Below are 176,318 nucleotides of genomic sequence, written 5' to 3' on the forward strand. Positions count from 1 at the left end.
TCCGAACACGGAAGTTAAGCTCTTCAGCGCCGATGGTACTGCATGGGAGACTATGTGGGAGAGTAGGTCGCCGCCGTTTTTATCGCAAAAAGCCCGTAATCAGCTTCGCTGATTACGGGCTTTTTTTGTGCTTATTGGTCTCACTTTCCGTCTATCCTATGCATCGAGGATGCATCACATTACTTGGGATGTTTCACCGATAGTCCCCTCCCCCACCGCTCCTTCACCTAGCTTTTTTAAAACAGCCCCCCAAAGAGAAAAGCCCCTTTTCTCAATTGAGAAAAGGGGCTTTTGTTCATCATCGCAAGCGATCAATCCAGTGGGTCAAAATTGTCCTTGGTGGCATAACACATAGGACACACCCAGGCCTCAGGAAGTTCCTCAAACACTGTTCCAGGTGGAATAGCATTCATGGGGTCACCTTTCTCTGGATCATACACATACCCACAGTTGGCACAGATGTATCGCTCGCTGGTTGCATTCATGGTTTACACCGCAAAGTATTTTGCTTGAGGATGATGGGCCACGATGGCAGAGGTTGTCTGTTCGGGGACCATTTGCATATTTTCCGTCAGGCTCACTCCGATACCTTCAGGCTTGAGGAAGGCAAACAAAGGCTTGTGAGCGTCCAAATCGGGGCATGCAGGGTACCCAAACCCATAACGCGACCCCTGGTACTCCTGGGTAACAACATCTCCATCATCGCCTCCCAGACTTAACTCCTTGCGCATTTTACGATGCCAGTATTCCGCCAGTGCATCGGTGACCTCAACACTGAACCCATGCAGCATCAAATAGTCATGGTAGGAGTCGGCCTCGTAGAGTTTGGCGATCTCTTTGGCTATGATATCACCAATGGTGACAACAAAAAAGCCCGCAACATCGCCTCCCTCTTTTTCTGTTTTAAAATAATCGGCAATACAGAGAAAGGGGGCCTCGGCCTGACGAGGAAAGGTAAAGATGTGCTCTTTTCCTTCCGCCTCAACGATCAAATCGTTTTCCTTCGAGTGGCAGGAAAAATAGCCATAGCTCACCTTGGGCTGCAGCCAGCCTTCAGCAACAGACTTTTCGATTAAAGTTTTATACAGTGGACGAACCTTTCCTTCGATGAGCTCTCTATACTCCTCTGCTTCCATTTTTGCCCGACGATAGCCCCAACGACCTCTGAAAAGAGCCTGCTCATTTATCAGGGCAAAAAGCTCAGAAGGATCAACATTCTCCACGTAGCGCTGGCCTACAAAGGGTGCTTGTGGAACAGGGTTGGAACGATCGATCTCTAAGACCTTAACCCCTGGCTTCATCGGTTTGATCGCGGTGGCCTCGTCATACTCGGTGGCTTTCAGTGTCCCCTCTTCAAACTGCTGTGCGGCTCTTAAGCCCGCAAATGCATCTGAACAGTAGACCACCGGTCCTTCATATTTAGGCACACAGGATTCAGCTACAAACTTCGGTGTTAGAGCTGCCCCACCCAACATGATGGGGACTCTCAAACCAGCCTCCCTGTACTGCGGCATGGAATCTTGCATGACCAGAGCCGATTTAACCAGCAATCCGGAGAGACCGATCATATCGACCTTATACTCTTTGGCTTTTTCTATAATTGTCTCCACAGGCATTTTAATGCCAATATTATAGACCTTATATCCATTGTTCGAGAGTATGATGTCGACCAGGTTCTTGCCGATGTCATGCACATCTCCCTGAACAGTCGCCAGGAGGATCTTTGTGGTCGTATCGCTTTCCGCTTTCTCCATATAGGGTTCAAGCAGAGATACAGAGACCTTCATGACCTCGGCGGACTGTAAAACAAAGGGGAGCAAAATTTCTCCCTTACCAAACAGCTCTCCCACATGCCGCATGGCTGGTACCAGAATCTGGTTGATAATATTAATCGGTTTGAAACGCTGCCGGAGAATGGCCAACAGATCTTCCAATCCGTCTTTATCTCCATCCATGACTTTGTTGAAGAGCTGTTCTTCAACCGTTTTTTCATTGGCTTCATCACCTTCATCGGCGGCAGCGGTTTTATCACTGAAATATTCGATAAAACGCATCAGAGGATTCTTCTCTCCCTCCCCTTCCCTGTTCAGCAGCAGATCCAGACAAACTTCGCGATCCTCTTCGGGAATACGCGCCAAAGGAATAATTTTGGCTGCATCCACGATGGCAGCGTCCAACCCAGCGCAGACTGCCTCGTGCAGGAAGACCGAGTTGAGCACTCGGCGGGCCTGAGGGGATAAGCCAAAGGAGATATTACTGAGGCCCAGGACTGTCAGGCAGCCGGGCAGTTCACTTTTTATCAGGCGAATGCCTTCCATGGTATCCATGGCTGCTGTACGCAAATTTTCATCGCCGGAGCCTACGGTGAAGGTTAGGCAGTCAAAGAGGAGATCCTGAGGACGCAGGCCGCACTCATCGACGGCGATGGCATGAATCTCTTTGGCGATACGAATCTTATCCCCACTGGTCATGGCCATTCCCTGCTGATCGATCGTCAGGGCAACAACGGCTGCACCGTATTTTTTTGCAGCCTTACAGACACGCCGCAGATTTACGCCGCCATCCTCCAGATTGACGGAGTTGACGATCGCCCGGCCAGGATAAATACGCAGGCAGGCCTCGATGCACTCTGGAGTGGTCGAATCGATCATCAAAGGTGCTTTGAGACTGGCTGCACAGAGGCTGACCAGTGTGGTCAGGTCTTTAAGCTCGTCACGCCCGGCATAGGCGGTACAGAGATCGATAACATGCGCTCCCTTGTTCTCCTGTTCAACTGCAATTTTCAAACAGGCCTGGTAGTCGTCGGCAAGCAGCAGCTCCCGAAATTTTTTGGATCCGTTGGAGTTCGCCCGCTCTCCAATAAGAAGCGGCGGTATTTCCTGTTGCAGTTCAACGGCCTGATAGAGACTTGATACTGATGGTTTCATGCACTCACCTCCCGTGCTCCTGGTTTCACTCCTTCCAGGGTCTCCACCAGCTTTTTAATGTGTGTCGCTGTGGTGCCACAACACCCCCCGACAATACTCACCCCATAATCGGTGATAAAACGCTTCATCTCCTGGGCATACTGCTCGGGGGTGAGGGGATAACAGGTTTTACCGTCGACAACCTCGGGCAATCCCTGGTTGGGCACACAGGAGATGCGTTTGGGCCAGTTGCGGCTCAGCCAGCGTATGTGCGATTCCATATCCTGGGGTCCCGTGGCACAGTTCATGCCAAAAGATAATATGGGAAAGGGCTCAAAGGTAACAGCCGCCGCCGCAATATCAGTTCCCACCAGCATGGTTCCTGTCCGCTCAATGGTCACAGAAGCCATCACAGGAATGTCGGTGTTCAGGGCTTCCAATATTTCAAAGCAGGTCGTCATTGCAGTTTTAATCTGCAAAAGATCCTGGCAGGTTTCTATGATGAGCATATCAACGCCGGCCTCTACCAGGGCATGTACCTGTTCCTGATAGGCTGCAATAAGTTCATCAACCGTGATATGTCCCAAAGAAGGCAGCTTCGTTCCCGGTCCAATGGAGCCGGCAATATAGGTGTTGGCTTTTCCATTGATGGCCCTGCGGGCCAGTTCAACCCCAGCCGTGTTAAGTTCTTTTACCTTGTCTTGCAGGCCATATTCTTCGAGGACGATTCGGCTGGCACCAAAGGTATTGGTCTCAATGACCATTGCTCCGGCATCAACGAAACTTTTGTGCAAAGCGGTAATGACATCAGGGGCAGTGAGGTTCAAGAGCTCATTGCACCCCTCCTTCCCTTCCCAAGCTGAAAATGGGATAATCATTTCTTGGAGATTTGTTCCGCAGGCGCCGTCGAGTATCAGCACCTCATGATCTTGTGGTCGCATTGGTATTTCTCGTGGGTTTAGATTCGACTCGTCTTTCACTGTATATCCAAATTCATTGACAGAAAATGAAGCAGTCTCAAGAGGAGTGTGAAAGGAAACGTTGCCTTGGTCGAGACTGACAAAAACAACAAAATTCATGCTAAATTTTATTGAATTCAGCAAGAAAGTCGATCTTACAATACTATATTGTCAAATTCTTGCACGGCTTTGCCGCATTTTTTTCCTCTTTTCTCCCCGCCCAGTCCAAACAGCCCGCATTTCCTGTTCAAATCGCGGAGAGGGATGCTTGTCAAACCGCTCTTTTTTTTCTACAGTGATATATTTACGCCTACATTAAGACCTGATTTCGTTTTAACCACCTTTATCCGGATAGTTCCATGTCATCATCAATCATTGCCGTTGTCCTCGCTGCAGGCAAGGGCACCCGAATGAAATCCGCTGTGGCCAAGGTGCTGCACCCTGTTTTTTTTCGGCCCATGATCCATCACGTGCTCGACACTGTTATTCATGCAGGAATTGAAAAGTGTGCCGTTATTATCGGCCATCAACGGGAGGCAGTTGAAGAAGCTCTTGCATCCTACAGGGTTGACACCGTGCTCCAAAAAGAGCAACTCGGTACAGGGCATGCAGTGCTCTGCGCCCAAGAGAGCTGCGCGGGCCAGGATGCGGTCCTGATCCTCTGCGGGGACACCCCGCTTGTTCGCCCCGAAACACTCCAGGAAATGATCAAGCTCCATCAGCGTGAAAATGCTACACTGACCCTGATGACCACCCTGGTGGAAAGCCCCTTTGGTTACGGACGAATTTTACGTGATACCAAGGGACACATCACCGGTATTGTCGAGCAAAAAGATGCCAGCGAATCGCAACGGCAGATACAAGAAATCAATGCAGGAATTTACCTGGTTAAGCATTCTTTTCTCTTTGAGGCCCTTTCCCAGGTGGGGACCAATAATGCCCAGGGGGAAGTCTACCTGACCGACATCGTGGCTCTGGCGAAAAACAGTGGACTCCCGGTACAGGGTTTTGTGCACCCGGACCCCATTGACGTACTCGGTGTGAACTCACGTGTTGAACTTGCACAGGCACAACAGACGTTGCAGCAGCGCCGTACTCTTGAACTGATGATAGCTGGTGTCACCCTGGAGTCTCCTGAAACAATTTTAGTCTCTGCCGACTGCATCCTTGGCCAGGACTGCCAGCTGGAACCAAATGTTCGCCTGAGCGCTGGTACCACACTCGGCAGTGGCTGTCTGGTAGGAACCGGTGCTGTTCTCAAAAACTGCCAGCTGGGTGACCGGGTACGCATTGGTGCCCACGCGGTTTTGATAGGCTGCACCCTGGAAGCAGACAGCGAGGTAGCCCCTTTAACTTACCAGAATCATGCATAATGCAAAACTTTTCTCTCCGGCGCTGAACGTCGGTTGATTTTTTATGGAGTAGATACCCACATGACAGACTTGAAAAAAATGTATTCGACCCTGCGCGGCGATTCTTTCCCCATGGATATGACCATCTCTTTTGGTGATCAAACACTGGTCTACCGGAAGAAGACTTGGAAAATCCCCATGGAGGATGGTACCGTTGATGAGCGGGGGCTGCGCTATGGAGAAAATCCGGATCAGGAAGCAGCCCTCTATGAATTAGTGAATGGCAACCTACTTTTGGGCGAGTGCCAGTTCATCGAACCGGGCAACGGTCTGGTGAGTTCCATCGCCGTGGAGGATATGCTCCAGGTAGGCAAACATCCAGGAAAGATCAACCTCACCGATGTCGACAATGGCTTGAATATCATCAAGTACATGATCGATAAGCCGGCGGCGGCCATCCTGAAGCACAACAACCCCTGCGGAGCTGCCATTGGCACCAGCCTGGCCGATGCCTACAACAGGGCTAACCGTTGCGATCGCATTGCCGCCTTTGGAGGCGCGGTGGTGACCAGCCAGGCCATTGATAGAGAAACCGCAGAGCTGATGTCGCAGAACTATCTTGAGGTTGTCTGCGCCCCTGATTTTGAAGACGGCGTTCTCGAGATTCTTGCCCGTCGCAAAAACCTGCGCGTCATTCGTATGCCGAGGATCACGCGTCTGGGAGATTTTGAAAAATTTCGATTTGTTGACTTCAAGTCATTGATCGACGGCGGCATTGTTGTTCAACAGTCTGCGGTCAACTCCATCCGCTCAGCCCAGGATCTCAAACCAGCGGTCAGTACCTATAAAGGTGTGGACTACGCCTGTGAACGCCAACCCACCCAGCGCGAAATCGACGATATGCTCTTTGGCTGGGCCGTTGAGCACGGTGTGACCTCCAACTCGGTAATCTATGTCAAGGATGGCTGCACCACTGCCATTGGCGCCGGTGAGCAGGACCGTGTTGGGGTGGCTGAAATTGCCATTCAGAAAGCGTACACCAAATATGCCGATGTTACCTGCTTTGATGCCCATGGCATCCCCTATGCCGATCTGGTCCTGCAGATTGCCCAGGGCAAACGCGATATGGCGGAAAAAGAGGCGATTGATGCCAAGGTCAAGGCAGAGCGTGCTGGCCTGCCAGGTTCGGTTATGATCTCCGATGCCTTCTTCCCCTTCCGAGACGCTGCTGATGTCGGAATACGTGAGGGTGTGACCGCTATCTTACAGGCAGGTGGCTCGATTCGTGATTTTGAATCCATCCAGGCCTGCAACGAGGCTGATCCCCAAGTCGCCATGATGTATACTGGTCAGCGATCTTTTAAGCACTAAACGAAATAAACTCACCGAGAACTCTACACAAGGGGAGATGTTGTAGCTGTCTCCCCTTTTTTCATACCTGCTGCCACTGCCCTGTCACAGATGATTGCAGGCAGGCCGCACAGACACGAACAGCTGCCTCCCCGGCCTCAGGAGCAATGGGATTCTCCCCTTCCCCGCAAAGAAAACGATACCAGTCCTGCAAAAGCGGGATGATCGTACTCACCGGTTCACCACAGTCAAAAGGCTGGGCCTGCGAGCCCTGGATCAAGTCCATCTGATGATGCACCTGATCCCCATGCAGCTGGCCCTTCTCGCCAATAAATTCAAATCGCCCTGAACGAGCTGGACCGATTTTGGAGCTGTCGACAACACCCAAGGTGCCATCTTCCAGCTCAACCAAAGCCACCAGATGATCTTCCATACTTTGGCTCAAGACACAGCGAGTTCGGGCCATAACCCGAATAATCTTTTGCCCGGTTATGTATTGGAGAGCGTCAAAGATATGAACGGCGGAATGAAAACTCACCCCGGCTCCGGCGTGCTCTGCCTGATCAAGCCAGCCAGGGGGGGCCGGTTCCAGGCGCTGGTTTGCTGAAAGGCTGCGGAGCTGACCGATTACATTTAGCTGAGCTTTAAGGGCGTTGATCACCCGATTGTAACGCAGGGTTTGGCCAATAGTGAGACCGAGTTTTTTCTCGGCAAACGATTGAACAATAACCGTTGCATCTTCAACGGTCACTGCCATGGGTTTTTCCAAAAGCAGGGGCTTACCTGCCTCGGCGCAGGCAAGGGCTACCTGGCGATTTAAGGTTGGCGGAAGGGCCATAATAAGGCAGTCAACCTTTGGTGAGACGATCAGATCCTGCCATACAGGGTACCATTGGCACCCAAGTTCGTCGGCAAGCTCCTGGCCTGTCAAGCTCCGGCGGCTCAGGGCCGTAAGTTCAAGCCCCTCGACATCGTTGACAATATGACGAGCGTAGCGACTCCCATGCTTGCCTGCACCAATTACCCCAACACGAAGCGTCCTACTGAGCGATCCCATAAAAAAATCCTCTCAATTTCCTTTGATCAGGTATGAATCCGGATTTCTCATGAGTGCAGTCTGCGTCATATTCAGAGTTTTTGACGATGAATTATAGTTGACTCTATTCATTGCCAAAATACTGCCGAAGATAGAGCTGCCTGGACTGCCCCGAGGTGAACATTTTGGTGGAATTATGAATGAGTCTTTACCGATCCGAGAGATCGTTGCCATGCATATTCTTACAACATCAACAAAATGTTCATGAGAAATCCGGGTTGGGGGTGGGCATCTCACACACCCCCTCCCACCCTTCAGGCATGGTTTCCTGAACAATCCCCAGCGCAAGAGCAAAAGTCAACAGGGCCTCGCGGCTACAGTTGACGGAAGGGGATCGCTTGCCTGACTTGGCCTCTGTCACCTCAAGCTCAAGGTAGGCACGCAAGGACTGAGCCGCCTGTTGCATAAAAACGGTATAATTGTGGCCAATCTGTTCACAAAACCTGGAGTAGCGGTACCAGTTATGATTGGCCCGACGTATACCGCGAAACAGCGAAAGGTCGCGATTCGCTGGATCCAGATCGCGAAGAATGATTTCCTCATACCGGGCCAGGGCTGCCTGGTGCAGCCCCCCTTTTTCTTCCTCGGTGAGAACAAGTCCTGGCCCCTCTGCGTCTTCGCTGAGATAGTAAAAACTGGCGTGCAGGGCTACCTCTGGAATTTCACCGGAGTTGCGTACCAGAATCCATTCTTCTTCTAAAAAGAATGCACGGTCACTTTGAATCACGATTACTCCTGCTCATTCTCTCCATTGTCCATCTGATAGAGCTCGCGAATGGTTTTGATCCGCTCCGGCAGGGCAATACAGTGATTTTCTGTTTTGAGAAAATGGAGAGGCGGATACGCAAGTTTCCCGGTGATTCCTGCAATCATCTTCTCCAACTTCTTACGGGAGGATGCATCCATATCATCCAACCGGCCCAGGGATTTTTCAACCTCCCCTCGTACCTGCTGCTCTATGGTTTTGCGCAGTTGAATAATGGTCGGGGTGGATTCCATATTGGCAAGCCACTTGGAAAATTTTATTTTTTCCTCATCAACAATACGTTGCGCCTTGACAGCCTCCTTGTCACGCTCTGACTTGTTCATCTCAACCACATTGTTGAGATCATCAATATCGTAGAGATAGACGTTATCGAGCTCGTTTATGGCAGGATCCAAATCACGAGGGACGGCGATATCGATAAAAAAAAGCGGTCGATTACGGCGCCCTCGCATGACCGGGCGCACATCCTCGCGCCTGAGAATCAATTCAGGAGCCCCCGTTGAACTGATGATAATGTCCACCTGTTGTAGCTGCTCCAAGAGTTCCTCAAGCGAAACAGCCCGCCCTTTATAGCATCTGGCAAGGTTCACAGCGCGTTGCAGGGTTCGGTTCGCCACCACTACCTCAGAAACGCCCTGCCCGACCAGATGTTCGGCTGCAAGCTCGGCCATTTCTCCGGCCCCCACCAGCATGACCTTCTTGTCATGCAAATCACCAAAGATTTTACGCGCCAGTTCCACCGCTGCATAACTGATAGAGACAGCACTGGCCCCTATGCGGGTTTCGGTGCGAACCCTCTTGGCCACAGAAAAGGATTTATGCAGCAGTTTATTGAGAATAAAACCGGTGGAATCGGCATCAGTGGCATGTCGGTACGCCTCTTTGAGCTGCCCCAAGATCTGAGCCTCGCCGACAATCATCGAATCCAGACTGGCAGCAACCAAAAACAGGTGCTCCACAGCTTGCAGATTCACATAGTGATACACATGCTGCTGCAGTTCTTCGGCAGTTATTGCCTGACCAAAAAGCACCTCCTGTACCCGCTTAGTCGCTTGTGCAACATTACGGCAGGTAAAGAGAACTTCAACCCGGTTACAGGTGGACAACAGATAAAATTCACGCAGCTCCTGTAACTCGGCCAGCGCCTGGAGAGGCGCCTCATACCCCGAGGAAAGGGCCAGTTTTTCTCGAACTGCGAGCGGCGTGGTTTTATGATTGACGCCCAGCAGAACAATGGCGTCACGAGACATAGGTATGTACTCCTTCCAACAAAAAGGAAACGCCCCAAAGGGTAAATAACACAGAGAGAAAACCAAGAATACTGAGCAGGGCCACGCGACGGCCACGCCAGCCCACGGTAAATCGTTGATGGACGGCTGCAGCATAGAGAAACCAGGTAATCAACGACCAGGTTTCTTTGGGATCCCAGTGCCAGTAGGCGCCCCAGGCTTGCTTCGCCCACAGAGAACCGGTCACCAGTCCAACCGTAAACAGAGGAAAACCGACACTTAGACAGTGATGGTTCAGTTTATCCAAGGCTTCAAGGGAAGGCAGGCGCGAATAAAATAAGCCAAAACGTTTTTTCTTTATCTCGCGTTCCTGCAGCAGGTACATGATACCACCAATACAGGCAAGCGCCAGAAAGCCATCGGCAAAAAGAGTAATAGAGGCATGGACCGGGAGCCACAAAGACTGCAAAGCCGGCGGCAGGGGGAGCAGAGCCCGAGACGACAAGCTGGCCACAACCATCAGGGCAAACACCAGAAAGCTGACAAATACGCCAAGGTTTTTAACCGTATACCGCCAGCGAAAGGAGAGATAACAACAGCTCACGGACCAGGCGAAAAAAGAGACGGTTTCATGATGACTGGTTATGGGCGTGTGCCCGGCTTCAAGGGAACGGGCCAGGATATTGACCGTATGAAGAAGAAAGGCAACAAGAAAGATGGCCCGCCCAATACGGCGTACGGGCTTTTTGCGCGTCAAAAAAAAGACCAGATAGGCGGCAAAGGAAAGTACATATACCGCAACACTGGCCTGAAAAAGCAGAAAACTCATGGGTTCTCCTTAATCAATACCTCCAGATCCCGACCCAAGGGTCGACCAATCACCGCTTCAATATGCGACTGCACCCTGTGCCATTGTCGCTCTCGAAGCCAAGTGACTATATCTTCCTGAAGCATCTTTTGAAACAGAATCTTTTTTTCCCCATCACTGATGGCAAGCCCGGTAATCTCCTGACGGATAGCCCCGACAAGGGCGGTGAGCAGAGCATATTCCTCGCCAACAACCCGTTCAAGCTGTCTGCGGACCAGGGCCGCCACGGCCGGGGTTTTTCCGCCCGTGGCAATGCTGATACTCAAATCACCGCGCCGTAGCACAGCCGGCACCTGAAAGTCACATTGGTCCGGACCATCGGCCACATTCACCAGCAGTTTTCGTGCATGGGCAGCAGCCACGATGGCTTCCTGGATAACCGGACTATCTGTGGCGGCGAAAACAAGAAAAGCACCATCCAAATCTTGGGCTTCGAATTTTTTTGGGCGCCACTCAACACTGCCTTCCTGCACACTTGCATGCATGAGTTCATTGAGGACAGGACTCACAATACGCACACGTCCACCGGCTGCAATCAGGCCTCGAACTTTTCGGGCAGCAACAGTACCACCGCCAACAACCACGCAGAGTTTCCCCTCTATGTCCAGGCTCACCGGATACATTTGCGTATTTTTTGTTCCTTTTGGGCAACGATCAGTTGCGAGGCTGCAGACGATTGAGGATTATGGTCTTGTCGCCATCAAAGCTCTTGAGTCGTTTCTGGGAGGCGGCGATTTTATAGTCTTTTTCCGCCATTTGTAGAAACGGCTTCAGACTTTGACGGTTGCTGTCATGCGCCAGGTAAATGACTCCGCCAGGTTTCAACGTTTTTTCAAGTACATTTAAAAGCGGTTGAAAAAATTCTTCGCGAAAAAGAATCTCCGCACCTAAAATGACATCATACTGTTGGGTGGTGTCCGGCTTTAACCAATCAAGCATAAGGCATTCAACATTATCCAGACGGCTGGCAGCGGCATTAATACGCTCAAAATCAAGAATGATATCCTCGTAATCAGAGAGGGTGACATCATAGCCCACCTTAGCTGCTGTCAATCCCGGTGCTCCCAGACCGGCTCCAAGCTCCAGCAGTTTTGTACCGGGCTGACAGGGAGTCCCCGCAATAAACTGAGAGAGAACAATGGCGGCCTCCCAGAGACGAATCCAGAAGGGAAATGTGGTGACATCTTTGAGTGGATCCTTCCCCTCTAAAATCTCCTCCAAGTCGGTCATGCGTAGAAGATGGAGAGAGTGTTCGCCTATTTTTAAAGCTTCAAAGGCGATCTTGTACTGTTTTTTTATAGACTCGTACAGCTTTCGTTCTTGCTCAGGTAAGGTTTGCGGATCCATTTCGTGGTTCTCTACTCTTTGTTGAGGGATTGGGGGAATCAGACGATGGTCGCCACTATGCCGAATTACAACGCAGAAGGCAACAGGTATGCACCAATTTTGCTTAATGCTTGGCTTGGGGTAAACCAATGCTCACGGGACCAGATACATCCCCCCGAATCCGTGAGCATTGGTTTACGCTGGATGAAGTTGAACAATTATTGAATTGGTTTTAAAAATTGATCGTATTCAAAGGCTAGGTTGTTCAGCAACCATCCACCGTCACGGATTCAGGTAAAAAAAAGAGCGGGTCGATTGTTTCAATCGACCCGCTCTTTTTAAACGCAGCTAAACAGTGCTAAAGGGAATTAGCAACCCTCGAGCTGTTTTTTAGCTTTAACAGAAACTTTGTCGCCTACTTTGAGCTTGTCAGCTTTTTGGCAGGTCATGGTGACAGTCTCACCTTCAATACTGTCTACAGTGCATTTAACTTTAGCGGCAAATGCGGTGCCTACGCTCAGTGCAAATGCAGCGGCCATCAGGGTGATAACGATTTTTTTCATGGCGGTCTCCTTTTTATTGTTAGGGGTATAAAACCAAACCTTTTGCCTCTTTCCTGCTGTGGAAGGTAAGAAATCAAGAACAGAATGTCAACAGCAAATCGTGTAAAAGCTGAAGGAGCAAAGAGGATTAAAGCACTGATTCTATATCTCTTTCCAACAGCCCCCTGGATACCAGCCCACCATATTTTTTCACCACATGCCCTTTTTTATTCACCAGAAAAGAGGTGGGGATAGTTGGAATACCGCCAAATTGACGCCGGGTGGTGTCGTCGGCAAGCAACACCGGATAGTTTATCCCTGCCTTTTGCATCAAGCGGGCGACGGTCCCTGGCCCACCTTCATCCACAGCCAGGGCGATCACAGAAAAGCCTTGGTCTTCAAACTCAGCCTGCAGGGATTTAAGCGCTGGAATTTCTTGTAAACATGGCCCACACCAGGGCGCAAAAAAAGTGATCAACATCGTCTGCCCATTAAAGGTTTCACTGGATATCAGCGTCCCGTTCAAGGCGGTGGGCAGGGTGAACAGAGGGACATTCACCGCCGCATACCCCTGGCCGGTGGCAAGGAGTACGAAGAGTAAAGCCATACGGCAAGTTTTCACAAGTTTTGTAATAATTTGGTGCACAACATCCTCCTTGTTTAGAGCACTTTCGAAACAGTATAAAACATGAGTCCATAGAAGCCACCGGAAAACCGTTGCGCCTTTATTGGGTTCCGGTTAGATATTTGTGGTATCATTTGTGGGAATCTTGAATAATTGCTTTTTCTGCCAATCTCCCGGAGTCTGGCGCTTACCTCGTCATAATCAAAATTTTATACTCGGAGGTAAGCGAAGACTCCGATATCAACTATATGCCTGCGGTAAAATTTTTCACAATCCTTGATTTTGATTGAAAAATCTAACTATTCAAGACACCCTTGTGTATCACAATACAGTTTTCACGCTTAACAGCCCAACTCTTTCTCCTGCCCACATACACGAAATTATGATTCAACGAGTTTTCCTACTATGCATGATCCTCAGCCTTCTGGTATCTCTGACAGAAGCATCCGCGCAGATTGTTGATCGCAGCGTTGCCATTGTCAACAATGACACCATTACTCTCTCAGAAGTCAATGAACTGGGTGCGTCATTTTTTAAAAAGGTCACAGAGGATTCCTCGCCTGAACGACTCAATGAAGCTCTGTACCGGGCGCGGCTGACGGTTATTGATAAACTGATCGAAAAAAGGCTCATGATCCAGGAGGCCCAAAAACTGCAGATTCAAGTCAGTGACCAGGATGTGGAGGGAGCTCTGCAGCGTATTCTCTCCAACAACCATACGACTCTAGAGCAGTTTCGCAAGGAACTTAAGACCATGGGCATGAGTGAAAAGCAGTACCGGGAAGAGCTGCGAGACCAGATCCTGAGTTCCCGCCTAGTCAATTATGAAGTACGTACCAAGGTTGTTATTCCCGAAGAAAAAATCTTAGATTACTACGATACCCACTTTGTCGAACAGTCTGCCGGTGGGTATTATCTGCGACAGATTGGCTGTCTCTGGGGGAGACAAGTTGCCAATGGCTCCACCCCGACCAAGGATCAGGCCAGAAAAAAAGTGCAAAAAGTGTATGATCTGGCTCAAGAAGGAAAAGATTTTAAAACGCTTGCTCGCACCTATTCCGATCTGGCCAATGCGGAAGACGGCGGAGATCTCGGACTTTTTCAACTCAACGAGCTTGCCCCCTATATCCGTGATAACGTCAGTCAACTCAAAGCAGGAGAGATAAGCCCCATTGTTGCCACGGAAAACAGTTATCTCTTTTTTCAAGTTGTCTCCACTGAAAAGGGTAAAATTATTCCCAAAGCGCCTTATGCCGAGGTCAAGGATCAGATCAAGGAGAAGCTCTCCCAACAGGCTATGGAAAGACGGTTCAAAGAGTGGATGCAATCCATTCGTGAAAAAGCCTACATCAAAATATTGTAAGCGATCTTACCACCCTTTCGGCACCTCTGATTTGTCGTATGCGTTCTGACCAACATGCTGCATCCTCCCCCACGTACCAGGTGGGGGAACAGCTCCGCCGTACCCGCCTGCATCTCAACCAATCTCTTGAGGATGTAACAAACCAAACCCGCATCTCCCGAGCCAATCTGCGGGCCATTGAAGATTCCTCGTATAGCCAGCTGCCTGCTCATGCATATGCCAAAGGACTTATCAGAATATATGCAAATCATCTCGGGCTTGATGGCGAGACGCTGGCCCAGCAGTTTTCTCAAGAACGATATTGCCAGGAAAATCGACTACATTCCCACAGAGAAACAGAACAGTCCGTGCATACCCTTGAACCCAATAAAATGGCTGAGCAAGCACGGATATCCTCGGCCATGGCAGCTATCTGCCTTTTTGCCTGTATAGTGATTTCTTTTGCTGGATTCTGTCTCTATTATAAGTGGAATCCTTTGAGTTATCTCACAGACAAGGCCCTCGTCATAACCCACTCTGTCAGTTCCAACTATCATCCGGCCGATCCAACCACCAGCGGTCTGCAGACCCAAAATCGTCTCAGCCTGCAGGCAGTCTTTTATAAAGACTGTCAGGTCCAGGTTGTCCTGGACGGCCAACCCGCCACCTCTCACGCCTATATGAAGGGTGCAACCATTCAATGGGAGGCGCACCACTCAATGCAACTGGATTTTTTTGGTGCGAACTGTGCAGAATTGCAATCGAACGGCACCCTGCTCCCGCCCCTGGTCTTTCATCAGGGACGGGCAACGCTCCGCTTGCCCCTCCCTGTCCATGGCCCGTGATTTCCCCCAGAAAACGAATGGTTATGTGTTACATGTCGGGAGATATGGTGAGGCTGACAAACTGGTCACACTCTATACCCAGGACCGAGGACGCATTACATGCATTGCGAAAGGTGCCTATAAAAGCAAGCAACGTTTTGTCAACAAGCTGGAGCCCTATAGCCACCTCTGTCTCTTTTACCAGACACCCCGAACTCCCTCTGGTTTATTTTTTCTCCAGGAAGCGGAACTGCTCCAGAGCCATTTACCACTGCGTCAGGACAGTCGGCGTTACCTGGCAGCGAGCCACTTCAGCGAACTCATACTCAAGTTCACCCAGGAACAGGATCCAGAGCCCGCACTCTATCAACTGCTCGCCTGGACCCTTGCCCAGTTAAGTCAAGCGTCAGTTCCGCTAAAGATCTCGGCTTTTTCCCAGGTCCATCTCTTAAGTGTGCTTGGCTATCAACCCAATTTGCAGACCTGTGGACGCTGTCATCAGCCGGTAACGCCTCCGTCTACCTATCTGTTGCTTCCTGGCAACGGTACCCTACTCTGCAGCAACTGCGATGCCCAGGCATCCCTCACCATGCGACTCTCGGTCCAGACCATTCGAACCTTAGACCGGGTCCAATCTACCTCCTTTGAGCGACTGCCCAGGTTACAACTTACTCCGCAAGGGGTCTTGGAAGCCTTGAATGGCTTGCACAATTACCTGCTTCATTTGTTGCAGCACGATATCCACTCCTGGCAACTTCTACACCAACTGGCACACAATCAGGCAATCGCCGCGAGCACTGGCCACTGCAAGTAATCTGCAGAATCGCTCCATCAATGCACCGCCAGTACCTCTATTGGCCCATCATCAGCGCAATCTTGGACACTTGCCTTTTCTCTCCTCCTCCCTGAGCATATTTTTCTCAAACAATGCATAAATCTCTTGCACATGCTGACGCTAACAGTGATATATTGGAATATTTTTTGAATATAGATAAATCAATTCGATATCCAGACGCACACAAGAAGTACTTGCGCACTTACTCACCTCTGCTGCACCTTTGTTCATGAATCGATCCGGCATCGTTATCACTATCATTATGGGCTGTCTGGCTTTTCTTTTATGGCAGCTTGTCAATCAGCCCAATATTGAGCCTTCCTGGCCCAATAAAATCCAGGGTTTTTCTTTTTCTCCCTTTCATCAAGGCCAATCCCCGATGAAGCCGATCTTTCCAAGCGTGGAAGAGATCGACAGTGACCTGGAACTCCTTGCTGACGACGCCCATGCTGTACGTTCCTATACAGTTCAGGGACCGCTGGCTGAAATACCTCGATTGGCAGCAGCCAAGGGGCTGAACGTTACTCTCGGAGCCTGGATCACCCCTGATGAAGAGGCCAACGCAGAAGAGATCGACACGCTTATTAAGGTTTACAGGGCGAACTATCGCAATGTGGTGCGTGTCCTTGTAGGAAACGAGGTGCTGCTCCGCGCGGACTTGCCTCTTAAACAGCTACTGGCCCATATCCACAAGGTGAAAGAAAAGGTCTGGGCGCCGGTAAGTATCGCCGAGCCCTGGCATATATGGCTCAAAAATCCCAAGCTGGTGGAACAGGTTGATTTCATCGCCGTGCATCTGCTGCCCTACTGGGAAGGCATTCCGGTGGACCAGGCAGTTGAGTACTGCGTCAGGCGCTATAACGAGCTCAAAGAAAAATATCCAGAAAAAGAAATCATTATTGGTGAAGTAGGCTGGCCAAGTGGAGGCCGCATCCGCCAGGGGGCGGTTGCCAGCCCCACCAATCAGGCAAAATTTCTACGCCGCTTTCTTGATGTGGCCGAAAAAAACCACTACACCTACTACATCATGGAGGCCTTTGACCAGGTCTGGAAAAAAAACCTTGAAGGTGAAGCTGGATCCAGTTGGGGGGTCTATAACGACGCACGCCAACCCAAATTTGAATTTACCGCCCCGGTCATTCCCATTCCCCAATGGAGGGAACTGGCTGCAATCAGCATCGTGCTCTCGGTGCTCCTCCTGGCCTTGCTTTTTCGCGACAGTAAAGGCCTGCTGCACAGGGGACGCGGTTTTCTTGCCTTTATCGCCTACGCGATCACCACTTTTGCCGTCTGGGTGGTCTATGATTTTCAGCGCCAGTACATGACCCTCTCCTCTTTGGTGGTAGGCGTGGTCCTGCTCTTGGCGGCCACCGGCGCCATCCTTGTCATTCTTGCAGAGGCCCATGAGTGGGCTGAGTCTATTTGGACGAAAAAATTCAACCGCCTGCCCCAGCCGGTGGATGAAAGCGATGATGCCGATCTGCCCAGGGTTTCTATCCATGTCCCGGCCTACAACGAACCACCGGACATGATGATCCAGACCATCAACGCCCTGGCCCAGTTGGATTACCCTGACTTTGAAGTTCTGATTATCGATAATAACACCAAAGATCCGGATGTATGGCAGCCGGTTGAGGCCCATTGCAAAACCCTTGGCCCCAAATTTCGTTTTTTCCACGTGGCTCCTCTCGCCGGGTTCAAGGCAGGTGCCCTCAACTATGCCCTGGAGAGAACTGATCCTCATGCCGAGGTCGTCGCGGTCATTGACAGCGATTACATTGTTGCACCTAACTGGCTCAGGGCTCTCACACCCCAGTTTGCAGATCCCAATATGGCCATTGTCCAGGCGCCGCAGGATTATCGCGACGGAGACGAGAACACCTTTAAGGCCATGTGCTTTGCCGAATACCGTGGCTTCTTTCAGATTGGTATGGTCACCCGCAACGAACGCAATGCAATAATTCAGCATGGAACCATGACCATGGTCAGACGTACAGTTCTCGATGAGGTGGGCGGCTGGGGCGAATGGTGCATTACCGAGGATGCCGAGCTGGGGCTGCGTATTTTTGAAAAGGGGTACGCTGCCAACTACATCCCCTATAGCTTTGGCAAAGGGCTTATGCCCGACACATTTCTCGACTTTAAAAAACAGCGCTTTCGCTGGGCCTATGGCTCGGTACTCATCCTTCGCCATCATATGATGGCTATGTTTGGTTTTAAGAAAACCAAACTCACCGGAGGCCAGCGCTATCATTTTCTGGCGGGCTGGCTGCCCTGGTTTGCCGATGGGATCAACATGCTCTTTAATATCATGGCACTACTCTGGTCCTGTGGCATGATCATCTTTCCGGATTATCTCTCACCACCGCATATAATCTTTGCCTTTTTGCCCATTGTGCTTTTTTTCTTTAAGAGCTTTAAAATGTTTTTTCTCTATCGCAGTCGCGTGGTGGCGACCAGACTGCAGAGCCTGGCTGCAGGACTGGCCGGACTGGCCCTCTCGCATACTATCGCCAGGGCCATGCTTACCGGGTTTATCACCCGAAAAATAGGCTTTTTCCGAACCCCGAAAAAGGCTCAGGCCAACGCATTTTTTAAATCTTTGGGCGATGCCCGCGAAGAGTTACTCTTTGCAATCGCCCTGGCCCTTTCCGTGGTCGGGGTACAGCTCCGAGAAGATGGAGATATGTTAGATATTCAGGTCTGGGCTGCAGTTTTAACCATCCAGGCGATTCCCTACTGTGCAGCCGTACTGGTCTCACTGATCTCTGGTCTTCCTCGACTTCCGGCAAAACTGGTGGGAACGATGGCCCCTTTGAAAGGGGTGGGAAATGGGTCTGAGTAGCCCCACCTCTCCTTGCGATGCCGCATAAAAAAAAGGCCAGGACTCAGCAAGAAGGCTGAACCTGGCTTTTTTTTGGTGAACAACTACCGGCGAGCATGATGAAGGAAGATCAACTGGAACGAATCAACTCCAACAATTCTTCAGCGCTGATCCGTGTACTCATATCCGCGCCTTCAAGCAGGGAGTTGGCCAGATCGCGTTTTTCCTGATGCAGGCGGACGATCTTTTCTTCAATGGTCCCCGCTGTCACCAACCGATAGACCGTCACCGGTCGCTTCTGTCCTATACGGTGGGCACGATCAGCGGCCTGATCTTCTACAGCCGGATTCCACCAGGGATCCATATGAATAACATAGTCTGCCGCGGTGAGGTTCAGCCCCAAACCGCCGGCTTTGAGACTGATCAAGAAGAGATCCCCCTCACCCTGCTGAAAACGCTCCACCTGGCTCTGCCGCTCTTTAGCCGGAGTCGTTCCATCCAGATACTTATAGGCAATCCCTTTACTATCGAGGTATTCACGAATAAGTGCCAGGTGCCCGGTAAACTGGCTGAAGACCAGTGCCTTATGGCCACCGCCAAGCAACTCATCAACGGTTTCGGCAAACACCTGAAGTTTGGTCGAAGAGATCTCCACCTGATCATTAATCAGACGCGGATTACAACAGGCGCGACGTAGACGCATAATCTCTGCCAAAATACGCAGATGCCGCCCGGTCTTTTCACTGCTGCCTTCAATATTCTCAATTGCCTGCTGGCGGAGTGCTTCATAAAACTGCAACTCTTCGGGCTGCATCTCCACCCTGAGCGTAATCTCTGTCCGCGGGGGCAACTCTTCAAGGACCTGCGACTTGATACGCCTGAGCATAAAGGGACGAATAAGCTTTTTCAGTGTCCGCCGCGCTTCCCGGTCATGATACTTTTCAATGGGAATACCAAAACGGCGATTAAACTGTTTGAAGGTTCCTAACAGTCCAGGATTGATAAAGTTAAAGAGATTCCACAACTCACCCAGGTGGTTTTCAATGGGAGTACCTGTGGTGATAAGCCGAAAACGGCTATCGAGTTGCATGGCCGCTTTAGAGCGCTTGGTGGCCGCATTTTTAATAGCCTGGGCCTCGTCCAGCACCACGGATTGCCATTTTACCTGACTCAACAAATCAATTTCCTGCTGCAAGAGGGTATAGGAGCAGACGAGCAGATCAAATTTCCCCAGAGTGGAAATGATTTCATCCCGGTTTGACTCGGAGAACATATGAAACTTAAGGGTAGGCGCAAAACGCCGCACCTCTGTTTCCCAGTTCATGCAGACGGAAGTCGGTGCAATGACGAGGGAGGGGCCGAGATGGGCGAGGCTGAGCACCACCGTGATCGACTGCAGGGTTTTACCCAAACCCATGTCATCGGCCAGACAGGCCCCCACACCGAGGTGGGCCAGTCGACTCATCCAGGTAAATCCCTCTTTCTGGTAGTCACGCAGTTCAGCCTTGAGGGTGGACGGCTCTTTGGGATTCATATCCTGGACATCGGCGATGGACTGGAGTCGCTCCCGCCATCCCTTATCGGCATTGGTCTGTGCCTGATGTGTGAGTTCTTCCAGAGCGATGGCCGCCAGGGGGTGAATCTTTACCTCATTGTCATCGCCAGCCTGACTGTTGCCGTAGAGAATGAGTTCCTCAAGGCGGTTACGAAACTCCTGGGTCAGAGCCAGAAACTGCCCTTCGCCCATGGGAATGAACCGGCTCTGCGACTCCCGCACCTTATCCAGCAGGGTTTTGAGTTCAATGACCTCATCCTGATCGACCTCTAGCTGGCCGGTCAAAGAAAACCAGTCCTGCTGACTGGTGCGAATATTCAAATTCAGCTGATTGACACCAGCCTGACGCCGTACAGCGAGTTTCTCCCCCTCGGGCCACTCAAGTATGACCTTATCCTTGATCTCTTCAAGCTCGATAAGGACCTGGAGGCACTCTTCCGGATCCAGCAGATGCCACTCACGCTTGTTTTCCTGCTCAAAGTCAATGGCCAGATCAAGCATGGGGCAACTTTCTTCAATTTCGCGGGCCTTTTCCTCCTCCAGCCGCAGGTCTCGTTTGGTCCGGTAGCGACGCCCATCGATCTCAGCCATGAGATTAGCCACCCCGGCACCGGGTTTAAGATAAGGTCCACCGTGCTTGAAAGGTCGCACAAAGAATTCGATGCGAAAACCGCTTCCGTACGGAATGATATGGACATAAATAGAAGGATCACTCTCGACCTGTTCGGCAGGCACACCTTCCTCCGGCACCTCGATAGCCGAATGCACGGTCATAAAGGAGGCTATATTGCCGATGGCATCCAGCACCTTCTTGCTGGCGGCAATGGGCACAAGCAAGCCATCGCGACCGGTTATTTCAGCCACCTGCCGGTGCTCATCGCTTATTTTTATAATGCGATAGCGAGTGGGCGTCTCCGGCCAGACCGCCACATTGCCCTCGCCGATATCCTGGGAAAAATGAATAAAGAGGGAATCCCCTTTGCGCTCCACCACCAGCTCCGGCTCACCGGAGACAATTTCCACCGGAGTCTGCGGCGATCGTTTCAAAAACACATGGGGATGGCCGACCAGGGCGGGCAGAGACAACTCCTGATTAAAGACGTAGCCCCCATTTTTGCTACTCTCCCCTGACTGGTAGAGAGCGGCGCTGATCTCCCGATCCTGATCGGTGAGATAATCCATGGCATGACGTACCAGTCGCTGAAAGGCTATGGTTCTGCCCTTGGTCCAGCCGCCACTGCTGTTTTTTTTCTGTTCTTTGGGGTGGAGTTCAAGCGTTCCGTCAACATAATCCACCATCCAGCTTAAACGGGTCAAGCGCTCGGGTTCACGAATCTTGGTGGAGAGATCAATCAGTTCCTGGAGACTCTGCTTCCAGGTCGCGTTGGGGGCTATGATATGGGTCAGATAGCGGCTTTGCAGGGTGTCGGAGAGGTCTTGGGCTGCCCGGGCAGCCTTCTCCTGGCTGGAATCCAGGGTGGACAGCAACTCGGCTGATTCCATGGCAACCCAGAGATAGCCATTGGCCCGTGCCTGATTGTAGAGTTCCTTAAGCTTTTCCTGAAAATTTGCCGGAATTTCGATCCCCATCCAGTGGAGGCACAAAAGCGCTACAAGAGAACTCAAACTCCGCTTGTCTTCCACCAGGTCTTGGGTAAGGGCCAACATATCGGGCATGTTCTCGTCTGAGGCATAGAGCACGGCGTCGATAAAACGGTAAGGAACCTCTTCCGGACAACCATTACAGCGCCTGAGTACGGTATTCACGGCCACTTGTACCCGTTGTCGATCGCCTTCTTCATCACGCGCCAGTAAAGCAAAGACACAGAAGAGTCCGGTAATGCCAAAAAAGAAAAACGGTTGGTTGCCTGCATACTGTTTGAGGTGATCAAGATCCTCATCAAAGAGTTTAAGGGCGGACTCGGTATCCCCATGCAAAAAGGCGACAGTGCCTGCAAACCCAGAGCCTTGAAACGAATCGCTGTAGTCGGACAATAACTGCTGCAGTAGGGCAAACTGCCCCTGTAAGAGATAAATAGATGCCAAAAGCCGCCGAAACGGGACCCGTTCATCCGGGGAGACGGTTTGTGCCTGCTCATTGGCCAGATAGTCCATAACCCGCGGAAAATAATGAAGCCGTTCCAGCGAGTAGCGAATGACTTCATCCAACAAAAAAAACTGAAACGAGCCGGGGAGCGAGGCAAACCATTTGGGCCCAAAGGCACGGGCAGCCACAAGCACTGCCGGAGGATCACTTTTGAGATGCTTATGCCCCTCGTGCTCCCAAAAGAGCAGCGCCTCATCCATTTTGTCGAAATTTTGCCCATACAAACCGATACGAAACTGACGGATCGCCCGCCAGCAGCGAGTGGACCATTTTCCGTGGGTGTAATCCATTGGGGCTGCTCGCTCAACCAGGGAGGCAATACGTCCAAACCGTTTAAGACGAATGGCCTGGCGGGTCAGCGCTTCAGCCAGAATTTTGGGGCACTGGTTTTTGCTGCTGAGAAACCCCTTGCGCCGCAGGCGGGCCACCATTTCGCTGACCTCTTCACTGCTTGGTTTCCGATCCCCGAGAAAACTGGGGACCAGACTATTGAGACAGCGAGCAAGAAAGCTTGCGGAAACGGGTTCATAGATTATGGAAACGAGCTGAAGCAGGAGTTGTTCTGCGGCAGGGAGTGCCTTCACAGCCTGCATGTCAACAGTGTTCTTGGATGTCTGAGTTGGTCGGGAGGAAGGGGTGGAAGATTCTTTCAAAATACCTGATTGGACTGAAGTTAGTTTTAATCTCGCTTAATGAACGAGCATTTTCACAAAAAAAAGACCTGAATCCATGAGCATCCTCCGTCACGAATTCAGGAAAGGCTTCTATGTACCCGAACAGGGATATTAAAGCACAGAAGCGGAAAAAAGGACACGCCCTTAAAAAGAGCGTGTCCTTTGTCTGGAAATATGTATAAAAAAATAATTACTGTAACATCTGGTTATTGATCCAGATTTTGGCATCCTTCTGGAGTTGCCCCAACCAGGATGTCAGCAGAACATTTTTTTGCGCAGCCAGGAATTGCTGCTCAAGACTTTTGCGTTTACTCTCATCCAGCTCACTCTTGCCGATACGAGAATCGGTAATCTCATAGATATAAAAAAGATCGCCCTGGGTTAACACCACTTCCGGCAAGGTCCCCAAACCAAGGCGGGCAAAGGCATCCTTACGAATGATCTCAGGAAGTTCCGAATCACCCATACGTTTAACATAGTCCCCCTCTTTTTTCTCCAGCCCTGCAGGCCAACTGTGTTTTTCTTTTAAAGAGGCAAGATAGGTCTCAGCCGCCTTTCGGGCAAGCTCTTTACTTTTTTCCTGCACATAATCTTTTTCAACCTGCTCCCGCACTGCAGCCAACTCAGGCACCTCGGGCTCTTTGACATCCTCTGCAAAGATGATGGCATAGCCTGAGCCTGTTTCAACAATGGAACTCAGTTCGCCTTTTCTCAGGGCAAAAGCGGCCTGCAGAAACTGTGCATCCTTCACCATGGTCATCTCTGGAGGAGCCGCCTGAGCAAAAAATTCTGTATGGGCAATAGACACATGCTCCTGTTCACTGTATTTTGCCAGACTTCCGGCCCGAATAATGGCCTCGTAGGTTGTCGAGGCTTTTTTAAAGGCCAGCGCATGAGCATCTTTTTGTGACAGCTTTTCGCGAATGGTCGCACTGACCTCGTCAAAGCTACGGGTTTTTTCGGGCTGCACTTCCTCAACCTTTATGAGATGGTAGCCAAAAGGCGAGGCAACGACGCCACTGAGTCCACCGGCTTTAAGGGAGAAAGCAGCCTGATCAAAGGTAGGGACCATCTCGCCACGGCCAAAGAACCCCAAGTCTCCCCCACGATCTTTCGAGCTGTCTTCTGAGTATTTTTTTGCCATCTCGGCAAAGTCGGCCCCAGCCTGAATCTCTTTGAGAACCTTTTCAGCTTCAGCTTTCTTAGCCGCTTTGACCTGTTCATCTGCACCTTCTGCCACCTTAAAAAGGATATGACGAGCCCTTCGTTTTTCTGGCACCTGGTACTCTTTGAGGTGATTTGTATAATAGCTCCGCAGGGTCTCCTCACTCAGTGTCTCAGATTGAGCAAAATCATCATAAGCAAAGCTGAGATAGGCAAGTTTTGCCTGGGGCGCAGTTTTATAGGAGAGTTTATGCGCTCCATACCACTCTTCGAGTGAGGTGTCATTCACCTCAACCTCCGCCCGGTAGGCCTTCGGGCTGATTTCGGCGTAGTTCAGCTTGAGTTCTTGATCCAGATAATTAAGCCAGTGTTGCATCTCGGCTGCAGGCATCTCGGCAAAATCACCGATCAACTCTGTGGTTCGGTCAAGCAGAAGATCGTTGGAGATACTGTTTTCAAAGGTCGTGGGAGAAAGACGGTTCTGCTCCAAAACCGATTGGTATTGGTCCATATCAAAATGACCATTGCGGGTAAACGTTGGAATCATTTTGATTTTACGCTGGATTGCCTCTTCACTGATATGGATTCCAGCGGCTTCAGCCCCCTGGCGCAGCAATTCACGCTGCACCAACTGCTGCGCGACCTGCTCCTTGAGATGGATACTCTTCAGAAAATTTTCTGGCAGTTGCCCACCGAACTGCTGCTGATACTGGTCGGCCGCACGATCATAGCTCTGTTGAAAATCACGAAAACCAATCTCTTTCCCATTTACCACCGCCATGGCATTCGAAGAATTTCGTAGCTTTCCACCCACCCCCCAAAAGATAAAGACGAGGGCGATAATGACAACCACAGCCTGAATGACAAGTGACTGGGCATTTTTTCGTATGATATTCAGCATGATAAATGAATCTCCACAAGCGCTCGATTAAATGTGTACATTTTTGAAGCTGGCATTATGTTCAATTTGTCAGCAAGTTACCAGAGAAAAATGCGTTGATACCACAGCAAAAAATGCCTGAGACCTCATTCAAAAAAATAAGGGTGTTTGCTTGACAAAGCCCCCCCCCTATAGTAATTAACTTGTGATTTTTTAGAATAGGATTTAATTACTCATCAATAATAAACACTTCGGCCAAGGAGGAACACATGGCAAGTATTGAGCACAAAGGTAAGAGCTACGAGGTAGACGAAGACGGCTTCCTGTTAAAAGGTGCTGAGGAGTGGGACGATAACTGGGTAGACTACGTAAAAAACGTAGAGGGTATCGCCGAAATCACCGATGAGCATCAGAAAGTTATCGACGCTCTGCAGGAGTACTACAAGAAAAATGGAATTGCTCCCATGGTTCGTATCCTTTCCAAAACCACCGGTTTCCCGCTGAAACGCATTTACGAGCTGTTCCCGTCTGGCCCTGGTAAAGGTGCCTGTAAGATGGCTGGTCTGCCGAAACCTACCGGTTGCGTCTGATCCCATCGCAGATTTGAGTTGCACAAAAAAGGCTGCCCCTTACAGGGCAGCCTTTTTTATTGCCTTGTTTTCAATCGAACCTGATTGGTACCGCCTCCCGAATTAAAATAGCCCTTCCTCTGCCCCTGTATTCTTTTACTTTTCCACCACAGATTGGCCTAAAGGAGCATGTTTCTGCCGTCTTGGCTAGAATGACATCTCGAGAAAATGTGCATGATAGCGAGTCAGGTCCGCGCCACATTTACCGCAGAGAAATTTAACTTCCCCAAATATTTCGGTTGAATTGTCCTCGGGCGTAAAAGAGCCATCGGAATTTTGCATGTAGTAGGTAGTCACCAGAACATTTTCGGCGACTTCGACAAAATTTGTTGTATTCCCACACTGTTGACAGACGATACGTCCTGCAGGGTCACCTGCGGGAATTTGAAGTTTTTTCATTCGTTGTTGTGGTTCAAAAAAATTGAATTCATTGGGGACAAGAAGCCTTCCAACAGAAAAGATCACGGATTCCGGTTACAAACCTGCTATAATACAGGGGAACTCCCCCATTTCTCTAGCCAGAAAAACGAATCTCAAAAGAATCGAACTCCCCGGTTGCTGTTTGATCATTATACTCGACTTTGCTCACTTGCGAAAAGGGAGAACCGACATGAAGCCAGTTGATGAATTGCTCAACAATCATTCGCTCCCCTTCAGCCAGAACCTCGACGGTTCCGTCAGAGCAGTTTCTCACCCAACCAGAAAGCCCCAGCTCCACCGCTGCCTGCCTGGTGTAAGAACGAAAGGCAACACCCTGAACACGCCCATGCACCTTGGCCCGTATGCAATATGTCGGGTTCATGCTTCCTGCTCCACAAGTTGAAGAAACTGTTTTTCATCAAGGATATGCAATCCCAAGTCTTCAGCCTTTTTCTGCTTGGAGCCTGCCTTTACCCCAACGACCACATCTGTGACTCGACCAGAAAGAGTGGAGGCGACCTTGGCGCCGAAACGCTTTGCCAGTTGCTTGGCCTCTTCCCGGGAAAGTTGGTTTAACGTGCCGGTAAAAACAAAGACACGCCCCTCAAGTACACCTTCCTTTGTTCTCCCGCCCTTTGGACATATTCGCACTCCAGCCTGTTCAAGCTCCTGGAGGAGTTCGAGCGTGGCGGCATCACGGAAAAACATAAAGATAGACTCTGCGGTCTGCTCTCCGATGCCTTCAATATGAACCAATTGCTCTCTGCTGGCATGCATCAGGGCAGGTAAATCAGAAAAATGAGTCCCGAGCAGTGTCGCTGTGACCTCGCCGACACGACGAATACCAAGCGCGGTAACCAAACGCTCTAATGTGAGTTCTTTTTTTTCCGCAACCGCCTCCAGAACTTTGTTGGCCGATTTTTCTCCCCAGCCATCAAGCTCAGCAAGGAGGACAGGATCAAGTCTGAAGAAATCAGCAGGCCCTTTCACCAGCCCCTTGGCAACGAGTTGCTCAACATTTTTTTTCCCCAACCCATCAAGATCAAGCCCGTTTTTCCCAGCAAAAAAGATGAGCTTTTGTAACTGTTGTGCCGGGCAAAGAGGATTCACGCAACGCACCACGGCCTCATCTGCTTTCTCGACCAGAGGCTGACCACATTCAGGACAGTTTTGGGGGAACTCGATGTTTGTTTCTGTTCCCTCCCGTAGGTCGACCACCGACTTGACCACTTCCGGAATGACATCACCAGCCCTTTGCACCAGAACGGTATCACCGATACGCAGATCCTTGCGCAGAATCTCCCCCTTATTGTGCAGGGTAGCCCTTCGCACCATCGCCCCATTCACCTCAACAGGCTGCAGGTGGGCAACAGGTGTAACGGCTCCGGTCCGTCCGACTTGAAATTCTACGGAATCGATTTTGGTCGTGGCCTGAATGGCAGGAAACTTCCAGGCAACAGCCCAGCGCGGAGCCCTGGCTGTTGCACCTAAACGATCCTGCAGCGCCAGCTCATCCACCTTGACCACCATACCATCAATCTCGTAGGCCAGTTCGTGACGCAGCTCAAGCATGTTTCGGTACTCCTCCTCTACCTGCGTAATACTCTGGCAGCACTTGATAAGAGGGTTGACCGGAAAACCGAGCTTCCCGAGGGCACGCAGAGTTGCCTCCTGGCCGGTTGTCGCCAAAACCTCGGGGACGGAGGCCACCCCATAGACATAAAATTGCAGGGGACGCTTGGCGGTTACCTTGGGATCGAGTTGCCGCAGGGAGCCGGCAGCAGCATTGCGGGGGTTGGCAAACAACGGTTCGCCCTCTTGTTGCCTTTGCTGGTTGAGCCGGGCAAACCCCTCTTTGCCTAAGAACACCTCACCGCGAACAATCAACTGTTCAGGAATCGTGTTTCCCTGCAGGCTCAAGGGTATCGAGGCAACAGTCCGCAGCTGTGCGGTCACATCTTCACCGATAAGGCCATCTCCCCGGGTGGCACCAAGGGTAAACACCCCTTGCTGGTATACCAGCTCAACCGCCAGGCCATCAAGTTTCGGTTCACAGATATAGCGCAAGCTATCGGCAGAGTGAAGATAGCGAAACAGCTTTTCCTCGAAGCTATAGAGTTCCTCAGCATTGAAGATATTATCCAGGCTGAGCATGGGAAGAACATGCTCAGCCTGCTTAAACGCAGCAACAGGCAAACCGCCGACGCGGTGACTGGGCGAATCCTCGGTGACCAAATCGGGATACTGTGCCTCAAGATCAAGCAATTCCCGAAACATTTGATCGTACTGCCCATCTGAAATAAGCGGATCATCCAACACATAATAACGGTGCGCATGCAATCCAAGCTGCTGGCGCAACTCCTGCAATCGCTCAACGGCTTGCCCCTGCTCCACAGCTTACATATCCTCCATCAGAACGCCGCCTTTAGCGATGTTTTCACGAGAGTTCTCATCAATGAAAATGAGAATGGCCTCTTTGGGTTTGTTGGCAACCTCTGAGATGACATCGGTCACGCCTTTGGATATCTTCTGTTTCTGTTCTTTGGTAAGCTCTCCAGCTACACGAATACTGACGTAGGGCATACTGCCTCCTGCTATGGTTGGTAAATGGTGTTTGAGCTCTTCAGGCTTGCTGACAAGACTAAGAATCCTTCCTGAAATGCATTTCGCAGATTTTTGCGGGACAAACACCGGGAACACGGGTAAAAGATAGCAAACTTTCTCAGGGAAGTCGATCGTAAGGCGGATTCACGGTCCATCGATTCGCTTTTTATTCCGGGCCAGTTGAGGCCCCCTATACGTACTCACAGTTGCTGAATCCACAATATCGAAAGCTTTTCTCCCAGGAGTCCATCACATGCATGTTATTGTTACCGGTGGTGCCGGATATATAGGAAGCCATACCTGCCTTGAACTGCTCAGCGCGGGACATACGGTGAGCGTAATTGACAACCTCTGTAACGCCTCCCGTGAAGCGCTGAACCGCGTGGAAAAACTCACCCAAAAAACGATTCAATTTTACGAGGTGGATCTTTGCGATCTTGATCGTCTGCGCGAGACCTTCGGCAAAATAGAAGGAGCCAGCGCAGTTATCCACTTTGCCGGTTTAAAAGCCGTTGGAGAATCAGTTGCAGAACCCCTACGTTACTATCAGAACAACCTGATCTCGACACTGAATCTTTGCCAGGTTATGCAGGAAACCGGTATTGGTAACATTGTTTTTTCTTCATCGGCCACGGTCTATGGGGATCCGGCCTCGGTGCCCATAAAAGAAGACTTCCCCCTCTCCTGCACCAATCCCTACGGGCGAACAAAACTGATGACCGAAGAAATCCTTCAAGACGTTCACCGAGCCAATCCTCAATGGAATGTGATCCTGCTGCGCTACTTTAACCCTGTAGGCGCCCACCCCAGTGGTCTCATCGGCGAAGATCCCAACGGCATTCCCAATAATCTGATGCCCTATATCGCCCAGGTTGCCATTGGTAAACTGGCCCAACTCTCTGTTTTCGGCAATGACTATCCAACCCCAGACGGAACCGGTGTACGTGACTTCATTCATGTGGTTGATCTGGCAAAAGGCCACTTGAGTGCGCTCAATAATCTCAAAGAAAACCCAGGTGTCGCTATCTACAACCTGGGAACAGGTCGTGGATATTCTGTTTTGGAAATGGTTGCAGCCTTTTCCAAGGCCTGTGGCGCCACCGTCCCCTATGCTATTGTGAACCGTCGGCCCGGTGATATCGCCCAGTGTTACGCCGACCCCACTAAAGCAAGGAAAGAACTCGGCTGGCAGGCAAAATTTGGTTTGGAGGAGATGTGCGCCGACAGTTGGCGATGGCAATCGAAGAACCCCAACGGATTTGCCTAATTTAGCTTCTTTTTTCCAAGATAATTCATTTTCTTCTGTGCACAGTCCCCTGCCTGTGGTAAGGACTGTGGCTCGTTTGCCCGGTGCGTGCGGCTTTTTGTATCAAAATACACAAAACCCCACACACTGTTACTTTGTTTATCATTTCAATCCCCATGAGTGAAGATACCCTTTTTGCTGCCGGTAGCCTCGGTGAAGATTTCACCTTCAATGACCGGGTTGCAGAAGTTTTTGACGACATGCTCAACCGCTCCGTCCCGCACTATCGCAGTGTTATTGGGGGAATGGCCCAGCTCCTTGCAAGGCGGTCACAGGATCGGACAACCATTTACGATCTTGGCTGTTCCACGGGAACAACCCTGCTTGAGCTCAGCCGCCAACTGCCAGCGGACCGGTTTTATTATGTCGGTATAGACAACGCCCCGGCCATGCTCGAAAAAGCGCGAAAAAAAAGTGCGGGATTCAACAAAGGTTCTGTAATCAGTTTTTTGGAAGATGATATCACCACCTGCCCTCTTCCCGATGCAGCCGCGATCATCTGCAACTATACCATGCAGTTTCTGCGTCCCATGACCAGGCGAGCCTTTGTCAGGCGTATCTACGAAGCTCTTCCCGAAAATGGGCTCTTTTTTCTCAGCGAAAAAACCATATCCCATGCGACCAAGCTCAACCGCGATTTCATTGATATCTATCATCAGTTTAAACGCCAACAGGGGTATTCAGAACTGGAAATCGCAGCAAAACGAGAAGCACTTGAAAACGTACTTATTCCCTTTTCCTTAGAGGAGAACAAAGCGCTGCTCATGGATGCAGGCTTTAGAGAGGTTGAGCCCTACTTTACCTGGTTCAACTTCACCTCTTTTGTCGCAGTGAAACGAAATGCAACTCTTTGATTTTTTTCCCCAAGCAAAACTTGACCGTATAGCCGAACTCCTTGACCAGAAAAAACGCTGGATCAACCAGGACAAGAAAGGTTTTCTCCGCTATCGGACGCCCATGGAAAAGGTCGCGCATCTGCGAAGTTCGCTGAATGATTTCAGTGGAGAGGTGGTGCGCATCGGTCAAGACTCCGACATACGCCCAGAGGAACAGCAATGCGTCTACGAGGTCTTAAAAGGGTTCATGCCCTGGCGCAAAGGGCCCTTTTCTGTGTTCGGCATAGAAATAGATGCCGAATGGCGGAGTGAACGCAAATGGAACCGTATCCTGCCCAACTTGCCCGATCTCTCGGGCAAGATTATTGCCGACATTGGGTCCAACAACGGCTACTATATGTTTCGCATGCAACCCCAACAACCAGCCCTTGTGCTCGGTTTTGAGCCCTATGTTCACCATTATTTTGCCTTCAATCTGCTGAACACCTTTGCCGGCTGTGAAAACCTGCGCACGGAACTCTTAGGCATAGAACATCTCCCTTTGTTTCCCGATAGTTTTGATGTCATATTCTGCATGGGCATTCTCTATCACCGCCCCTCCCCTATCGCAGCCCTGCAGGAACTCCACACGGCCCTGAAACCGGATGGCTGTCTGATCATCGAATCGCAAGCGATTCCGGGTGAAGAACCGGTCGCACTTTTTCCTGAGCAGACCTATGCCAAGGTTCCCGGAACCTGGTTTGTGCCTACCTCAAGCTGTTTATCCAACTGGCTTAAGCGAGCAGGTTTCTCTCAGGTAGAATGTTTTCAGAGCCATGCAATGAGTCGTGAAGAGCAGCGTCGAACCGACTGGATGGAGTTTGAATCCTATGAGGATTTTATTGACAAGGATGATCCCACGCGTACTATAGAGGGATATCCAGCCCCTCTGAGAGTCTTTTTCAAGGCAAGCAAATAAATGTGCTTCTGCCAGAGAAAACTGCACAGCAAAACCGTCAGACACGTGAACTTTACTTCAGAGAAAAAATCCTTTTTCCTCTCAGATTTGTTGCAATTTTTCTGTTCTTGTGAAAAGCTGACCGAACCACTTTTTGTTGCAGATAACTGAACATCCATGCGGTTAGGCCTCGACACCCCCGAACATATACTGGCTCAATCGCCCCACCTTAAAAACGTCTACACAGGAAAAAATTATGAATGTACAAGACTGCACGTTGTATCACGGCGGCCTGAAAGGCGCTGAGTCGCTTTTTGGTGAGAATGCAGAAAAATATGGGGTTCAGGAAACCGTTTTCACCTTTGATGGGCATCGACTCTACAGGGATAAAAACTCTATCACCTTAAGCGAAGACGATCTTGCCCGTGGAGATATCAGCATGGAGCTGGCCTCCCGGATGATGAACCGTACCTATTATGAGACCGAAAAAATCCGGAAAGTCCTGCAGACTATTTTCCATATGGTTAACAAGGGGCATCAGGTCTTTGTCGTGGGAACCATCCTTGAAGACAACTCCGTAAAAGGTGGCACCGGCTGGGCTGTGGAGCTTGCAAAACTCTTCAATCGGCCACTGCACGTCTATGATCAGAATCAGTCAAAATGGTTTACCTGGAAAGAGGGAGAGTGGCAGGAAGATTCGCCCAAAATTTGCTACAATACCTTTGTCGGTTCTGGAACCCGCTACTTAAGCGACGATGGCATAGAGGCCATCAACAAGCTTTTTGTTGACAGCTTCGGCGAATAGAAGCTCCTCAAAAAATACAAAAAAAACGCTCAGCGAGATGTATCGCTGAGCGTTTTTTTATTGAAATAAAGGTGGAGAGAGACGTGCTCCAAACGGGTCATTTTCCAATGCAAAACTGACTAAAGACCAGGTCAAGAACATCATCGGGTGTTGTCAGTCCAGTGATATCACCAAGATAATCCAACCCACTCTGCACCTCAACGGCCAAGAGATCAACCGGCGCACCGTCCATCATGGCTGTTTCAAGACGACGACAGGCGGCAAGTGATTGTGCAAGAATCGCCTTATGCCGGGTATTGGGAGCACAGTTCATCTGTTCGCAGAGTTCTGCTTTGTCGCCGACGACACACCCATAAACGGTTTCCTGCAACGCATCAATCCCCTGCTGATGTTTCGCCGAAATCGCCACAACAGGGACGCCGCCAAAAACTGCAGCAAGGTTGCTGACCTGTCGCTCATCAACCAGGTCGGCCTTATTGAGCACCACCACATGGGGTTTATCACTGATCGATTGATATAACTCCTCATCACCACCGCCCATACCCGCTGTTGCATCAACCAGGAACAGGACCAGATCCGCTTGCTCCATCTTCTGCCTGGCCCGTTCGATCCCCAAGGCCTCCACTGGATCCTCATGCTGGCGAATGCCAGCGGTATCGATGAGATGGACCGGCACTCCCCGTATGACAAAACTCTCTTCGATGGTATCACGGGTGGTACCTGGAACAGCGGTGACCAAGGCGCGCTCTTCATTGAGCAGGGCATTGAGCAGACTCGATTTTCCTACATTGGGCTGTCCTACCAGGACGACCTTGATCCCTTCCCGTACGATCTGTCCCTGATCAGCCATAGCCAGAAGCTTTTCAAGAGGCTGGATCACCAACCCACGCAGTTGACTGAGCACCTGCTCATGCTGAACAATTTCCACGTCGTCATCGGGAAAATCAATGGCCACCTCCAACAGTGCGAGGATCTGGACTAACTGGCCCCGAACTTCCTCAAGCTCTGCGTATAAGGCTCCCTGCAGTTGATTGACCGCGAGTTGAGCGCTTTTGTCGGTTTGCGCCTGCAGAAGATCGACAACGGCTTCAGCCTGGGTCAGGTCAATGCGGCCTCCCAAGAAAGCCCGTTTGGTAAACTCTCCCTCATCTGCTGGCCGAGCCCCCCGTTCAAAGACCGCCTGCAAAACCTCCTGCAGGACCACATAGGAACCATGGCAGTGCAATTCGACGACATCTTCACAGGTGTAGGTGTGGGGGGCACGCATATACACCGCCAGGACCTCATCAAGTACCTGGCCCTGAACACCTATGACAGATCCGTAGTAGAGGTGATGGCTTGTATACTGGGTACGTGGCTTGTGGGGAACAAAGAGTTGATGCAGGAGGGCGAGGGCATTCGAACCGGAAATTCGAATGATCCCGATCCCTCCTGTTCCGGGAGCGGTGGCAATAGCCGCAATGGTATCAGTCGTTGGATGAACGGCCACCGTGGCCTCCACGACGTTTTTTCGAAGAGGAACGCCGCCCTTTACCTGGTTTGTAAATCAACACTTTTTTGAAGAGTCCTTCACCAACAGAGCGGCTGCGCACGCCCTTATCTTCCTGAAGGATCATGTGCACCACCCGCCTCTCAGAAGGATTCAAGGCAGGGATCGACTGGGTTTTACCATCTTCTTTGACCTTGGCTGCAAGTTCAACCGCGCGAACTTTCAGCTCTTCAGCGCGACGCTCACGAAAATCGCCGGCGTTCAGCGCCAGCATAATCCGATCTGGCAGGTGGTTGGAGACCATTTTACGCAGGAGATACTGAAGGCTATCCAAAGTTCGCCCTTCAGAGCCAATGACCTGTTCTTGGTTAGGCCCGGTAATATGGCACTGAACCGTATTTTCTTCAAAGTGCACACTGACATCTGAAGGCAACCCCATCAACTCAAGCAGGTGACGTAGATCAGCTTCAATGGCAGTTAAGCCCTCTGCCGAAGGCGGCTCAAGCTGCGTAGGCGGTGCTTCCTGCGGCTGAACAGGGAGGGCCTCTTCAGGTTCAGTTTGAACCGGTTCAGAAGGCTCCTCCACCACCGGCTTGGCTTTCTTCTTTGGGCTTGGCTCCGGTGTATCCACTGGTTCTTCCGCTCCAGGAGCTTGTCCCATTGGCTCGGAAGGTGCTGCTACGGCCTCGGCTTTTTGTTTTTGGGGAGCAGGTTCACTTTCAACATCCTGCTTCACAGCTTTTGGCTGCACCCGGATATGCGCTTTTTTCTTACAGAGTCCGAAAATACCGGCAGATCCTGTCTCCAGGACCTCTATATCGAGATCCTCACTGGAGGCACCAAGTTCCCGGCAGGCCTGCTCAATAACTTCTGCTATGTCTTTTCCGAAAAAATCTTTTCCTTTTCCCATATGTATCCATCGACGTCTGAGGTTCAGGCCTTTACTTGCCGGTTAATCAGATACTGCTGGAGAATCGACAACAGGTTGTTGACAAACCAGTACAGCACCAAACCGGATGCAAAGTTCAGAAACATAAAGGTAAAGACTATCGGCAAAAATTGCATAATTTTCGCCTGGCTCGGATCAGCGGTTGTCGGGGTCATTTTTTGCTGCAGATACATGGATGCACCCATCAGCAGAGTCAGTACCGGAATACCATGCAAGTAAGGGATATCAAAGCCGATCATAAGCCGATCAGGAGCGGAGAGATCGGTGATCCAAAGCATGAACGGAGCATGGCGAAGCTCAATAGCCGCCATCAACACCCGGTACAGAGCGAAGAAAAACGGTATCTGAATTAACATCGGCAGACAGCCGCCAAGAGGATTGACCTTGTAGGTTTTATACAGGGCCATCATCTCCTGATTCATTTTGGAGGGATCGTCTTTGAACCGCTCTTTGAGTTTGGCGATTTTGGGCTGCAGCTTTTGCATATTTTTCATGGACTTCATACCCTTCTGGGTAATAGGCCAGAAAACCAACTTGATGAGGATAGTCAGAAAGATAATAGAAAAGCCGTAGTTACCGAGAAACTGATGCAGAAAATTCAGCATCCAAAGCATGGGCTTGGCGAGAAAATCAAACCAGCCGAAATTAACAGCCTCGGCCAGGTCATACCCATAGGTCTTGAGAACATTGAGTTTCTTAGGACCGAAATACAGGGTGTAGCTGTAGGTTTTGCTTTCACCACTGGCAAGCGAGGCAATCCCCTCGGAAATTACAGAACGCACATGGGCCTCTGAGCCCTGAAGAGTCACAGAGTGGGCACCATCGGTGGTGGGGGCCACAGAGGTCATAAAATAGTTGTCAACATAGCCGGTCCAGCTGACCTGCCCTTGCAGAACGAGAGGTCCATCTTTAAGTTTTTTCGGCTTGGTTTCGACTAACTCTTTGTTGATATAGGCAGCGGGCCCGGAAAAAAGGTAGCGACTGGTCTTGCTGGTATGTTCGAAGGGTTTATTGGCAAGTGACAGGGCCGGAGATACCTGAAGAGCCTTATCCGTGGTGTTGACCAGAGTATAGGTTATATCAACGAGATAGCTGTCTCCACGAAAGGTTAAGCTGCGCTCGATGCGTACCCCTTCAGGTGTGGTGGCTGACATTGCCAGGCTTGCCGTGTCGGTTGGTTGAGCGACATTCACGCTGTCTGTATCTGCATGGAATACAGGAAGGTTGACAGCAGCCCCATTATCAAGGGAGAAGAGCACCGGCAGATCAGCGGGGTTTTGTCCGGTGACCAGCTGCATCGGCCCGGAGTCTTTATCGTGGGTATTACGGTATTTTTTGAGAACAAAGCTCTGCAGACCACCTCCCTGCTCATTGACGACGGCAGCATACAGTGGAGTATCGATGGAGATTTCACGCGCGTTGGGATCCACCGGCACGGTTGGAATATTTGTCGCTTGCGCTGGTGCAGCGGCCGGGGTTTTTGTTTGAGTTCCCTCCACTGATGAAGCCTGTTGCTCCGTCTGTATCGCTGCCTGCTCGGCTTGAGGGACGGGTTTGACAAAAAAATACTGATACCCGATTAAGATGAAAAAGGAGAGGACAATAGCCAAAAAGGCTCTCTGAAGATCCATAATCTTATTTACCTAAAAAAGCCTCGTAACACGAGGCACTGACGAAAGAATGTGGGCCACGATCTTCATTTGACAGGATCGTAACCGCCTCGAGAGAAGGGATGACAACGCAAAATACGCCAGGCTGCCAGAAGCGTCCCACGGAAAACACCATATTTGCTCACGGCTTCAATGGCATACTGGGAACAGCTGGGGACAAAACGACAGACAGGAGGAAAGAGGGGGGATATAATGTACTGATAACCTTTAAAAAGGGCGATCAAGATCATCCTGGGAAACCTTCGCCAGGTGTTTTTAGTCTTCGCCCCGGGACGGGGATCTGTTGAATGATGATCATCTGCGGACATCGCCTTCCACCCGATTTTGATCGCTGGTAATTGCTAGCAGTGCACTCTGGACAGTTTCCAGACTATCAAATGAAAAATTGGGCCGGATGGTCACAACGATATCGCAACAGGAGGGGAACTGTGTGCGGTTACACCGAAAAACCTCGCGAACCAGTCGTTTGATTCGATTTCGACGCACCGCATTGCCGACCTTCCGTTGGACACTTATTCCCAATCGGTTCCATGGAAGTGCATTTGCCAGTATGATAACGGCAAAGCCAGGACCACGATACCGTTTTCCGGCCCGATAGACGCACTGAAACTCCCCTGTTGTTCGTATAAGATGTTTTTTGGGGAGTGTATTCCGATTCAATCGAATCAGGCAGCCAGCTGTTTGCGCCCTCTGGCACGTCTTCTGCGAATGACGGCCCGACCATTTTTAGTTTTCATACGTACGCGAAAGCCGTGGGAACGTGCGCGTTTGGTGTTGCTGGGCTGAAAGGTCATTTTGCTCATAATTGTTTTCCTTTATTGCAAATATTCGTGGATAAAACGGCAGATTTAAGCCCCTTTCTCCTCGTGTTTTTCACACTTTCCTGATAGGTTTTCCGGCCGAATGCGGCCTTGGAAGAATAGGGGAATGGGACAAAAGGCGGACAGCACTCCATCTTTTGCCTGTAAAAAGGAATCTATTCTAATCATAGAGAACCATTTCTGTCAAATTATTTCCATAAGACCGACATTTCAGGTATCCTGAACCAACAAAATGTGGCAGAAAGGGGGTCAATTTTTTCCTGGCTACCGTTTTTTTCTTTTGCATCTTTTTTTCTTCGTCACCCGCTGTTGCAAAAGATGCTGCCCAATGAGTAGTATGGCTTGCCCGATTTTCCGGCCCAGCTGAACAGACACTACCTTGAATTTTTTCAATCTGAGAGTTCTTTAGATCGTATGAATGAATTTGATATTGCCGTAATAGGCGCCGGGCATGCAGGCTGCGAAGCGGCATTGGCCGCTGCTCGCATGGGATGCCGCACACTGGTCTGCATCATCAACGCAGATACCATTGGCGCCATGTCCTGCAACCCTGCCATCGGAGGACTCGCCAAGGGTCACCTCGTCAAAGAAATTGACGCGTTAGGTGGCGAGATGGCAAAATGCATTGATGCCACAGGCATTCAATTCAGGCGCCTCAACACGAGCAAAGGCCCTGCGGTTCGTTCATCTCGAGCCCAGGCCGATCGTTTGCTCTATCGGCTGCGCATGAAACAGGTCCTTGAAAATCAGCCCAATTTGTCTATTCGCCAGGCGATGGTCGATGAAATTCTGGTTAAAAACGGTCAAGTGGTTGGCCTGCGAACCTCTCTGGAAGAGGAGGTGAGTGTGGGTGCCATCGTGGTCGCCACGGGTACTTTTCTCAACGGCCTGATTCATGTTGGTTTAAAAAATTTTCCCTCCGGGCGGATGGGAGATGAACCCTCCACCAAACTCGCCCAATGGTTCAAGGCCACAGGTTTTGCCGTTGGCCGCATGAAAACAGGCACAGTTCCCCGGCTGGATGGTAACACTATCGACTACTCAAGACTGGAGGCCCAATACAGCGACGATCCTCCGGCCATGTTTTCCTTTGAATCCGATGGCACGCCCTCCCTTGAGCAACGGCCCTGCTACATCACCTACACCAACGAACGGACCCATAACATCATTCGTGGTTCCATTGGCCAGTCTCCGATGTATGCCGGTATTATTGAAGGGGTTGGAGCGCGTTACTGCCCTTCAATCGAAGATAAGGTCATGCGGTTTCCGGAAAAAATTCGTCATCAAATTTTCCTGGAGCCCGAAGGACTGGACACCATCGAGGTCTATCCAAACGGTATTCCCACAAGCCTGCCTCTGGCCACGCAAATTGCCATGGTTCACTCCATACCAGGCCTTGAAAAGGCGCGCATCATTCGCCCCGGCTATGCAATCGAATACGACTATATAGACCCTCGTGAACTGAAACCGAGCCTGGAGACAAAAAAGGTGGCAGGCCTTTTTCTGGCTGGCCAGATCAACGGCACCTCAGGCTACGAAGAGGCTGCAGGCCAGGGACTGATGGCAGCCATTAACAGTGTTCGCTATGTACGCGATCAACCTCCGGTTATCCTTGACCGTTCCCAGGCATATTTGGGCGTGCTGATCGACGATCTGGTTACCCTTGGCACCAAAGAGCCCTACCGTCTTTTCACCTCGCGTGCCGAGTATCGGCTCCTGCTTCGGGAAGACAATGCCGATATTCGTCTGCGCCATATCGGCTATGAGATTGGTCTTGTCGACGAAGTATGCTGGCAAAACTTTCAGAAGAAAGCTGCCTGCATGGAGGCAACCATTAAAAAACTCCATGAAATCCGAATCAAACCACTTCCCGAGGTGAACGAGTTCCTCAGACGCCATGATTCAACACCTCTGTCCCAGGCTGTCAGCTTTGCCGATCTTTTACGGCGACCAGAGATTTCACTGATCGCTCTTATCGAGCTTGATCAGCTTGTCAATCAAGGGGCTATTTTCAACGAAGAGGCACAATCCTATCAGGACGAGATCGGATTGCAGGTGAAATACGAGGGCTATATCAAACGGCAGGAGGAGCAGATCGCACGCTTCAAAAAACTTGAACGGATCGAACTTCCCGAAGACCTTGTGTATAAGGGACTTCCAGGACTTTCCAATGAAGTCGTCGAAAAGTTAACCAAGGTGCAGCCACGTTCCCTGGGCCAGGCATCGCGTATATCGGGTGTCACCCCCGCAGCTCTGTCAGTTCTCCAGATTCACCTCAAAAGGCTCGGACACCTTTAAGGTACAGCTCTTATGCTCGAATACCCCCAGATAGACCCGATTCTGCTTTCCATTGGCCCGCTGGCTATTCGCTGGTACGGGCTCATGTATGTCATTGGATTTGCTGCTGCCTATTGGTTGGTGCTTATTCAGGCACGACGTTTTAGCTGGAAGCAACTCCTCAGCCATATGGACAACCTCAACCTGGCCCTTATCCTTGGCGTTATCCTCGGTGGGCGGCTGGGGTATGTTATCTTTTATAATCCGCTTTATTATCTGCACCATCCTGGGGAGATACTTGCCACCTGGTCTGGCGGCATGTCGTTTCATGGCGGCTGTATAGGGGTAGTGCTGGCGGGATTCTGGTATTGCAGAAAACGAAAACTTGATTTCTGGAAGGCCGCCGATCTCTACGTGGCAACGGTTCCTGTGGGGCTTTTTTGGGGCCGCATTGGTAACTTCATCAACGGTGAACTTTATGGACGGGTTACCTCTGTTCCCTGGGCCATGGTCTTTCCTGATGGAGGCTCCCTCCCCCGGCATCCTTCGCAACTCTACGAGGCCTTCCTGGAAGGTATTGTGCTTTTTCTCCTTCTATGGAGTCTTAAGGCACGCCCCTGGAACAAAAGCCTGAAGAACTGGCCTCATGGCACTCTTCTCGCTCTCTTTCTCTGCGGTTACGGATGCTGCCGTTTTCTCGTGGAATTTTTTCGGGAACCTGACGCTCAACTGGGTTTTATCCTCATGCACCTGTCCATGGGACAACTCCTCAGCAGCTTCATGATTCTGGCGGGGGGAATACTCTATATTGGTCGGAAACGAGCAGCTACACGCTGAACCTGCTGCAGTTGATCGTTTCCGACCACAAACAACTCGAACTATTTGTTGGATTTATTGCACTTTCCCTGACAAGTCTTTACCTGGCCGAAACTTCACCACCCGTCGTGAAGGAATGGGAACAGTCTCACCTGTCTTGGGATTTCTCCCCATGCGTGGCGCACGATCCACAACCGAAAAACTCCCAAACCCCACCAAGGTCACTCGCTTCCCTTCTTTCATCGCAGTTGACAAGGTGGCCAAAAGGCCATTGAGTCCCCTTTCAGCCGCAATTTTACTGATTTGTGCTGATTGGGCGATGGATTCAATGAGATCATTTTTATTCATAGCTTCCCCTCACTTTCATTGGCATAAATTAACCTGCAGCCAGTAAATACAGACTGCCCAACACGGAATAATCCAATAAACAGCAAGGAAACAAAAATAACAATTGTCGGCCTTACCTATGCAACCTTAGGTAATCTTACGCAATCATTAAAATTTCCCTTAATAAATCAAGGCTTTTAAAAGGAGGGAAACAACAGGAGGGATTCAGAGAAAAACGTTTTTTTTTTACTTTGGAAGAATAAACGAGTTGCGCACGACATAGTTGACAAGGTCCACTGTATTTTTCATTTGAAATTTTTTCAGCAAACTTGCTCGATGATGGTCAATAGTTCGAGGGCTGAGGTCGAGCATTTTGCCAATGGCTTTACTGGAATGTCCTTGCACAACCAGTTCCAGCACCTGCTTTTCTCGATCACTGAGAACGACCAGAGGAACTTTTCCCTGGTTACGAAAGGCATGCATGACCTCATCGGTTACATCGGCCGACAATCGAGGTGAGATGTATGACTTCCCCTCACGAATGGTTTGAATGGCGCAGAGCAGTTCTGACTCGGAATCTTCCTTCATCAGGTAGCCATGGGCACCAGAAGAGATAGCCTGATAAAAATACTGGGAGTTGGTGTGCATGGTCAGCATGAGGATACCAATATCAGGACGAATTTTTCGTATGTCCTCCATGGCCTCAAGGCCGTTCAGGTGGGGCATGGCAATATCGAGAATAACCATTTCAGCCGAAGTGAGACGCAAAAAATCCAGGAGTTCGAGCCCATTACTTGCCTCGCCCACAATGCGCAAGGAGGGTTCACGGGCAATAATCGTCTTCAGTCCCTGGCGTATCAGTGTATGATCATCGGCAATGACTATTGTGTATGGTTTCATGCCTTTCTACTCGTGCTCGTTCTCAACGAAAAAGGATGGATACCGGACAATGATCAGAGCCGGTAATCTCACTGTGGATGGCTGCATCAATAATTCTTGAACGACTGGCTTGGTCAACCAGAAAGTAATCAATCCTCCAGCCAATATTTTTCGCCCTGGCATTAAACCGATAACTCCACCAGCTATACTGTCCAGGATCCTGATTAAATTCCCGAAAAGTATCTACATACCCTCCAGCAACGACCTCGTCCATCCAGGTCCGCTCTTCTGCAGAAAAGCCAGGGTTCTTCATATTTGACTTTGGGTTGGCCAGATCTATTTCCTTATGGGCAACATTAAGATCACCACAAACAAGGACAGTTTTCTGACTTTTGAGCGAATCCATATAATCGAGCAAGGCCTGGTTAAATTCTTTTTTAAAACCAATTCGTTTTAACTCAGGCTGCGCATTGGGCGAATAGACATTGACCAGAAAAAAATCAGCAAATTCAACTGTAAGAACGCGCCCTTCGTCATCAAAAGATGGCTGATCAAGGCCATAGGAAACATGCAGCGGTGCTTGCTTACAAAACACGGCTGTTCCCGAGTAGCCTTTCTTCTGCGCTGGAAACCAGTAGGGTTGATAGCCAGCCAATTCACGGACTTCTTCGGGTACCTGCTCAGGAAGCGCCTTAATTTCCTGCAACGCCAATATATCAGGCTGTAACCTGCCCACGGAATCGACAAAACCGTTTTTAATTGCCGCACGCAAGCCATTCACATTCCAGGAGACAAAACGTAATCCTGTCTTGTTTTGCTTTTCTTCCTTCACCTGCCGTGGGATTACCCCAAGTTGCGGACAGAGATCGGCCAGAACGCATTGATCGCAATGGGGACGCTGGGGCCTACAGGTTCCCTGGCCAAAGGCAACGAGAAGACCGTTGATACGAATCCAATATTTCTCCGGCAGTTTCTCCCTGAGAGCCATCTCTGTTTGCAGGGGGGTCTTGGTCTGCACATATCCCCAAATATTCATGATACGGTGAACATGAGTATCCACACAGATGGCAGGCTTATTAAAGGCCACTGCAACGACAAGGTTTGCTGTTTTTCTACCAACACCAGGGAGCTTGAGCAAGGGGTCTATGGCATCCGGGACTTGCCCGGAAAATTTTTCCAGCAGGACCGAGGGAAGTTCGTAGAGATATCTGGCCTTATTTCGAAAAAAACCGACTGGATAGATGAGTTTTTCAAGCTCGTCTATCGTGAGCTGGTTCAATTCCTCGGGTGTTTGGACACGCTGAAAGAGCCGCCGTGCCGCTGCAGCGGTGACCTCATCTTTGGTGCGGGCCGAAAGGATTGTTGCGACCAGCACCTTAAAGGGATCCTTGGTTTGCGTTGCAATCAAATCAACCACAGGTACCTGGTAGGTGCTCACCTCTTTTTCCAGGCGTAGGATGATTTCGTCAATGGAGAAGCCCATCTCACCTCTTACAATAACGCGGCATAACCGCTGGAAAAATGCTTGAATTTCAACGGTATAATTATCACAATATCACAGATTGACGCAAATGTTTTATGCCTACCCCAAAAAAAACGCCTGTTTTTCCATGGAGGAAGAACAGGCGTTACGATCAGAATATAGACAAGATTCAGCTGAGCAGAGTGACCTCACCGGTCTCAAGGTCATAGTACGTGGCGACAACAAGCACCCGCCCCTCCTCAACTAAATCAGAAACGATGGGCTCGGATTCGGCAATTTTTTGGGCTGTGGAAACGGCAAGTGCTTTTGCAGCGTTATCGGTCCAATCGCCCGCAAGGCCTTTGGTTCTTTTTAAAGCTGCATCGATTGAAGGTGTGAGGCTGGCTATATGGCCACTGAGTTTCACTCCCTGGGCGACAGCACTGACCGCGCCGCAGGACGAATGCCCCATGACCATGACAAGCGGGGTGTGCAGGTGGGCAACGGCATATTCGATGCTGCCCAGAATCTGGTCGTTGATGATGTTTCCGGCAACACGGACGACAAATACATCCCCGAGCCCCTGGTCAAAGACATCGACCGGAGGTACCCGACTATCAGCACAGGTTAAAATAACTGCTATTGGATCCTGACCGTTTACGAGACCTCGCCTTGATTCCTCACAATGGTTGGGATGTTCTAATTTTCCGCTTATAAAGCGTTTGTTACCGTCAAGAAGTCGCTGCAGGGCCTCTTTGCCTGTCAGCTTAATTTTCGATTGCATGTCCAAGTCCTCGTAGTGGTCAGATCATTTGCTCTTTAAAAACGATACATTCGGCCATCAGGGCTTTTTCACACTTTATTGCAATGAACAAAGTGCGAAATGATATCAGCAAAAATGAAATATAGCCACAGAAAAAGTGAACAAAGCTGAAAACAGTTAGAATTTCGTTAGCAGCGTCTCTGCTTCAGGTCTGACGGTACCCGCTTATTTAGGACGATTTACATAATAATCCTGCTGGTATTCGTAATAGCCAAAAACCTTATAATCAAGGACAGTTGCCTTGTAGGCGTTAAAGACCACTCCAAGGATTTTTTCTCTTCCAATGGTGTCTGCAAGCGCTTTAACATATTCACGACGAGAAGCGCCATAACGTACCACAAGAACGACACCATCCACATGCTGCGCAAGTACGGCTGTTTCGCTGGCAGCATGAAGCGGGGGACTATCGAGCAAAACAATCCGATCATCATAGCGCCGACTGATTTCTTCGACCAGACCAACCATCGATGCAGAACTCAGTAATTCAGCTGGGTTTATCGAGTGAGCCCCCGCCTGAAGAACTGAGAGTTTATCCACACCTGAAGGAACGAGCAGCTCGGAGAGTTGTTTTTTTTGTTGAAGATAGTCAGAGAGGCCTGCCCTATTTTCCAGACCAAAAAGGTCATGCTGAGTTGGCCGACGGAGATCACAATCCACCAGGAGGCAGTAGTTATCCATTCCCTGGGCAAGGGAAATACCAAGATTTGCACAGATAAAGCTTTTCCCCTCACCGGGGGCGGCACTGGTCACAAGTATGCTGCGAGGTATAGGCCCACTGCTAGGAAAGAGAATCCGAGTCCGCAGTGCGCGAATACTCTCAGCCACCGGACCTGTGGTCGCCGTCGCCAGGGAGAGACGCTCATCCCATACTCCAGGGGCAGTGCGTGCTTTTTCAGGGGGGGCCGGCTCACTCTCTCCTTTGCTTGTCGCTTCAGTTATGTCCATTTTCGGCAACTGTTGCGCGACTACATTTTCCTGAACAGAATCTTTAGACTCTCCGGCCCTTTTCAGGGCATCAAACACCTTTCCCACTCGCGACTCCTATGCGCTATACGTCGATGTCTTTTTATACCCAAGCTCAACTGGACAGCTTATTTGAAATATTGCCACCAGACCGCAGCGCCGACAGATCCCGACACTAGAAAGACTGCAAAAATAATCCACAACCATGGTTTGCATGAGGACGGTTTTGCACCCGGAAGAGGCGCACCTTCACCGGGAAAATGAAGATCATCCACACTTTCTTCAATTAATTCCGGACCGATTGTCGGTTTGTTCTCCGCAAACCCTGAAAGCATCGCGTGATCACAGATAATGTTGATAAGTCTTGGCGTGCCCTGGCTCACTTTATGTATAAGTGCGATGGCTTCCTCAGAAAAAAGGTTAAAATGGCGGGCTCCGGCTTGACGCAGTCGAAAAATGATATACTGCCGGGTTTCTTCAAGGGAAAACCGACTAAGGTGAAATCGAAGCCCGATACGCTGACGAAGCGGCAACAGCCTATCATCACTCATAATCTCGTTGAGTTCGGGTTGACCGACTAAGAAAATGGAAAGAACGTCCTGCCCTTTTTCCTCAAGATTTGAGAGAAGACGAATTTCTTCAAGGAGATCGACTGGCAAAACATGAGCTTCATCGAAGATGAGCAGCACCCGCTCTCCGTTTTCATGACAGGCTTTAAGCATTTTGCCAAATTCAATCAAAAAGAGGGCTTTGTTCCCATCCCAGGGCAGCCCCAGTTGCTGGGATAAGAATGAAAAAAACTCGTCCCGGTAAAGTATGGGATTATTCAACACACTCACATGGACATCCTGTTCTAAACTGGACACCAGTGCCTGCAAGAGGGTTGTTTTTCCGGAACCGACATCAGCGGTTAAAACCAGAAAACATTTTTTGCTTAAAACCCCGTATTTGAGGATCGCAAGCCCTTCCTGGTGCGTCTCACTCATAAAAACGGTTTTAGGATCAGGAGTGAGACTAAAGGGTTTTTTAGAAAGTCCGTAATACTTTGTATACATATAGTTTTCTACTCAAGCTGAAGTCAGGTCCCGTGGTTTGCATTACCTAAGGGCTAGATAATAATCATCCCCTTCATCCACAAGGCCGCGTACACTGCCCCAAGGACTAGGGCATAGGCAAGAATACCAACCACGCTGAGCACAAGCACGATTCGCTCCTTATGGATTTCAGCAGGCTTATCAATAAAGGGGACCGCGCAGATGACTGGCACACCGATGGTTTCTTCCAGCTCTCCGACATCTTTAAAAGAGGTGTCAATAAAATCAAAGGCCAGCACAGCCCCCACACTCAGGCCCAGACTTCCCACGACTACAACCAGCAATATTTTAATAAAGTTCGGCTTAAACGGTTTTTCAGCCTTCCGGGCAGAGTCGACGATTTTAAATTTACTCCCCTTTTGATTACGCTCAAGGTTCTCAGCGGATTGCGCCTGGAGATTGTTTGCAACCAGTTGATCATAATGGCGCCGTAATTCATTATAATCTCGGGTGAGAATATTCCATTCCGCCTCGCGAACAGGAGCTGCTGCGATCCATTTTTCATACTGCTCGATCTGAGAGGGAATCTTCTCCTGCTGCTTTTTCAACTGTTCAATGTTGAGATCGATCTGCTTAATCTGCGTCTGCAACCGCTGCCGCTCTAAATTTGCAGCAACAGAGGCACGGCTTGAGGTGCGGCCTCCGAGAATACTGGAGCCCACCGCCTTAACCCCTTTTGCTTCAAGCTGTTGAATCTTGAGCTTGGTCCGGCGTACATCCGGATGCATCTCCGTGTACTTTTCCTGGAGCTGTGCCAGGTAATTCTTTAGCCGGTACAACCGCTCCCCATCAGTCTCGGGATGGTCGGGAACTGCGGCAGAATGAGTCTGCTGCGCACTGAGCGCCGCTAACTGCTGCTGCATTCGGGCCTGCTCCAGAGCTAAAACCTTGGTTCTCTCCAGATCCTGAATCGAAGATTGAATCCCTTGGTTCTGCTCAACGAGCCCTCGCAGCTGATCCATGTTGCTCTGTCGCTGTTCAGGCATTTCATTAAAGTACTTGAGCTTATAGTCACGCATCTGCTGCTCTTTGGCATCGAGCACCTTTTTTGACATGGCCAGCTCATTTTCAGTATACTTAGATGTCTCAGTGGCCCTTTCTTCGCGGTATTTCAGATTCTCCTCAATAAAGAGTGAAGCCAGGGTGTTGGTTACCCGGGCAACCTTTTGCGGGTCTGCTCCCTGAAAAGAGACATTGAAGACATCGCCTCGCCTCACCGGAGCAATGTTGATTTTTTTCCGCATTATTTCAATGACATCCTCTATGGGCAGCGTTGCTCTTTCTTTTTCATACAGAGAATGTTGCCGTATGACCTTTTCAAGACTGGTTCGACTGGTTACCAGTTCCTGCAAGGTAGCCAGTGATTCCCGTAATCGCCTTCGTCCCTGCTCCGGGTCCATTTTGGCAGGATTAATCTGTTGTGACTCAAAACTTAAAAGGGCCGTGCTCTGATAAAGTTTTGGAATTTTCAGGTAATATCCAAGCCCTATTGACAAACCAACAAGTAAAACAAGACTGATAAGCCGCCAACTATGCAGAATTAAATCAACATATTTTTTAATTAACTGGCGTTGTTTGATATCCATATTGTGCTTTTGCCTTCATCAGTTGACATGGGCGCTTCCGTCCACAGCTTTGAAAACGACGTTTTGAGCTTGAAAACACTTTGATCGTACTGTGTAACGTTTATTTTTGACCTATTACGAACTCAGCTACACTGATTAAACCTAATGCCTATTCCAGAATCCACCACATGTGTCATTGGCGACATTCACGGTTGCCCTCATACCTTACTCGCTCTACTTGAGCAGGTCGCTTCACAAGCAGAGACCATTGTCTTTTTAGGAGACTACGTCGATAGAGGCCCCAATTCAAAAAAAGTGGTTTCAACTATCTTATCTCTTCAAGAAAGCAGTACCCCTCGCATTGTTCCCCTCATGGGCAACCATGATTTTCTCTTCATGCAATATCTCATGGGAGAGGACACATCTGTATTCTTGCAAGTTGGAGGTATACAAACGCTTGAGAGCTATGGGCTGACTCCAAATTCCTCTCAAGATGAAATTATCGAAAAGGTTCCCCGTAGCCATCGGGCATTTTTTCAGCGCCTCCCCCTCTGGTGGCAAAATGAACATGCCATCTATGTACACGCAGGATTGGAGCCAGGTCGTCACCTCAGTCAACAAACATCACAGTGGTGTCTTTGGGCACGAGAACAATTTTTTCAAAAGAAAACGAATTTTGGCAAACCCGTGATCTTTGGTCATACCATTTTTGATGAACCCTTTATAACTCCGTCCTGTATAGGCATTGATACAGGAGCGGTGTTTGATGGTTTTCTCACCGCACTTCTCTTGCCAAGCATGAAAACCATCCGCGTTCCCAATCTGGATAAAACCGATTGATTGTTCCTCATGGTATCGGATAGGTAGAAAAACACAAACAAAAGGTTACAAACTAGCCCTATCAAAGGGTACGGACTCAAGCAAACTGTCTCGACGACTCAGCAGCATAAACAGCCGCTCAACGCCTAAGGCGATTCCTGCGCATTCTCCCATCTGAGGCAGATCGATAAGGAATTGTTCAGGCACCCTTCCCTCTCGCCCGTTTGCATGTATGGTTCTGATTTCCGATTCAAAACGTTGCCGCTGCTCTCTGGCATCGGCCAACTCGGAAAACCCATTAGCCAGTTCAATGCCACCGATGTAGAGCTCGAATCGTTCTGCCAGGTGAGGAGCAGCGGGCTTCTTACGGGCAAGCGACCCCAAAACTGTTGGATAATCATAAAGGAAGGTGGGCTTGCGCCACCCCAGCATGGGCTCTACCTCAGCAACCAGAACCTCATCAAAGCAGTCCTTGGCCAGAACATCCTCCACCGATCTTTGGGCGTAGCGCTCAAAGGCTTCAGTAACGCTCAGGTATTCCCAAGGTGGGGTCAAATCAACAACAGCGTCATCAATCAGCAGTGTGGTACCATTCTCACCAAAACCTTGAAAGGTAGGTAATGTTTTTGCCAGAGAGCAAACAAACAGCTCACACTCCTCCATCAATTCCAGATAGCTCCATCCCGTATGATACCATTCCAGCATGATAAATTCACATTGGTGCAGCCGCCCCTGTTCCTCTTTGCGAAAGCAATGACAGATCTGAAAAATTCGTTCACAGCCTCGAGCAAGCAACCGCTTCATACACAGCTCGGGAGATGTTTGCAAAAACCAGTCTTCACTGGCAAAGGGGAGGATATTGGATTCGGGAATAAGAACCGGGAGACGAATTGGCGTATCGACTTCGATATAGTCACGCCCATAAAAAAACGAGCGAATGGCCTGCAGCAACCTGGAACGCTGCTGCAGGCCTTGAACAGAGAGCATGGAATATTATTCTTTAACGCGGGTAATATAGGTACCGGTGCGGGTGTCGATCTGAATTTTATCGCCCTGCTCAACAAAAGGCGGAACCTGCAACTGATAGCCGGTCTCTACAGTAACGGGTTTGGTATCTGAGCCGGAGGTATCCCCCTTTGCCCAAGGATCGGCGACGGTGACCTCCAAATTGACGAAGATCGGCAGGCTGACATCAATGGGCCGCTCTCCAAAAAAGAGGACCTCCACTTCCATATTATCAATAAGAAAACTGAGGTTATCGCCCAACTGCTCCTCGGTCAGAAAGATCTGCTCGTAGGAAGAGGTGTCCATGAAGTGGTACTCGCCATCCTGAGCATACAAAAACTGCATGGTCCGTTCTTCAAGGTTGGGCTTTTCAAACTTATCATTGGAGCGGTACGTCTGGGTAAACTGGTTACCGGTGATCATATTCCGCATTTTGGTGCGATAGAGAGCCTGGCCTTTTCCCGGCTTGGAAAAATCAAATTCAGTGATGATATAAGGCTCACCATCAATTTGAATTTTCAAGCCTTTGCGCAAATCTGAAGCATTATACATAGACGTATCCTTAACTCATTATTAATCGGTTCATTTGAAGGGGGAATATGTTACGTGAAGTCCCTCCTTTTTTCAACTGCTTCCTGCATGCAAAACCACTTTCTCGCCCTGCCCCCCCTTCCCCCTTGTCTTCCCCATCTATTTTTTTTACATTGGGGTTCTTTACTCTTTCACCTACACCGTTATTTCTATGACTTTACGCGCAGGCATTCTCTCCGACACCCATCTTACTCGCCCGGACAGCCGGTTCAAACGCCAGGTTCGTCAGTGTTTTGCTGGCTGCGACATGATCATTCATGCCGGTGATATAACCAACCCATCAGTCCTCGAAGTATTTCAAGGAGTGGAGGTCAAGGCAGTACACGGCAACATGTGCGGCGAACCGGTTCGCAGGCTCTACCCCGCAAGTCAGGTTTTCCAACTGGGAACGTTCACCATCGGACTGACTCACGGTGCTGGCATGGGAATGGACATCGAAAACAGGCTCTTTGATCTCTTCCCAGAGGCGGACTGTATGATTTATGGCCATACCCACCATCCCTCCATTCAGCATTATGGCAGTGTTCTTATGATTAATCCGGGAAGCTTTCAGGCCACCAGTCGTTTTGGCGCCCCTGGAACCTATGCCATTCTGGAAGCGGGGGATACCTTGGAGGCCACTCTCCATCAGATCCCGCAGGTACCATGAAAACACTGTGGACCCCATGGCGCATGGAACACGTCACCGGTCAGGCGGCAAAGTACACCGGTTGTCTGTTTGAACCACCGGGTCAAGCCCATTACAGTAAAGAACACCTGCTCCTCTTCCGTGATGAAATGCGGGTCGTGCTTTTGAATCGTTTTCCTTACGCCAATGGCCATCTTCTGGTGGCACCTCGGCGTCACCTGGCTGATTTGACCGAACTCAACACCAACGAACAGATGGCGCTCATGGATATGCTCAGCCAAAGCTGTACGATCCTGCGACGCCACCTCCAGCCCCACGGACTCAATGTTGGCCTGAACCTGGGCAAGGTCGCAGGTGCCGGCATAGCAGATCATCTCCATTTTCATGTTGTCCCGCGGTGGGAAGATGACCACAATTTTATCACCGTTTGCGCCGACATCCGTACTATACCCCAGCACATCGAGACAACCTTTGATCTCCTTGTACCTGATTTTCAAGAGCTTCTAGCCTAAAACAATTTACATGAGCCCTCCTAAATTAACCCCCATGCTCCAGCAGTACCTGGAGATCAAAGAACAATACCCCGGCACCATTCTCTTTTACCGCATGGGTGATTTTTACGAAATGTTCTTTGAAGATGCCGAACTCGCCTCCAAGGTCCTTGGTATTACCCTGACTTCACGCAGCCATAAGGACGATGCCAACAAAATTCCCATGTGCGGCGTACCCTTCCACGCGGTCAGCGGCTACCTGGGCAAAATGGTCAAGGCAGGGTACCGGGTCGCGATCTGTGAACAGGTTGAAGATCCCAAGGCAGCCAAAGGGATTGTCAAACGCGAAGTTATTCGCGTTGTTTCTCCCGGCGTAACCACAGAAGACCAACTGCTTGATGCCAAAAATGACTGTTACGTCAGCGCCCTTGTCCTGACGAAAAAATCCAACAAAGAGCTGCTTGCCGGCCTTGCCTTTGTCGACATCTCCACCGGCCGCTTTCAACTGGCAGAAATCGCGTATCCTCACAACAATCCCGCGTCTCTGGTTGATACCTTCACGCGCATGCGACCTGCTGAGTTACTCATAGCCCAGGACGAATGCAAACAACTGGCCCCAATCACCGAACAGCTCAGCAGCGAGCTCGGCCAACTCTGCCTGACGCCACGTCCGGACTTCCAATTTGAAACGGAAGCTGCAACCACCACGCTCACAGAACATTTTAAGACCTCCAACCTTGCCGGTTTTGGTTGTGACCAGTTCACCGTTGCCATCAACGCAGCAGGAGCCCTGCTTCACTACCTGCATGAAACCCAAAAGACCGAGCTTGCTCACATCAAGCAGCTCACCCCTCTGCATCAAAGCGGCTATCTCATTATTGATGACTCCTCAAGGCGCAATCTCGAACTCACCGAGACACTTATAGGAGGACAACGCCAGGGCTCACTTTTGGCTGCTCTGGATGCCACCCAGACCCCTATGGGCGCCAGACTTTTACGCCGCTGGCTGCTCTTTCCTTTGCAGGATAAGCAGTCCATCGAAGGCCGACTGGAAAGTGTTGAAGAGCTGATCCACAATGGGGAAATCCGAAGAAACCTGCAACAGCTGCTCTCCGAGGTCTACGACCTGGAACGTCTCTGCAGTCGGCTGGTCCTGGGCCATGGCAATGCGCGGGACATGGCCGCGATCAAGACATCGCTTGCCGGGTTGCCCAGCCTGCACCACCTGCTTGCCCAGTGCTCCGCCCCACTGCTTATTCAAATGACGGAGTCCTTTGATGTGCTTGCAGATCTGCACGAGCTGATTGACGCAGCCATCCGTGATGATGCCCCCATCAGCCTGCGGGAAGGAAAACTCATCTGCGAGGGCTATAACGAGGAACTCGATCACCTGCTTTTGCTGTTGCGTGACGGCAAAAAGTTAATTCTTGATCTTGAAACCAAGGAACGCGAGCGTTCAGGCATCAGCAAACTCAAAGTCGGCTACAACAAAGTCTTTGGCTACTATTTTGAGGTGAGTCGTGCCCAGGCCGCCAATCTGCCAGAGGACTATATCCGAAAACAGACACTGGTCAATGCAGAACGATTCATCACACCGGAACTCAAAGAGTTGGAAAATTCGATCATCACAGCCCAGGACCGACGTCTTGAGTTGGAGTACGAACTCTTTAGCGAGGTACGAGAAAAATTAACAGAGCAGGATCATCGTCTGCTGCAGACCGCAGAGATCCTGGCCCAGATCGACGTTCTAACCAACTTTGCCGAGCTTGCTGTCAAACATCGCTACTGCCGCCCGACATTGGACCAGAGTCGAAGCCTGGATATTCAGGAGGGACGACATCCGGTTATAGAGCGCAGCCTGCCGCCTGGCCGTTTCGTGCCCAATGACGTCCACCTGGACCAGGAAGCTCAAGAAGTGCTCATCATTACCGGTCCCAACATGGCTGGAAAATCAACGGTCCTGCGACAGACAGCCCTGATTGTGCTCATGGCCCATATTGGTTCCTTTGTTCCTGCTGAATCCGCTGAACTCTGTCTGGTCGATCGTATTTTCACCCGCGTTGGCGCCATGGATGATCTGCGTCATGGTCAGTCGACCTTTATGGTGGAGATGAACGAGACGGCAAATATTCTGAACAACGCAACCACGGACAGCCTCGTCATTCTCGATGAAATCGGCCGCGGCACCTCAACCTATGACGGTCTTTCCATTGCCTGGGCAGTGGCCGAAGAACTGGCTCAAAAGGATAAGCTCGGTGTCAAAACGCTGTTTGCCACCCATTATCATGAGCTGACCGACCTGGCCGCAACCAACAGTAGGATTAAGAATTTTTCCATCGCGGTCAAAGAGTGGAACGACACCATTATCTTTTTGCACAAGCTGATCCAAGGAGCCACCAATCGCAGTTACGGTATTCAGGTGGCCTCACTTGCCGGCGTGCCCGATCATGTGATCAAGCGAGCCAGTGAAATTCTTAAAAACATTGAACTCGGTGAGTATACCCCCCAGGGAGAGCCCAAAATTGCAAAATCAGCCGGGCGTAAAAAAATTGCTCCCCAACCACGGCAGATGGCGTTGTTTGCTCCCCCCTATTCCCCTACAGTCGATTTTCTTAGCTCACTCCAGCCCGATGATATGACCCCTCGAGAGGCCTTGGAACTCCTCTATAAGGCGGTAGAACTCGCCCAGAAGGAATAATCCACCCGTAGGAACGATGCCACGACCTAAATCCGCGACAGCGGGTGAAACTGACCAATGCATGAATTTGCTTAAAAACCTTCGCCTCATTCGTTCCGTTGTTCAGTACCCACACGCAGTCTCGGATGCAGGAATGATACAAGGCAGACTCCATTTACGCCTCGTTCTGGGAAGGCAGGCACCTTTTCATTCCCTAAAAAACAAGCAAGGTAAAATATTTTTTATCTCCTAACCCCTTTTAAATGGGACATATTCAATTTTTCGACCTCACCCCTCCCTTAAAAGTACAATTTCTTTTACTCCCCGTATAAAATCGGTTATAGTGCCTGGGTAAAGAAATGAGTTTTTGCTCTTCAGTACCTTTTCTATCTTCCGAGAATACAATGCGAATAATGCATGCGTACCTAATTGAACCGTGAATTTTTTGAGTTCGACCGGCATCATAGCATTCCTTTCTAGCCTTTGGCTGCTGTTTATTCCAGCTCTAAGCCAAGCTCATTCTCTCGGCACGCCTATCCCCGCTATCAAAGAACAACCACTCCAATCTCCAGCACAACTGCTCGACACAACGAAAAAACAACTTACCCGCCTCCTCATAGGTAATCCCAGTCAGGATAATGCCTCCTCCTGGGAACAAATTGCTGGCCAATTTGGAACCCTATTTAAGGATCACCAAGAGACGGACCTTGGCCCGGAAAGCCTCTATCTGCAAGCCCGTACCTATCAGCTGATGTCGGTTCGTTTCAACAAAGATGCGTATAGTCAACAGGCACGAAAAAAATTTCTTCAACTCGCAGGCCAATACCCACAACACCGAAGAAGTGATGACGCTCGGTACCAAGCGGCTCTTCTTGCCCCAAAAGAAAATCCCCCCTCTTCACCTAAAGAATTGACCAGACAGTCCATTGTACAAGCCGAACAGAGGCAGCAGCAAATCGGGCCTAAAAAACAATATGACCAGTCCGCCAAGACGCAGAAGATGGGAATGGCCAATGCCCCTGCAAAGCCCCCTCAACACGTTCCCCTCGAAACCGGTAAGTCAAAAAATTTAAACAAACTTGCCCAAATTTCAAAGGCATCGTACTGGAGTTCAAGAAACTACTCACGCGTCGTCATCAGTGCAGAATCCAAGCTGAACTACCAGGTCAATCAGAATGATGAAGGCATAATCTTCCAGCTCACCCCCTGTTCCGTCGCACCGGATGTGCAACAGCTGCAGAAATTCAGCAAAGGATTGTTGCACCAGGTTCAGATACAAGACAACGAAGAGGGAGAAGTGGAGCTGTTTTTGCAGCTGGACCCGTTTAAGGAATACAAGACATTCACCTTAAATGATCCCTATCGTCTTGTGGTCGATATTTATGGGCAAGAGGCTCCCCAAAAGACAGTCACCAATACTGTACAGCCTGGGAACAAAACTCAAAATCACATTACAAATCCCGCTGTTGAAAAAGAGCATGAACAAAGCTCTATTCCACTGCTTTCCGATAATAAAAAATATGGCCCCACCGGCCCCAATCCGCACATCAAATTGCAGCCGGAACCGCTCTCGCTGACGCAACAGCTCGGGCTGGGGATCAAAACCATCGTAATCGATCCTGGGCACGGAGGGAAGGATCCAGGCGCCATGGCGCATGGTCTCAAGGAAAAAGATATTGTTCTGAAAATTGCAAAAGAACTTGCAAAGATCCTCAGGAAAGATTTTCAGTACCAGGTTATTCTGACACGTGAGAAAGATGTGTACATCCCCTTGGAACAAAGGACTGAAATTGCCAATCGCAAAAAGGCGGACCTCTTTGTCTCCATCCACGTTAACGCCCATTCAGACCAAAGCAATTCAGGCATAGAAACCTACTTTCTCAACCTGGCCACCGATGCCGATGCAATGCGGGTAGCGGCACTTGAGAATGCATCGTCAACACATTCCATCGGGGAATTAGAGGATATACTGGCCACCTTGATGAATAATTCAAAGATAGATGAGTCTTCCCGCCTGGCACGATTTGTTCAAAATAATCTGATCAACGGTTTTTCTCACAGGTACCGACCCAAAAATTTAGGTGTCAAGCAGGCCCCATTTTACGTTCTCATCGGCGCCGAGATGCCGGCAATCCTGGCTGAACTTTCTTTCATTTCCAACCCGAGAGAGGCCAGATTACTCAAAAACACTTCCCATTTGCACAAACTGGCACGGCAACTGGCAAGAGGCATCGTTGCCTACGTCGACCACCACCAGGCCGCTGTTCGTCTGTATTGACACACCGCCTCTCCCTTCCTGCTTTTTAAGTTATCTCACCAACGCGATCTCTCCCTACATCAAATAAGCTCCCAGCAGAGTCCATGACAAAGCGTGACGCCGTTATCCCGTTATCACCAGTAAATAGTGCCCATCTAGGAAAGGTCTTTTCGGGGTCTGGATGGACACACTAACTCAGGAGCCTCTTCTGCCCCAGAGCAAAGAGATTCAAAAAACACGGAGTAGTCCAGGTAGACAGAGTTGCCTCATTGCTCCTCGCTTATACGTGTTGAATAATCTAGGGTGCTCGCTGGAGATAACAGGTTCAAAAAGGCAAAAAAAAACCGCCTCAAAAGAGGCGGTTTTTTTTGTCTATCCGCGGAAAAGAATCAGCTGTGAGACATCTCAGCGGTCCTCAGACGCGCCATGGCCCGTTGCAGGGCAGCTTCGGCACGAACACGATTGACTTTCTCTGTGGACTGCTGGGCCTGAGTAAGTCGCTTCTCAGCACGCTCTTTGGCCTGCATGGCACGTTCTACGTCGATATCATTACCAAACTCAGCCCCCTCAACGAGGAAGGTGATTTTGTTATTGGATACCTCGGTAAAACCGCCGGTTACCATCAGATATTTGGCGACACGGTCCTTCTTGAAGGTCAGTGTACCGGTTTTAATTGTACTTAAAAAAGGAGCATGATTGGCAAGTACACCAAACTCACCACCCACACCGGGCGCAGTGACGATATCGACATCCTCACTGACAACCGCTCCGCTTGGGGTTACAACTTCTAATTGAATTTGCGCCATTGCTCGTACCTCTGATTAAAGGGTAAAGGATCAAGCGTTAGCTTTCTGTGCAGCGGCCTTCTCAACTGCCTCTTCGATGCTGCCGACCATGTAGAACGCGGTCTCAGGCAGATCGTCATGCTTACCTTCGAGGATCTCTTTAAAGCTGCGAACGGTATCTTCAACCTTAACGTATTTTCCGGGGAAACCAGTGAATACCTCGGCAACATGGAAGGGCTGAGACAGGAAGCGCTGTACCTTACGCGCACGAGCAACAGTCAGCTGATCTTCCTCGGAGAGCTCGTCCATACCAAGAATGGCGATAATATCCTGGAGCTCTTTGTATTTCTGGAGAGCAACCTGGACACCACGGGCAGTCTGGTAATGCTCTTCACCAACAACGTTGGGATCGAGAATACGAGAGGTGGAGTCGAGCGGATCAACCGCAGGGTAGATACCGAGCTCAGAAATCTGACGGGAAAGTACAACGGTACCGTCCAAGTGAGCAAAGGTAGTTGCAGGCGCCGGGTCAGTCAAGTCATCGGCAGGTACGTATACGCACTGTACAGCGGTAATGGAACCTTTGGTGGTGGAAGTAATACGCTCCTGAAGGGCACCAAGGTCGGTGGCCAGAGTCGGCTGGTAACCAACCGCAGAAGGAATACGACCAAGAAGAGCGGATACCTCAGAACCAGCCTGGGTAAAACGGAAAATGTTATCAACGAAGAAGAGAACGTCCTGGCCTTCCTCATCACGGAAGTACTCAGCAGCGGTCAGACCGGTCAGAGCAACACGAGAACGAGCCCCTGGAGGCTCTGTCATCTGGCCGTAAACCAGAGCGGCTTTCGGCAGTACGCCGGACTCTTTCATCTCGTTGTAGAGGTCGTTGCCCTCACGGGTACGCTCACCAACACCGCAGAAAACGGAAATACCACCATGCTGCATGGCGATGTTGTTAACCATCTCCATCATGATAACGGTCTTACCACAACCAGCACCGCCGAACAGACCCATTTTACCACCACGGGGGAACGGTACCAGGAGATCGATAACCTTAATACCGGTCTCAAGTACGTTAACCTCGGTATCCTGCTCGGTAAAAGCAGGTGCCGGACGGTGAATAGGCATGGTTTTTTCAGAAGAGATGTCGCCCATACCATCAACGGGGCGACCTACAACATTCATGATACGGCCAAGGGAAGCCTCGCCAACCGGAATGGTGATCGGTGCACCGGTATCTCTAACTTCCATTCCGCGAACCAAACCATCGGTTTGGTCCATGGCAACGGTACGAACACAGTTGTCACCAAGATGCTGGGCAACTTCGCACACAAGGTTATCCGCATCATCGTTGATAGCGGGATTAGTAATAAAAAGGGCATTCATGATCTCGGGCAGGTTGCCCGGCTCGAACTCAACGTCAACAACAGGTCCGATAACCTGTATGATTTTTCCTACTCGTGACTCACCCATGTGAAATGGCCTCCTCTAAACTTTAAAATACCTTGCGGTATTGAATATTATTTCAACGCCTCAGCGCCACCGACGATATCCATCAATTCGCCGGTAACGGCAGCCTGGCGGGCTTTATTGTACAACTGCGTCAAATCTGTAATCATGTCTTTACAGGCCTTGGTGGCGTTATCCATGGCTGTCATACGGGCAGCATGTTCAGAGGCCCCAACTTCAAGCATGGCATGATAGATTTGCACATTGAGATACAGAGGAAGCAGTACTTCCATAATCTCATTGGGATCCGGCTCATAGGTGTAGGAACCGGTTGCGCCAGTTGTTTCCTGAGGTACATCCTCCTCAGAGGCCACAGGTTTAATCGGCAACAGCTCTTCCACTTCCGGGCGTTGAACACCAACAGAAATGAATTTGCCGTAGATAATATCGACCTGATCGCTCTCACCGGCAAGGAAGGCCTCGGTGATGTCCTGGGAGATTTCACGGGCGTTGAACATCTGGAATGAGCCCATGATATCGTTAAAGGATTTGCGTAAGGTCCCTGTTTTTTTCAGAGCCTGCATCCCCTTTTTACCCACGGTCACGACGCTGACTTGCTTGCCTTCAGCTTCGTATTTTCTTTTGAGCTTTTCAGCTTCTTTAATAATATTGGCGTTGAAGCTACCGCACAAGCCACGGTCGGAGGTCACAACAACGATCTCCACCGATTTAACCTCGCGGACTTCCATCAGAGGAAGGTCAGTGCTTTCCATACCGCCAGACAAGTCGCTCATTGCTTCGGCGAATTTGCCAGCATACGGACGGAAGCGTTCCATCTTCTCCTGGGCACCGCGCAATTTAGCCGAGGCCACCATATTCATGGCCTTGGTAATCTGCGCGGTTTTCTTCACGCCGCTGATTTTATCTTTAACGTCCTTTAATCCAGGCATAAGAATTTACCCTTGTGCTCAGTTCAGGCCCTTGGTTGCCTTGAAAGTTTCACCGAAGGTTGCCAGAGTTTTCTTCATTTTCTCTTCGAGCTCAGGAGTAATGACCTGTTTCTCAGCCAACTCGGTGAAGATAGCAGGCTCGTTGGACTCGATGTAGGTGTAGAGTTCCTGCTCGTAATCAGCCAGGGTATCAACCGGGAACTTGTCCAGGAAGCCTTTGGTACCAGCGAAAATGATGGTTACCTGTTTTTCCATGGGCAGCGGCTGATACTGAGGCTGTTTGAGGATCTCAACCAGACGCTCACCACGAGTCAGCTGAGCCTGGGTTGCAGCATCAAGGTCGGAACCAAAGCTTGCAAAGGCTGCGAGCTCACGATACTGAGCCAGGTCAAGACGCAGGGTACCTGCAACCTGTTTCATGGCTTTAACCTGAGCGGAACCACCAACGCGGGATACGGAGAGACCTACGTTGATCGCGGGACGAACACCAGCGAAGAACAGGTTTGGCTCAAGGTACACCTGACCGTCTGTGATGGAGATAACGTTGGTCGGGATAAAGGCGGAAACGTCACCGGCTTGGGTCTCAATGATCGGCAGGGCGGTCAAAGAACCAGCACCCAGCTCATCACTTACCTTAGCAGCGCGCTCGAGCAGACGGGAGTGGTTGAAGAAAATGTCACCAGGATAGGCCTCACGTCCCGGAGGACGACGGAGCAGCAGGGAGAGCTCGCGATAGGCTACAGCCTGTTTGGAAAGATCATCGTAAATGATCAGTGCATGCTCGCCTTTGTCACGGAAGTACTCACCCATGGCGCAACCGGCAAATGCAGATACATACTGCATTGGTGCAGGATCGGAGGCACAGGCGGCAACAACGGTAGTATACTCCATGGCACCGTGTTTACGCAGGGCTTCAACAACCAGGGCAACGGTAGATTTCTTCTGACCGATAGCAACGTAGATGCAGTGTACATCTGTGTTTTTCTGAGCGATGATGGCGTCAACGCAGAGAGCAGTCTTACCAATCTGGCGGTCACCAATAACGAGCTCACGCTGGCCCTTACCAACCGGGGTCATAGCGTCAACAGCTTTGGCACCAGTGTAGCATGGCTCGTGTACACCTTTACGAGCAATAACACCAGGAGCAAGAACCTCAATTTTGCGGCTCTCTTTAGCATCGATCGGGCCTTTGCCATCAATAGGCAGGCCGATACCGTCAACAACGCGGCCTTCCATCTCAGGGCCAACCGGTACCTCAGCAATACGGCCGGTACGTTTTACAACGTCACCCTCTTTAATGTCACGGGTGTCACCGAGGACGGCGCAACCAACGTTGTCCTCCTCAAGGTTGAGTGCCAGTCCGTAGATACCACCAGGGAACTCGAGCAGCTCCATGGCCTGACAATTTTCAACACCATATACACGTGCAATACCGTCACCTACGGAAAGTACGGTTCCGGTTTCCTTCAGGTCGATGTCATTCTGAAAGCCAGCGATTTGGTCTTTTATAATCTGGCTGATTTCTTCGGCTTTGATCTGCATTGATTATTCTCTCCCCTTGATAGATTCCTTTAATCCATTAAGTTGCGTCTTTATACTTCCGTCCAGCACCAAATCACCAACTTTGGCAATAATCCCGCCTATAATGGACGGATCGACCTGGGTTTCAAGTATAACCTTATTACCTGTAAGTTTTTCCAACGTTGCCTGAATCTTGTCCAGCAAGGTCTGGTCAAGATCAATGGCGGAAATGATGGAGCCGTGACTGATGTTCTGATCTTTCTCAACCATGACTTTCAATTCATGGGCGATATCAGGCAGAATATCGGCACGTTTCTTTTCAATCAGCAGATTCAAAAAGCTGGTCAAAGTCACATCGGCCTCAACAGACTCTGCGATCTTCGCCATAGCCTTCTGCCGAACATCCAGCGGATACAGCGGATTGCTCAGTGCATCGCCAACCGCCGCATCTGAATCATCATATAATTCGGAGATAACTGCGAGAACCTCGCTGTACTCTCCAATTTTATTTTTCTCTTTTCCCAGTGAAAAAAGCGCCTTAGCGTATCGACGAGCTAGTATTGTTTGTCTCACTGTACCGCACCCACTCTTTCAAGATACTGTTCAGTGATCGCAACCTGATCCGCGGGGGTCAGGTTCTTTACGATCAACTCCTCAGCCATGGCTGCAGCCTGCTCAGCGACTTCTTCACGTAAGGTCCGTTTGGCATCTTCCAACTCGGCAGTGACAGCCGCTTCCGCATTACGCTTGATATCTTCAGCAGCTTTCTCAGCTTCAGCCAAAATACGTTCTTTCTCGACCTCTGCCTGCGCGATTGCCTTTTCAACAATGACATCCATCTCGCGCTCCATGCCAGCAAGCTTTGTGGAGAATTCCTGATAAGATTTCTCTGCCTCGTCGCGGCGTGTGGTCAGGGTCTCAAGTTCTTCCCGAATCTGCTGTTGGCGTCCGCTCAAACCGGAGACGATCGGCTTAGCACCGAATTTCACCAGCAGTACAACCAAAGCGAGAAAGTTCACTGTCCGCCAGAACAGGTCTTTCAATTTTGCGGGAGAAAGTGAATTACTACCGTGTGCCTCTCCGTGACCGGCTTCGCCGTGAGCATCTGCTACAGCACCATGCTCGTTAGCTGCTGCCTCATGGTCAGCGGCTGCGGCGTGGGCGTCGGTAGCTGCGCCGTGCTCTTCAACAGCTACTGCGTGTTCAGCAGCTGCAGGCGCTGCCGCGTGGGCATCCGCCGTCACCTCCTGATGGGCATCAACGGCTGCGTTGCTTGCAAACGCAAGCCCCGCCGGCGCAAAGCCGATCAGGATAGCCAGCAATGCCGGCCGTAAAACTGTTGTGATACAAGCTCTCATGCGTCCAGACTCCTTCCAAGTATCTTTCCTGCCATTGCCTGGGCGAACCCCGCGGCATTTCCCTCAAGCTCTTTTCTGACCCCGTCGATCTGCGATCGCAGATCAGCCAGTTGCTTCCCTTTCATTGCATCAGATTCTGTGCGGATAGCTGCCAACTTCTCAGCGCCAGCGGCCTGAGCCTGAGCACGAGCGCCGTCCAGAGCCTTTTTGGCTTTGGTGCTCGCTTCACGCATTTTTTGGTCAAGCTCTGCTTGCCGCTGCTGGGCATTTTGCTCAAATTGAGCAACTTCGCCGTTAAGCGATTCGATCTTCTGTGCCCTTTTTTCCAGAATCCCCAGAACCGGTTTGTACAGAATTGCATTGAGGACAAACATCAACACAATCATGTTGACAATGTGCATTAACAGCGTGACATCAATCGAAATCATTTAACTTCCCCTCATTACTAAAAATATGGCAATTACCCGCCAAATCAAGTGAATGGCGGTTCATCTTCCGCTGTGGATAACTACTGAAATTTGCAAGAGCTGTCAAATCTTTTTAAATAATATTTATAGGATTTTTCAGTTATGCTGCTCTTTCATGAATTTTAGGCATTCCTAGAACCGAATTTTCCCTTCACTATCCCCCACTGACAGGAGACATTTTAGACAAGGAAGCCGACGCAAAAATAGCGTATCTCCGCCTTGATGCCAACTATTAATTCGGGAAAAATTTTGACGAGAGGGCGTAGGCATTGGCTAACAATTTTGTAACCAGGATATCAGCCGCACCATCCCTTCTTCGGTGGAAACTAACTCATTATAGCCAAGGATCTTTTCGGCCTTGCGGTGGGAAAACCAATGAGAGTGGGCCAACTGGTTGGCAATAAAACGGGTCATTTTGGGCTCCTCTTTTTTCTTGCTCAGCTTTCCCAAAAACTCCAAAAGAGAACCGGCCGTGTAGGCGACAAAAAATGGAACCTTCTTCTTCACAGGAGCAATTTCAAGCCGGGTAAAGAGTTCATTGATCCACTCCCACAAGGCAACAGGCTCTTTTTGACCGATAAAAAAAGCAAGGCCTGCCCCGCTTGCATCTCCTGAAAGATTTTTTGCAGCGAGAATATGGGCGTGCACGACATTATCTATATAGGCGATGTCCACCTTGTTTTGGCCTGAGCCGACAATTTTCAATGCTCCGGATCGTCCACGTTCAACAAGGCGAGGTATCAGATTCTGATCCCCTGGCCCCCAAACAAGGTGGGGACGAATGGCTAAAGTCCGTAATTTTTTGGAGTTGGCCGCCAGCACTGCACGTTCAGCTGCAATTTTTGAGGCGGCATAATGGCAAAGAGGGTTGCGACTATAGGGAAGCGATTCATCGCCGCCGTTGATATCCTGCTGATCGAATACCACGGAGGGGGTTGAGGTGTAGACCAGATTTGGCACACCATTATTCTGACATGCTCGCAGGACATTGTTTGTCCCTTGCGTATTGATCGCAAAATACTCTTCTTTACTCCCCCAGATACCCGCCTTGGCAGCAACATGAAAGACTGTTGAGGAGCCAGCAAAGGCCTGCATAAGAAAATCCTGGTCCTGAATATCTCCTTGCAGACAGGTTACGCCCAGCTTTTGCAGCTCCGGATATTCGTTGCGCCCAAGGACTGCGACGTCCGCACCTTCTTTAAGGAGTGCTCTTACCAGGGCCTTACCGATAAAGCCACCGCCGCCTGTTACCGTAACCTTCTGTCCTTTCATCTTGGTTTCCTGTATCATCTCTTTCTCACGGAAAGCGGTATTAGTCTCAGCCGCAGGGAAGTTGCACTCGCTTGCTCGCCCATACGGCAAGCTTTTCACGGAAAATTTTAGCGTTATGCCGTATATCTACGGGAAAGGCCGGGTGAATCAGGAAGCGATCAATTTCGCAGGTCCGCTCATTTGCCCGGGCAAGCTCCCTTAACTCATGGTACAATTGCTCCTGATCTTTGACTTTCTCAAAAAGCTCGACAATGAGGACAGGCACCTGACTCCCCCAACTGCCAACGCCCACCAGGGCAGATCGTTTGACGCGAGGATGCTCGTTAAAGATGGCCTCGCAACAGACGGTAAAGAGCATCCCCTTTTCTGTTGCGACACGGTGCGCCTTACGGCCACAGAACCAGAGCCGCCCTTCTTGATCCAGATACCCCATATCGCCCATGCGATGCCAGAACCGATCTCCATCGGTTATTTTGGCCATCCTGGTCTCTTTTTCATTGCCGGCATAGGCCCTGGTGACCACCGGTCCGCGGACGACTATTTCTCCGATATTTCCTGATGCAAGCTCTCTAACCCCTTCCCATGATTCTATACGCTCGTCCACCGGCTCAATGATTTTAAGCTCCATTTCAGGCAGTGGTCTGCCCACACAGGCGCCACGACCAATACGTGTCCGGGACCAAGTCTCTTGAACAATCTCTCGTCCTTCAATGGCAGCAACCGGCAGGCTCTCTGTGGCCCCATAGGGAGTGTAGATTTTTCCATCATCGGGCATAACCTTTTGGACCCGCTCCACTAATTCACCGGGAACCGGGGCACCGGCCATCAACACCTTGCGCACCGGTAAGACAATACCTTTTTCAATACAGTAACGACTGACCACATTCCAAATGGCAGGTGAACCAAAGGAGTAACTCACCTTATTGTTCTGAATTGATGTGACAAATTTTTCAGGGTCCACCTGGGCAGGACGGGTCGGGTCCATGTCGGGGATGACGGCCTGGGCCCCAAGCGCTGTGGCAAAAAGTCCAAAGAGGGGAAAGCCGGGCTGATCGATATCGCCACTGCCAATGCCGAAATAGTCTCGAATCAGGCGTAACTGGGTGTGAAAGATACCGTGAGTGTACTCCACCCCTTTGGGTGGACCGGTGGAACCTGTAGTAAAGATGATGGCGGCCAGATCATCATTGTTGGCAACAAACGCAGGCAACGGCTGCGGGGCCAGTGGCTGTAAGGGATGCCGGACAAAAAGGCTGGGTTTTCCCACCAGGATGCGCTTCCGCACGGAACCAAAGGGCCGAGGAAAGAGCCGGCTGAAAATAATGGCCTTGGAGATTCCCACTAATATATCGGGTTTGACCGAGCCAATGCACCGCAGCAAATTTTGATACCCCATGCCCGGATCAATAAGGATGATCACAGCCCCCAATTGAAACAGGGCAAAAGTGAGGCAGACAAAATCCATGGAGGGCCGCACCATCAACATCACCCGGTCTCCCCGGCGAACTCCTCGCTCATAGAGGGCTCCGGCGAACCCCTCGCTTGCTTCTGCCACCTGGCTAAAGGACCACTGACGCCAAGCGCCACCTTCTAAGGCGGTTAGGGCGGTCTCCTTCCCCTGCTTTTCCGCTGACCGATAGAGGGCAGAAACAATATTGCAATCAGTCATATCTCTCTCCTTGGCAAGGGGAGGCCCGTAAGAAAATCTTCGATGCGTGGAGCGATCTGTTCAAAGGCATCCTCAAGCAGGTAATGGCCGGCATCCTGAAAATAATGGGGTTCTGCCTGGGGGAAACGGGCTTGCCACTGCTCAAAAAACCAGTCATGAAAGCAGAAGTCTCCACCGCCCCAACAGAGCAGCATGGGATGAGAGCTTAACTGACTAAGATTTTTTTCAATGGCAATCAGAGTCGGCCAAGATGGATGACTCGGATGCATAGGGATGTCTTTGACGAACCGGTGCACTGCAATACGGTTGTGCCAGTTGTTGTAAGGAGCTAAGAAAGAACGGGCAACGGCTAAAGGCATCCTTTTTTTCACGGCCATGAAGATGGCGCTGCCCGCAAAGCCATTGAGTCCACGCACCAGGAACTCGCCCAGAAAAGGCCAACGACAGATATCTATGCGCAGCGGAATATGCGGTGAGGGAAAGGCGGCTGTATTCATGACCACACATCCCGCAACCCGTTCAGGATACCGTCCTGCCCACCCCATGCCGATGGCCCCACCCCAGTCGTGCACCAAGAGAACACAACGCTTTACCTCCAGATGGTCTAAAAGGAATTCCAGGTTCTGGATATGGTTTTCCAGCCGGTAGGGGTAGTGTTGTGGTTTATCGGAAAAACCGCAGCCAATATGATCAGGAACGATACACCGATAGCGATCTCGCAGCTGCGTAACCAGATTACGATAGAGATAGGACCAGGAAGGGTTACCATGCACCATAACCAGGGGGAGCCCTTCTCCCTCATCCAGATAGGCGAGGCGGTGCCCCCGAATATCGAGAAAGTTCGGTTCAAAGGGGTATTGGGCAAGATTGGTCATCGTCATGTTCTCTCTTGTCAACTTCGTTACCAGTCGATTCCAAGCATCAGTGAGTTAATTCCGGAGCCGATCCCTAAAAGCGCAGCCCGCTGGCCGGGTTGCAAAGCCCCCTGCTCAATCCCCATGGCCATGGTAATTGGCGCAGAAACAGAGCCCACATTACCAAGGATTGGGAGTGTCTCGTAATTTTTGTTTTGCTCAAGGGCCAAGGTGGAAAAGAGCATCTGAGCATGGGCACGCCCCACCTGGTGGCAAAAAAACTGATCAATGGAGTCCTTGTCCCAACCGAGTTCGGCATGAAAGGACTGCCAGCAGGAGGCTGCGGTTTCGATTCCCTTTTCCAGAAGCAGTTCCGAATCTGTGGACATCAAGGTCCCCTGCTCAGAATTTTGTCCCCCCTGGCAGAGATCGTTATGGTCGGTATTGGCAGCAACACCGCCACCGGCAAGATAATGACCGGTATCTTGACAATCGCGTGCGGTCATGACAAGAGCCACGGCCCCGGAACCGATGGTGAGAGAGGCAAAAAGCGGTTTGATGGACTTACGCGTCAGGCTGGTATCAGTGAGGATGTGGCGGATGGTCGAATGGACAAGATCCTCAGCGGTTTCACCGGCAACAATCAGGCCGGAACGAACCTGGCCAAGCTCGATCATGTTGGCCAGCATCACCATGCCATCCAGGAATCCCAGGCAGGCGTTTGAGATATCGAACAACAGGCAGGAAGATGGCAGCTGCAGGTTACGATGCACAAAAGAGGCGGTTGCCGGCTCCATCATATCCCGACTCACCGAGGTAAAAAGCAGGCAACCAATCTCATCCCGGCTGATGCCCGCACGAGTCAATGCGGCCTCACCGGCAGCAGTGGCCCCCTGGCTGGGTCGGGTCCCGGGCTGCCACAGTCTACGTGATCCTATACCGGTCATAAGTTCAAGCCGCCCGGCTGGCAGCTTGAGGCGCTCATACACCGGTTGCAACTGCTCTTCAATCGCAGCCGAGCTCAATTCGATTGGGGGCAATTCGTAGCCAAATTCGTGCAGACAAACCCTGCTGTAACGCATAATCCTCTCTTTGTAGCACTCGGACCTGCCAAGCCCTACCTTAGTTTCTTTTGTGGGTGGAAAAACGGTTTGCCCAACTGATCAACAGGGCAACCAGCGCCAGATCGTCGACCACGCCGATCAACGGCATCCAGTCCGGGAGCAGATCATAGGGCGACAGGGCATAGAGTATCCCAAAGGCAAGAACAACTTTCACATACAGGGGTGTGGCAGGAGAGACGAACACATCCTTGGCATGTACGAACATTCGCCAGAAACGGGCGATTTGTGGTGGGAGCTGCATTGGGGCTCCTTTAGCCCGGATTTCTCATCGGATTAGCGCATCACCTTGCTCACGATCTCGTGATCAAAATAATTCGTCCCCATGCCCGCATCAACCACCAGACATTGGCCGGTCATCCCCGAGGACCTGGGCGAAAGCAGAAAGGCGGCAACATCAGCGGCCTCTTTAGTCTGGACCGCCTTTTTCCTGAGCGTGGCCTCCTCGGCAAAGAGATAACTATCCACATAGCCAGGAATACCGGCAGACGCCGAAGTCTTCAGCAAACCGGGGCAAACCGCATTGAAACGAACCTGGGAAAAGGCGGAAAAACTTTTGGAAAGAAAACAAAGCGATGATTCAAGTGCCGCCTTGACCGGAGCCATATACCCGTAGTTTTCTGCCGCCATGCGGGTGGTGGAGATGGAGATGGTTACCATCGATCCATTGGCTGCAAGCAGGGACTTAAAATGATTGGCAATGGAGATAAACGAAAAACAGGAGATGTTGACAGCCTGCAGAAAATCCTGCTGTTTTGTCTCGTGAAAGGGGCGCATCCCTTCCGAATAATTGGCAAAGGCAATGGAGTGTACTATCCCAGCAAGGGGTTCTTGCACCTGCTCGGCGATGGCGTCACGCACGGCAATGATATTGGACTCGTCTTCAACATCACAACAGAACACGAGCGAAGCCGGGAAGAGCTTTCTGGCAGTTTCCGCCCGCAGCTCGCTGCGCACCACGTGGACCACGTGCGCACCGGCTTCCACCAGGACACGACCAATGGCGCAGGCCACGGATTTTTTATTGGCCAACCCAAAGACGACCACTGTTTTCCCAGCAAGTCCGAGAAAATCCACTACGCCTCCTTGCGGGCACAGGCAAATTCGACCTGGACCGCGACTTTACCACCAACGCGTACCGTTCCTTTCATGATCCAGGCCGGCCCCAACCGCTCGATCAGCTTGGCAGAGATATCCAGGGTGTCACCAGGGTGCACCTCCCGTTTAAACTTGGCCCCTAAAATACGGGTTAAGACCGGAACCCCGGCTGCGGGAACGTCCTCTCCATTTCCCAGACTCTGACTTAAAAACAGAGCCCCTGCCTGAAAGACCGCCTCACAGAGCAGTACTCCGGGCATAAGGGGATAGTCGGGATAATGTCCCTGAAACACTTCCAGATCCTCAGGAAGAAATTTTTCCGCGCGAATATGCTCTTCGTTGATTTCGACCACTCGGTCCAACCAGAGAAAGGGGGGACGGTGGGGCAGCCGTTTAAGAATAAGCGGATCGGTCATGGTTTATAATCCGCCGGTGATTTCAAGGACAGCGCCGTTGATGTATGCGGCCTGATCACTTAAAAGAAAGAGCGCGGCATCGGCCACCTCAGAGGGTTGACCAAATCGGTTAGCCGGCACCATCTTTTTATAGGCCTTGACCTGTGCTTCGGGCAGATCCTCAATAAAATCGGTGGCGATAAATCCCGGAGACACGCAGTTGACTGTAATCTTACGCTTAGCCACCTCTTTAGAAAGAGACTTCATCAGCCCCACCTGCCCAGCCTTTGACGCAGAGTAGTTGGCCTGGCCAGCAAACCCCAGATGGCCCATAGGCGAGGTGATAAAGAGAATGCGCCCGTATTTTTGAGAGAGCATCATGGGCAGGCCAAACTTGGACATATTGTATCCGCCAGTGAGATTGACATCGATTACCCGCCGCCAGTCCTCCTCCTTCATCATGGGCAAGATCGCATCACGGCGAATACCGGCGTTGTTGACCAGGATATCAAGATTTTCCCATCGTGATTCCAGCTCACTGAAAAAGGCAGCGACCGCCTTGTAGTCACTGACATCAAGCTTTGAAAGGCTCAAGCGCTCTTGATACTGGCTGCATTCGCTCTGCATGGAGTCTGCCGCGGCCTGATTGCCGCCATAGAGTCCATGAACGAGCGCCCCCTGAGCAAGCAGAGCCTCGGTAATGGCGCGCCCGATTCCTCGGGTTGCTCCGGTGACCACCGCCTTCTTTCCTTCAAATGCATACATGTTCTTTTGCCACATAAGATATTGTGCTTACCAACAGAGCTTAGCTTCAAACTCAGATTTTGAAATCTTTCGATGCCGGGTCGTATACTCTGGATAAAATCTCGACCAACGAGAGAAATCTCATTTTGTTAAGCTGGATTTGGTTAGAGTCATAGAGGATATCGGAGCCGTCAAAAACAACAGAGAAATTATCATGAACCCAAATGGATGTTGTCAACCACATTCCTTAGCCAAAAACTTCCCTTGGGTGTCGTCAACCAATACAGAAAGCCGCAGTTGAGAACCACTGTAATCCAGTAGATGAAAAGGAAGGAGCCTTTGCTTGATTTATGCCTCAAAAAACTCTGCGCCAATCTTGCTCCAGGCCAACCTCCCAAAAGAGATAAAGTATGCAGTCCGCTCTCTGAGATCCTCCATTGGCCATTCTGTGCAGCATATTTATCCTTGCCATAGACAAAGAATGTGATCAGGCTCATCGCGGCATACAGATAGACGAGCTCATTGGGGATCAAATGCAAAGACAAAAGAGAACAAAGACCACATGAAAACAAGGTAAAAAGACCGACAGCAAACAATTTCTGTCTCATCTCCCGACCGTTTCCTTTGTGCCCTTTTAGAGGGATGACATTCTTGGCTGCAGGCCTTCCCTTTTGATCAATAGTCGGTCTGAAACGTACATTCAAATGTACAATGGGACGTTTATGGCTGCGGCTATAATCACTAATATGAAAAAAAAGCTCCCGTCCACCTGAATCCGGTGCAATAAATCCAAATCCTTTTTCTTCATTCCATTTGATTACAGTTCCGCCGGAATCATCCATCACAGTTAATCCTGTTTTATGAAATTTCAGCTTCGTAAATAACTATCCACATCATTTGCCACAATCACCCCGTAGTTGATAGCGCCGAGCCAGCCGCTCATAATAATCCCCACCGAGCCCACGTGAAAAAGTCCAGCCAGCTCTTTATGCAGCGAACGGGAGACATCCAACCCCTCAAACTTAGTCCCAAAGGAGGTGCCTTTGGTGTGCAGGGTATAACGGTTGAAGGTCTTGGGTGTGGCGGATTCAATGGTATCGATCTTGTCACGCACACCGGGAATGTAGCGATCAAGATCCACCAGGCAGCGTTCGATCATGGCCTCTTTGGCTGATGCGTAGGCTTCTTCATCCAGGCTTGCCCAGTCGTGATAGTTGGCGTTCATTGAGGCAACGATGGTGTAATCCGGCGCTGCATCTGGCCTGGTCTTGGGGTAATAGAGCGAGAAGGTCCGGCTTTTTGTCTCCATGCTCCGCATCTCTTCCGAGGAAAATTCTTCCGCAGTCGAGGTAAAAAGCAAATCACCGATATCATCAATGGCCTCGCCCTTGCGAATACCGAAATAGACCTGACAACTGGAGTTATTTACCTGGACCTGGTTAAACTTCTCTATATAATCAGCGGCGAACTGCTCACGCCCTACCAGATAATCAATGGTGTTGGTGATACCGGCGTTGGAAACAACGGCCCGGGCCTTGATGGTGCGTCCCTTGACCACCACGCCGGTGGTGACGCCCTCTTCCACCAGGATGCGCTCCACCTTGGCACCTGTGCAGAGAGCAACGCCTTTGGCTAAAAGCTCCTGGCTCATCATCTGAATAAGTTTGTCGGTGCCGCCTTCAAAGGTGAAGACACCACGATTCATGAAGTTGGAAAAAACGATGCCATAGGTGATCGCCGGTTCGTCCAGGGTGGAACCATTTGCATAGGTAATAGGCTCCATGAGCAAACGATGCACATCACTGCGGCCAGGAAAGAACTGGTCAAAGAGCTCACGGGTGGTCAGTGATTGATCGTCGTAGAAATTCATGCCGTCAACGGTGGCAAAAAAGTTCTCAACCACCTGCTTTTCAATACCAAAATGCTCCTGCAAAATACGAACAAAGTCATCTTTGCTGAACGTGGTGGTGAGGGAGAACTGCGGATTGTCAAAAACGATATTTTTCAGCTGAACAATGGAGTCGCGAATGGCCTTGCCCCAGTACTTTTTGCAGGTTTTCACCATGCCATAGGGGAAACCATGCAGGGAAACGTCAAAGATGTGACCGCCCCGCTTGAACCAGGTTGCCAGGCCACCAAGTTGTATGTGGTGCTCCAGTAAAAGCACGGAGTGCCCGGCGGCGGCCAGCCGGTTGGCACTGGTAAGGCCACCAAGGCCTGAGCCGATTACGATAACGTCATACTGCGGTTGCAGGGTGTCCAAAGGCGTAAATTGCATCGTTCTCCGAATTTTAGGTACTCAATTGGCTCGCACTAGCGAAGGATGTGCTGGTTAACCACGGTGATTCCACTGAGCATGGCGCCAACAATGCCCAGATACCCCTGATCGGTCCCCGCGACAAAGAGATTTGACCAAGGCGTCAGACCGTCTTTTATTTTGCGACTACTCCCATAGACGGCTCCCTGTGCTTTACGGGTAAAACGCTCGATGGTCAGTGGGGTAAAACTGTCCTGATATACAATGGACGCTTGATAATTCCCAATAATTTCCTCACTGGCCGCAATAGCAGCCCGGGTCCAGTAGGCTTTCTGAGAGCCATATTCATCCTCAGCCAGCGCCTTCCAGAGGGGGTGGCTCGCAGCGTTGGTCACCCGTATCTGCGCGGTTTCCTCCAGAGGCAGCCCGGCAAAATGCTCGGGAAAGCAGATCACCCCCCAGAAGGTATTCAGCAAGGCATCAGGTCGCCGGTAGTCCAGGGTACTTCGCTTGTTATAAAAAATAATGGTCCGATCATCACCAAGCTCTTTCGAGATGTGGCTGGGTAAAACGGAGATGGTTTCCATGAAGCTCATGCGTCCACTATAAACATCCGCGTCAGCTTCCCAATCGGAGAGACGAATCGTTTCAGGCATCCCAGCGGTGGAAAGAACTGTTTCCGCCTCAAGGATTTCGCCATTTTCAAGCTCCACCCCACACACTTGATTGTTTTCGGTGAGAATACGCGACACCGGGGCCCGATAACGAAGCTCGCCACCAAACTCCTTATACTGATCAACCAGCAGGGAAAGAAACTCTCGCATGGTTTCCGAGGGACGAAAAAAACCGTCCTCAAACACTGCCCGGAACATGATCACAAACTGTCCCAGATCCATATCCTCTTCTTCGGCGTTGCCATAGACCATCAGTGGCAGCAGCAGCATGTCTTCCAGAGCAGGTTCCTGCAAAATTTCATGGAGAAATGCACGGGTGGAACGCCAGGGAACCACCGTAAAGGGGTCATAGTCGGCAATGCGCTCTTTCAAAAGACGAAAGGCGTCAATGGATGCAGGGAAGGTCTGGGCTATCGCCTCTTCCAGCATTGCTGGATCGTTACTGAAACGAAGCCGCCTATCCGGGAAATGAATTTCGGAGGCAAGCTGCTGATGAAAGGTAAACTGCTTGCGGGAAAGGCGTAACTGCCGCAACAGACGATTGAGCGGAGCACGTTTATCGCGAGGCTCGGCGAAATTGGTCATGGCATGAAGGCCGGTCTCAAAAAGACGCCCCTGCCGCGTGTAGTAGGAGTTGAGGCCACCGGGCAGGCTATGCTGCTCTAAGATCAGGGTTTTGTAGCCAAAACGGGCTGTGCGGATTCCTGCTGCCAGTCCTGAGAGTCCACCGCCGATGATGATGAGCTGATACGCAGCCATGATGTGCAGGAAAGAAAAAGCGCTCCTTCGCGCAGAGCACGAAGGAGCGCAGAAGTAAGTGAATTAAACGTCTTGCAGTTTCGGCTCGAGGTAATTGACACAGCTGGTCAGGGAGGCCAGTTCCGGGTATTCCTCTTCAGGAATCTGCAGTTTGTAGCGTTTACGTAGTTCCATAACAATGTCGAGAAAGTCCATGGAGTCCAGGTCGAGCTGATCGCGCAGGGGTGCATCGGCATCCAGGGCATCAAAATCAGCTTCATCGTCAATATCTGCTATGATTTCAAGGATCACGTCCTTGATTTCGTCACGGGTCATACTTGGTTTCCTTTTCTATCAATATATATGTTCATCGCAGACTGCTGAGTTTGCGGCCAATAGCACTGAAAATATGCTGCAACAACTCAGAAACACGTTAAAAATTGCTACGTAATGTGCCCTGTCGGCACACAGGCAGTCCACCTTTTGAAAGCCAGCGAAAACGGCAAAGTTGTGAGAAATACCACAGATACCCTTAGTTCGCCATAAATCTCTCGACAATAACCACCGAATTTATGCCCAGCATACCAAAGGAGTTATTGAGGAGAACATCCACTTGGTCCAGTTTTTTGGCGGTGTTGGTCACCAGACCGGGAAGTGCGCAGTCCGGGTCAAGGCTATCCACATTGATGGTCGGATGAACCATATTGTCGCTAAAGGAGGGAAGATTTCCCGCCAACTCCAAGACACCGGCAGCCCCCATGGCATGGCCGATTGCGGACTTGGTGTTATTGATCCAGGTATTCTCACAACCAATGAAGGTATCGCGAATGGCGTTACACTCCTCCACATCTCCCTGCTTGGTGCCGGTGGCATGGGCGTTGATAAGGGTGACTTGATCCGGACGCAGCCCTGCTTTTTCAAGCGCTGCCTCCATACACTGCTTCTGCCGCGGTCCGTAAGGTAGGACAAAGTCGCGCGCATCGGAGTTCATGGCATAACCGGTAATCTCACCATAGATCTTGGCACCCCGCTCAAGAGCTCGATCAAGCCGCTCAAGGGTGAACACGCAACCACCTTCGGAGATGACGATACCGTTGCGATCCTGATCAAAGGGCCGACTCGCCTTGGTTGGGTCCTCATGTTCTGCCAAAGCTCCCTGGGAACGGAAGGAGGCAAAGATACCAAAGGAACCGACACTCTCCGACAGTCCGCCGCAGAGAGCGAGTTCAACCTCACCAAGCCGAAGCATCTGTATACCTTGGATCAAGGCCGCATTGCCAGCGGCACAGGCCGCGCCTATGGCATAGTGGGGCCCGGTGATGCCAAGGTTCATAGTGATCTCACCGGCCGGATTATTGACCACGGTCCGTGGATTGTGGTGATGGGTCCAGTAATCCACGTTGTAGTCGTACTGCGAGATGTTGTAGACCTCGTTTTCAGTCTCAACGGTGCCGTGTTCGGTCAGACCGATATAGACGCCGGTTTTGGCCTTGTCATAGGTGGAGAAGTCGATCCCTGCATCCACCAGGGCCTCGTTAGCGCAATAGACGCCAATACAACCGGCGCGGGTGCCGCGTTTATTTTCGCGCTTTTTGCGATACCGGGTTTCGGCAAAGGTACAGAGCCCTGCCGGATGCACGCCCATAAAGCGCAGATCAAGGGAAGAAACACCGCTTTTGCCAGCCAAAAGGTTGGCCCGAAATTCCTCTAAACTCGACGCACCGGGGGCGGTCAGCCCAACGCCGGTGATAACAATACGTTGCTGATTGGAAAGATTTTTCATGAGTAACGCCGACAGAATCAGATGCCTCCCAGACCTTTAATAATGGAAGGCACACTGGAAATGGCCTCATCAAGCTTATCGGGCATGGGGCCACCGGCCTGGGCCATATCCGGGCGCCCTCCCCCCTTACCGCCGACAACGGTGGCTACCCGGCTGACAAGCTCACCGGCCTTGATCCGTTTGGTCAGATCCTTGCTAACCATGGCGAGCAAGGCTGCCTTACCGTCAAATTCGCCACCCAAAACAATGATTCCGCTTGCCAGCTTATCGCGCACCTTATCCCCTATTTCACGCAGGGTTTTTGGGGAATCCAGCGGTACCCGGCTGGCGATGACCTGCATACCATCAATATCAATGGCGGAGGAGAGAAGCTGATCCAGATCGGAAAGCGCCATGGAGGCCGTGAGGTTGGCGATCTGACGCTCCAGCTCTTTCTGGCGTTTGAACATTCCCTGAATTTTATCAACCGCGCCCTCAATGGGGCCGGAGATGGCAGAGCTTATTTCAGAACTCTGACGCGCTAGCTCCTGAACCCAGTGAACGGCTCCAGGGCCGGTTACCGCCTCGATCCGGCGTACACCGGCTGCAATACCGGTCTCAAGCACAATCTTAAACAAGCCGATATCGCCGGTGCGTTTGGCATGGGTACCACCACAGAGTTCTTTACTGAACTCACCGATACTGACTACACGGACTTCATCGCCGTATTTCTCACCAAAAAGAGCGGTCGCCCCCTCTTCAATGGCCTGCTCACGCCCGAGTAGTACGGTGTTTACCTCAATATTTTTGCGTATTTCCGCGTTAACCAACTGCTCGATGGTGCAGATTTCACCATGGGTGAGCGGGGAGAAATGGGTAAAGTCAAAACGAAGCCGATTATGGTCAACCGCAGACCCCGCCTGTTTGACGTGATCGCCCAGAACCTTTTTCATGGCTGCCTGCAGTAGGTGGGTGGCCGTATGATTGAGTGCCGTATCGTTGCGGCGTTCCGCCACCTGCAGCTCAACCTGACTACCGAGCTTCATCTCCCCCTGGACGACCTCGCCCTCATGGAGAATCAACCCATCAATAGGGGCAAAGGTACGGGAGACGGCAAAACGCCCCTCGGGCCAGCTGATGTCGCCCTGGTCGCCAATCTGTCCACCAGATTCCGCATAGAACGGCGTTTGGCCACAGAAAACACGCAGTTTGTCACCCACCTGCGCTGTTTCCACAAGTTCACCAGTTGCACCAACCATGGCGTCAACCGTTGAAATCCCCTGGGTGGCACCGTAGCCAATAAACTCGGCCTTTTTATTTTGACTGCCCAACTCGACAATCCCGGCATCAAGATGATCGACATCACTGCCCTTCCAGGACTTGCGTGATTGCTCACGCTGCTGCTCCATGGCTTCATTGAAACCGGGTTCATCAAAGGAGACACCTTTTTCAATGGCTATATCACGGACGATATCAACGGGGAATCCGTAGGTATCGTAGAGCTTGAAGATGAAATCACCGGCAATGACGGCTGCCTCTTCGCTCTCTTTTTTAAGACGGCGAATTTCCTGATCCAGTTTATTGAGACCATGATCCAGGGTTTCACCAAAGCGAGCTTCCTCGTTGGTGACTACCTTTGCCAGCAGCTCACGGGTATTTTCCAGATGCGGATAGGCCTCGACCATCTCATTGGTCACCAGTTCGCAGACCCCAGGGAAGAAGGAGCTGAGGCCAAGAGCCCGGCCATAACGGATGGCGCGGCGCATGATGCGACGCAGCACATAACCGCGGCCTTCATTGGAGGGCAGGACACCATCGGCCACGAGAAAGGTGGTGGCGCGGGCGTGATCGGCAATAACCCGCATGGAGACATCGTCGGCGTCATTGTCGTGATATTTTTTTCCGGCCTGGCCCGCCACATAATCAATGACGGGGGTGAAAAGGTCACAATCGAAGTTGTTGAACTTACCCTGCAGAACCGCAGCCACACGCTCAAGCCCCATACCGGTATCAATGGATGGCTTGGGCAGGGGAGTCATGTTGCCTTCTTCATCGCGGTAAAACTGCATGAAAACCAGATTCCACAGCTCAAGATAGCGATCACAGTCACAACCAAGCACGCAATCGGGACGTCCGCATCCGACTTCAGCTCCCTGATCAATATGAATTTCGGAACAGGGGCCACAGGGACCGGTATCGCCCATCTGCCAGAAGTTGTCTTTCTCTCCCATACGCACGATGCGGCCCTTGGGCAGATCTTCTATCTGCTCCCAGAGCTGATAGGCCTCATCATCGTCGTTGTACACAGAAACCCAGAGCTTACTGGGATCGATACCAAGTTTTTTGGTGAGGAATTCCCAGGCAAAGGCGATGGCGTCTTTTTTGAAATAATCGCCAAAAGAGAAGTTCCCCAGCATTTCAAAAAAAGTGTGATGGCGGGCTGTATAGCCAACGTTTTCCAAATCGTTATGCTTACCACCGGCACGAACACTGGATTGTGCCGTGGTGGCCCGGGTGTACGGCCTGGTTTCCTCCCCCATGAAGACCTTTTTAAACTGCACCATGCCCGAATTGACAAACAGCAGGGTGGGATCGTCATGGGGCACGAGGGAAGAGGCAGTGACCCGTGTATGGCCCTTGCTCTCAAAAAATTCCAGAAAACTTTTGCGAATATCGTTACCGGTCATTGTGTTGTAATGGCGTAGGTTAGTGTCGTTGCTTCAAAACTAAAAAAGGCGTTTTAAAGAAACGGGATTAATCTTTGATTATCGTAAAGAACCAGCAATTGCACCAGGGAAAAGCCCACAAGGTGGGGCAAAAAGACAGAACCCAAAGAACTCGATCGTAAGGGGTGGTGCAGAATCAATGATAACGCGGCCATGCATGCTGCTGGTCCTGCAAAATTCTGCATGATACCATGAATTCTGAGGTTGCAAAGAAAAAAGGACACAACCCTCCCTACAAACAAAACAGGCGGAGTGCCTGGCACCCCGCCTGTTGTTCTTCTCTATGCTGCAAAGGTTGAGTACCTTTACAGGGATAGGCTCTGCGCCACGACGATCAGCCCATCTCTTTTTTGCTCTCAACCAGCTGGTCGACAACCGAAGGATCAGCCAAGGTCGAGGTGTCGCCAAAATCTTTAAAATCGTTGGCAGCGATCTTTCTCAGAATACGACGCATGATCTTGCCGGAGCGAGTCTTCGGCAGACCAGGAGCCCACTGAATGACATCGGGTGAGGCAATCGGTCCGATCTCTTTGCGAACGTGCTGGCGCAACTCGTTACGCAACTCCTCGGTCTCATCGGCCCAGGACATCAGGGTAACATAGGCAAAGATGGCCTGACCTTTGACGGGATGCGGCATACCAACGGCCGCAGCCTCTGCAACAGCCTCATGGGCGACAAGAGCAGATTCGATCTCAGCGGTTCCCAGACGATGTCCGGAAACGTTGATAACGTCATCAAGGCGACCCATGATCCAGAAATACCCCTCTTCATCCACGCGAGCACCGTCTTCCGGATCGTACGTATCCGGATAACGATTGAAGTAGGCTTTTTTGTAACGCTCTGGATTACCGAAAACACCACGCAGCATCCCAGGCCAAGGCTTGCGGATAACCAGATGCCCCCCCTCGTTGGGGCTGGCCTCTTTCCCTTCTTCGTTAAAAATCGCCGCGTCAATACCCGGAAGCGGCAGGGTTGCAGAACCAGGCTTAAGCGGGGTGACATAGGGAAGAGCTGAAATCATGATACCGCCGGTCTCGGTCTGCCACCAGGTATCAACAATGGGAAGCTTCTCCTTTCCCACATTGATGTGGTACCACATCCAGGCCTCGGGGTTAATGGGCTCACCAACGGATCCCAGAATACGCAGGCTGGAGAGATCCCATTTTTTGGTGGGCTCAACCCCTTCACGCATCAAAGCACGGATAGCGGTCGGCGCGGTGTAGAAGATATTCACTTTAAACTTCTCAACGATCCTCCAGAACCGGTCCGGACCTGGATAGGAGGGCACGCCCTCAAACATAACCGTGGTTGCTCCCAGGCCCAGAGGTCCGTACAGGATATAACTGTGCCCGGTAATCCAGCCAATATCAGCGGTACACCAGTAGACGTCGTCATCCTTGATGTCAAAGACCCACTGAGAGGTATGCATGGCATAGGTCAGGTAGCCACCGGTAGTATGAACGACCCCCTTGGGTTTACCTGTGGAGCCAGAGGTGTAGAGGATAAAAAGCATATCCTCGGCATCCATGGACTCCGGCTCACACTCAGAAGTGATATCCAGCTCTGCGATCTCTTTATGCCACCAGCAATCACGTCCGTCCTGCATGTTGATATCAACACCGGCACGACGAACAACAATGCAGCTCTCCACGCTGGGGCAGGTCTCCAAAGCCTCATCGGCATTGGGTTTCAATGGAATAGCCTTGCCGCTACGGAGAACAGCATCTGCGGTGATCAAAACCTTGGCGTGACAGTCTTCAATACGGCTCTGCAGGGCCACGGCGGAAAAACCACCAAAGACCACGGAGTGAACCGCACCAAGACGCGCACAGGCCAAAAGCGAGATGGCCAGCTCCGGCACCATGGGCAGGTAGATTGCTACCCGATCACCTTTTTTAACACCTTTTTTCTTGAGAACATTGGCAAAACGGCAGACCTCGTCATGCAGCATCTGGTAGGTGTAGACACGCACATCCTCTTCCGGCTCGCCCTGCCAGATAATGGCGGCCTTGTTCCGTCGACCATCGGTGAGATGGCGATCCAAACAGTTGGCTGAAACATTGAGTTTACCGCCCTGGAACCATTTCACCTCGGGCACATTCAGGTCATACTCGAGGACCTCGTCCCATTTCTTGTCCCAGGTAACCAGTTCTTCCGCACGCTCGGCCCAGAATCCTTCCGGATCTTCCATGGAGTGGGCGTAGGCCTTTTTGTACTCCTCCATCGATTTTACCCAGGCCTGGTCACGGCCTTTTTCCGGTGGCTGGAATACCTTTCCTTCGGCCAACAAACTGGTAATTTTGTCTTCCATTGCACTCATAAAATTTCCCCCTCCACAAAAACCGCTTGTTCCTAAAATTCATCCATAGAGAGCGGCATACTCAACTCGAACGGGATGAACACCTTTCTAGCGGCCACCCAGAAACGGTCTTTTTGTCCTGTTTCCCGGAGTCTGCGTTTACCTCGTTATGCTGAAAAATTTATCCTCGGAATATAAACTTTATGCCGCGGTAAAACTTTGCGCACGCCTCGGTGTCGTAGCTTGCCTGAACTTGAACAAAAATCCTCATTCCTGACCGGACACTTTCTGGAGTTTCGAGCCGCAAAGAGCTGACAAAACGAACAGAGAACAATCGCCCTTAGTCTCCATTTTCGCTGCAACTCTAAGTCCCTGACGAAACCCCGAACTTAATTATGTACCTGAGTTTGACAAAAAAAGAAAACCCTTAGCGCACAAATTTGCTCATAAAAGTGCATTTTTTGCAAAAAATATTCAATACTGCCATTTTTCGCCTTGAATTATCAGTGAAATAGAGCGAACCCTTCAATTTTTTTATGATTTTTGGCACCCCCCCTTTAGCAAAGGCAAACCTCTTTGCACAAATTGCCCAATCTCAATTCGTCCTTCTCTGCAGTTTTAGAATCCGTCCTTGCGGGAATTTTCCCTGCTTTCATTTTTTTCTGCTGCTCTGTTTGACAGAGCTGCGCACAGTAGTTAACAATTTAATTAAAATCTTAAATATAAATGGTTCTCAATGGACAAAAACGACATTTACACCATCGCCGCCCTGCTCAAGGCCATCGCCCATCCAATACGGCTGGAAATACTCTGCTGCCTGCGTAAAGGGGAACACTCGGTGACCGAGTTACAGCGGACGATACAGACCACGGACGGCAACCTTTCCCAGCATCTGAGCGTGCTCCGTAACCAGGGAATTATCAGCTCCCGCAAGGAGGCGAATTTTATTTATAACAAAATCAACGACAAGCACATTGTCGCGTTGATGAACAGCCTGCAGAAAATCTACTGCCCAACCCGATAAGGAGAGTATTATGATTGTTACTGACTGGATTCATGTTATTGCTGGTACCTTTATTCTGATCAGCCTGGCACTGGGAGTTGACAGCTCACCCATTTTCATGAGCAAGTATTGGCTTTTTTTCACGGCCTTTGTCGGCGCAAACCTGTTCCAGTTTGGTTTTAGCAAATTTTGCCCTCTTGGGATCATTCTCAAAAAACTGGGCGTTGCTGAAACTCGATAAATAAAGGTCAAAAAGGCGGCTACTCAGGCCGCCTTCCTTGGCCTCTTAATTTGCCACCAGCAGATTCCACTCACAATCACCAGGCCGATAATCAGATACCAGGGCAGGCAGCCCATGCTTGCCTTAAAGGCCATATCCTCCAACCCCCCCTCACCCCAATCTGAATGAGCGCTCGCCTGCTCAGCCCGAAAATGTTGGACCAGACCAGCAAAAAACACACCGATCCCCCCGTAGGCGGCATTAAAGGCCATCCCCTTAAAGCTGAGCACAGTTGCCCGCTGATGAGAGGCAGCGAGCTCGTTTAAATAATGACTTGTAAAAAAGCTGGTTAACATAAGCCCCACAAAGACCACCACCATGGGGACAATGCCTAAATAAGGAATAAAAAGGCCTAAAAAAAACAGGGTCGCAATCATAGTCAGAGACAGTATCAACACGTTTTTCCCCGGTGAAAAACGCTCGCTCATCCAACGGGCAAGCTGAGGGACAAAGAGGCCAACAACGGCTACAAGTGAGCCCAAGAGGCCAAAGCTGGCCTCAGGCAACCCTATCAAACGGTAGTATTTACTGGTGAGCGTCACGATCATGCGCAGAGTATGGTCAAAGGTCATGCCGAACAAAATAACCGCCAACGCCAGAGGGGTATGCACAATCCATCGCCCAGCATGGAGTGTTTGACGTGTCAAGCCCCATACCCCTATTCGCGATTCCTGAACGCGACCAGTTTCCGGTTCCTCCAACTGCAGCGTGGTCAACAGGGCCAAACAGGCAAAAATCAGCGTCAAAAAAAGAGGAAACCGCATTGTCAGCTCCTGGGGTACCTCTCCACCGCCAAACCAGCCCCAGATACGACTCACCAGCCCCGGGTCATACACCGCAGCCCCAAGGGTCATGGCAAAAATATAGCCAAGGTTCTGCGCCTTCATCTGCACCTCAAGCACCCGTGGCCACTGCTTTTCCAGCCCTAGAGCTGCAAGCGTATCATAGGCAAGAGCTTCATCGGCTCCGCTGGCCATGGCCTCGGCTAAGCCACTGATGACACGATTGGCAAGAAAGGCGGCAAATATCCAGCCTGGATACCCCAAAGGAACAAAGGCAATCAATGCCATTTCCAGTACCATCAGCATTGAGGTCATAACCAGAAGCTGTTTACGCCCCAAAAGATCAGCCAGGGCACCCGACGGCACCTCGGCCAGGACAATGGTCACTGCCCAGACAGTGTTGAGTAAGGCGAACTGTTCAAGGCTCAACCCATAATCGAGAAAGAGAATTGTAAAAACGGGATAATAGAACCTGGCATTGAACAGAACTCGAAAAAAAATAAACCGGCGGATATTGGACATTTGGCAGATGCTCATCAAAGAGAGATGTCCAGGTGATGTCTTTTTTTCTTTACCGGTGCTCACACACCCTCCAACTGTTTATTATTCCCCGAAAATGCGGCAGCGCAAGGGCTCTCGCCGAACAAGAAAGAGATCGCACAGGCATAATCCCCCCCCAAAGAGGGGACAAATCCTCTTTGGTCGTGGCTTGCATGAGAGAATTGCATTGGACTAATGTTAATTTTTTTCCTATTATTTGAGCAATCATGCATATCTAGTGGATGTTTACCTGAATCCGTTCACAGCCTTAAGGATATCTGAGCGCAATGCACTGTTCAGTCCAACCAGCTGTCACGAATCCAGGGTTTATTCTCCGAACGCCGGAGGCCCCTGCAACCACCCAACCCTGAGCGGCTGTTTCTCTCAGGCGTTGCCGCTATGATTTGCAGTGGTCGGATTAGCTATGACCATACGAACCAGAATTTTCACCAGCTATACCCTGTTTCTCCTCATTCCGCTATTGGCAGCAGTGGGATTTGGTGGCTACCTCAGCGCCAGACAAGCACGCCAAGCGCTGGAACAGCAGGCCTATATTGCGGTCGACTCGATCATTCAGTCCACCCGAAGTGCAGCCAACGCATCGCTGGCTCAAACCCTCCACACCAGTGCCGCAAGCAGCCTGCGGGTCATCACATCGCTTTACGAAAAAAGTCGCTCTGGAGCCCTCTCCCTAGATGAGGCACAGTGGCTAGCCAGGGAAAGCCTGAATGCCCAGCAAAATGGTACGACGAGCAAACTTCTCTTAATTGACAACCAGGGAAAGATCCTGGTTCACCCCGATGCAAACCGTCTGCAAAGCAAACTGAACAACGAATTGCAACTGCGTTTACGCGGAGCCAAGAGCGGTACACTTATCCATGTTCTTGTTGAGGGGCAGGAGCCCACGGTATACAGCATATCCACCTTTTCTCCCTGGCAATGGTCCATCATTGCCTATAGCCCCACCAAGGCTCTGAAACATGCAGTGCCCTTTGACGAACTCTCACGCACACTTTCCCACCTCAGTGCTGGTTCACTCTCTGCGCTCCCCGTTGTAGTCTCTCCCCAAGGAGACATGGCGCTCGCCGTTCCCCTGACAGCTGAAAGCACCTCCTCTGCCCAACAGCTCAGTGCCCTCGGCAGGCAGATCACAATGCAGCAAAAAGGTACTCTGAGGTGGAACCCGAATGATCCCCTGGGAGAACGCATCCTCTTTTTCAGCCCAATCACCGAACTCAATCTCGTTGCCGGGGTTGCCATCCCAAGCTCTCAGTTTAACGGGCCCATGAGTCGGTTTATTCAACGAGGGAGCTTGACACTCCTTCCTTTAGGCCTGCTGGCCCTGGCTATCAGCTACCTGCTGGCACAGCGCATGAGCCGCCCCTTACAGAACCTCGCTGATTTGTTAGAGCGGCCGGACCAGGAACTTTCCACCGAGGGAGGCCAGAACCAAGGCTCAGAGGAATGCGGTCGAATCATCAGTTCATGCAGTCAGATGCTCAGCGCACTGAACAATCAGCAGCTCATGCTCGCCCAAGAGCAGGAAACGAATGAGTCCATGCACCAGCAGCTGAAGCAGGAAATGAGGATCCGCCAGGAAGCAGAGCACAAGCTGGAAAATGAAAACACGACACGTAAAAGTGCGGAAAAATACCTGCTGCTCTTTAAGAACATCTTTGACAACGCCATTGAAGGCATTTATATCACCGATCCCGAAGGACGCATTCTTACGACCAACAACTCTTTTTCACGGGTAACGGGTTATCCGGCTTCTGAAATTATCGGCAAGCATCCGGGATTGCTTGCCTCAAATCAGCAGGTGGAGAATTCCTTTAAGGGTATGTGGAAAAAGCTCCCCCAAACCGGCTCATGGTCCGGAGAGATATGGAGTCGCAAAAAAGATGGCTCCATTTGTCCCCAGTGGCTCTCGGTGAGTGTCATTCGCAATGAATACCACGAAATCACCCATTACTTCGCCTTTTTCCATGACATCACAGAGCTTAAACGCAAGGAAAAACAAATTTCCATTCTTGCCTACAGCGATGCCTTGACCAAGCTCCCCAACCGTGCAGCACTTGAGCATCGCCTGACCAAGGCCATCTCCCGTGCCGGGCGTGAGAAACGTGCTTTGGCTGTCTTTTTCATCGACCTGGATAACTTCAAAAACATCAATGACTCCATGGGGCATGACAAGGGAGATCAGGTGCTGATCGAGGTAGCGGAACGCCTTTCTGCAACCATCCGCAGTGAAGACACCCTCTCTCGTCTCGGCGGTGACGAATTTATCTTGCTCAGTGAAAGCGTTGACGATGAAAATGCTGTCTACAATCTGGCAACCCGCATCCTGGCCTCATTGAAAAACCCCATCAAACTTCACCCCAATACCATCTATGTCAATGCAAGCATTGGTATTGCCCTCTACCCCGATGATGGGCGCAACTCCCAGGAACTGATTAAAAATGCTGACATGGCCATGTACAAGGCCAAAAGTGAGGGCAAAAACAAGTTTGTCATGTTCACTCAGGAGATGAACGAAAAACTGCTCAATCGTATCCGCATTGAAAATTCGATCCGCAGTGGCCTTAAAGAGCACGAATTCACCGTATTTTATCAGCCAAAGATTAATCTGCTTACCGAGCAGCCCACCTCGTTTGAAGCCCTGGTCCGCTGGCGCAAGGACAGCACCATTGTCACTCCGGACCAGTTTATCCCCGTGGCGGAAGAATCGGGGCTTATAGACGAGATGAGTTTGTATGTTCTTGATGAAGTGTGTATATTCCTCACCAAAATACAAGAACACAATCTTTTACGCTTACCGATCAGTGTCAACATGTCGCCACGCACCTTTAATCAGAAAAATATTGTTGAAACCATCGATACCATTCTTGGAGCCCATCGCATCAACCATCGGCTGATTGAATTTGAGATTACGGAAACCACCGCCATGAAGGATGTCCAACACTCGCTTGAGACCATGCACCGGTTCCGCGAGAGGGGCATACGTTTTTCCATTGATGATTTTGGAACCGGCTACTCATCCTTAAGTTACCTCAGTGAGATGCCGGTCTCGACGCTGAAAATAGACAAACGCTTTATAAGCGCGGCTGACACCAACAGCCGAAGCATCGTTTCAACCATTACCGCCATGTCCAAACAGATGGAACTCAATGTGGTTGCCGAAGGTGTAGAGACCAGCGAACAGCTTACCTGGCTGCGTCAGATCGGCTGTAATGAGGTTCAGGGGTATTATTTTTCCCGCCCCATGCCGGAGCAAGATACCCTGCGTTACATGAAGGTTTTCCAGAAAACGGATCAGGAGAAGGTACTTGGCTCTCCCGCGCCAGCTTTTTGATCCGTATGCCCCCTTCCACTGCATCCTCTCCTTCAAGGGGAGTTATGGTCTGCCCCAGCTGCAGCCAGATCCTCTCTCCGCCACAACTGCAACAGGGCCAGATGGCCCAATGTCCGCGCTGTGCCCGGCAGCTGCACCGCTATAAAAATCACCCTCTCCAAAAAGGTTTGGCTTTAAGCCTCACCGGCCTGGTGTTCTTTCTTCCTGCCAACCTGCTGCCGTTGCTCACGTTTTCCGTTCTGGGAATTCACAGTCAAAGTTCGATCATGCAGGCTTGCCTCCATATGTTTGCCAGTTCTCAGGTGGTGGTGGGCTCAGTTGTTGCTCTGACCACCATGGTCTTTCCCCTCCTGCTGCTGGTTTCGCTTCTGCTTGTCACCTTTGGTTTGATGCAGGGGAGCAAAAAGCCACAGCTCACGCCACTGTTCCGGCTCTATCACCACTTAAGTGAGTGGGCCATGCTCGATGTTTTTCTGGTGGGTGTGCTTATCACCATTATCAAAATGTCCCATATGGCCTCTGTTTCGTTAAACGGTGGTTTTTTCTGTCTGGTTGGCCTGGTTCTCACCAGCATTGCTGCGCAAACCGCTATTGATCCCCAACGGTTCTGGAGCCTGATGGAACCAAAGACATCGTCTGGCATCAGCCTACCCGATTCCTCTAACCCGGAGGATTACCTGCTCTGCTCGGATTGCCATAAACTCCTGCCCATTGCCTATCTGCAAACCAGTGGCCGCACCGGTTGTCCTCGGTGTGGTCACACCTTGCATCCACGCAAACAAAACAGTATTGCCCGGACCTGGGCTCTGCTTATCACGGCGGTTATTCTCACCCTGCCTGCCAACCTGCTGCCCATAATGGAGGTCGATACCTTTGGCATCCCAGAGCGTTCGACCATCATGGATGGGATCATCTATTTTTTTAAGGATGGGTCCTATGGCATTGGCCTGGTGATCTTTATTGCCTCGATAGTGGTGCCACTCTTTAAGATAATCGGTCTTGCCATTATCCTGCTTTCCATCCATTTTCGCTGGCGCAGCTGGTTGCGCCACAAGGCCATCATGTTTCGCTTTATCGAGTTCATCGGACGCTGGTCCATGCTCGATATTTTCGTCATCACCCTGCTCTGCTCACTGGCGCAGTTTGGCTTTCTCTCTTCTATTTCCGCAGCTCCGGCCTCACTGTACTTCACCGGCGTTGTCCTCTCTACCATGCTCGCGGCCCTGAGCTTTGATCCACGCCTTCTCTGGGACGCAGCCAACGCTGCCGAAACAAAGTAATTCTATGGAACAGCCCATCATTCATAAACGCCGCAGTCTCTCCCCCATCTGGATTTTACCACTCGTTGCTCTCTGCATAGGTGGCTGGTTACTCTACACCTCGATCCGCGATGCCGGGATTGATATCGATGTTCATTTCGAGGATGCCACCGGCATCACTCCTGGAAAAACCAAGGTGATTGTACGCGGTATCCCTGTGGGGACCGTCAAAAAAATCCATGTCGATCCCAACATGGAGGGGGTCAGCCTGGTCATCACCATGGATAGCCAGATGCGCGACGCACTGGTCGAAGACACCGCCTTCTGGATCGTCAAACCTGAGGTGTCAGCGGGCAAAATCAGTGGGCTCGACACCCTCTTTGGCGGCTCCTACATCGGCATGCGCAAAGGTTCTTCCACAAGCTCGGCAGCTACATTTACAGGTCTTAAAGAGGAACCTCCTGTTGATCTCAGCCGTCCCGGACTGCATATCATCCTGGAGACCGATACCCTTTACTCCCTGCAGCGTGGTTCCAACATCTATACCAAGAACCTGCAGATAGGGTATGTTGAGGATTACCTCCTTAAAAAGAATGGAAAAATTCAGCTCAACGCCTTTATCGAGGCTCGTTTTGCCCACCTGATTCATACGGGTACCCGTTTCTGGAACGCCAGCGGACTCAGCCTGACCGGGGACATGCAAACAGGGCTCACCGTCAACGTTGAATCACTTGCCTCGCTCATTTATGGCGGGCTCAGCTGCGAGACACCGGATGCCCTAGCCAACACGCCAGCGGCCACCAGCGGCACCCTGTTCTCCCTGTACAAAGATTTCGAGGAGGCAGAATACGGGATCGAGGCCACACTTCAACTCACCAGTGGCGAGGGCATTGTTGCGGGTAAAACTAAGGTGATGTACCGAGGTCTCAAGGCCGGTGTCGTCAAAAAAGTAGATATCAGCAACGATTCCCTCCAGAGCGTGACCGCCCTGCTTCAGCTTGACCCACGCATGGAGCCCGCACTACGGGAAACCTCCAGATTCTGGACCGCCCGCCCCCAGGTCCAACTCACCGGAGTGAAAAACCTGGATACCCTACTCACAGGCCCCTACATCACTTTTGAGATTGGCCAGGGGGCCAAGAGGACGAGTTTTATCGAAGAGAGAGCACCTGTACAGACGGCTGTTACTCGTCCCGGCACCACTTTTACCCTGACAGCGGACAGTAGCGGTGGCATCAAGGCCGGCGCTCAGGTCCTGTATAAGGAAATCAGTGTGGGTGAGGTAACCGAGGTCTCGCTCTCCCCGGGGGGCACACAGGTTCTTTTGCACCTGATGATCTACGCCCCCCACGATCTGCTGGTGAGCAAACACAGCATCTTCTGGAAACACAGTGGGTTTCAACTGGACGCAAGCCTGAGCCAGATTAAAATGGAGCTGGGCTCGGCCCAATCTCTCCTGGAAGGTGGTATCGCTTTCATGACACCACCCAAAAAAACCTTTGCAGCCATTGCCGTGCCAGCCACACCCTACATACTCTATCCCTCCTATGGGGATGCCATCAAAACCGTACCCGAGATGGAATTGCCAGGGCTTCGCCTGCACCTGCTTGCCAAAACAGCGCCCCGCCTAAGCAAAGGTGCCCCTGTGCTTTTCAACAACATTGAAATAGGGGAAGTGCTTGGCTTTGATCTGGCAAATAACCGGCGGGATACGGATATTCATATTCTGATCAAGAAAGACTATCAGGACCTGATTCACCCCACCTCGCGCTTTTATACCCTCTCTCCCATCAAACTCAGTGGTTCACTCCAAGGGGTCAACCTGGAGACCGCGCCCTTTCATGCGCTTATCAGTGGCGGTATCGGCGTTCTCTCACCGGGTTCGAAACAGGCGGCCAACCCTCATCAATATTTTGTCTTGCACAGTTCATTGCAGGAAGCCCAAGATGCCGACAGTCTGCGGTTGCAACTCCACTTTCCAGGTGGTGAAGGGATCAGCAAAACCACTCCCATTCGTCACCAGGGGATCAAAGTTGGACGTTTATGCTCGCTTCGCCTGGAGCCTGAAACCGGCGCCGTGGATGCCGAGGCCTGCGTCGATCCGTCCATGGCAACTCTTTTTCGGCGTAATTCGCGCCTGCGTCTAGTCCGTGCCGAACTCAACATCACAGGTATCAAGCACCCTGAAACGCTACTGAGCGGTGCCTATATTGATCTTAAACGGGGACTGGGCGCAAAGATCACCGAATTCACTGTACGTCCGCTCGCCCAGGACACGGCGCTTCCCAAAACCGGACTCAATCTTGTCGTGGAAACCGACAGCCTGGGATCACTGAAAAAAGGCAGCCCTCTTTACTACCGACAGGTGCAAGTGGGAGAGGTTATCGACTACCATCTCTCCCCCTCAGCCCAGAAGGTGTGGCTCAATGTCAACATCAAGGAGCCCTACAACCGGATCGTTCATACCCACACGCGCTTTTGGAATGCCAGCGGCATCAAAGTGAGTGGAGGGGTTCTCAGCGGCATGACTGTACGCACCGAATCGGTTGAATCGCTCTTGGTTGGAGGCATTGGCATGGCAACCCCTGAGCAAGAGGCCATGGGGCCACCGGCCTATCCGGGCCAACATTTTCCCCTTGCTGAAACGGTGGACGAGTCTTGGCTGGGCTGGCAGCCCACATTGAAACTGGGCGATGAGCAGAATACAGGCAAATGAATAAAACACCGCTCGCCAACCTGCTCTTTGATCTGGACGGCACCCTGACAGATCCCAAGCCGGGCATCACCCGCTCCATTCAGCACGCACTGGAAACACTGGGAGAAGAGCCGCCTCATGCGGATAACCTGGAATGGTGTATCGGCCCACCCCTTGTGCACTCTTTTGGAGAGCTTCTGCAAACCGATGACAGCCTGCGCATTCAAGAGGCCCTGCATATTTACAGGGAACGGTTCAGCACCAAGGGAATTTTTGAAAATTCTGTCTATGACGGCATTCCGGAAATGCTGCAGCAACTGCAGCAGCAGGGGGGTCAACTCTTTCTGGCCACAGCAAAGCCGCGCATCTTTGCTGAGCGCATTCTGCAGCACTTTGATTTGGAGAACTATTTTACCCAGTGTTTTGGTAGCGAGTTGGACGGACGCTTCACCGAGAAGCCCTCACTGATCGCCCATATCCTTCAGCAAACGGGCATTCGTCCAGAGGAAACCATGATAATCGGTGATCGCAGGTATGACCTTGAGGGCGGCAGGGCACACTGCCTGCGTACGGGTGCGGTCACCTATGGGTATGGCAGCATGGATGAGTTGCAAAACGTTGGTGCTGATTTTTTCTTTCACTCGCCCAAGGAGATCTGCCAAGAGTTAGCCACCTATTTTCATGCACAAAACCCGTAACACCTCCAGAGAAAAATTGAACCCCACAGTGTGGTTTTTCCTCAGAAGGGGGAAAATTATGCCTCCATGCTTTTGCTCTACGATAATTGATGCTTATTGTGGTGCGAATCCCTTTTTTTGCGAATAGACGCAAGTCGTAAGCCGATCACGGTGCACCGAATCTGCGGTGTTATCGGCCTGTTTACGTACAGGTGTACGCTGCACAGACCGATGCCTAGTTTCGAAGGCACCCCGCAATAGCTTACACGCAGTCTGATAGCCCTCTTTTGTAATCGTTTTTTGAGGAGAATATACCATGGGCACCCAACAGCGCACCTTTGGCTTTACCACCCGCCAACTCCACGCCGGACAAACCGCCGACCCCACCACAGGCAGCAGGGCCCTTCCCCTCTACCAGACGACCTCTTATCAGTTCACCAACTCTGAACAGGCGGCCAACCTCTTTGCCTTAAAAGAGTTCGGCAATATCTATACCCGTATCATGAACCCCACAAGTGATGTGCTTGAACAGCGGGTTGCCTCACTTGAGGGGGGGATCGCAGGGCTGGCTGCCAGCAGTGGTCACGGCGCCCAGACACTCGCCTTTCTCACCCTCTGCCAGGCAGGCGATCATATCGTCTCCAGCAACAGCCTCTATGGGGGCACCTATAACCAGCTCCGCTATACCCTGCCCCGACTGGGCATTGAGACCAGCTTTGCCGATCCCACCGATCCTGAATCCTTTGCCCGCGCAGTTCGCCCCAACACCAAACTGATCTATGGAGAGACCCTGGGCAATCCCGGATTGGTTGTCTTTCCCTTTACGGAGGTCAGCGCGCTTGCACAGGCGGAAAATATTCCGCTGATGATCGATAATACCGTGACCACGCCCTACCTCTGCAGGCCGCTTGAGCTGGGTGCCAATATCCTCACCCACTCCACCACCAAATTTCTGAATGGACACGGGACGAGTCTCGGGGGCATCATTATCGACGGCGGCAACTTTGCCTGGAGCTCCGGCCGCTTTGCCAACTTCACCGAACCCGACCCATCCTACCATGGCCTGGTGTATAGCAGTTTGGGTGCTCCCGCCTTTATCCTCAAGGCCCGAGTGCAGATGCAGCGTGATCTCGGGGTATCGCCTTCCCCATTTAACAGCTGGCTCACGGTTCAGGGGATTGAAACCCTCAGCCTGCGCATGGAGCGTCATGTAGAAAACGCTCAGTCTGTGGCGGAATTTTTAAGTGAGCACAAACAGGTGTCCTGGGTGAGCTACCCTGGCCTGAAAACGCATCCGAGCTACGAGCAGGTCAAAAAATATCTGGAGCATGGAGCAGGCGCCATTCTCACCTTTGGCATCAAAGGTGGTCGCGAAGCCGGACAGCGCTTCATTGACAAACTGCAACTCTTCAGCCATGTGGCCAACATCGGTGATGCAAAAAGTCTGGCCATCCACCCTGCCAGCACCACCCACTCGCAGTTATCTGAGGACGAGCTGAAGGAAGCTGGTGTCACCACAGATATGATTCGGCTCAGTATTGGTTTAGAGGATGCTGAAGATCTGTTCTGGGACTTGGATCAGGCGATGTCCGCCTGAATGCAGGTGGACACTCAAGGAGATGATATACATGGGGAAGAAGCAGAACGCCCTTCCTCATGTATATTTTTTTTACTTATGGGTGTCTTGAATAATTAGATTTTTCAATCAAGGTCAAGGATTGCTGACAATTTTACCGCAGGCATATAGTTGATATCGGAGTCTTCGCTTACCTCCGAGGATAAAATTTTCAGCATGACGAGGTAAACGCCAGACTCCGCGAGATTGGCAGAAAAAGCAATTATTCAAGATTCCCTTAAACAAAGACTACCTTTTGTTCATTTCAGGACAATTCTTCCACGGGTGCCAGGCCGCGCATTGTCCGCAGCGCCTCCTTGGTGGAAGCAATCTCATCTTCCTGCACTGTTTGACGAATGCGCTCCATCTTGTGCATGGCTTCCTGGAACCTGATCCCCTCTGCAGCACTGACCCATTCCAGTTGGAGGCGTTCTTTACGGATGCCAAATTTTTCCATTTTTCGCCACATGCGATGCACGCGTTTCTCTGTCCAGTGATTGGCATTGATGTAGTGGCAATCGCTTAAATGGCAGCCTGAGATGAGAATTGCCGGAACCCCGAATGCAAAAGCGTCCCACAGAAATTTTTCATTGACCCGCCCTGAGCACATAGTGCGAACCAGACGCGTTGAGGTAGGATATTCCAGCCGGGATACGCCCGCAAAATCAGCGCCTGCGTAGGAACACCAGTTACAGGCAAACACGAGAATACGCTCCTCCGGTTTATCCCCCATCACTGCATGGATCTGCTCCTGAATCTGATCATCTGTAAAATGATGCATCTCTATCGCGCCCTCTGGGCATTCGGCAGAACAGGTCCCACAGCCCGCACAGGCTGCGGTTGTCACATGGGCACCGGTTTTTCCAATTCTATCCACGGTGATGGCATTATAGGGGCAGACCTTGGCACACAACCCGCACGAAGAACAGAGCTGCGGATTCACCTCGGCGGTTATCCCTTCCACGGTGAGCTTGCCTTTATTCATCAAGATGCTGGCCCGCATGGCCGCTGCCGAAGCCTGGGTAACGCTATCCTTGACATCTTTTGGCCCTTCACTGCAGCCCGCAAAAAATATTCCCCGAGTGGCCGCATCGACAGGTTGTAGTTTGGGATGGGCCTCCAGAAAAAAACCATCGGGATTGCGCTGCAGGCCTAACATCTCCTGCAATTTTTTCAATCCTTCAGGCGGTCTGACACCGACGGCAAGTACCAGCATGTCCAGCTCATGATGATCGACTTCCCGGGTATAGGGATTTTCAGCATGGACGATCAGGTTCCGACTCTGCGGGTCTTCCTCTACGGCACCAGGCAAACCACGTATGTACTGCACGCCCATTCGTTTGGTGCGGCGGTATTGGTCTTCAAAACCTTTACCAAAGGCGCGAATATCAATATAAAAGACCTTGACCTCAATCTCCGGATAATGCTCCTTGATCATAAAGGCGCATTTGATGGTATTCATACAACAGACGTTGGAGCAGTAGGCCCCACCTTTCTGCAACGAGCGCGAACCAACACACTGGATAAAGCCGATGGAGCGCGGTCTCTTGCGATCCGTCATCCGAATCACCTCACCGCTGGTGGGCCCACCGGCATTGATCAACCGCTCAAATTCCATGCTGGTGAGCACATTATCAAATCGGGTGTAGCCATACTCGTCGAGCCGGGTAGGATCGTAGATATCCATGCCGGTGGCCATGATAATGGTGCCGACCTCAAAGCTCAGTTCCTCATCGCTCATATGAAAATCGATACACTGCTTTGCGCACTGCTCGACGCATTTACCGCAGACTGTCGGGTTATGCCCGAGACATTTATCCATTTCGATGAGATAGGACGAAGGAACAGCCTGGGGAAAGGGAGAATAAATGGCCCGTCTCGAGGAGAGCCCCTGATCAAACTCGTCAGGCAGGACTACAGGGCAAACTTTGGCACATTCTCCACAGGCAGTACACATATCTTCGCGGACATAGCGCGCCTTCTTGAGAACCTTGACGGTAAAATTCCCCACGAATCCTTTGATATCCTTGACTTCACTCAAGGTCAGCAGGGTTATATTGGGATGTCGTCCCACATCCGTCATTTTAGGCCCCAAGATACAGATGGAGCAGTCCATGGTCGGAAAGGTCTTGTCCAGCGCCGCCATGATTCCGCCAATGCTGGGTTTCTTTTCCACCAGAATGACTTTTGTGCCTGCATTTGCAAGGTCAAGTGCTGCCTGAATTCCAGCCACTCCACCACCTATGACCAAAGTCGAAGGGGTCACTGGTATCTGCGCCTCATGACAGACCTGCAACAGACGAGCACGGGCGACAGAGGCGTGCACAAGATCGCAAGCCTTTAGCGTGGCTCCTGCTTTGTCATGGCCATGGACCCAGGCACAGTGTTCCCGCAAATTGGCCATATCAAGCAGGTAAGGGTTTAATCCGGCCTCGGCAATGCATTGTCTGAACGTGGGTTCGTGCAACCTTGGGGAGCAGGATGCCACCACCACCCGATTCAAATTATGCTCGGCAATATCCTGCTTTATCTGATTTTGACCGGGCTCCGAACAGGTATAGGCATTATGGCGAGACAAAACCACATCGGGCAGGGTCCCCGCATACTCAGCCACTGCAGCACAATCCACCACTCCAGCTATATTCAAACCACAGTGACACACATAGACCCCAACGCGCAATTCCGTCTCTTCTCTCTCTCGCATTCTTCAACCGCCAGATTTGTTATTGAAAAATAATCTACAAATTTAAGATAATACCAAGCACAAAAGATGTTTGTTAGCACGATACTTTCAATGTGTCAAATAGGTAAACACAATAACAAAGAGCATTTCTATCACAGAGTACCGAAGCAAAACCAGATCTACGCATTCCTCTGTTGCCCAAGTTCCCCCACTCCCCAGCAGAGGGCTTCTCCATAATAAAAAAGGGAACCGACACTTCAAAGAAGTGACAGTTCCCTCAATTTTACCCTGAACCAATGAGCAAGACAGGTTTGGGCCATTTTTTGCAGATACAACTACCCTATGAACTGCAAGCTAGGGCATGGTCGACTGCCCGGATGTATTCTCTGTACAATCTTCAAGCACACCGCAGCTACCCTTGCTTCCATCTGGAAGAAAAAAGCTGGAGCCTCCACCACTGACACCATTTACAGAGTCGAGGTTCCCTCCACCTGCAGGTTTCAATGTATGTAGATAGTTCTGTATTGCGCTTTCCCCCTTGAGAATCAGCAAACCACTGTCGGTTTGGGCCATCAGCACTGGAATTTCATGTATACCCAAAGCACTCAGCAGAGCCTTGTTGGCATCGACCGAATGGTTCTCCTTGTAGTGCAGCTTAGGTAAATCGACCTTGCTCACCTTTGTATCCACAGGATGAAAGGCCACCGTTACCCTGGTGTTGGTCCTGAGAGCTTCAATTACCTTTTCACAGTGTGGGCAGGTCGAGGAGAAATAGAGATGATAGCTGGGCGTGATCAGGCTACCTACTCTCTCGGCAAGGACACCATCAGTGAAGGATGCCTTATTGGTGGCGGGCTGATGCAGCTCAAGGGCGGCAAAGGAAAGGCTGGAAGCGGCAAAGATGAGCACACCTGCAACCAGTTGGCGTGCCCCCAAAAACAGATTTAGCAAGACAATAAAACAAAAGATACCAACGCAATAAGTGCAGAAGGTTTGGGCAACCAGATACTGAAAACTGACCAGTACCCCTTCGGCGGCAAGCCCGGCGAGGAGGAGGTAATTCATAAAAAGAGGCACCCTCCGCTTACTGCCCCGTGCCGCTGCCAGCCCCCAGTAAACAATCTGAAAAAAGAGCAGGCCCGCTCCGTTGAAGACAAGCGGAGAGACGCGGGTCAACCGCTCCACAACCTGACAGCCATCATTGAGGCAGAGAGGGGTGCCCTGGTAAAAGGTAAATCCTATCTGGGCAGCGATAAGCAGGCTGGCCACCAGAGCCAAAAATTGTGCAACCTGAAGCACTGTGTTTTTTCTTTTCATCATGGGGAGTTACCACCTTACACTATAAAGAGAGGGGTGTAGGGGCATGGAACCTCTACAAAAATCAGGTCTGTATAATGCTGCATTCTCCCTGCGGTGTCAACTCTCGCCCACGGTACCGCTTACGCCCGTCCGGCTCCTCCAGCATTTTGTGCTCGTCGAAATAGATCTTCCGCCTGGTAAGAGCTGCGGACAAAGGGGGCCGCTGCCACGCCACCAAAGCCCAGGCCTAGCGCCTCCTCTTCCAACTCTGCAAACTCTTCGGGTGGCAGATAGCGCACAACCTCAAGATGGGATGTTGATGGCTGGAGATACTGACCGATGGTGAGGATATCGCAATGGACCGCACGCAGATCCTGCATCAGATGTACGATTTCTTCCCTCCTCTCGCCAAGTCCCACCATGATGCCACATTTGGTAACGATCTCTGGGGCCAAGGCTTTTGATTGACGCAGGACCTCAAGACTCTGTTGGTAATCGGCCTGGGGCCGCACAGTCTGGTAGAGGGAGGCGACTGTCTCCAGGTTATGGTTGAGCACCTCGGGTCGTGCTGCAAGAACGCATTGCAGCGCATCAATATTCCCCTGAAAATCAGGGATCAGCACCTCAACCAGGGTTGCGGGGTTCAACTCTCGAATCGCCTGGATGGTCGCTGCAAAATGGGCCGCCCCACCGTCTGCCAGATCATCACGGGTCACCGAGGTAATCACGCAGTAGCTCAGTTCCATGGCCTGCACCGCCTCCGCCACTCGCTCAGGCTCCCTCGCATCAGGCAATCCTTTAGGGCCATGTGCCACCGCACAGAAACGACAGTTACGGCTGCAATGATCCCCCAAAATCATGAAGGTGGCCGCCCCCTTACCAAAACACTCGAACTGGTTGGGGCACATGGCCTCCTGACAGACCGTGCTCAAACACTGTTGTTTGATGAGATGGCGGATCCGTTCGTACTCAGGTCCTGAGGGCAGTTTTCGCTTGAGCCAGCGAGGCTTGGGTTGATAGGTCATGGGAGGAGAGGTTCCTTCAGAAGAGAAAAGAGCTGCGATTCGCTGTGCTCCCTAATTTCCAGAGAAAAGAGCGAGCGAATATGGTGTACCAGCCGCTGTTTCACCGCTGCCAGGGTACAGTTTTCTGCTTTCTGGACAGCCATTGAGGTCATCTGCACATCGGTGAGGCCACAGGGGTTGATCCAACCAAAGGGCGTGAGATCAAGGTTTACATTGAGGGCCAACCCATGAAAACTCACCCCGTGGCGAATGGCAAGCCCAATGGAGCCCAGCTTGTTGTTGCCTACCCAGATACCGTGATTGCGCGGATCCCTCGCTGCCTGCACACCAAAGTCGGCGGCTACCCGCAGCATGAGTTCCTCCAGGAGGCAGACATAGTCACCCACTCGCAGTTGATGCTTTTTCAAGCGAAGAATGGGATAGAGGACCAGCTGACCTGGACCATGGTAGGTCACCTCGCCACCACGCTCAATGGGGACAACGGCGATGGAACGCTCGGCGAGAAACGAACCGGTCACCCCCAGATGCGCCCGGCTGGCGTTGCGCCCCATGGTAAAGACGGCTGGATGCTCCACACAGAGAAACTGCTCCTGGCTAAGTGTTCCCGCATGGAGCGCCTCTGCCAGTCGAACCTGGAGCGCGTGCACCTCTTTGTAGGGTTTGAGCCCCAGGTCGACAAAACCGGCATGATCAGGCATACACTACTTATCCTCAGCCGAAGGCAGCCCCACCAAACAGGGACAACGGGCGGCCTGAACCTCATCAAGACGGCGAACCTTGGTCCGCTGCGGAGCCTCGTGCAGCAGATCAGGCTGCTCCTTGGCCTCCTGGACAATGGTTCTGAGCGTAGCAATGAACTGATCGATATCTTCCTTGCACTCGCTCTCGGTGGGCTCGATCATCATTGCCCCGTGCACGACCAAGGGAAAGTAGATGGTAGGTGGATGGTAACCGTAATCAATGAGCCGCTTGGCCATGTCCAGGGTGGAGATCTTCTCTGCCTGCTGATTCTGATCAGAAAACACGCACTCGTGCATGCAGGGCCGATCATAGGGCAGGTGGAGCACATCTTTAAGCTGCTCTTTGATGTAGTTAGCGTTGAGCACTGCCAGCTGGCTGGCCCGCTTCAGCCCTTCAGCTCCCATGGTGAGGATATAGCTGTAGGCCTTGACCAACACGCCAAAGTTGCCGTGAAAGGCATGGACCCGGCCAACGGAGAGCGGCAAATTCTCCTCCAGCTGGTAGCTGTCTCCTTTACGGACCGCTCGGGGCACGGGCAGGAAGGGCTCCAGCTCTTTGGTCACGCAGACCGGTCCGGCACCCGGGCCACCGCCGCCGTGGGGAGTGGAAAAGGTTTTATGCAGGTTGAGATGCAGCACATCGACACCACATTTCTTGGCATCCATCACCCCCATGACGGCATTCATGTTGGCCCCATCTCCATAAACCAAACCGCCCTTGGCATGGACGATTTCGGCAATCTCACGCACCCGCTCTTCAAAAAGCCCAAGCGTATTCGGGTTGGTGAGCATGATCCCGGCGGTATCCTCATCCATGAGCGAGGCGACCAGCTCGGGATCGAGCATTCCATCAGGGCCTGATTTAACAGCAACCGCCTTATACCCACAAAGAGCAGCCGAGGCCGGGTTGGTGCCGTGGGCTGTATCCGGAATCAGAATTTTATGTCGCTGATGTCCTTTGTGCTCGTGATAGGCATGAAAGATGAGCATGCCGGTCAACTCACCATGGGCACCGGCAGCCGGTTGCAACGAGACCGCATCCAGGCCGGTGATGGTGGCCAGAAACTCTTGCAGCTCATATAAGAGTCGCAGAGTTCCCTGACTCAAGCCCTCTTCCAGCATGGGGTGGGCTAAAGCAATGGCCGGAGTCGCCGCCTGGCGCTCATTGGTTTTGGGGTTGTATTTCATGGTGCAGGAACCAAGGGGATACATACCGCTGTCGACCCCAAAGTTCCACTGGGAAAGCCGGGTGTAATGGCGGACCACATCCACCTCGCTCAGGTCGGGAAAATCGACTTCCGTTCCCTCCAAGGTTGCATCAAGCGTGGCTGCAGGCACATCACTCTGGGGCACCGACATGCCCATGCGCCCCTTTTTGCCCTTCTCCCATAACAGGGGTTCGTTGAAGATCAGGCCCCCGGTCCCCAGAACGGTGTTGGCTGCACCTGTTGTCTGTTGCTCGCTCATGCTGCCACCTCCGTTGCAATGGTATCCATGGTTGCTTTATCAATGGTCTCGGTCACGCAAAAGAGATAGGCACCAGCAAGCTCGGGGTAAAGGTCACCGAGATCCAGGCCGGCAACAATGCCCTGCTTCAGCAGTTTTTCACGCTTGGCGGAGAAGTCGCCCGGGAAACGGACCACAAACTCATTAAAGGTGGGGGCCGCAAACACCAGGCTGGCACCGGCAGCAAGCAGTTGTGCTTTGAGGTACTCGCTCTTGTCAAAATTAAGTCGGGAGAGCTGACGCAGACCAGTCCCTCCCAAAGAGGCCATATACATGGCCGCGGTCATGGCGCAAACGCCCTGGTTGGAGCAGATATTGGATGTCGCCTTTTCACGGCGTATGTGCTGCTCGCGGGTGGCCAGGGTCAAGACGTAGCCACGTTTGCCATCCAGATCCTTGGTCTCACCGACCAGGCGACCGGGCAGGTTTCTGGTGTAGGCGGTTTTACAGCCAAACATCCCCAGTCCTGGGCCACCAAAGGAGGGGGCAATACCAAAACTCTGGCCTTCACCACAGACGATATCGGCACCGCAGTCTCCAGGATTTTTCAAGAGACCATACGCAAGTGGCTCTGAGAAACAGGCAACAAAGAGTGAGCCCGCATCGTGAATAGTGGTGGCCGCCTGCTCGAGTTCTTCAATCACACCAAAAAAGTTGGGAGATTGCAGCGCCACGGCTGCGATATCACTCTCTTTGCTCAGGCTGCTCAGATCGGTCCGTCCATCAGCCGTCAGCTCAAGCTCGATAATCTCATAGCTGGTGGGCCGCAGGTAGGCTGCCACCACACCCCGGTAATGGGGATGAATCGCCTTGGAGATAGCCACCTTTTTCTTCTTTTTGGCAATACGCAGGCCCATGAGCAGGGCCTCGGCCAGGGCGGAGGCACCGTCGTACATGGAGGCGTTGACCACATCCACCCCCAAAAGGCGCGCGGTCAACGTCTGGTACTCAAAGATTCCCTGCAGGGTACCCTGAGCCATCTCCGGCTGATAGGGCGTATAGGCGGTCAAAAATTCAGAACGGCTTGCCAGGGTACGAATTGTTTCGGGAATATAATGACGATAGCTGCCGGCACCGATCAGGACCTTGCCGTCCTCGCCGATTGCCATGTCTGCGGCCAGGCCACGCATGTGATCATTGAGCTGCCACTCGCTTTGCGGTTGCGGCAAATCCCAGGACGAGGTCATTCGACATGCTTCAGGTACAGACGCAAAGAGCCCATCCAGGCTGTCCGCGCCGATCACCGTGAGCATATCACTGATATCTTCAGGGGTATGAGGCAAATAGCGCATAGGTCATCCTTATTCGTTCTCGCAGGTGCAACTGGAGGGAATGGTCCCACTCCCTCCAGGGAGAACTTGAGTTATGGGCTTTGACAGCCCGTATATTTGGCTTGAGCAGGTGAGAGATAAAAAAAATTATCCCTTGAGCATTTCCAGATAGGCCGCAGCCTTATGCAAGGTATCAAACTCCGCAGGGGCACTGGGTTTGATCTCAAGAATCCAGGCTCCGTAGGGATCTTCGTTAATCAGTTCCGGATTGTCGGTCAGGGCCTCATTCACCGCCACAACCTCGCCGGAAAGGGGGGTGTACAGCTCGGAAACCGCTTTCACCGATTCCAGGGTGCCGCACTCATCGCCTTTTGCAAAGCTGTCACCCACTTCGGGCAGTTCGACAAAAACGATATCGCCCAACTGATCCTGGGCATAGTCTGAGACGCCAACACGGAAGGTCTCACCCGTCTTTTGGGCCCATTCGTGATCATCGGTGTAGCCAAGGTCCTCAGGCAGCAACAATTCATCGATTTCTTTCATGGCGGTTCTCCTTTATGCGTTCAGCATGGTCTTCATGGGTTTGCGAGCGGTGCGGTCGGGGCGTATATCGTCGCGGATCTCGACCTTGAGTTTACGTTTGCCATCGGTGAGGATAATCTCACTGCCGACATCCATTTTTTTCTTGAGGCGAACAAAGCCGCAGCAGAGTCCACGCGGCGTAAACGACTCCGGCCTCCCGGCTCCAACCGGTGTGGCCAGACTGACAATGGTTCCCTCAATGCGGTCAATGGCCATATCGGTGGTACAGGTCAGAATCGTGCCGATGGGTTCGCCATCCGGGGAGGTCACATGGGCCTTGTCGCTGAGGGTAATTTTGCGGGGGTCAAAGCCGGCAAAGGCTTGCGTGACCTCTGCATTTTTGGCCGCCTGCAGGGCGGAAAAACCGATGCAGTCCTTGGTCAGGGAGCTGCCGCTCTCATCCAAGGGCAGAACAAAGAGCCAGGGGTTTTCCGCAAACAGCCAGGGGCCAATATCCTGGTGGGAGAGCGGTAGCCCGGCGCCAGCCCGCAACGAGTCACGGGCAGCCAGACCACAGGCGATGATCCCCTCCTCTGCTCCAGCAGTAAGCAACTCGTTCCAAAGCCTCTCCACATGTTCTGGGGCGATGAAGAGTTCGAAACCAAATTCGCCGGTGTAGCCGGTGCGGGAAACCATAAGTGGAGTCCCGTCCTTCAGACTGACAGAGGTCGAGGCGAGTTCTGCCGGTGCAAAACTGCCTTTAAAGGAAAAGTAGACCATCTTGTCAAAAACCTGGTCCGCATCGTTGAGCACTCGGCTGAGAATGGCGGTGGCCTTGGGCCCCTGAATATCCATCTTGCCGACCTTATCGGTCCAGTCGACGATCCTGGCTGCATCGCCAAAGGGATTGTTTTTCTGGAGATGAGCCGCGATGGGACCACCCATGGAGGCGTTGACCACGATCATATAGTCATCGTTTTCACACTTATAAACGATGGCATCATCAATGACGCCCCCGCTCTCATCGAGAAAGACACCGTACACACAGCGCCCGGTCACCAACGGCCCTTTTTGTGGACCAATGCACCGATCCAGATCCTTTGAAAAGCAAGCCTGGAGCAGGTCATGGACTTTAGCCCCCTGCAGGGTGAGCACAGCCATATGGGTGGTATCGAAAAGGCCGGCCGCGTTGATCACAGCCAAATGTTCAGCCTTTGCTCCTGCAGGATACCAGAGTGGCATCTCGTATCCGCCGAATTCAGCCATGTTGGCGTTTTGCCCGACGTGCCAGGCATGTAGCGGTGTGGTTTTCATGTCTGTTCTCCTCTTACCCCTCAGCGCTTGCAGGTAAACAGTTGTTTTTTTTGACATTGCGAGAGAAGCGTTCCTGACTCTCAGCCCCCAGCATGGGGTGGCTGGTCAGCGGCACCTTCAAGTTGAAACTCTTATAGGCGACAAAGGTCTCCACCGAACGGACATTATCGATGGTGGCCACCTCTTCCGTAAAAAATTCCAGCAGGCCAAAATCTTTGCTCAACATGGCCGTGACGATCAGGTCAAACTGACCGGTGACCACACAAACGGAAATAACCGATTTGAGTTTGCTGAACTCCTCGCCTTTTTTGACCAGATCCATCCCCTTGACCCGAACACCGACCATGATGATCTGCTGATCGGGCAAGGCTTCAGGATTCACCAGTCCAGAGATGGACAGCACCCCCTCGTCCATGAGTTTTTTCACCCGCGAACGCACCGTACCCTCGGCCAGGGAAAGTTCTTCAGCTATCTTCTTATAGGAAGCGCGGCCGTCTTTAAGCTGGTTAATAATGGCGAGACAGGTGGCGTCGATCAGCATGCAGGTCCTCACGGAAAATTATTTATACACACAACAAAGCTACGAAAAAATAATAATTCTGTCAATATCCTTCTCATTTTCTGACGGATTCAGCAATGTATTCTAACATTCGCAACAGGTGTAAAGAGGCAGGTAGCCACAAAATAAAATTTGATTACCACTGAAACTCAGCTGCAATATTTGTCGCGGACAGAGCGAACGGTTTTCCGACTTTTTGCCTTTTGCGGAAGAGAAGTGGCACACGGCACAAATTTTTCTTTTACAGCGGAGCTTTGATGGGAATCTCAAAATAAAAAGCCCCGACCGAAAATCGGTCGGGGCTTTGTGAACTGTAAAAAATGTAAAGCGTTTATTTAGTGTCCGATCAGAGACGAGGATTTTTGTTCAAGCTCAGGTAAGCCCCGACTCCGAAAAGATCGTTTTAGCTGGACACTATTTGATGGCAGCCAATGCCGCATCGTAATTGGGCTCCTGAGTGATCTCCGGTACCTGCTCGGTATAGGTAACCTTCCCCTCGGCGTCCAGCACGACGATGGCGCGTGAAAGAAGGCCTGCCAAAGGTCCGGTGGTGATGGTTACACCATAGTCTTTGCCAAAATCGGGTGAACGGAAAACAGAGAGTGACTCAACGTTTTTCAAGCCATCGGTCTCACAGAAACGGGTGTGAGCAAAGGGGAGATCCGCTGAAATGCAGAGTACGACAGTGTTCTCATTTTCACCGGCAACTTTGTTAAAGTTACGCACAGAGGCCGCACAAACCGGTGTATCAACACTGGGAAAAATATTGAGCACTACCTTTTTCCCTTTATAGTTTGCCAGTCCCACATCAGCGAGCTCTGTTGTGACCAGAGAAAAATCCGGTGCCGCAGCTCCAGCTGCAGGCAGTTCGCCGATGGTATCGATAGCATTACCTTTCAGGGTGATTTGGGCCATGATGTGTCTCCTTTTTTGGGATGATGTTTCAGTACTGCTCAATTATCTGCCGAGCGAAAAAAGCTCACGAATACAATCTGTAGCCAGGTGCCAATCTCTTTGTAACTGACTGGAAACCTTTCAATGCTGCACAGAATAATCATTCTCTTTTAGGAGTAAAGCGCAAAACTCAATAAAAATTATTTTTTAAACAAATCATTAAGAGGAACAGTATCGACAGGTAGGCAACGTCCATCCCTGAGATGGGGCTGATATTTTGGGAGCTAACGTTTCTTTTTCTCGGCCCGACACTGAGAACAGACACCATGGACGACCACACTGGTGCGATCAATCTCACCAAGCTCATCAACCTCTTCGGGAAGACGCATGGTGTCAAAGGCTGGCCAGAAAAAATCATAGACCCGGCTGCACTCGTCACAGAGAAAATGGTGGTGCCGCTCACCCAGAGCTTCATAACGGGCCTGGCTGGAAACAGTCTCCAAGCGGTGGATCAGGCCAAGTTTTTCAAAGGTGGCCAGGGTCCTGTAGACCGTATCAAGAGAAAGAGAAGGAAGCGATTTCTCCAGAGTTTTATACAGAGCTTCTGCTGAGGGATGATCGTGTGACTGGATCAGCTCTGTATAGATGACAAGACGCTGATGGGTCAGCTTGAGGCCTGCATCCTTGCAGATAGCCTCAAAATGTTGCAGTTGCTCCTGGTATTTTTTCTCTGCCATACGATCTATACGCTCGGGCCCGAAACAAAAGGATGAGAGAAGCCCCCCGCATCCTCGTAACGAACGATTAAATTTAGCGGATCAGGGGACCATGCCAACCACATACTTGCCTCAAAAAGGAAATATGACCTGAATCCGTGACGGCGGATGGTCTCTGAATAACATATTCAGTTGATAATGCAGAAATTTTCAAACTAATTTATTTGCTCTTCAGTTTCACCCGCCGCCCTTTGGGGCACCCATTAATACGCCACCTTCACTGTTCGTAACAAGCCGATAAAGTTTAATTTAATCGACATGTCACAAACAGCGAAGCTAACACACCAATGAATGCTCACGGATCCAGGTATGACTTTTTACTAGCTGGTAACGTGCAGCCCGTCAATGGAGAATCCCCTTTTCAGCTATCAGGCTCTGGCATCAAGCGCGGTCAACAGCTCTTCGATATGAGGGGCCGCAAGCATTGACGTAAGCCAACTTTGAGGTATCGCCTCCCAACCCAAGCGCGCCCCCAGTACCATTCCCACGACCAGTCCACGGGCTGCTGAGTCACCACCGGCCATGACATTTTCAACCAGAGCGGTCTTGAGATCGTCCGGGTAGCGCAGCATGAGGTGCAAGGCACCGGGTAGTGCGGCGGCGATACCACACATCTGACCATACTGCTTGATCACCGTACGGCTCTCCTTGTCGGCAGAATCAAGGGCACTGCGAATGCGAATATCAAGATCAAGGTCATTGACGCCCTCCTCCAGCGCGGCCTCCATGGCTGCAGCGGGATCAGCACCGCCCAGTACCACTCTCACAAGATGAGCAAGAAACTCGGCCCCGGCAAGTGTTGCCGGATTGTTATGGGTGAGCATGGTCTGTTCACGTACGGCCTTCAAGAGACGCTCTCCATCCCCCTGATAGAGATACACCAGCGGGGCAATACGTGCCGCGCCTCCGAGATCTGAGGAGGTCGAGCCGCACTGATCAAGGGCGAGGTTCTTTTCCATATTCTCCAGAGTGGCTTTGGTGGCCTTATCTCTGTAACCGGAGTAGTTTGAAAACATTGTTTGCCATGTCTTGGCAAAGGCACTCAGAGAAAACCCTTCCGAAGCGGCGATTGATTCCAAAAGGACCAATGCCTGGTCCCCGTAATGGGTAAAGGCCCCGCGCTTCTTGCCCCTGTGAAAAGAGTTTTCATCAGGAGCAATGAATTCTTCGATCCTTCCAAATTTTTGATCAATTTCTGTGGTGTCGTAGATCCAGTGGGCACCAAGGGACAGACTGTCCGCTGCAAAAGAGGCAAGCACCATTGCCTTGAGTGGGGTTGTCATCGTGATCCTCCGTTTGTTGAGCAAGCACCCGTTATCACGGATCCAGGTATTAATTACACCAATAGGCGTGTTTTCCTTCCTTGTCAAACAGAGAATCCGTGACGGAGGGAGAAGCCGGACAACAAATGAATTTGTTCAAAAATCTTTGTTTCATTGATGGGATAACGTTGTTCAGAGCCCATGGGCCGTCACAGAGTCAGGAGAGAGCTTAATTCCTTCTGGCAAAAGACCGATACAAAAGCTGTGGCTCTTTTTTGTTTGCCTCACAAGGCCACACCCTATCAACGGACGTCAACAGTGCATTTTTGTCCAGGAAAGACGGAGATTGCATGGGGTGCGTCTACACTCTTCCCCTTCACTCAATTTCAGGAGGAACAATGTACATCACAGCGGCCACCCTCAGCATGGATGCGTCGCAAACCTACAAGGAAGTAGAACAACGATTCAGCAGTCTGACAAGTACCTCTACCTCGGCAACCGGACAATCTGATGCCTTTGGCCTTTACCTGGAGTCGATGCTTGCCAGCTCCCAAAAAACAACCATCAGCTGTCATTCTGAAGTTTGTCAGGCAAACGGCTCCCCACCAGCCTCCAGCGAGTCTGGAGACCAAAATCAACCTGAAAAAGTTGTATTCGAGCAAATAAGCAGTCAGGTCACAGGCCAGTCGGTCCGTATCCGCGCCATGCAAAGCGCCCTCTACACCGACGGTATTTTTCAACCAGACCAACAATCGCCCTTCGTCACGACGGGGCAATCATCAATCTCTTTCGTCAACAGCCAGGTTTACAGCGAGGCGACATCTCTGCTCTTCTCTGCCCAGGGGAGCGTGCAGACAAGTGATGGCCGAGAAATCAATTTTGACCTCGGACTGGCTCTGGAGCAGGAGACCGTGGCCATGGAGTCCAGCTCTTTTGCCGTCAATGACCTGTTTATCGACCCTCTTATGCTCCAGTTCGACCTGGATTCCCCCCTCCTTTCGGACACCAGTTTCCTTTTCGACATCGACAGTGACGGCGAGATGGAGGATCTGGCCTGCCCGGGCAGTGGCTGCGGTTTTCTTGCCTTTGACCGCAATGGCGATGGTATTATCAATGATGGTTCTGAACTTTTTGGGCCGGAGAGCGGCTCTGGATATGGAGAATTGGCAGAGCTGGACAGCGATGCCAATCTCTGGATCGATGAAAATGACCCGATCTTTAGTCAACTTTCTATCTGGACCAGGGATGAGACAGGTGAAGAAAAACTCTGTTCCCTCAAGGAGGCCGGGGTCGGCGCCATTGCCATCACCCATGCGGGAACCGAGTACCAACTCCGGCGTGAGGATGGCTCGGTCTCGGGCATGATTGGGGCCGAGGGGATCTTTCTCACCGAAGATGGCGAAGTGCGCCCGATGCAGGAGGTGGACCTGGCCCTTGAAGAAGAGCAAGACAACAGCGAATCGGAGGAAGGAATCGATGCCTTTTGGGCCCAGGCAAAGCAGAATCAACCTGCCCTGCAATCCCTGCGTGACATAGTTGGTATGCAGCGACTGCGGCTAAAGATGATGCTCACCGGGCAACGCTTTCAGAGCATGGCACGCACAGACAACCAACAACAACGTTTTTTTGATTGGTTGCAGCAACAGAACCAGTTACAGCAGAATTTTGGAACCCAGTTCGAAAACCAGATACAGCCTCAAGAGGATAGCGACCAAGCCCTTACCTGAAAAATTTTCATACTGATCAGGGATCGGTTCGGTCGAGCTGAACCGATCCCTCCAGGGCCGCTGCCTTGTGCAAGTGCTCAACAAAGGCGGTTGCCACCGGCGAGAGTTCACGGTTTTTTCGCTGCAGCAGATAAATAGGCCGCTGGGCCGCCTCATCGTCAATATCGATGGACACCAGGGTACCGCACTGCACATCCTGAGACACAGAGCGAGAAGAGATTATCGCCACCCCCAGACCAGCCTTGACGGCCTCCCGCACGGCCTCATTGGAACCAAGAATCGCCACTTCCTGCAGCTCTGATTCTCGAATGCCCTTTTTCTCAAACATTTTAGCCACGACCCTCCTGGTACCAGACCCTTGTTCCCGCTGAATAAAGGGAAGTTTCGCCATATCGACGACACTCACCTTTTCGGCCTCTGCAAGCGGATGCAGGGGGTTGACCGCAAGGACCAGGGTATCGGAGAATGCAGCGGTCCACTCCAGGCCACGCTCGTTCCATATCGCCCCAACCATGCCCAGATCAACGTTGCCCTCAACAATCTGAGCAGCCACGGCGCGGGAACTGTTCAGCTGCATCACCGGCTTGACCTCTCGATAACGGCTGCAGAAGGAACTGATTACCCTCGGCAGGATATAGGCACCAGGTATGGTGGAAGATCCTATGCGCAGCTCTCCGCTGAGATCACCATTATAACGGGCCACTGCCTGCAGGGCTTCCTGCTGCAGCTGCGTCATACGCACAGCGTAACGATAGAGCACCATGCCCACCGGGGTAGGCTCAACCTCTCGACCGAGCCGATCGACCAGTTTCAGGCCGAGTTCGTCTTCCAGATTTCGAATGTGTTCACTCACAGTAGGCTGGGAAAGCAGCGCAGCCTCGGCCGCCTTGGTAAAACTTTTCAGCTCAACCACCTTACGAAACACATCCAATTTTCTGATATCCATCCTTTACTCCTGGTTTAATTGTGGGGGTGGAGTTGTCATCTTGCGTGGTAATCCCGAATAACGAATAACCTGCCTGCCTGTGGTTCGCAAGAAAAGTTCCAGGGGCGCGCAGAGAATCAGCTGCTGCCTCGCCCGGGTAATGCCTGTATAGAGCAGTTCACGGGTCAGGACCGGCGCATCCTCCTGGGGCAGGAGCAGCAAGACCTGATCAAATTCCGATCCCTGCGATTTATGGACCGTCATGGCGTAGGCCACCTGCCATGCGGGCAACTGGGCAAGAGCAACAGAACGAAGCGATCCATCTTCCTGCTCAAACCAACCGCGCATGAGTCCCTTTGCGTCAGGCCAGAGGACACCTGTATCTCCGTTAAAAAGCCCCTGGGAGTAATCGTTGCGGCTGATGAGTATCGGCAGCCCTGCATACACCCGGGCCTCCGGGCCTATGAGCTGCTGCCTGCGCTGGTGCTGTTCCACCAGATGATTCACACCGGCTACCCCGCCCGGTCCCTCGCGAAGCCCACAGAGAATTCGTCTTTGTCCCAACGCCTGCAGGGCTGCCTGAGGGGATTTGGCGGCAAGCAAGGGGGTGAGGAACTGGAGTATTTGCTTGCGCACATGAGGCTGCTGCCCAGCGGGGGCAGAAACGTTCGTCTCCAGCCAGCGTACATCCGACCATTGGCTATCAATAATACCCTTCACCATTTCCCCATTGCCCGCATTGACGGCCTGGGCCAGGGCTCCTATCCCCGATCCTGCGGCAAAACGCCTGCTGGTTTGCAAAAGGACCAGGCAGTCTGCCAGGGGATTGGATGCGTTTTCTGCCTGCGGCATTTCCCCTCCCAGCAACGGGGCAAGACGGGCACACTGGGCCTGCGACCAGACCATATTTTCCGGTCCGCAAATATCCGCGAAAAGATTGCCAGCCTCCACCGAGGCCAGCTGATCGCGATCCCCTAAGAGAACAAGACGACAGTGAGATGGCAGGGCCTCAAGCAGGGCTGCCATCAAACTGACATCGATCATAGAGGCCTCGTCAACCACCAACAGGTCCAGATGGAGCGGGTTGTGGCGATTATGGCGAAAGGCCGCCCTGTGTGCCTGATAGCCTAAAAGACGATGCAGGGTCTGGGCTTTGAGCGTCAAAATTTTCTCGGCTTCTTGGGGAAGACCTTGTTTGGCCTGGCCAATGGATTCCTGCAACCGAAGCGCCGCCTTTCCCGTAGGCGCCACGAGAGCGGTGCGCAGAGGCTGATTGGCCAACTGCTGCACCAGAGCGAGGATACGTGCCACGGTATAGGTTTTTCCCGTCCCCGGACCTCCGGAGATGACCACCAGCGATTTATACAGTGCCAGGGCCGCGGCTGCTCGCTGCCAGTCAATGCCCGGTGCGCTGGCCGGAAATAATTGATCAAGCAGGGGGAGTGCCCGTTCCTGATCCACAGGCAAGACCTGGGTGACTCGCTGAGCGAGAACCTGGGCAATAGTCGCTTCACAGCGATGATACCGGTACAGAAAGAGCTTATTATCTTCGTCGAGGATAAGCGGAAGAGATGTATCGGCTCTCCCTGCCATGGATGAAGCGTTGAGCTGTTGCTGCATTTCGCTCATATCCTGCAACACAGCCATTGGCACATTCAGCTCTTCTGCAAGTGCTGCGACCGTACCCAGAGGGAGGCAGGTGTGCCCCTGGCCTGCGGCCCAACTTGTGAGCGCGGCCAGCAAAGGCACTGCGGGCAAATCCTCTTGCCCCAGGCGCTCGACAAGCCGACCGGCCTGGAGATCCAGAGCGCGCAGGTTCGAGATTTGGGAGAGTTGGCGCCAATCAATCATGACAGCTCCCCCTGAAAGCAACGATCCAACGCTTCAATCAACTCCCGTTCCGGACGGTGGGCATACACTCCATTTCCCGGGGCGGCATCCTGGCTCATCCCCCGTAAAAAAAGGTAATACACGCCGCCTATATACTCATCATAGCTGTAGTTGACTACACGGGTTTTAAGAAAACGGTGCAAGGCCAGGGTATAAATGAGCAGTTGCAGATGGTACTGATGACTTTCCATGCAGGCGCGTAGCGACTCTGGCCCATAGTCGGTGACATCTGCACCTAAATAGTTGGATTTATAGTCAACAATAAAATAGCACCCCTGATGACGAAAGACCAGGTCAATAAAGCCTTTCATCAACCCCTGCAAGGTTGAAGCAGCAAGAGCCAGAGGAGTGAAGCCTGCCTGCTCCAGCAAACTATTAAAACGGGGCATAGGTACCTGCTCCAGGGGAAAAAGAAAATTAAGCTCATTGATCCGATCGTTCACATGCAGCTCGCCCAGGGGACAGGCTCCGGGCAGTTCCACAGCAAGAACATCATTCAACCAACGACAGACCCCATCCTGCCAGCGGGGATCAAACCCTCCCTGGACAAGTGTCGTGAGCACAAACTCCTCCTGACTTTGAGCCGACTGGCGAAAATCAAGATGTTCAAACAGACTGTGCAGGCAGGTTCCTGCTGCGGCCCCCCGGGGGAAACTAAAGGGGGAGTAAAAGTCCTCTTCCGGTGATGCCTTGACAGTTCGCGGCTCTTCCCATTCGGTGGCATCGAGGGGGCCCTTCCTCTCCGAGCTCAGTCGGGAGTAGCTGGTCATGGTCCAGCCGGGGAGAATCCGCCCTCTAAAACGCAGTGGAGCTAAGGGGCGGCTCTCCTCTTCCTGCGTCAACCGGGTCTGGACAAAACTCTCTGGCATGGAGGATAACGCCAGTAGCGGTTTCTGCTGGTTGATTTTCTCCAGATCTGTGCGCATTGCCTCCTCATGTTGAGGTGGCCCGCCACCATGGAGCAGGTACGCCAGACCGGTCAGATCCATGGAGCTGATCTGGCCCCAGCAGAAAAAGCAACATGACTTGGAGCGGGTCAGGGCCACATACAAGAGCCGCAGCTCCTCCGCCAAACGCTCCTCATCGGCAAGAACCCGATGCTTTGTATCCTTTCTCAGATCGATACAGAGTTCCTTGCTCTCCCTGTCGTGAAACTGCAGGGGAGCCTCTTTCATCAGCGGTCGACCGTTCCAAAGAAAAGGGAGAAAAACCAACGGGAACTCCAGCCCTTTAGCCCGATGCACCGTCACAATGCGGATAAGCTCCTCATCGTTTTCCAAACGGATCAGCTGGGCCTCACTCCCGGAATCAGGATGCTCGAGCTGATGGCGATACCAGCGCAACAAGGCGGCAGCACCATGCAGACCAGCAGGGCTTTCTTGCAGCAGTTCAGCCAAATGCAGGTAGTTGGTCAGGCTGCGCTCACCTCCCATCCGTCCGGTTAAGCGCCCAGTCACCTTTTCTTCCGCCAACAGGTGTTGAAACATTGCCATGAAGCCCTGTTCCTGCCAGAGCTGGCGATAGACCTGTAACCCGGCAAGTCGTTCGCTCCATCCCTGATCGTCTTCAGCAAAGGTAAAGATTTGTTTCGCGCTGTAGCCAAAAAGCTCTGTCGCCAGGCAGGTACGAATGCTCCCCCCATCGCTGCCATCCACCAGCGTTGCAAGCACCAGCTCAAGCTGCTGGGCCTCATCGCTGGTGAAAACCGAATGCTGACCAAGGCTGAGCGCGTTGATCCCGCGCCTGGCAAGCCCAGCCTGCATGGCCTCGGCCTCCCGGTGGGTGCGCACAAGAATGGCGATATCAGCAGTCGTTAGAGGCCTGTCGCCAAGGGTTACCCGGCCCGCCCGGCTCAGTTCCAGCAGCCTTGCGATCTGATCGCTGCAGAACTCGACTGCAGCTTCCTGGGCCCGCTCTTTACTAATGAGGAGGCGTTTACCGGATTTCAGCTCCGCCCGGTCAAGCAGAAGTGCATGCAGAGGCAGAGAAGGCTCACCGTCCATGAGAAACGGAGCAGCCATATCCGGGGCCGCCTCCACCGGTTGAAAACTGATGGACTCACTGAAAACAAAGGCATCCGACCGCAGTTGAAAGATTGCATTCACGGCCTGCACCATGGCGGGAGTGGAGCGATAGTTGGTGGCCATGGTGTACCGGCTTGCCTGTTCAGTCTCTTCCCGGGCACGCATATACGTGAAGATATCTGCGCCACGAAAGGAGTAAATCGCCTGTTTGGGATCGCCGATCATGCAGAACGTCCCCTGCCTCCCCTTCATCTTTGTGTAGATACGGGAGAACACACTGTATTGAATCGGGTCGGTATCCTGGAACTCATCCACCAGAGCAACAGGATAGCGATGACGTAACTCATCGGCGAGATGAGCACCACTCCCGGGGCGAGCCAAGGCCCCATCCAACAGAGCGAGGAGATCGTCAAAGGCAAGCAGGCCCAGATGCCCCTTCCGTGCGGCAAGGGTCTTTTGCAGATTGCTCCGAGCTTGCGCCAGCAAGAAAAATCGCTTGTTTTCATCAAGCTCTACCGCCAACTTATACAAACGATCAAAGGCATGAAAAAAGGGGTGTTCCGGGGGCTCCTGACATTTTTTCTTGAGTTGGGTCGCCATCACCGACCAAGCCAGTTTTTCCGCTCCTGTGGGAAGAGGCAGGGGAATCGATGCAGAGAGAGCCAGCTCCTCCATAAGCGCAATGAGCTGCGGGACCTGGTCGCTTTGTCGGTAGGCCTTCTCGTTACGGAGCAGACAGTCATCTGTCTGCAGAATCCCACTCACGTCAACAGAGGCTTGCTCCCAAAGCTGCCGCACCTCAGTAAAGGCTTCCTCAGCCGCCTGCCGACACGCTACCAGTTCATCAGGCTGAACCTCTGGAATCAGCCTGCAGTTGCTGGTGGCTGCCTTATCCAGGGCCTGGAGGAGGCCCGCAGGATCGCCAAAGGTGTTCAGAGCCCAGGCTGCCTCGCTCTCCTCTGCCCCGTAAAACTGCCTTCGCCAAAAATCTTCCATGATCTCCTGACGCAGGGCGAGATCATTTTCCATCAGCTCAACCACAAACCCGCCTCCCGCTTCAAAGGCATGCTCCTGGAGGATACGTTGGCAGTAGCCATGGATGGTATAGATCGCAGCCTCATCCATACGTACCAGAGCATCAAAAAGACGCTGACGGGCCTGCGAGCGATCAAGCGGCGCCAGAAGCTCGGCCAGAAGCGAATCCGGCTCAGCCTGCTCGTCAAGCACCAGCACCGCCTCACGAATACGCCTGCGGATACGATCGCGCAACTCTCCGGTGGCGGCGCGGGTAAAGGTGACCACCAGGATCTGATCAACGGCCAGCCCCTGCTCAAGCAGTAAACGCAAAAAAAGAAAGGCCAGGGTGTAGGTCTTGCCTGTACCGGCACTGGCCTCAAGCAGCAGGCTTCCCGTGAGCGGGAGCTGCAGCGGGTTAAGCGGTTGCATGATAATCCTCCTGATGAGAGAGTATCTCCGCAAACAGACTGGTGAGCGCAACAAACTCCTGGTCAAAAGGCTCTAAATCAGGGGGATAAAAATACCCATAGGCCGGATCGCTGCCCTCACCTGACCACAGATAATTCCCAGCCCATGTCTTCCGCGCCGCATCCAGCTCTCCCCCTTCTTTAGCTGTTGCCCAGGCAAGACTGGTTTCAGGGAAAAAGGGCAACGGGCGACACTGCCCCGCTTGATAGAGATCCAGCAAGCGAAGCAAGGCCTTCTGCGGTTCTTGGACCGGCGTAAGCCGTTTGCTGGTCACAAGGTGCCCTTTCTTCTCCTTTTCCCAGGAGATATGAAGAGAGCACCTGTCCTGCTCTTGAGGGAGCACCATATTGAGACAGAGATGGTTGATCCACCACTCCATGAGATCAGCGCCGTTAAGTCGCCCTGAACGCCAGCTTACCCGGCTCCCTGCGTGGAGGTTCCCCAGCCAGCCACGCAGACGATGGCTTCCAATTGCAAGGTCAAGCTCCACAGGATCGGATGGATGGTGCAGCAGTGGTTCCACGGCCTCGGCTATGGCTCCCGCTTCTGACCGGGTCTGGGCAAACTGCATTGTCCCAAAACCAGCCTGGGGCAAACGGCCACTGGACTGGAGGCTTGCAGAAAATTGTTCCGGGTCCTGCCCTGCGAGTACGGCTGCCACCGTCTCCTGGCGAAGAAGGTAACGCTCCAGATGGTCGAGCACAAAGGGTTCGCTCTCTTCAATGCGCAGCTTCTCTGCCCGTAGCCGCAGGCCAAGCCCCTGCTCTAAAAAAAAGCGGGTTGGATGCCGCCAGAATCCTATAAGCTGGGCAAGCTCGACTTCCTCATCCACAGATGCGGCAAGCGGACCGGGTAAAAAAGGCTCGGGCTTTTCCAGACTGTCCGCCGGCAACCAGGCAGGATTATAACTCCCGGTGGTTGCACTGCCCGTATAACAGCGGCGACTAAATGGCTGCATGGGATGGACCGTGGTCAGCTGCTCTGAAATTGCTTCATCAGTTCCCTCTGGTGGGATTGCGCTCGCGTCAAGATAGTCACAAAGCTCACTGATCACCACCGAAGGGGGACTCAGGCTTTCATCTCGTTGACTGCGCCCCACCCAGGAAAGATAGAGCACATCCCGGGCCGAGAGTAGCGCCTCCAGGAAAAGATAGCGGTCATCGTTTCGCCTGTTGCGATCCCCCATGCGCGGTTCACCGGCCATGAGATCAAAACTGGGGGGCCGCTGACTCCGGGGAAAATCCTGATCCCCCATACCCAGCAGGCAGATTACCCGAAAGGGGACAGAGCGCATGGGCACCATATTACAAAAGGTAACCCGGCCACTGAGAAAGGGCTGACCGCCACTGGTCTGCGAGAGCTGATCCTGAAGCTGGGCTCTGATTACGCTGTAGCCAAGCTCTGCATCAAACTCCGCAAGACGAAAATCGTTTTGTAGACTGACGATGGTCTCTTTGATCAGTCCCAGCCCGGCATCCTCCCCTTCAGGAGCAAAGAAGTCATCAACAAGGACAAGCAGATCAAGACACCATTGCTGGGGTGAGCGGGTATCTCGCAGGGCCTGCTGCCAGTGATCCAGGGTAGAGAGGAGCTGACAAAATCCGCCCAGGGACTCCGCCTCTCCCATGACCAGATCGCCATAGGGAATGACAGAACCTATTCCCCCGTCGCTTTCTCCCATGAGGTAACCGAGCAAGAGCCGATCCAGGCCGAACTGCCAGCTGTGCATGGAACCGACCTCTACTCCGAGTTCACGCCGGTGCTCACCATCAAGCCCCCAGCGGATGCCAGCATCGCGCACCCAACGCTGCAGTTGGGGCAGCAGCGCAGCATCCAGGCCAAAACGAGCCAGCAGCAGTGGGTTTTCACAGAGTGCTAAAACCTCAGGCCCGGTAAAGCGTGAGTCAAAAAGCTGCAGCAAATCCAGAAAACAGCGAATCTGGGGCTGCTCGGAAACAAAAGACTGATCGGCAATTGACCAGGGAATGCGATGCTCAGGCAGAGTTTCACCAAAGACCCCGTTGATCGCCTCCGCGTAGCGGCCAACATCAGGGGCACTTACCAGAATATCGCCGGGAGTCAAATCAGGATACGCTGAGAACAGATCCAAGAGCCGATCATGGAGCACCTGAATCTCGCGCAATGGAGAGTAGCAGCAGTGAAACTGAATCGAACGGTCAGTGGCCGCAACCAGGCGCCTCAGATCAGGAGCCTTGCTTCGGTCTCGTAGCTCCAGGATATCGTTTTGCACCACCAGAAGCAGATGCTGATCCTCTGCTTCCTGATAAAGATCGATCTCCTCCATCTGGTAGAGCTGCAACTGCTGCAAAAAATCCTGTCCGGTGCGCCCCAGAGAAACCAGCAGAGGATGCCCTTCTTCATGATACCACTCTTCCCCAACCATTCGCCCCCTTGCCCGCATGGAGGCCTGTTGTCGATTTGAGACCAGATCCCCCCAGTACTGCTGACAGGGGCTGAGGTGGTAAAGATGCAGGGGTATAAGCTGTCCCACCTGGGTAAATATCTCCAGATAGACAGGAGCCAGGGCGCTGAGGCCAAAGAGGTGCAGCCGCCCGGGGAGCAGTTCACTCCCCGGTGCTCCCCTTTCAAGCTGTTGCCTCCACCAGGCCCCCAACATCACCCGTTCGGCCTCTCCACCTTGACAGAGTGCTCGCCAAAGTACTGCCTGCCAATGGTCGTCCTTCCCCTCCTGCCAGTGTTCAAGCATATCGGGACGGTAGACCTGATACTGATCAAAGACATCGGCAATCTTGCCACTGAGTTGGTAGAGACGACTCTGCTCCGGATCCTGTTCCAGGTAGGCCGCCGGAGCGGCAAACCCCGGCTGTGCAAGTAACTGGGGGAGCAAAGCAAAGATACGCCACCGCAGGATAGAAGCCTGAAACAGATCCTCGCCAGCTTCATTTAAACTCAAACAATCATAGAGATCCCAGATGCAACGACCGGGCAGGGGAAACTGGTGATTGGCAGCTATGCCGTTTTGCATGGCCAACTGACGACTAACCCACTGCGCCATCCCCTGATTCTGAACAACGATAATTTCAGGTGCAAGCGGGTCATCCACTGGCTGGGCCAGGTTAATGGCCAGGGCGGCAAAAAGATGTTCCAACTGGTTGGATTGATACAAAAACACTGACAACTCCGATTTCTTGGCTGTTTAAAAAAAATAATTTTTTCTGAAAATTAATCACAATTTTAGGCAATTACCCTGTACAGCAAGCCCCCCTTCCTGAGACTCAGACAAGGAGGGGAGACCAGGAAATCCTTTAGTGCCAATGCCTTGAGGAAAAGTAGCCCCTATGATCAGAAATACTTAATTTCTTTATTTTATTTTATGGATTTGCAGAGAATTTGCTATAGTTATCTTAGCGATAGGGAAATACCCCGTCGTCATACAGTACTCTTCATGAGTCGTTCCTTGCCCGCGCTTAACCCTTTTTCGTATTTTTTCCATGAGTCACCGCATCAACTATCAGCCTATTGTTCTGGCACTCACAGCAACGTTGCTTGTAGCCGGTCTTTTTTACCTGCCTTACCTTGCGGTGCGCTCAAAGACCATTGAGAATTTTCACAACCAACAGGTCATCCTTGCTCGTCAGGCCTCAACCGAGTTCCAGGGATATTTCTCAACTTATGAAAAAGCGCTCATGTACCTGAGCCAGCAGCCATCGATTCAACAGCTTGATGAGAGTGGTAAAGGACTTTTGCGCGAGTTTTACTCGTTTCACCCGGAAGATCTCAACTCCATTCTCTACCTCGATCCTTCGGACCAACCTCTTTTTGTTCATCCTGCACAAACCAGCGCAGAGAACACTACCGGCCTCTGTTCCGGCATGCACCACCAGAGCTTTGTTGAAATCGGGGAGCTTGACAGAACGTCCAATGGGCCACCTCACCTGGCTCTCATGGCCCCCATGGTCAAAGGAAAGTCATTTTTTGGCTGCCTGGCCTTTCCTTTCCCCTATCAAAAAATTGCAGAACAGGCCCTTGGACAAATCATTGTTCACCAACATGGTTATGTGCTGCTCTTCAGCCAGACTGGCAGTATCCTGCATGGCCCGAACCCAGGCCTCTTGGGCAAGCAATCCGAGGACCTTCATGGGGAGGAGGATGAACTCCAACTACTCAGTCGTGCGATTGACAAGGGAACAAACCAACTGCTCAAACTCAGCAGCTCACTCCTACCGCAATCGAAATCAATAGGCCCCATGTATGCGGTGCTTTACCCGGTCCGCCTGTCTCATGGAAAATCCTGGTCGATTTTGCTTGTCACCCCGGAAAAAGAGGTTTTGGGGGCCATGGCGGAATTTCGCTCGCAATGGCTCCTGGTCACCAGTGTTGCCGTGGTGGCGGTTGGTCTGCTGAGTTTTTTCCTCTGTGGAATTGTGGATGTTCGCAAGCAGGAACAGGAAAGACGGGCCATGGAGGAAAAGCTGGCCAAACTGTTGGATCTGGTTCCCATGGGAGTGGTGGTTCTTGATGCCCAGCAGAACATGATCTATGCCAATCTTGAGGCCACCCGTTTACTCGGCCAGGAAGAACAGCGAGCACTCATCGACCATCCCCTTGGCGACTACCTGCACCCAGATTGCCGCACTGCTGTGCTCGCCCAGATCCTGAGTCCTCTTCCAGATGAACGCATCTGCATAGAACATGCGACTCTCTGCACCGCCCAGGGAAAAGAATACGACATCTCTCTGACAGCAGCAGCCTCCACCATCAGCGCGCACCCTCAATGCATTGTTTTGCTCAGAGATATTACTGAAGAGCTGCGAGCGCTGGCCTGGCAACGAAGACTGGCCATGGCTGTGGATCAGGTCAAGGAAGCAGTTCTTATCGCCGCCGCCGACGGGAGCATCGAATACGTCAATATCTCTGTGGGCGAGATGACCGGATACAGCCGCGGTGAGTGCATGGGCAATCCGGTCAGCATGCTCTGGGCTAAAGAGCAAGATGCCCATTTTGAGCAGAAGATGGAAGATGTGGTCGCCCTTGGAGAGGTTTGGAGTGGACGGATTGTCAATCAACGGAAAAACAGCAGCCTCTTCGTTGCCGCGGCCACGATCTCTCCAGTGCGTGATGCCCAGGGGACCATTACCCATATCGTCCTGGTTCAGCGGGATATCACCCATGAAGTTGAGATAGATACCCGTATGCGCCAGGCCCAGAAGATGGAGGCCATTGGCACCCTGGCTGGCGGCATTGCCCATGACTTCAACAATATTCTGGGGGGCATCATCGGTTTTACCGACATGACCCTTTTACAGACAGAACCGGGGAGCGACCTGCACAGCAACCTGATGCATATTCGTCAGGGAGGAAAACGGGCAGCCGACCTGGTCCAACAGATCCTGACCTTCAGTCGGCAGTCAGCAGAAGAACTCTCCCCTATTATTCTGGCCCCCATTATCCAGGAAAGCCTCAGCTTGATGCGGGCAACCCTGCCCGCGACCATCGAAATTATCCAGAATATAGAGGCGGAAAAGGCCAAAGTGGTGGCGGCTCCTGTACAGATCCAGCAGATCGTCATGAACCTCTGTGCCAACGCCTTTTACGCCATGAAGGATACAGGCGGCAAACTGACCATCCGTCTCTACGAACAGAGCGGCAAACAGCTGGACAAGACTGAAAACCAGGATAAAACCTGGGCAATCCTGGTTGTTAAGGATACCGGCCAGGGGATGGAAAACGAGACCCTGCAACGGATATTCACACCCTTTTTCACCACCAAACAACCCGGAGAAGGCACGGGAATGGGTTTGAGCGTGGTCCATGGTATCGTCCGAGAGCTTGGCGGGGAGATCACCGTCCAGTCAGAACCGGACAGAGGGACTGTGTTCACCGTTCAGTTACCGATTGTGGCCCATAACGGCAACGGCAACCTGCTTGCCAGTGAAACTGCTCTGCCCCATGGGAAAGAACACATTTTAGTTGTGGATGACGAACAAGAAATTCGGGAGACCTGTCGCATGATGCTGGGGCATCTGGGATACACCATCACCACCACGGCCCATCCATTGGAGGTGTTGGATCTGATCGCAGCCTCCGAGCCTCCCGTCGACCTGGTTATTACCGATCAAACCATGCCCAAAATGACCGGGCTGGATTTGACCGAACAAATTCGCAATCAGCATCCCAAAATTCCTGTAATTCTCTGTACCGGCTACTCGGACCGGCTGAACTACGACATTGCCCGCGAGGCAGGAGCCTGTGATCTTTTGATGAAACCGGTGGACCTGCACGGTTTGAGTGTAGCGGTACGCGTTGCTCTGGAGATGACTCTTAAAATGGATACTTAAAGCTGCGAAGCACCATTGTCTCCAGAGACGACACAGGATTAACACTTGGATTTTTTGTATTCATCCTGTTCTTTTACCTTACCAGTCGCTATCATGCACTCTATCGAGCTAGCAGAAAATTTGACGAGGCACCCATAAGCTTCCCCTTGGCAAGTTTACGGCAAACACCACAGGGTGGGTGTCTTGAATAATTAGATTTTTCAATCAAGGTCAAGGCATGCGAAAAATTTTACCGCAGGCATATACATGATATCGGAGTCTTCGCTTACCTCCGAGGATAAAATTTTTCGCATAACGCCGAGATTGGCAGAAAAAGCAATTATTCAAGATGCCCCACAGACAAACACTCACTTTACCTAACCCAAATACGTTATGCACAAAGGCATCTTTCTTGGACTGGCGACCACAGATATCGTCTACTACGTCCCCCACCACCTCAATACAAACGAAAAATGCAAGGCAGAGCGACAGATCGCCTTTGCCGGTGGCCCGGCGACCAATGCGGCGGTAGCCTTTGCATCCTTTGAAAACGATGCCTTTCTCATCAGCGGACTTGGCCAACACTCCCTCGCCCAGGTAGCCAAGCATGACATATCGGATTACAAAGTCAACCTGATCGATTGCACCGACCAGCCTAAACGCCCTCCGGTGCTGGCTTCCATCATGGTGGACCTTTCCAATGGGGACCGGGCAGTGGTCTACTCCAACACAGACCTGCGCAAACTGCGCCATGACGCCGTCAACGAAACCACCTTGGAATATGCGGATCTGCTCATGCTTGACGGCTATTACCTGCCCCAGGCCATACAACTGGCCAAATGGGCGCAAATCATGGAGATTCCGGTAATCCTTGACGGCGGCAGCTGGAAGGAAGGCTTGGAAAAACTCCTCCCCCTGGTTGATTTTGCCATCTGCTCGGATAACTTCTTCCCACCAGGTTGCACTACGGCACAGGACGTACTCCACTCTCTCAATCAGGCGGGCATAAACCACATTGCCATCACCCGTGGTAGCGACGACATTCTGGCCTTTACCGAAGAGAGGACCGCACAGGTCCGGGTTCTGCCCATTAAACCAGTGGATACGCTTGGAGCCGGGGATATTTTTCACGGTGCCTTTTGCCATTACATTCTGGAGCGCAATGACTTTCTCATCAGCCTTGAGCTGGCTGGAGAAGTAGCCAGTCTCTCCTGCTCTTCACTGGGCCCCAGAGCCTGGATTGAACAGGCAAAGATTGCCTGAATCGATAGATGCTCACATATGTGGGTGATCTCTAGCGCTGACGGAAAGGTATCTGACAGTAATCAATCCCCCGCCTCGGAACAATACCGTGCTGCTTAAGAAACATTTTAAGTGAATTCATTGAGATATTCATATTGACGGTTGGGCCGAGATACAGGTGATCCATCACGGGCGGGTCGCTATCAAGCTCAAGGGAAAACTCGATATAAGGCACAAGCATGGCATGTCCCTCACGAAAAAGGATAGGAGCCTCTGCCGTGTTGGCGATCACCGGCGAGACGATACGCCACTCCTTCTCTTCACGAAAGGAGGGGTGCTTGAGAATGGCGGCTATACGCAACAGATCGATTTCAATGGAGGCAAAGGCCTTGCGGTAGAGGCGAGAGCGTTCGCTGGCCGATGAGGTGGTCCCAGCCTCTTTTTCGGCCAGTTGCTCCATCGCATCCAGCACCTGCTTGATCAGGGCACGCTGTCGATGGGGTTCATAGATACATTTGCCTATCATGAACTCCTGTTTACGCGCACAGCGAAGAATATGATCCGGGCAAAATCCCAGGCTCACCCCCTTACCAGGCGCACTGTAGCCACGCCACTGACTGAGCAGGTTGCCATGGGAGCGAAATGAGGCGCCAAAAAGCATATGGCCATTGGTTATACGATAAGCTACCCAGTCGGCAAATTGAGCCAGGAGGTTGCCATTGGTATGACCGCCGTGAATGCGCTCCTGCACCTCGGCCTTGATCAGGTCAGCGGTATGACGCAATTCTGCGGAATCATTCATATACCTGACATCGCTTGCCCAAATGGTTCGCGTTCCTACAATCCCCAGCAGCCCGGTGAAGGTGGTGTAATGGTAAAGCGTGGCCATGGGTATATCGGCATACAATTCCTGAGAAAGCGTATCTATCCCCTTCATATTCCGTATCTATCCTTGTATAATCGACCTGATTTCACGCGACAAACAGGCCATATCCTGGTTGAGATTTTCACCTTTTCTTGGTAGATAAAACAGTTTGATTTTGCATGGTGGTCGAGTCTTTTTTCTCCCTCAGCTCATCGTATACCGGTGTATTACTCGCACCTGCCTGCATTCCAGCACACAGTTTCTAATCGTCGGGTGTTTTTTTTAATTCCCCCGGCGTCCAATTCCTCTTACAAGGTAGCTTATCCGATGTATAGAAATTTCAAAATAGTCCCCAATATCATTTTTGGGCGTGGCTCTTTCAATCAGTTGGGTGACATCCTCAAACCCAAACGGGTCACTTCGGATTCTTACATGGTCTTCGTTCTCGACGATGTCTTCAAAGGCAAGACTCTGGAGAGCCGTCTCCCCATGGAAAACGGTGACCTGCTTTTGCTGGTCAATGTCGATGATGAACCCAAAACCGCCTATATCGACAAGCTGGTGGCCGAGGTCAAGGCTTTTAACGGCCGCCTGCCCGATGGTGTCATTGGTCTGGGTGGCGGAGCCACCATGGATATTGCCAAGGCTATCTCGCTCATGCTCACCAACCCCGGCGGTACGGCTGATTACCAGGGCTGGGATCTGATCAAAAACCCGGCGGTCTGGCATGCAGCAGTCCCCACCCTGGCTGGAACCGGCGCAGAGATTTCCCGCACCACCGTGCTCACCGGGCCAGAGAAAAAACTGGGTATCAACTCCGATTACACCCTCTATGATCAGATCCTTCTTGATCCGGAACTCTTGGCCGGTGTGCCCAAAAACCAGTGGTTTTTCACCGGCATGGACTGCTACATCCATGATGTGGAATCACTCCACGGAACCTACCTCAATGAGTTTTCCCGCGCCTACGGCGAAAAATCCATTGAACTCTGTCGCCAGGTCTTTCTGGATGATCATCCCGATAAAGACGACAAACTGATGATGGCCTCCTACTTTGGCGGCATGTCCATTGCTTACTCTCAGGTTGGCGCCTGCCATGCCCTCTCCTATGGACTCGCCTTTGTTCTTGGCACCCATCACGGCATCGGCTGCTGCATCACCTTTGACTATCTGGACGAGGTGTACCCGGAAGGTGTCAAAGAGTTTCGTGAGATGATGGCCAAACACGACATCAAACTGCCGCGCAATCTGACTGCGGGGCTTGATGATAAAGCCATGGACACCATGGCCAATGTGGCCCTGGGCCTTGCACCGCTTTGGGAAAACTGCTTTGGCAAAGACTGGCAACAGATCATGACCAAAGAACGTGTTTTGGAAATGTATCGCAAGATGTAAATTTCAGTTTCAATAAATTTAAAAGGCCCTGTTGCTGATAAAGCAACAGGGCCTTTTGTTTTTTGGGCGAGCAAGAAGGATTACCTGAATCCGTGAGCACGCGCCATCACGGATTCAGGGATTAATCAGGAAGCACTCTTAGCAATTCAGCTCCCTTGTCATACTTAAGCAGGTACTCCCCAATCGTGGTAAAGGTGGCGGTGACGGCATCACCGGGTTGGTCAGAAAGACTGACCTCACTCGTGAACCAGGAGCCTAGAAGCAGTTTAAACGGGTTGACATTAACCTGCTGTGCCTGAAAATAATCCCTCTCATTCATCTTGATGCGGGTAATATCATCGGTCTGATAGATCGCCGCATTGATCACATCAAGCACGAATTCAGTACAGTTCTGCCGCCCCAGGGTAAAAGGATTGGCAATGACTGAATAGTGCGAGTCATGAAGTGCACCATAGGTCGGTGAAGTAATGGTGGCCAGCAACCTCTGTTGTAGCTTGGGGGAAGGGAGAATAAGTCCCGCCTCAAGCTCAGCTACTCCGGCGAAAAAATCTGGTGGGAAATCTGTTACCAGGTCACTGACATCAGGCTGATCTGCCCGCTGATACAGATTATAGATGGCATACCCTGGCAATTGCCGCCCATCTTTTGTGGTAATGGTTGAATAGACGGCAAAGGCCGTATGCGTATAGACCATCCCCTGGGGCATCTCCGAAGCCGGTCGGCCCTTTCGGGCCAGGATGGCCACATAGGCCCCTTTCTTGGCCATGACCGTTTCTACCTTTTTAGCAAAACGAACAATTTGCTCTGGGCTATACTGCAAGCTCTCTTTGGTCGCGCTGCTGGAAACGCTAAAACCATTTGAGCCAGATGCTGCCCAGATAAGGGAATGAGAGAGCAAGCAGAATGCCAATATGAAGCCACTGAAAATCTTTGCCACCATGAGTTCCCCCTGGATTACGGTTGATCGAGTGCCTGATCCGGCGGAACAGTGATAACGGATTCCTTGGTCAGGGGTAATTCTTGGGCAGGTGCAGAGGCTGCCTTTTCCAGGGTAGCGGCCGCTGATTTTGAGCCCTTCCCCACAGTCGTCAAAGACACGCCACTCGCTGCCATGGGGACGGCAGAAACCGCCGATGTCACCTGGCCCGAACCGACCAACGCATGAGCGGCACTGCCACTGGCATGAGCGCTGGCAGCTCCAGACTCCTTGACCGCCTGGGCAGAATGATGGGTTGCCTGATTGGAGGTCGCACAACTCCAGGCAGCAAATCCAAGACAAAACACACCAACAAGAACAACTGATTTCATAATAGCCTCACTCTGTTTTTTTTTACAAAATTCACCTTTGGGCGTAGCGAAATGTATGGACTCAAGGGTGTCTTGAATAATTAGATTTTTCAATCAAGATCAAGGATTGCGAACAATTTTACCGCAGGCATATACAAGATATCGGAGTCTTCGCTTACCTCCGAGGATAAAATTTTTTTGCATGACGAGGTAAGCGCCAGACTCCGCGAGATTGGCAGAAAAAGCAATTATTCAAGATGCCCTCAACTTGTGCCTGTCCAGAAATAAGGATTTTGTTCAAGTTCAGGTAAACGCAGACTCTGAAAAGACCATTTCTGGATGGGCACCAACTTACTCTTTTCCAACCGGCAACAGCCCTTCATCCTGCGCCAGCAATGCGGCAAATTCATCTGCTGGCAGCGGTCGGCTGGCCAGATATCCCTGAACAATAGTCTCTTTGCTCATCATTTCAAGTAAAGCAAGCTGCTCTGCGGTCTCCACCCCTTCAGCCACAATGACGAGGTTCAGCGTTTGCGCCAGAGAAACGATGGCCTTGGCAATAGCCTGGCTATCGCTGTCGTTTTCCAAATCCTTAACAAAAGAACGGTCTATTTTCAGGCCATCCAAGGGCAAACGTTTGAGATAGGAAAGCGATGAATAACCGGTGCCAAAATCATCCAGATAAAATTTCCCGCCGAGTTGACGAAGTTCTTCAAGCGTTGCCTGGGCCTTGACAATATCTTCCATGAGGATGGATTCTGTGATTTCAAAATAAAGACGCCCTCCTCGCAGTCCCGTTGTCAACAACACCTCGCGCAGCAGGTTGGTTAACTCCTGGCCCACAAACTGACGAGAAGAAATATTGACGGAAATATCGAGTTCATACCCTTGATCCTGCCACTGCTTGGCCTGACGGGCTGCCGTCCGCACCACCCAGGCGCCCAAGGGTAAAATAAGCCCTGATTCTTCGGCCAGCGGTATAAACTCCACCGGTGAAATCAGTTGCCCCTCACTGCGCCAGCGAACCAGGGCCTCGGCTCCGATAATCGTATTGGTGGCGCAATGCACCTGGGGTTGATAATGCAGCTCAAACTCCTCGGCTTCGATCCCCTTGCGCAGCTTGGCTTCTAAAGAGATGCGCCGGTGCGCCTTGGAATCCAGTTCCGGAGTAAAATACTGAAAGTTATTTCTCCCCAGATTCTTCGCCCGGTACATGGCCATATCCGCATTTTTGATCAAGACCTCCGCATTCTCCCCATCTTCCGGCGCGATCGTAATGCCGACACTGGCCGTAACGAAAAACTCCACGCCCTCATGAAAAAAGGGCTTTTCAAAACACGCAAGCAATCGCAGGGCCACGGTGCTGACGTCGTCGACCTCCTCGATATCGCTTACAAGCACTAAAAATTCGTCGCCCCCCTGCCGGGACAGGGTATCCCCTGCACGTAAGGCGTCTTTGAGCCGAGAAGACAGTTCAACCAAAAGGTCATCACCGGTGGTGTGACCGAAACCATCGTTGATATGTTTAAAATTATCCAGATCAAGAAAAATCAGTGCAACCCGCTGGTGGTTGCGGTCCATGCGTTTGAGCGCTTCCCGCAAGCGATCATTGAGAAGAAAGCGATTGGGCAGCCCGGTGAGCGCATCATGCTGTGCCTGGTGTTCAAGGGCCTCCTGCTGATGTTTCAACTCTGTGATATCATGAAAGATAGAAACAAAATTGGTAATGCGCCCCCTGGGATCATAAATGGCGTTAATCGTGAGCCACTCCGGATAAATTTCCCCGTTCTTCCGCCGATTCCAAATCTCACCTGCCCAGTGCCCCTTTTGAAGCAGCTCCTGCCACATGGATTCGTAAAATGGGAGAGGATGATGATTTGATTTGAGTATTCGTGGATTTTCACCAATCACCTCCTGAGCCTCATAACCGGTAATAGCGGTGAATGCTTGATTTACCTGAAGGATAGAACCTTCACTGTCGGCAACCACGATCCCTTCAATAGACTGCTCAAAAACCTTGGCAGCAAAGACCAGGTCTTCCTCGGCTTTTTTGCGTTTGGTGATATCGCGGATAATGGCCAGGCTGGTATGGGCACGCTCTCCCTGCTGCCAGAGGGCAGAGACAGAAAGGATAACCCAAACCACGGATCCGTCTTTATGCTGGTAGCGTTTTTCCACCGTGAATTCCCGAATCGTCCCCTTAATCAGCTCACGGCGCTGCTCTACATCAAGGTCCAGGTCTTCAGCCACAGTGACATCGCGAAAGGTGAACTGCTGCATTTCCTTTTCCGTGTAGCCGACAATCTCGCAGTAGCGCTGATTCACCTCTAAAAAGCGCCCACTATAAGCGTCGACCTGGGCCACGCCCACACTGGCCAACTCGAAAAATGAGCGAAATTTCTGTTCACTCACACTCAACGCATGGGTTCGTTTATCAACCTCGCTATTGAGACGCTTGGTAAAAAACAGAAGAAGGATCCCCCCTCCACTGCCAACAAGTAAAGCAATGGACAATCCGCCAAGCAGCAGAATATTCCTGCTGTGTTTTTGTTTCTGCAACTCCTGAAGAATTTCAGAATAGAGAAAATCGTGGAGTGAGTACTCTTCGGGAAGCATCCCTAACCGCACATAGGTTTCTGCAATAAAACGCCAACGCTCTCGACTCATATAGCCAATCTCAACCAGGTTGGGTTGAATCAGCTCGCGCATGGTACGAGCTTCATAAAGCAGTTGGTCGATGGATTTTTGCTGCGAATATTCATCACAGATAAGCTGTGCAATCTCTTTTGGGTGTTCCAGGGCATAACGCCACCCTCTTCGTACGGCCTGAAGGAAATGCTCTGTTCGCTCAGGATGCCGACGAATCTCCTGCTCTGTGGTGACAAGGCAGTCCCCATAAAAATCGATGCCATAGTCAACCGGCTTCAGCACCACCGGGTCTACGCCACGTTGTTGTAACACATAGGGCTCATTGGTGAGGTACGCGGTCTGCACATCTACCTTGCCGTTGATGAGATCCTCCAGATTCCAGCTATGGTCCACAGAACGCACGGACTCCAGGCTCACACCACTGGCAACCAACATGGCCAGATTTTCTGCATCCCTGTCTGCAGTGAACATAATTTTTTTACCGCGCAGATCCTGAGGGACCTGAATGCCATGGCCGCGGACACCCATGAAAATGGAAGCAGAATGTTGAAAAATTGAGGCTAATGCGACAAAGGGCCTGCCCTGATTCCGCTCGATCAAGACCACCGGTGACATCACCGCATAGTTGGCCTTTCCCTCCATGAGCACATCTGCTGGTCTGAGTTCAGGCTCGGCTGCAAGCAATGTAACATCCAATCCGGCATCCCTGAAGAAACCCTTTTTTTGAGCGGCATAGTAACCGGCAAACTGAAACTGATGCATCCATTTGAGCTGAAGTCGCACCTTTTCCAGTGGTGGTTCTTTCGCATAGGCCGCTTTTACCCAATCGGCCGTTCCACAGCCCAGAGCAATGAGCAGCATAGAGGTAACGAAAAAACGCTGAATATATTGACGCAATAACGAAAAAAAAGAATGCATTGAGATCTGTGAGCTGGAATGTCGTCTTAAAAACTAAATCTTGAGAAAACAGGGTGATATAAAAAGATCGTATCAGTTGCCCAACAACAGCTCAAGGCGAAAGGGTATTTTTAGAAAAAAAGAGAAATTGGCCAGAAAATCCCCCTGATTCGGGACGACAAGCGGAGAAATTCCGGCACCACCAGAACGGTGGTGCCGTGGAAGATCGTTCAGATCAGACCTTAAACCGTCCGACCAAATCCTGCAGTTTACTGGAAAGAGCGGAGAGCTCTTCAGATTTTTCATTGACCTGACCAATGGAGACCGAAGCTTTCTGGACGGACTCGTTGACCTCGGTTATCTCACTGGTAATCGAACCAATGACCACCGAGCCCTGACTTACGTTTTGATTCACTTCCTGAATACCGGCTGAGGTCTGGGAAATATTGTCGGCAATCTCCTGAGTTGTGGTCGCCTGGCCTTCCACCTCTCCGGCTATCGAGGCGACATTCTCGCTGACATTATTAAAAATATCGAGAATCTGCCCGACCTCACTCACCGTATCATCGGTAGCTCGTTGAATGTTTTCAATCTGAGACTGCACAATTTGGGTGGCCTCGGCGGTCTGCTTGGCAAGTTCTTTAACCTCTGAAGCGACAACGGCAAATCCCTTGCCTGCCTCACCGGCACGGGCAGCCTCAATGGTTGCATTGAGTGCCAGCAGGTTGATCTGATCCGAAATATCCGAAATCACCTCGGTTACCTTACTTATTTCCAGGGTGCTCTGGCCCAGGTGTCCCAGTTTTTCAGAGACTTCACCCGCTTTTGCTACCGCTGATTCCGAGATGGCCCGCGAATTTTCCGCCTTCTGGGCAATCTCCCGAATCGTCTGAGTCATGTCATCGGTAGCTGTGGAGACCATATTGACATTGGTGGCCGCCTCTTCACAGGCTGAGGCAACACCGCTCATGGAGACATCCATCTCCTCGGCACCGGTAGCCACTGAGCGGGAGCGTTCCGCCATGGCCTCGGCCCCCTGCTTCATCTCGCCGGCAATGTTGGAAAGGATATTGGAGGAATTGTTGAGCGAGCCCGCATCATCGACAATCTGCGCGATCATATCCTGCAGCTTATCCATAAAAAGGTTGAACCAAGTCGCCATTTCACCGACTTCATCCTTTACCTTGATATCAAGCCGCTTGGTGAGATCGCCCTCTCCTTCGGCAATGTCTTTGAGCATATCAACGGTGTGGCGGATCGGACGGACAATACCACCTGAGGCATACCAGAGCAGTGCAATGGCTAAGACACAGATCAGCCCACCAGCTCCTGTCAGCATATACATGGAGGTTTTGCCAGCGCTGGTCAGTTCCTGGTCAAGGGCAATGGCATCGGCAAGGACCGTATCCTGCTTAATGCGAATAAGCACCGACCAGGGTTTTCCTGTCCGCCCGAGTTCAATCGGGGCAAAGACCTCAAACTGACCATTCTTCTCATTGAGGTTGGCGACATTGTTTCCTGCCTGAATTTCACGAATCATCTGATCCGCGCCCTCAGGTATGACGTTTTTCAGGGGGCCACCGACCAGGTCCGCTTTCTCACTATGGGCAACGATAAGCCCCATATTGGAGACAATGATAATTTCGCCCTGCCCCTCGAAGAGTTCCTTGTCCACATTCTGTGCAAGTTCCTGCACAAAATCGAGATTATAGTCGGATCCTGCCACCCCATAAAATTTATTGTCCACCATGATCGGTACGGATAAGGTGGCCAGCCAGACCTGCTTGCCCTGAACAATATAGGGTAAGGGACCAAGCACACTCTCATTATGATTCTCTTTGGGATTGATGTACCAACCACCTTTCAACACGCCGTTGGGATGGCGATCACGGGTATCGTACTCAACCAGGGGCTGAACAGCGATGTTCCCCTTGTCATCCCTGTTCCAGTAGGGAGTAAACCTTCCGGTGAATTTGTTGTTGCCATCACGGCCCGTACGGAAATCACTGTCCCGCCCATCAATGGCGTCCGGTTCCCAACAGGAATACGTTCCATTGAAGTTGGGATTATCGTGTAATACTTTGAGTAGAATTGCGTTAACCTGGTCACGTCCGACTTCCAGGCCGCTATTGTCCCGCTGTTTGGCCAAAGAGAAGACATCGGCCATTGTCCGGGCCGAATCCATGGCCACATCAAATTCGGCCCGAATTTTTCCAGCATAGTCACTGGCAAGACTTTTCAACCCATCCAGCGATCGTGTTTCCAATAACTTGGAGACACGTTCATTTACATGCTTTTGGCTCGATCGCGCAGTGTAGAGGCTATAGCCAACCAACACTGCGGATGAGACAATCAGACATGCGCCGGCAAGCCCGGCAATTTTAGTGCGAACGGACGTCAACTGCATACTCCCTCCTTTGTCGTCATGTCGAGTTCTGCACAACGCACGTGACGACCTCTGCATTGTTCTTCCCCAAGGGGACATGTTCTTTGTGGCAACATGCTTACTACATTTATGTTCTCCTTTTCGTAGTATACGGGCTCGACTTCGATAACAAAGGAGTAATTATTTCTCTATTCACAAAAACAAAATAACCCCTTTACATTGCAGTAATTATTGATGCATTTTTTTTAATTCTCGCCTAAATCCCCCTGTAAATTCGATGGGTTACATTGACCCACCCACCTCTTTACACGTGTCAATTTGCCTCAGAAAGGCCTTCAAGGGAACACATACTCTTTGGCTTAGATGCCCCACCAACCAGTCGAAATAATGAGCCCTCCATTGCAGTCAATGCATTGGAAATAGAAAATTGAGGTAGCTAAAATATCGAATTTTCCTATTTGGAAAAACGGATACTTCAGAGTAAATTTTGTTATTCATCTTGAATATTATCTGAATTCGTAAATGCAGCGCGCTGCAATCACGACTTCAGGGTGTCTTGAATCATTAGATTTTTCAATCAAGCCCAAGGATTGCGCAAAATTTTACCGCAGGCATATAACTGATATTCCGAGGATAAAATTTTAAGCATGACGAGGTAAGCGCCAGACTCCGCGGGATTGGCAGAAAAAGCAATTATTCAAGATGCCCTTCAGGAGTTAGCCAGCCATGCCGTTACCCCGACCGTTTTCCAGCATATACAGCTTCTCTTTGTTTCCTCATCAAGGCACCCTGTTGAGCGGTCTGCGTTGGCTTTTAGCGCTGGTCTTTATCTATTCTGGAGCTGTTAAGATTATTGATCCGCCCCGCTTTGCCCAGATCATTGACGGTTTTGGCCTGCTCCCCTACCCTCTGCTACTGCCAGCGGCAATTGTCCTCCCTCTTTTGGAACTGATTGCCGGTGTGGGGCTGCTGTTCAACAAACGTGGAAGCCTCACGGCCATAGCCTCAATGCTGGTGCTGTTCATGGCCGTGCTCGCCTATGGCATTCACCTGGGATTGGACATCGACTGCGGTTGCTTTGGCCCGGAGGATCCTGAACAGGCCTATAAAGGTTTGAAGGCGGCTTTTGCGCGGGACACGGTAATGATGTTCATTGTGATTTTTTTATACTGGCAGCGGCGGACAACCACGCTTTGCCATACCAAGAAAAAGACCAAGGGAGCCCCTGAATAGAGAGCATATCTCAGCTCCCCGTCATAAACAGATGAGAGGAAAAATGATGCACACCAGCAAAAAACTGACTGCATGCCTGATTGCCGGGCTGATGCTTTTGGGATTCACCACTTCTGCCTCGGCTTCCTTATTTGGGGAAGATAAATTTCAGCAGGAAGTCAGCAAAGAGAAGGCAGCTGTCAAGCTGACTCGAGAAGTTAAACAGGGTGGGTACGATGTGGTTACAACCGCGGAACTCAAGGCGATGATGGATGCGGGCACCGACATGCTCATCATCGATACCATGCCGTACGAGGCCTCCTACCTGAAAAATCATGTCCCGGGGGCAAAGCAGTTTCTTTTTCCCATTCCTGATATGAACGAGTGGGACAGCAAAGAAACGGACGGAAAAAGCAAAGAAGATTATGAAAAACTACTGGGGCCAGACAAGGACAAAACCATCGTGGTTTACTGCGGCTTTGTCAAATGTACCCGGAGTCACAACGGTGCTATGTGGGCAAAAAAACTTGGTTACACCAAAGTTTACCGTTATCCCGGCGGCATCTTTGCCTGGAAAGGGGCCGAGTATCCGGTTGAATCGGCTAAATAAAGGATACGTATGTACTGCTGGGGAATTCCCCTCCCCAGCAGTACAGCTCTTCTTCGAACAACCATCACTGTGACGAAGCAGCTATGGACAGCAACACGGCATCATCCTCTTTGCCACAGAACGCCACACCTCTTCGCACACGGCTGAGAAAAAGCCTCAAGGAAATCGAGGAGCAGTGCACGGACTGCGGCGCCTGCATGCGGCATTGCGCCTTCCTCAAACAGCATGGTTCTCTTCTGACTCTTGTCCGACAACTTGAACTGAGTACTCCCGAACAAGTCCAGATAAGTTTTGGCTGTAGCCTTTGTGGCCTCTGTACAACTGTTTGCCCGCAAAAACTTGATCCCTGTGGGCTCTTTCTGGACCTGCGCCGCCATAGGGCGGCCATGGCGCCACTGGAACTGACTCCTTACAAGGCCCTTCTTTTCTATGAGAGGTTGGGGGCCTCCAAACTGTTCTCTTTATTTCACCTGCCCCCAGGCTGTACCACCATCTTTTTTCCGGGATGCGCCCTTCCCGGCACCCGCCCTGCGGTCACCCACCGTCTCTTTGCACATCTACAGTCACAGAATAAAAACCTTGGTTTGGTACTCACCTGCTGCACCAAGCCATCCCATGACTTGGGCCGCAGTGATGTTTTTCAAAACAACTTTCAGGCAATAAAAAAGCGGCTGCTGACACACCACATTACCACAGTGCTCACCGCCTGCCCCAACTGTACGGCCATATTTCGCCAATATGCGCCGGAACTGTCCACGGAAAATATTTTTTCTCTGCTGGCTGAATTCGTCCCCGCCCCTATCGACAATCCTCACAAGCATCAGGAGGTCGTAGTGCACGATCCCTGCCCCTTACGAGGGGATCGACAAAGCCAGGAAGCCGCGCGCACGATTGTCTCGCAGTTGGGCTACACCATCCGCCCTATGGCGCACCAGCAGAACAAAACCCTGTGCTGCGGAGAAGGAGGCGCGGTGGGATGCGTCCAGCCACAGTTGGCCACCTCCTGGACCCAAAAACGCATTGCCCAGGCACAAGGCCGCACGATCATCACAACCTGCGGCGGGTGTAGTGCCATGTTTGCCCGGTTTACCGCAGTTCTTCATTTGGCGGATCTTCTTTTTGGCAAATATGTGGGCAACAGCCCCCAGCCCAAAATATCCAAGCCCCCCATGACCTACCTCAACCGGTTGCTCCTCAAGTTGCGATACTCATGGCGCGTATGGTGGCACAAAAAGGCAGGCGAAAATTGATCAAAAGCGAGGCATTCGCGCAACAGCACTGCAGTTCTGTTACAGAAATCCAACAATTTTCACCGCCCCCCTCCTGAAATAAGGCGTTAACCTACTTTTCTGTTCGGAAAATCAGCATCCTGAAAACTTGCTACTCACCACAGAAAATCCCCGAAAACGCTGAGGAACTCACCTCCGCAACTTGCCCAATCCTGGGTAGCCTCCATATTGCTCAAGCCTATCGAACAGCAAAGTGGCATTAAAGTTGGTGCTTCTCTACCACTATGCTTTTTCCCATCAATACAGGAGGCGCAGTATGTCACCCCAGATGAACAAGCAAGAGCATCCCGGAAGCCTGTTAATGCACCACTATTTTATTCCCAGGAACCTCACTATTTATCGTGTAGCCAAAGACACCGGCATAGATAAGGTGGCCATGGCCCGTCTTCTCTGCGGCAAGGAAAAGCTCCAAATCAAAGAGGCAGTGCTGCTTGCCCGCTATTTTGGTGAACAGGACGACTTCTTTGCCAGCCTCCAGCTCCAGCATGATATTCGTTTGGAACAACAACGTATGCGGGCAAACTGACACCTTGTATGAATCCGTGAGCGAGCTGCCGTTGAGAAGTCATCTGTTTTGGGCAGCAACTCCTTTCTCTTCACTTCGGCTCAGCCCAGGCAGCAACAACCAGAGCACCAGCCCACCTCCGCCGCTGGCAAGTGCAATCATGGCGATGACGTGAATGGTGTTACGCCAGTCCAGGGCAATAAACCACATGGCGATGGCCCCCATCATAAAGAAAAGAAAAACCATCAGCGATGAGGCTGCCCCTGCCCCCTGGTCAACCTGCTCCAGCACGAGGTGATTACTGGTCGGTCGAGTGAGCCCAAAACAGAATGAGGCAATGGCCATGGGCAGGGCAAGCCCCCAGGGGCCAGGGATAATGTCCGCTCTCATCACCCCGCCACTGACCAGAATCCCGGCAAAACCAATGGTCAACAGGGAGCGTGCAGGCAGGATTTTTTGCATCTTGGAACAGGAGAAAGCACCCGCCATGATAGCCATGGCGTTAAAGGCGAAAAAGTAGCTGAACACCTGCTCGGACATGCCAAATTCCTTGATGTAGATATTGGCGGCTGAGCCGATAAAGGAAAAATGGGGCAGGACAACGATCGAAAAAAGGACCACCAGCATTACATATTTTTTGTTTCCCAGCAGCCGCAGGTACATTCTGCCCATGGAAAGTAACACATTGCCTTGCGCATATTCTCGAAGCGGCTCCTGAAGCCGAAGCACCCCACCAAGGGCTGCCAGGCCCAATAGTGCCTGCACAAAAAAGACCCAGTGCCAGGAAAGCCAGGTCATAATCTGCCCACCGATCACCGGCGCCAACATGGGGGCCAGGGCCATGATAATGGCCATATAGGCAAGAATGCGCTGTCGTTCCCTTCCTGTAAAGAGATCCTTGGTAATCGCCATGGAGATGACCACACCTGAAGAAGAGCCAATCCCCTGCAAGACCCGCAAAACGATCAGACTCGTAATATCGTTGACAAAGCCGCTTAAAACGCTGGCAATCACATAGAGACTTACACCAACAATCAGTGGTGGTTTACGTCCAAACCGATCCGATATCGGCCCGTACAAGAGCAGACTGAGGCAGTAGCCGATAAAAAATCCAGACAGAGTCAGGTTGACCACATTTTGGGGCTGATTCCAGAGTTTTTGCAACAGCGGCAACGCAGGAAGGTACATATCCGTCGACAGAGGCGGAAAGGCTGAGAGCAGTGTGAGCAGGCCTATAATTTTCATGGTACTCAGATTCATCGGCAACATCCTTAGAGGTAAAATATACCTGAACCCACTCCGCCGGCTGGTTGAAGATTGTTCATAGATTCAGGAAACAGGTTCCACTCTACCATGAACTGGAGATTATCTCAGACAAACTGCAGGAGCTCTTGTTCATCTCGTGAGCCCCCTTGGCAGAAAGCAGACCAATGACTTCCATGCGGCGTACCTCTTCCAGCCACTGCTCTTGCGTGCGCACGATTCAAAAAGCCTCTTCCCGGGTGTCCATCTCCTGTGCCCGCGGTTAATTCGAATGAGTCATCTTGTTGACCTCACCCTTCAGATTTTGGCTGCCCCCCTATTTTTTACACCAATGAGCAGGTTTTCCAGGTTGGACTTATACATGAACCGACCAATCTGGAACAACACGAGCGAATACACCAGCCCAAGAATGCCGAGGATCGTATAACTCACCCCTCCATGCAGAAGCAGGCGCAATGTAACCGGGAAAAGGGCAAAAACTATAAAGGGCAGGTCCGCATATTTCCAGACACTGTAACGGGCAACAGCAGCTGCAGTAATGGCGGTGATCGTGATAACCCAGGCCATCTGGCCCAGCGGATAGCCATCTGGCCACCAAAAGACGGCTGGTGCACCATAGACGAGGGCGCTGGCAATAATAGCGACAAACTGTAAACGTATCCAGCTCCGGACCGTAACGCCTTGGGGGGCGACCTTGGCAAAACGCAGGGCGATGCCCCATCTACCCACATAAATTAAGGTAAACAGGGTCAGCCAGATAAAAAGATACACATGGTTGACCGCCCGCCAAACTGCAATGCTGGCACAACAGGCAACAATGATAGAGCCCAGGTTATGCACCCAAGCCTGACAGAAGAGTTGCTGCACCTGGCGTTGCCGTACCTGATCGACGACCTCCTGAGGTTCATCCCGCTCCCAGGTCGTGAGATTGATACCAGCCTCTGTTCTTTTGCTGTTTTTCAAAATATCCATTTAGGTTGGTAGTACTCCAGCTTGTTTCTCGTTGGATTGCAGACACTACACCCCCAAGAAATGGGATGTTTTTCCCGATTATAAAGGTTCCGGCAAAAGTTAAAAAACCTAAAAGTAAGGGGTTATAAAAACAATGGGGTGTCTTGAATAATTAGATTTTTCAATCAAGGCCAGATAAGCGCAGACTTCGAGGATTGCGCAAAATTTTACCGCAGGCATATAATTGATATTCCGAGGATAAAATTTTAAGCATGACGAGGTAAGCGCCAGACTCCGCGGGATTGGCAGAAAAAGCAATTATTCAAGATGCCCAATGGACGAAGAAGACCATTCGCTTCTTTATAGCTGGAGTTGCCAAAATCCCTGTTCTGGTTATCGTTTAGCGGGTTGATGCTCACGGATTCAGGCTCTCAATCAGCTTCTTCCCCCAAATACTGTTGTCCATTCAGAAATGAGTATTTCGTTCAAGTTCAGAGAAGTCCCGGCTCCGAAAGGACCTTTTCTGGATGGATACTAAGGAGCTGGCAACCTGTACAAGGATAGTAGACGGTGATTGAAAAAAATTCTCAGCCTATATTTCGTTATCTCATCATGTTGACCGTCTGCTCGGTAATCGGGCTGCAGACATGGATGATTTTATTTAACAATTTTTCAGTGGAAGTGGCTGGACTGACTGGCCAGCAAGTGGGGGCTGTGCAATCGGTACGAGAGATTCCCGGTTTTCTCTCATTGCTGGCGGTCTACGTGATGCTGCTCTTTGCAGAACCCACTATTGCAGCACTTTCTGTCATCCTTCTGGGGGCGGGGCTGGCGGCAACCGGATTGTTTCCTTCCTATGCGGGCATCATGGTGACGACGCTGTTGATGAGCACCGGCTTTCACTACTATGCCACCATGAACCAGTCCCTGGTGCTGCAGAATTTCAAAAAAGAAATAACGCCAATGGTCTTCAGTCGGATGCGCAGCCTCTCAGCAGCTGCCGCGATCATCACCGCTGGGCTGCTCTTTGTACTGGGCAAACTGCTTGACTATCGCTGGGTTTACCTGATTCTCGGAGGTGGAGTTGCACTTGTGGGCGTGTACGGACTGCTCCACAAACCGCTCCTCGTTAATGCGATCCCCCAGCGCAAGAAGATGATTGTGCGCAGGCGTTACAGCCTCTACTACTTTCTTACTTTCATGGCGGGGGCACGCAGGCAGATCTTTGTCGCCTTTTCCGTCTACCTGCTGGTGGGAGTCTTTTCTTTCTCCGTACAGGCGGTGACCATCCTCTTCATCCTCAACAACCTGATCAACTATTTCCTCAACCCCCTGATCGGCAAGGCGATTCTTACATTCGGCGAACGCAGGGTGCTCTCCGTAGAATACGCGGGGCTCATCTTTGTCTTTCTTACCTACGGCTTTACCGATTCCAAAGTGGTGGTGGTCTGCATGTACATTCTGGATCACATCTTTTTTAATTTCACCACCGCTATCAACACCTACTTTCAAAAAATTGCCGATCCAAAGGATATTGCCCCCAGCGCTGCAGTGGGCTTTACCATCAACCACATCGCCGCCGTCTTTCTCCCCTTCCTCGGCGGCATGGTCTGGATGATCGACCACCGCATCCCCTTTATCGTCGGCGCGGTGATGAGTGGAATTTCTTTAATGGCGGTGCAGAAGATTCGTGTTCCTGAAAGTGGAACCGAAAGTGTACAGAAATGAAAATTTCAGGGGACAAATGTACCTTGATTTGTCGAGGGCATGGCCCGCTCTCACAAGCCCCTCCGCCCCCGGAAAAACACCTATTTATTTCAATTCAAGAAGAAGCATCACGCAATAAGATTGCCTTACTACACTCCAAAAACTCATCCAGATGATCAGTGATAATCCGTTCGACAATCGGCAACTGCAGAGCCTGGTAATCATGCACCGCAATATTACGGAACCCGACCATCCGTTTGAGTGATTCTGCCAACTCCGCATCAAGCCAGCCCCCACGAGCCAGCAAAGTGAAAACATCACGTGCGCCCTGCGGCACCCCCAACTTCTCGCGACGAATCAAATGCTGCCCCATATCCAAAACCGCCTCGCAGGCTCGTTGAATATTGAGGATAGCGGCATCCTGGCGAGTATAGTTGGTTGCAAACCCTTGTGGATCGCCCTCAAACTCCTCACGCACCCGCGCAATACAACGCTCGATGGTCGCCGCCTTGTTGATGAGCACATCATCGACCATAGACTGTTCCCTGTTGTTGAATATCCTCAAGCAGCCCCTTGCGGGCAGTATCCAATTCTGTCTTCTCACTGAGTACTGCGGCTTCAAACAGACCTGCCTGCACATCCAGGGCCCACCATCGCTTCCCCTGCATCAACACCTGGTATTGCATCACCGTGGTCGCAGCCCGCAGGTCAATCAAATCAACCGGGCAGCCAACCAGATCTTCCAGCTCTCCGGCGAGACCCCAGAGACGCTCCTGATCGGCATAGCCCGCCACCAAGACTGCTAGGTCAAGATCACTTTCCGGCCCTGCCTGTCCCTGTATGCGACTGCCAAACCCGTAGACAGCAAGGAGGTTGGAGATATGATCTCGCAGATATTGGACTATTTTCTCCTGATTCATGCCCCCTCTCCCAAGAGCCAACCTCTTTAAAGGGTGTCTTGAATAATTCAATTTTTCAAGATTCCACTTAGATATACCCCAAGTATTCCCCTATGCGCAACGCATCAACGGTTGCGGAACAAACAACGAAACTGACTTCCGATGAATATTCACGAATTCAGGGAATAAATTATCGAACATGATACACTCCGCTTCCCTCTTTCTCATTGCATCGCCAATTGAATGCCGGTTCAGGAACAATCCGCGACAGACTGTTATCCAGATCCTGGCTCACTGTGATACGTCCACAAGAATCTACTGCCACTCCACTGAGCAGCCAGCAGGGAGGATAGCCTGGTACAGCCTCCAGGCCCACAGCAAAATCCTCGGCCAGCACCTCAAGTGTCGCCCCTTGGGGATCAATCCTCAGCAGGCTACGGGTACCTGTTTCCACGACAAGTAACCTTCCCTCTCCATCAAGAGCCATCCCTTCCGGATGGACAAGTCCCGAAAGGATCACACGCGGCGCGGCAAGATCAGTACCGTCTTCCATCAACTGATACATCATGCCTGTGGCCCATCAGCCACAAACAAATCACCATCAGCAGCGGCGAGTCCAGCGGGCACATACAGGCCTTCCATGAGAACCTCCGTGTCCATTGTTCCCGCCGACCGACGAACGACACGGCTGGTTCCAAGCTCGGTCACCACAATATCCTCACCACTGGCAACGGCATTGAGTGGCACCGAAAAATCATTATAACTTATGGGTGTCTTGAATAATTAGATTTTTCAATCAAGGCCAGATAAGCGCAGACTTCGAGGATTGTGCAAAATTTTACCGCAGGCATATGTGTCCTGGTTGACCTGAACCACTAAGCCTCTGTGTTGATCAACAACATGCGACGCCCCATGAATGAACAAGCCTACCAGAGCGGGGATTAAACACATCAATACGGCTCCCCACGGCACTGACCACGTATAACAAGCCATCTGGCCCGATCCGCACACCATTGCTCCCATGGATCGGTGTCCCCTTAACCAGCAGCCGACTCACAGGGACGGATGCAACTGCCGGGCAAGATGCAAAAAAGACAAGGCCAACCAGACAACTGACCAAAATTAATCCGCGGAATCGCATATCCACCTCCTGTGGGGTGAAAAGGTAACGGTGATCCGGTATGCATTGTACCGACCTACAGGTCCGTGACAAATGTTGTACGATTATCCAGTAACACCTGCATATCCAGCCCCAGCTTCTTGGCTTCAGAGCAGGCACCCGAAAATGAGCCATCGCTCGCTGCATAGAGATAGTTGATTAAATCCTGGCAGGTTTGTAACTGCGGTTGTTGTGCCAGCAAGGCCTCCAAAGAGGTGGCAGAAATCACACTTTCTTCCCCAGCGATAAGCGATCTATCATCGGTTGCAAGCAGTGACTTGGCGCGATTAGTTAAATCAGTTCTCTCCCGAAGTCCATGCGTGCCGCCATTTATGCGCTTGGTCACCGCCTTGATATCATCACGATCAGCCAGTGCATTCAGACCGTTTTGTTCCCAAAAATAGACAGCGGATTCGACCGGGTATTGGCTAGCCACCTTATCCGGCTCGGCGACGAGGTCGTCTTTAATCCAGTCGGAAAATCTTTGATAATTTTCCTTACCTGTCAACTGGATCAGGCCTCGCCCACGGTAACGCCAGCCATCGCCACTGGCCTCATTGCCATTGCCAAGGCGGTTGGCATAGACACGGCTGGCAATACGCTCTCGCTGTCTTGCGTATGCAGCCGCCTCCTGCTCATTGAAATATTTGGAAAAGATACTCAGCAAGCCTTCCTTGGAATAGTTCAGGTTTTCGCTCACCCTGGAGAGTTTGGACGATTCATGCAAAACCTGGCCAAAAAAATGGGCGCACCGTAGAACCGTATCAATCCCGTGCTGGTTGAGTTGACTTGTTAACGGCTCTGCAAACTCTGCAGCCAGACTCCTCTTCACACCAAGCTCTTGTAAAATTTTTTCGCTGATTTCCATGAAGAACTCCTTCGGCAGACTTATGAATGGATGGACCTTCTCTGGTAAGCGTAGACTCCGCGGGATTGGCAGAAAAAGCAATTATTCAAGATGCCCTTTAAACTGAGGCTCTAAAGTATCATTCCATTCACCATCGACACTTCCCGCACACCCGTATGTTCAGTGCAATCCCCCCCCTCCTCATGCAAAGATTAAACAAACACCCTCTCCTCTATTCAATCATAGACCCTACGAATCGGGAAACAGGAAATCCCTCCCTGCATTTCCCCAAAAATCATTCAACAAAAAAAAGTTCTCTCTACGCCACCCCTGGGGACGCCTCAAAATTTATCCAATATAAACAAAACATTACACAGATAGAGCCAAATTCCACGATAACTACCACTGAAACCCAGCTGAAATATTTGTCGCGGCCAGGGCCAAGGCGAATGGCTGATCGCGTCCTTACCTTTTGCTCCAGCAACAGGTCGCCCCTCAAACAATGGAATTCAACCCAATGTGGAGCTACAATATACGCACCCCAAAAGGAAGGAAGAGGGGAAGCGGTCATGCAACTATTCAAATTCTGGCAAAACGCCTCGAAGAAGATGGGGTTTTCTTTACGACGTATTGTTTTTTCCTGGGCATCATCAAGAATCACAAGCAAAAGTACCCGCCAGCATTCGACAATATAGTGACTTGCAGATAATTCTCAGGTATCACTATAGGATAAAAATCGATAAGCCGATACAATTAGGGAATCTTGAATAATTGCTTTTTCTGCCAATCCCGCGGAGTCTGGCGCTTACCTCGTCATGCTCAAAATTTTATCCTCGGAGGTAAGCGAAGACTCCGATATCATGTATATGCCTGCGGTAAAATTTTGAGCATGCCTCGAAGTCTGCGCTTATCTGACCTTGATTGAAAAATCTAATCATTCAAAACACCCATTAGACAATTAAAAACCAATACCCTCTCAATCGCCTTTCACAAGGGAGATACCAGTGGAAACATACACAGTCAAAGATTTGATGGTTCCTTTAGAGGAATATGTCACCGTCCCTCTGGGAACGACTCTGCTCGGGGCCATGCTTGCCCTGGAAAAGGCGCAGGAAAATTATGATCAGGGGAAGTATCACCATAGAGCTGTGCTGGTACTGGACAGGGAGAATAAAGTTGTTGGCCGCATAAGTCAGCTTCGCGTCCTTCAGGCAATGGAGACCAGGGAAGAAAACACCGAGCTTTATGCGCAGTTGAAGATGTATCAATTCAGTGATGCCTACGTCGATAAATTACGTGAAAACGATCGGATTAAATGCAAGGTCTTTGCAGAGGAAACACTCAAAGAGGCGACGGAAAAGCCGGTTGAAGATTTCATGCAAAAGCCGACTCCAGATGAATATGTGGATGAATCCGAAAAACTTGATCTGGCCATGCACAAGATGGTTGCCGGAGCTCATCAGTCTCTCCTGGTCACCCGCGACAAGGACATCGTCGGTATTCTACGCATGGTGGATATTTTCACCGCAAGTTTCCACGCGATGAAGTCGCTGGGCGTAGCCTGAACTGATGAGAAATCCGGGCTTAAACCAACGTTTTTTGCATAATACGTGCAGGCGCTTTGAGAGCTGAAAAAAGACTCTCAAGGAAGACAAGATAATACAGGTGAGCTATGTTTGAGCGGGAAAAAATATTTAACAGAATCATCCAACGGGTGAACATCAACCTTCGAGACTTGAATTTTGATGTCAGCCCCTTTGTGACAGGGCACGCCGATTTGCGGCAGATGAGCCGCTTTTATGCCTTTTACGGAGTAACAACCGACATCCCCCTAAACCTGCAATTTATCCACAGCAGCTTGGCGGGCAGTTATTTTCTGGGGAAATGCCAGGTTAAAAATGCGATGTTGTATAAAACCGATATTCGCGGTGATGAACTGAAACGCAAAGGATCAACCTTTCAGTTTAAGAATTTCAGCATTGACCTGCGCCAGGACGAGTTCATCGATATCGTTTCCAGTGCTCTGGTTAAAACCCTGGTCCACAATTTTTCCCACGACCCGGAATCACCGGAGCGTTTCTTTATCAAAAACACTCTTTCCCTTGACTATGCCAATATTCATGGTGCTCCGGCAGATGGTTGCTTCTTAAGCCCCTTTGCCACCGTTGACCTGACCACCATGCGCAACTGCGCTATCGGTGCCTACTCGTATATTCAGGCCGGCCGAATAAGCCATCTCAATGTGCAGCCAGGAACCATTTGGGTCAACAGTCCGGGAACGTTTAACTTTCTCTACCAGTTTCCCCAGGATCGCTTGCAGCATTACATCAAGCAGGAGGCAGGGGGCAAGCCCGAAGGGGCACTCATTGACTTTATCGAGAAACGGGCACAAGCCTTTGACAAGGTCTTTGACACAGCCATCACCTCCCCACCTATTCCAGTGCCGGAAACGGCCTCTCTGGATCGCTACGCTGTTGTACTCTCAGAAACCACCATTGATGAAAATGTTCTGGTTGCCCAACGTGCCTACCTGGAAAACTGCACCATGGGAATTGGCGCCAATGCCCAGGAGAACTGCTATATCATCAACTCCAATCTTCAGGGCAACAACGTCATGGCGCATGGAGCCAAGGTAGTTGAGACTGAAATGGAAAAAAATATCTTTGTTGGCTTCAACAGCTTTCTCGTTGGCAAACCGGGGTGCAGAATCACCATTGGCACGGGCTGCATTGTCATGCCGCACACCATAATCGATTGCTCAGAGCCGCTGGAAATTCCACCGGATACACTCCTCTGGGGCCTGATCACCAATAAACAAGAGCTAGAAGAAAACAGCATTCCCCTAGAGGAGTTACGCGTGGTGCACCACTCCATCCAGAGAGGAAATATGCATTTTGAGGGTGAAGGAGGCGCCTTTGTAGAAGGTTTCAAACACAGGATTAATCATATTCTCGAATCCAATGGAGCCTTCTACCATCAGCATAACAACAACATCAAAGGGCACGCACAGAACAACCGTAAGCTCTCACTCAACAATATCCAGCCCTATCTTTTTGGAGAGATGGAGGGTGTCTACCCGGACATCACCATACAGCCCCAGGGATAAAGGGCATACATCAAGCAACTGTCTTTCCCGCGAATAATCGGAGGCTTTGTCCTCCGATTATTCGCGGGGGGCAATACAATACTCTTATAAAAAAGGCCTGGAAAGATGAACGTATCTTCAAGCTTTTCAAGGCGACGCAGACGAACTGATCCTCTTTTTCTCCCATCCTCTGCCTGAACCTTTCCTCCTCTGCAAGACAAGTCCAAACACATTGGGAATACGGCCGGGATCTCCTATAGTATTCTCATGGACATTTTTTGTGAGAATAGTCAATGGACCTGATCTCAAGCTTACTGATCCTGGGCGTGGTTTTGGTGGCCGTCTTCGATTTCACCAACGGATTTCATGATGCAGCCGACATGGTTGCGACAGCTATCGCCTCACGCGCAATGAAACCGGGCATGGCTATCGGCATTGTCACCTTGTTCACCTTCATCGCCCCCTTTACCCTGGGATTGGCCGTGGCGAATACAGTGGGCACCTTGGTGCATGTGGAGGCCGTATCCAGTATCGAAGGAGAGACCTTAGTTATCGCCGCCTTGCTGGCTGCGGTCAGTTATAACCTGGTCACCTGGTGGCTGGGGTATCCCTCATCCTCCTCCAACTCACTCGCTGGAGGTCTTGTGGGGGCAGGACTCTACAGTGTGGGCAGTACGCAAATTGCTTGGGGGATTTCCGCCCTGCAAAACGGTCAACTTCAGGGAATGACGAAGGTCGTGGCAGGGTTGTTTGTCTCCCCTTTTTTAGGATTTGTCATCGGTTTTTTGGTCATGAAGCTCTTCCTTCTTCTCTTTCGCCGGGCGACCGAGAAGGTCTCCCCTCTCTTTGTTGCCTCACAATACCTGAGTGTGGCTTGGTTGGGTTTTTCTCACGGTGCCAATGATTCACAAAAGGGTATGGCCATCATTGGTATGCTTTTGCTGGCTAGCGGCACGACCACCACCTTTGCCATTCCCCTCTGGGTTATCTTTCTCTGCGCCTCGGCAATCACTCTTGGCACCCTCTTTGGCGGCTGGAGGATCATAAAAACCCTGGGCTTTGGCCTCTTCCATGTAAAAATTACGCACTCGGTCGCCAACCAGCTGGGCTCAGCCCTGGTCAACAGTATCGCTACTCTGGGGGGAGCGCCCACATCAACCACACAGGTTGTCACCGCAACGTTATTGGGCAACGGGGCTGCGGAGAAGCCGCAACATGTGAAATGGCAAACCGCGCGGGGGATCGTTGCAGGCTGGTTCATGAACGTGCCTGTGTCCATAGCCCTGGGCTGGCTCTATTGTTTCCTTTTTCTCAAGCTCTGGGGGTAATTATGGGGTTTATTGAAAAATTCGTCTTACCAAAAGATGTTGATCTGAGTGCAGCGCTCTCTGAGCAGACGACGGCCACCAAAAACATCGTCCATGACCTCTATGCCGCCTACATCCTTCATAAAGACGCGGCAGTGCGTGGTATCAAAAACGATAGCAATCAGACCGGGGCCATTAAGCATAAAAACATGAAAGAACTCCTGGATGTATTTATAGCCCCCTACGACAAAGAATCCATTTTCCGTATCATCACCCAACTCGACTGGATTGCGCTCAGTGTTAAACATTTTGTCATTGAGGCGGAAGCCTATACCAATCCCCACTCCTTGGAAATTTATCGTGATATTTTCGACCTGCTCAAGGATATGGCCGACCTGCTGGAAGAGGGATTTAAGCAACTCTCACGCAAAGAACTCCCCAAGATCGATCGGATCCATGATAAATATGACCTTGTGGTCAAATACCGTGCCCAGCACCTGGCCAAGTTGTTGCTACAGGAAGACTGTAAACGCATTATCGTTCACGCGGAAATCCTCGCCCAGTTAAAAGAAATCGCCAAACGAATGCATATTTCAGCTAACACCCTGGAGGACATGGCCATCAAAGTTATGTGACAGGGGAAAGGAGAGCAGAATAACTCTCACCAAAAAAGAAAGCCCCGTTCTCATGAAGAGAGCGGGGCCTATATATATTGCCTGAAAAATTCAGGTCTTATAAATGGTGGCGATGCAGGGAATTGAACCCCGGACACTACGGATATGAGCCGTATGCTCTAACCATCTGAGCTACATCGCCAGTATTTGAAAAAGCCGCTGGGCTTGAGACGAGCTAATATGCATTATTCATCAAAAATTGTCAAGGAAAAATTCCCCATCTCTTTCTTTTTTATCGACATCGTTGAACCGCTTGAAACCAGACACAAAACGTAGCCCATCACCCTGTTCCATATTTCAGCCGAACCGGCCTACACACAACAAAAAAAGCCCCCTGTCGAATATTTCATTCAACAAGGGGCTTATCAGCTAACCTGAGTGGAGGTCAGTGTGGTGACATTACATCATGCCGCCCATACCACCCATACCACCCATGCCGCCCATGCCACCAGGAGGCATTGCACCAGCGCCCGCATCATCCTGCGGCAGCTCGGCAATCATGCACTCGGTGGTCAGGAGCAGACCGGAAACAGAAGCCGCATTCTGCAGTGCAGAACGGGTAACCTTGGCAGGATCGATAACACCGGCCTCGATCAGGTCTTCGTATTTCTCAGAACCTGCGTTGAAGCCCATGGGGCCTTCCAGGTTTTTCACGTGCTCAACAATAACAGAACCCTCGCGACCGGCGTTGGCAGCGATCTGACGAACGGGCTCCTCAAGAGCGCGACGAATGATATTGATCCCCAGAGCCTGCTCACCTTCAAGTTCGAGGGTGTCGAGCACTTTCAGGCAACGGAGGTAGGCAACACCACCACCGGGAACGATGCCCTCTTCGACGGCAGCGCGGGTAGCGTTGAGCGCATCCTCAACGCGGGCTTTTTTCTCTTTCATCTCAACCTCGGTGGCAGCACCGACATTGATCACAGCAACACCGCCAATCAGTTTGGCCAGACGCTCCTGCAGTTTCTCACGATCGTAATCAGAGGTGGTGTCCTCGATCTGAGCGCGGATCTGTTTAACACGGGCAGCCAGCGCCTCTTTGTCGCCGGCACCATCGATGATGGTGGTGTTGTCTTTATCGACAACGATGCGTTTGGCGGTACCCAGATCGTTTACAGTAACGTTCTCCAGCTTGATACCCAGATCCTCGGTGATAACCTGACCACCGGTAAGGGTGGCGATATCCTCAAGCATTGCCTTACGACGATCACCAAAGCCCGGAGCTTTAACAGCGGCGACATTCAGGGTGCCACGCAGTTTGTTGACAACCAGGGTAGCCAGTGCTTCGCCGTCCACATCCTCAGCGATGATGAACAGGGGTTTGCCCATCTTGGCAACAGCCTCGAGCACGGGAAGCAGATCTTTCATGTTGGAGATCTTTTTCTCGTTGATGAGGATGAGGGGCTCGTCCATGCTCACTTCCATGCGCTCCGGATCGGTCACAAAGTAAGGAGAGAGGTAGCCGCGATCAAACTGCATACCTTCAACCACGTCCAGAGAGGTCTCCATGGATTTGGCTTCCTCTACGGTGATAACACCCTCTTTACCGACCTTGTCCATAGCCTCGGCAATGATATTACCGATGGTTTCGTCGTTGTTGGCGGAGATGGTACCGACCTGAGCGATTTCTTTCTGCTCTTTGGTCGGGTTGGCGATTTTACCAAGCTCAGCAACAATGGCTGCTACGGAACAATCGATACCACGTTTGATCTCCATGGGGTTGGAACCGGCAGCAACCAGTTTTGCACCCTCGGTGTAGATAGCCTGCGCCAAAACAGTGGCGGTGGTGGTACCGTCACCAGCAACATCAGAGGTCTTGGAAGCAACTTCCTTAACCATCTGTGCGCCCATGTTCTCGAATTTATCTTCCAGCTCGATCTCTTTGGCTACAGTAACACCGTCTTTGGTGATAACCGGTGCGCCGAAAGATTTCTCGATCAGGACGTTACGACCTTTGGGACCAAGGGTAACTTTTACAGCGTTTGCCAGGGCGTTCACGCCTGCCAGCATCTTCTCGCGGCCTTTGCCGCCATATTTCAGTTCTTTACCAGCCATGATCTTATCTCCTTATAACGTGTGAATACCGTGAATTAAGCCTGAACAACGCCAAGGATATCATCCTCGCGCATGATGAGAAAATCTTCGCCGTCCAGTTTAACTTCGGTTCCGCCGTATTTGGAGAAGAGCACACGATCACCGACAGCCACATCCATGGCTACACGTTCACCGGTCTCTTTCTGTTTACCGGGGCCAACGGCCACAACCTCGCCCTCTGCCGGTTTTTCCTTGGCAGAGTCCGGGATGATAATACCGCCAGCAGTTTTCTCCTCTCCTTCCAATCGTTTGACCAGGATGCGGTCATTCAATGGACGAATTTTCATGTACATTCCTCCTGTGTGTGTTTCTGGATGTGAAATGATAATAAAATGGTAAAGTCGATATCCTCCTCATGAAGCATTATCGACTCTGACCTTGTTTCTCTAATGATTAGAAGTAGCAGCCTTTCGACTGCGCAAAACAATAGGTTCGGTTCTTGAAAAATCAAGGGCGGGTTGTATGAAATTTTTTTTCACACAACCCGTTAATATGAAAGGAATTTTTAAAAGAGGGGATTTTTGGGGGATAGATAATCAACCAACGCGGACCCGCCATTTGTGAGGGTCTTCCTGGTATCCGAACTGAATTGCCTGCAACTCGTCATAAAGCCGTTTGGCTAAATCACCGGCCGCGCCACCGTTAATTTGCACGCATTGTTCCTTGTAGCAAAATTCGCCAACCGGGGAGATAACAGCTGCGGTCCCCGTGCCAAAACTTTCTTTCAGCGCACCAGATTTTCCAGCAGCTAAAACCTCGTCAATAGTGATACGACGTTCACTGACCTGATACCCCCAGTCGCGGGCCAACTGCAGCACGGAATCGCGGGTGATACCGGGAAGAATAGAGCCTTCAAGCGGAGGCGTGATCAACTCACCCTCGATCAGAAAAAAAATATTGGAAGTCCCCACTTCTTCTACATAGCGATGTTCGATCGCATCAAGCCAGAGCACCTGAGTATACCCTTTATCATGGGCATTGAGCTGAGCTTTGAGGCTGGCTGCATAGTTACCGGCAGTCTTGGCGTTGCCCACACCGCCTGGAACTGCGCGCACGAATTCATCCTCGACATAAATCTTTGTCGGGCTGAACCCTTCTGCATAGTAGGCTCCCACAGGGCAACAGATGATGAAAAAAATGTATTCCTCAGCCGGGCGCAACCCCAGTGCAGGCTCGGAGGCGATCATGGTCGGACGAATATAAAGGCTCGCGCCCTCGGTCCCGGGGACCCACTCCTGATCGAGATAGACCATGGCTCGTAAGGCCTGGAGGACCCGATCCTGGGGGAAACGCGGCATACACATCCGGACAGCAGACTGGTTCATCCTGTTGAGATTGTCTGCTGGACGAAAAAGAAAGATTTGATCGTCTTTACCGCGATAGGCCTTCATGCCTTCAAAGATAGCCTGACCGTAATGAAAGACCATGGCCGCCGGATCCACGATGAAGTTATCGTAGGGCTCGATTGCGGCTTTATGCCAGCCATCCTGCCGGGTCCAGCGCATGGTGAACATATGGTCGGTGAATATCTGACCAAAACCCAAATTCGACTGATCCGGCTTTTGTTTCATCTGGTCAGTCGATGCCTTATGAAGTGTTACTTCGAGTTCTTTATTGAACATCGTTCCATCCTGATACCACCGGTGCGGGATGCCCGGTTTCCGTTGTTAAATTAAGTGCGGGGTAACCCGAATTTCTCATGAACATTTTATCTCAACTTGAGCAAAAAACACGAAAGCATCCCCCTATAACAGGTTGACTTCACTCAAAATTTCAACAAGATGCCCAGCCGGGTTAGCAGCAAGAAAGAAAATGCGCACTGCTTAAAACTCACAACAACACCGCTACGCACGCCTGAATAATTCAGGGGAGAATAATCTATTGCCCACGTCGGCACAAGCAGTAGTCAGATATTTAGTATAAATTATCCCCTCCCAGTGGAAGAATCCGTTTGATATCCTATGCAATCCCCGATCATTATGCTAGAACAACACCCCTGTTGGGGGCATGCGAATACGGCTTGCTTATGCTTTGTGCTCCCAGCATGTTAAGGGCATCTTGAACAATTGCTTTTTCTGCCAATCTCTGCGTCATACTGAAAATTTTATCCTCGGAATATCAACCATATGCCTGCGGTAAAATTATCAGCAATCCTTGACCTTGATTGAAAAATCTAATTATTCAAGACACCCTTAAAAAACTCTTTCCCAATCCTTATTGCCAGGAGCCCTGAGGAGAATCCCGTGCCTGCTCATATTCCAGAGAATCTTGAAGAAATCGTCACCGAGTACAATCGGCTGTGGCAACTGATGCCCAAGCTCCACCGCAACATTGCCCGCATGGCCGATAAGACCGCGATGAAAGCCTGCGCCAAACGCCTTGGAGTGACCACCAAAAGTGGCAAAAAGCTCGGTATGAGCTTTGAAACCGAATACGAAACCGATCTTTTCCAGGATTATCTTATCTATATGTATCGGCCACGCGGATTCAGCCTGGCCCGCAAGATGCGCAACCGCAAGCCTTACCCTGAAGGCAGTGATGAGCAAAAGCTCCTGGAAAACATGCAGCAGGCCAGATTTTCTCTGTTCTGGGTCAAAGAACTCATCGAAGACAGCGGCATGGTGGTTTTGGATGTGATCACAGGAGAGGAGCTGTTCGTCCTTGATCAGACCCTGCCGCAACAGGACGTGACCGGACTGCTGGCAGCCTTTCGCATCTTTCCCTTTGGCGATGTCTGGATGCACACCGGCGCAAGCATGGCCTTTGGCATAATCAAAGACCCCAAAGACCTCAAGCCCACCAATCGCAGGCTGAGTGAGAAAGAAGAACAACTCTTCAACGAGGAGAATTTTGCCCGGTGGCGGGCCTTTATACGCTCACAAAAATAAGCTACCACCTCCAGGGGAAAAACATCGGAGTGCGACGACAGTAGTCCAGGTACTCTTCTCCGATTTGCGCCACCATTTTGCGCTCTTCAAGAAAGGCTCCCAAGATCAGGTAGCCACTGAGCAAGAGGCGGGTGACAAGGGTTACATCGGTTATTCCCGGAAGCCCCCAAAGAAGAGCGACGCCACCACTGTACCAGGGATGACGCACATAGCTCAGAATGCCGCCGGTATACAGTGACGGCGGCTTCACCGAGCGATTCTGCCTATAATCCCGCCACTGTCGCAGCCCAAGAAAATCCTGCATATTGTACGAACGCATCCCGCCGACAAACAGCAACAGCGCATAAAGCAAAAGCACAAAACGCAGCATCTGCACCCATAAGGGAAAGGGACCGAGAGGCTCCTGGGGTACAGATGCCGTGTACCAAAGAACCGGCACCAGGGTAGAGGTAGACAGGATGATGTACAGAAGCCTGTACCCCCCCTGCCAGACGCCTCCCCTCTTTTTTACCCAGCGTTGTACACCGGCTGTGATGAACAGGCTGTGCAGGAAACACCAGCCCGACCAGAGCAAGACGAGGGGAATGAGAGCACTGTTCATTCCCTCACCGTGATGGCCGTTTCGTTCTTCCTGCTACTCATTGCGGAATGCTCGCAAGGAGTTGGGATGATGCATCTCATCTTCCATTGCAATGGTGTGGCAGAGCTGGCAATTTTCATTGGCCCCAAGGGGCAGTCGGTTATCCTGATACTGCATGGGTTGCAGCACGTCGAGCATTTCTCCATAGGGGTTGTCCGCCGGATAGACCGCATGTGGGCTGGAGTGACAGGTCGCGCAAAAGATGCGTCCGCTTTCATCGGTGCGGTTTTGATACAGCCCCTCACCATTCTCGGTAAACGCCTGCACAAGGGTATCAGTCTCCGGTGGCTCAAATTCGACATGACAATGCAGACAGTCGGGCTGCTGGATCCAAGGGCTGCGAGGCTCTATGGCCTCCACAGAGCTGACTGCCTGGGCAGGCAGGCGCTGCATCAAGGCACGGGCACGTTCTTTGCCTGCCTGGAGTTCTTTTTTCAACAATCCCAGAGCCTGATCCTCAAGCACACCATGACAACTTGTGCATTCAAGGCCAAAAGCAGCATGAATATCCCGAAACATACGGGTGGAGCCGGTTAGGCTTGAAGGATGGCAAAAATTACAGGCCGCCTCTCCCCTGCCCCGTAAATAATTTGCATGAAATCCGTGAATGGCCGCAGAAAGGTTGAGCGCTCGCCCGTTTCCTTTGGCCTGGAAGCGGCTGTCTGCATGACAGTCCCGGCACCGGACCATCTCCCCCTTTTGCGCCTGCAGGGTAAGATCTGTTCCGCTGAACTGGTCATGCATAGCTAAAATATTGAATGCGGTCGAACGCCCAAGCCCAGCCTTCTGGCCCAATTCCGGAGAACTGCCGTGGCAGGTTGAGCAGCCAATTTCCGTGGAGACGGGCAAGACCACCTTGGTGGTGGCCAGGATCGTGCCTTCCATGTCGCGTGCGGTGACAACCAGCACGGGATAGGGATCAAATCCACCCGAACCTGCTGGATTATAGACAATGTTTTCGGCAATAAAATAATCGTCACGAGACTCCATCTCACCACTGAGGGTGCCTGCATCCGCCCCCTCGATCCTATAACTCACCAAGACATCTTCACTGATGATTTCCGGCAACTCACCGCGCTCCAGAAGCTGTGCACGTAACTCGGCTTTGGGCGGGAGCAAAGAGAGCACTCCGTCGATCTCAGCCACATGTTTCATTCCCACAGGACTCCAGACCGAGAGCAGATACGCATTGTTTTCCGCATCAAAGTCGGGCAACGCGACCTCCTTTGCCGGTAATTGAGCTGGCGGCAAATCATACCGACCAACCAGCCTCTCTGTAATAAAAGCAGCAAGTGCACTACGCTCTAAAGCCGTGCCGGCAAAGGGCGGCATGGAAGGATGAAATACATGCATGCCGCTCATCATGGCATCCAAGCCACTGGGGGTATACGGGGCTGCCAGTTTTTTGATATCGCGCATCGGGCCATCAATAGCATGACAGGAAAGACAGAGCAGATTGTATATCTCACGTCCTGCCTCGTGTGTATTCTCCTGCGTTACCTGATGATGGGCGACCCATTTCGCCTGGGAAAGGAGCCCAACATCCTGAATGCGATCCATATCTTTTGTCAGAATTGAGGTCGAGTACATCACATCGTAGATGATAAAGGGGCGTCTCCCCCCTTCACGGATGAATTCAAAACAACCGATATAGAGCTGCCCTACCACAAGCAGACCAAGGGCCAGCAGACGACTGATAAAAGGAGGCAGATGAAAGATACACAAAAGCCCCGCAAAAACCAGAATCGGAGTGGTGTACAGCATGCCACTGATAAAGGGCTGCATAGAAGGCATGCGGGTGAAGATCAGCTCCTGCACCTCAAGAGGCAATGCCAGACGGTACCACCAGGCTGAAGCCACAAAAAGAGCAAAGGGGACCAGAAGCCAGCGGGCAGAGAAGCGAACCATGGAATCTCGCAGCTCACGCTCTTTGAGCCAGGTCGCCGTGACCAAACCAAAAAGACCGGCGATGATCAGACTTAAAAAGGTACGAAAGGCCAGAGAAGGCCAGAAGCTAGGGTTAAAAAATCCGGAAAAAACATTACCATCCTGGGGCCAGGTGCCCGGAGTCAGCATAAAATCGATGATGCCGTTAATGAGAAACAGCGACATCCAGGCCGAGAAAAAATAGATCCAGCCCAGCAGCCGATGCTTCCACCCCACCATACGGCCAAAGGTATAGGCATAGAGAAAGAGGGAGACAATCTCCAAGAGAAAAAAGACCCACTCCATGGCCCAGGCAAAGACAAAGGTATGGATCAGGATCGAGGTGGCATCTGGATTTAACAATGCGATAATAAACCAGATCCCCACTCCGGTAATAGAGCCTGCCACCATGGTCAGCAGGAGGAAGAACTTGGCATGCCCTCGAACATAGTCGAGCATGGCCTGGCTTTTTTCACGGGCTGCCTTGCGTTCAGCAAACACCAGAAACAGGCCACCACCTACCGCAAAATGGGAAATGTAGACATGAAAGACAGCGATAAGGATAATCCATAGACCGCCGCCTGTGGCTGCTAACTGCCAGACAGGATAATTCATACCTGGCCCCCTCTGCAGTTTCTCAGAGTGAACGGCACCATCCAGGTTATCAAGGCCAGGCCGACGATAAAAACCGCAAGAAAGAGATAGAGCGGCGTGAATTCCGGCTTCACTTCAAGCTCTGCTGGAGAGAACCAGGGCGCCAGAAGTATTTGACGAAGCAGATCCCGAGCCAACACCATGCTCACCATCGTTGCCAGGGTCCACCAGAGTGTTGCCACAACACGGCCTGCCAGTCCGGCGCGTATGGCAGGAATGGCGGTTAATATCCCCACGCTCAAGGCTGTGACCAGGGCCTGAGTGTGCAAATTTTCAAAGCTCAAAGTTCCCTGGGGGAGCGTGAAAAGAAACCAGAGCCCCAGGAGAATATTTGCCATGGTGGCAAAACTGAACCAGCGGCATCCTCTCCGCACCCAATCCATACCGGTCCAATCTCCCTGTTTCTGCTGCCAGTGAAAATAGAGGGCTATGGCCAGTCCGCCAAGAGCCACCGAACCAAAGACAAAATGGAAATACCGAGGCACCTGCATGGGATCCTGGAGATTTAAGAGCAGTCCCCGCGGCTCGGAAAAATATCGGGGCCAGGTCGAGGGGTTTTGCATCATGCCGATGTTATTGACAAAGGCAAAGGCGATCAATGCAAACAGACTGACGATCACCATGAAAATGGGCAGACGTAGCCAACCAAGTCGACCATAACGGTACTTCAGCAGATAGGAAAGAGCGTAGGCCGCCACCAGTACGCCTACCAGCGAGAGCCAGTAGGTCGCCATGAGAATGGAGCTGGTATAAAAGAGGTGACCGTACAACACCTGAACAAAGAGCAGGGGCGCCACGCCAAAATTCACGGTGAAGGCGATAATAAAGGGTAAGGTATGGGAGACAGACTCACTGCAGGGGTTGGCAGTACCGTCTTTTTGAAAATAACTGATAAAGCCAATGAAGGCAGAGCCAAACATGGTGCTCATCAGCAGGATGTGGACCAGAAAGGTCAACAGCAACAGAACGTGAAACCAACCCCAGTCCACGGGGATGGCATCTGGGGTAGGTAACAGTGCGGCGGGATCCATGCAATCCTCCAGTGAGGGTTCTATCACCGATTCCGGCGCTACTCTTGCCCCGGGGCTGGCCAAAATTTTCATGAGGTACCCGGATTGGCCGGAATTCAGTGAAAAATGGGAGGCAAAGGCGAGAGTAGATCCTTAATTAAAGGGTGTCTTGAATAATTAGATTTTTCAATCAAGGTCAAGGATTGCTGATCATTTCACCGCAGGCATATGACTGATATTCCGAGGATAAAATTCTCAGCAAGACGCAGAGATTGGCAGAAAAAGCAATTATTCAAGATTCCCTAAAGAGCGAAGCAGTCCAGGATGAGCACTCTCAGGGGCCTTTCCTCAACACGAACGAGGCGAACGTAGTTTGAAAGATTACTCCATTTTTTAGGGCGGAGCAAGAAAGAGCGGATAAATAACGAATATTTAGAGATCCCCCTTGAACAAGGGGGATTGTTGCAATGTAAACTATGGCGGGGCAGCGAATCTACGGCGTTACCGGCGCAAGCGGCACAGACCGATGCCTAGTTTCGAAGGCATCCCGCAACCGCTTACAAATCCGAGGCTCCCCGTCCTTTTAGTCTTTCTCCCCTGATTGGTTGCGCGTTGCAACAGTTTCAACACACAGTCCCTACATGTCGGGACGGTTGAATCCTTTAACAGCCGCAACCGGAGAAAGCTTCCTTGGTAAACTCCTTATCAGGCTCGATGGGATACTCTGCGGTGAAGCAGGCAAGGCAAAACTCTTCTTTGGGCAGCCCCGTCGCCTCGACAAGTCCCTCGACACTGAGATAGTGCAGAGAGTCCAAACCGAGGTATTCGCAAATGCCTTCAATCGTATTGCCGGCGGCAATCAGTTGGGAGCTTGAAGGAAAGTCGATCCCATAGTAGCAAGCGTAGCGGGTTGGCGGACAGCTGACCACCATGTGGACCTCGGCGGCTCCAGCACGGCGCAGAGACTGCACACGGCTACGGCCAGTTGTTCCACGGACAATGGAATCCTCGACAATGATCACCCGTTTACCGGTGAGTAGCTTGCGAACCGGGTTGAGTTTCACCCGCACGGAAAAATCACGCATGGACTGGGTCGGCTGGATAAAGGTCCGCCCGACATAGTGGTTGCGGATCATGCCCATTTCCAGAGGAATGCCAGATGCTTTGGAATAGCCGATTGCCGCATAGTTGCCCGAATCGGGAAAGGGCATGACAAAGTCGGCTTCGATCTGCGCTTCACGGGCTAAAATCTCGCCCATACGCTTACGGGCTGCATAGACATTGAAACCAAAGACGTCGCTGTCCGGTCGGGCAAAGTAGACATGTTCGAAAATACAGTAACTTTTCTGCGCAGGCGCCCAAGGGAAAAGTGAGGTCAGGCCATCTTTATTGATGATCAACGCCTCTCCAGGTTCGATATCACGAATATACTCAGCCTCAATCAGGTCGAGAGCGCAGGTCTCCGATGCCACCACATGGCCACCGTTATCCAGCACGCCCAGGCAAAGCGGCCGGAACCCATTGGGATCACGAATGGCAATCATGGTATCGGGTGTCATCAGGAGCAGAGAATAGGCCCCCTGAATGCAGGAGAAGGTGGTTTTGATCGCCTCCTGCAGACCACGATCCATGTGGCGAGCCATGAGGTGAATCACAATCTCTGAGTCCATGGTGGTCTGGAAGATTGATCCCTGCTGCTCAAGATGGCGCCGCAAAGCGATAGAATTCACCAAGTTGCCGTTATGGGCCACAGAAATTTGCAACCCCTTATGGGTTGCCATGAACGGCTGCGTGTTGACTATGCTGGACTCACCGGTGGTGGAGTAACGAACATGACCAGAGGCCAGGTGCCCGGTCAAGCGCTGCAAGGTCGCCTCGCTGAACACATCAGCTACAAGGCCCATGGCTTTATGGAGATTGACTTTCTCACCGTCTCCAGCGACGATGCCCGCGCTCTCCTGGCCGCGATGTTGCAGAGCGTACAGGCCAAAGTACACCAGCTTTGCTGCATCCTGGTGGCCAAAAACGCCACAGATGCCGCATTCGTGCTTGGGTTTGGCCGAATTGTCATGTTCTGGTACGTACGTATTCATAGTTACTGCCTGCGATATGGTAAGGGTGCTTTGTTTATTCCAAGCCCGCAAGAAACCGAGAATTAGAAGAATCGTTTATTATAAAACAAGGCCATGATGCACAAGCATCGGCGATAAGTGTTTGTTTCGCGAGGAAACACAGCCCGGAAAATTGCCTTGTAGCTTCTTTGCATAAACAACAAAAATTGTAAGGGCACAAAGAACATATCCTTGTGCCCTTACAATAATCGAATCATTTTTCGCAAAGAAGATTATTTACAACCAGATTACACGTTTTTTTTCAAGGAAATATCGGGTATCCTCAAGAAATAGTGATATCCATCTAATCTCTTTTATCTGAATCCATGAGCACAACACCGATCAAACTGACCAGTACCGTCAAAGCTGCTGGTTGAGCTGCCAAACTCGGCCCAGGGGACCTGGGTCAAATATTATGCGGGCTTGACCTGCCGCAAGATCCCAATCTGCTGGTTGGCACCAAAACCAGCGACGACGCCGGGGTGTATCGTCTTAACGACGAGACTGCGCTCATCCAGACCGTGGATTTTTTCACACCCATTGTCGACGATCCTTTTGACTTTGGCCGCATTGCCGCGACCAACAGCCTCTCGGACGTTTACGCCATGGGGGGAAAGCCACTTTTGTGCATGAATATTCTGGCCTGCCCCACCAAGAGTATGGCCCCCGAACTCTTTCGCCAGGTGGTTGAAGGCGGCCTGGAGAAAATCCGCGAAGCCGGTGCCTTGCTTGTTGGAGGCCACTCCATTGAGGATACCGAGCTGAAGTACGGCCTTTCCGTCACAGGGCTGGTTCATCCTGAGCTGATACTGCAAAACGGTGGGGCTCAACCAGGGGATCTGCTCCTGTTGACCAAACCATTGGGCACCGGCATTCTCTCCACAGCTATTAAGGGCGAACTCACCGATGCGACCACAGAAGCCAAGCTCGTTGAGTTGCTGGCCACACTCAACCGGTTGCCCATGGAACTGCTGAACAACACCCCCTGTCTGCGTGCAGGGGTGCACGGCTGTACCGATATCACCGGTTTTGGCCTCTTTGGGCACCTCCATGAGATGGCCGAGGCAGCAAACACCTCCATGCACATCCAAGCCAAGCAACTGCCCCTATTTATGGGCGCCCGCGATTTTGCCGACATGGGGATCATCCCTGAAGGGGCCTATCGCAACCGTGATTTTTATCGTCAGTGGGTCCGCTCTTCTCTGCCGGAAATGGACTCGCTGGAATTAATTGGTTACGATCCCCAGACATCCGGTGGCTTGCTTCTCTCCCTGACCCCAGAAACCGCAGATCAACTCCTGGAAGCCCTTCATCAGGCAAAATACCTTCCCGAGTGCCGTATCATCGGCCGCGTGGAGGCAGGCGATCCCGGAATCATCTTTTTAGACTAACGGGAATCTTGAATAATTGCTTTTTCTTCCAATCCCGGCGTCACGCTTAAAATTTTATCCTCGGAATATCATATATATGCCTGCGGTAAAATTTTGCGCAATCCTTGGCCTTGATTGAAAAATCTAATTATTCAAGCCCCCCTAACACCTGAATCAACAGGTCTTTTCTGTCAGCAGGGCAACCAGTAAGCGACTCAGGTCAACCATATCCTGCAACTCCACCTGCTCGCTGGTGGAATGCACATTGGTCATACCCGTGGCCACAATCGCCGTGGCCAAACCATGGCCATTGAAGATATTGGCATCACTGCCGCCACCGGCCTTCTCATAACTCAGCTCAATCCTCACGCTCTGGGCTGCCGCTGCTATACGTCGCAAGACAGGATCATCCTGACTGAGCTTCATGGCTGTAAAATCCTGACGAACCTCCACCTCAACAGTTGGAGCCCCTTTGGCCGATCCCGTGGGATCAGACCAAGCCCCGACGGTTTCACGAAAAACCTGTTCAATTTCTTTCGTCACCGAGGCCAACTTCTCCATGGAGTGGCTGCGCACCTCAGCCTCAATCACCACCTTTTCCGGGACAATGTTGGAAGCTGCGCCCCCCTGAATGGTCCCAAAGTTGGCAGTGGTCTCGCTATCGATGCGCCCTGTGGGCACCTTGGAAAGCGCCTGTCCGGCCAGCACCAGGGCATTGACACCCCACTCCGGATGCAACCCCGCATGAGCCGCTACCCCCTGGAGGGTGATGGTTATCCGATTTAAGGCGGGGGCATGGGTCACGACCTTGGCAAAACCTGTGGAATCAAGGGCGTAGCCTTCTTTTGCTCTTACCAGCGAGGGATCCAGGGCCTTGGCCCCAATCAGACCGATCTCTTCGCAGGTGGTAATAACCAACTCGCAGGGACGAACGGGAATCTTCTGCTCGCGTACCAGGCGAAGCGCCTCAATGCACCCCGCAAGTCCGGATTTATCATCACTGCCCAAGATTGTTTCCCCGGCACTGGTGAAGAGATCGCCGATACGTTTCACCTTAACCCCTTCCGCCGGTTGCACCGTATCCATGTGACAAGAGAAGAAGATGGGGTCCAGGTCAAGCTCACCATCAAAGCGGACAATGAGGTTGCCGCAGTCAGAGCCGGTCTGCCCCGCAGAGTCATCCTCGAACATCTCCCGGGCTCCCAGTTCCGTAAAAATCTCCTGCAGCCGCACCAACATGCCTCGCTCTTTACGCGATGGGCTGTCGATCTCGCAGAGTTCGGTGAAGTTGGCGGCCAGTCTCTCTCTATTGACGTCCATGTTCTGACCTCATCAGGACGACGGCATAGGTGGCAATCCCCTCACCCCGTCCGGTGTACCCCATTTTTTCGGTGGTTGTTGCCTTGATATTTATTGCTTCCGGCTGCACCTTGCAGACGCGCGCCAGATTTTCCTGCATTGCGGCCAAATACGGTGCCAGCTTGGGCCGTTGACAGACAATGGTTATATCACCATTGCCCAGCTGGTACCCTTTTTCCTGGGCAAGTTGCTGCACATGCGCCAGCAACACCAGAGAATCGGCCCCTTTAAACTGTGGATCGGAGTCGGGAAAATGGCGCCCGATGTCACCAAGGCCAAGCGCACCGAGTATGGCGTCGGTCAAGGCATGGGCGACAACATCGGCATCCGAATGTCCGTCCAGGCCAAGCTCATGGGGAATATCCACTCCGCCAAGAATCAGTTGACGACCGCTCACAAGACGGTGGGCGTCATAGCCATGTCCTATTTTCATTTCTTCTCGATCCCTTATAAGTGCCTCTGCCACCTGCAGATCTTCAGGCCGCGTTACCTTCAAATTGCGCTCACTGCCTTCGACCACGTGGACAGGGATGCGGGCAGCTTCAAGCAATGAGGCCTCGTCGGTACCTACAAAACCTTGTTCTGCCGCCTGATCAAAGGCCTGTTGCAAGAGCGCACGCCGTGCCGCCTGGGGCGTTTGCGCCTGCCAGAGGCGGGACCGATCGATCGTCCTGGTAATTTCTGCGGAATGGTCCACCTCTTTTAAGGTGTCTTTTACCGGGACGGCAGCAATAACGGCACCATGAGCAAAGGCGCCCTGCACACAGCGCAAGATGGTCTGCCGATCAACCAGCGGCCTGGCCGCATCATGCACCAGTACAATCTCAACCTCAGGAGGAAGAACAGTTACTCCAGCCTGGACCGATTCCTGGCGGGTGGCACCGCCGACGACACAGAGCAGTCGCACAAAAGCTGGGGGAGAGAGGTACTCTTGCAAGAGGTCAATACCTGCCTGGTAGTGGTCACGGGGCAAGGCCAGTGCCAGTGACGAAACCTCAGGGAGTTCCAAAAAAGCCTGACAGGTACGCGCCAGGATAGGCACCCCGGCCAGGGCACAAAATTGTTTCGGCTGCCCCTGACCGAAGCGGGAACCGATGCCACCGGCGGGCAGAACAACGCCAACTGGAGGATATGTTGAGAATTGTGTATGCACGAGTAAAAAAATAAGGGGTGAACTGTAAGCCGAATTCTGTTTCCACCCGAAGATGGACCATGATCATTTAACTTGGACACCGGTCGCCCGGTGCCTCCTGCAACCTACCCGGAAACCTCAGGCGGGCAGCCCTTAAACGTCTCCCTATTTGGTCTTGCACCCGGTGGGGTTTACCCTGCCTCCCCTGTCGCCAAAGGAGCGGTGAGCTCTTACCTCGCCATTTCAACCTTACCTGTGAGCGCAAGCGCCCCATCGGCGGTGTGTTTTCTGTGGCACTTTCCCTCGGTTACCCGAAGTTCGCGTTACGAACCACCGTGCCCTTTGGTGTTCGGACTTTCCTCTCCGGCCCCGAAGGCCAAAGCGATCATGCGTTCACCCCTTAAACTCGTCCTACTGTTCGTCTATACCTCGATTAGCCAACTGATCCGCCCGGCTGTTTTCTGCACGAGGCACGTGACGTATGGTCCATTTTTCCAACCGGGCAAGCCGTTTCCGCACCTCTTGAAACAGCGGCAGCAGGGTTTCGTTTTTCACCTTATACTGCCCCTGGATCTGGCGAACAATCAACTGCGAGTCAAGGGCAATGGCAAGCTCCCGGCAACCAAGCTGCAGGGCTTCATCCAAGCCAAGGATCAGCGCCTTATACTCGGCAACGTTATTGGTGCAGGTCCCGAGATATTTTGAGCAGGCAAGCAACTCCTCCCCTGCAGGTGAAAACAGGACTGCCCCGGCACCAGCCTCCCCAGGATTTCCCCGAGACGCCCCATCGGTGAACAGTTGAAAGCAGCCTGCAGCAGCCACTGCTGGTGTCGTCTCTTTCAGAACGGGCTTTTTGGGCAACTGCACAAAGGTTCCTGCAACGAGATGCCGCAGCTGTTCCGGGTCTTCCCCTGGAAAAAGCTCTGCCAGGAATGCATCGTCAAGCCGTTCGGAAAGACGAGTAAGAACCGCGTCCCGCGAGAGTGTCTTAGGCCTCGTCAACGACCTCTTCCTCAGGCTGGGGGTAGTACAAGATACGCTGACAGGTCGGACAGAGGTTCAGCTTCTCGGCCTTCATCACCTCGTTGACCTGCTGCGGAGGCAAAGACATGAAACAGCCCTGGCAGACAGGGCCATTGATCGGAACAACTGCCAGGCCATCACGCTTGGCAATCAGCATTTTATAGCGCTTGAGATACGGGCCATCCAACTCTTTTGCCTCGGCCTCACGCTGATTGACCACAGACTTCTTGGACTGCTCGATACGTTGAATCTCTTTTTCAACGTTGGCCTCTTCCTCGGCCAGCAGTTTCTTTTCGCCTTCGCAGAGGTTTTCAAGATTTTTCACATCCTGCTCAAGCTGCTCGATCTGCTCGATGAACTGGAGCATACGCTCTTCACTGTCCTTGAGAATCTTCTTATTTTCCTCGATCTCTTTCAACAGTGCCTGATGCTCACGGCTGGTCTGCACCTGCATCATCTTGTTCTGCCGATCTTTTACACGGGCACCGGCATCATCATGCTCAATTTTGGTCTCGCGCTGCTTCTGATTGAGCAATTCGATCTTGCTGCGATGGGTTGCGATAGCTTCTTTTTTCTCTTCGAGAGCCTGCTCACGATCGGCAACGATCGCCTGATGCTTGGAAATAGCCTTATCGAACCCGGCAATTTCACTATCAATAGCCTGCAGCTTGATCAGTTTGAATATTTCTTCTTTCAATGATGAACTCCTCAATCAGTCAGTCTAGGGTTACATATATACATTTTCCGGGAAACACGCTGTGACACTGAGGTGTCTCCCTGTTCAACACTCAGGCCACCAGCCGCAGCGGTGGTTCCTGGTGAGCGACGTCAACAGTAAGATTCCAGCCCATGGCTTCGCTTTCCTTCAGCAGCAGACGCTGCAGCGCGGTCATGGCTGAATTTTCCGTGGCAAAATGACCTCCGTCAATAAGCCACAAACCGGCCTCCTCAGCCCAACGCGCCACGGAATGCTTGACCTCTGAGGTCAAAAAGACATCCACCCCGTTCTTGTGCGCAAGCTCGGCAAAGTCCGAACAGGATCCTCCGCAGACCGCAACGGTGGAGACCTGTTCAGGACGCGCACCAGCTTCAAGGAGCCAGGGTGGCTGCAACGCCTGGCGCACACGGCCGATAAAATCAGTGGCAGAGAGGGGAGAAGTATAGGTGCCGATCTGCCCCAGCCCGCAGGGCTCTAAACAATCGTGCTTGGCTGGGAGAAGTGGGTGAATATGCTCAAGACCAAGAGATATCGCCAAATGACCACTGACCCCATTGGGGACGCTGTCGAAATTGGTGTGGCAGGCGATGACGCTTATCTGATGTTTGGTGGTAAGAGCGAGAAAGGTGCCGGTTGGGGTGTCGGTGCGAAGGGCTTTGAGCGGGCGGAAAATGATGGGGTGGTGGGTTAGAAGGAGATCGTATTGCCCTTGGACCGCTTCTTCGGCAAGTTGACAGGTGGGATCCAGGGCCAGCAGTATTCGATGAACCTGTTGCCGGGGGTCGCCCACCAGAAGACCGACATTATCCCAGTCCTCTGCCAGGTGCTCTGGAGTGATATGATGGAGAATTGTAAGTAAGTCTTGTACGGTACCCACTTTTTCGTACTCAGGAAATAAAAAGAGGCACATCCTTGTAGATGTACCTCTTTTCAGACATTTTTATCAATGCCCTGCGGTTTTGTTCGGCATGGCTGCCATGCTCGTATAAGCGTATTGAACAACGAATTCAACATCAGGTAGCGTTTGGTGTTCTGCCCCAGGACATATTCAAGTAACTTCCAGAAATGTGGTGGGCCTACCTGGACTCGAACCAGGGACCGACCGGTTATGAGCCGGTGGCTCTAGCCAACTGAGCTATAGGCCCAAAAGCCACAGTAAACTTGACATAATAACAGTTTATCACCAAAGGTCAACACTTTTTCATATTTTTCCCAAAATCCAGAATCCTGCCGCTAAAAGCCGTATAAAACCCCAAAGGATTCTGGCATATTGAATAAAGTATGCATACGTTTCTCAGCACTGACACATTCCCCAATAAGTGTGACAGCAACTCATTGGAACAGCATTTTTTAACCCAGGCAGGCAACCATGCTTTATAGCAACCTACTCTATTTTCTGGTGGTCATTTTTGTTTTTTCCACCAATACACCACCAGCCAAACCAGCCCTTTCAACAGCCTGGACGCTGATGGCGGTTCTCGCCACCTACTGGCTGTTTGCACAAGTGGCCAGAAAATGGTTTTCCCGTGCAGGATATGGCCCCAGTGGCTATTTTTCCGCAGAGAAAAAACTCTCCATTCTGGCTGTGGTCGTCTTCATGGCCCTGGTCTACCTGTTTGACATCAAACATTTCCTCACGCCTCTTTCCCTGGACGGCAAATTACCGGTTCTGACGGACCTGGCCGGACTGGGCTGTTTTTTTCTTCTGTTAGCGCTGATGTGGCGAGCTGCTCGCCACCCCTATGAACAGATATTTCAACGCAAGTATAGTTCTTTTGCTTTTATCCGATCCAATTTTAAGGCAAACCTACCAATCGTTCTCCCCTGGCTCTGCCTGTCGTTGGTCTTTGACGGCTTACAGCTCCTGCCTTTCCCCCAACTCAAAGAACTGCTGCGCTCCCCCTGGGGTGACCTGGTGCTTTTTTTCTTCTTTTTGGTTTTCCTGACGCTGGCTTTCCCCCCACTGGTCCGTTTTCTCTGGGGGTGCACACCGCTGCCTCCAAGCCCGCTCAGAGACAGACTTCAATCATTTTGCAGGTCCCAGGGATTTTACGCCGAGATTTACACCTGGCCGCTGTTCGAAGGTCAGGTACTCACAGCAGGGATCATGGGAATCGTCCCCAGATTACGCTATCTTTTAATTACGCCCGCACTCCTGGCCACCCTGAATCAAGATGAACTCGACAGCGTTCTGGCCCATGAAATCGGCCATGTGAAGCACCGGCATCTTATTCTCTACATGGTCCTCTTTCTTGGTTTCAGCATACTCGCCGGAGCGGTTGCCACGCCCCTGCCGCATCTGATCTTATCAAACAATCTGTTTTACGAACTGCTCCCTCACCTGCCTGTCAGTCCCGAAAATGTGCTTGGTGTCCTGGCAACAACGCCGCTCTTGGTGCTGATGCTTGTCTATTTTCGCTTTGTCTTTGGCTATTTCATTCGTAATTTTGAACGCCAGGCCGATGCCTATGTCTTTCATGCCATGGGCACAAGCTGGCCGCTGATCAGCTCTTTTGAAAAAATAGCCCATCTAAGCGGTGGAAACCGGGATGAAAAAAACTGGCATCATTACGGCATTGGTGAACGAATTGATTTTCTTCGTCTCTGCGAGGATGATCGACGCTACATAACCCGCCACAAACGAAAACTACACCAAAGCCTCATCGCCTACTTTGCCCTGATCGGCCTTATTGTTTTCGGTCTCCACCAGGTGCCCACAGGCAAACTCTCCCCAAAATATGAAACAAAATATGCCGAAGCAGTCTTGATGCAGAAGGTTCGACAGGAACCCAAAAACAGCATTTGGCTTATTTATCTTGGTGATTTTCTTCAAAGCCGGCAGATGGAAAAACGCGCTATCGAAGCCTACGAACAGGCGCTTACACTTTCACCGATGAACGCCGAGCTCAACAACAACCTGGCCTGGCTTCTGCTAACAGCTAAAGACACCAAAATCCGCAATGCCGATCGCGCCCTGACCCTGGCACTGACTGCGGCCATGCTCAAAGAGCGAGGACACATTCTTGACACCCTGGCCACGGCTTACTGGGCAAACTCCATGATCAAGGAAGCCGTAGAGACAGAACAGCGGGCATTTCGTCTGGATCCAAAAAATCAGCCGTATTACCTGGAACAGGTTGGCAGGTTCATGCGTGAACAATGGGGAGAGAAAAAGAACGATAGCGATGCATCACTGCCACATTCATCGGAAGAGAGTTAGAGGAGCATACTGGGCAACTCAAGCTCTGATGAATCAACCGCTTTGGCAAAAACCTGCAGGACTTCTGGATTAAAGCCCTTTGCCTGATCTTCCAGGATCTTGTTCTTTGCTTGATCTGCGGGAAGCGGCAACATATCGCCAGTGCCTGTGGTGAGCATATCATAGGCATCGGCCACGGCCAGAATGCTGGCGCCGACAGGTTGCACCCCCTGTTTCTCGTTTTGCACCTGATTTTCCCCCGCATGCTGGCCGATAAGCAGCGGCAAGATGCGCTCCATGGGGCCGCTGATGGGGTAATAGTCTTCTTCAACCTGCGCGAAGTCTTTCCGTTTGATACGAGTGGCCTTACGTAAGAGTGAACGGCTCACCTTGAGATGGCCGATATCATGGAGCAAGGCTGCCGAACGAATATCTTCTATCTCGTCTTTTTTCAATCCCATGGTTGCGGCGATACGGGTAGCGTACACAGAGACGCGGAAGCAGTGATTTTCTTTTTCTTCATCTTGGGCAATGAAGTGACGCAGGATAAGCAGGAGCCCCTGATATGTTTGGCGCAGTTCTTCGACCTTGTTTTTATTGTGTTCGTAAAGCGTCCCCATAGTGTAGGCGGTCACCAGAAGAATGCAGCCCCAGGAGACAATGTGATACCACTGGTTATCTCCGCCGATTCCGGCAACCTGAGCGCTGGCAAAACGGTCGGGGTTAAAGTAGTTGACGAATCCCACCATCAGAATAGCTGCAAAGGCGGTCAGGACAGCCTGACGGCGCCCAAACAGGTACGCAGAAACAACAGCAGGCAGGGTATAAAACCCCAGAAGCAGGTACTGGGAGGCGACTGAATAGTTGAGCATCCAGGCAACGGTGAGCATGGAAAGAATGATCCACAGCTCCTTGTTGACCTGTTTGAATTTTGCCAACATGGGATTGTCTTTTTTTTGCAGCCCAGATTTTTGATCAGAGTTAGAGTTTTCCTTGCATTTTGCCTCTGTTTCGCCTGGCAGCCCTTCAATTTTCTCTGACGGCAAAAACATGGCGATGGCCCCTAATTCCTCCAACCGCTCAATCACCAGTTGACCTGTTTCCTCGGCCACATTCCGACTCAGAACCACGGGCAGACTTTGCAGAAGTGGGGGAATTTCTTCCGGGGGGATACTCTTCGCCCGTTTTTCCAGGTAGGCGATAACCTGGTCCTCATCGGCATCCGGGGAAAGAGCTTTCAGGATAAGTGAGCCTTTGGTAGTATTCATGGTTACTGTCTATTATTTCGAAGGGAGACCATGCTTGTGAAAGAACCCCTGGAAGCAGGGATTCAGGCAACAAAAATAGAGTACAAAGGCAGTATACGGTAAGTGCCACTCTTGATTCAAGGCACCATCGAAATACGATCCATCTTTTTACAGGAGAACATCCCTTGCAAACAACGCGAACATCCTGGTTGTGGAAACTTGAGCTTTTGGGCTTTTTCATCAGCGCCCTGGCAATACTTGCCTTTCGCCTGCAGTGGCTCAGCTGGCGCCCTGCCCTACTTCTCATGGCTGGTTCATTGGCTACAGTGGTCCTCATTGGATTTTTGAGCCTGTTTATTCTCTTTGCCAAACTGCGCGCAGGAAAACACCGTGGGGCGAGTCGACATTGCCTGCTTGCATTGCTTTTTTCCCTGCCGGTTCTTCTCTCCATTTTGGTCATGGGCACGAACGCGGCAAAATGTCCACCGATTCATGATATCACCACAGATACAATCCATCCGCCGGAACTCTCTTTTGGAGCACAACATCGTGGGCCTGATGAAAATACCGTACAATATGCGGGAACGACGGTCGCCGAACAACAGCAACAGGCCTACGCCGACATAACACCCCTCAAAAGCACAATGCCCCCAGCCAAAGCCTATACGCAGGCGCTGGCCATAGCCGGCTCTCTTGGTTGGCGTATCGAGCAGGAAGATCCTTCCCGGGGAATCTTCCAGGCAACAGACCGTTCCCGAATTTTTGGTTTTGTCGATGACATCGTCATCCGTATCACCCCAGAGGATGCGGGCAGCCGCATTGACCTTCGTTCTGCTTCCCGGGTCGGGGTGAGTGATCTCGGGGTGAATGCCAAACGAATTCGTGCGTTTATCGCCCAATTCAATCAACCCTGAATCCCAAGGCAGCTAAACTCTGAGAAGAGGACCTCTATGGAACAACCGCTTATTCTGGTCACCAATGACGATGGGGTTTACGCCCCAGGCGTTCGCGCCCTGCACGAAGCTGTCAATCCTCTTGGGCAGGCCATCATTGTGGCCCCGGATCGGGACAACTCAGCGGTGAGCCACTCGCTGACCATGAACCGCCCACTGAAGGTGACCGAGCTTGAAAAAAACATCTACACCGTCGACGGAACACCGACCGACTGTGTCACCATCGCCACCAACAAAATTCTGCCACGTAAGCCCGATCTGCTGGTTTCCGGAATTAATCCCGGCCCAAACCTGGGAGATGATATCAGCTACTCAGGCACGGTTTCCGCAGCCATTGAGGGGACCATGTACGGCGTCCCCTCGCTTGCCTTTTCCCTTGGAGGAACACATCCATTCAACTTCGAAGTCGCCGCAGCCGTTGCCTGGAAACTGGCCTCCATGGCCCTGAATATGCATTTACCTCCCAAGTCGCTTCTCAACATCAACATCCCTCCGCTACCTGCTGGAGAGATCAAAGGGATCAGCTTCACCCGTCAGGGGCGCAGACGTTACCAGGACGCCATTCAGGAGACACCTGATCCCTGGGGACGCAAACATTATTGGATCGGTGGCGGTACAGTGCACTGGTCCGGCGGTGATAATACCGACGAACAGGCCATACGCCAGGGATATATTTCCGTCACACCAATCCAGCTTGACCTGACCAACCACGAAGGGTTGAGCTACCTGGAACAGCAATGGAAAATGTAACCCTCACATCAACAACTGGAGAATCTCCCCTATGCCACTTTTAGGTGCCCATGAATCGATCTCCGGCGGTCTGCACAAGGCCTTTGACCATATTGAGCAGGTTAACGGGGAGTGTCTCCAGATCTTCACCGCCAACCAGCGCCAATGGAAAGCAAAAGAGCTGAGCCCACAAGACATCGAACTTTTTCAACAACGTTGGCAGGAGATGGGCACCATGCCGGTTGCCTCCCACGCCTCCTATCTGATTAACCTGGCCAGCAACGATCCCGAAAAAGCCGAAAAATCGATTGCCGCCTTTTCCCAGGAGCTGATACGCTGCCGACAACTGGGCATAGAATTGGTGGTTATCCATCCGGGAAGTCATGGTGGGCGCGGCATTGAGCCAGGTTTGACGAATGTCAGCCAGCATCTGGAGCAGGTGCTGGAACGATCCGGCGCACTTGACTCTCCCCTGAAAATTCTACTGGAAACAACTGCTGGCCAGGGGACATCCCTGGGCAGCAGTTTTGAGGAGCTGGGCTCTCTCTTGAAAGCTACGCGCTATCCGGAGCACCTCGGCATCTGTGTTGATACCTGCCATATCTTTGCTGCCGGATATGAGCTTCGCCATGCTGAGGGGTATCAGAAAACCATGGATGCACTCCGCGCCCATGTGGGCCTGGACAAGATCCATCTCTTTCATCTCAACGACTCACAAAAGGACTGCGGCAGCCGGGTTGATCGACATGCCCATATCGGCCAGGGCTGCATAGGACTTGCTGGTTTTGAGCTGCTGGTCAACGACGAGAGATTTGCCCACCTCCCCATGGCACTGGAGACCGACAAGGGGGCTGATCTGGCGGAGGATAGGGAAAATCTGGAACGCTTACGAGCCTTGCTCAAATAACGAAAAGCTTTCCGCCCCCCTCCTCTTCCTCCACTGCGTTGAAACAACAATCCGCTGTTTCAACTCATCTTTTCTGCCCGCCAACAATTTCACAAAAACAGAATCTTACCCTTCACTTTTTCCCTTCATGTGATACGCTTGCCTGTAGAGTTACCCTGAATTCCTTCTGAACATTGTGTTTTTACACCATACCCACGTTCACGCTCCGTCATTTCAGGCAGCACAGTCTTTGACATTCTCAGGGCAGCAAAGATATAGATCGACTCGTCTGCTTGCCCTTCAAATCACCCCTGGCAGCCTGAGGTGATATAAATCCCGGTTAACCTCTAACCCGATGGATTTTTTATGAAGATTGCAGGCAAAGTTTCTCTTAAAATTAAAATCATGGGTACTGTTCTTGTTCCCATACTGCTGCTCGTCCCGGTCATGCTCACACTTTATTTTCAGGGGACCGGGCAACTCAAAGGTGAGCGCAATCGAGCGATCAATACGGCTAACATCATCGCCTTTGATTCTGTGATAGGTCCGCAGGCAAAACACCTGGAAAGGATGCTGACCAATGTCCTGATGATCATGGAATTGGTCGATTTCACTATCGATCCCAGTAACACCAGCGCCCGCATGGTCCTTGAGGGACAGTTTCTCTCTCTGGTGGAAGAGGGAATTATCCGTTTTACCGTCTACAACAAAGAAAACAAAATTATCCTCCAGCAGGTACAAGGGGCCCCAAAACGAGGAAGAGATCTCCCTGCCGTCTATGTTGATACCTTTACCAAAGCAGCCCAAGACGCCGCTTTTCACTTCTATTTTCGTGGCAGCGAAGGCGGCATGCGCGAAACCGGGGCAGAGTACTGCATCCTCTCAAGTATCCTTGATGATGACGATGCCACCATCGGTTATGTGGAACTTGCTGCGGATCCTGGCCGCTGGGTCCAACGAATTGCAGAGCTGACTGAAGCCCGTATATTTCTCTACGATCCGTCACACCATGCACTACCGGTAAGCGAATCCCCGGAAAAGGGCAAACGGTTACTGAGCCAACTCCCAGAGGACTTGCAGAACCTGAAATTTGTCCAGACCAGTTTTAAGGGCCAGCACTGCCTGGTCAACATCCTTCCCATTCAAGATCCGCAAAACAAGGCCTGCAACTATCTCCTGGTTGCCCAGGACGCCACCCAGCTAGTACAGGCAGAACAAAAACGCCAGCTGTACGGCCTGATTATCTGTCTTACCATTCTGTGTTGTTCCCAAATCCTTGCCTACATCATGGTCAGCAAAGGAATAACCAACCCTATCAGCGCTCTAATTGGCTTTGCCACCACCCTGGCCACCGGCAATGCCTCCTCCTCTCTACAGATACAAGCGACCGGAGAAATCCGTATTCTGGAAAATGCCCTCAATGACATGGCCGACCATATTCGGAACCAGGCCAATCTGGCCCAAAAAATAGCTGAGGGTGACCTAACCGGCGAGGTGGTTCCGGCCTCTGAACAGGATGTACTGGGCAATGCCCTAGTTGCCATCACCGGCAATCTGGGAAAAATGATAGAACAGATCTCCCAAAACGCTGAAGGGCTGCTAGCCATGGCGGGCGGCGTCACCGGGCTCTCCAGTGAGCTCCGGGTTTCACTCGATGTCATCGAATCACAAACCAGAAACCTGGCCGAGGCTTTCGAACAAATTTCCACCAATTTACAAATGGTTTCCAGCGCTACCGAGGAAATGTCGGTTTCCATTCAGGAGATCAGCCGCACCAGTAACGAATCCAGCGAGACAACACGCAAGGCAGAACAATTCTCCGAAGAGACCAGCAAAGTTATGGACCAGCTCAGTGCTGTTGTGGCCAGCATAAGTGAGGCCAACCAGGCTATTTCAGACTTTGCCGATCAGACCAACCTACTGGCCTTAAACGCGACGATTGAGGCGGCTCGGGCCGGTGAAGCCGGACGTGGTTTTGCGGTGGTCGCCACTGAGGTCAAGGACCTTGCGCAAAAGAGTATGGGAACTGCCCAGGCCATCCATGGCGATGTGATGAACATCGAACAATGCACCGCCCAGGCAGTCAGTAGCACCAAAACCATTGGAGAGGTCGTCTCCCGCTCCAGAGAAGCCTCCTACGGTATTGCCAGCGCCGTTGAAGAACAGGCTGCGGTGGCCTCGGATATCTCACAAAACATTGCCAGTGCCCATAACATCACCAGTGGCTTTTCCAATAATATTGATGAACTGCAAGAGGTGGCCTCGGTTACCGGCAGAACTATTCAATCCTTAAACACCTCGGCCGATCAGCTGGCGCAATTGGCCGAAACCCTGAAAAAGAGTATCGATATCTTTAAATTACGGAGTACATCCTAAAGGGTGTCTTGAATAATTAGATTTTTCAATCAAGGTCAAGGATTGTGAAATATTTTACCGCAGGCATATAATTGATATCGGAGTCTTCGCTTACCTCCGAGGATAAAATTTTGAGCATGACGAGGTAAGCGTCAGACTCCGGGAGATTGGCAGAAAAAGCAATTATTCAAGATTCCCTAAACAACAAGGAGGTTGTATGAGGCAAGAAATCAGTGGTTTATTTTTTGCAGTAACTTTCATTCTGTCGAGCATTCTGCCACTCTGGACACAACAAGCCGATGCCGGAGAAGTCAGCAAGGGCCAAATCCCCAAAGATCATCTTGCCACCTCATACAAACAACTCCCCTGGGGAGTGATGATATGGGACGTTCCGGAAGCCGTTGAGCATCTGAAAAATGACAAGAACGTGCTCTGGGTAGACACCAGACCTCAAAGCTTTTTTAACCAGGGAACGGTTAAAAATGCGGTACCCCTGGTCTACGGTAAAAAAGGACACGCGACCAACACCCTCACACCGGAATCTCTAACCCAGGCCCTTACCGACAAAGGGCTGAATAAAAACACGGCAACCATCGCCTTTTTCTGCCAGGGCCCAGCCTGCCACCGGAGCTACAACGCCGCCTATACTGCGGTCACGGAGTGGGGCTACAGTCCTGATAAAATTACCTGGTTCCGCGCAGGCTACCCGCACCTGCTCCAGGAAGTCAAAGCAAACGCCAAACTCAAAAGGCGGGCAAAACGGTATCTCAGCGACGCAGGGATTCGCCAGCTTTAATCTCACAGATCCAGAGAGAATACTCCAGGGTGTCTTGAATAATTAGATTTTTCAATCAAGGCCAGATAAGCGCAGACTTCGAGGATTGCGCAAAATTTTACCGCAGGCATATAATTGATATCGGAGTCTTCGCTTACCTCCGAGGATAAAACTTTAAGCATGACGAGGTAAGCGCCAGACTCCGCGGGATTGGCAGAAAAAGCAATTATTCAAGATGCCCTCCAGGTACAAAGCGGGGAGCCGGACGCGCACGCAGGGCGCTGCACATATGATGTGCAGCGCCCTTTTATGCCCAATGTCGGCCGAACGACTCAGCCTACAGGCCACTTAAAGGTATGAATCCAATGGAGTACAGGTGAGACCAAATGCCTCCGCCACCGCCGGGCAGGTAATATTACCATCCACCATATTCACACCGGCGGCAATGCCCGCATCTGTCGCAGCGGATTGTTGCCAACCGTTTTCCGCCAGTTTCAGTACATAGGGCAAGGTGGCGTTGGTCAAGGCCTGGGTTGAGGTGAGCGGAACCGCTCCCGGCATATTGGCAACACAGTAATGAATGATCCCGTCCACCTCATACACCGGTTCGGTATGTGTGGTGGGGCGTGAAGTTTCAAAACAGCCCCCCTGATCAATAGCCACATCCACGAGCACGGCACCAGGCCGCATCAGAGAGAGCATGTCTTTGGTGATTAAACGTGGCGCTTTGGCGCCAGGAACAAGCACTGCACCAATAACCGCATCCGCTTTGGGCAGGAGTTCACGAATAGTGGGGGAGGAAGACATCAGCGGCACGCAGTTTTTCGGCATGGTGTCCGCCAGATAGCGTAGACGGTTTAGGTTAGTATCCAGCAGATAAACCTGCGCCCCGAGACCACTGGCAATACGGGCCGCCTCTGTGCCCACTGTTCCACCGCCTAACACCATAACCGTTGCCGGGGCTACTCCAGGAACGCCCCCCATGAGGATTCCCCTGCCCCCCTGGCTATGTTCAAGTGTTTTCGCAGCCTCCTGGGCAGCCATTCTTCCGGCCACCTCACTCATTGGTGTCAACAGGGGCAGACGGCCGTGCGCATCGGTGATTGTTTCATAGGCAATACAGACCGCTCGACGTTGTATCATGGCTTGGGTCAACTCTCTCGAGGCTGCAAAATGAAAATAGGTAAAGACCACCTGCCCCGGACGCACCATAGCGTACTCCTGCGTCAGTGGTTCCTTGACATGCAGCACCATATCTGAGCGCTCGTAGATCTCGGTGGGTTTCTCCACCAACTCTCCCCCTGCATCCTGGTACATTGTATCGGAAAAGCCACTTCCCTTGCCTGCGGTGACTTCAACCAACACCTGATGCCCTTGAGCGACCAGCTGCTCGACTCCGGCAGGGGTTAGACTCACCCGGTTTTCCTCGGTTTTTATTTCTTTGAGTACGCCAACAATCATTTTGCACCTCCAGCATAAAAGCGTTTTCCTGAATCAGTAAGCATTCATGCCAACAATTAATTTTCAAAAAAACGATCAACCTGTTGAATTTCAACAATTTAAACAAAAAAAGCCTTTTCTATCCGACACATGGGAATCACGAAGATTTTAAATGATATCAGAAGGAAAAGGCTTAGGGGTAGCATACATAATCCCCGCCTCAGTTCAAGGGGGAATTTTCATCAACAGCTTGCAGCAGCCGCAAAATTGCTTAAACCATCAGGGGCAAAAACGACTTCTGTCACTGGACAGGAGACACCTGAATTAACTCACCCAAAAAACGTTTTCAAAAAAAACGAACCGGCCAGTGATGCGCTTTTGCTCCGGGAAAAAATTTATATGGCTCTGAACAATTCTCAGTAAATGCTTATATTAGTTGCAAGATCAAAAGGTTAATCAAAAACTGGAGGTCTTGTCATGAAAATGCCGCAAATGTCTCTTTTGGAATGGCAGAACAAATTTGGATCCGAAGATGCCTGTATCGATGCCCTGATCAAAACAAGGTGGCCCGATGGCTTCGTTTGCCCTGAATGTTCGAGTAGAGAATACAGTTTCATAACATCAAGAAATTCCTACCAGTGTAGCCACTGTCATCATCAAACCAGCGTCACAT

Annotated in this window: 146 protein-coding genes, 2 tRNA genes, 1 rRNA gene and 1 other RNA gene; 48 read left to right on the forward strand and 102 right to left on the reverse strand. The window is 51.4% G+C overall.

The features are described from left to right. A 5S ribosomal RNA gene (gene rrf, locus JWJ90_RS03575) occupies window positions 1-79 on the forward strand; the annotation flags it as partial. Window positions 80-311: 232 nt separating this feature from the next. On the opposite strand, the gene JWJ90_RS03580 is transcribed toward rrf, so the two are convergent. From JWJ90_RS03580 to JWJ90_RS03590, 3 genes are read right to left on the reverse strand one after another with little or no spacing between them, the layout of a single operon-like run. Continuing rightward, window positions 312-485, reverse strand: coding sequence for a rubredoxin (locus JWJ90_RS03580; protein WP_205225825.1), 174 nt, complete (start codon window positions 483-485; stop codon window positions 312-314). A 3-nt stretch (window positions 486-488) separates the two neighbouring features. Beyond that, window positions 489-2,927 carry a methionine synthase gene (locus JWJ90_RS03585; RefSeq protein ID WP_205225826.1) on the reverse strand — a complete coding sequence of 813 codons (2,439 nt, stop codon included), beginning with the start codon at window positions 2,925-2,927 and terminating at the stop codon, window positions 489-491. Further along, window positions 2,924-3,847, reverse strand: coding sequence for a homocysteine S-methyltransferase family protein (locus JWJ90_RS03590; RefSeq protein WP_205225827.1), 924 nt, complete (start codon window positions 3,845-3,847; stop codon window positions 2,924-2,926). The genes JWJ90_RS03585 and JWJ90_RS03590 overlap by 4 nt, the downstream gene beginning before the upstream one ends. Window positions 3,848-4,224: 377 nt before the next feature. Between JWJ90_RS03590 and JWJ90_RS03595 the strand changes: the two genes are divergently transcribed. Continuing rightward, window positions 4,225-5,238, forward strand: a complete 1,014-nt coding sequence (locus JWJ90_RS03595; protein WP_205225828.1) for a bifunctional UDP-N-acetylglucosamine diphosphorylase/glucosamine-1-phosphate N-acetyltransferase GlmU — start codon at window positions 4,225-4,227, stop codon at window positions 5,236-5,238. 60 nt (window positions 5,239-5,298) lie between these two features. Further along, the gene (locus JWJ90_RS03600) at window positions 5,299-6,588 is read left to right on the forward strand and encodes an IMP cyclohydrolase (protein ID WP_205225829.1); all 1,290 of its coding nucleotides are present in this window, start codon (window positions 5,299-5,301) and stop codon (window positions 6,586-6,588) included. 61 nt (window positions 6,589-6,649) lie between these two features. Here JWJ90_RS03600 and JWJ90_RS03605 read toward each other — a convergent pair whose 3' ends face one another. The 8 genes from JWJ90_RS03605 to JWJ90_RS03640 all read right to left on the reverse strand — a co-directional run bounded on the left by JWJ90_RS03605 (window position 6,650) and on the right by JWJ90_RS03640 (window position 13,040). Further along, a complete protein-coding gene (locus JWJ90_RS03605; protein WP_205225830.1) occupies window positions 6,650-7,624 on the reverse strand; it encodes a Gfo/Idh/MocA family protein in 975 nt (324 codons plus the stop codon). Window positions 7,625-7,865: 241 nt separating this feature from the next. After that, a complete protein-coding gene (locus tag JWJ90_RS03610; protein ID WP_205225831.1) occupies window positions 7,866-8,390 on the reverse strand; it encodes a hypothetical protein in 525 nt (174 codons plus the stop codon). Window positions 8,391-8,392: 2 nt separating this feature from the next. Continuing rightward, the gene (gene hemA / locus JWJ90_RS03615) at window positions 8,393-9,679 is read right to left on the reverse strand and encodes a glutamyl-tRNA reductase (RefSeq protein WP_205225832.1); all 1,287 of its coding nucleotides are present in this window, start codon (window positions 9,677-9,679) and stop codon (window positions 8,393-8,395) included. Further along, window positions 9,669-10,487 carry a c-type cytochrome biogenesis protein CcsB gene (gene ccsB / locus JWJ90_RS03620; protein WP_205225833.1) on the reverse strand — a complete coding sequence of 273 codons (819 nt, stop codon included), beginning with the start codon at window positions 10,485-10,487 and terminating at the stop codon, window positions 9,669-9,671. Before ccsB ends, hemA begins: the two co-directional genes overlap by 11 nt. Beyond that, complete coding sequence (locus JWJ90_RS03625) at window positions 10,484-11,149, reverse strand: precorrin-2 dehydrogenase/sirohydrochlorin ferrochelatase family protein (protein WP_205225834.1); 666 nt, start codon at window positions 11,147-11,149, stop codon at window positions 10,484-10,486. The genes ccsB and JWJ90_RS03625 overlap by 4 nt, the downstream gene beginning before the upstream one ends. 31 nt (window positions 11,150-11,180) lie before the next feature. Continuing rightward, window positions 11,181-11,873 (reverse strand): class I SAM-dependent methyltransferase, encoded by a 693-nt coding sequence (locus tag JWJ90_RS03630; protein WP_205225835.1) that lies wholly within the window; start codon window positions 11,871-11,873, stop codon window positions 11,181-11,183. A 347-nt stretch (window positions 11,874-12,220) separates the two neighbouring features. Continuing rightward, window positions 12,221-12,415, reverse strand: coding sequence for a selenite/tellurite reduction operon protein ExtJ (gene extJ, locus JWJ90_RS03635; RefSeq protein ID WP_205225836.1), 195 nt, complete (start codon window positions 12,413-12,415; stop codon window positions 12,221-12,223). 127 nt (window positions 12,416-12,542) lie between these two features. After that, window positions 12,543-13,040: a TlpA disulfide reductase family protein gene (locus tag JWJ90_RS03640; RefSeq protein WP_338032282.1), complete on the reverse strand. Its 498-nt coding sequence runs from the start codon at window positions 13,038-13,040 to the stop codon at window positions 12,543-12,545. A 361-nt stretch (window positions 13,041-13,401) separates the two neighbouring features. On the opposite strand from JWJ90_RS03640, the gene JWJ90_RS03645 reads away from it, so the two are divergent. The 4 genes from JWJ90_RS03645 (at window position 13,402) to JWJ90_RS03660 (ending at window position 18,865) form a co-directional block, all read left to right on the forward strand. Then, window positions 13,402-14,382: a SurA N-terminal domain-containing protein gene (locus tag JWJ90_RS03645; RefSeq protein ID WP_275889061.1), complete on the forward strand. Its 981-nt coding sequence runs from the start codon at window positions 13,402-13,404 to the stop codon at window positions 14,380-14,382. Between the two features lie 38 nt (window positions 14,383-14,420). Beyond that, window positions 14,421-15,206, forward strand: coding sequence for a helix-turn-helix domain-containing protein (locus JWJ90_RS03650; RefSeq protein WP_205225838.1), 786 nt, complete (start codon window positions 14,421-14,423; stop codon window positions 15,204-15,206). Continuing rightward, window positions 15,196-15,999 (forward strand): DNA repair protein RecO, encoded by an 804-nt coding sequence (recO, locus tag JWJ90_RS03655; protein WP_240194732.1) that lies wholly within the window; start codon window positions 15,196-15,198, stop codon window positions 15,997-15,999. Before JWJ90_RS03650 ends, recO begins: the two co-directional genes overlap by 11 nt. Window positions 16,000-16,249: 250 nt before the next feature. Further along, window positions 16,250-18,865 carry a glycosyltransferase family 2 protein gene (locus JWJ90_RS03660; RefSeq protein ID WP_205225840.1) on the forward strand — a complete coding sequence of 872 codons (2,616 nt, stop codon included), beginning with the start codon at window positions 16,250-16,252 and terminating at the stop codon, window positions 18,863-18,865. A 109-nt stretch (window positions 18,866-18,974) separates the two neighbouring features. On the opposite strand, the gene JWJ90_RS03665 is transcribed toward JWJ90_RS03660, so the two are convergent. Both JWJ90_RS03665 and JWJ90_RS03670 read right to left on the reverse strand, forming a co-directional pair. Next, complete coding sequence (locus JWJ90_RS03665; protein ID WP_240194733.1) at window positions 18,975-23,099, reverse strand: DEAD/DEAH box helicase; 4,125 nt, start codon at window positions 23,097-23,099, stop codon at window positions 18,975-18,977. Window positions 23,100-23,370: 271 nt separating this feature from the next. Then, window positions 23,371-25,245: a peptidylprolyl isomerase gene (locus tag JWJ90_RS03670; RefSeq protein WP_205225841.1), complete on the reverse strand. Its 1,875-nt coding sequence runs from the start codon at window positions 25,243-25,245 to the stop codon at window positions 23,371-23,373. Between the two features lie 248 nt (window positions 25,246-25,493). On the opposite strand from JWJ90_RS03670, the gene JWJ90_RS03675 reads away from it, so the two are divergent. Continuing rightward, window positions 25,494-25,814 carry a TusE/DsrC/DsvC family sulfur relay protein gene (locus JWJ90_RS03675; protein ID WP_205225842.1) on the forward strand — a complete coding sequence of 107 codons (321 nt, stop codon included), beginning with the start codon at window positions 25,494-25,496 and terminating at the stop codon, window positions 25,812-25,814. 186 nt (window positions 25,815-26,000) lie between these two features. On the opposite strand, the gene JWJ90_RS03680 is transcribed toward JWJ90_RS03675, so the two are convergent. From JWJ90_RS03680 to JWJ90_RS03695, 4 genes are all read right to left on the reverse strand, one after another. Then, complete coding sequence (locus tag JWJ90_RS03680) at window positions 26,001-26,252, reverse strand: hypothetical protein (protein WP_205225843.1); 252 nt, start codon at window positions 26,250-26,252, stop codon at window positions 26,001-26,003. Between the two features lie 115 nt (window positions 26,253-26,367). Beyond that, window positions 26,368-26,655 (reverse strand): acylphosphatase, encoded by a 288-nt coding sequence (locus JWJ90_RS03685; protein ID WP_205225844.1) that lies wholly within the window; start codon window positions 26,653-26,655, stop codon window positions 26,368-26,370. After that, entirely contained in the window at window positions 26,652-28,667 is a 2,016-nt protein-coding gene (ligA, locus tag JWJ90_RS03690) for an NAD-dependent DNA ligase LigA (RefSeq protein WP_205225845.1), read from the reverse strand. The genes JWJ90_RS03685 and ligA overlap by 4 nt, the downstream gene beginning before the upstream one ends. A gap of 3 nt (window positions 28,668-28,670) precedes the next feature. After that, window positions 28,671-28,856: a tautomerase family protein gene (locus JWJ90_RS03695; protein ID WP_205225846.1), complete on the reverse strand. Its 186-nt coding sequence runs from the start codon at window positions 28,854-28,856 to the stop codon at window positions 28,671-28,673. Between the two features lie 274 nt (window positions 28,857-29,130). On the opposite strand from JWJ90_RS03695, the gene galE reads away from it, so the two are divergent. From galE to JWJ90_RS03715, 4 genes are all read left to right on the forward strand, one after another. Next, window positions 29,131-30,144, forward strand: a complete 1,014-nt coding sequence (gene galE, locus JWJ90_RS03700; protein WP_205225847.1) for a UDP-glucose 4-epimerase GalE — start codon at window positions 29,131-29,133, stop codon at window positions 30,142-30,144. A 155-nt stretch (window positions 30,145-30,299) separates the two neighbouring features. Further along, complete coding sequence (gene cmoA / locus JWJ90_RS03705) at window positions 30,300-31,037, forward strand: carboxy-S-adenosyl-L-methionine synthase CmoA (RefSeq protein ID WP_205225848.1); 738 nt, start codon at window positions 30,300-30,302, stop codon at window positions 31,035-31,037. Continuing rightward, window positions 31,024-31,977, forward strand: coding sequence for a tRNA 5-methoxyuridine(34)/uridine 5-oxyacetic acid(34) synthase CmoB (gene cmoB, locus JWJ90_RS03710; protein ID WP_205225849.1), 954 nt, complete (start codon window positions 31,024-31,026; stop codon window positions 31,975-31,977). The genes cmoA and cmoB overlap by 14 nt, the downstream gene beginning before the upstream one ends. A 235-nt stretch (window positions 31,978-32,212) precedes the next feature. Next, window positions 32,213-32,761, forward strand: coding sequence for a hypothetical protein (locus tag JWJ90_RS03715; protein ID WP_205225850.1), 549 nt, complete (start codon window positions 32,213-32,215; stop codon window positions 32,759-32,761). A gap of 97 nt (window positions 32,762-32,858) precedes the next feature. On the opposite strand, the gene mnmE is transcribed toward JWJ90_RS03715, so the two are convergent. The 6 genes from mnmE to rpmH form a co-directional block, all read right to left on the reverse strand. Continuing rightward, window positions 32,859-34,250 carry a tRNA uridine-5-carboxymethylaminomethyl(34) synthesis GTPase MnmE gene (mnmE, locus tag JWJ90_RS03720; RefSeq protein WP_205225851.1) on the reverse strand — a complete coding sequence of 464 codons (1,392 nt, stop codon included), beginning with the start codon at window positions 34,248-34,250 and terminating at the stop codon, window positions 32,859-32,861. Continuing rightward, window positions 34,228-35,160, reverse strand: coding sequence for a Jag family protein (locus JWJ90_RS03725; RefSeq protein WP_205225852.1), 933 nt, complete (start codon window positions 35,158-35,160; stop codon window positions 34,228-34,230). The genes mnmE and JWJ90_RS03725 overlap by 23 nt, the downstream gene beginning before the upstream one ends. Window positions 35,161-35,183: 23 nt before the next feature. After that, complete coding sequence (gene yidC, locus JWJ90_RS03730; RefSeq protein ID WP_205225853.1) at window positions 35,184-36,830, reverse strand: membrane protein insertase YidC; 1,647 nt, start codon at window positions 36,828-36,830, stop codon at window positions 35,184-35,186. 65 nt (window positions 36,831-36,895) lie between these two features. Further along, window positions 36,896-37,099, reverse strand: coding sequence for a membrane protein insertion efficiency factor YidD (yidD, locus tag JWJ90_RS03735; protein ID WP_240194734.1), 204 nt, complete (start codon window positions 37,097-37,099; stop codon window positions 36,896-36,898). Between the two features lie 64 nt (window positions 37,100-37,163). After that, window positions 37,164-37,529, reverse strand: coding sequence for a ribonuclease P protein component (gene rnpA, locus JWJ90_RS03740; protein WP_205225855.1), 366 nt, complete (start codon window positions 37,527-37,529; stop codon window positions 37,164-37,166). Window positions 37,530-37,534: 5 nt separating this feature from the next. Then, window positions 37,535-37,672 carry a 50S ribosomal protein L34 gene (rpmH, locus tag JWJ90_RS03745; protein ID WP_205225856.1) on the reverse strand — a complete coding sequence of 46 codons (138 nt, stop codon included), beginning with the start codon at window positions 37,670-37,672 and terminating at the stop codon, window positions 37,535-37,537. Window positions 37,673-38,104: 432 nt separating this feature from the next. On the opposite strand from rpmH, the gene mnmG reads away from it, so the two are divergent. Together mnmG and lgt are read left to right on the forward strand one after the other, a co-directional pair. Next, window positions 38,105-39,988, forward strand: coding sequence for a tRNA uridine-5-carboxymethylaminomethyl(34) synthesis enzyme MnmG (mnmG, locus tag JWJ90_RS03750; RefSeq protein WP_205225857.1), 1,884 nt, complete (start codon window positions 38,105-38,107; stop codon window positions 39,986-39,988). Window positions 39,989-40,000: 12 nt separating this feature from the next. After that, the gene (gene lgt / locus JWJ90_RS03755; protein ID WP_205225858.1) at window positions 40,001-40,804 is read left to right on the forward strand and encodes a prolipoprotein diacylglyceryl transferase; all 804 of its coding nucleotides are present in this window, start codon (window positions 40,001-40,003) and stop codon (window positions 40,802-40,804) included. Between the two features lie 54 nt (window positions 40,805-40,858). Here lgt and JWJ90_RS03760 read toward each other — a convergent pair whose 3' ends face one another. The 7 genes from JWJ90_RS03760 to JWJ90_RS03790 form a co-directional block, all read right to left on the reverse strand. Next, on the reverse strand, window positions 40,859-41,131 hold the full coding sequence (locus tag JWJ90_RS03760) for an HU family DNA-binding protein (RefSeq protein ID WP_205225859.1): 273 nt from the start codon (window positions 41,129-41,131) through the stop codon (window positions 40,859-40,861). Between the two features lie 225 nt (window positions 41,132-41,356). Then, window positions 41,357-42,010: a response regulator gene (locus JWJ90_RS03765; RefSeq protein ID WP_205225860.1), complete on the reverse strand. Its 654-nt coding sequence runs from the start codon at window positions 42,008-42,010 to the stop codon at window positions 41,357-41,359. Between the two features lie 22 nt (window positions 42,011-42,032). Continuing rightward, window positions 42,033-43,472: an exodeoxyribonuclease III gene (locus tag JWJ90_RS03770; RefSeq protein WP_205225861.1), complete on the reverse strand. Its 1,440-nt coding sequence runs from the start codon at window positions 43,470-43,472 to the stop codon at window positions 42,033-42,035. 169 nt (window positions 43,473-43,641) lie between these two features. Next, window positions 43,642-44,235: a carbonic anhydrase gene (locus tag JWJ90_RS03775; RefSeq protein ID WP_205225862.1), complete on the reverse strand. Its 594-nt coding sequence runs from the start codon at window positions 44,233-44,235 to the stop codon at window positions 43,642-43,644. A 204-nt stretch (window positions 44,236-44,439) separates the two neighbouring features. Continuing rightward, window positions 44,440-45,306, reverse strand: coding sequence for a polysaccharide biosynthesis tyrosine autokinase (locus tag JWJ90_RS03780; RefSeq protein ID WP_205225863.1), 867 nt, complete (start codon window positions 45,304-45,306; stop codon window positions 44,440-44,442). Window positions 45,307-45,365: 59 nt separating this feature from the next. Further along, a complete protein-coding gene (locus JWJ90_RS03785; RefSeq protein WP_205225864.1) occupies window positions 45,366-46,292 on the reverse strand; it encodes an ExeA family protein in 927 nt (308 codons plus the stop codon). Window positions 46,293-46,345: 53 nt separating this feature from the next. Next, the gene (locus JWJ90_RS03790; protein WP_205225865.1) at window positions 46,346-47,917 is read right to left on the reverse strand and encodes a GumC family protein; all 1,572 of its coding nucleotides are present in this window, start codon (window positions 47,915-47,917) and stop codon (window positions 46,346-46,348) included. Window positions 47,918-48,061: 144 nt separating this feature from the next. On the opposite strand from JWJ90_RS03790, the gene JWJ90_RS03795 reads away from it, so the two are divergent. After that, window positions 48,062-48,736: a metallophosphoesterase gene (locus JWJ90_RS03795; protein WP_205225866.1), complete on the forward strand. Its 675-nt coding sequence runs from the start codon at window positions 48,062-48,064 to the stop codon at window positions 48,734-48,736. 45 nt (window positions 48,737-48,781) lie between these two features. Here the strand turns inward: JWJ90_RS03795 and epmA are convergent, their stop codons facing one another. Next, the gene (gene epmA / locus JWJ90_RS03800) at window positions 48,782-49,702 is read right to left on the reverse strand and encodes an EF-P lysine aminoacylase EpmA (RefSeq protein ID WP_205225867.1); all 921 of its coding nucleotides are present in this window, start codon (window positions 49,700-49,702) and stop codon (window positions 48,782-48,784) included. A 6-nt stretch (window positions 49,703-49,708) separates the two neighbouring features. Next, the gene (efp, locus tag JWJ90_RS03805) at window positions 49,709-50,272 is read right to left on the reverse strand and encodes an elongation factor P (RefSeq protein ID WP_205225868.1); all 564 of its coding nucleotides are present in this window, start codon (window positions 50,270-50,272) and stop codon (window positions 49,709-49,711) included. Window positions 50,273-50,462: 190 nt separating this feature from the next. On the opposite strand from efp, the gene JWJ90_RS03810 reads away from it, so the two are divergent. From JWJ90_RS03810 to JWJ90_RS03825, 4 genes are all read left to right on the forward strand, one after another. Then, a complete protein-coding gene (locus JWJ90_RS03810; protein WP_205225869.1) occupies window positions 50,463-50,960 on the forward strand; it encodes a metallophosphoesterase family protein in 498 nt (165 codons plus the stop codon). Further along, entirely contained in the window at window positions 50,957-51,451 is a 495-nt protein-coding gene (locus JWJ90_RS03815; RefSeq protein WP_205225870.1) for an HIT family protein, read from the forward strand. The genes JWJ90_RS03810 and JWJ90_RS03815 overlap by 4 nt, the downstream gene beginning before the upstream one ends. Before the next feature lie 10 nt (window positions 51,452-51,461). Beyond that, the gene (mutS, locus tag JWJ90_RS03820) at window positions 51,462-54,128 is read left to right on the forward strand and encodes a DNA mismatch repair protein MutS (protein WP_205225871.1); all 2,667 of its coding nucleotides are present in this window, start codon (window positions 51,462-51,464) and stop codon (window positions 54,126-54,128) included. 424 nt (window positions 54,129-54,552) lie between these two features. Further along, window positions 54,553-56,385: an N-acetylmuramoyl-L-alanine amidase gene (locus tag JWJ90_RS03825; protein ID WP_205225872.1), complete on the forward strand. Its 1,833-nt coding sequence runs from the start codon at window positions 54,553-54,555 to the stop codon at window positions 56,383-56,385. 368 nt (window positions 56,386-56,753) lie between these two features. Here JWJ90_RS03825 and JWJ90_RS03830 read toward each other — a convergent pair whose 3' ends face one another. The 22 genes from JWJ90_RS03830 to acs form a co-directional block, all read right to left on the reverse strand. Further along, entirely contained in the window at window positions 56,754-57,170 is a 417-nt protein-coding gene (locus tag JWJ90_RS03830; RefSeq protein WP_205225873.1) for a F0F1 ATP synthase subunit epsilon, read from the reverse strand. Between the two features lie 30 nt (window positions 57,171-57,200). Further along, entirely contained in the window at window positions 57,201-58,622 is a 1,422-nt protein-coding gene (gene atpD, locus JWJ90_RS03835; protein WP_205225874.1) for a F0F1 ATP synthase subunit beta, read from the reverse strand. A 47-nt stretch (window positions 58,623-58,669) separates the two neighbouring features. Beyond that, window positions 58,670-59,548: an ATP synthase F1 subunit gamma gene (gene atpG, locus JWJ90_RS03840; protein WP_205225875.1), complete on the reverse strand. Its 879-nt coding sequence runs from the start codon at window positions 59,546-59,548 to the stop codon at window positions 58,670-58,672. Between the two features lie 18 nt (window positions 59,549-59,566). Continuing rightward, window positions 59,567-61,090, reverse strand: coding sequence for a F0F1 ATP synthase subunit alpha (atpA, locus tag JWJ90_RS03845; RefSeq protein WP_205225876.1), 1,524 nt, complete (start codon window positions 61,088-61,090; stop codon window positions 59,567-59,569). Between the two features lie 3 nt (window positions 61,091-61,093). Continuing rightward, entirely contained in the window at window positions 61,094-61,642 is a 549-nt protein-coding gene (locus tag JWJ90_RS03850; RefSeq protein ID WP_205225877.1) for a F0F1 ATP synthase subunit delta, read from the reverse strand. Then, window positions 61,639-62,427 (reverse strand): ATP synthase F0 subunit B, encoded by a 789-nt coding sequence (locus tag JWJ90_RS03855; protein ID WP_205225878.1) that lies wholly within the window; start codon window positions 62,425-62,427, stop codon window positions 61,639-61,641. The genes JWJ90_RS03850 and JWJ90_RS03855 overlap by 4 nt, the downstream gene beginning before the upstream one ends. Further along, window positions 62,424-62,855, reverse strand: a complete 432-nt coding sequence (locus JWJ90_RS03860; protein WP_205225879.1) for an ATP synthase F0 subunit B — start codon at window positions 62,853-62,855, stop codon at window positions 62,424-62,426. The genes JWJ90_RS03855 and JWJ90_RS03860 overlap by 4 nt, the downstream gene beginning before the upstream one ends. Window positions 62,856-63,167: 312 nt before the next feature. Next, window positions 63,168-64,166, reverse strand: a complete 999-nt coding sequence (locus JWJ90_RS03865; RefSeq protein ID WP_205225880.1) for an SDR family NAD(P)-dependent oxidoreductase — start codon at window positions 64,164-64,166, stop codon at window positions 63,168-63,170. A gap of 46 nt (window positions 64,167-64,212) precedes the next feature. Then, on the reverse strand, window positions 64,213-65,835 hold the full coding sequence (locus JWJ90_RS03870) for a fatty acid CoA ligase family protein (RefSeq protein ID WP_205225881.1): 1,623 nt from the start codon (window positions 65,833-65,835) through the stop codon (window positions 64,213-64,215). Continuing rightward, window positions 65,832-66,716: an alpha/beta fold hydrolase gene (locus JWJ90_RS03875; RefSeq protein ID WP_240194735.1), complete on the reverse strand. Its 885-nt coding sequence runs from the start codon at window positions 66,714-66,716 to the stop codon at window positions 65,832-65,834. Before JWJ90_RS03875 ends, JWJ90_RS03870 begins: the two co-directional genes overlap by 4 nt. Before the next feature lie 20 nt (window positions 66,717-66,736). Beyond that, window positions 66,737-67,771 carry a 3-oxoacyl-ACP synthase III gene (locus JWJ90_RS03880; protein WP_205225882.1) on the reverse strand — a complete coding sequence of 345 codons (1,035 nt, stop codon included), beginning with the start codon at window positions 67,769-67,771 and terminating at the stop codon, window positions 66,737-66,739. 40 nt (window positions 67,772-67,811) lie between these two features. After that, window positions 67,812-68,054, reverse strand: coding sequence for a YkvA family protein (locus JWJ90_RS03885; RefSeq protein ID WP_205225883.1), 243 nt, complete (start codon window positions 68,052-68,054; stop codon window positions 67,812-67,814). Window positions 68,055-68,086: 32 nt separating this feature from the next. After that, entirely contained in the window at window positions 68,087-68,887 is an 801-nt protein-coding gene (locus JWJ90_RS03890; RefSeq protein ID WP_205225884.1) for an SDR family oxidoreductase, read from the reverse strand. Next, window positions 68,887-69,324, reverse strand: coding sequence for a 3-hydroxyacyl-ACP dehydratase FabZ family protein (locus JWJ90_RS03895; RefSeq protein WP_205225885.1), 438 nt, complete (start codon window positions 69,322-69,324; stop codon window positions 68,887-68,889). The genes JWJ90_RS03890 and JWJ90_RS03895 overlap by 1 nt, the downstream gene beginning before the upstream one ends. A gap of 3 nt (window positions 69,325-69,327) precedes the next feature. Continuing rightward, the gene (gene fabG / locus JWJ90_RS03900) at window positions 69,328-70,068 is read right to left on the reverse strand and encodes a 3-oxoacyl-ACP reductase FabG (protein ID WP_205225886.1); all 741 of its coding nucleotides are present in this window, start codon (window positions 70,066-70,068) and stop codon (window positions 69,328-69,330) included. A 191-nt stretch (window positions 70,069-70,259) separates the two neighbouring features. Further along, entirely contained in the window at window positions 70,260-70,889 is a 630-nt protein-coding gene (locus tag JWJ90_RS03905) for a cold shock and DUF1294 domain-containing protein (protein ID WP_205225887.1), read from the reverse strand. Between the two features lie 26 nt (window positions 70,890-70,915). Next, the gene (locus JWJ90_RS03910; protein WP_205225888.1) at window positions 70,916-72,325 is read right to left on the reverse strand and encodes a phytoene desaturase family protein; all 1,410 of its coding nucleotides are present in this window, start codon (window positions 72,323-72,325) and stop codon (window positions 70,916-70,918) included. Window positions 72,326-72,360: 35 nt separating this feature from the next. After that, window positions 72,361-73,737, reverse strand: a complete 1,377-nt coding sequence (locus JWJ90_RS03915; protein ID WP_205225889.1) for a phytoene desaturase family protein — start codon at window positions 73,735-73,737, stop codon at window positions 72,361-72,363. Between the two features lie 63 nt (window positions 73,738-73,800). Beyond that, complete coding sequence (locus JWJ90_RS03920) at window positions 73,801-74,052, reverse strand: acyl carrier protein (RefSeq protein WP_205225890.1); 252 nt, start codon at window positions 74,050-74,052, stop codon at window positions 73,801-73,803. A 196-nt stretch (window positions 74,053-74,248) separates the two neighbouring features. Further along, complete coding sequence (locus JWJ90_RS03925) at window positions 74,249-75,499, reverse strand: beta-ketoacyl-[acyl-carrier-protein] synthase family protein (RefSeq protein WP_205225891.1); 1,251 nt, start codon at window positions 75,497-75,499, stop codon at window positions 74,249-74,251. Window positions 75,500-75,516: 17 nt separating this feature from the next. Continuing rightward, window positions 75,517-78,165 (reverse strand): alanine--tRNA ligase, encoded by a 2,649-nt coding sequence (alaS, locus tag JWJ90_RS03930; protein WP_205225892.1) that lies wholly within the window; start codon window positions 78,163-78,165, stop codon window positions 75,517-75,519. Between the two features lie 373 nt (window positions 78,166-78,538). Further along, complete coding sequence (gene acs, locus JWJ90_RS03935; protein ID WP_205225893.1) at window positions 78,539-80,524, reverse strand: acetate--CoA ligase; 1,986 nt, start codon at window positions 80,522-80,524, stop codon at window positions 78,539-78,541. Window positions 80,525-81,239: 715 nt separating this feature from the next. Here acs and JWJ90_RS03940 point away from each other — a divergent pair. Together JWJ90_RS03940 and JWJ90_RS03945 are read left to right on the forward strand one after the other, a co-directional pair. Further along, entirely contained in the window at window positions 81,240-81,527 is a 288-nt protein-coding gene (locus JWJ90_RS03940) for an ArsR/SmtB family transcription factor (protein ID WP_205225894.1), read from the forward strand. A 10-nt stretch (window positions 81,528-81,537) separates the two neighbouring features. Beyond that, a complete protein-coding gene (locus JWJ90_RS03945) occupies window positions 81,538-81,747 on the forward strand; it encodes a YgaP family membrane protein (protein WP_205225895.1) in 210 nt (69 codons plus the stop codon). 23 nt (window positions 81,748-81,770) lie between these two features. On the opposite strand, the gene JWJ90_RS03950 is transcribed toward JWJ90_RS03945, so the two are convergent. Beyond that, a complete protein-coding gene (locus tag JWJ90_RS03950; RefSeq protein WP_338032283.1) occupies window positions 81,771-83,153 on the reverse strand; it encodes an MFS transporter in 1,383 nt (460 codons plus the stop codon). A 379-nt stretch (window positions 83,154-83,532) separates the two neighbouring features. Between JWJ90_RS03950 and JWJ90_RS03955 the strand changes: the two genes are divergently transcribed. The 5 genes from JWJ90_RS03955 to JWJ90_RS03975 all read left to right on the forward strand — a co-directional run bounded on the left by JWJ90_RS03955 (window position 83,533) and on the right by JWJ90_RS03975 (window position 92,688). After that, entirely contained in the window at window positions 83,533-86,460 is a 2,928-nt protein-coding gene (locus JWJ90_RS03955; protein ID WP_205225896.1) for an EAL domain-containing protein, read from the forward strand. A 5-nt stretch (window positions 86,461-86,465) separates the two neighbouring features. Further along, entirely contained in the window at window positions 86,466-87,740 is a 1,275-nt protein-coding gene (locus JWJ90_RS03960) for a paraquat-inducible protein A (protein ID WP_275889062.1), read from the forward strand. A gap of 4 nt (window positions 87,741-87,744) precedes the next feature. After that, window positions 87,745-90,435, forward strand: coding sequence for an MlaD family protein (locus tag JWJ90_RS03965; protein WP_205225898.1), 2,691 nt, complete (start codon window positions 87,745-87,747; stop codon window positions 90,433-90,435). After that, on the forward strand, window positions 90,432-91,112 hold the full coding sequence (locus JWJ90_RS03970) for an HAD hydrolase-like protein (protein ID WP_205225899.1): 681 nt from the start codon (window positions 90,432-90,434) through the stop codon (window positions 91,110-91,112). Before JWJ90_RS03965 ends, JWJ90_RS03970 begins: the two co-directional genes overlap by 4 nt. A 295-nt stretch (window positions 91,113-91,407) precedes the next feature. Next, window positions 91,408-92,688 carry an O-acetylhomoserine aminocarboxypropyltransferase/cysteine synthase family protein gene (locus tag JWJ90_RS03975; RefSeq protein ID WP_205225900.1) on the forward strand — a complete coding sequence of 427 codons (1,281 nt, stop codon included), beginning with the start codon at window positions 91,408-91,410 and terminating at the stop codon, window positions 92,686-92,688. Between the two features lie 283 nt (window positions 92,689-92,971). Here the strand turns inward: JWJ90_RS03975 and hdrA2 are convergent, their stop codons facing one another. From hdrA2 to JWJ90_RS04035, 12 genes are all read right to left on the reverse strand, one after another. Then, on the reverse strand, window positions 92,972-95,410 hold the full coding sequence (gene hdrA2, locus JWJ90_RS03980; protein ID WP_205225901.1) for a CoB-CoM heterodisulfide reductase HdrA2: 2,439 nt from the start codon (window positions 95,408-95,410) through the stop codon (window positions 92,972-92,974). Window positions 95,411-95,743: 333 nt separating this feature from the next. Further along, on the reverse strand, window positions 95,744-96,709 hold the full coding sequence (locus tag JWJ90_RS03985) for a vitamin K epoxide reductase family protein (RefSeq protein ID WP_205225902.1): 966 nt from the start codon (window positions 96,707-96,709) through the stop codon (window positions 95,744-95,746). Window positions 96,710-96,828: 119 nt separating this feature from the next. Next, window positions 96,829-97,713, reverse strand: coding sequence for a lipoyl synthase (lipA, locus tag JWJ90_RS03990; protein WP_205225903.1), 885 nt, complete (start codon window positions 97,711-97,713; stop codon window positions 96,829-96,831). Then, window positions 97,710-98,411: a lipoyl(octanoyl) transferase LipB gene (gene lipB, locus JWJ90_RS03995; protein WP_205225904.1), complete on the reverse strand. Its 702-nt coding sequence runs from the start codon at window positions 98,409-98,411 to the stop codon at window positions 97,710-97,712. The genes lipA and lipB overlap by 4 nt, the downstream gene beginning before the upstream one ends. A 3-nt stretch (window positions 98,412-98,414) precedes the next feature. Continuing rightward, window positions 98,415-99,920: an aminomethyl-transferring glycine dehydrogenase subunit GcvPB gene (gene gcvPB, locus JWJ90_RS04000; RefSeq protein ID WP_205225905.1), complete on the reverse strand. Its 1,506-nt coding sequence runs from the start codon at window positions 99,918-99,920 to the stop codon at window positions 98,415-98,417. Beyond that, complete coding sequence (gene gcvPA, locus JWJ90_RS04005) at window positions 99,917-101,251, reverse strand: aminomethyl-transferring glycine dehydrogenase subunit GcvPA (RefSeq protein WP_205225906.1); 1,335 nt, start codon at window positions 101,249-101,251, stop codon at window positions 99,917-99,919. Before gcvPA ends, gcvPB begins: the two co-directional genes overlap by 4 nt. 126 nt (window positions 101,252-101,377) lie before the next feature. Next, complete coding sequence (gcvH, locus tag JWJ90_RS04010; protein WP_205225907.1) at window positions 101,378-101,773, reverse strand: glycine cleavage system protein GcvH; 396 nt, start codon at window positions 101,771-101,773, stop codon at window positions 101,378-101,380. 12 nt (window positions 101,774-101,785) lie between these two features. After that, window positions 101,786-103,066 carry an aminomethyl transferase family protein gene (locus JWJ90_RS04015; protein ID WP_205225908.1) on the reverse strand — a complete coding sequence of 427 codons (1,281 nt, stop codon included), beginning with the start codon at window positions 103,064-103,066 and terminating at the stop codon, window positions 101,786-101,788. Window positions 103,067-103,079: 13 nt separating this feature from the next. After that, entirely contained in the window at window positions 103,080-103,607 is a 528-nt protein-coding gene (locus tag JWJ90_RS04020; protein WP_205225909.1) for an Lrp/AsnC family transcriptional regulator, read from the reverse strand. Between the two features lie 432 nt (window positions 103,608-104,039). After that, window positions 104,040-104,540 (reverse strand): thiol peroxidase, encoded by a 501-nt coding sequence (gene tpx, locus JWJ90_RS04025; RefSeq protein WP_205225910.1) that lies wholly within the window; start codon window positions 104,538-104,540, stop codon window positions 104,040-104,042. 263 nt (window positions 104,541-104,803) lie between these two features. Then, window positions 104,804-105,256, reverse strand: a complete 453-nt coding sequence (locus JWJ90_RS04030) for a Fur family transcriptional regulator (RefSeq protein WP_205225911.1) — start codon at window positions 105,254-105,256, stop codon at window positions 104,804-104,806. 407 nt (window positions 105,257-105,663) lie between these two features. Further along, the gene (locus JWJ90_RS04035; RefSeq protein ID WP_205225912.1) at window positions 105,664-106,578 is read right to left on the reverse strand and encodes an ADP-ribosylglycohydrolase family protein; all 915 of its coding nucleotides are present in this window, start codon (window positions 106,576-106,578) and stop codon (window positions 105,664-105,666) included. Between the two features lie 377 nt (window positions 106,579-106,955). Here JWJ90_RS04035 and JWJ90_RS04040 point away from each other — a divergent pair, with 377 nt between their 5' ends. Then, complete coding sequence (locus tag JWJ90_RS04040; protein ID WP_205225913.1) at window positions 106,956-108,284, forward strand: hypothetical protein; 1,329 nt, start codon at window positions 106,956-106,958, stop codon at window positions 108,282-108,284. 16 nt (window positions 108,285-108,300) lie between these two features. On the opposite strand, the gene JWJ90_RS04045 is transcribed toward JWJ90_RS04040, so the two are convergent. The 4 genes from JWJ90_RS04045 to recC are packed head-to-tail and all read right to left on the reverse strand — an operon-like array spanning window position 108,301 to window position 117,762. Next, window positions 108,301-109,230: a selenium metabolism-associated LysR family transcriptional regulator gene (locus JWJ90_RS04045; RefSeq protein WP_205225914.1), complete on the reverse strand. Its 930-nt coding sequence runs from the start codon at window positions 109,228-109,230 to the stop codon at window positions 108,301-108,303. Window positions 109,231-109,233: 3 nt separating this feature from the next. Next, window positions 109,234-111,060: an exodeoxyribonuclease V subunit alpha gene (gene recD / locus JWJ90_RS04050; protein WP_205225915.1), complete on the reverse strand. Its 1,827-nt coding sequence runs from the start codon at window positions 111,058-111,060 to the stop codon at window positions 109,234-109,236. After that, a complete protein-coding gene (gene recB, locus JWJ90_RS04055; protein WP_205225916.1) occupies window positions 111,057-114,569 on the reverse strand; it encodes an exodeoxyribonuclease V subunit beta in 3,513 nt (1,170 codons plus the stop codon). The genes recD and recB overlap by 4 nt, the downstream gene beginning before the upstream one ends. Further along, window positions 114,556-117,762: an exodeoxyribonuclease V subunit gamma gene (gene recC, locus JWJ90_RS04060; RefSeq protein ID WP_205225917.1), complete on the reverse strand. Its 3,207-nt coding sequence runs from the start codon at window positions 117,760-117,762 to the stop codon at window positions 114,556-114,558. Before recC ends, recB begins: the two co-directional genes overlap by 14 nt. 319 nt (window positions 117,763-118,081) lie before the next feature. Between recC and JWJ90_RS04065 the strand changes: the two genes are divergently transcribed. Together JWJ90_RS04065 and JWJ90_RS04070 are read left to right on the forward strand one after the other, a co-directional pair. Continuing rightward, window positions 118,082-120,928 (forward strand): PAS domain-containing protein, encoded by a 2,847-nt coding sequence (locus tag JWJ90_RS04065; RefSeq protein WP_205225918.1) that lies wholly within the window; start codon window positions 118,082-118,084, stop codon window positions 120,926-120,928. A 372-nt stretch (window positions 120,929-121,300) separates the two neighbouring features. Further along, entirely contained in the window at window positions 121,301-122,170 is an 870-nt protein-coding gene (locus JWJ90_RS04070) for a PfkB family carbohydrate kinase (RefSeq protein ID WP_205225919.1), read from the forward strand. A gap of 31 nt (window positions 122,171-122,201) precedes the next feature. Here the strand turns inward: JWJ90_RS04070 and JWJ90_RS04075 are convergent, their stop codons facing one another. Beyond that, a complete protein-coding gene (locus tag JWJ90_RS04075; RefSeq protein ID WP_205225920.1) occupies window positions 122,202-123,086 on the reverse strand; it encodes a DUF2971 domain-containing protein in 885 nt (294 codons plus the stop codon). A gap of 255 nt (window positions 123,087-123,341) precedes the next feature. Between JWJ90_RS04075 and JWJ90_RS04080 the strand changes: the two genes are divergently transcribed. Beyond that, window positions 123,342-124,409, forward strand: coding sequence for an iron-containing alcohol dehydrogenase family protein (locus JWJ90_RS04080; protein WP_205225921.1), 1,068 nt, complete (start codon window positions 123,342-123,344; stop codon window positions 124,407-124,409). 121 nt (window positions 124,410-124,530) lie between these two features. On the opposite strand, the gene JWJ90_RS04085 is transcribed toward JWJ90_RS04080, so the two are convergent. From JWJ90_RS04085 to JWJ90_RS04100, 4 genes are all read right to left on the reverse strand, one after another. Continuing rightward, window positions 124,531-125,349 carry a DUF2145 domain-containing protein gene (locus JWJ90_RS04085; RefSeq protein WP_205225922.1) on the reverse strand — a complete coding sequence of 273 codons (819 nt, stop codon included), beginning with the start codon at window positions 125,347-125,349 and terminating at the stop codon, window positions 124,531-124,533. A gap of 14 nt (window positions 125,350-125,363) precedes the next feature. After that, window positions 125,364-125,717 (reverse strand): hypothetical protein, encoded by a 354-nt coding sequence (locus JWJ90_RS04090; RefSeq protein WP_205225923.1) that lies wholly within the window; start codon window positions 125,715-125,717, stop codon window positions 125,364-125,366. Between the two features lie 330 nt (window positions 125,718-126,047). Further along, window positions 126,048-129,263, reverse strand: coding sequence for an EAL domain-containing protein (locus JWJ90_RS04095; RefSeq protein ID WP_205225924.1), 3,216 nt, complete (start codon window positions 129,261-129,263; stop codon window positions 126,048-126,050). A gap of 214 nt (window positions 129,264-129,477) precedes the next feature. Next, entirely contained in the window at window positions 129,478-131,649 is a 2,172-nt protein-coding gene (locus JWJ90_RS04100; protein ID WP_205225925.1) for a methyl-accepting chemotaxis protein, read from the reverse strand. 705 nt (window positions 131,650-132,354) lie between these two features. On the opposite strand from JWJ90_RS04100, the gene JWJ90_RS04105 reads away from it, so the two are divergent. The 4 genes from JWJ90_RS04105 (at window position 132,355) to JWJ90_RS04120 (ending at window position 135,265) form a co-directional block, all read left to right on the forward strand. After that, complete coding sequence (locus JWJ90_RS04105; protein WP_205225926.1) at window positions 132,355-132,861, forward strand: MauE/DoxX family redox-associated membrane protein; 507 nt, start codon at window positions 132,355-132,357, stop codon at window positions 132,859-132,861. Window positions 132,862-132,952: 91 nt separating this feature from the next. Beyond that, window positions 132,953-133,450, forward strand: coding sequence for a rhodanese-like domain-containing protein (locus JWJ90_RS04110; RefSeq protein ID WP_205225968.1), 498 nt, complete (start codon window positions 132,953-132,955; stop codon window positions 133,448-133,450). 83 nt (window positions 133,451-133,533) lie between these two features. After that, the gene (locus tag JWJ90_RS04115) at window positions 133,534-134,700 is read left to right on the forward strand and encodes a (Fe-S)-binding protein (RefSeq protein WP_205225927.1); all 1,167 of its coding nucleotides are present in this window, start codon (window positions 133,534-133,536) and stop codon (window positions 134,698-134,700) included. A gap of 295 nt (window positions 134,701-134,995) precedes the next feature. Further along, entirely contained in the window at window positions 134,996-135,265 is a 270-nt protein-coding gene (locus JWJ90_RS04120) for a helix-turn-helix transcriptional regulator (protein ID WP_205225928.1), read from the forward strand. Window positions 135,266-135,304: 39 nt separating this feature from the next. Here the strand turns inward: JWJ90_RS04120 and JWJ90_RS04125 are convergent, their stop codons facing one another. The 3 genes from JWJ90_RS04125 to JWJ90_RS04130 form a co-directional block, all read right to left on the reverse strand. Further along, on the reverse strand, window positions 135,305-136,504 hold the full coding sequence (locus tag JWJ90_RS04125; protein ID WP_205225929.1) for a multidrug effflux MFS transporter: 1,200 nt from the start codon (window positions 136,502-136,504) through the stop codon (window positions 135,305-135,307). A gap of 88 nt (window positions 136,505-136,592) precedes the next feature. Beyond that, the gene (locus JWJ90_RS23500) at window positions 136,593-136,724 is read right to left on the reverse strand and encodes a hypothetical protein (protein WP_275889063.1); all 132 of its coding nucleotides are present in this window, start codon (window positions 136,722-136,724) and stop codon (window positions 136,593-136,595) included. 80 nt (window positions 136,725-136,804) lie between these two features. Next, on the reverse strand, window positions 136,805-137,479 hold the full coding sequence (locus JWJ90_RS04130; RefSeq protein ID WP_205225930.1) for a hypothetical protein: 675 nt from the start codon (window positions 137,477-137,479) through the stop codon (window positions 136,805-136,807). Window positions 137,480-138,028: 549 nt separating this feature from the next. Here JWJ90_RS04130 and JWJ90_RS04135 point away from each other — a divergent pair. Continuing rightward, complete coding sequence (locus JWJ90_RS04135) at window positions 138,029-139,186, forward strand: MFS transporter (protein ID WP_338032284.1); 1,158 nt, start codon at window positions 138,029-138,031, stop codon at window positions 139,184-139,186. A gap of 94 nt (window positions 139,187-139,280) precedes the next feature. On the opposite strand, the gene hepT is transcribed toward JWJ90_RS04135, so the two are convergent. The 6 genes from hepT to JWJ90_RS04165 form a co-directional block, all read right to left on the reverse strand. Next, window positions 139,281-139,700 (reverse strand): type VII toxin-antitoxin system HepT family RNase toxin, encoded by a 420-nt coding sequence (gene hepT / locus JWJ90_RS04140; RefSeq protein ID WP_205225931.1) that lies wholly within the window; start codon window positions 139,698-139,700, stop codon window positions 139,281-139,283. Then, a complete protein-coding gene (mntA, locus tag JWJ90_RS04145; protein ID WP_205225932.1) occupies window positions 139,690-140,085 on the reverse strand; it encodes a type VII toxin-antitoxin system MntA family adenylyltransferase antitoxin in 396 nt (131 codons plus the stop codon). Before mntA ends, hepT begins: the two co-directional genes overlap by 11 nt. Window positions 140,086-140,254: 169 nt before the next feature. Beyond that, window positions 140,255-140,632, reverse strand: coding sequence for an NHL repeat-containing protein (locus tag JWJ90_RS04150; protein ID WP_205225933.1), 378 nt, complete (start codon window positions 140,630-140,632; stop codon window positions 140,255-140,257). Then, window positions 140,629-140,811 carry an NHL repeat-containing protein gene (locus tag JWJ90_RS04155; RefSeq protein WP_205225934.1) on the reverse strand — a complete coding sequence of 61 codons (183 nt, stop codon included), beginning with the start codon at window positions 140,809-140,811 and terminating at the stop codon, window positions 140,629-140,631. Before JWJ90_RS04155 ends, JWJ90_RS04150 begins: the two co-directional genes overlap by 4 nt. Before the next feature lie 145 nt (window positions 140,812-140,956). After that, window positions 140,957-141,205, reverse strand: a complete 249-nt coding sequence (locus JWJ90_RS04160) for a hypothetical protein (RefSeq protein ID WP_205225935.1) — start codon at window positions 141,203-141,205, stop codon at window positions 140,957-140,959. A 55-nt stretch (window positions 141,206-141,260) separates the two neighbouring features. Continuing rightward, the gene (locus JWJ90_RS04165; RefSeq protein WP_205225936.1) at window positions 141,261-142,091 is read right to left on the reverse strand and encodes a glycoside hydrolase family 19 protein; all 831 of its coding nucleotides are present in this window, start codon (window positions 142,089-142,091) and stop codon (window positions 141,261-141,263) included. Between the two features lie 983 nt (window positions 142,092-143,074). Here JWJ90_RS04165 and JWJ90_RS04170 point away from each other — a divergent pair. The 4 genes from JWJ90_RS04170 to JWJ90_RS04185 all read left to right on the forward strand — a co-directional run bounded on the left by JWJ90_RS04170 (window position 143,075) and on the right by JWJ90_RS04185 (window position 147,097). After that, window positions 143,075-143,635 (forward strand): CBS domain-containing protein, encoded by a 561-nt coding sequence (locus JWJ90_RS04170; protein ID WP_205225937.1) that lies wholly within the window; start codon window positions 143,075-143,077, stop codon window positions 143,633-143,635. A gap of 107 nt (window positions 143,636-143,742) precedes the next feature. Further along, on the forward strand, window positions 143,743-145,176 hold the full coding sequence (locus JWJ90_RS04175; RefSeq protein WP_205225938.1) for a transferase: 1,434 nt from the start codon (window positions 143,743-143,745) through the stop codon (window positions 145,174-145,176). 272 nt (window positions 145,177-145,448) lie between these two features. Continuing rightward, window positions 145,449-146,483: an inorganic phosphate transporter gene (locus tag JWJ90_RS04180; protein WP_205225939.1), complete on the forward strand. Its 1,035-nt coding sequence runs from the start codon at window positions 145,449-145,451 to the stop codon at window positions 146,481-146,483. 2 nt (window positions 146,484-146,485) lie between these two features. After that, a complete protein-coding gene (locus JWJ90_RS04185) occupies window positions 146,486-147,097 on the forward strand; it encodes a hypothetical protein (protein ID WP_205225940.1) in 612 nt (203 codons plus the stop codon). Between the two features lie 104 nt (window positions 147,098-147,201). Here the strand turns inward: JWJ90_RS04185 and JWJ90_RS04190 are convergent. The 4 genes from JWJ90_RS04190 to JWJ90_RS04205 all read right to left on the reverse strand — a co-directional run bounded on the left by JWJ90_RS04190 (window position 147,202) and on the right by JWJ90_RS04205 (window position 150,852). After that, a tRNA-Met gene (locus JWJ90_RS04190) sits at window positions 147,202-147,278 on the reverse strand. 257 nt (window positions 147,279-147,535) lie between these two features. Next, entirely contained in the window at window positions 147,536-149,191 is a 1,656-nt protein-coding gene (gene groL / locus JWJ90_RS04195; protein WP_205225941.1) for a chaperonin GroEL, read from the reverse strand. A 35-nt stretch (window positions 149,192-149,226) separates the two neighbouring features. Continuing rightward, window positions 149,227-149,517, reverse strand: coding sequence for a co-chaperone GroES (gene groES / locus JWJ90_RS04200; protein ID WP_205225942.1), 291 nt, complete (start codon window positions 149,515-149,517; stop codon window positions 149,227-149,229). A 249-nt stretch (window positions 149,518-149,766) separates the two neighbouring features. Then, the gene (locus JWJ90_RS04205; protein ID WP_205225943.1) at window positions 149,767-150,852 is read right to left on the reverse strand and encodes a branched-chain amino acid aminotransferase; all 1,086 of its coding nucleotides are present in this window, start codon (window positions 150,850-150,852) and stop codon (window positions 149,767-149,769) included. A gap of 621 nt (window positions 150,853-151,473) precedes the next feature. On the opposite strand from JWJ90_RS04205, the gene JWJ90_RS04210 reads away from it, so the two are divergent. Beyond that, window positions 151,474-152,118, forward strand: a complete 645-nt coding sequence (locus JWJ90_RS04210; RefSeq protein WP_205225944.1) for a DUF7986 domain-containing protein — start codon at window positions 151,474-151,476, stop codon at window positions 152,116-152,118. A 1-nt stretch (window position 152,119) separates the two neighbouring features. On the opposite strand, the gene JWJ90_RS04215 is transcribed toward JWJ90_RS04210, so the two are convergent. From JWJ90_RS04215 to purF, 4 genes are all read right to left on the reverse strand, one after another. Next, window positions 152,120-152,719: a methyltransferase family protein gene (locus JWJ90_RS04215; RefSeq protein WP_205225945.1), complete on the reverse strand. Its 600-nt coding sequence runs from the start codon at window positions 152,717-152,719 to the stop codon at window positions 152,120-152,122. A gap of 33 nt (window positions 152,720-152,752) precedes the next feature. Beyond that, window positions 152,753-155,299: a cytochrome ubiquinol oxidase subunit I gene (locus JWJ90_RS04220; RefSeq protein WP_205225946.1), complete on the reverse strand. Its 2,547-nt coding sequence runs from the start codon at window positions 155,297-155,299 to the stop codon at window positions 152,753-152,755. After that, window positions 155,296-156,369 carry a hypothetical protein gene (locus JWJ90_RS04225; RefSeq protein ID WP_205225947.1) on the reverse strand — a complete coding sequence of 358 codons (1,074 nt, stop codon included), beginning with the start codon at window positions 156,367-156,369 and terminating at the stop codon, window positions 155,296-155,298. The genes JWJ90_RS04220 and JWJ90_RS04225 overlap by 4 nt, the downstream gene beginning before the upstream one ends. Window positions 156,370-157,010: 641 nt before the next feature. Next, the gene (gene purF, locus JWJ90_RS04230; RefSeq protein WP_205225948.1) at window positions 157,011-158,441 is read right to left on the reverse strand and encodes an amidophosphoribosyltransferase; all 1,431 of its coding nucleotides are present in this window, start codon (window positions 158,439-158,441) and stop codon (window positions 157,011-157,013) included. Window positions 158,442-158,785: 344 nt separating this feature from the next. Here purF and selD point away from each other — a divergent pair, with 344 nt between their 5' ends. Further along, the gene (gene selD, locus JWJ90_RS04235) at window positions 158,786-159,850 is read left to right on the forward strand and encodes a selenide, water dikinase SelD (RefSeq protein ID WP_205225949.1); all 1,065 of its coding nucleotides are present in this window, start codon (window positions 158,786-158,788) and stop codon (window positions 159,848-159,850) included. Window positions 159,851-160,003: 153 nt separating this feature from the next. On the opposite strand, the gene JWJ90_RS04240 is transcribed toward selD, so the two are convergent. The 7 genes from JWJ90_RS04240 to JWJ90_RS04270 all read right to left on the reverse strand — a co-directional run bounded on the left by JWJ90_RS04240 (window position 160,004) and on the right by JWJ90_RS04270 (window position 165,206). Continuing rightward, window positions 160,004-161,149 (reverse strand): M20/M25/M40 family metallo-hydrolase, encoded by a 1,146-nt coding sequence (locus tag JWJ90_RS04240; RefSeq protein ID WP_205225950.1) that lies wholly within the window; start codon window positions 161,147-161,149, stop codon window positions 160,004-160,006. Continuing rightward, complete coding sequence (gene ispD / locus JWJ90_RS04245; RefSeq protein ID WP_205225951.1) at window positions 161,136-162,341, reverse strand: 2-C-methyl-D-erythritol 4-phosphate cytidylyltransferase; 1,206 nt, start codon at window positions 162,339-162,341, stop codon at window positions 161,136-161,138. The genes JWJ90_RS04240 and ispD overlap by 14 nt, the downstream gene beginning before the upstream one ends. A gap of 9 nt (window positions 162,342-162,350) precedes the next feature. Beyond that, an RNA gene (gene rnpB / locus JWJ90_RS04250) (RNase P RNA component class A) lies at window positions 162,351-162,721 on the reverse strand. A gap of 10 nt (window positions 162,722-162,731) precedes the next feature. Beyond that, a complete protein-coding gene (locus tag JWJ90_RS04255; protein WP_205225952.1) occupies window positions 162,732-163,322 on the reverse strand; it encodes a ribonuclease HI family protein in 591 nt (196 codons plus the stop codon). Then, window positions 163,309-164,040, reverse strand: coding sequence for a zinc ribbon domain-containing protein (locus JWJ90_RS04260; RefSeq protein WP_205225953.1), 732 nt, complete (start codon window positions 164,038-164,040; stop codon window positions 163,309-163,311). Before JWJ90_RS04260 ends, JWJ90_RS04255 begins: the two co-directional genes overlap by 14 nt. A gap of 91 nt (window positions 164,041-164,131) precedes the next feature. Next, window positions 164,132-164,938, reverse strand: coding sequence for a Nif3-like dinuclear metal center hexameric protein (locus JWJ90_RS04265; RefSeq protein WP_205225954.1), 807 nt, complete (start codon window positions 164,936-164,938; stop codon window positions 164,132-164,134). Window positions 164,939-165,129: 191 nt separating this feature from the next. Next, window positions 165,130-165,206, reverse strand: a tRNA-Ile gene (locus JWJ90_RS04270). Between the two features lie 224 nt (window positions 165,207-165,430). Here JWJ90_RS04270 and JWJ90_RS04275 point away from each other — a divergent pair. Continuing rightward, window positions 165,431-167,281 carry a M48 family metallopeptidase gene (locus JWJ90_RS04275; protein ID WP_205225955.1) on the forward strand — a complete coding sequence of 617 codons (1,851 nt, stop codon included), beginning with the start codon at window positions 165,431-165,433 and terminating at the stop codon, window positions 167,279-167,281. On the opposite strand, the gene JWJ90_RS04280 is transcribed toward JWJ90_RS04275, so the two are convergent. Continuing rightward, entirely contained in the window at window positions 167,278-168,528 is a 1,251-nt protein-coding gene (locus JWJ90_RS04280; RefSeq protein ID WP_205225956.1) for an HD-GYP domain-containing protein, read from the reverse strand. The two genes, JWJ90_RS04275 and JWJ90_RS04280, sit on opposite strands and share 4 nt — an antisense overlap. A gap of 164 nt (window positions 168,529-168,692) precedes the next feature. On the opposite strand from JWJ90_RS04280, the gene JWJ90_RS04285 reads away from it, so the two are divergent. From JWJ90_RS04285 to JWJ90_RS04305, 5 genes are all read left to right on the forward strand, one after another. After that, window positions 168,693-169,421: a DUF1499 domain-containing protein gene (locus JWJ90_RS04285; RefSeq protein WP_205225957.1), complete on the forward strand. Its 729-nt coding sequence runs from the start codon at window positions 168,693-168,695 to the stop codon at window positions 169,419-169,421. A 36-nt stretch (window positions 169,422-169,457) separates the two neighbouring features. Further along, complete coding sequence (gene surE, locus JWJ90_RS04290) at window positions 169,458-170,210, forward strand: 5'/3'-nucleotidase SurE (protein ID WP_205225958.1); 753 nt, start codon at window positions 169,458-169,460, stop codon at window positions 170,208-170,210. A 31-nt stretch (window positions 170,211-170,241) separates the two neighbouring features. After that, complete coding sequence (locus JWJ90_RS04295; RefSeq protein ID WP_205225959.1) at window positions 170,242-171,096, forward strand: deoxyribonuclease IV; 855 nt, start codon at window positions 170,242-170,244, stop codon at window positions 171,094-171,096. Window positions 171,097-171,441: 345 nt separating this feature from the next. Beyond that, window positions 171,442-173,451: a methyl-accepting chemotaxis protein gene (locus JWJ90_RS04300; RefSeq protein WP_205225960.1), complete on the forward strand. Its 2,010-nt coding sequence runs from the start codon at window positions 171,442-171,444 to the stop codon at window positions 173,449-173,451. A gap of 196 nt (window positions 173,452-173,647) precedes the next feature. After that, a complete protein-coding gene (locus JWJ90_RS04305; protein ID WP_205225961.1) occupies window positions 173,648-174,226 on the forward strand; it encodes a rhodanese-like domain-containing protein in 579 nt (192 codons plus the stop codon). Window positions 174,227-174,553: 327 nt separating this feature from the next. On the opposite strand, the gene ald is transcribed toward JWJ90_RS04305, so the two are convergent. After that, on the reverse strand, window positions 174,554-175,666 hold the full coding sequence (gene ald / locus JWJ90_RS04310) for an alanine dehydrogenase (RefSeq protein WP_205225962.1): 1,113 nt from the start codon (window positions 175,664-175,666) through the stop codon (window positions 174,554-174,556). Window positions 175,667-176,122: 456 nt separating this feature from the next. Here ald and JWJ90_RS04315 point away from each other — a divergent pair. Then, a partial coding sequence (locus JWJ90_RS04315) for a transposase (protein ID WP_205225963.1) occupies window positions 176,123-176,318 on the forward strand: 196 nt, incomplete at its 3' end.

The sequence above is a fragment of the Desulfobulbus rhabdoformis genome (assembly GCF_016919065.1).
In the GTDB taxonomy this organism is placed as follows: Bacteria; Desulfobacterota; Desulfobulbia; order Desulfobulbales; family Desulfobulbaceae; genus Desulfobulbus; species Desulfobulbus rhabdoformis.

Excerpts from the sequence above, each read along its gene's own strand:
- JWJ90_RS03625 (WP_205225834.1), bottom strand. The coding sequence starts at position 11,149 with ATGTATCCGGTGAGCCTGGACATAGAGGGGAAACTCTGCGTGGTTGTT.
- lipB (WP_205225904.1), bottom strand. The coding sequence starts at position 98,411 with ATGCCTGATCATGCCGGTTTTGTCGACCTGGGGCTCAAACCCTACAAA.
- JWJ90_RS03945 (WP_205225895.1), top strand. The coding sequence starts at position 81,538 with ATGATTGTTACTGACTGGATTCATGTTATTGCTGGTACCTTTATTCTG.
- JWJ90_RS03670 (WP_205225841.1), bottom strand. The coding sequence starts at position 25,245 with ATGCTGAATATCATACGAAAAAATGCCCAGTCACTTGTCATTCAGGCT.
- atpA (WP_205225876.1), bottom strand. The coding sequence starts at position 61,090 with ATGCAGATCAAAGCCGAAGAAATCAGCCAGATTATAAAAGACCAAATC.
- JWJ90_RS04085 (WP_205225922.1), bottom strand. The coding sequence starts at position 125,349 with ATGGTGGCAAAGATTTTCAGTGGCTTCATATTGGCATTCTGCTTGCTC.
- alaS (WP_205225892.1), bottom strand. The coding sequence starts at position 78,165 with ATGACCGGTAACGATATTCGCAAAAGTTTTCTGGAATTTTTTGAGAGC.
- JWJ90_RS03585 (WP_205225826.1), bottom strand. The coding sequence starts at position 2,927 with ATGAAACCATCAGTATCAAGTCTCTATCAGGCCGTTGAACTGCAACAG.
- JWJ90_RS04150 (WP_205225933.1), bottom strand. The coding sequence starts at position 140,632 with ATGATGTATCAGTTGATGGAAGACGGTACTGATCTTGCCGCGCCGCGT.
- JWJ90_RS03650 (WP_205225838.1), top strand. The coding sequence starts at position 14,421 with ATGCGTTCTGACCAACATGCTGCATCCTCCCCCACGTACCAGGTGGGG.
- JWJ90_RS03885 (WP_205225883.1), bottom strand. The coding sequence starts at position 68,054 with ATGCAGCTCCCACCACAAATCGCCCGTTTCTGGCGAATGTTCGTACAT.
- gcvH (WP_205225907.1), bottom strand. The coding sequence starts at position 101,773 with ATGAAAGAAATCGATGAATTGTTGCTGCCTGAGGACCTTGGCTACACC.
- atpG (WP_205225875.1), bottom strand. The coding sequence starts at position 59,548 with ATGCCTGGATTAAAGGACGTTAAAGATAAAATCAGCGGCGTGAAGAAA.
- extJ (WP_205225836.1), bottom strand. The coding sequence starts at position 12,415 with ATGAAAAAAATCGTTATCACCCTGATGGCCGCTGCATTTGCACTGAGC.
- JWJ90_RS04165 (WP_205225936.1), bottom strand. The coding sequence starts at position 142,091 with ATGGAAATCAGCGAAAAAATTTTACAAGAGCTTGGTGTGAAGAGGAGT.
- JWJ90_RS04240 (WP_205225950.1), bottom strand. The coding sequence starts at position 161,149 with ATGGACGTCAATAGAGAGAGACTGGCCGCCAACTTCACCGAACTCTGC.
- mntA (WP_205225932.1), bottom strand. The coding sequence starts at position 140,085 with ATGAATCAGGAGAAAATAGTCCAATATCTGCGAGATCATATCTCCAAC.
- JWJ90_RS03880 (WP_205225882.1), bottom strand. The coding sequence starts at position 67,771 with ATGCGTTACAGCAGGGTTTGTCTGCACGAATTTGGCTACGAATTGCCC.
- JWJ90_RS04215 (WP_205225945.1), bottom strand. The coding sequence starts at position 152,719 with ATGAACAGTGCTCTCATTCCCCTCGTCTTGCTCTGGTCGGGCTGGTGT.
- JWJ90_RS03895 (WP_205225885.1), bottom strand. The coding sequence starts at position 69,324 with ATGACCGATCCGCTTATTCTTAAACGGCTGCCCCACCGTCCCCCCTTT.
- JWJ90_RS04125 (WP_205225929.1), bottom strand. The coding sequence starts at position 136,504 with ATGAATCTGAGTACCATGAAAATTATAGGCCTGCTCACACTGCTCTCA.
- JWJ90_RS03695 (WP_205225846.1), bottom strand. The coding sequence starts at position 28,856 with ATGCCCTACGTCAGTATTCGTGTAGCTGGAGAGCTTACCAAAGAACAG.
- JWJ90_RS03985 (WP_205225902.1), bottom strand. The coding sequence starts at position 96,709 with ATGATGAAAAGAAAAAACACAGTGCTTCAGGTTGCACAATTTTTGGCT.
- gcvPA (WP_205225906.1), bottom strand. The coding sequence starts at position 101,251 with ATGCGCTATTTGCCTCATACCCCTGAAGATATCAGTGATATGCTCACG.
- JWJ90_RS03605 (WP_205225830.1), bottom strand. The coding sequence starts at position 7,624 with ATGGGATCGCTCAGTAGGACGCTTCGTGTTGGGGTAATTGGTGCAGGC.
- hepT (WP_205225931.1), bottom strand. The coding sequence starts at position 139,700 with ATGGTCGATGATGTGCTCATCAACAAGGCGGCGACCATCGAGCGTTGT.
- atpD (WP_205225874.1), bottom strand. The coding sequence starts at position 58,622 with ATGGGTGAGTCACGAGTAGGAAAAATCATACAGGTTATCGGACCTGTT.
- JWJ90_RS03860 (WP_205225879.1), bottom strand. The coding sequence starts at position 62,855 with ATGATTTCGATTGATGTCACGCTGTTAATGCACATTGTCAACATGATT.
- JWJ90_RS03600 (WP_205225829.1), top strand. The coding sequence starts at position 5,299 with ATGACAGACTTGAAAAAAATGTATTCGACCCTGCGCGGCGATTCTTTC.
- JWJ90_RS04035 (WP_205225912.1), bottom strand. The coding sequence starts at position 106,578 with ATGACAACCCCACTCAAGGCAATGGTGCTTGCCTCTTTTGCAGCGGAC.
- surE (WP_205225958.1), top strand. The coding sequence starts at position 169,458 with ATGGAACAACCGCTTATTCTGGTCACCAATGACGATGGGGTTTACGCC.
- recO (WP_240194732.1), top strand. The coding sequence starts at position 15,196 with ATGGCCCGTGATTTCCCCCAGAAAACGAATGGTTATGTGTTACATGTC.
- JWJ90_RS03870 (WP_205225881.1), bottom strand. The coding sequence starts at position 65,835 with ATGACTGATTGCAATATTGTTTCTGCCCTCTATCGGTCAGCGGAAAAG.
- tpx (WP_205225910.1), bottom strand. The coding sequence starts at position 104,540 with ATGGCCCAAATCACCCTGAAAGGTAATGCTATCGATACCATCGGCGAA.
- JWJ90_RS03725 (WP_205225852.1), bottom strand. The coding sequence starts at position 35,160 with ATGGGAAAAGGAAAAGATTTTTTCGGAAAAGACATAGCAGAAGTTATT.
- JWJ90_RS04105 (WP_205225926.1), top strand. The coding sequence starts at position 132,355 with ATGCCGTTACCCCGACCGTTTTCCAGCATATACAGCTTCTCTTTGTTT.
- JWJ90_RS04300 (WP_205225960.1), top strand. The coding sequence starts at position 171,442 with ATGAAGATTGCAGGCAAAGTTTCTCTTAAAATTAAAATCATGGGTACT.
- JWJ90_RS04205 (WP_205225943.1), bottom strand. The coding sequence starts at position 150,852 with ATGTTCAATAAAGAACTCGAAGTAACACTTCATAAGGCATCGACTGAC.
- JWJ90_RS04110 (WP_205225968.1), top strand. The coding sequence starts at position 132,953 with ATGCTTTTGGGATTCACCACTTCTGCCTCGGCTTCCTTATTTGGGGAA.
- JWJ90_RS03675 (WP_205225842.1), top strand. The coding sequence starts at position 25,494 with ATGGCAAGTATTGAGCACAAAGGTAAGAGCTACGAGGTAGACGAAGAC.
- JWJ90_RS04065 (WP_205225918.1), top strand. The coding sequence starts at position 118,082 with ATGAGTCACCGCATCAACTATCAGCCTATTGTTCTGGCACTCACAGCA.
- hemA (WP_205225832.1), bottom strand. The coding sequence starts at position 9,679 with ATGTCTCGTGACGCCATTGTTCTGCTGGGCGTCAATCATAAAACCACG.
- rpmH (WP_205225856.1), bottom strand. The coding sequence starts at position 37,672 with ATGAGCAAAATGACCTTTCAGCCCAGCAACACCAAACGCGCACGTTCC.
- JWJ90_RS04045 (WP_205225914.1), bottom strand. The coding sequence starts at position 109,230 with ATGGATATCAGAAAATTGGATGTGTTTCGTAAGGTGGTTGAGCTGAAA.
- efp (WP_205225868.1), bottom strand. The coding sequence starts at position 50,272 with ATGTATAATGCTTCAGATTTGCGCAAAGGCTTGAAAATTCAAATTGAT.
- JWJ90_RS04020 (WP_205225909.1), bottom strand. The coding sequence starts at position 103,607 with ATGCTGATCGACGCCACCTGTCTCGCCATTATTAACCAGCTTAAAGAC.
- JWJ90_RS04015 (WP_205225908.1), bottom strand. The coding sequence starts at position 103,066 with ATGAAAACCACACCGCTACATGCCTGGCACGTCGGGCAAAACGCCAAC.
- JWJ90_RS04075 (WP_205225920.1), bottom strand. The coding sequence starts at position 123,086 with ATGAAGGGGATAGATACGCTTTCTCAGGAATTGTATGCCGATATACCC.
- JWJ90_RS04090 (WP_205225923.1), bottom strand. The coding sequence starts at position 125,717 with ATGAAATCAGTTGTTCTTGTTGGTGTGTTTTGTCTTGGATTTGCTGCC.
- yidC (WP_205225853.1), bottom strand. The coding sequence starts at position 36,830 with ATGGATCTTCAGAGAGCCTTTTTGGCTATTGTCCTCTCCTTTTTCATC.
- acs (WP_205225893.1), bottom strand. The coding sequence starts at position 80,524 with ATGAGTGCAATGGAAGACAAAATTACCAGTTTGTTGGCCGAAGGAAAG.
- JWJ90_RS03905 (WP_205225887.1), bottom strand. The coding sequence starts at position 70,889 with ATGGATGATTCCGGCGGAACTGTAATCAAATGGAATGAAGAAAAAGGA.
- JWJ90_RS04160 (WP_205225935.1), bottom strand. The coding sequence starts at position 141,205 with ATGCGATTCCGCGGATTAATTTTGGTCAGTTGTCTGGTTGGCCTTGTC.
- groES (WP_205225942.1), bottom strand. The coding sequence starts at position 149,517 with ATGAAAATTCGTCCATTGAATGACCGCATCCTGGTCAAACGATTGGAA.
- JWJ90_RS04080 (WP_205225921.1), top strand. The coding sequence starts at position 123,342 with ATGTATAGAAATTTCAAAATAGTCCCCAATATCATTTTTGGGCGTGGC.
- JWJ90_RS03790 (WP_205225865.1), bottom strand. The coding sequence starts at position 47,917 with ATGGATATCAAACAACGCCAGTTAATTAAAAAATATGTTGATTTAATT.
- epmA (WP_205225867.1), bottom strand. The coding sequence starts at position 49,702 with ATGCTCTCTGTTCAAGGCCTGCAGCAGCGTTCCAGGTTGCTGCAGGCC.
- JWJ90_RS04275 (WP_205225955.1), top strand. The coding sequence starts at position 165,431 with ATGCTTTATAGCAACCTACTCTATTTTCTGGTGGTCATTTTTGTTTTT.
- JWJ90_RS03785 (WP_205225864.1), bottom strand. The coding sequence starts at position 46,292 with ATGTATACAAAGTATTACGGACTTTCTAAAAAACCCTTTAGTCTCACT.
- galE (WP_205225847.1), top strand. The coding sequence starts at position 29,131 with ATGCATGTTATTGTTACCGGTGGTGCCGGATATATAGGAAGCCATACC.
- groL (WP_205225941.1), bottom strand. The coding sequence starts at position 149,191 with ATGGCTGGTAAAGAACTGAAATATGGCGGCAAAGGCCGCGAGAAGATG.
- lipA (WP_205225903.1), bottom strand. The coding sequence starts at position 97,713 with ATGACCTATCAACCCAAGCCTCGCTGGCTCAAGCGAAAACTGCCCTCA.
- JWJ90_RS03970 (WP_205225899.1), top strand. The coding sequence starts at position 90,432 with ATGAATAAAACACCGCTCGCCAACCTGCTCTTTGATCTGGACGGCACC.
- JWJ90_RS04040 (WP_205225913.1), top strand. The coding sequence starts at position 106,956 with ATGTACATCACAGCGGCCACCCTCAGCATGGATGCGTCGCAAACCTAC.
- JWJ90_RS03665 (WP_240194733.1), bottom strand. The coding sequence starts at position 23,099 with ATGCAGGCTGTGAAGGCACTCCCTGCCGCAGAACAACTCCTGCTTCAG.
- JWJ90_RS03595 (WP_205225828.1), top strand. The coding sequence starts at position 4,225 with ATGTCATCATCAATCATTGCCGTTGTCCTCGCTGCAGGCAAGGGCACC.
- JWJ90_RS03915 (WP_205225889.1), bottom strand. The coding sequence starts at position 73,737 with ATGGCTGCGTATCAGCTCATCATCATCGGCGGTGGACTCTCAGGACTG.
- gcvPB (WP_205225905.1), bottom strand. The coding sequence starts at position 99,920 with ATGAGCGAGCAACAGACAACAGGTGCAGCCAACACCGTTCTGGGGACC.
- JWJ90_RS03765 (WP_205225860.1), bottom strand. The coding sequence starts at position 42,010 with ATGAAACCATACACAATAGTCATTGCCGATGATCATACACTGATACGC.
- JWJ90_RS03975 (WP_205225900.1), top strand. The coding sequence starts at position 91,408 with ATGGGCACCCAACAGCGCACCTTTGGCTTTACCACCCGCCAACTCCAC.
- JWJ90_RS03875 (WP_240194735.1), bottom strand. The coding sequence starts at position 66,716 with ATGACGATGACCAATCTTGCCCAATACCCCTTTGAACCGAACTTTCTC.
- JWJ90_RS04070 (WP_205225919.1), top strand. The coding sequence starts at position 121,301 with ATGCACAAAGGCATCTTTCTTGGACTGGCGACCACAGATATCGTCTAC.
- JWJ90_RS04305 (WP_205225961.1), top strand. The coding sequence starts at position 173,648 with ATGAGGCAAGAAATCAGTGGTTTATTTTTTGCAGTAACTTTCATTCTG.
- JWJ90_RS04220 (WP_205225946.1), bottom strand. The coding sequence starts at position 155,299 with ATGAATTATCCTGTCTGGCAGTTAGCAGCCACAGGCGGCGGTCTATGG.
- JWJ90_RS03925 (WP_205225891.1), bottom strand. The coding sequence starts at position 75,499 with ATGAAAAATCTTTCCAATCAGCAACGTATTGTTATCACCGGCGTTGGG.
- JWJ90_RS03955 (WP_205225896.1), top strand. The coding sequence starts at position 83,533 with ATGACCATACGAACCAGAATTTTCACCAGCTATACCCTGTTTCTCCTC.
- JWJ90_RS03680 (WP_205225843.1), bottom strand. The coding sequence starts at position 26,252 with ATGAAAAAACTTCAAATTCCCGCAGGTGACCCTGCAGGACGTATCGTC.
- yidD (WP_240194734.1), bottom strand. The coding sequence starts at position 37,099 with ATGATCTTGATCGCCCTTTTTAAAGGTTATCAGTACATTATATCCCCC.
- JWJ90_RS03630 (WP_205225835.1), bottom strand. The coding sequence starts at position 11,873 with ATGGATCCGCAAACCTTACCTGAGCAAGAACGAAAGCTGTACGAGTCT.
- JWJ90_RS03920 (WP_205225890.1), bottom strand. The coding sequence starts at position 74,052 with ATGACCCGTGACGAAATCAAGGACGTGATCCTTGAAATCATAGCAGAT.
- JWJ90_RS03775 (WP_205225862.1), bottom strand. The coding sequence starts at position 44,235 with ATGCAATCGAAAATTAAGCTGACAGGCAAAGAGGCCCTGCAGCGACTT.
- JWJ90_RS04120 (WP_205225928.1), top strand. The coding sequence starts at position 134,996 with ATGTCACCCCAGATGAACAAGCAAGAGCATCCCGGAAGCCTGTTAATG.
- recB (WP_205225916.1), bottom strand. The coding sequence starts at position 114,569 with ATGCAACCGCTTAACCCGCTGCAGCTCCCGCTCACGGGAAGCCTGCTG.
- JWJ90_RS03715 (WP_205225850.1), top strand. The coding sequence starts at position 32,213 with ATGAATGTACAAGACTGCACGTTGTATCACGGCGGCCTGAAAGGCGCT.
- JWJ90_RS04225 (WP_205225947.1), bottom strand. The coding sequence starts at position 156,369 with ATGGATCCCGCCGCACTGTTACCTACCCCAGATGCCATCCCCGTGGAC.
- JWJ90_RS03910 (WP_205225888.1), bottom strand. The coding sequence starts at position 72,325 with ATGCAATTTACGCCTTTGGACACCCTGCAACCGCAGTATGACGTTATC.
- JWJ90_RS04030 (WP_205225911.1), bottom strand. The coding sequence starts at position 105,256 with ATGGCAGAGAAAAAATACCAGGAGCAACTGCAACATTTTGAGGCTATC.
- JWJ90_RS03960 (WP_275889062.1), top strand. The coding sequence starts at position 86,466 with ATGCCCCCTTCCACTGCATCCTCTCCTTCAAGGGGAGTTATGGTCTGC.
- JWJ90_RS03830 (WP_205225873.1), bottom strand. The coding sequence starts at position 57,170 with ATGGCGCAAATTCAATTAGAAGTTGTAACCCCAAGCGGAGCGGTTGTC.
- mutS (WP_205225871.1), top strand. The coding sequence starts at position 51,462 with ATGAGCCCTCCTAAATTAACCCCCATGCTCCAGCAGTACCTGGAGATC.
- JWJ90_RS03855 (WP_205225878.1), bottom strand. The coding sequence starts at position 62,427 with ATGAGAGCTTGTATCACAACAGTTTTACGGCCGGCATTGCTGGCTATC.
- ald (WP_205225962.1), bottom strand. The coding sequence starts at position 175,666 with ATGATTGTTGGCGTACTCAAAGAAATAAAAACCGAGGAAAACCGGGTG.
- JWJ90_RS03965 (WP_205225898.1), top strand. The coding sequence starts at position 87,745 with ATGGAACAGCCCATCATTCATAAACGCCGCAGTCTCTCCCCCATCTGG.
- JWJ90_RS04175 (WP_205225938.1), top strand. The coding sequence starts at position 143,743 with ATGTTTGAGCGGGAAAAAATATTTAACAGAATCATCCAACGGGTGAAC.
- purF (WP_205225948.1), bottom strand. The coding sequence starts at position 158,441 with ATGAATACGTACGTACCAGAACATGACAATTCGGCCAAACCCAAGCAC.
- cmoB (WP_205225849.1), top strand. The coding sequence starts at position 31,024 with ATGCAACTCTTTGATTTTTTTCCCCAAGCAAAACTTGACCGTATAGCC.
- mnmG (WP_205225857.1), top strand. The coding sequence starts at position 38,105 with ATGAATGAATTTGATATTGCCGTAATAGGCGCCGGGCATGCAGGCTGC.
- JWJ90_RS03660 (WP_205225840.1), top strand. The coding sequence starts at position 16,250 with ATGAATCGATCCGGCATCGTTATCACTATCATTATGGGCTGTCTGGCT.
- JWJ90_RS04100 (WP_205225925.1), bottom strand. The coding sequence starts at position 131,649 with ATGCAGTTGACGTCCGTTCGCACTAAAATTGCCGGGCTTGCCGGCGCA.
- JWJ90_RS04115 (WP_205225927.1), top strand. The coding sequence starts at position 133,534 with ATGGACAGCAACACGGCATCATCCTCTTTGCCACAGAACGCCACACCT.
- JWJ90_RS04185 (WP_205225940.1), top strand. The coding sequence starts at position 146,486 with ATGGGGTTTATTGAAAAATTCGTCTTACCAAAAGATGTTGATCTGAGT.
- JWJ90_RS03645 (WP_275889061.1), top strand. The coding sequence starts at position 13,402 with ATGATTCAACGAGTTTTCCTACTATGCATGATCCTCAGCCTTCTGGTA.
- JWJ90_RS03685 (WP_205225844.1), bottom strand. The coding sequence starts at position 26,655 with ATGAACCCGACATATTGCATACGGGCCAAGGTGCATGGGCGTGTTCAG.
- JWJ90_RS04180 (WP_205225939.1), top strand. The coding sequence starts at position 145,449 with ATGGACCTGATCTCAAGCTTACTGATCCTGGGCGTGGTTTTGGTGGCC.
- recD (WP_205225915.1), bottom strand. The coding sequence starts at position 111,060 with ATGATTGATTGGCGCCAACTCTCCCAAATCTCGAACCTGCGCGCTCTG.
- JWJ90_RS04295 (WP_205225959.1), top strand. The coding sequence starts at position 170,242 with ATGCCACTTTTAGGTGCCCATGAATCGATCTCCGGCGGTCTGCACAAG.
- JWJ90_RS03940 (WP_205225894.1), top strand. The coding sequence starts at position 81,240 with ATGGACAAAAACGACATTTACACCATCGCCGCCCTGCTCAAGGCCATC.
- lgt (WP_205225858.1), top strand. The coding sequence starts at position 40,001 with ATGCTCGAATACCCCCAGATAGACCCGATTCTGCTTTCCATTGGCCCG.
- JWJ90_RS03770 (WP_205225861.1), bottom strand. The coding sequence starts at position 43,472 with ATGGGCTTCTCCATTGACGAAATCATCCTACGCCTGGAAAAAGAGGTG.
- cmoA (WP_205225848.1), top strand. The coding sequence starts at position 30,300 with ATGAGTGAAGATACCCTTTTTGCTGCCGGTAGCCTCGGTGAAGATTTC.
- JWJ90_RS04130 (WP_205225930.1), bottom strand. The coding sequence starts at position 137,479 with ATGGATATTTTGAAAAACAGCAAAAGAACAGAGGCTGGTATCAATCTC.
- JWJ90_RS03815 (WP_205225870.1), top strand. The coding sequence starts at position 50,957 with ATGAAAACACTGTGGACCCCATGGCGCATGGAACACGTCACCGGTCAG.
- JWJ90_RS03590 (WP_205225827.1), bottom strand. The coding sequence starts at position 3,847 with ATGCGACCACAAGATCATGAGGTGCTGATACTCGACGGCGCCTGCGGA.
- hdrA2 (WP_205225901.1), bottom strand. The coding sequence starts at position 95,410 with ATGCGAGAGAGAGAAGAGACGGAATTGCGCGTTGGGGTCTATGTGTGT.
- ccsB (WP_205225833.1), bottom strand. The coding sequence starts at position 10,487 with ATGAGTTTTCTGCTTTTTCAGGCCAGTGTTGCGGTATATGTACTTTCC.
- JWJ90_RS03580 (WP_205225825.1), bottom strand. The coding sequence starts at position 485 with ATGAATGCAACCAGCGAGCGATACATCTGTGCCAACTGTGGGTATGTG.
- JWJ90_RS04280 (WP_205225956.1), bottom strand. The coding sequence starts at position 168,528 with ATGAATACTACCAAAGGCTCACTTATCCTGAAAGCTCTTTCCCCGGAT.
- JWJ90_RS03795 (WP_205225866.1), top strand. The coding sequence starts at position 48,062 with ATGCCTATTCCAGAATCCACCACATGTGTCATTGGCGACATTCACGGT.
- JWJ90_RS03760 (WP_205225859.1), bottom strand. The coding sequence starts at position 41,131 with ATGAATAAAAATGATCTCATTGAATCCATCGCCCAATCAGCACAAATC.
- fabG (WP_205225886.1), bottom strand. The coding sequence starts at position 70,068 with ATGTATGCATTTGAAGGAAAGAAGGCGGTGGTCACCGGAGCAACCCGA.
- JWJ90_RS03865 (WP_205225880.1), bottom strand. The coding sequence starts at position 64,166 with ATGAAAGGACAGAAGGTTACGGTAACAGGCGGCGGTGGCTTTATCGGT.
- JWJ90_RS03810 (WP_205225869.1), top strand. The coding sequence starts at position 50,463 with ATGACTTTACGCGCAGGCATTCTCTCCGACACCCATCTTACTCGCCCG.
- JWJ90_RS04095 (WP_205225924.1), bottom strand. The coding sequence starts at position 129,263 with ATGCATTCTTTTTTTTCGTTATTGCGTCAATATATTCAGCGTTTTTTC.